196 protein-coding genes, 2 riboswitches and 1 other annotated feature (2 of these 199 running past the window's edge) are annotated in these 230,686 nt (G+C 27.7%); of the genes, 31 read left to right on the top strand and 165 right to left on the bottom strand.

Annotated elements, in window-relative coordinates; genetic code table 11:
- The 4 genes from ACZJV1_RS05515 to ACZJV1_RS05500 form a co-directional block, all read right to left on the bottom strand.
- On the bottom strand, window positions 1–337 hold the beginning of the coding sequence (locus tag ACZJV1_RS05515) for an ABC-F family ATP-binding cassette domain-containing protein (RefSeq protein WP_460288134.1). The gene continues 1,220 nt to the left of window position 1, outside the view; the window shows 337 of its 1,557 coding nt (coding positions 1–337); it begins with the start codon at window positions 335–337; its stop codon lies beyond the left edge, outside the window.
- Window positions 338–520: 183 nt separating this feature from the next.
- Window positions 521–1,078, bottom strand: a complete 558-nt coding sequence (locus ACZJV1_RS05510) for a DUF3867 domain-containing protein (protein WP_463651689.1) — start codon at window positions 1,076–1,078, stop codon at window positions 521–523.
- 171 nt (window positions 1,079–1,249) lie between these two features.
- Window positions 1,250–2,302, bottom strand: a complete 1,053-nt coding sequence (locus tag ACZJV1_RS05505) for an ABC transporter substrate-binding protein (protein ID WP_463651688.1) — start codon at window positions 2,300–2,302, stop codon at window positions 1,250–1,252.
- Window positions 2,303–2,503: 201 nt separating this feature from the next.
- Window positions 2,504–2,752 (bottom strand): CPF_0552 family protein, encoded by a 249-nt coding sequence (locus ACZJV1_RS05500; protein WP_463651687.1) that lies wholly within the window; start codon window positions 2,750–2,752, stop codon window positions 2,504–2,506.
- A 316-nt stretch (window positions 2,753–3,068) separates the two neighbouring features.
- Between ACZJV1_RS05500 and ACZJV1_RS05495 the strand changes: the two genes are divergently transcribed.
- The gene (locus ACZJV1_RS05495; protein ID WP_463651686.1) at window positions 3,069–4,418 is read left to right on the top strand and encodes a putative DNA modification/repair radical SAM protein; all 1,350 of its coding nucleotides are present in this window, start codon (window positions 3,069–3,071) and stop codon (window positions 4,416–4,418) included.
- Between the two features lie 13 nt (window positions 4,419–4,431).
- Window positions 4,432–5,178, top strand: coding sequence for a TIGR03915 family putative DNA repair protein (locus ACZJV1_RS05490; protein WP_411170238.1), 747 nt, complete (start codon window positions 4,432–4,434; stop codon window positions 5,176–5,178).
- A 57-nt stretch (window positions 5,179–5,235) separates the two neighbouring features.
- Here ACZJV1_RS05490 and ACZJV1_RS05485 read toward each other — a convergent pair whose 3' ends face one another.
- A complete protein-coding gene (locus ACZJV1_RS05485) occupies window positions 5,236–5,613 on the bottom strand; it encodes a RidA family protein (protein ID WP_411170237.1) in 378 nt (125 codons plus the stop codon).
- A 273-nt stretch (window positions 5,614–5,886) separates the two neighbouring features.
- Between ACZJV1_RS05485 and ACZJV1_RS05480 the strand changes: the two genes are divergently transcribed.
- Window positions 5,887–6,909, top strand: a complete 1,023-nt coding sequence (locus ACZJV1_RS05480; protein WP_411170236.1) for a branched-chain amino acid aminotransferase — start codon at window positions 5,887–5,889, stop codon at window positions 6,907–6,909.
- 114 nt (window positions 6,910–7,023) lie between these two features.
- Here ACZJV1_RS05480 and ACZJV1_RS05475 read toward each other — a convergent pair whose 3' ends face one another.
- The 14 genes from ACZJV1_RS05475 to ACZJV1_RS05410 form a co-directional block, all read right to left on the bottom strand.
- Window positions 7,024–7,809 (bottom strand): formate/nitrite transporter family protein, encoded by a 786-nt coding sequence (locus ACZJV1_RS05475; RefSeq protein ID WP_463651685.1) that lies wholly within the window; start codon window positions 7,807–7,809, stop codon window positions 7,024–7,026.
- Between the two features lie 129 nt (window positions 7,810–7,938).
- Window positions 7,939–8,718 (bottom strand): sirohydrochlorin cobaltochelatase, encoded by a 780-nt coding sequence (locus tag ACZJV1_RS05470; protein ID WP_463651684.1) that lies wholly within the window; start codon window positions 8,716–8,718, stop codon window positions 7,939–7,941.
- Between the two features lie 10 nt (window positions 8,719–8,728).
- Complete coding sequence (hemL, locus tag ACZJV1_RS05465) at window positions 8,729–10,009, bottom strand: glutamate-1-semialdehyde 2,1-aminomutase (protein ID WP_463651683.1); 1,281 nt, start codon at window positions 10,007–10,009, stop codon at window positions 8,729–8,731.
- A gap of 4 nt (window positions 10,010–10,013) precedes the next feature.
- Window positions 10,014–10,982: a porphobilinogen synthase gene (gene hemB / locus ACZJV1_RS05460; protein WP_463651682.1), complete on the bottom strand. Its 969-nt coding sequence runs from the start codon at window positions 10,980–10,982 to the stop codon at window positions 10,014–10,016.
- Window position 10,983: 1 nt separating this feature from the next.
- Complete coding sequence (gene cobA / locus ACZJV1_RS05455) at window positions 10,984–12,471, bottom strand: uroporphyrinogen-III C-methyltransferase (RefSeq protein WP_463651681.1); 1,488 nt, start codon at window positions 12,469–12,471, stop codon at window positions 10,984–10,986.
- 5 nt (window positions 12,472–12,476) lie between these two features.
- The gene (gene hemC, locus ACZJV1_RS05450; protein WP_463651680.1) at window positions 12,477–13,349 is read right to left on the bottom strand and encodes a hydroxymethylbilane synthase; all 873 of its coding nucleotides are present in this window, start codon (window positions 13,347–13,349) and stop codon (window positions 12,477–12,479) included.
- 23 nt (window positions 13,350–13,372) lie between these two features.
- A complete protein-coding gene (locus ACZJV1_RS05445) occupies window positions 13,373–14,032 on the bottom strand; it encodes an NAD(P)-dependent oxidoreductase (RefSeq protein ID WP_463651679.1) in 660 nt (219 codons plus the stop codon).
- On the bottom strand, window positions 13,990–15,195 hold the full coding sequence (hemA, locus tag ACZJV1_RS05440; protein ID WP_463651678.1) for a glutamyl-tRNA reductase: 1,206 nt from the start codon (window positions 15,193–15,195) through the stop codon (window positions 13,990–13,992). The genes ACZJV1_RS05445 and hemA overlap by 43 nt, the downstream gene beginning before the upstream one ends.
- 213 nt (window positions 15,196–15,408) lie before the next feature.
- Window positions 15,409–16,371 (bottom strand): sulfite reductase subunit C, encoded by a 963-nt coding sequence (asrC, locus tag ACZJV1_RS05435; protein WP_463651677.1) that lies wholly within the window; start codon window positions 16,369–16,371, stop codon window positions 15,409–15,411.
- An 11-nt stretch (window positions 16,372–16,382) separates the two neighbouring features.
- A complete protein-coding gene (gene asrB / locus ACZJV1_RS05430; protein WP_460288156.1) occupies window positions 16,383–17,177 on the bottom strand; it encodes an anaerobic sulfite reductase subunit AsrB in 795 nt (264 codons plus the stop codon).
- Between the two features lies 1 nt (window position 17,178).
- Window positions 17,179–18,186, bottom strand: coding sequence for an anaerobic sulfite reductase subunit AsrA (gene asrA, locus ACZJV1_RS05425; protein ID WP_463651676.1), 1,008 nt, complete (start codon window positions 18,184–18,186; stop codon window positions 17,179–17,181).
- A 12-nt stretch (window positions 18,187–18,198) separates the two neighbouring features.
- Window positions 18,199–18,975, bottom strand: coding sequence for a formate/nitrite transporter family protein (locus tag ACZJV1_RS05420; protein ID WP_411170224.1), 777 nt, complete (start codon window positions 18,973–18,975; stop codon window positions 18,199–18,201).
- A 115-nt stretch (window positions 18,976–19,090) separates the two neighbouring features.
- Entirely contained in the window at window positions 19,091–19,801 is a 711-nt protein-coding gene (locus ACZJV1_RS05415; RefSeq protein WP_463651675.1) for a Crp/Fnr family transcriptional regulator, read from the bottom strand.
- A gap of 284 nt (window positions 19,802–20,085) precedes the next feature.
- On the bottom strand, window positions 20,086–20,484 hold the full coding sequence (locus ACZJV1_RS05410; RefSeq protein WP_463651674.1) for a DUF2871 domain-containing protein: 399 nt from the start codon (window positions 20,482–20,484) through the stop codon (window positions 20,086–20,088).
- A 244-nt stretch (window positions 20,485–20,728) separates the two neighbouring features.
- Window positions 20,729–20,830, top strand: a riboswitch (purine riboswitch).
- 42 nt (window positions 20,831–20,872) lie between these two features.
- Between ACZJV1_RS05410 and ade the strand changes: the two genes are divergently transcribed.
- Complete coding sequence (ade, locus tag ACZJV1_RS05405) at window positions 20,873–22,609, top strand: adenine deaminase (RefSeq protein WP_460288159.1); 1,737 nt, start codon at window positions 20,873–20,875, stop codon at window positions 22,607–22,609.
- Window positions 22,610–22,717: 108 nt separating this feature from the next.
- Here the strand turns inward: ade and ACZJV1_RS05400 are convergent, their stop codons facing one another.
- The 10 genes from ACZJV1_RS05400 to ACZJV1_RS05355 form a co-directional block, all read right to left on the bottom strand.
- The gene (locus tag ACZJV1_RS05400; protein ID WP_460288161.1) at window positions 22,718–23,638 is read right to left on the bottom strand and encodes a PucR family transcriptional regulator; all 921 of its coding nucleotides are present in this window, start codon (window positions 23,636–23,638) and stop codon (window positions 22,718–22,720) included.
- 239 nt (window positions 23,639–23,877) lie between these two features.
- Window positions 23,878–25,113, bottom strand: a complete 1,236-nt coding sequence (locus tag ACZJV1_RS05395; RefSeq protein ID WP_460288162.1) for an NAD(P)-dependent oxidoreductase — start codon at window positions 25,111–25,113, stop codon at window positions 23,878–23,880.
- A gap of 36 nt (window positions 25,114–25,149) precedes the next feature.
- Entirely contained in the window at window positions 25,150–26,358 is a 1,209-nt protein-coding gene (hydF, locus tag ACZJV1_RS05390; RefSeq protein WP_460288164.1) for a [FeFe] hydrogenase H-cluster maturation GTPase HydF, read from the bottom strand.
- Window positions 26,359–26,370: 12 nt separating this feature from the next.
- Window positions 26,371–27,747 (bottom strand): [FeFe] hydrogenase H-cluster radical SAM maturase HydG, encoded by a 1,377-nt coding sequence (gene hydG / locus ACZJV1_RS05385; protein ID WP_463651673.1) that lies wholly within the window; start codon window positions 27,745–27,747, stop codon window positions 26,371–26,373.
- Between the two features lie 25 nt (window positions 27,748–27,772).
- Window positions 27,773–28,888 carry a [FeFe] hydrogenase H-cluster radical SAM maturase HydE gene (gene hydE / locus ACZJV1_RS05380; protein WP_460288167.1) on the bottom strand — a complete coding sequence of 372 codons (1,116 nt, stop codon included), beginning with the start codon at window positions 28,886–28,888 and terminating at the stop codon, window positions 27,773–27,775.
- A gap of 75 nt (window positions 28,889–28,963) precedes the next feature.
- Complete coding sequence (locus ACZJV1_RS05375; protein ID WP_460288169.1) at window positions 28,964–29,209, bottom strand: TM1266 family iron-only hydrogenase system putative regulator; 246 nt, start codon at window positions 29,207–29,209, stop codon at window positions 28,964–28,966.
- Between the two features lie 391 nt (window positions 29,210–29,600).
- On the bottom strand, window positions 29,601–29,978 hold the full coding sequence (locus ACZJV1_RS05370; protein WP_460288171.1) for an NUDIX hydrolase: 378 nt from the start codon (window positions 29,976–29,978) through the stop codon (window positions 29,601–29,603).
- 165 nt (window positions 29,979–30,143) lie between these two features.
- Complete coding sequence (locus ACZJV1_RS05365; RefSeq protein WP_460288173.1) at window positions 30,144–30,917, bottom strand: YdcF family protein; 774 nt, start codon at window positions 30,915–30,917, stop codon at window positions 30,144–30,146.
- A gap of 153 nt (window positions 30,918–31,070) precedes the next feature.
- Window positions 31,071–31,208 carry a clostri-philic family protein gene (locus tag ACZJV1_RS05360; RefSeq protein ID WP_411170212.1) on the bottom strand — a complete coding sequence of 46 codons (138 nt, stop codon included), beginning with the start codon at window positions 31,206–31,208 and terminating at the stop codon, window positions 31,071–31,073.
- A gap of 72 nt (window positions 31,209–31,280) precedes the next feature.
- Complete coding sequence (locus ACZJV1_RS05355) at window positions 31,281–31,697, bottom strand: DUF3785 family protein (protein WP_460288175.1); 417 nt, start codon at window positions 31,695–31,697, stop codon at window positions 31,281–31,283.
- Window positions 31,698–31,823: 126 nt separating this feature from the next.
- Here ACZJV1_RS05355 and ACZJV1_RS05350 point away from each other — a divergent pair, with 126 nt between their 5' ends.
- Window positions 31,824–33,143 carry an MATE family efflux transporter gene (locus tag ACZJV1_RS05350; protein WP_463651672.1) on the top strand — a complete coding sequence of 440 codons (1,320 nt, stop codon included), beginning with the start codon at window positions 31,824–31,826 and terminating at the stop codon, window positions 33,141–33,143.
- A gap of 55 nt (window positions 33,144–33,198) precedes the next feature.
- Here the strand turns inward: ACZJV1_RS05350 and ACZJV1_RS05345 are convergent, their stop codons facing one another.
- Window positions 33,199–34,956: an SUV3 family DEAD/DEAH box RNA helicase gene (locus ACZJV1_RS05345; RefSeq protein ID WP_460288180.1), complete on the bottom strand. Its 1,758-nt coding sequence runs from the start codon at window positions 34,954–34,956 to the stop codon at window positions 33,199–33,201.
- Between the two features lie 306 nt (window positions 34,957–35,262).
- Between ACZJV1_RS05345 and ACZJV1_RS05340 the strand changes: the two genes are divergently transcribed.
- A complete protein-coding gene (locus tag ACZJV1_RS05340; protein WP_460288181.1) occupies window positions 35,263–35,814 on the top strand; it encodes a hypothetical protein in 552 nt (183 codons plus the stop codon).
- 33 nt (window positions 35,815–35,847) lie between these two features.
- Here the strand turns inward: ACZJV1_RS05340 and ACZJV1_RS05335 are convergent, their stop codons facing one another.
- The 13 genes from ACZJV1_RS05335 to ACZJV1_RS05275 form a co-directional block, all read right to left on the bottom strand.
- Window positions 35,848–36,774: a patatin-like phospholipase family protein gene (locus ACZJV1_RS05335; protein WP_460288183.1), complete on the bottom strand. Its 927-nt coding sequence runs from the start codon at window positions 36,772–36,774 to the stop codon at window positions 35,848–35,850.
- Window positions 36,775–36,953: 179 nt separating this feature from the next.
- A complete protein-coding gene (rplT, locus tag ACZJV1_RS05330) occupies window positions 36,954–37,310 on the bottom strand; it encodes a 50S ribosomal protein L20 (protein WP_322382400.1) in 357 nt (118 codons plus the stop codon).
- Window positions 37,311–37,336: 26 nt separating this feature from the next.
- Window positions 37,337–37,534, bottom strand: coding sequence for a 50S ribosomal protein L35 (gene rpmI / locus ACZJV1_RS05325; RefSeq protein ID WP_287597226.1), 198 nt, complete (start codon window positions 37,532–37,534; stop codon window positions 37,337–37,339).
- 20 nt (window positions 37,535–37,554) lie between these two features.
- The gene (infC, locus tag ACZJV1_RS05320; RefSeq protein ID WP_460288198.1) at window positions 37,555–38,067 is read right to left on the bottom strand and encodes a translation initiation factor IF-3; all 513 of its coding nucleotides are present in this window, start codon (window positions 38,065–38,067) and stop codon (window positions 37,555–37,557) included.
- A 302-nt stretch (window positions 38,068–38,369) separates the two neighbouring features.
- Window positions 38,370–38,684: a rhodanese-like domain-containing protein gene (locus ACZJV1_RS05315; RefSeq protein ID WP_322395073.1), complete on the bottom strand. Its 315-nt coding sequence runs from the start codon at window positions 38,682–38,684 to the stop codon at window positions 38,370–38,372.
- Window positions 38,685–38,972: 288 nt separating this feature from the next.
- Window positions 38,973–40,337: a PTS transporter subunit EIIC gene (locus tag ACZJV1_RS05310; RefSeq protein ID WP_411170206.1), complete on the bottom strand. Its 1,365-nt coding sequence runs from the start codon at window positions 40,335–40,337 to the stop codon at window positions 38,973–38,975.
- A gap of 284 nt (window positions 40,338–40,621) precedes the next feature.
- Window positions 40,622–41,770, bottom strand: a complete 1,149-nt coding sequence (nagA, locus tag ACZJV1_RS05305) for an N-acetylglucosamine-6-phosphate deacetylase (protein WP_463651671.1) — start codon at window positions 41,768–41,770, stop codon at window positions 40,622–40,624.
- A 2-nt stretch (window positions 41,771–41,772) separates the two neighbouring features.
- Window positions 41,773–42,540 (bottom strand): DeoR/GlpR family DNA-binding transcription regulator, encoded by a 768-nt coding sequence (locus ACZJV1_RS05300; protein ID WP_463651670.1) that lies wholly within the window; start codon window positions 42,538–42,540, stop codon window positions 41,773–41,775.
- A gap of 301 nt (window positions 42,541–42,841) precedes the next feature.
- Window positions 42,842–43,789: an ABC transporter permease gene (locus tag ACZJV1_RS05295; RefSeq protein ID WP_411169004.1), complete on the bottom strand. Its 948-nt coding sequence runs from the start codon at window positions 43,787–43,789 to the stop codon at window positions 42,842–42,844.
- A complete protein-coding gene (locus ACZJV1_RS05290; protein WP_463650856.1) occupies window positions 43,789–44,880 on the bottom strand; it encodes an ABC transporter permease in 1,092 nt (363 codons plus the stop codon). The genes ACZJV1_RS05295 and ACZJV1_RS05290 overlap by 1 nt, the downstream gene beginning before the upstream one ends.
- Window positions 44,880–46,400 (bottom strand): ABC transporter ATP-binding protein, encoded by a 1,521-nt coding sequence (locus ACZJV1_RS05285; protein ID WP_463651669.1) that lies wholly within the window; start codon window positions 46,398–46,400, stop codon window positions 44,880–44,882. The genes ACZJV1_RS05290 and ACZJV1_RS05285 overlap by 1 nt, the downstream gene beginning before the upstream one ends.
- A gap of 162 nt (window positions 46,401–46,562) precedes the next feature.
- On the bottom strand, window positions 46,563–47,645 hold the full coding sequence (locus ACZJV1_RS05280) for a BMP family lipoprotein (RefSeq protein WP_463651668.1): 1,083 nt from the start codon (window positions 47,643–47,645) through the stop codon (window positions 46,563–46,565).
- A 317-nt stretch (window positions 47,646–47,962) separates the two neighbouring features.
- Window positions 47,963–48,850 carry a polysaccharide deacetylase family protein gene (locus ACZJV1_RS05275; protein WP_460286505.1) on the bottom strand — a complete coding sequence of 296 codons (888 nt, stop codon included), beginning with the start codon at window positions 48,848–48,850 and terminating at the stop codon, window positions 47,963–47,965.
- 180 nt (window positions 48,851–49,030) lie between these two features.
- On the opposite strand from ACZJV1_RS05275, the gene ACZJV1_RS05270 reads away from it, so the two are divergent.
- The 3 genes from ACZJV1_RS05270 to ACZJV1_RS05260 are packed head-to-tail and all read left to right on the top strand — an operon-like array spanning window position 49,031 to window position 51,075.
- A complete protein-coding gene (locus ACZJV1_RS05270; protein ID WP_460286504.1) occupies window positions 49,031–49,942 on the top strand; it encodes a DUF5685 family protein in 912 nt (303 codons plus the stop codon).
- Entirely contained in the window at window positions 49,929–50,546 is a 618-nt protein-coding gene (locus ACZJV1_RS05265) for a J domain-containing protein (RefSeq protein ID WP_411170199.1), read from the top strand. The genes ACZJV1_RS05270 and ACZJV1_RS05265 overlap by 14 nt, the downstream gene beginning before the upstream one ends.
- 34 nt (window positions 50,547–50,580) lie before the next feature.
- Window positions 50,581–51,075 carry a hypothetical protein gene (locus ACZJV1_RS05260; RefSeq protein WP_460286503.1) on the top strand — a complete coding sequence of 165 codons (495 nt, stop codon included), beginning with the start codon at window positions 50,581–50,583 and terminating at the stop codon, window positions 51,073–51,075.
- Window positions 51,076–51,169: 94 nt separating this feature from the next.
- Here the strand turns inward: ACZJV1_RS05260 and ACZJV1_RS05255 are convergent, their stop codons facing one another.
- From ACZJV1_RS05255 to ACZJV1_RS05245, 3 genes are all read right to left on the bottom strand, one after another.
- Window positions 51,170–51,391 carry a hypothetical protein gene (locus ACZJV1_RS05255; protein ID WP_460286502.1) on the bottom strand — a complete coding sequence of 74 codons (222 nt, stop codon included), beginning with the start codon at window positions 51,389–51,391 and terminating at the stop codon, window positions 51,170–51,172.
- A gap of 184 nt (window positions 51,392–51,575) precedes the next feature.
- Complete coding sequence (locus ACZJV1_RS05250; RefSeq protein ID WP_463651667.1) at window positions 51,576–51,944, bottom strand: YccF domain-containing protein; 369 nt, start codon at window positions 51,942–51,944, stop codon at window positions 51,576–51,578.
- A 162-nt stretch (window positions 51,945–52,106) separates the two neighbouring features.
- The gene (locus tag ACZJV1_RS05245) at window positions 52,107–52,475 is read right to left on the bottom strand and encodes a CoA-binding protein (protein ID WP_460286500.1); all 369 of its coding nucleotides are present in this window, start codon (window positions 52,473–52,475) and stop codon (window positions 52,107–52,109) included.
- 183 nt (window positions 52,476–52,658) lie between these two features.
- Window positions 52,659–52,864 (top strand) — a binding site (T-box leader).
- Window positions 52,865–52,918: 54 nt separating this feature from the next.
- Between ACZJV1_RS05245 and leuS the strand changes: the two genes are divergently transcribed.
- Window positions 52,919–55,369, top strand: a complete 2,451-nt coding sequence (gene leuS, locus ACZJV1_RS05240; RefSeq protein WP_460286499.1) for a leucine--tRNA ligase — start codon at window positions 52,919–52,921, stop codon at window positions 55,367–55,369.
- Between the two features lie 27 nt (window positions 55,370–55,396).
- On the opposite strand, the gene ACZJV1_RS05235 is transcribed toward leuS, so the two are convergent.
- Window positions 55,397–55,966 carry a TVP38/TMEM64 family protein gene (locus ACZJV1_RS05235; RefSeq protein ID WP_460286498.1) on the bottom strand — a complete coding sequence of 190 codons (570 nt, stop codon included), beginning with the start codon at window positions 55,964–55,966 and terminating at the stop codon, window positions 55,397–55,399.
- Between the two features lie 97 nt (window positions 55,967–56,063).
- Window positions 56,064–56,804 (bottom strand): hypothetical protein, encoded by a 741-nt coding sequence (locus ACZJV1_RS05230; RefSeq protein ID WP_463651666.1) that lies wholly within the window; start codon window positions 56,802–56,804, stop codon window positions 56,064–56,066.
- A gap of 266 nt (window positions 56,805–57,070) precedes the next feature.
- Between ACZJV1_RS05230 and ACZJV1_RS05225 the strand changes: the two genes are divergently transcribed.
- Entirely contained in the window at window positions 57,071–57,400 is a 330-nt protein-coding gene (locus ACZJV1_RS05225) for a HesB-like protein (RefSeq protein WP_322545946.1), read from the top strand.
- 94 nt (window positions 57,401–57,494) lie between these two features.
- Here the strand turns inward: ACZJV1_RS05225 and ACZJV1_RS05220 are convergent, their stop codons facing one another.
- From ACZJV1_RS05220 to ACZJV1_RS05190, 7 genes are all read right to left on the bottom strand, one after another.
- On the bottom strand, window positions 57,495–58,364 hold the full coding sequence (locus ACZJV1_RS05220; RefSeq protein WP_460286495.1) for a methionyl aminopeptidase: 870 nt from the start codon (window positions 58,362–58,364) through the stop codon (window positions 57,495–57,497).
- 385 nt (window positions 58,365–58,749) lie between these two features.
- Window positions 58,750–59,406: a hypothetical protein gene (locus tag ACZJV1_RS05215; protein WP_460286494.1), complete on the bottom strand. Its 657-nt coding sequence runs from the start codon at window positions 59,404–59,406 to the stop codon at window positions 58,750–58,752.
- Window positions 59,407–59,511: 105 nt separating this feature from the next.
- Window positions 59,512–60,852, bottom strand: coding sequence for a vWA domain-containing protein (locus tag ACZJV1_RS05210; protein WP_463651665.1), 1,341 nt, complete (start codon window positions 60,850–60,852; stop codon window positions 59,512–59,514).
- A 13-nt stretch (window positions 60,853–60,865) separates the two neighbouring features.
- Window positions 60,866–61,951 carry an AAA family ATPase gene (locus tag ACZJV1_RS05205; RefSeq protein ID WP_463651664.1) on the bottom strand — a complete coding sequence of 362 codons (1,086 nt, stop codon included), beginning with the start codon at window positions 61,949–61,951 and terminating at the stop codon, window positions 60,866–60,868.
- A 19-nt stretch (window positions 61,952–61,970) separates the two neighbouring features.
- The gene (locus ACZJV1_RS05200; protein WP_463651663.1) at window positions 61,971–62,744 is read right to left on the bottom strand and encodes a hypothetical protein; all 774 of its coding nucleotides are present in this window, start codon (window positions 62,742–62,744) and stop codon (window positions 61,971–61,973) included.
- A gap of 241 nt (window positions 62,745–62,985) precedes the next feature.
- On the bottom strand, window positions 62,986–63,774 hold the full coding sequence (locus tag ACZJV1_RS05195) for a rhomboid family intramembrane serine protease (protein WP_463651662.1): 789 nt from the start codon (window positions 63,772–63,774) through the stop codon (window positions 62,986–62,988).
- An 18-nt stretch (window positions 63,775–63,792) separates the two neighbouring features.
- On the bottom strand, window positions 63,793–64,356 hold the full coding sequence (locus ACZJV1_RS05190; protein ID WP_463651661.1) for a TetR/AcrR family transcriptional regulator: 564 nt from the start codon (window positions 64,354–64,356) through the stop codon (window positions 63,793–63,795).
- 145 nt (window positions 64,357–64,501) lie between these two features.
- On the opposite strand from ACZJV1_RS05190, the gene ACZJV1_RS05185 reads away from it, so the two are divergent.
- Window positions 64,502–65,311, top strand: coding sequence for an N-acetylmuramoyl-L-alanine amidase family protein (locus tag ACZJV1_RS05185; protein WP_463651660.1), 810 nt, complete (start codon window positions 64,502–64,504; stop codon window positions 65,309–65,311).
- Window positions 65,312–65,498: 187 nt separating this feature from the next.
- On the opposite strand, the gene ACZJV1_RS05180 is transcribed toward ACZJV1_RS05185, so the two are convergent.
- From ACZJV1_RS05180 to ACZJV1_RS05125, 12 genes are all read right to left on the bottom strand, one after another.
- Window positions 65,499–67,037, bottom strand: coding sequence for a response regulator transcription factor (locus ACZJV1_RS05180; RefSeq protein WP_463651659.1), 1,539 nt, complete (start codon window positions 67,035–67,037; stop codon window positions 65,499–65,501).
- Window positions 67,038–67,050: 13 nt separating this feature from the next.
- Window positions 67,051–68,823 (bottom strand): cache domain-containing sensor histidine kinase, encoded by a 1,773-nt coding sequence (locus tag ACZJV1_RS05175; RefSeq protein WP_463651658.1) that lies wholly within the window; start codon window positions 68,821–68,823, stop codon window positions 67,051–67,053.
- A gap of 41 nt (window positions 68,824–68,864) precedes the next feature.
- Window positions 68,865–70,925, bottom strand: a complete 2,061-nt coding sequence (locus ACZJV1_RS05170) for a DUF5054 domain-containing protein (RefSeq protein WP_463651657.1) — start codon at window positions 70,923–70,925, stop codon at window positions 68,865–68,867.
- 19 nt (window positions 70,926–70,944) lie between these two features.
- Window positions 70,945–71,793 carry a carbohydrate ABC transporter permease gene (locus tag ACZJV1_RS05165; protein ID WP_411170180.1) on the bottom strand — a complete coding sequence of 283 codons (849 nt, stop codon included), beginning with the start codon at window positions 71,791–71,793 and terminating at the stop codon, window positions 70,945–70,947.
- A gap of 8 nt (window positions 71,794–71,801) precedes the next feature.
- Window positions 71,802–72,683, bottom strand: coding sequence for a carbohydrate ABC transporter permease (locus ACZJV1_RS05160; RefSeq protein ID WP_463651656.1), 882 nt, complete (start codon window positions 72,681–72,683; stop codon window positions 71,802–71,804).
- Window positions 72,684–72,762: 79 nt separating this feature from the next.
- Complete coding sequence (locus tag ACZJV1_RS05155) at window positions 72,763–74,037, bottom strand: ABC transporter substrate-binding protein (RefSeq protein WP_463651655.1); 1,275 nt, start codon at window positions 74,035–74,037, stop codon at window positions 72,763–72,765.
- A 400-nt stretch (window positions 74,038–74,437) separates the two neighbouring features.
- Window positions 74,438–76,000 (bottom strand): ClC family H(+)/Cl(-) exchange transporter, encoded by a 1,563-nt coding sequence (locus ACZJV1_RS05150; protein ID WP_463651654.1) that lies wholly within the window; start codon window positions 75,998–76,000, stop codon window positions 74,438–74,440.
- The gene (gene surE / locus ACZJV1_RS05145) at window positions 75,982–76,767 is read right to left on the bottom strand and encodes a 5'/3'-nucleotidase SurE (protein WP_463651653.1); all 786 of its coding nucleotides are present in this window, start codon (window positions 76,765–76,767) and stop codon (window positions 75,982–75,984) included. Before surE ends, ACZJV1_RS05150 begins: the two co-directional genes overlap by 19 nt.
- A gap of 186 nt (window positions 76,768–76,953) precedes the next feature.
- Entirely contained in the window at window positions 76,954–78,945 is a 1,992-nt protein-coding gene (locus ACZJV1_RS05140) for an ABC transporter permease (RefSeq protein ID WP_463651652.1), read from the bottom strand.
- The gene (locus ACZJV1_RS05135) at window positions 78,935–79,705 is read right to left on the bottom strand and encodes an ABC transporter ATP-binding protein (protein ID WP_463651651.1); all 771 of its coding nucleotides are present in this window, start codon (window positions 79,703–79,705) and stop codon (window positions 78,935–78,937) included. Before ACZJV1_RS05135 ends, ACZJV1_RS05140 begins: the two co-directional genes overlap by 11 nt.
- 114 nt (window positions 79,706–79,819) lie before the next feature.
- Window positions 79,820–80,836: a sensor histidine kinase gene (locus tag ACZJV1_RS05130; RefSeq protein WP_463651650.1), complete on the bottom strand. Its 1,017-nt coding sequence runs from the start codon at window positions 80,834–80,836 to the stop codon at window positions 79,820–79,822.
- Window positions 80,827–81,507, bottom strand: a complete 681-nt coding sequence (locus tag ACZJV1_RS05125) for a response regulator transcription factor (protein WP_463651649.1) — start codon at window positions 81,505–81,507, stop codon at window positions 80,827–80,829. Before ACZJV1_RS05125 ends, ACZJV1_RS05130 begins: the two co-directional genes overlap by 10 nt.
- Window positions 81,508–81,716: 209 nt before the next feature.
- On the opposite strand from ACZJV1_RS05125, the gene ACZJV1_RS05120 reads away from it, so the two are divergent.
- Entirely contained in the window at window positions 81,717–81,848 is a 132-nt protein-coding gene (locus ACZJV1_RS05120) for a hypothetical protein (RefSeq protein WP_411170171.1), read from the top strand.
- Between the two features lie 47 nt (window positions 81,849–81,895).
- Here the strand turns inward: ACZJV1_RS05120 and ACZJV1_RS05115 are convergent, their stop codons facing one another.
- Window positions 81,896–82,660, bottom strand: coding sequence for a hypothetical protein (locus ACZJV1_RS05115; RefSeq protein ID WP_411170170.1), 765 nt, complete (start codon window positions 82,658–82,660; stop codon window positions 81,896–81,898).
- Between the two features lie 381 nt (window positions 82,661–83,041).
- Here ACZJV1_RS05115 and ACZJV1_RS05110 point away from each other — a divergent pair, with 381 nt between their 5' ends.
- Window positions 83,042–83,455, top strand: coding sequence for an EamA family transporter (locus tag ACZJV1_RS05110; RefSeq protein WP_460286516.1), 414 nt, complete (start codon window positions 83,042–83,044; stop codon window positions 83,453–83,455).
- 187 nt (window positions 83,456–83,642) lie between these two features.
- On the opposite strand, the gene ACZJV1_RS05105 is transcribed toward ACZJV1_RS05110, so the two are convergent.
- The 4 genes from ACZJV1_RS05105 to ACZJV1_RS05090 form a co-directional block, all read right to left on the bottom strand.
- Window positions 83,643–84,050, bottom strand: a complete 408-nt coding sequence (locus ACZJV1_RS05105; protein WP_460286480.1) for a secondary thiamine-phosphate synthase enzyme YjbQ — start codon at window positions 84,048–84,050, stop codon at window positions 83,643–83,645.
- Window positions 84,051–84,079: 29 nt separating this feature from the next.
- On the bottom strand, window positions 84,080–84,916 hold the full coding sequence (locus ACZJV1_RS05100; RefSeq protein WP_460286479.1) for a methyl-accepting chemotaxis protein: 837 nt from the start codon (window positions 84,914–84,916) through the stop codon (window positions 84,080–84,082).
- Window positions 84,917–85,183: 267 nt separating this feature from the next.
- Window positions 85,184–87,346, bottom strand: coding sequence for a sensor histidine kinase (locus ACZJV1_RS05095; protein WP_463651648.1), 2,163 nt, complete (start codon window positions 87,344–87,346; stop codon window positions 85,184–85,186).
- Window positions 87,321–88,025, bottom strand: coding sequence for a response regulator transcription factor (locus tag ACZJV1_RS05090; RefSeq protein WP_411170166.1), 705 nt, complete (start codon window positions 88,023–88,025; stop codon window positions 87,321–87,323). The genes ACZJV1_RS05095 and ACZJV1_RS05090 overlap by 26 nt, the downstream gene beginning before the upstream one ends.
- A 283-nt stretch (window positions 88,026–88,308) precedes the next feature.
- On the opposite strand from ACZJV1_RS05090, the gene ACZJV1_RS05085 reads away from it, so the two are divergent.
- Complete coding sequence (locus ACZJV1_RS05085; RefSeq protein ID WP_411170165.1) at window positions 88,309–89,421, top strand: DEAD/DEAH box helicase; 1,113 nt, start codon at window positions 88,309–88,311, stop codon at window positions 89,419–89,421.
- Window positions 89,422–89,508: 87 nt separating this feature from the next.
- Here the strand turns inward: ACZJV1_RS05085 and ACZJV1_RS05080 are convergent, their stop codons facing one another.
- The 3 genes from ACZJV1_RS05080 to ACZJV1_RS05070 form a co-directional block, all read right to left on the bottom strand.
- Window positions 89,509–91,659 (bottom strand): YhgE/Pip domain-containing protein, encoded by a 2,151-nt coding sequence (locus ACZJV1_RS05080; protein ID WP_463651647.1) that lies wholly within the window; start codon window positions 91,657–91,659, stop codon window positions 89,509–89,511.
- A 13-nt stretch (window positions 91,660–91,672) separates the two neighbouring features.
- Window positions 91,673–93,823, bottom strand: a complete 2,151-nt coding sequence (locus ACZJV1_RS05075) for a YhgE/Pip domain-containing protein (RefSeq protein WP_463651646.1) — start codon at window positions 93,821–93,823, stop codon at window positions 91,673–91,675.
- A gap of 593 nt (window positions 93,824–94,416) precedes the next feature.
- Window positions 94,417–96,678: a glycogen/starch/alpha-glucan phosphorylase gene (locus ACZJV1_RS05070; protein ID WP_463651645.1), complete on the bottom strand. Its 2,262-nt coding sequence runs from the start codon at window positions 96,676–96,678 to the stop codon at window positions 94,417–94,419.
- 340 nt (window positions 96,679–97,018) lie between these two features.
- Here ACZJV1_RS05070 and ACZJV1_RS05065 point away from each other — a divergent pair, with 340 nt between their 5' ends.
- Window positions 97,019–97,411 (top strand): TM2 domain-containing protein, encoded by a 393-nt coding sequence (locus ACZJV1_RS05065; RefSeq protein ID WP_463651644.1) that lies wholly within the window; start codon window positions 97,019–97,021, stop codon window positions 97,409–97,411.
- Window positions 97,412–97,423: 12 nt separating this feature from the next.
- Window positions 97,424–98,368, top strand: a complete 945-nt coding sequence (locus tag ACZJV1_RS05060) for an SPFH domain-containing protein (RefSeq protein ID WP_463651643.1) — start codon at window positions 97,424–97,426, stop codon at window positions 98,366–98,368.
- Between the two features lie 93 nt (window positions 98,369–98,461).
- On the opposite strand, the gene ACZJV1_RS05055 is transcribed toward ACZJV1_RS05060, so the two are convergent.
- From ACZJV1_RS05055 to mgtA, 17 genes are all read right to left on the bottom strand, one after another.
- Window positions 98,462–99,271 carry a nitroreductase family protein gene (locus tag ACZJV1_RS05055; RefSeq protein WP_463651642.1) on the bottom strand — a complete coding sequence of 270 codons (810 nt, stop codon included), beginning with the start codon at window positions 99,269–99,271 and terminating at the stop codon, window positions 98,462–98,464.
- An 84-nt stretch (window positions 99,272–99,355) separates the two neighbouring features.
- Entirely contained in the window at window positions 99,356–100,069 is a 714-nt protein-coding gene (locus ACZJV1_RS05050; protein WP_463651641.1) for a Crp/Fnr family transcriptional regulator, read from the bottom strand.
- A 231-nt stretch (window positions 100,070–100,300) separates the two neighbouring features.
- Entirely contained in the window at window positions 100,301–101,107 is an 807-nt protein-coding gene (locus ACZJV1_RS05045; RefSeq protein WP_463651640.1) for a DUF438 domain-containing protein, read from the bottom strand.
- A gap of 31 nt (window positions 101,108–101,138) precedes the next feature.
- On the bottom strand, window positions 101,139–101,840 hold the full coding sequence (ric, locus tag ACZJV1_RS05040) for an iron-sulfur cluster repair di-iron protein (RefSeq protein ID WP_463651639.1): 702 nt from the start codon (window positions 101,838–101,840) through the stop codon (window positions 101,139–101,141).
- A 165-nt stretch (window positions 101,841–102,005) separates the two neighbouring features.
- Window positions 102,006–103,658, bottom strand: a complete 1,653-nt coding sequence (hcp, locus tag ACZJV1_RS05035; RefSeq protein ID WP_463651638.1) for a hydroxylamine reductase — start codon at window positions 103,656–103,658, stop codon at window positions 102,006–102,008.
- A 130-nt stretch (window positions 103,659–103,788) separates the two neighbouring features.
- Window positions 103,789–105,687: an ABC transporter permease gene (locus ACZJV1_RS05030; RefSeq protein ID WP_463651637.1), complete on the bottom strand. Its 1,899-nt coding sequence runs from the start codon at window positions 105,685–105,687 to the stop codon at window positions 103,789–103,791.
- A complete protein-coding gene (locus ACZJV1_RS05025) occupies window positions 105,687–106,439 on the bottom strand; it encodes an ABC transporter ATP-binding protein (RefSeq protein ID WP_463651636.1) in 753 nt (250 codons plus the stop codon). The genes ACZJV1_RS05030 and ACZJV1_RS05025 overlap by 1 nt, the downstream gene beginning before the upstream one ends.
- 95 nt (window positions 106,440–106,534) lie before the next feature.
- Window positions 106,535–107,560 carry an ATP-binding protein gene (locus ACZJV1_RS05020; protein ID WP_463651635.1) on the bottom strand — a complete coding sequence of 342 codons (1,026 nt, stop codon included), beginning with the start codon at window positions 107,558–107,560 and terminating at the stop codon, window positions 106,535–106,537.
- Complete coding sequence (locus ACZJV1_RS05015; RefSeq protein ID WP_463651634.1) at window positions 107,560–108,231, bottom strand: winged helix-turn-helix domain-containing protein; 672 nt, start codon at window positions 108,229–108,231, stop codon at window positions 107,560–107,562. The genes ACZJV1_RS05020 and ACZJV1_RS05015 overlap by 1 nt, the downstream gene beginning before the upstream one ends.
- Window positions 108,232–108,344: 113 nt before the next feature.
- Window positions 108,345–110,195: an ABC transporter permease gene (locus ACZJV1_RS05010; protein WP_463651633.1), complete on the bottom strand. Its 1,851-nt coding sequence runs from the start codon at window positions 110,193–110,195 to the stop codon at window positions 108,345–108,347.
- Window positions 110,195–110,941: an ABC transporter ATP-binding protein gene (locus tag ACZJV1_RS05005; RefSeq protein ID WP_411170152.1), complete on the bottom strand. Its 747-nt coding sequence runs from the start codon at window positions 110,939–110,941 to the stop codon at window positions 110,195–110,197. The genes ACZJV1_RS05010 and ACZJV1_RS05005 overlap by 1 nt, the downstream gene beginning before the upstream one ends.
- A gap of 12 nt (window positions 110,942–110,953) precedes the next feature.
- Window positions 110,954–111,805 carry an undecaprenyl-diphosphate phosphatase gene (locus tag ACZJV1_RS05000; RefSeq protein WP_463652141.1) on the bottom strand — a complete coding sequence of 284 codons (852 nt, stop codon included), beginning with the start codon at window positions 111,803–111,805 and terminating at the stop codon, window positions 110,954–110,956.
- A gap of 171 nt (window positions 111,806–111,976) precedes the next feature.
- A complete protein-coding gene (locus tag ACZJV1_RS04995; protein WP_463651632.1) occupies window positions 111,977–112,957 on the bottom strand; it encodes a sensor histidine kinase in 981 nt (326 codons plus the stop codon).
- Window positions 112,958–112,967: 10 nt separating this feature from the next.
- Window positions 112,968–113,660, bottom strand: coding sequence for a response regulator (locus ACZJV1_RS04990; RefSeq protein WP_463651631.1), 693 nt, complete (start codon window positions 113,658–113,660; stop codon window positions 112,968–112,970).
- Window positions 113,661–113,906: 246 nt separating this feature from the next.
- Window positions 113,907–114,929 (bottom strand): ROK family protein, encoded by a 1,023-nt coding sequence (locus tag ACZJV1_RS04985; protein WP_463651630.1) that lies wholly within the window; start codon window positions 114,927–114,929, stop codon window positions 113,907–113,909.
- A complete protein-coding gene (locus ACZJV1_RS04980) occupies window positions 114,929–115,558 on the bottom strand; it encodes an HAD family hydrolase (RefSeq protein ID WP_463651629.1) in 630 nt (209 codons plus the stop codon). Before ACZJV1_RS04980 ends, ACZJV1_RS04985 begins: the two co-directional genes overlap by 1 nt.
- A 173-nt stretch (window positions 115,559–115,731) precedes the next feature.
- Entirely contained in the window at window positions 115,732–118,422 is a 2,691-nt protein-coding gene (gene mgtA, locus ACZJV1_RS04975) for a magnesium-translocating P-type ATPase (RefSeq protein WP_463651628.1), read from the bottom strand.
- 347 nt (window positions 118,423–118,769) lie between these two features.
- Window positions 118,770–118,929, bottom strand: a riboswitch (M-box (ykoK) riboswitch).
- A gap of 233 nt (window positions 118,930–119,162) precedes the next feature.
- Between mgtA and ACZJV1_RS04970 the strand changes: the two genes are divergently transcribed.
- On the top strand, window positions 119,163–120,113 hold the full coding sequence (locus tag ACZJV1_RS04970; RefSeq protein ID WP_463651627.1) for an alpha/beta hydrolase: 951 nt from the start codon (window positions 119,163–119,165) through the stop codon (window positions 120,111–120,113).
- 62 nt (window positions 120,114–120,175) lie between these two features.
- On the opposite strand, the gene ACZJV1_RS04965 is transcribed toward ACZJV1_RS04970, so the two are convergent.
- Window positions 120,176–120,739 carry a beta-class carbonic anhydrase gene (locus tag ACZJV1_RS04965; protein ID WP_460286456.1) on the bottom strand — a complete coding sequence of 188 codons (564 nt, stop codon included), beginning with the start codon at window positions 120,737–120,739 and terminating at the stop codon, window positions 120,176–120,178.
- Window positions 120,740–121,097: 358 nt separating this feature from the next.
- On the opposite strand from ACZJV1_RS04965, the gene ACZJV1_RS04960 reads away from it, so the two are divergent.
- Both ACZJV1_RS04960 and ACZJV1_RS04955 read left to right on the top strand, forming a co-directional pair.
- Window positions 121,098–121,424: a hypothetical protein gene (locus ACZJV1_RS04960; protein WP_463651626.1), complete on the top strand. Its 327-nt coding sequence runs from the start codon at window positions 121,098–121,100 to the stop codon at window positions 121,422–121,424.
- Window positions 121,425–121,779: 355 nt separating this feature from the next.
- The gene (locus ACZJV1_RS04955) at window positions 121,780–122,295 is read left to right on the top strand and encodes a DUF5698 domain-containing protein (RefSeq protein ID WP_460286514.1); all 516 of its coding nucleotides are present in this window, start codon (window positions 121,780–121,782) and stop codon (window positions 122,293–122,295) included.
- Window positions 122,296–122,445: 150 nt separating this feature from the next.
- On the opposite strand, the gene hisC is transcribed toward ACZJV1_RS04955, so the two are convergent.
- The 3 genes from hisC to ACZJV1_RS04940 form a co-directional block, all read right to left on the bottom strand.
- The gene (gene hisC / locus ACZJV1_RS04950; protein WP_460286454.1) at window positions 122,446–123,450 is read right to left on the bottom strand and encodes a histidinol-phosphate transaminase; all 1,005 of its coding nucleotides are present in this window, start codon (window positions 123,448–123,450) and stop codon (window positions 122,446–122,448) included.
- Between the two features lie 9 nt (window positions 123,451–123,459).
- A complete protein-coding gene (locus ACZJV1_RS04945; RefSeq protein ID WP_460286453.1) occupies window positions 123,460–124,446 on the bottom strand; it encodes a D-isomer specific 2-hydroxyacid dehydrogenase family protein in 987 nt (328 codons plus the stop codon).
- An 82-nt stretch (window positions 124,447–124,528) separates the two neighbouring features.
- Window positions 124,529–125,584, bottom strand: a complete 1,056-nt coding sequence (locus ACZJV1_RS04940) for a PTS sugar transporter subunit IIC (protein WP_460286452.1) — start codon at window positions 125,582–125,584, stop codon at window positions 124,529–124,531.
- A 258-nt stretch (window positions 125,585–125,842) separates the two neighbouring features.
- On the opposite strand from ACZJV1_RS04940, the gene ACZJV1_RS04935 reads away from it, so the two are divergent.
- On the top strand, window positions 125,843–127,849 hold the full coding sequence (locus ACZJV1_RS04935) for a methyl-accepting chemotaxis protein (RefSeq protein ID WP_463651625.1): 2,007 nt from the start codon (window positions 125,843–125,845) through the stop codon (window positions 127,847–127,849).
- 94 nt (window positions 127,850–127,943) lie between these two features.
- Here ACZJV1_RS04935 and ACZJV1_RS04930 read toward each other — a convergent pair whose 3' ends face one another.
- The 20 genes from ACZJV1_RS04930 to ACZJV1_RS04835 all read right to left on the bottom strand — a co-directional run bounded on the left by ACZJV1_RS04930 (window position 127,944) and on the right by ACZJV1_RS04835 (window position 155,865).
- Window positions 127,944–128,693 (bottom strand): SIS domain-containing protein, encoded by a 750-nt coding sequence (locus tag ACZJV1_RS04930; RefSeq protein WP_460286513.1) that lies wholly within the window; start codon window positions 128,691–128,693, stop codon window positions 127,944–127,946.
- 61 nt (window positions 128,694–128,754) lie between these two features.
- Window positions 128,755–133,929 carry an alkaline phosphatase family protein gene (locus tag ACZJV1_RS04925; RefSeq protein ID WP_463651624.1) on the bottom strand — a complete coding sequence of 1,725 codons (5,175 nt, stop codon included), beginning with the start codon at window positions 133,927–133,929 and terminating at the stop codon, window positions 128,755–128,757.
- Window positions 133,930–134,055: 126 nt separating this feature from the next.
- Window positions 134,056–136,080 (bottom strand): DUF6259 domain-containing protein, encoded by a 2,025-nt coding sequence (locus tag ACZJV1_RS04920; RefSeq protein ID WP_463651623.1) that lies wholly within the window; start codon window positions 136,078–136,080, stop codon window positions 134,056–134,058.
- A gap of 12 nt (window positions 136,081–136,092) precedes the next feature.
- Entirely contained in the window at window positions 136,093–136,833 is a 741-nt protein-coding gene (locus tag ACZJV1_RS04915) for a sugar isomerase domain-containing protein (protein ID WP_463651622.1), read from the bottom strand.
- Window positions 136,827–137,792 (bottom strand): N-acetylglucosamine kinase, encoded by a 966-nt coding sequence (locus ACZJV1_RS04910; RefSeq protein WP_463651621.1) that lies wholly within the window; start codon window positions 137,790–137,792, stop codon window positions 136,827–136,829. Before ACZJV1_RS04910 ends, ACZJV1_RS04915 begins: the two co-directional genes overlap by 7 nt.
- Before the next feature lie 71 nt (window positions 137,793–137,863).
- Window positions 137,864–139,144, bottom strand: a complete 1,281-nt coding sequence (locus tag ACZJV1_RS04905; protein ID WP_460286446.1) for an ABC transporter substrate-binding protein — start codon at window positions 139,142–139,144, stop codon at window positions 137,864–137,866.
- Window positions 139,145–139,218: 74 nt separating this feature from the next.
- A complete protein-coding gene (locus ACZJV1_RS04900; RefSeq protein ID WP_460286445.1) occupies window positions 139,219–140,070 on the bottom strand; it encodes a carbohydrate ABC transporter permease in 852 nt (283 codons plus the stop codon).
- Between the two features lies 1 nt (window position 140,071).
- Window positions 140,072–141,007: a carbohydrate ABC transporter permease gene (locus ACZJV1_RS04895; RefSeq protein WP_460286444.1), complete on the bottom strand. Its 936-nt coding sequence runs from the start codon at window positions 141,005–141,007 to the stop codon at window positions 140,072–140,074.
- Window positions 141,008–141,068: 61 nt separating this feature from the next.
- Window positions 141,069–141,368, bottom strand: coding sequence for a DUF3307 domain-containing protein (locus tag ACZJV1_RS04890; protein WP_460286443.1), 300 nt, complete (start codon window positions 141,366–141,368; stop codon window positions 141,069–141,071).
- 95 nt (window positions 141,369–141,463) lie between these two features.
- Window positions 141,464–142,600, bottom strand: a complete 1,137-nt coding sequence (locus tag ACZJV1_RS04885) for a glycerate kinase (RefSeq protein WP_463651620.1) — start codon at window positions 142,598–142,600, stop codon at window positions 141,464–141,466.
- Window positions 142,601–142,745: 145 nt separating this feature from the next.
- Window positions 142,746–143,897, bottom strand: coding sequence for a CdaR family transcriptional regulator (locus ACZJV1_RS04880; protein ID WP_460286441.1), 1,152 nt, complete (start codon window positions 143,895–143,897; stop codon window positions 142,746–142,748).
- Window positions 143,898–144,421: 524 nt separating this feature from the next.
- Entirely contained in the window at window positions 144,422–145,321 is a 900-nt protein-coding gene (locus tag ACZJV1_RS04875) for a hypothetical protein (RefSeq protein WP_460286440.1), read from the bottom strand.
- Between the two features lie 80 nt (window positions 145,322–145,401).
- The gene (locus ACZJV1_RS04870) at window positions 145,402–147,189 is read right to left on the bottom strand and encodes an ABC transporter ATP-binding protein (protein ID WP_463651619.1); all 1,788 of its coding nucleotides are present in this window, start codon (window positions 147,187–147,189) and stop codon (window positions 145,402–145,404) included.
- Window positions 147,189–148,916: an ABC transporter ATP-binding protein gene (locus ACZJV1_RS04865; protein WP_463651618.1), complete on the bottom strand. Its 1,728-nt coding sequence runs from the start codon at window positions 148,914–148,916 to the stop codon at window positions 147,189–147,191. Before ACZJV1_RS04865 ends, ACZJV1_RS04870 begins: the two co-directional genes overlap by 1 nt.
- A gap of 431 nt (window positions 148,917–149,347) precedes the next feature.
- Window positions 149,348–149,851 (bottom strand): GNAT family N-acetyltransferase, encoded by a 504-nt coding sequence (locus ACZJV1_RS04860; protein WP_463651617.1) that lies wholly within the window; start codon window positions 149,849–149,851, stop codon window positions 149,348–149,350.
- A 157-nt stretch (window positions 149,852–150,008) separates the two neighbouring features.
- Complete coding sequence (locus ACZJV1_RS04855; protein ID WP_460286436.1) at window positions 150,009–150,470, bottom strand: YdeI/OmpD-associated family protein; 462 nt, start codon at window positions 150,468–150,470, stop codon at window positions 150,009–150,011.
- A gap of 86 nt (window positions 150,471–150,556) precedes the next feature.
- Complete coding sequence (locus ACZJV1_RS04850) at window positions 150,557–151,927, bottom strand: GTP pyrophosphokinase (protein ID WP_460286434.1); 1,371 nt, start codon at window positions 151,925–151,927, stop codon at window positions 150,557–150,559.
- 233 nt (window positions 151,928–152,160) lie between these two features.
- Entirely contained in the window at window positions 152,161–154,533 is a 2,373-nt protein-coding gene (locus tag ACZJV1_RS04845) for an ABC transporter permease (RefSeq protein WP_463651616.1), read from the bottom strand.
- 6 nt (window positions 154,534–154,539) lie between these two features.
- Complete coding sequence (locus ACZJV1_RS04840) at window positions 154,540–155,241, bottom strand: ABC transporter ATP-binding protein (RefSeq protein WP_460286432.1); 702 nt, start codon at window positions 155,239–155,241, stop codon at window positions 154,540–154,542.
- Window positions 155,242–155,253: 12 nt separating this feature from the next.
- Window positions 155,254–155,865 carry a TetR/AcrR family transcriptional regulator gene (locus ACZJV1_RS04835; protein WP_460286431.1) on the bottom strand — a complete coding sequence of 204 codons (612 nt, stop codon included), beginning with the start codon at window positions 155,863–155,865 and terminating at the stop codon, window positions 155,254–155,256.
- Between the two features lie 138 nt (window positions 155,866–156,003).
- Between ACZJV1_RS04835 and ACZJV1_RS04830 the strand changes: the two genes are divergently transcribed.
- A complete protein-coding gene (locus ACZJV1_RS04830; protein ID WP_463651615.1) occupies window positions 156,004–156,804 on the top strand; it encodes a phosphotransferase in 801 nt (266 codons plus the stop codon).
- A gap of 130 nt (window positions 156,805–156,934) precedes the next feature.
- Here ACZJV1_RS04830 and ACZJV1_RS04825 read toward each other — a convergent pair whose 3' ends face one another.
- From ACZJV1_RS04825 to ACZJV1_RS04815, 3 genes are all read right to left on the bottom strand, one after another.
- Complete coding sequence (locus tag ACZJV1_RS04825; RefSeq protein ID WP_463651614.1) at window positions 156,935–157,588, bottom strand: DUF3793 family protein; 654 nt, start codon at window positions 157,586–157,588, stop codon at window positions 156,935–156,937.
- Window positions 157,589–157,600: 12 nt separating this feature from the next.
- Window positions 157,601–158,026, bottom strand: coding sequence for a flavodoxin (locus ACZJV1_RS04820; RefSeq protein ID WP_463651613.1), 426 nt, complete (start codon window positions 158,024–158,026; stop codon window positions 157,601–157,603).
- A 187-nt stretch (window positions 158,027–158,213) separates the two neighbouring features.
- A complete protein-coding gene (locus tag ACZJV1_RS04815) occupies window positions 158,214–158,720 on the bottom strand; it encodes a GNAT family N-acetyltransferase (RefSeq protein ID WP_460286428.1) in 507 nt (168 codons plus the stop codon).
- Between the two features lie 503 nt (window positions 158,721–159,223).
- Between ACZJV1_RS04815 and ACZJV1_RS04810 the strand changes: the two genes are divergently transcribed.
- Window positions 159,224–159,736: a ferritin gene (locus ACZJV1_RS04810; RefSeq protein ID WP_460286427.1), complete on the top strand. Its 513-nt coding sequence runs from the start codon at window positions 159,224–159,226 to the stop codon at window positions 159,734–159,736.
- 104 nt (window positions 159,737–159,840) lie between these two features.
- On the opposite strand, the gene ACZJV1_RS04805 is transcribed toward ACZJV1_RS04810, so the two are convergent.
- Genes ACZJV1_RS04805 through ACZJV1_RS04780 form a run of 6 tightly spaced genes read right to left on the bottom strand, consistent with a single transcriptional unit; the run spans window position 159,841 to window position 165,208 of the window.
- Window positions 159,841–160,593, bottom strand: coding sequence for an ABC transporter permease (locus ACZJV1_RS04805; RefSeq protein WP_463651612.1), 753 nt, complete (start codon window positions 160,591–160,593; stop codon window positions 159,841–159,843).
- The gene (locus tag ACZJV1_RS04800) at window positions 160,590–161,342 is read right to left on the bottom strand and encodes an ABC transporter ATP-binding protein (protein ID WP_463651611.1); all 753 of its coding nucleotides are present in this window, start codon (window positions 161,340–161,342) and stop codon (window positions 160,590–160,592) included. Before ACZJV1_RS04800 ends, ACZJV1_RS04805 begins: the two co-directional genes overlap by 4 nt.
- A 17-nt stretch (window positions 161,343–161,359) precedes the next feature.
- Window positions 161,360–162,313, bottom strand: a complete 954-nt coding sequence (locus tag ACZJV1_RS04795) for an ABC transporter substrate-binding protein (protein WP_463651610.1) — start codon at window positions 162,311–162,313, stop codon at window positions 161,360–161,362.
- Window positions 162,303–162,893, bottom strand: coding sequence for a UbiX family flavin prenyltransferase (locus ACZJV1_RS04790; protein ID WP_411170104.1), 591 nt, complete (start codon window positions 162,891–162,893; stop codon window positions 162,303–162,305). The genes ACZJV1_RS04795 and ACZJV1_RS04790 overlap by 11 nt, the downstream gene beginning before the upstream one ends.
- A 10-nt stretch (window positions 162,894–162,903) precedes the next feature.
- Window positions 162,904–163,773 (bottom strand): UbiA-like polyprenyltransferase, encoded by an 870-nt coding sequence (locus tag ACZJV1_RS04785; protein WP_463651609.1) that lies wholly within the window; start codon window positions 163,771–163,773, stop codon window positions 162,904–162,906.
- Window positions 163,763–165,208 (bottom strand): menaquinone biosynthesis decarboxylase, encoded by a 1,446-nt coding sequence (locus ACZJV1_RS04780; RefSeq protein WP_463651608.1) that lies wholly within the window; start codon window positions 165,206–165,208, stop codon window positions 163,763–163,765. The genes ACZJV1_RS04785 and ACZJV1_RS04780 overlap by 11 nt, the downstream gene beginning before the upstream one ends.
- Before the next feature lie 372 nt (window positions 165,209–165,580).
- Between ACZJV1_RS04780 and lpdD the strand changes: the two genes are divergently transcribed.
- Window positions 165,581–165,949: a prenylated flavin chaperone LpdD gene (lpdD, locus tag ACZJV1_RS04775; RefSeq protein ID WP_463651607.1), complete on the top strand. Its 369-nt coding sequence runs from the start codon at window positions 165,581–165,583 to the stop codon at window positions 165,947–165,949.
- A 67-nt stretch (window positions 165,950–166,016) separates the two neighbouring features.
- Here lpdD and ACZJV1_RS04770 read toward each other — a convergent pair whose 3' ends face one another.
- The 10 genes from ACZJV1_RS04770 to ACZJV1_RS04725 all read right to left on the bottom strand — a co-directional run bounded on the left by ACZJV1_RS04770 (window position 166,017) and on the right by ACZJV1_RS04725 (window position 182,998).
- Window positions 166,017–167,288: an aspartate aminotransferase family protein gene (locus ACZJV1_RS04770; protein ID WP_463651606.1), complete on the bottom strand. Its 1,272-nt coding sequence runs from the start codon at window positions 167,286–167,288 to the stop codon at window positions 166,017–166,019.
- Window positions 167,289–167,366: 78 nt separating this feature from the next.
- Complete coding sequence (locus ACZJV1_RS04765; protein ID WP_463651605.1) at window positions 167,367–169,292, bottom strand: peptidase U32 family protein; 1,926 nt, start codon at window positions 169,290–169,292, stop codon at window positions 167,367–167,369.
- Window positions 169,293–169,659: 367 nt separating this feature from the next.
- Entirely contained in the window at window positions 169,660–170,904 is a 1,245-nt protein-coding gene (locus ACZJV1_RS04760) for a sensor histidine kinase (protein WP_463651604.1), read from the bottom strand.
- A gap of 2 nt (window positions 170,905–170,906) precedes the next feature.
- Complete coding sequence (locus ACZJV1_RS04755; RefSeq protein WP_411170097.1) at window positions 170,907–171,587, bottom strand: response regulator transcription factor; 681 nt, start codon at window positions 171,585–171,587, stop codon at window positions 170,907–170,909.
- A gap of 363 nt (window positions 171,588–171,950) precedes the next feature.
- Window positions 171,951–174,476 (bottom strand): ABC transporter permease, encoded by a 2,526-nt coding sequence (locus ACZJV1_RS04750; RefSeq protein WP_463651603.1) that lies wholly within the window; start codon window positions 174,474–174,476, stop codon window positions 171,951–171,953.
- Between the two features lie 11 nt (window positions 174,477–174,487).
- Entirely contained in the window at window positions 174,488–175,153 is a 666-nt protein-coding gene (locus ACZJV1_RS04745) for an ABC transporter ATP-binding protein (protein WP_411170095.1), read from the bottom strand.
- A gap of 189 nt (window positions 175,154–175,342) precedes the next feature.
- Complete coding sequence (locus ACZJV1_RS04740) at window positions 175,343–175,864, bottom strand: DUF1836 domain-containing protein (protein ID WP_411170094.1); 522 nt, start codon at window positions 175,862–175,864, stop codon at window positions 175,343–175,345.
- Between the two features lie 21 nt (window positions 175,865–175,885).
- Window positions 175,886–176,737 carry a DegV family protein gene (locus ACZJV1_RS04735; RefSeq protein WP_463651602.1) on the bottom strand — a complete coding sequence of 284 codons (852 nt, stop codon included), beginning with the start codon at window positions 176,735–176,737 and terminating at the stop codon, window positions 175,886–175,888.
- 297 nt (window positions 176,738–177,034) lie between these two features.
- On the bottom strand, window positions 177,035–182,299 hold the full coding sequence (locus ACZJV1_RS04730) for a SpaA isopeptide-forming pilin-related protein (protein ID WP_463651601.1): 5,265 nt from the start codon (window positions 182,297–182,299) through the stop codon (window positions 177,035–177,037).
- Between the two features lie 228 nt (window positions 182,300–182,527).
- Window positions 182,528–182,998, bottom strand: coding sequence for a L,D-transpeptidase (locus tag ACZJV1_RS04725; RefSeq protein ID WP_463651600.1), 471 nt, complete (start codon window positions 182,996–182,998; stop codon window positions 182,528–182,530).
- A gap of 470 nt (window positions 182,999–183,468) precedes the next feature.
- Between ACZJV1_RS04725 and ACZJV1_RS04720 the strand changes: the two genes are divergently transcribed.
- Both ACZJV1_RS04720 and brnQ read left to right on the top strand, forming a co-directional pair.
- Window positions 183,469–184,017, top strand: a complete 549-nt coding sequence (locus tag ACZJV1_RS04720; protein WP_463651599.1) for a 50S ribosomal protein L25 — start codon at window positions 183,469–183,471, stop codon at window positions 184,015–184,017.
- Between the two features lie 525 nt (window positions 184,018–184,542).
- Window positions 184,543–185,829, top strand: a complete 1,287-nt coding sequence (gene brnQ / locus ACZJV1_RS04715; RefSeq protein ID WP_463651598.1) for a branched-chain amino acid transport system II carrier protein — start codon at window positions 184,543–184,545, stop codon at window positions 185,827–185,829.
- A gap of 268 nt (window positions 185,830–186,097) precedes the next feature.
- Here brnQ and rpsD read toward each other — a convergent pair whose 3' ends face one another.
- From rpsD to ACZJV1_RS04595, 24 genes are all read right to left on the bottom strand, one after another.
- The gene (gene rpsD, locus ACZJV1_RS04710; protein WP_460286408.1) at window positions 186,098–186,691 is read right to left on the bottom strand and encodes a 30S ribosomal protein S4; all 594 of its coding nucleotides are present in this window, start codon (window positions 186,689–186,691) and stop codon (window positions 186,098–186,100) included.
- A 277-nt stretch (window positions 186,692–186,968) separates the two neighbouring features.
- Window positions 186,969–188,648 (bottom strand): ABC transporter ATP-binding protein, encoded by a 1,680-nt coding sequence (locus tag ACZJV1_RS04705; RefSeq protein WP_463651597.1) that lies wholly within the window; start codon window positions 188,646–188,648, stop codon window positions 186,969–186,971.
- Between the two features lie 281 nt (window positions 188,649–188,929).
- A complete protein-coding gene (locus ACZJV1_RS04700) occupies window positions 188,930–189,961 on the bottom strand; it encodes an ArsR/SmtB family transcription factor (protein ID WP_411170087.1) in 1,032 nt (343 codons plus the stop codon).
- Window positions 189,962–190,255: 294 nt separating this feature from the next.
- Window positions 190,256–191,233 carry a diaminopimelate dehydrogenase gene (locus ACZJV1_RS04695; RefSeq protein WP_460286406.1) on the bottom strand — a complete coding sequence of 326 codons (978 nt, stop codon included), beginning with the start codon at window positions 191,231–191,233 and terminating at the stop codon, window positions 190,256–190,258.
- Between the two features lie 132 nt (window positions 191,234–191,365).
- Entirely contained in the window at window positions 191,366–192,619 is a 1,254-nt protein-coding gene (locus ACZJV1_RS04690; RefSeq protein WP_463651596.1) for an Nramp family divalent metal transporter, read from the bottom strand.
- Between the two features lie 144 nt (window positions 192,620–192,763).
- Window positions 192,764–193,465, bottom strand: coding sequence for a DsbA family oxidoreductase (locus ACZJV1_RS04685; RefSeq protein WP_463651595.1), 702 nt, complete (start codon window positions 193,463–193,465; stop codon window positions 192,764–192,766).
- A gap of 203 nt (window positions 193,466–193,668) precedes the next feature.
- Window positions 193,669–193,872 (bottom strand): heavy-metal-associated domain-containing protein, encoded by a 204-nt coding sequence (locus tag ACZJV1_RS04680; protein WP_411170084.1) that lies wholly within the window; start codon window positions 193,870–193,872, stop codon window positions 193,669–193,671.
- 277 nt (window positions 193,873–194,149) lie between these two features.
- Window positions 194,150–194,902 carry a hypothetical protein gene (locus tag ACZJV1_RS04675; protein WP_463651594.1) on the bottom strand — a complete coding sequence of 251 codons (753 nt, stop codon included), beginning with the start codon at window positions 194,900–194,902 and terminating at the stop codon, window positions 194,150–194,152.
- The gene (locus ACZJV1_RS04670; protein ID WP_463651593.1) at window positions 194,892–195,830 is read right to left on the bottom strand and encodes an ABC transporter ATP-binding protein; all 939 of its coding nucleotides are present in this window, start codon (window positions 195,828–195,830) and stop codon (window positions 194,892–194,894) included. Before ACZJV1_RS04670 ends, ACZJV1_RS04675 begins: the two co-directional genes overlap by 11 nt.
- The gene (locus tag ACZJV1_RS04665) at window positions 195,830–196,012 is read right to left on the bottom strand and encodes a hypothetical protein (RefSeq protein WP_463651592.1); all 183 of its coding nucleotides are present in this window, start codon (window positions 196,010–196,012) and stop codon (window positions 195,830–195,832) included. The genes ACZJV1_RS04670 and ACZJV1_RS04665 overlap by 1 nt, the downstream gene beginning before the upstream one ends.
- 14 nt (window positions 196,013–196,026) lie before the next feature.
- Window positions 196,027–196,230, bottom strand: a complete 204-nt coding sequence (locus tag ACZJV1_RS04660) for a hypothetical protein (RefSeq protein WP_463651591.1) — start codon at window positions 196,228–196,230, stop codon at window positions 196,027–196,029.
- Window positions 196,227–196,607 carry a hypothetical protein gene (locus tag ACZJV1_RS04655; protein ID WP_463651590.1) on the bottom strand — a complete coding sequence of 127 codons (381 nt, stop codon included), beginning with the start codon at window positions 196,605–196,607 and terminating at the stop codon, window positions 196,227–196,229. The genes ACZJV1_RS04660 and ACZJV1_RS04655 overlap by 4 nt, the downstream gene beginning before the upstream one ends.
- 1 nt (window position 196,608) lies before the next feature.
- Window positions 196,609–197,145 carry an RNA polymerase sigma factor SigY gene (gene sigY / locus ACZJV1_RS04650; RefSeq protein WP_463651589.1) on the bottom strand — a complete coding sequence of 179 codons (537 nt, stop codon included), beginning with the start codon at window positions 197,143–197,145 and terminating at the stop codon, window positions 196,609–196,611.
- 100 nt (window positions 197,146–197,245) lie between these two features.
- Window positions 197,246–198,040: an ABC transporter permease subunit gene (locus tag ACZJV1_RS04645; protein WP_463651588.1), complete on the bottom strand. Its 795-nt coding sequence runs from the start codon at window positions 198,038–198,040 to the stop codon at window positions 197,246–197,248.
- A gap of 18 nt (window positions 198,041–198,058) precedes the next feature.
- Window positions 198,059–198,976 (bottom strand): ABC transporter ATP-binding protein, encoded by a 918-nt coding sequence (locus ACZJV1_RS04640; protein ID WP_463651587.1) that lies wholly within the window; start codon window positions 198,974–198,976, stop codon window positions 198,059–198,061.
- A 204-nt stretch (window positions 198,977–199,180) separates the two neighbouring features.
- Window positions 199,181–199,828, bottom strand: a complete 648-nt coding sequence (gene fsa, locus ACZJV1_RS04635; protein ID WP_463651586.1) for a fructose-6-phosphate aldolase — start codon at window positions 199,826–199,828, stop codon at window positions 199,181–199,183.
- A 10-nt stretch (window positions 199,829–199,838) separates the two neighbouring features.
- Window positions 199,839–200,765, bottom strand: coding sequence for a transketolase family protein (locus ACZJV1_RS04630; RefSeq protein WP_463651585.1), 927 nt, complete (start codon window positions 200,763–200,765; stop codon window positions 199,839–199,841).
- 1 nt (window position 200,766) lies between these two features.
- Window positions 200,767–201,618, bottom strand: coding sequence for a transketolase (locus ACZJV1_RS04625; RefSeq protein WP_463652140.1), 852 nt, complete (start codon window positions 201,616–201,618; stop codon window positions 200,767–200,769).
- Window positions 201,619–202,021: 403 nt separating this feature from the next.
- Complete coding sequence (locus tag ACZJV1_RS04620) at window positions 202,022–202,858, bottom strand: PTS system mannose/fructose/sorbose family transporter subunit IID (RefSeq protein ID WP_463651584.1); 837 nt, start codon at window positions 202,856–202,858, stop codon at window positions 202,022–202,024.
- The gene (locus tag ACZJV1_RS04615) at window positions 202,842–203,618 is read right to left on the bottom strand and encodes a PTS mannose/fructose/sorbose/N-acetylgalactosamine transporter subunit IIC (protein ID WP_411170078.1); all 777 of its coding nucleotides are present in this window, start codon (window positions 203,616–203,618) and stop codon (window positions 202,842–202,844) included. The genes ACZJV1_RS04620 and ACZJV1_RS04615 overlap by 17 nt, the downstream gene beginning before the upstream one ends.
- Before the next feature lie 21 nt (window positions 203,619–203,639).
- Window positions 203,640–204,110 (bottom strand): PTS sugar transporter subunit IIB, encoded by a 471-nt coding sequence (locus ACZJV1_RS04610; RefSeq protein WP_463651583.1) that lies wholly within the window; start codon window positions 204,108–204,110, stop codon window positions 203,640–203,642.
- A 1-nt stretch (window position 204,111) separates the two neighbouring features.
- Entirely contained in the window at window positions 204,112–204,855 is a 744-nt protein-coding gene (locus ACZJV1_RS04605) for a BtpA/SgcQ family protein (RefSeq protein ID WP_463651582.1), read from the bottom strand.
- Between the two features lie 21 nt (window positions 204,856–204,876).
- A complete protein-coding gene (locus ACZJV1_RS04600; RefSeq protein WP_463651581.1) occupies window positions 204,877–205,296 on the bottom strand; it encodes a PTS sugar transporter subunit IIA in 420 nt (139 codons plus the stop codon).
- 87 nt (window positions 205,297–205,383) lie between these two features.
- Window positions 205,384–208,134: a sigma 54-interacting transcriptional regulator gene (locus ACZJV1_RS04595; RefSeq protein ID WP_463651580.1), complete on the bottom strand. Its 2,751-nt coding sequence runs from the start codon at window positions 208,132–208,134 to the stop codon at window positions 205,384–205,386.
- Between the two features lie 241 nt (window positions 208,135–208,375).
- On the opposite strand from ACZJV1_RS04595, the gene ACZJV1_RS04590 reads away from it, so the two are divergent.
- The 3 genes from ACZJV1_RS04590 to ACZJV1_RS04580 all read left to right on the top strand — a co-directional run bounded on the left by ACZJV1_RS04590 (window position 208,376) and on the right by ACZJV1_RS04580 (window position 209,867).
- Complete coding sequence (locus ACZJV1_RS04590) at window positions 208,376–208,579, top strand: DUF3955 domain-containing protein (RefSeq protein WP_463651579.1); 204 nt, start codon at window positions 208,376–208,378, stop codon at window positions 208,577–208,579.
- 428 nt (window positions 208,580–209,007) lie between these two features.
- A complete protein-coding gene (locus ACZJV1_RS04585) occupies window positions 209,008–209,394 on the top strand; it encodes a hypothetical protein (RefSeq protein ID WP_463651578.1) in 387 nt (128 codons plus the stop codon).
- Window positions 209,395–209,423: 29 nt separating this feature from the next.
- Window positions 209,424–209,867, top strand: coding sequence for a metallophosphoesterase (locus ACZJV1_RS04580; protein ID WP_463651577.1), 444 nt, complete (start codon window positions 209,424–209,426; stop codon window positions 209,865–209,867).
- A 493-nt stretch (window positions 209,868–210,360) separates the two neighbouring features.
- On the opposite strand, the gene ACZJV1_RS04575 is transcribed toward ACZJV1_RS04580, so the two are convergent.
- Window positions 210,361–216,786 (bottom strand): beta-N-acetylglucosaminidase domain-containing protein, encoded by a 6,426-nt coding sequence (locus ACZJV1_RS04575; RefSeq protein WP_463651576.1) that lies wholly within the window; start codon window positions 216,784–216,786, stop codon window positions 210,361–210,363.
- Window positions 216,787–216,989: 203 nt separating this feature from the next.
- Window positions 216,990–220,697 (bottom strand): family 20 glycosylhydrolase, encoded by a 3,708-nt coding sequence (locus tag ACZJV1_RS04570; protein WP_463651575.1) that lies wholly within the window; start codon window positions 220,695–220,697, stop codon window positions 216,990–216,992.
- A 902-nt stretch (window positions 220,698–221,599) separates the two neighbouring features.
- Between ACZJV1_RS04570 and ACZJV1_RS04565 the strand changes: the two genes are divergently transcribed.
- Window positions 221,600–225,322 carry a discoidin domain-containing protein gene (locus ACZJV1_RS04565; RefSeq protein ID WP_463651574.1) on the top strand — a complete coding sequence of 1,241 codons (3,723 nt, stop codon included), beginning with the start codon at window positions 221,600–221,602 and terminating at the stop codon, window positions 225,320–225,322.
- Window positions 225,323–225,437: 115 nt separating this feature from the next.
- Here the strand turns inward: ACZJV1_RS04565 and dhaM are convergent, their stop codons facing one another.
- Genes dhaM through dhaK form a run of 3 tightly spaced genes read right to left on the bottom strand, consistent with a single transcriptional unit; the run spans window position 225,438 to window position 227,480 of the window.
- The gene (dhaM, locus tag ACZJV1_RS04560; RefSeq protein WP_411170068.1) at window positions 225,438–225,827 is read right to left on the bottom strand and encodes a dihydroxyacetone kinase phosphoryl donor subunit DhaM; all 390 of its coding nucleotides are present in this window, start codon (window positions 225,825–225,827) and stop codon (window positions 225,438–225,440) included.
- A gap of 18 nt (window positions 225,828–225,845) precedes the next feature.
- Window positions 225,846–226,469, bottom strand: coding sequence for a dihydroxyacetone kinase subunit DhaL (dhaL, locus tag ACZJV1_RS04555; RefSeq protein WP_463651573.1), 624 nt, complete (start codon window positions 226,467–226,469; stop codon window positions 225,846–225,848).
- A 12-nt stretch (window positions 226,470–226,481) separates the two neighbouring features.
- Window positions 226,482–227,480: a dihydroxyacetone kinase subunit DhaK gene (gene dhaK / locus ACZJV1_RS04550; protein WP_463651572.1), complete on the bottom strand. Its 999-nt coding sequence runs from the start codon at window positions 227,478–227,480 to the stop codon at window positions 226,482–226,484.
- Window positions 227,481–228,083: 603 nt separating this feature from the next.
- On the opposite strand from dhaK, the gene ACZJV1_RS04545 reads away from it, so the two are divergent.
- Window positions 228,084–229,028 carry a hypothetical protein gene (locus ACZJV1_RS04545; protein WP_463651571.1) on the top strand — a complete coding sequence of 315 codons (945 nt, stop codon included), beginning with the start codon at window positions 228,084–228,086 and terminating at the stop codon, window positions 229,026–229,028.
- A 528-nt stretch (window positions 229,029–229,556) separates the two neighbouring features.
- Here the strand turns inward: ACZJV1_RS04545 and ACZJV1_RS04540 are convergent.
- On the bottom strand, window positions 229,557–230,686 hold the 3' portion of the coding sequence (locus ACZJV1_RS04540; protein ID WP_463651570.1) for an Ig-like domain-containing protein. Its footprint extends 5,263 nt past the window's final position; the window shows 1,130 of its 6,393 coding nt (coding positions 5,264–6,393); the start codon falls outside the window, past its right edge; the stop codon is at window positions 229,557–229,559.

Below are 230,686 nucleotides of genomic sequence, written 5' to 3'. Positions count from 1 at the left end.
GAGTACAATCTCCCATTTTTTCATAAAGAGAGTTCATTTCTGTTTCTAAATCAAATAAATACTTAAAAGCATCTCTTAAAGCATCTCTTATACTTTGCCCTTTTACTAAAGCTGCATGTTGATCCATATAGCCAACTCTAACATTATTAGACCAAATAACCTTCCCTTCATCTGGCATAAGCTTATCTGTTACTATATTCATAAATGTTGACTTACCTTCACCATTTGCTCCAATAAGACCAACGTGTTCCCCCTTTAATAATCTAAAGGATACATCTTCAAAAATAGCTCTATCTCCAAAGCCATGACTCATATCTTTAACTGTTAAAACACTCATTTTTTATCCTCCTGCTTGTTGTTTTAATTCTAAATTTACCTATTTCAAATTTAATTCTATTATCTTTAAATAAATATATAATCTTTATTTAAACTTACATACAAAAATAAGATGTGACACCAATCACACCTTATTTATTATAAACTATAATTCTACAAAATAAATAGATTTTTTTTAACAATTTTAGTATTCATATTCTTTTATGTCTTCACAGATAGATATTTTAAGAGGATTATTTTCAACAAGCTTTTTATAAGAACATAAAAAGTCATTTAATTCTAAGTCAGTTAAATCAATTTTACCTGAGCTTTTTAAAATTACATTAATATCTTCTGTTAAGATACTTACATCATTTTTTTCATTTTTAATAAAATAACTATTTACAGTACTAACTTTTAGTCTATCCTTATACTTTTCTTGAAAGCTCATAGTCTTTCTTGTTTTTTCAAAATTGCCTGCTCCTGGAATAATATTATTAAGACCTAATGACTTTACCTGCTCTTCAATAGATGAAGCATCAAATCCGTATCTTTCCATAAGCTTTGTTTGCATTTTCAAGAACTTATCTTGAGATATGTTATTTTCCTCCATATAAGCCATAATCTTTTTTGTAAAATCGGCCATATTTAACTTTCCAGAAGACATATCATAATAAAGAGAATACATATATGATTCAAATTTATCTATATCTTTATCATTTACTCTATTTTTTAATTCATTAAAATCTATAACTCTGTCCATAAAATAATCAACTCCTATACCTTTAGTAGATGTTATTAATATTATACTCCCATTATAAGTTTTATTCTATTAGGTTAATACAATATTAATATTTTTTTAAGAACAATTAAATATAGTATATCCTTTTACTATTGTATTATAGATTCCATATAAATGTTATATATCTTATAATTAATTTGCAGCTTTAACAGCATTCCAAACTTCTTCGTATAATCTTAATTGGTCTTGTGGTAAATACCTATAAACTTCACATCTATCCATAACTTCATTTGGCATATAAGCACCTTTATTATTTTTAACTTCTTCTGGTTGCTCCTCCATAGCTAGCTTATTTGGAGTTGTGTACCCTATTTCCTCTGCTATTTTATAAGCATTATCTTTTTTACTTACAAAGTTTATAAATTCTTCAGCTGTTGCTTTATCACTTGCATTAGTTGGAATTGCCCATGAATCTAACCAGTAATTAGCTCCTTCTTTTGGAATTACATACTCTAAATTTTCATTTTCATCAGCTAGAGTTAATCCTTCTCCAGACCATATCATAGCAATGGCTGCTTCCCCTGAAGTCATTAAATCTTTAACTTCGTCAGCTCCATATTTTAATACTAACGGCTTTTGTTTTATTAATAAATTTTTAGCTTCTTCAAGTTCTTTTTCATTAGTTGTATTTAATGAGTATCCTAACTTTTTAAGTGCCATTCCTATAGCATCTCTTTGAGCATCTAATACAAATATTTGCTTCTTATATTTTTCATTCCACATTATATCCCAGCTATCAACTGTTTCATTAACTAAATCTTTATTATATATTATTCCTATTGTTCCATTCATATATGGTACAGTATATTCATTATTAGGATCATAAGCTTGTCCCATATCATTTTCATTCATTTCCTTTAAATTTGGAATTTTTTCTTTATCTATTTTTTGAAGAAATCCTTCTTGGATCATTCTATCTGCCATATAATCTGCAACTAAAATTGCATCCCACTTTGTTTTTCCTGAAGATACTTCTATATACATAGTCTCCATATCATCAAAAGTTTTATAATTTACTTTTACATTGTACTTATCTTCAAACTCTTCAATTACTCCTTCTGCTATATTTTCTCCATAGTTTAAGACATTTATAGTTTTTTTATTACTTTTTTGACATCCTGCAAATAAAGTAACAGTTAAAATCATACTGCATATTAAAGCAGATATTTTTATAGATTTTTTCATTAATTTATCTTCCTTTCTATCTTTATATAATAATCATTATTTAGCAATAATAATTATATAATTAATTTTACTAATTGCAAGTAAAAAATCTCCAAGTCACTATTTATATATTATTAAAAATAATATTATTATATATCTTTTTTATACTCTAATAATAAAAAAATATTAACCACTTAATAAATGGTTAATATTTAAATAGTACTATACTTCTATTAATTTTGCTGTAACACCGTCAATTGCATTTAATTCTTCCATAAGCTTATTGATTTCTTCTTTTTCATCATGAATTAAATTTAATATTACAAGACCTGAGTTAGCACAAGATGTCTTGCTTGCTTCGTGTAAACCTAACCTAGTTTGGATTATACATCCGTATCTTGTTAAAACCTCTTGAACTGTTGGTGCAATTGATACTCTAGGTTCTATTTTTATTGCCATAATAGTAAACATAATCCTACCTCCGTAAACTTTATCACTTTCTATATTATCCTACTTAACCTCTATTTATTCAATAATTATGAAATTAGTAATTTATGAATTTATATTTAATTATATATTGAAATAAGAACATTTGTTCTGTATAATTATTTTAAATACTTTATAAAAAAGCTCACCTATGTAAGTTTTGCTTATTCCGTCGCTTTGCTCCAAGTCATCGCAAAATTACATAGGTGAACTTCAAAACTGAAGGATGGAAATTATAAAAAGTTATTCGGAGGGTAAGCTTTTTATAATTTCCTCTAAAAAATAAAGAAAGGTGATCTCTTTGAATATAGACGAAAAGCTTAATATTCTTTCAGCTGCTGCTAAATATGATGTGTCCTGTTCTTCTTCTGGATCTAAAAGAAAAAATTCTAATAATGGGTTAGGAAATGCTTCAAATAGCGGTATTTGTCATAGCTTTACTGCTGATGGACGATGTATATCTCTTCTTAAAATACTTTTAACCAACTATTGCATATATAACTGTAAATATTGTGTTAATGCTTATAGCAAAGATGTTCCTAGAGCAATGTTTACTCCTGATGAAGTAGTCTCATTAACTATTAACTTCTATAAACGTAATTTTATTGAAGGATTATTTTTAAGTTCTGCTATCTTTAAAAATCCTAACTATACTATGGAGCTACTTTTAATGGTAGTAAAAAAACTTAGAACTGAAGAAAGATTTAATGGTTATATTCATTTAAAGGCTATACCTGGAGCTGATGAATCATTAATAAAGGAAGCTGGAAAATATGCTGATAGAATGAGTGTTAACATAGAATTGCCATCAGCATCTAGCTTAAAACTTCTCGCTCCACAAAAAAGCAAAGAAAATATCTTAGCTCCAATGGGTATTATAAAAAATTCTATAATAGAAAATAAAGATTTAAAGAAGAACATAAAGTCAACAAAATTATTTGTACCTGGTGGCCAGAGCACACAACTTATTGTTGGTGCAACTCCTGAAAGTGATTATAAAATATTAAATTTATCAGAAAATTTGTATAATAGATACAATTTAAAAAGAGTCTATTATTCTGCTTATGTTCCTGTAGTAAGAAATGAAAAAGCCCTTCCTGATATTACTCATCCACCATTAGTTAGGGAACATAGATTATATCAAGCAGATTGGCTATTAAGGTTTTATGGATTTAAAGCAAAGGAGCTTTTGAAAAATGAAAATGATAACTTTGATTTGAATTTTGACCCTAAAACTTCTTGGGCATTAAATAATATAGAAAGCTTTCCAGTAGAAATAAATAAAGCATCCTATGATACCCTTCTTAGAATTCCAGGGATAGGTGTACGTTCAGCTAGAAGAATATTAATTACAAGAAAAGTTCATTCTTTAACCTTTGAAGATTTAAAAAAACTTGGAATAGTTTTAAAAAGAGCTAAATATTTTATAACTTGCAAAGGTAAGTATTATGGAGATGTGTCCTTTGATGAAGAAAAAATTAGAACTAGATTGCTTTATATGGATAAACCTAAAGTAGAAAATGAAACTTCTGAGCAACTTTCTTTTTTTGATAATATATATCCTTCTTCATCTAATAGAATTTTATTACCTGAACCAAAAAAGATAATTATGCCAAAAGATACTATAACCTCTCTAACTGGAGAATTTTAAAGGTGGTGTTTTCTTGCTTAAATTAGTATATGAAGATTCTTTTGAAGGTTTTCTAACTGCAATTTATGATAGCTTTTACTCAAAAAAGCAAATAACAGCACTTTGTACTCAAAACCAATTAGATATTGATCTTCTATCTGAAATTAAATATGTTGATGTTGATTTTGAGAAGTTCAGTAAGGTTAAAAATTCAATAGTCACAAAAATTGACCCTTTAGCTTTAAATAAAATTTACAAACTATATTTATCTAACTATAAAGATAAAGGAATCCTTTGTTATAGATATTTAAAAATTGCTTTTAAACTAGGTAGCAATATTCATAAATATCTACACTTAGATGAAGTAAGAGATTTAGATTTAATAGATAGACGTATTTCCATAGAGGCACATAGATTTGAAGGTTTTGTAAGATTTAAATCTATAAATAATAATTTTCTCTATTCTTCTATAGAACCTGATAACAATATATTAGAAATTATTTCACCTCACTTTCAAAGAAGGTTTAGTGATGAATATTGGATAATACATGATATAAAAAGAGAGATCGCTTCAATTTATAATAAAATTTCCTGGGAAATCAAAGAAATGGATAATGAAATTTATAATACATTAAAAAATTATAATGATGGTTTTCAAGACCTATGGAAAGGATATTTTAAATCCACAACAATAAAAGAAAGAATAAATCCTAAGCTTCAAAAAAGACAAATGCCAAAAAGGTATTGGGCTAACTTGTCTGAAATAGATTCTAATAAATAAGATGATAAGTATAAACTTACCATCTTATTTATTATTTAAACTAAATTTAATTTAAACCTATATAGTTGCAATAGCTTCTATTTCTATTACGCAGTCTTTAGGTAGTCTTGCTACTTCAACACAACTTCTTGCTGGTGGATTTTCTTTAAAATACTCTCCATAAACTTCATTTACTTGTCCAAAATCATTCATATCTTTTATGAAAACTACTACTTTTATTGCTTTATCTAAGCTACTTCCTGCTGCCTCTAAAACTCCCTTTACATTTTCTAAAGATTGTCTTGTAGCTGCTTTTATTTCTGTTACTAATTCTCCTGTAGCTGGATTAACTGGAATTTGCCCTGAAGTAAATACCATATCCCCTATCTTAATTCCTTGTGAGTATGGTCCTATTGCTGAAGGTGCATTATTTGTTGAAATAATCTCTTTTTGCATTTTACTACACGTCCTTTCATATTATTTGTATATAAAAATTTAAAAAACTAATACTAATTGTGAGCTCATCAAACTCATAAAGGATATTTAAAACTAATTTCGGCATCTCCATGAAGTTTTAAATATCCTCTTAATTTAAATATACCTTTTTTTTCCTTAAATTTCAATACAAAATCTCATTAATAGATTTATTTAAATATTTATAAGTTTATTAATTTATTGAATAGTGGTATAATTAGTACACTATAGAGGCCACAAAGGAGGTAATAATATATGAAGAAGAATATTAATATTGACTGGAATAATCTTGGTTTTAATTATATTAAAACTGATTATAGATATGTATCTGTTTGGAAAGATGGTCAATGGGATGATGGTAAATTAACAGAGGATAATATGCTAAAGATAAGTGAGGCTTCTACCGCTTTACATTATGGTCAACAATGCTTTGAAGGCTTAAAGGCTTATAGAAGAAAAGATGGGAAAATTCAATTATTTAGAATAGATAGAAATGCCCATAGGATGAATGAAAGTAACGCTAAGCTACTTATGCCTGAAATACCTGTTGAAAAATTTATAGATGCTTGTATGCAAGTGGTTAAAGCAAATGAACATTACGTTCCTCCATATGGAACTGGAGCTACGCTTTATTTAAGACCATTTATGATTGGTGTTGGAGATAACATAGGAGTTAAACCTGCCCCTGAATATATTTTTTCTGTATTTGCGGTTCCTGTTGGACCTTATTTTAAGGAAGGACTAACCCCTTGTAACTTTATGATAGCTGATTATGATAGAGCAGCTCCTTATGGAACTGGTGGGCAAAAGGTTGGTGGAAATTATGCTGCCTCATTACAAGCTCATAAAATTGCTGTTGATAGAGGATTTGCTGATTGTATCTATTTAGATCCTGCTACACATAAAAAAATTGAGGAAGTTGGAGCTGCTAATTTCTTTGGAATAACAAAAAATAATGAATTTGTTACACCAAAATCTCCATCAATTCTTCCTAGTATAACTAAATATTCTCTTATGGAAATAGCTAAGGAATACTTGAATATGCCTGTATACGAAAGAGATGTTTATGTAGATGATCTAGATCAATTTAAAGAAGCTGGCGCTTGTGGTACGGCTGCCGTTATAACTCCAATTGGAGGAATAGAATATAAAGATAAACTTCACGTATTTCATAGTGAAACTGAAGTTGGTCCTGTTACAAAAGAACTTTATAGAATTCTTTGTGGAATTCAATTTGGTGATGTTGAAGCTCCTAATGGATGGATTTTTGAAGTTTAGTTTGTAAAAAATGGCTAGGTATTTAGTTTTATACCTAGCCATTTTTATATGTATTTTTAATTTATAGTTATTATGTATTTTAATTTATTATGTCATAAATATTAAATTAAATATTTACTTTTTATCACTATTTCCACTTGTAATATAATAGTATGGTAATGCTAAAAATAGCACTCCACCAATAAAGTTTCCTAATGATACTAGAATTATATTATATGCATATCCACCTAAAGTTATTGTTGATTGATCTATTAAATATCCCATAGCTAAAAATCCCATATTAGCTACACTATGCTCAAATCCTGCTGTTATAAATGTAAATAAGCACCAAAATATCATTAATATTTTAGCTGTTTCTTCTTTTAATTTATAGCACATCCAAACAGCTAGACAAACTAGTATATTACATAATATACCTCTTAATAAAAGCTGACCTGCTGGAGTACTTACTTTAGCATATGCATTATTTACTATAAACTCTCCAATATACTCACTTTTTCCTGATGTTAAGCCTGCTTGTACAAATAGTATTGCTCCTAGAACACCGCCAAGTATATTTCCAATCCAACTTGCAAACCATATTTTAACGGCATCTACCCATGTTACTGTTTTCTCTAAAGCTCCCATTGTCATTATCATGGCGTTACTTGTAAATAAGTCTCCTCCAGCCATTAATACTAAACTAAGAGCTACTCCAAAAGATGCTCCCATTAAAATTTTATATGTTTCTATACCGTTATGATGCATTATTCCGCCTATGGTATAAATAAGCATAATACCTAAGCTTACAAATAAACTTCCAAGCATTGAACTCACTAAGTATCTTCCTTTACTTCTTCTTAGTAATGTGCTTTTAACTTCCGCTGAATGGGCTAAGTTATGAATTTCTTTACTGTACATGATACACCCCACATTATTGTTATTTTTTTAACAAGTAATAACACAATAACTTGAATTTTTACTTACAGTAAAATATTTTACAACGAAAAACAAAGTTTTGCAACGAAAACTTTGTTTTTGTTTTTTATTTTATTTAAGATCTTTTTTTATTTTATTTATGTAATAACCTCTTATTTCCTTATATTCTAAAAGAGGCTTTTTACTCACTTTAACATTGATACCATTTTCTTCTATGGATGCTTTCCATGAATTACTTTCTCCAAAAATATCTTTTTTGATATGATTACCTGGAAGCATAAGTAATGGAGCTAATATTACTTTTTTTATATTATCTTTCAATAATTCATTTATAATATCTTCTTTTTTTACTTCACCCTCTAATGTTCCTATATAAATATTTTTATAATCATTTTCTATAAATACTTTTCTTAGAGTCTCATATGCTTCTGTATTGATAGTTTTAGAACCATGTCCAACAAGAACTATATTTTCATTTTTTAATAAATCCTTTTCCATAGTCTTAACTATTAAATTGCACGATTCCTTAAAATCATCTTCTTTATTACTTATAAGAACATTTCCTAAGATAATTTTTGAAAATGAATAATCGTATTCCTTTATTGTTTTTTCTATATTTAAATATTCACTTCCCTCAATTACATGAAGTGGCTGTATATATACTTCCTTATATCTGTCATTACTTAAATTGAATAGTACTTCTTCTAATCTAGGAATTACTTTTCCATATTTATTAAGTAATAAATTAGATAATACGCTTGAAGTAAAAGCCTTACATACGTGATATTTATCCTTTAGCTCTTTTCTTATTTCATCTTCAAATGATTCTAATTCCTTTACTCCTTCTAAATTAGCTGTTCCAAAAGAAACAAGAATTATTGCTTTTGACATATGCACCTCTCTATTCTATATTAAAATTTCTAAATACATTTAAAAACTTATTTATATGCTCCTCTGTATGAACTGTACTTAAAAATAAAGCTTCATACTGTGATGGTGGTATATTTATTCCATTTAATATCATATGTTTAAAATACTTTATAAAAATTTCAGAATTACATGTTTTAACATCTTCATAAGTTTTCACATCTTTTAAATCTGTGAAAAATATAGTAAACATTCCCCCATATCTATTTATAGTTAACGGAATACCTTTTTCATTTGATATTTCTTTTAAGCCCTCTTCTAACATCTTACCTAGATTATCTATTTTTTCATAATACTCATCTTTATTCTTTTTCAACTTATTTAAAGTTGCAAGCCCAGCTGCCATAACAATAGGATTTCCAGACATAGTTCCAGCTTGATATACTTCTCCAACTGGGGCTAAGCATTCCATTATTTCTTTTTTCCCACCATATGCTCCAGAAGGAAGTCCCCCTCCTATTATCTTTGCATATGTTACTAAATCAGGCTTTGCACTAAATAATTTTTGTGCTCCGTCAAAAGATACTCTAAAGCCACTCATAACTTCATCAAATATTAATAGAGCACCATATTTATCACAAAGCTCTCTTAAAATATTCATAAAGTCTTCTTCTGCCTTTATAACTCCCATATTTCCTGCAACTGGCTCTATTATGACTCCTGCAATGTCATCTCCATATTTCTCAAATAAGGATTTAACACTTTCTTTATCATTATATATTCCTATAAGTGTATTTTTTATACTATCAGCTGGTACACCTAGAGATCCTGGAATTCCATTTGTTAATACACCCGATCCCGCTTCAACTAAAAACCCATCAAAATGTCCATGATAGCAACCTGCAAACTTTATTATTTTATTCTTTTTTGTATATCCTCTTGCTAGCTTTATTGCACTCATAGTAGCTTCTGTACCAGAGTTTACCATCCTTATCATTTCTATATTTTCTAAGTTTTTGCATAAAAATTTAGACATTATTAGCTCTAATTCTGTTGGAGCTCCAAATGCTATTGCACTTTCAGAAGTTTCTTTAATACACTTTACTACATCTTCATCGCAATGTCCTAATATCATAGGTCCCCAAGCTAATACGAAATCTATATACTTATTGCCCTCTTCATCTATTATTATTGCCCCTTTTCCACTTTTTATAATAGGAGGTGTCATTGTAGTGTTTTTATAAGCTCTAACTGGAGAATTAACTCCTCCTGGCATATATTTTTTTGATTCGTGAAAGATAACTTGATTTCTCATAACCTTAATCCTCCTTTAACCACTTTGCAGCTTCTAATGCATAATAAGTTATTATCATATCTGCACCAGCTCTTTTCATTGAAAGTAACATTTCTAAAGCTACTCTCTTTTCATCTATAAGTCCAGCCTCTGCTGCTGCCTTTACCATTGCAAATTCACCACTAACATTATAAGCACAAATTGGTACATTTATTTTATCTTTTGCTCTTCTTATAATATCTAAATACGACATTGCTGGTTTAACCATAATTATATCTGCACCTTCGTTTATATCCCATTCTATTTCTCTTAGTGCTTCTTCTGAATTAGCAGGATCCATTTGATAAGTTTTTCTATCTCCAAATTGAGGTGCTGAATGAGCTGCTTCTCTAAAAGGTCCATAAAAAGCTGATGAATACTTAGCTGCATAACTCATTATAGCCACATTTTTATATCCATTTTCATCTAAAACTTTTCTCATTAAGACAACCCTTCCATCCATCATATCTGATGGTGCAACCATATGAGTTCCTGCCTTTGCATGGGATAAAGCTATTTTACCTAGTATTTCTAATGTCTTATCATTATCTACTTCATTACCATTTAGAATTCCACAATGCCCATGACTAGTATATTGACACATACAGATATCTGTAATTACGTATAAGCTCTCTGAAATTTCTCTTATTTTTTTTACTGCTTGTTGTACTATTCCATTATCACTAAAGCTTTCTGATCCATATTCATCTTTGTGATTTGGTAATCCGAATATAATTACACTCTTTATATTAAGAGCCTCAACTTCTTCTATTATTTCCTGTAATCTATCTATAGACCAATGATAGTTACCTTTCATTGATGTAATTTCTTCTTTTATATTTTTTCCTTCAACAACAAAAATAGGGAATATAAAATCATTTGCTGTTAATTTATTTTCTCTTACCAAATCCCTAATTGCTGCATTTGCTCTTAATCTTCTTCCCCTTTTAATCATCTTACTTATCCTTTCTTTCCTTATAATTACTATATATCTCTATTATTTCATTTAAAAAGCCATCCTCTGAATGCTTTTTACACATATGACTTTTTATATTATTTGACTCTAAAGCTTTATATGTTTGAGGACCTATTGCGATATTAAATTTATCTTTAATATTATCTACACTAAGCATATTTATCATATTATTTACAGTGCTAGGGCTAGTATATAATATAAAATCTACTTCCTCAAAGACTCTTTTATTTTTTATATCTCCACAAAGTGTATTATATGTATGAACTCTATCAACATATAATCCTAGCTTTTCAATTGCTTCTCTTAAATATTCCCTACTTCCAGAAGAGCAAGGTATTAATACACTTTCTCCATTAACTAGATGTGGTGAAAGCTCATTAAATAAACCTTCTCCAACAAACTCTCTTCCCATTATAAAGGCTTGAATTCCTCTTTCTTCTAAAGCTTTTTTAGTTGCTTTACCAATAACTGAAAATTTAGCTTTAATACTTCTTATATCTATTTTATTTTCTACTAAATAATCAAAGAACATATTAACACCATTTACTGAAGTTAATATTATATGGTTGTATTCACTTAGTTTATCCTTAATAGAATTCAAATTTTCTTTAGTTTCTTTTATTTTTATAGAATTTATTTCAGTTACTTCTGCTCCTAAATCCCTTAACTTCCTCTTTAAATTAGACGACTGTTCCCTTGATCTTGTTACACATATATTTAATCCAAAAAGTGGCTTTTTCTCATACCAATTAAGCTTATCATTTAACTCTACAACATCTCCCATAACAATTATACATGGTGATTGTAGTTTAGCTTCAGAAACTTTTTGCTCTATATCTTGTAAAGTTCCAACTACTTTCTTTTGCTTTGAAGAAGTTCCTCTCATTATTACTGCTACTTTGGTACTTTTATCTTTGCCGTTACTTAATAAATTTTCTATTATACCTTTAAGATTGTTTAATCCCATCATAAAAACTAAAGTACCTTTTTCTTTAGATATGGCTTCCCAATTTATATTTAGCGCTCCAGCAGTCATTCCTGTAACTATATGAAAGCTTTGTGCCATTTCTCTTTGTGTTATTGGAATACCTGCATAATTTAATACTGCTATAGGTGAAGTAACTCCTGGAACAACTTCAAATTCTATATTTTCTTCAATTAAGGAAAGAACCTCTTCTCCACCTCTTCCAAAAACATAAGGATCTCCCCCTTTAATTCTTCCAACAGTATGCCCTTCTTTTGCAAGCCTTATTAAAGTTTTATTTATTTCCTCTTGAGTTTTATAATGGCATCCTGGCTCCTTACCACAATAATAAATTTCACAATCCTCTTTTAAATAATTTAATATATTATTTGAAACTAATCTATCATATAAAATAGCTGTACAATTTTTTAAAATTTCAACAGCTTTTAAAGTTAATAATTCCTCATCCCCTGGTCCAGTACCAATTATATAAACCTTGTTCATTTTTATTATCCTTTCAAAATTTTTTCGGCAAGCTTTAAACCTAGTTCTATATTTGTATCCTTATTACCAAGTATATCTTTTTTTACTATTTTTCCACCCACATCAAAGGTTCCTATCATATATAAATCATTGCCTTTTATTTCTGAATAGACTCCTATTACACTATGACATCCACCATTTAATCTTCTCATAAAACTTCTTTCAGCTTCTACTGAAGTTCTAACTTCCTTATTGTCCAATCCCTTTAAATACATATTGTATTCACCATCTTTTAATGCTTCTATACCTAAAGCACCTTGCCCTATTGCTGGTAAAAATATTTTAGGATCAAAATAATCAGTTATTATATCTTCTAAGTTTAGTCTCTTTATTCCAGCAGCTGCTAAAATTATTCCATCCATATTTTCTTTTTTCATTCTTTCTAATCTTGTTTGTACATTTCCTCTTATTGGAACTATATTTAAGTCTTTTCTTAACTCCCTTAACATTGCTGCTCTTCTTATACTGCTTGTTCCTATAATTGCTCCTTCTTTCAAATCTTCAAAATGAACTCCATTACTTGATACAAATACGTCTCTAATATCATCTCTTTCAGGAATTGCTACTAATTCAAAATCTTTAGGCAATTCAAAAGGCACGTCTTTCATACTATGCACAGCAGCATGAGCCTCTTTATTTAAAAGTGCATATTCTATTTCTTTAACAAATAGACCCTTCCCCCCTATTTTATCTAGTGTTACATCAAGCCTTTTATCCCCTTCTGTAACTACTAATAATTTTTTAGAATCTATTTCATATTTCTCCTTAATAAGTTTAATTACCTTATCTGTCTGAACCTGTGCTAATTTACTTTTCCTAGTTGCAATAATTAAATCCATAAAATATCTCCTATAAATATTAATTAATATATTTTACTTACTATTTCTTTTCCAAAAAATAATTCTATTATTAGTTTATCTTTTCCTTTTTCATAAATATATTTGAAATCTTCACTACATACAAACTCTATGATTTTATTTTTATTTTCCAGTATAAATTTTGCCTTTTCTCTAATACTAGATGAATATCCTATAAAATTATCATACTCTTTTAATACATCAAAAACCTTATTAGCTATCATTATTGATCCCTTTGGATTTCCATGTTTAGTGTTTACTGCAAAACTTATATTATCTAATTCTCTTTGTACAGGTGCTACTGCCATACCTCTTAAATAGTCAGCTGCAAATATATATATTTTAAATTCCTCATCACAGTCTTTTTTTATTTCTAAATTTTTTTTATAGTCATCAGTTGCTATTATTATTAAATGCTTATCTCTTAAAAAGTCTTTGTTATAACTGCCTTTAATAAGATTAATATTTTTAAGTCTATAAAATTCTTCTATAAAATCTAAAGATAATACTTCAACTATACATCCCTTTAATGCAAAGTTTTTGCCTTTTATATAGCCTACTTTTCCTCCTCCTATTATTCCGACCCTTAACTTTTGTGACATCACAGAAAGGAATGTATATTCTAAACCTTCTTCAAGAATATCTTTTCTAATATCTTTATACATTCTTCTCCTTGCCCCTTTAACCTTTCTTCTTTTAAAACTTCGATTGCTTTATTAACATAATAATCTGATGTACTTTTTATAAGCTTTTCTGCAATTTCTATATCTCGTTTATCTTTACACTTATTTTTTAAGGTTGTTTGTCTTTCTTCTATAACTTTAAAACTGTTGCTCTTCATTTCCTTTATGATATAGGATACATCTCTTATATCCTGCCAATTAAAATAATTTTCTATATGCTCATCTATTATATTTTTGAACTTAATCATTCTATCTTTTCTTAACTTTTTATTCCCATCATCTATAGAACTTATATCATCTATATCATAAAGTTTCACTCTTTTAAAATCTTTAATTTTCTCATCTACATCTCTAGGAAGGGCTAAATCAAATATTATTAAATTTCTCCCTACGTTTTGTATATGTTTTTTTTCAATAATTAAGTGCGGTGCTGAAGTGCATGAAACCACACAATCCATTTCATTAATTATGTTTCGTCCATCCTCATAATTCATAACCCTAACTCTTTTATCATCAATATCTATAACACTTTTAACTTTTCTAACTACTAAATTTAATTCATCTATATTATTAGAAAGAGCATATTTAACCACAAGCTTTCCAACTTCACCATATCCTATTACCATTATTTTATTAGTATTTTTCTTCATTGCTTCATTTACTGCTATTGATGCAGAAGAAACTGGTATTTCATAAAGCTTACCTTCTGTTCTAAACTTCTTTCCACAAGTAATCGCTTCTTGAAATAATCTTTGAAGTTTACTTTTAACAGCTCCTATATTATAAGCAAGACTGTATGCTTCTTTTATTTGCCCAAGTATTTGATCCTCTCCTAATATTTTTGAGTGAAAACCACAAACTACTTCCATTAAATGTTTTACTGAGTCTTTCTCAGTTAAATAAAAACAATATTCTCTTAAATTAATATCCCATTTAAGTATATCAAAAATCTTTTTTAATCCTTCTTCTTCATTTAAAGAACCATTAAAATAAATTTCTGTTCTATTACAAGTGCTTAAAATAACAGCTTCATCAAAATATTGAAGTAACTCTTTTGTATATTCTTCTCTCTTTTTTTGAGACAAAGCTAGCTTTTCTCTTATTTCTACTCCAATATTCTTCCTAATACCTAAAAGCTGAATCATACTCTTACTCCTAATCCAATTATTTTAGTTATATATTTTTTATATTATCCTTATTATACTCTTATTACAAATTTTTTTCATATTTTAAAGTTAATTTAAGACCACTACTTACCTTATAGTGGCCTTATTAGTTATTTATATTTATTTTACATATTTATCTATTAATCTGTCTAATAGATAATATTAATATTAATTATAAGCATTTGCCTATAATTAATATTTTACTCCGCTCCAATAAATATTGTCCTTTAAAATAGCCTTATCTGAAAGTTCTACTCCTTCAAGAGCCCACTTTTTAAACTCCATAAAGCCTGTTCTATCCACTATATATCCTATATGCTCTTTTCCACCTGGAGAGTTTCTATCAATATATTGTTCAACATACTTATAAGTATTTAATATTATTTTTATTATACTTTCTTCATCAACCCATATTATAAAATCTTCAGCTAATCTTGGATTTTTCTTTCCTGTTCTACCCATTATAGCTAATCTATAATATTTTTCTTTACTTCTTGTCCAAGCTCCTGTTGGACAATTGATAACACATTCTCCACATCCTATACACTTACTATTATCCCTTACAGGTCTATAGTTTTCTGGATGTAATGCTTCTGTTGATTTTTTCTTACAGGCTCTAATACAAGCTCCACATGATATACATTTATCTTTATCAAATTGTGGCTCTGTCATTCCTATTATACCAAAATCGTGCATTCTCACTTTAATACAATCATTTGGACAACCTGTTAATGCTACCTTAAAGTGTAAATCATTTGGGAATATAGCCTTTTCTATTTTCTTAGCAAAGTTTGTTGTATTGTAATTAGCATATGGACATACATTATTTCCTATACATGCTGATACATTTCTTGTTCCTGCTGCTGTATATCCCTTTCCTGGAATTTCCTGATTTATTTCTAGGCCTGCTATTATAGGTTGAAGAAGAACGTTAACTTCTTCTATATCATTCATATCTATTCCTGGAATTTCAAATCCTTGTCTTGTAGTCAAATGAACTGTTCCATTACCATATTTGTCTGCAATTTCTTGAATTAATCCTAAATATTCAGCCTTTAAGAATCCACCTGGAACTCTTATTCTTGAAGCTGTTAATCCTCTTCTTTTTGTAACTCTAAAGGCATTTTTTTTCAGCTTTTTAGTATTAATATCCATAGTGTCTCCTCCTAATCTATTAATTTCTTTCCTTTTGAATAATTAAATACAGGTCCATCTAAACAAATATACGTATCGTCTATTCTACAATGTCCACACTTTCCTATTCCACAGCACATTTTTCTTTCTTGAGAAATCCATATATTTTCTTCCTTAATTCCAAGCTTTAAGAATTCTAACACAGTAAATTTCATCATCATAGGTGGTCCAACAACAATAACTTGTACATTTTCCTTATCTTTTATATCAAGCTCTGGAATATATTTAGTTACAAGTCCAACTCTTCCTTGATATCCTACCTTTGCTCCATCTACTGTTAATATGAAATTCATATTTTTTTCCCATTTTTTCATATCTTCTTTAAAAAGAATATCCTCTGGTGATTTGAACCCTGAGATAAGAGTAAATCCCTTTGAACCCTCTTTATTCTCTGAAAAATAATCTACAATTCCTTTAACTGGTGAAAGTCCAGTTCCTCCAGCAACTACTATTACTTCTTTGCCTTTATAATTATCTATGTCAAATCCATTTCCATATGGACCTCTTAAAAACAGTTTGTCGCTAACATAATTATTAAATATTTCATCTGTAACCTTCCCAACTCTTCTTATAGTTAAGTCAACATAGTGTTCACCTATTCCACTTACTGATATAGGAGCTTCCCCATACTTCGGAAGAGAAACTTCAAAGAATTGTCCAGGTTTAACTTCTCCTTTAAAAGCCATTCTAAAAGTGTATTCTATTTCTGTATGCTTAATAACTTCTAATATTTCTGATATAAAAGGAATATATTCGTTTGTATTCATATTACTTCACCTCTTCCATAGCCTTTTCTAATTTATTAACACAGTTTGAGAATGAAATATATTCAGGACATGCATCATCACATCTTCCACATCCTACGCACATATGATATCCCCATCTCTTTTTGTAGTCATAAACCTTATGAAGAACTTTAAATCTCATTCTTTGTCCCTTTTCTTTCCTGAAACTATGTCCTCCAGCCATATCTGTATATCCATCTACTTGACATGAAGCCCAAACTCTTCTTCTTTCTCCAACTTTTCCATTATCCTTGTAGAATATATCTTGCATAGTAAAGCATGTACAAGTTGGACAGACAAAGTTACATCTACCACAGGCTATACATCTTTCTGAGTATTCATCCCAAACCTTTGAATTCATAACTTTTAATTCTAAATTATTTGGTATATTAACTTTAACATCATTACTTTCAACAAAATCTGGAGTTACATCTACTGATTCATTATTTAATGATGTAAATATATCTTCTAATTCTTTATCTTTTATATCTAAATATACTGCTTCTCCATCTTGTTTTACATATGCATTATATTCATCTGTCTTATTTGTTTCCATGCTTACACAAAAACAGTTTTCAAAGCTTTTTTCACATCCCATTAAAACAAACTTAGCTTTTTCTCTTAACTTTTTATAATATGGATCTTCAAATTTATTTCTTAAATAAATATCATCAATTCTTCTTAATGAATGCATATCACAGCTTCTTAAGAATATTAATATAGATTTTTCATCAACATTTGGTTCTTTAACTTCATCCTCTGTAAAGAAAAATACTGTTTGCGTTATTGGAAGTAATACTTCCTTATAGGAAAACTGTGACTTTTTATCAAATTCTATTTCCTCTATTTTTGATATTTCACCATATCTAACTATATCAGTATCTGAAAAAGTTCCCTTTCCCTCAAAAACTTTTGGTGCATATATCTTATACTTTTTTGATAGCTCTTTTAATCCGTTATTAAATTCTTCTACTTTAAGCTTATATCCCATATTAAACACCTCTTAGTTTACTTTTTTCTTTCTAGATATGATGTAATAAGGTATTGCCATAAATACGGCTCCTCCAACCATGTTCCCCAATGTTACCATTGCAATATTATAAGCATATCCTCCTATACTTACAGCTGCTCCAGCTGGTGAAAGTAATCCTATTGTTAACAAAGTCATATTAGCTACACTATGCTCAAAACCTGCTGTTATAAAAACAAATAAGCACCAAAATATCATTATAAGCTTTGCTGTTTCCTCTTTACATTTAAAGCTACACCATACAGCTAAACAAACTAGAATATTGCATAATATTCCTCTAAAGAATAAATCACTTGCCGGTAAAGACATTTTAGTAGCACTTGTTTTTGCTATAAATTCTCCAACTGGACCTGATGCTAAACCAGCCATAAAAAATAATGAGCCTGCGAGTATTGAACCTGTTAAGTTTCCAATAAAGCTTACTATCCAAATTTTAATTGTATCTCCCCAGGAAACTGACTTATTTAATGCTCCAACAGTCATTACAAAGTTATTTCCAGTAAATAATTCTGATCCTGCAAATATTACTAAACTTAATGCTACTCCAAATGATAATCCCATAACAATTTTTGTTGCAGGTGAATTAGCTGAATTAAGTAATCCTCCTACTGTAAAAATTAACATAATACCGAGTCCAACATAGATTCCTGCTAGCATTGAACTTATAAAATATCCTAATCTATTATCTTTTAATAGTTCAACTTTTGCTTTTGCTGCTGATGCAACCTTATTAAATTCTTCACTATACATTGCTTTTCCCCCTTATAATTGTTATTATAATCACAATCTTTATAATGAAATTATAAGTCCTGGAAAAGATAAAAACTGTGATGATTATCACAGTTTTTATCTTTTATTTTTTATTTTATTTAATTCTTTTAACTTTCTCTATTCCCTTAAAAAAATTAGCAATTTCATCTTTGTCTTTTACTACTATTCTTTTTTTCTCATATATTATTAGATTCTTTTCTTGAAGAATTTTTAGAGCTCTAGATATAGTTTCTCTTGGTGCTCCAAACATATCTGCTAAATATGTTATGCTTATATTTAAATCTATTAAAGTTCCCTCTTCAACATCTCTTCCATAATCCTTGCATAATTTCCAAAGCTTTGCTGCAACTCTCTTTTCCACTTTTATAGGAGTTGAATTTTTTAATTGTCTATATAGCCTTCTGACTTTAATACTTAAGGATGAAATAATTATTTTTGTAAGTTCAAAATCTTTCTTCATAATTTGTTGAAATTTTACTCTATCGAATGATAATATCTCTGCTCTTTCGAAAACTTCGCAATTAATAGAAGCTGCTAAATCATCTAAAACTACAGCATTTATAACAGTATTTTCCCCTAAAATAAATATAACTTTCTTTTGAGCAGATTCATTTAACTTATATAAAGCAACCTTTCCACTATAAACTATATAGATTTTATTTACTTCCTCTTTATCTCTAAATATGTGACCTCCCTTTAAATAGCACTTACTTTCACCAATATTAGATAATTCTTCTATTGCAGTTTTAGAGACTTTATTAAATAAACTCATATTCATTAATTGATTTTTAATTAACTCTTTCATCTCAATACACCATTCCTAATTAAAGTACTTTATCATTAGACTATGTTAAAGGAAACGTTCATATGATAACCACTTCATCACTAATTTCCTATGTTAATGAGTTCTAACAGAGCCTATTATTAAAATATATATTAAAATTTATAAAAGTGCAAAATAAAAAAGTGAGCATATGTAAGTTTACTTATTCCGTCACTCCGCTCCAAGTCAACGCAAACTTACATATGTCCACCTCCAAACCGAAAGATAATTTATTATTTTAATTATATATTTACTATATAGTTAACTTATTCTTTAATTGATTTATTAACAATAACTACAAACCATATCATAGCCACTCCAAGCATAGCATGTCCAAGTCCTGCTATATGACTTAATCCTGCAAAGTCAGTTCCTAATACTTGCATTACTCCCCTAGCTGCAAATGTTGCTAAAACATATATTAATGATATATTGTAAAATATCATCCATTTTTGAAAATGCTTAGCTTTTGATAGTTGAAAATTCTTTTCTAAAAGTAAAACTAAAATAAAGAAAATAAATCCTAACGTTAATGCATGTGTATGTACAACTGAAAGTACTGTTTTCCCTTCAAATCCATTAACTTTTGTAAACTCCCTATAAAATACTCCCATTGCTAAACCTAATACTAAATAAAAAGTTGCAAAATTAAAATATTTTTTCATATTCTTTCTCCTATTCTAATATTAATTATTTTTTAATAATAATTATATAATACGATTTCTTTTTAAATATTTCAATATAATCTTTTTATTTATTTTATCGTTATTTATCTTAAAAGCTTTTAACACAATGCTTTCTTATAAAAGTATAGATCATAAAATATAGAAATTTAAAAGTTATTTATTTAAAGTTAGTTAATATTATATATTATAATAATTTTCTTTGACAGCTTGTCTGGTATTGCATATAATAAATAACAATAACCTTCCTATAAGCTTAATAATATGGTTTAAGCGTTTCTACTATACTACCGTAAATAGTATAACTATGAAGTTTCGATCCAGGTGAGGTTGTTTATTATTATATTTAAATATACTCAGAGGTGGATTTATGAATAAAAAAGATTTTATATCTCAAATTAAGGCTTCTAGCAAAGCTGAAATATGTGACTTAGTTATTAAAAATATAACTATTGTTGATGTATTTCAAAACAGTTCCTTTAAAGACAATGTAGCTATTAAAGACGGATTTATTGTTGGCTTTGGAGATTATAGAGGAAAGGTAGAAATTGATGGTACGGATAAGTTTATTTGTCCTGGCCTTATTGATGCCCATGCACACATTGAATCTTCACTTGTAACTCCAAAAGAATACTACAAAGCTGCATTATTACACGGAATCACTTCTATAGTTATTGACCCACATGAAATTGCTAATGTACTAGGAGAAAAAGGCATTAGACTTATTATGGATTTATCTAAAAATACACCATTTGATTACTATTTTATGCTTCCTTCTTGTGTTCCAGCTACTTCATTTGAAACTTCTGGAGCTATACTAGAGAGTAAAGATTTATATCCTTTATATAAAGAATATAATGTCTTAGGACTTGCTGAGGTTATGAATTTTCCAGAGGTTATAAATTGCTCAGATGGAATGATAAATAAACTTTGGGACGCTAAATCAAATGGATTCGTAATTGATGGTCATTGTGCTGGATTTACAAAGGATATGTTAAATGTTTATGCAACTGCAAATATTCTTACAGATCATGAATGCCACACTACAGAAGAAGTAATTGATAGGCTAAGAAGAGGAATGTATGTCCATATTAGAGAAGGTACAGTTGCTAAAAACTTAAAAGAGCTAATAAAAGCAGCTTCAATTTCTAATAGTAGACGAATTTGTTTTTGTACGGACGATAAACATATAGATGATTTAATATTAAACGGAAGTATAAATAGCTCTATAAGAATGGCTATATCTTATGGCTTATCCCCTGAAACGGCGATACAAATGTGCACGTTAAACCCTTCAGAATGCTATAATTTAAAGTACAAAGGTGCAATAGCTCCTGGTTATATGGCAGATTTTATAATATTAGATGACCTAGAAAATTTTAAAATAAATTCTGTTTATAAAAATGGAACTATTGTAGTTGAAAACAATAAGCTCCTTTATAATTCATCTAATGATAAATATGATTTACCTAAATTAAATAGCATTAATATAAAAGATATTTCCTTAAAAGACTTAGAAATAAATTTGAAAAATAAATCAATATTAAACGTAATTGAAATTAATCCTAATAAGCTTGAAAGTAATCATATAAAAATAAATATAAATAATTTAAGAAATACTACTTTATTTGAATCTGATACAAAATTAGATTTATTAAAAGTTGCAGTTATTGAAAGACATAAAAACACTGGAAATATAGGACTTGGAGTAATTAGAGGTCTAAATTTAAAAGAAGGTGCAATTGCTACAACAATTGCCCACGATTCTCATAACCTAATTACTTGTGGGACTAATGATGAAGATATTTTAGTGGCAATAAATGAACTAAAAAAAATAAACGGTGGCATTATCGTAGTTAAAGATAAGAAGGTTTTGGCATCAATTCAACTTGAAATTGCTGGACTAATAACATCAAGAGCATCTTCAGAGGTAACTTCTGACTTAGAGAAGCTACACTTAGCAATAAAAGAAATAGCTCCTAATATAAACTTCAATCCATTTTTAACTTTATCATTTTTATCACTACCAGTTATACCAGATCTAAAAATAACGGACAAAGGATTGTTTGATGTAACAAAATTCGAATTTATAGATAATGTAAATTAAAATTTTCAAAAAATATTCTAATCAAAAATAAGAAGACTGTATCAAATTCAGTTTTAATAATCAATTATGATACAGTCTTATTTTTATGCTTTTCTATCTTATCTAATCTTAATTAAGATTATTAGTATTTTTACTATTCATATATAAAATATAAAGAAATGTTGCTTCTTTAAAGCTACGTATATCAAAACCTGTTTCTTTCTTTATTTTATCTATTCTATACATTAAAGTATTTCTATGAATATATAGATTTTTAGCTGCTTTTGTTAAAGATAAATCACATCTTAATATTTCTTCAAGGGTATGTATTAATTCATGGTTGAAACCTTTAAATATATCCTTGTACTCTTCTTTTAATTCATAAGAATATTCCGCACTTAAATTAAATATAGCCTTTTCTAAAAACATATTCTTAAGGCAATAAATTTCTGGCTTAATTTTGAATTTTTTTCCTATTTCTAAAGCCTGTACCGCTCCTTTATATGCTTTTCTAAAACCCTCAAAGCTATAATCTAAATCACTAATACTTATTTTAGCATTTACTCCCACAGTTTGAATTATTGTATCATTTAATGAAAAGGCATGTTCTTCTTCATCTTCTAAATTTCCAATAACAATTATTCTGTCATATATTTCTCCAACATAAATATCATTATCTAAATATGTATCCTTTACAATTTCTAATACTTCACTTTCCTTGATAGCTTCAATAAGTAGCATTTTATTTGATTTAGTTATTATATCATTACTTAATGCATCCCATTGCTTTCTACCTTCTAACAAATCTTCAATTATGTTTTCTTTTGAAATACACTTATTTAAAATATATTCAATTATAGGAATTGTTCTAATATCATCTTGCTCTAAAACAATTTTATATACTTTATTATTTACAGATATCTTTCTTATAACTTTTGATTCTGTTAATGGTAAATTATCAAAAATTTCATTGTTATTGCAATCTAATAATCTAATCTTTATATTTGTTTTTTCGCATACTTCATTTAATAATTTAACTATTGCTCCCATAAAACCCCTCACTTTATTTAATAAATTCTTTTTATACTTATATTATATATGAAGATTCAGATAATTAAATATTTTATTTTTTTAGTTTTACTAATTTCAAAAATTATAGTCTTCATTTAAATTCATAACTTTTTATTTCTTTTATTTGTATATTATAAGGTTTTATATAAAATCAAAAAGACTAATACTATATTTAATTAATATTGTACTTAGTCTTTTTTTATAAATCATATCTTTTTCTATTTTTCTTGTAATATATATTTTTCTATTTCTTCAGCTACAATCTTAGCATGAGAGGCTGCCTCTACAACAGTTTTTGCTCCTGTTACTACATCCCCAGATGCAAAAACACCTTTTCTTGTAGTGTGGCCACATTTATCAGTAACTAATAATCCCCATCTGTTAGTTTCAAGTCCAGTTGTATTTGAAACTATATTATTTCTTGGAGATTGACTTACAGCTATTATTATAGAATCACATTCAAACAAGCCCTCTTGTCCTTCTTTAGTTACTGTATTAACTTTTCCATCTTCTCCTACTACATTTTCTGTTTCTATATATTTAACACCATTTTCAGTTAATTCTAATGGAGATTTGAATAATTCAAATTTAACACCATCTGAAATTGCACCTTCTAATTCTGCTTTTGTTGCTGGAATATTTTCCATACCTTTTCTGTATAATATATACACTTCTTCCGCACCATTTCTCTTTGCTGTTCTAGCAGCATCCATTGCAACGTCTCCAGCGCCTATAATACAAACTTTCTTTCCTAGTTTATATACATTAGGAGATTTTAAATAATCTATTGCATAATGAACATTTCCTAAGCTTTCACCTTTGATGTCTAAAGTTCTAGGATTCCATACTCCAGTTCCTATAAATATAGCCTTATATCCATCATAAAATAACTTATCTAATGTAATAACTGGTCCAACTAATGTATTAGGTCTTATTTTTACACCAATCTCAAGTAATCTTTCTTCATAATGATCTATTATACTATTTGGTAATCTAAACTCAGGTATTCCATATCTTAAAACGCCACCAATTTTATCATGGGAATCAAAAATAGTAATCTTATAACCTTTTTGAGCTAGTATAAAAGCTATTGTTATCCCTGCTGGTCCCCCACCAATTATTGCAATACTATCATTTAAGTCTTTTTCCTTTTCTAGTCTAACATTTTCTAAATAATACTTAGATATATGCCTTTCTATATCGCAAAAACTTACTGGCTCATCTTTAATTCCTCTAATGCAATTACCCTTACATTGATCCTCATGAGGACAAACTATAGAGCACACTAAAGATAATGGATTATTTCTAAATAGTATTTCCCCTGCCTTTGCTATTTTTCCTTCTTTAAATAAAGATATGACCTCAGGCACTGGAGTACTTATAGGACAATGAACCTGACACTTTGGATTTTTACACAAATAGCATCTATTTGATTCCATCATTAGTTCTTTCATTTTTAGCCTCCCCTTTTCATTTGTATTAAATAACCGTTATATTATATCATCATTTTTAATATTAAACAAAGACAAGCTTCTTTCTAATATTCCGTTTAAGTAAGCTAATAATATACCATAATTGGTTATTGAAACACCTTTTTCTATGCATTGGTTTACCCTATTTACTACTGTTTTTCTATTTATCATACAGGCTCCACAATGGATTATTAAATCATATTTATCAATATCCTCAGGGAAATCATGGAATATACTATATTCGTAATTTAGCTCTGTCCCTACAAAATTATTTAATAACTTTGGTATTTTTACTCTCCCTATGTCTTCGTGAGATACATTGTGTGTACAACTTTCTGCAATTAATATTTTTGAATTCTCTTTTAAATTCTTTATACTTAAAGCACCCTTTATAAATTCTTCAAAATCACCTTTTTGTCTTGCAAACAACATTGAAAAGCTAGTTAGTTTAATATCTTTAGGAACAATTTTATCTACTTCTCTAAAAGCTTGAGAATCTGTTATAACTAAATCTACATTATTTAAATCTTCTAATGCATCTTTAAGTTCTGTATCTCTTACTACATAACTTTTTATACCATGATCTAAACAGTCTCTTATACATTGAACTTGTGGTAGTATTATTCTTCCCTTTGGAGCTTCTGAATCTATTGGGACTACTAAAATAACTTTACTGTTATAGGGTAATAAATCTCCTAATATAGGCAATTCCTCATCCTCATTCTTTAGCCTTTTTATAAGTTCTTCTCTTAAAAGTTCCATTCCTTCTCCACTATATGAAGATAGAAAAATTGCTTCCTTAAATTTTTCCTTTACCTCTTCTATAACTTTAGCTTCTACTTTATCTATCTTATTTATAACAACTATATAAGATATATTATATTTTTTAAAATTCCTTTTAGCTTTTTCAAATTCTTTTAAATCAATATCATTTACATCAAATATATAAATTGCTATATCTGTCCTTTTAAGTATATCTAGTGTCTTTTTAACTCTTATTTCCCCAAGTTCACTTTTATCTCCAAAACCCGCTGTATCAATCATAAGTATTGGTCCAATAGGTATAAGTTCCATAGCCTTTTGTACTGGGTCTGTAGTTGTGCCTTCTTTTTCTGAAACAAGAGAAATTTCTTGTCCTAAAAACTTATTTATTAAGGATGATTTACCTGCATTAGTTTTACCATAGACAGCTATATGTTTTCTATTTGCATTTGGTGTAGAATTCATAGTAAATTCCTCCTATAGATATAAATCTCTTTCACCATCTTTAAGTTTTTCTAAGTTGTTTTTTAATAGCTTTTTAATATCCTCTCTCTTTATTCTCTCTGCTTCATTTTCAATAACAGCTTCTGCTTTTTTTAGTATTTCTTTATCACCATAATCTAATGCAAATTCTAATAAAGTCATCATAGCATTAGGCTCACATACATTTTGTATTTGACCTGATTTTGCAAGTCTCATAAACCTTTCTCCAGTTCTTCCTTTTCTATAACAAGCTGTGCAATAACTTGGTATATATCCATCATCTAAGATTGACTTAAGAACTTCTAAAGGTGTTCTTTCATCTGCAGTCTTAAATTGAAGAACTTCCTTTCCTTCTTCTCTTTCTTTATATCCACCAACTCCAGTACTTGAACCTGCACTTACTTGAGATACACCATATTTTAAGACTTCTCTTCTCATTTCTGCTGTTTCTCTAGTAGACATTATTATTCCTGTAAATGGAACAGCAATTCTTATTATAGCAACTAGCTTTTTAAACATTTCATCATCGATTAAGTTAGGAAATTCCTCTAAACTCATTCCTTCAGCTGGCTTTAGCCTTGGCATTGATATAGTGTGGAATCCTACTCCAAATTTTTCTTCTAAGTGCCTATTATGCATCATAAGTCCTAAAACTTCAAACTTAGGATCAGCTAGTCCAAATAATACTCCTCCACCAACATCATCAATTCCAGCTTCCATAGCTCTATCAAAAGCTGTAGTGTGATAATTGTAATCTCCCTTTAATGATTTTGGATGCATTTTTTCGTAAGTTGGCTTATGGTATGTTTCTTGGAATAATATATAAGTACCTATTTTAGCTTCCTTTAGCTTCTTATATTCTTCTACTGTAGTTGCTGCTATATTAACATTAACTCTTCTTATTTCTCCATTGTCATTTTGTGTTTTGTAAATAGTATCTAAACATTCTAATACATATTCTATTGGCGCATTAACTGGATCTTCTCCTAATTCCAATGCAAGCCTTTTATGTCCCATTTTTTCTAATATTCTAACCTCTTCTGCTACTTCTTCCATAGTTAACTTTCTTCTTGCAAATGAATTACATTTCTTATATCCACAATAAACACAATTATTTACACAATAGTTACTAACATATAAAGGAGCAAATATTACAACTCTTTTACCATAAATAGAATCTTTAATTTCTCCTGCTAATTTGTATATTTCTTTTAAGTCATCTTCATTTTCAGCTTGAAGTAATACTGCTATATCTTCATAAGACAATCCTTCTCTTTTTTTAGCTCTTTCTAAAACAGCTTGTATTTCTTCTCTTCTTGCACCTTTTGCTTCTTCTAAAATTCTTTCAATGCATTCATGATCAATAAACATATAAAACACCCCTATAATCTATAAATTATTTATTTAATTTAATTATTTGTATATTTTCTGTAATAGGCTTCTCTTCTATTTTATATCCATTTTCTTTTTTCCAAGCCATATTGTCACCTCTTGTTACTTCAACCTTAAATCCAGATCTATTTATTCTTCCTTCTATGCACTTTCTACATTCTGCTGCTTCATCTCCTGTACATATCTTCCCATCATAAAGTGAATACTTTTCTCTTACACTTGTTGGAGAGAGATTTGGCATAACTACATTTCCTCCAGCCTTTATTCCCTTTTCTCTACCTGTTGGATCAATACTTCCAAGTGAAGTTGTAGATGGGAGTAATACCTCTGGTAATAATAATCTTATTAAAGCCAACAGCGTAGTTGTTTTTTCAACAGTTCCAGCCTTTTCTTCTTTAAGAGGAGTATCTTTATGTGGTATGAATGGGCCTATTCCACACATATGAGGTTCTAATTCTTTAACAAACAATAAATCATTAACTAAATCTTCATTAGTTTGCTTTGGAAGCTCAACCATAAAACCAGCCCCTACTTGATACCCTATTTCTTTTAGATTTCTTAAACATTCTCTTCTTTCTTCAAAACTAGCACCTGGATGTAATTCTTCATATAATTCCTTAGTTGCAGTTTCATGTCTAAGTAAGTATCTGTCTGCACCTGCTTCAAACATCTTTTTATATGATTCATAGCTTCTTTCTCCTAAAGATAAAGTGATAGCATTATTTGGATACTTATTTTTAATCAATTTTATTATCTCTACCATTTTATCGTCAGTAAAATAATCATCTTCCCCCCCTTGCAACACATATGTTTTATATCCTAATCTATCACCTATTTCCACACATTCCATAATTTCTTCAGTTGTTAATCTATATCTATCTGCATTTTTGTTGCTTCTTCTTATTCCACAATACACACAATTCTTTTTACAAAAATTCGTAAACTCAATAATTCCCCTCAAATAGACCTTATCACCATAAGTCCTCATTCTAGTCTCATGCGACTTTTGAAGCAAATAAACTTTATCTTCTTCATTTAAATTATCTAATAAGAAAATAAGCTCCTCTTTGCTAGCATTATTAAACTTATAAAGTTTATCTATAATACATTTAACATGCATATACAACCCTCCAATTGCTATTAATAGCACTATCCAAAATATTTTATTTTTTAATATTTACTAAAAATTATATTATTACATTTCTTTCTTACTAATAGCTGTTTTTACAGTTACTCCATCAATATTACCTAATTTTCCAGTTAAACTATTAATTTCATTTATCTCCCCTATAACTACTATGGATACAATAGATATTCCCTCTTCTAATGGAATCCCCATTCTTCCTCTAATGTTTCCTCTAAAACCTGAAATGACATCATTAAATTCAGCATTACACTTGCTTGGTTCTTCTAAAATTGCACTTATTACCCCTATTTTCATAATTTGATCTTTCTCCTTTAATTTAAAAGTAAAAAAAGCTTATTTTCCTTATTAAAAGAAAATAAGCTTTGTATATTAATAATAAAAATTATAACAACAATAAATATAAACTAAGTTTTTCTATAACTTAATTTATAACTTTTATTATTAATATATACCTACCACTTTCTTTCAAATCAGATTTCTCTTTTTTGTTAGATCATGTTTATTAATTTAAAAAAGTATTAAAACAAATATAAAAACAAACGAATAAAGACTTTCTCTAAACAAATGAATTTATATTAGTCTTATTATTTATATGATAATTATTCCAGTTTATGATGTCAATAGAATTGCTTAATATATAAACTAGTAAAAGAGTTATGATAAAGCCTCATAACTCTTTTATTCTTTATTTATCATAATATATTAAAAGTTTTTCTCTCTCACCTGGAGCAAACTCATATTGATCAACTTCATCTAAAGATATCCATCTTCCTTCAACTATATCATTACCATATGTTATTCTTTCCTTTATCTCTCCTTTATAAAGTAAAGATACTAATTCTTCATTTAATTCTTCTGATAATTGTTCTAAGTTAAAAACTATTGATTTTAAATCTTCTTTAATAGCACGTGAGATACATTTTTCTGCTGTTTCTTTACCTCTTAGTTTTCTAGCAATAATGTACCATAACTTAGGTTCATTTTTTTTAGTTTTTCTTTGAACTATAAATACATTATTGAAATCATCTTTAATTATTATTGAGCACTCAGTAATTTTAGCCATTATTGTTCCCCCTTAAGTCTAAATACTTATATTATATATTTGATATTAATATGTGATTAAAGGTGATATAAAAATTAATCAAAAGATCATATTAACCTACTACTTCTACTATTCTACAAAAAACCAAATTCACCTCTAGAATTTTTTTACAAATACTTATAAATACTATTTTCTTATATCAATTAAATAAGACTTCACTACAGCTAAAAACTCTCTAGAATACATAACAGGAATTAGTGCTGGTAGTGTCTTATTAGTATAAAAACTAATATTATTATACCCTAACTTTTTGCCTATCATGTTACTTCTAAAAGCATGAAAATCTGATGTTATTATCTTTATATCTAAATCTGATATATTTTTATTACTATTTTCTTCTAATATCTTTTTAGAAAACATTAAATTCTCATTTGTACTCGTAGATTGATTTTCCATTATTATTATATTTTCATCTATTCCCTTATCTACTAAATATCTTTTCATTGCTTCTGCCTCTGAAATATCTTCGCCTCTTCCTTGTCCCCCAGAAACTATTATATTAGTTTTTTTATCTTGCTTATTTATATATTCAATAGTTTTATCTAATCTTTGCCTTAATGTAAGACTAGGTGTCTCTCCTTTAACACCAGCCCCTAAGACAATTACATAACTTGAATAGCTTTTATTTTTCTTAGGAAACACTACTATTGCCGTCTCAATAATTATAAATATTAATAAAAATCCTACTATGCAATATTTAACTATAATAAATAAATTTTTAATTATTTTTTTAGACTTTATATATTCCTTAATTTGTTTTTTAGTATAATGATACATAATTAATGCAACTCCTAATACAAAAAACACTTCACTAAAACTAATTTTTCCTAAAAATAAATTTATACAAATTACATATATAACCAAAAAGACTCCTATTATTAAATCTATTTTTCTTTTCATAATACACTCCTATTTATTATTTATTAGTTAAATATTACCATATTCAACTCTAATATTGCTAATTTATATTAAATATAATTATATTTTAATTATTATATATAAGAAAAAGGATAAAGCATTAAATCTTTATCCTTTTTAAAGTTAAGCATGAAACTATTTTATTGGATTTCCGTCAAAATCTCTATATTCACTTTGATTTTTATCATTTCCTACATTATTTTGATTTTTATGTAGTCTTCTTCTTCTTTCTCCTTTTTGCATTGGAGTTCTTGTTTCTGAGTTTCTTGGCATATAAAACACATCCTTTCAAAAGTATTTTATACCCTTAAATAATTTTAATACATTATTTATTTGTTTTCTAATTTAAACTTCAAACTCTTCAATTTCTATTGCATATGTTCCACAGTTTTTACATACCATAACAGTTACTAAATAGCTTTTATCTACAATTCCTTCTCTATTTAATCTAGTAAAAGACTTTTTATCATATTCATCATCTATACTACTCGTAACATATTTATTATTTTTTCCATAGACATAAAAGTGAACCTCTAAAAAATCAAATGCCTTTTTCTTTTCCTCTTTTCCAGCCTTGCAATTACTACAACAGTTTTCATAATATGCTTTTTCAAACTCTACTTCATTACTATTTGTAAGTAATTCTAATATTTTGTTTTCATCAATATCTTTTAATTCCTCATTTTCATCATTAGCAAAATACTCTAAGTTATCTTCTCCTAAAGAATATTCTTTTTCATCAAACTTAAACCTATATATCATTTATATCTTCCTTTCAAAGTTAAACTCTTTAATCCTCTATTTTATAAAAACTCCCCTTATATTCCCATTATACCATAATTTACTGTTATAATTAACTTATATTAATAGACAACAAAGGAGAGTCGTATGAATAGTAATGTTTCTTTAAAAAAACAATTTTTAAAATTTCTAGTTCCATCTGTTACTGCAATGTGGATTTTTTCATTATATACAATGGTAGATGGTATATTTGTAAGCAGAGGTGTTGGTGAAACTGCTCTTGCCGCTGTAAATATAGCCATGCCTTTTGTAAATTTTATTTTTGCTATATCCATGTTATTTTCAACAGGTGTTTCTACTATAATTTCAATTTATCTTGGAAAAAATAATATAAATAAAGCTAATGAGATATTTTCCTTTAATTTATTTTGTATGCTTATAGTTTCTTTAATAATAACATTATTATGTTTAATTAATATTGATAGTATATCATTATTTTTAGGCGCTACTGAAAACAACTTTAACCTAGTTAAAGATTACTTAAAAATAATTATAACCTTTAATGGATTTTTTATTGTATCATATTGTTTAGAAGTTTTAACAAAAGCTGATGGATATCCTCATTTAGCAATTATAGGTATGTTAATTTCAGCTCTTACCAATATAGTTTTGGATTTTTTATTTGTTATTATTCTAAATCTTGGAATCAAGGGTGCAGCTTATGCAACTATTATATCCCAAGGGGTATCCTTTATATTCTTTTTTTCACATTTTATGAGTAAAAAATCTAAACTAACCTTAACTAAATTTAAATTAAATATAAAATACTTAAAAAGAATATTATCAATTGGGTTTCCAGATGCAGTAACAGAGCTAACTTCTGGTATAGTTATATTGCTTTTTAACCAAACTATACTTCGCCATATTGGAGAAAATGGTATTGTTACTTATAGTATAATATGCTATGTCAGCACTTTAGTTATAATGACTATGATAGCAATAACACAAGGAATTCAACCATTATGTAGCTATTATTATGGAAAAGAAGAATTTAATATCATAAAGAAATTAATAAAAATGAGTTTAAAAGTAGTTGCTATATCTTCAATAGTAATCTTTTCAATATGTATTCTTTTTGCTAATGAAATTGTCTATATATTTATAAAAGATCCTTCATCCTTTACATATATATATTCTGTTTGGGCATTTCGTCTATTTTCAAGCGCATTTTTAGTGCTTGGATTTAATATATTGATATCTGGATATTTTGCTTCTATAGAAGAGGCTTTTAAGGCAACCATAATATCTATTGCTAGAGGACTTATATTTATTTCTATAGCTTTATTTTTCTTATCCCATTATTTCGGAGATACAGGTATATGGATTGCTACATTAGTTTCAGAATTAATTTGTCTTTTATTATCATTGTCCCTATTGCTAAGGAGAAACAAAGTAATTAAACAATAAAAAGTAGCTATATGAAATTGATAAATAAAATCAATTTTCATATAGCTATTTTTAATTAGATCCTAACTAATATTTCATTAATATCATTACTTACTTTAATTCTTTCCTCATATATCCACTTAAAATCAAAATCTAAATTAAATATCTTACAAAATGAGTAATACATATTTATTTTTTGATAATAACACTCTAATTCATCTAAATTGCCTTTGAAGCACTGAGGCCTTGTTATAATCTTATTTTTTATAACAAATAATTCTTCTACATAATCTAAAAAAGTATTCATAAGCTCATCTTTTGATATATCAAATGGTATCTTTAATAAGTTCCATTGAATTTCTTCTTTAAGTTTATATCTTTTTATATTTTCTAATATTATCAGATACTCATTTATATCCATCTTCCTATAATAATCTAAAGTATCTTCTCTAGTAGCCCATAGAGCTAACTTTTCATTTAGTGGTAAACTTTTAATATTTAAAATAGCCTCTGAAGGTCCTAAAACAGCTTCAGTTATTATTCTGTCCTTTTCCTCTAATTTGTCTTTTATAAATTTTTGATTATCTCTTACAGTCGCTACATATCCAACCTCGTATATTCCTTTTCTTCCTGCTCTTCCAGCTACTTGTTTTACCTCTTGTGATGTAAGTGGTCTTATTTCTTCTCCATCAAATTTTTGAATATCTAAAAATACTATTCTTTTTATAGGTAAATTTACTCCCATCCCTATAGCATCAGTAGTTATAAGGACCTTGTTTTCTTTATTTATAAACATATCATATTGCTTTCGTCTAACTTCTGGCGGAAGGTCTCCATAAATTATGCTACTCTTTATTCCAAAACCTGAATACTGCTCTGCAATTTGCAATACTTTTTTCTTAGAGAATACTACTATTGCATCCCCTTCTTCTACATCATTATGAGTAAAATTTTTATCTTGAACTTCTAATGGTATGCTTCTTTTATAATCCTTAAATTCATATTCATCATTGCACTCTTCTATTATCTTTTCCACTATTCTTTTTGCATTTAAGGCTCCACAAATATGAATTTCATTACACCTAAGTCCAAGCAAGGCTCTTGTCCACGCTGCTCCCCTTTGTGCATCATCAATCATTTGAATTTCATCAATAATTGCTATATCATACTCTCTTTTTAAATCAACTTTTTCTATTGTACATGAAGTATGTGTAGCTCCTTCTTTTAATATTTCTTCTTCTCCTGTTAGAAGATTACAAATAACACCATGGCTATTTAATTTTTCGTAATTTTCTAAAGCAAGAATTCTAAGTGGAGATAAATAAACACCATTTTTAGCAACTTTTAATCTCTCCATTGCTGTATAAGTTTTTCCTGTATTAGTTTCACCCAAATGAACATGAATTTTTCTCTTTATGTTTCTAGCTAACTTATATTCATCTTTAGGATTATCAGGAAAGTTTTCTTCAAACTCCTTAGAAATTAACTTTGGTATATGCTGCTTAGTTAAAACAGACATAAATCCTGAGTTTATAAAGCTATTATAATTACCTCTTATTACTTGATAAAAATCAAAATCTGTATTATTTTTTTTATTATAGTCCTCTAATAATCTTTTAGATACATGTTCTAATAATTCTTCATATCTTTCATATATGTCTGAAAACTCCTTAAACCCTTCATTTTCCATATCTTTAAGTTGTCTTATCTTTTTCCTTAATGAGGACTCCTGCTCAATTAAAGCACCAACTTTTGAGTTATGAGCTATTTCTTCTATTTGATTTATTTGAGATTTTAATTTTTTAAAATCTCTTTGCATGGCATTTTTTTTCAAATAATCACCTCTCGTATAATATACTATTGTAAAATTTACATTTGTAAATTACATTATTTTATTATTTAATATAGTTATAGTTTATATATATTTAATAAATATTATTTATTTTATTCTACTAAATTTATTATCTTAACAAAACCTATTAATATTATATTAATAAAAAATACAGTACTTATTAATATTTTTAATAAAATTTGTATATCTTTATGTTTTCTTAAGGATAAATTAAGCTTTATATTATATAATCAATTATATGAATTATCTTATATATACTACTTTACTATCGGGGGATGATTTTATAATATGAACAATAAAGACATATATTTAGTATTTTCTAATACTGGTACATTGCTTGCAAGATGCATCAACTATTACACAAAAGATAAATATGTACACGTTTCATTAAGCTTTGATAACTCCTTTAATAAAATGTATTCCTTTGGAAGAGTTTTTCCTCAGATTCCTTTTATTGGAGGGCTAGTAGAAGAAAATTTACAAGATGGTGTATATAAAAGATTTCAAAAAAGTAAATGTGTTATATATAAAATTAGTGTAGATGATGAAAAATATGAATTGTTAATAGAAGAGTTAGAAAAATTTTTGAAAGATCAAAAGAAGTATAAATATAGTTTGCTTGGATTAATAGGTGTTGCTATTAAGAGACCAATAAAAAGAGATAATCATTACTTTTGTTCTGAATTTATATCCCATCTTTTAATTAAAAGTAATATTTATGATTCTAATAAGCTTCCTTCTCTTACAAAACCTAGTGACTTATTAGATATTAGTCATAAGGAATTTATATATGAAGGGTTAGCCTATGAGTATAACCAATGTTCTAATTTAATGTATTAAAAAAACTGAGAATTAAAATCTCAGTTTTTTTAATTATGAGCTTATATTAATGTCATTTTCCTTATTGCTTTTCAATGCTCTCTTTATAAACTCATATATCTTATATAGCCTTGGAAAATTTCTCTCTTCTTCTAGTTTATTCTTAACTTCTGTCATCTTCATTATAGGTTCTAGAAGTGAAATAGTATCTTCATATCCTTCTTTTATTCTATTCTTCTTTGCTTCTTCATCTAAGTTTAAAGTGCCATTAATTACACTTTCATTTAGATTTCTTGGATATATATCTATTATTTTAGTATTGGGATACAAATATCTATCAATCCTAGCTTCCTTAGATAAAGATACTACTATTATTATATCACAGCCCTCTCCATAAACGGGCTGTATAGGAGTATTATCCGCAACCCCTCCGTCTATATATTTACTTCCTAATATTTCTGTAGGCTCATATATAAGTGGTAGCGATGCTGATGCAATTACAATTTCTTTTCCTAATTCTTCATCAAAATCATTTATTTTAAAATATTTAACTTTAAAATCTGGCAATTCCGTACAAGCTGCATAACAAATTTTATTATTCTTTTTTACTTTATTTATATTTAAATACTTATTTATTATTTCTTTCGCACCTTCTTTTGAAACTGCACCTTCTTCTATTTTTTGATTCATATACTTTTTGGCTATATTTAAATTTTTCCCACCAAGTATAAGTCCTACGCCTTTTTTAAAGAGCTCAAACTTACTAATAGGAATTAGTTTATCTATAGTTACCTCTTCCCATAGGGCTTCTGCATAACTCATATTATCTTGTGCAAAAAGTACAGCATTAAAAGCTCCAATTGATGTACCTGAAAAAACACTTATGTATTTATCAATTCCTAATTCTTTTAATGCCTTCCAGACTCCGAGCTCATATGCACCTTTGCCTCCACCACCTGATAATACCAATCCTATTTTCATTTCAATCCCCCCTTTTATTAAAAACCATTATTTCGACAGTAGATAAATCTTATATCTACTATTATATAATAAATACACCATTTTTGTTAATTTTCTTATATATTATAATAATCATTTATTTTGTACGTAAAAAACACCTTAAAAATAAAATTTTAAGGTGTTTTTAAAATAGCGTTAAACTACTTAATTGAATTTTTTGCTAATTCTACTAAATCAGCAAATGCCTTTGGATCATTTATAGCTATTTCTGACAACATCTTTCTGTTCATGTCTATTCCTGCTAATTTAAGTCCATTCATAAATCTTGAATATGAAAGTCCATTCATTCTTGTAGCTGCATTAATTCTCGCTATCCAAAGTCTTCTGAAATCTCTTTTCTTTAATCTTCTTCCAACATAAGCATTTCTTAAAGCTCTTATTACTGATTCATTAGCAGTCTTGAATAGTCTGCTTTTTCCACCGTAATAACCTTTTGCAAGCTTTAATACTTTTTTATGATTTTTACGTGAATTTACCGCTCTTTTAACTCTTGCCATGTTTAATCCTCCTAAAAACCTCTATATTATAGGTATGGTAATAATTTCTTCATTGCTTTTTCTTGAGTAGTTGAAACATAAGAAGCTTTTCTTAAGTTTCTCTTTCTTTTAGAACTTTTCTTTGTTAATATATGACTCTTAAAAGCCTTAGCTCTTTTTAACTTTCCAGTTCCAGTTTTCTTAAATCTCTTTGCTGCACCTCTGTGGGTTTTCATTTTTGGCATGATACTTATCTCCTCTCAAGTTACGCTTTTTTAGGACCTACAACCATTGTCATATTTCTGCCTTCATGCTTAGCAGGCTTTTCAACTATGCAAACATCTTCTAGTTTAGAAACAAAATTTTCTAATATTTTTTTTCCAATATGTCCTAGTTGTGCTTCTCTTCCTTTAAATCTAACAGTGATTTTAACTTTATCCCCGTCTAATAAAAACTTTCTAGCATTTTTTGCTTTTATCGCAATATCATTTTCTTCAATTGTAAGACTACATCTTATTTCCTTAAGAGTAGTTACCTTTTGCTTTTTCTTAGCTTCTTTATCTTTCTTTGCTTGCTCATAAATATACTTCCCTAAATCCATCACTCTACATACTGGTGGATTCGCATTTGGAGAAATCATAACTAAATCTAATTCCTTCTCCTCAGCAATTTTTTGAGCTTCTTTTGTTGGAATTACGCCTAATTGATTACCTTCTGAATCAATCACTCTAACTTCCTTTACTCTTATAGCTTCATTACAAGTAAAATCCTTACTTATACCAGGTCACCTCCAAAATTTTAAATAAAAACATAACAAAAAAAATAGACGACATATTTTGCCGTCCTCTAGTACTTATAAAAACCTAGTTATATTTAACTAGAAATTATTACAAAACTATCTACCTTACTAAGCTCTGCCGTAAGGTGAGAAACGGCTGTTTCTTCTTAATATATCAGTTATTTTATCATTGTTCTTATTGTTTGTCAATATTTCTACAATATTTATTTTTTACATTTATATCTTATATTATACTATATTAAAATAAAAATTAAAATAAAAATTAAAATAAAAAATACATTTTATTCTATATCTTCATTATAATCTAATATTCCACCTCTTAGATTATATAAATTTGTGAATCCTTCCTCTTCTAATATTGTACAAGCAACGCTACTTCTTACTCCCACCTTACAATAAACTAAAATAGGTTTATTTTTATATTCTTGTAAATCTTCAATTTCCCACTCTATTTCATCTACTGGTATGTTTATAGAATTACTTATTTTAGATTCTTTAAATTCATTTGGATTTCTAACATCTATTATCAGCAAATCTTCATTACCTTTAATTAGTTTTTTAGCTTGATTGCTATTAATTGATTTTATATTACTCATTTGTTCACCTCTTATTGTTTCTAATTCTCTATAAATCAATTCCGATTTTTGTGATTTCTATTTTGTTTTCACTTATTATTAATATAGCTATTATACTAATTATTATCTTTTTTCGCCATTAATATTTATAATTTATTAATAAAAAAGTGAGCCTACATAATTTTGCTTATTCCTTCGTTCCCCTTCAAGTCACCCCAAACTTACATATGCCACTTACAAACTTAAGGTAAAGAAAGTAAAAAACTCACTCTGCTTAACATAAGCAAAATGAGTTTAATATTTTTTTCTTTACTCTTCTATTGGATCATCAAAGCCTAACAATACTGTAAATAAATATCCTGCTATATATGAAACTAAAACTCCAATAAGAAATACTAACATTTTTCCATCTGCTATTAATAAAGCTAACGGTAATCCAGATACACCTATAGCCACTGATCCTACCTTTAAAAATGCCATAACAGCACCACCAACTCCAGCACCTAAACAAGCTCCCAAGAAAGGCTTTCCTAAAGGTAGTGTTACTCCGTATATTAAAGGTTCTCCAATACCCAAGAATCCTGGTATTAATCCATTTTTAGCAGTCTTCTTTAATCTTTGATTTTTAGTCTTAACTAAAACAGCTATAGTAGCACCAACTTGTGCCATCCCTGCTGTTGCTAATATTGGAAGTAAAACTGTATATCCAGCATTTGCTATTAAGTCTGCATGTATTGGTGTCAATGCTTGATGCATTCCAGTCATAACTAGCGGTAAAAACAATGCCCCTGAAACAGCTCCTGAAAGTACTGATACTAGAGTATTGTCTGAAGAAATAGTTTGAGCCACTATAAATCCTATTCCATCTGAAATAAATCCACCTACTGGTTGTAAAATAAATAATGCAGCTAATACAGATACTGATAAAGTTATTAGTGGTGTTACAAATAAATCTACTACATCAGGAACATATTTTCTACAAGCTTTTTCAATAAATACAGATAATAGAACTACTAAGATTACTGAAATTATTCCTCCTCTACCTGGTGTTAAAGCTTTACCAAAGAGATTTATATTTGCAAGTGTTCCTGATGAAAGAATACCTCCTAATACTCCTCCCATCATAGGCATCTGCGATCCAAATTCCTTAGCAGCATTTACTCCTACTAATATAGATAAAATTGAGAAAACTCCCCCACCTATTAACCCTATTATTTGTCCTATAGTTGTTGCTTTATATGCATCCCCAAATCTTACATTACATATATTATTTATTGCTAAAACAAGTCCACAAGCTACAAATAAAGGAATTAAAGGAATGAATATATTACCTAATTTTCTTAATGCATTTTTTACTGGAGTATTATTTTTTCCTTTTAGCTTTGTTTTTGTTTCCTTAACTGCTTCTTCACCAATAACTAATGATTTTCCTACTATTTTTTTTACTTCTTCAGTAATTTTATTAACTTTTCCTAAACCATATATAACCTGTAATTGACCATTATCCTCTACTACTCCTAAAGCTCCCTCAGATTTCTTTATTGATTCTAAATCAACCTTAGTTAAATCCTTAAGTTCTAACCTACAACGAGTCATACAATTACTAACTGATTTTATATTATCCTTTCCACCAAGCAAATCTACCAGTTGTCTTGCAATTTCTTGATTTGTCATAATAATACACTCCCCTATAAATAATAAATAATTCCTAGTTAAACTTAATAACGAGAAAGAACCTGAATAAATATATCCTCCTTACACATCCCACCTATCTAATTGCTAATTTAAAAGATTTATAAATTATTTTTATAATACACTTAATCTATATGCTTATTTCTTTTTTAATATAATCTTTATAGAAACAAAATTTTAATTTCCAACAAAATTTTACTTTTTTATTTCATTTTAAATAGAAAAGATCCTCACCATTTTCATTGTAAAGATCTTCTTTAAATATTTTATTTAAAATATTGTTTTCCTTTAATAAATGTCTGAATTACATTATATTTATCATCTAATAAAACCAAGTCTGCATCATAATTTAATTTTATTTCACCTGTATTATTTAAGCTTAAAATTGAAGCAGGAGTTTTGGAAGCCATCTTTACACTATCACATAAAGATATTCCAAATTCAACACTAAGTCTAAGAGATTTATTCATAGTTGTAGTACTAGAAGCTAAGGTACCATCTTTTAATCTAGCTACTCCATCCTTAACAACTACATGATGTCCTCCAAATAGATAATTTCCATCCCCTACCCCCATTGCTTGTAAAGCATCTGTTGTTAAAACCATTCTATCTGCTCCTTTTACTTTGTGCATTAACCGAATAATTCCTGGATGAAGGTGTATACCATCTACAATAGCTTGCACACTTACATTATCATCTTCTAGTGCTGCTGTAACTAATCCTGGTTCACGATGATGAATAGCTGGCATTGCATTAAAACAATGCGTAATATGTGATGCCCCTTCTTTAAAAGCCTTTCTTGCTTCTTCATATGTTGCAGTAGAATGTGCAATAGCAACTACTACATTTCTATTTCTTAAGTAATGAATTAATTCAATTCCACCTGGTAACTCTGAAGCAATTGTAACCATTTTTATAAGATCTCCTGCTTCCTTAAAAATAATATCCATTTCCTCTAAATTAGGATGTCTTAGATGTTTAGGATTTTGCATACCTTTTTTTTCAACATTCAAATATGGTCCCTCTAAATGAATTCCTACTATCTTTGCTCCTTCTTCATTTCCTAATACCTTTTTAACACTACTAATCATAGAAAGTAAATCTTCAAGTGAAGAACTTACAGAAGTTGCTAAAAAGCTTGTACATCCAGTTTCAGCACATTTTTTTGACACTTCTTGAATACTTTTAGTTGTTCCATCCATCATATCATGATTATTTGCACCATGAATGTGTACATCTATCATTCCAGGTATTAATAAGTTATTATTTCCCTTAATAACTTGATGATTTATTTTTTCTTCTATATTTTGATTATAGGGAATTATTGATGTGATTTTTCCTTCATCAATATAGATATCAACATTATTTATTTTTTCTCCTAAAATTACCCTTACATTTGAAATTAAAGTTTTCATATCTATTCCTCCTCACTTGCAATAATTAATTTAATATTATATTCATTAATTTTTTTTTGTAATGAAGAAGGAATAATTTTATTTGTAATTATTGTATCTATTCCTTCAAATCCTATTTTAAATGATGAGGTTTGATTAAATTTTGATTCATCTAAAACAATACAAACCTTTTTAGAACTACTAAAAATACTTTTTTTAACATTAATATCTTCTAGATCTGAGTAAAAAATTCCTTCTGAATTAATTCCTGATGCACCAATGAATGCATAATCAAAATAAAATTGACCTAGTTGATCCAATAATGAAGACCCATGCATAACATGAGATTCTGGATTAAAATAACCTCCAAGAAGAAATATTTTATTATCTCTATTCCTAGAAGAAAATGATATTGCATTATCAATAGAATGAGTAACAATAAATAGATCTTTTTGAGTCATATATTTTGCCATAAAATTTACTGTTGTAGATACATCTAATAAAACAGTATTGTTATCTCTTATTAAACTTGCTGCCTTACTGGCAATAAGTTCTTTTTCTTTGGAGTTTACAACTAATCTTTCTGAATACTTTTCAATTTTAGCCTTTATTAATGGAAGAGAGATTCCACCTCTATACCTTTCTGCTAATCCTTGTTCTGTTAGCAGTAAAATATCTCTTCTTGCAGTATCCTTTGAAACTGAAAAAATTTTACCTAACTCTTCTTGAGATAATTGTTCTCTTTGTTCTAATAGTTCTAATATTTTAACTAAGCGTTGTTTTTGATCCATAAATCTCACCTCATTTACAATATATCATATAAAAAACTTATATGCAATATTTTAAGTTTTTCATATTAAATTTTAAGTTTTATTAAGTTTTATATTGGGTTTCTAATTTAACTTTAATACTATATTTAATTAAAAGTAAAATATTAAATATTATAAATTTATTATTCTTACAATTGATATTTTATATTTTTTAGAAACTATTTAGCTATAATAAATATTAATATAACAATAGATAATTCCATAAATGATTATAAATATAAAAAAAGGTAAGGAGTTTATAAACTCCTTACCTTTTTTATATTTATCTCTTACCAGCATCAAATGGTTCACCAGAAGCCTTTGGAGCTTGTGATGATTTAGAGAATAGTACTAACGCTATTAAAGTAACAACGTATGGGAAAATCTTTAATAATACACCTGGTATAGATGCTAATGATGGTATAACTTGAGATACGTTTGCTATAGTTGAAGCAAATCCGAAGAATAAAGTTGCTCCTAGTATCCCCATAGGTTTCCATTGTCCAAATATTAATGCTGCTAAAGCTAGGAATCCAAGACCAGCAACATTTCCGTTAAACTCACCAGAATATGTTACTAATATTATAGCTCCACCTAAAGCTGATAATCCTCCAGATATCATGACACCTATATATCTCATTTTGAATACGCTTATACCAGCTGCCGCTGCCGCTTGCGGATGTTCCCCACAAGCTCTTAATCTTAATCCAAAACTTGTTTTATATAATAAGAATACACTTAGTATTAAAATTGCTATTACAAGCCATGTTGTTGCATAAGTTTTAGTAAAGAAAAGTGGTCCTATTACAGGTATATTTGATAATACTGGTATATCTTTTGGAATAAATCCATTTGTTACTCTTATATTACCACTACCTGTCATATTTCTTGCTAAGAATACTGTTAATGCTCCAGCTATCATATTTATTGCTGTACCACTAATTACTTGATTAGCATTTAAGTTTATACTTGCAAATGCATGTAATAAGGAAAATAAAACTCCTGCTAAAGTTGCAACTAAAAGACCTATCCATAAAGCCCCTGCAACTCCGTTTGCTTGTAGTTTTGATACTGTTAATGCTCCAGCAAATGAACCTATTATCATAAGCCCATCTAATCCTATATTTATAACTCCACTTCTTTCACAGTAAAGTGCTCCTAACGCTGTTATTAAAAGAGGCACTGTAAAAGAAATTGCATATGGAAAAATTTGTTGTATTATGCTCCACATTATTTTTCCACCACCCTTTCAGCAGAACTATTTTTACCTTTTGAATCGTCATCTTTTTTTGATTTTTTAAATCTTTTTATTACTTTATCCATTATCATACTTGTTGCTGCAAAGTAAATTATTGTTGCCATTATAGTGTCTGCAAGTTCTGGTGGTACCTTTACCGCAGCATTCATAAATCCTTTTCCAACATATAGTACTCCAAAGAATAACGCTGAGAAGAAAACTCCAATAGGGTTACTTGCTCCAAGTAATGCAACTGCTATTCCATCAAAACCTTGAGTTGGCATAACTCCTATTTGCATTATATTTGCGTTACCTGTATATTGTATAGCACCTGCAAGACCTGATAATGCTCCAGCTATCATCATAGAAATAATTATATTTCTATTAACAGGCATACCAGCATATTCTGCTCCAAATCTATTAAATCCAACAGCTTTTAATTCATATCCTAAAACTGTTTTATTTAATATAAACCAAACAACAAAAACTGCTATTATTGCTAAGAAAATCCCTAAATTTATATATGATCCACTAAATATACTTGATAACCAAGAAGCTCTTAAAGTAGCTGTTTCTGGTAACATTCTTGATTCAGTTTCTAAGAATTCTCCCTTAAAATATTTTGGAATGTTATAGTAAACTATCCAATAAGCTATCCAGTTCATCATTATTGATGATACGACTTCGTGAACGTTGAATTTAGCCTTTAATAATCCTGGAACTGTAGCCCATACTGCTCCTCCTATAATTCCTACTAATACAACTATAGGAACAAGTAAAGCTTTAGGTAAATCCAGTGTTAAACCTACAGCTATTGAACAAAATCCTCCAAATAGCATTTGTCCAGGCGCCCCTATATTAAATAATCCTGTTTTAAATGCAAAGGCAACTGAAAGTCCTGTAAGCACTAATGGAGTTGCAGTAGCTATAGTGTTACCTATTCTTTCTAAATTCATTAATCCGCCTTTAAATAAATACTCGTACCCTTCAACAGGATTAAATCCCATGATTACCATTAATATGGCACCTGCAATAAGACCTAAGATTACAGCCATTACAGATTTTAAACCTTGATTTTTTTCCATTAGCTTTCACCTCTCTTTATTCCTGCCATCATTAATCCAACTTCGTTTTCGTCTGTTTCAGAGGCATTTACTACTCCTATTAGTTCACCATTGTTAACAATAGCAATTCTATCTGAAACATTTAGTACTTCATCTAATTCTAGTGATACTAAAAGTACAGCTTTCCCACTATCTCTTTGCTCAACAAGCCTTTTGTGTATGTATTCTATTGATCCTACATCTAACCCTCTTGTTGGTTGAACAGCTATTAATAAATCTGGATTTGATTGAACTTCACGTCCAATAATTCCTTTTTGCTGATTCCCACCTGATAAAGATCTAGCCATAGATTTTCCACCTTCACCTGATCTTACATCAAAGGTTTCTATAATGTTATTTGCATATTCTGTTATTTTACTTCTATTTATAAGTCCATTTTTAGAAAACGGTTCATTTTTATAAACTTTAAGAACCATGTTATCTTCCATAGTATAATCAAGAATTAGTCCTCTTTTATGTCTATCTTCTGGAATATGTGCTATTCCATCATCAATTCTATCTCTTATTGAAGTTTTAGTAATATCCTTTCCGTTAAAGAATATTGCTCCACTTTCTATTTCTCTCATTCCCGTTATAGCTTCAACTATCTCAGTCTGTCCATTTCCTTCTACACCAGCTATACCAACTATTTCTCCTTTTCTTACTTCTAAAGAAAAGTCCTTTAATCCTAATACTTTTTTATTATTTTTAACTGATAAATTTTCAACTCTTAATACCTCTTCCCCTGGGGTTGAAGGTTTTTTATCTACTTTAAAGGATACTTGTCTACCTACCATCATTTTTGCCATATCAGCTTCAGTAGTAGTTTTTACATCAACTGTTCCTATACATTTACCTCTTCTTATAACAGTACATCTATCTGCAGCGGCTTTTATTTCTTTTAGCTTATGTGTAATTAATATTATTGATTTACCTTCTTTTATAAGGTTTTTCATTATTTCAATTAAGTCTTCTATTTCTTGAGGAGTTAAAACTGCCGTTGGCTCGTCGAAAATAAGCACATCAGCGTTTCTGTATAACATTTTTAAGATTTCAACACGTTGTTGCATACCGACAGATATATCTTCTATCTTTGCATATGGGTCAACATTTAAGCCATAAGTTTTTGATAAATCGTCTATTCTTTTAGCTGCACTTTTTACATCAACTGTTAAGAATTTTTTTGGTTCAAGACCTAATATAATATTTTCTGTTACAGTAAAGTTTTCAACTAGTTTAAAATGCTGATGAACCATACCTATTCCTAAATCATTTGCTACATTCGGACTAGAAATTTTCACTTCTTTTCCATTTACTTTTATTATTCCAGCCTCTGGTTGATACATTCCAAATAACATTCCCATTAATGTAGATTTACCAGCGCCGTTTTCTCCTAAAAGAGCATGGATTTCTCCCCTTTTTAGCTGTAAAGTTACATTATCATTTGCTACAATCCCTGGAAACTCTTTTCGAATGTTAAGCATTTCTACTACATAACTCATTAAGTATCCTCCCTTTATTAATTAAAAGATTTTTAATTACATCATCTCTATTCCTTTTTATTGTCAAATTGTAAAATTAAACAAATTTAGGTGTATATAAGAAAAAGACGGTACTTCCGTCTTTTCCTATGTTATTAATTCTTTTATATAAACTCTATAAAATTACTTAATTAAATCACCTTGTTTATCTGATACAGTAATCTTTCCGTCTTTAATTTGTTTAAGTACTTCAGCAACTTTATCTGAAGTTTCTTTACTTAAATTAGGATTTTCTTTTGGAATACCAATACCATCATTTTTAGCATCAAATATTAAAGTCTTTCCACCTTGGAATTTTCCATCTAACTCATCTTTAACCATATCAAAAGTAGCTGTATCTATCATTTTCATAGCTGAAGTTAATACTACAGATTTATTGTCTTTGTAAATTCCATCTGCATATTGGTCAACGTCAACACCTACTATCCATGCTTCTTTTCCAGCGTTAGCTCTAGCTTTAGCTTCATTTATAGCTCCAACTCCAACTCCACCAGCTGCTGTAAATATTGCTTTAACTCCATTATCAAACATAGTTGCAGCTAATTGTTGACCTGCAGCAACATTATCAAATGATCCTTGATATACTACATTCTCTTTCTTTATATTCATTTTTGTTCCAAAATTTTCATTAGCATATTTAACACCTTGTTGGAATCCCCAGTTAAACTTTTGAGGTGCTGGTATTTCCATACCACCTATAAATCCTAGTTCTCCTTCTTTTAGTTGAAGTGCTGTTGCAACACCAGCTAAGAATCCTGCTTCTTGTTCAGCAAAGAATATAGCCACTGTATTATCAGCTACAACTGGTTTAAAGTCTCCACTATGTGGATTACCATCTATTATTACAAATTTGGCATCTTTATATTTATCTTGTGCTTTAAATACAGCTGTTTCAAATTTAAATCCAGGAGTAACTATAAATTTATATCCTGTATCATAAAGATTTCCTATTTCTTTCATATAGTCAGCTTCTGTTGTTCCTGATGGCTTTAAATAATTAGCATCTATTTTTAGATCTGTTTGTGCCTTCTTTATACCTTCCCAAGTACCTTGGTTAAATGACTTATCATCTATAGTTCCTGCATCAGTAACCATACCTACTTTTAAGTCCTTTTCTTTTGCTGCTCCATCTGATTTATTGCCACAACCTACTAAACCAGTTATCATAAGCGCTGATAGTGCTAAAGCTATTGCTCTTTTTTTCATGTTAAAAATCCCCCTTAGACTTTTGTAATTTAGTTGTTATAATTTTTTTAAAAGGTTTCCATATAGAAACTTTTAAAAAAATTATACAATATATAGTTCGTAAATACAATATTTTTCTAAATATTATTTTCATTATTAGACAAATTTATCCATAATGATTAACCTTTTCAAATATTTTTTATGAAATTTATTCTTAATATTGTAAAAAATAAAACTAACTATACGAATTATATCGACTTTATAATTCATAATTTTCGATTATCTTTTAGGAATTTCATATTATTTTAGTCTCCCATCCAAAAACAAATTGATTGACCTTATTTTAAAAATTCGCTAAATATACTTTTAAAAGCTTCTATATCCATAGGAGACATTCTAATTCTTTTTAATGAGTACATACCATCAGAAGCTTTTGATATTCCAACTTCTGTTGTAACAGCTGCTTTTATACCCAATTCTTTTTCTACTTCTATCGTTTCATCATCGTATCTACCAACTGGATAGCAAACAAATTTACTATCTACTCCAACTTTCTCTTTTAATGTATTAATCCCCTCTTTTATTATTGCAATTTTGTCTTCTCTTGGTATTTTAGTAAACTCAATATGTCTAGAGGTATGATTCTCTATTCCCATTCCATCCTTATGCATTTCTTTTAGCATATTAGAATTCATATACCAACCATCAACATCAGTTTTGTCAGTTATTATAAAAAAAGTAGCCTTCATACCATGTTCTTTTAATATTCTGTAAGCCTCTGTATAATTGTCTGCATATCCATCATCAAAAGTTATTGCTACTGGCTTTTCAGGAACTTTACCTGTATTAAAGGATTCTACAACACCTTCTAACAGCATAGGTGTAAATCCATTTTCCTTAAGCCATTTGACTTGTCCTTCAAACTGACTTATTGGCACTAGTAAGTTATTATTAGGATCGGTATCCGCTATAGAATGATACATTAATATAGGTATTCTTACATCGTTCACATTTAAATTTACATAATTAATTTTATTCTTTTCTTCTATTTTAGTATTTTCTTCTTCAATATTTTTATTTGTTTCTTCATTAGAATTCTTATTATTCTTTTCTACACTTACTGTATTATTATCAGCACTAAACTTATAATTTCTTATAAATGCTATTCCAAATCCTATGACTAGTATCACTACTAAAGCTGTAGTTAATTTCATTATTTTTTTCATAATATTATATTCCCCTCTTTCCTATATATTTTGAATATATATTGATAGGAATAATTTGTCAATAATTCTATTTATAATTGTTTCTTTTTTTTTAACACTTTCTAATTTTTCCTTTAATCATTGTTAATAATATATTATTTTTGTATAATTAATCTAAACTAATATTAAGGAGTGTTTTTGTTGTTTGGATATGTGACTCCTCTTAAATCAGAACTTAAAGTGAAGGATTTTACAAAATTTAGAAGTTATTACTGTGGATTATGTTTTCAACTTAAAAATAGTGCTGGAAACATACCTAGAGCAGTATTAAACTATGATATGACTTTTTTAGCAATACTTATAGATTCTTTATCAATAAAAGAACCTAATATTGAAATTAAGCGATGCATTGCTCATCCTACTGATAAAAAACCTGTAATTATAGAAAATGATGCATTGCATTATGCTGCAGCCATGAATTTAACACTTTTTTATCACAAAGTAAAAGATGATATTCAAGATGATAATAATATTAAAAGTAAGGTTGTAGAAAGAATACTTTATCCTTATCAAAAAAAAATTAATAAATCTATAGATAATATAAATAAGATAATCAAGAAAAATCTTCTAGTATTAACTGACTTAGAAAATAATAAAAACTTTTCATCTATAGATGAAATATCTCATCCATTTAGTGATATAGTTGGAAGTATTTTAAAAGAATATCCAAATAAGCTTATTGATGACTCTACTGAGTTAAGAAATAATCTTTATAGACTTGGATACACCTTAGGAAAGTGGATATATCTTATTGATGCATTAGACGATTTAAAAGATGATATATTAAATAAAAAATTTAATCCAATAAACTTCTTATTTAATGACAATAATCAATCCTATGATGATTTAATTCCTTTAATTCAAGAAAGATTAGAATTTACGATTTTAAACTGTTCATACAATTGTAAAGACCTACTTTCAAAACTACCTTTAAAGAGGAATGAAGATATACTTAAAAATATTTTAGAATTAGGTATGATGGATAAATATATTGGTATTTTAAATAATACAAGCGAAGATAAAAGGAGTGACTATAATAATGAATCCATATGAGGTACTAGGACTTAAACCTGGAGCAAGTCAAGAAGAAATAAAAAAGGCTTATAGAAGTCTTATTAAGCAATATCATCCAGATCAATATGGAGATAACCCCCTTAAAGATTTAGCAGAAGAAAAAATGAGAGAAATAAATTCCGCTTATGATGAATTAACAAAAAATCCAAATAACTCTTATCAAAATTCTAATTCACAAAACTATAATTCATCATATAATAATGGATCATCTAATGACAGTTATATGTTTTCAGAAGTAAGAAGACTTATTCAAATGGGTAATTTTCAAGAAGCAGAAAATAGACTAAATGGTATGTCTAACAGAAATGCTGAATGGAATTTTCTTTATGGAGTATTATTAACTAACAAAGGATGGTTTGATGGAGGCCTTAAACATATTCAAACTGCAGTAAATATGGACCCAAACAATTTTGAATATAGACAAACCCTAAACTCTCTTCATCAAAGAACTAGATCATATAGTAATAATTACTATAGAACAACTGGCGGGAATACAGCTAGCGCATGTGACTGTTGTATCAATCTTTGGTGTTTAGACTCAATTTGTGAATGTATGGGTGGAGATCTTATAGGGTGTTGCTAGCATTGTAAATTATTAAATGGTGGTGTTTTAAATTATGAAATCAAAAGAAATTGCTCTAAGTGCTGTCTTAGTAGCACTCACTAGCATAATTTTATATTTAAATTTGCTAATTCCCATAAACACATTAAGCATCCTTACATTAGCTTCATTTATTATTCCAATTGCAATGATAAGAGGTTCAATAAAAAGTGCTTTTTTAGTGTACATCGCCTCTACAATAATAGGTTTTTTCTTTTTACCAATTAATATAGTTCTATTATACGGAATATTCTTTGGAGTATATGGAATAGTAAAATGCTATATAGAAAAATTAAATAAGTTGTATTTAGAAATAATATTTAAATTATTATTTTTTAATGCTATTTTATTCATCTTGTTATTTTTGTTTAATACTTTTCTTTCAACAGAAATAATAAAACTACCATTATGGTTGATATATGTTGTTTCACAACCTGCATTTTTAATATTTGATTATGCATTAACATTACTTATTTCATTTTATATGCAAAAAGTACACAATAAAATTTAAAATAAAAAAGTAGACATATGTAAGTTTAATTACAAACTGAATATAAGGATAGTATTAAACAAGGCTGATTTAAGTAAAACCAGCCTTGTTTATTTTAATCTATTAATGAAAATAACACTTCAAAAGCACCTTCAATTATTTCTCCTACAACAGATATTAATCTCTCTGTTGCTTTTCTCTTTTTAGAGCTTTCTACTTTTAATTTTTTAGATTCTTCAATATACTTATTTATATTTTCAATATCTGAATTATACACATATGCATCTTCATATGACTTAACTTCTCTATACAAGATAGTGTTTTCATAGTTATCCAAAATACCATCCCCCCATCATTATTTACCCTTACTCATTCTAATAAAATACCATTTAACTAAATTACAACACATATCAATTGCTATATATTTTTTTACTTAATACTAATATAAACTATAATACTAATAAATATAAAGAATATATTTATTTAATAAAAATATACGAAAAGTTTATAATTAAAAGATTTTATTTTGTTATTATCTCTTTTCCAAAAGGCATTAGAGATAATTTGGCTAGTTTTAAAGATTGTTTAGCAAATGGTATTCCTATTATTGTTATGCACAAAAGGAAAGCACTTATTAAATTCGCTATACATAATTCTATACCACCAAATAATATCCAAAAAATATTTAAAACAATATTTACTCCACTATCATTTTTAGTAACTACTTCTTTCCCAAATGGAGCGAATTGCAAGCTAGCCAGCTTAAAACATTGCATTCCTACTGGAATTCCTACTATAGTAATACACCAAACTACTCCAGCAAAAAGCCAAGCTAAAGCATTAATAAACCCTCCAAAAATAATCCAAATTAAATTTCCTAAACATGACATTAAAAATTCCTCCTTTTTTAAAATTCCTAAATAGCTATAGACTATAAGCTTAGTTGTCTTATAATTTGTAGGTTTGAATTACACTTGTCCACTTTTAAGAACTTTAAGTAAGTATCTATAAAATTATCTAATAAATTGATTTATAGATACTTGCTCTCTTATTTAATTATTTCCTAACTGGACCAATGCACAATTTTCTATTGCTACTATTGAGTTTTCAATGCAATACTTTAATATTTCTTCACTTTCAGCACCAGGTTGTATTAGAACATTTTTTATTCCTAATTCATTAGCTTCTTTAATAAAGTTTATTCCAAGCTTAGCATTTATACATAAGTCCATAGCATCTATTTTATATGGTACTTCTTTTAAGCTAGTATATATTTCATTTCCTCCTTTAGGGTGAACACCACTAACAATATATCCTTTGCTTTTAAATTTATTTAATATTTTATAAGCATACTTAGACTCATTAGATACATCTCCTACAACTACCCAATTTTTTAATTTAATCATTTCATTTATATTCATAAAGCTACCTCCTATATAGGTTATTTTTTCATATGAACCTTTACAATATCATAACTTAATATATGATTAATATATCCATTTGCTAATTTTTAATTACTTTTTCTATTATATTATATTTAATTAATTGATTCTAGTTGTTGACTTATATTGTAATAAAATATATAATTGTGTATAAATTATATATTTACTGCTTTGAATAGGAGTAGTACTATAACTTTCAACCTTAAGAGAGCTGTTGATTGCTGCAAAACAGTGGTTGAATTATAGGAACTTGCCTAGGAGCTTACTTGTTAAAAGCAAGTACGGGAAACGCCGTTATAGATTTGAGTGAGAAAAATATTTATTTTTCTAATAAGAGTGGTACCGCGAATATGTCCTTCGTCTCTTAATTGAGATGAAGGGCTTTTTTTATATTATTTTTTATTTTTAAAGGAGGAATTATTGTGGCTAATTATGGAACTTCCATTGATAAGAAATGGCAAGATAAATGGGAAGAAACAAATCTTTATAAATTTGACCCAAATAAAGAAGGAGAAAAACTTTATGTTTTAGAGATGTTCTCTTATCCTTCTGGTAGCCAATTACACGCTGGTCACTGGTTTAACTATGGACCTGTTGATTCATGGGCTAGACTTAAAAGAATGCAAGGATATAATGTATTTCAACCAATGGGATTTGATGCATTTGGACTTCCTGCTGAAAACTATGCAATAAAAACTGGAATTCATCCAAAGGATTCAACAGAAAAGAATATAGAAACTATGGAAAAACAACTAAGAGCTATGGGAGCTATGTTTAACTGGGATAATGAAGTAATAACTTGTAATCCTGACTATTATAAATGGACTCAATGGGTATTTTTAAAACTATATGAAAAAGGCTTAGCTTACAGAAAGAAAGCTCCAGTAAACTGGTGTCCATCATGTAATACAGTTTTAGCTAATGAACAAGTTCTTGAAGGTTCTTGTGAAAGATGTTCAACTGAGGTAACAAAAAAAGATTTAACTCAATGGTTCTTAAAGATAACTGACTATGCTGATGAGCTATTAGAAAAATTAGATACTTTAGATTGGCCTGAAAAAACTGTTGCAATGCAAAAACACTGGATTGGTAAATCTACTGGTGCAGAAGTTACATTTAAAGTTAAAGATTCTAATATTGAATTTGATGTATTTACTACAAGAGTTGACACACTAAACGGAGTTACTTATGTTGTATTAGCTCCTGAAAATTCATTAGTTGATGAACTTACTCTTCCAGAATACAAGGATACTGTTGAAAACTATAAAAATGAAGCTAAAAAGCAATCCGATATAGAAAGACAATCTTTATCAAGAGAAAAAACTGGAGTCTTTACAGGATCTTACGCTATAAATCCTATAAATGGAAAAGAGGTTCCTATTTGGATTGGGGATTATGTATTAGCAACTTATGGAACCGGAGCTGTAATGGCTGTTCCTGCTCATGATGAAAGGGATTATGCATTTGCTACAAAGTTTAACTTATCAATAGAAAGAGTAATAACTAGCAAAGATGGTAATGATGCTGAACTACCTTATTGCGAATATGGTGTATTGGTTAATTCCGGAGAATTTGATGGATTAACTACTGAAGAAGCTAAAGAAAAAATAATTGATAAATTATCTTCTATGAAGCTTGGAAGTGCTAAAGTCAATTATAGACTAAGAGACTGGTTGGTATCTAGACAAAGATATTGGGGTGCACCAATTCCTATGATTCACTGTGACCACTGTGGAACTGTTCCTGTACCTGAAAATCAATTACCTGTAGAACTTCCATATAATGTTGAGTTTACTCCAGATGGAAAATCGCCACTAGCAAAATGTGATGAATTCATAAACACAACTTGTCCTAAATGTGGAAAACCAGCAAAAAGAGAAGCTGATACTTTAGATACATTTGTTTGTTCTTCTTGGTATCAATTAAGATATCCTGACAATAAAAACTCTGAAAAGGCTTTTGATAAAGATCTTATTAATAAAATACTTCCAGTAGATAAATATGTAGGCGGCCCAGAACACGCTTGTATGCATTTATTATATTCTAGATTTATAACTAAAGCTTTAAGAGATATGGGATATTTAGATTTTGATGAACCATTTAAGTCATTAACTCACCAAGGATTAATTCTTGGTCCAGACGGATTAAAAATGAGTAAATCAAAGGGTAATACAATTTCTCCAAATGACTATATATCTCAATATGGTTCAGATGTATTTAGAATGTATTTAATGTTTGGATTTGCTTATATCGAAGGTGGAGCTTGGAGTGATGATGGACTTAAATCTGTTGCTAGATTTGTAGATAGAATTGAAAGATACTTAGATATAGCTAGAGAAGCTATTGAAAAAGGTGAAAATAATAAGACTACTATAGATAAAGCAGAAAAGGAATTAAACTTCTGGTTACACAATTCAATTAAGGGTGTTACTGAAGATGCTGAAAAACTTCAATTTAATACTGCAATTGCAAGAATGATGGAGTTTATAAATGCTTTCTCTAAATATCTTCAAGAAGATATTAAAAATTTAGATTTCTTAAAAAAGAGCTGCATAGATTTCTTAAAAATCCTTGCACCATTTGCACCTCACTTTGCTGAAGAGCAATGGAGTTTACTAGGTTTAGATTTCTCTATCTTTAACGAAGCTTGGCCAAAATATGATCCTAAAGCCTTAATTAAAGATGAAGTTGAAATAGCTATTCAAGTTAACGGTAAAATTAAAGCTAAGATAAATGTTTCAACTGATCTAAATGAAGAAGGAATTAAAGCTGCTTCATTAGAAAATGAAATCATAATTTCTGCTACTGAAGGTAAAACTATAGTTAAAGTTATAGTTATAAAGGGTAGACTTGTAAATATAGTTGTTAAATAACTTAAAGGGTAAAGTATTTAAAATACTTTACCCTAAATTTTTCTCTTTATTATATTTTTTTAATGTTATATAAACTAATACAGTTGCTACTAAAGTAATAATTAACCTTATAAAATTTTCTTCTATATTTATTAAATCATAGCTTATTAATGCTTCTAGTGCTATTGATGGAACCTTTCCGAAGAATGTTGCAATAACAAAAATAAATTTATTAACATTACTAATGGAAGCAGCTAATGTCACAAAACCTGATGGTATAAATGGAATTAATCGCCCTTCAAATATCAAAAAACCTATTCTATGACCTTTTCCTTCTATAATAGCCTTCAACAATTTATTTTTATCCTTCAATCCTTCTATCTTCTTTTTAAATCCTAGTCTATATAAAATAAAGCTCACATATCCTCCTATTGTTTCACCTATTAAAGAAACAATAAAACCTTCAAGTGGTCCAAAAAATGCTATATTAGCTCCTGTAATAAAAATTGATGGAACTACCCCAAGTAATGCTATAATTGTACTCATAAATATAGATATTATTATAGCAAAGTTACTATATTCACTAAATATACTTATTATATTATCTAAACTAAACATGATATTTATCCTTAACTATCATCTGTAATAAATTTATATATTTCCTATAACTATAACCATTATAATTTATAAATTATTAATACTAAGTTATTAATTTCTACTCTAGTACTTTTTTAAATTCTTCTAATATCTCGCTTACTAATTTTTCATCTAACTGTCTATAGTAGGGCAATAAATTTGAATCTTGAAAAGCAACAAATATTTTTTTACTCATTTCCATCCAAATTTCTGGTATATATACCCAAACTATTTCTTCATATCTACAGCTTAATAAAAAATGTTCTACTCCCCAAAATATATATTCATTTATATTATGTATTTCATTAAATTTTATATAATCATCAACTACTTTTTTAGTTAACTTATATTCATATATATCAACATAGAAGAAATCAAAACTTTCCTTCTTCGCTTTATAAGCATCTTCATTTATTATTATTATCTTAGAGTTATTTTTGAAACTTAAATTATATAAATCTATAATATCTTTTTCCTTTTCGTAAACTACGACTTTTTCTACATCCTTCTTTTTAGCTAATTCTTGTACAACATATCCAAGTCCTAATCCAACTACTCCAACAATACCTTTTGCATATTTTATAAACATATATGAACTTTCTATTTCTAATGGTGAGACTTTCATCCAAATGTTATTAGGTCCATATAATTCTAAAAGACTTAAATTTAACTTTTCATGTTTATTATACATATATCCATCAATATAATCTTTTTCTTTGTCAGTACTTTTTATTTCAAAATTTCCAATCTTTCCCAAAGATATAGCGTTATTATATTCTTTTATTTTATCTATTATATATGTCTTATCATATGGCTTCAAAATAATACTTCCCTTCTGTATGAAACTTTACTATATTACACATACTATTTTATGTAAAGTTAAAATTTTATATTATAATACTTATATATTATTTTAATATATATACTCATAATGTTTCTATTAAATATTATATTGACAATAAATAGTAATGACAATAACTATTTATTAAAATTTACTATTTTTTATATTAAAAAACACTTGATATTTAAATGTACTGTGTTATACTAATGATATAAATTATCATTTAACAATAGAAGGTGAATAATATGGATAAAATATTAATAAGTGAAGAAGCATACAAAGAATTTAAAGGATTCTTAGACGAGAATGAAGTTGAAAACTATAGCATAAGAATTAACTTAGCTGGTTTTGGTTGTAGCGGTCCTGCTTTCAACATATCTGTTGATGAAGCAAAAGAAGGAGATGTTACTCAAAAAGTTAACGATATTACTTTTGTAGTAGAAGAAAAACTTGTTGATGAATTCGGAGGATTCAAATTACTTTCAACTGAAGAAAATGATGGTAGAGGCTTATCATTAAAACCAGTTATAGAAGTTGAAGGCGGATGCGGATCATGTGGTGGCGGATGCCACTAATCTAGTAATCTAATTGATTAGATTCTTAAAAAGTGTTATGCTTTAACATAAAAAAAGCTGTATTATTAATTTAATACAGCTTTTTTATTTAGCTTTACCAAGCTAATATTTCAGCACCATCTTCTGTTACTAACACGGTGTACTCCCACTGTGCTGAGTATCCACCATCCTCTGTTAAAACAGTCCACTCATCATCTTCATCTACAAAAACTTCATAAGTTCCTTCATTAATCATTGGTTCTATTGTAAATATCATTCCTGGAACAAGTATCATTCCTTCTCCTCTTTTGCCGTAATGACTTACAAAAGGATCTTCATGGAATTTTAATCCTACTCCGTGTCCTCCAAAAGCTCTTACTACCGAAAATCCATTAGCTTCTGCATGCTCTTGTATAACAGCTCCTATATCACCTAAGAATCCCCATGGCTTAACAGCTTCAAATCCTTTTTCTAAGCACTCCTTTGCAACTTTAACCAGCTTTGAATCCTTTTCTGTAACATTACCTATCTTATACATTCTTGAAGCATCCGAATAATATCCATTATAAATAGTTGATACATCTACATTTACTATATCTCCATCTTGTAATACTTCATCATCACTAGGAATTCCGTGACATACAACATCATTGATAGAAACACAAACACTCTTAGGAAATCCCCCATAATTTAATGGTGCAGGTATTGCTCCACTATTTACTGTAAATTCATGAACTATCTTATTTATTTCTTCTGTTGTCATTCCTACCTTAATATTTTTCTCTACTAAATCTAATACTGCATTATTAATTTTAGCACTTTCTTTTATTCCTTCTATTTGCCCTGAATTTTTTATTAAATCTCTAGTTGGTACTTCAAATCCTTCAGATTTAAGTAGCTCTAATTTTTCATCAAATTCAATATGACACTTTTTGTACTTCTTTCCACTTCCACACCAACATTGATCATTTCTATTTAAATTCATATTAAACCTCCTAAAAATTTCATACTCATAATGTATTCATTATTATCTATTATAACTATTTTATATGCTATTATTACACTCTAAGTGTACTTATAATTTAAATAAGTTATATTAAATAATATTATTTATTATTATCTATAATATAACTATATCATACTTTTCTAATTATAGAGAAAAAATCAAATAAAAAAGTGAACATATATAAGTTTACTTTTTCCGTCGCTCTGCTCCAAGTCAACGCAAACTTACATATGTTCACTTCCAAACTAAAGGTAAGGAAAGTATAAAATAAATCTACTTTTCTAAATCAAATTGCTAAAATCCTTATATATTAACATTTTCAAAATTTTAGACTTTTATACTTTTCTAAAGAGTATTTTTAAAACTATCTTTTTATAGTAAATTCATAATTTAAATACGGTTCAATTATAGAGTTCATCCCTTTTAGAATATCTATCCAATAATTTTTCTTTATTGTTTCTATTTCTTTATCTTCTTCTTTAATATTGTTAAAATTTTTATTGTTAAACTCTTTATAAAACTCATCAATTTGCTGAGACATATTACTCATAGCTACAAAGTTATCTAAAGCTTCTCCATCTAATACAAGTTTTTCATAATGATTATTCATTTGAATATTTAAATATTCAAATAATAAACTTTCAATTCTTGAATAAACTTCATTTGGTGTTTCTATTGAGGTTTTTGATTTTTTATTTATAGATATAATCTCTTCTTTTCTGTAATCTCCATATTTTGACCATAAATTTGTAAATGCTTCAGATATTGCACTATAATTTTCATATAACGAAAGTAACTCTTCATTACTAATACTTCCTGCTTTTATACATTGATTTAATGTATTTAATGCACCTTCATTTCTACTTCTTATTTCTTCAACACTTCTATATGTTTCTTTTCCTATTAATATTTTATAACGCGAATTCATCGCAGATGTGTAAACGTTTATAACCAAACTGGTAAGAAGTATAATTATTATAAAAAGAATACTATTATTTTTACTTATTTTATAAGACCTCATAACACACCCCCCACATTTTTATATTATATCATAATTCATTATATAATTCTACTATTGATATACTTGTACAAATATTAAAAGGTAGCATACTGAATAGTAAGCTACCTAAAAATATCTTCCATGCTCTTGTTGATACTCTTTAATCATATCCAATCCCGTAGTGCCACCCTCACCTTTTTCAGATCTTCCTTCTATTCTTTTTATCTCTCCATAAGCTCTAGATAAGGATAAATCTTCATCTCCAGTTAGGACCCAAATGGTATTTGAATTAAAAGGTCTAACTTCAAGTTCTTTTTCTCCAACACCATCAGTAAAATATATAAGAGCATGATTTCTTAGTTTGTTATCTCTTATATATTTAAATACAGGTGAAAATTTAGTAGATCCAACATTAGAAGTTCTTTTCTTTATATCATTTTTTGATTTTATTTCATAAACTCTTCTTATTTCATTGTCACATTCAATTACTGTAATTTTATTAGTTCTTGTTTTTGTTATTTCTAATATCTCAATCATAATTTTATGAACTTCTTCTTCACTCATAGAAGCACTTATATCTATTGCAACTATAACTTCTGGAATACTATTGGGTAATGTACCTCTTATATCTAACCTTTCTGGTTGTCTTCTATTCCTTCTTGTTACTGTCTTCTTTTCTCCAGCCCTAAGAGATGGAATTATCTTTTTTAATAACTCTTGCCATGATATTTCTGCCTTCTCCGTATAAGCTTTAATAATTGCTTCAATATCCTTTGGTGCCTTCCCCTTAAAAGAACTTATAGCAACCTTCTTAGTCATATCTTTTATAGAATCATAATTTAGGTTACTTTCTTCCCATACATCATGAGCTTTTGATATATCAATCATTTCTCCAATAGACCTATCATCTGATTTCACATTTGTTGACAGCTTTGCTTTTATTGCTTTTTCTATTCTTTCTGCATATATTTCGATAGTGTTATCTTCCCTAAGCTCTAGGTTATATTCTTTATTTACTGTCTCTATCTTAAAACTATCCATTGGTAAATTTTTAATAAATTGATTAATAGAAATATCTAAAGCTAAATTTACAGCAGTAGTAGTATACTTATTCTTAAGCTCTCTTTCTCTTTGATGATGACCATACATTATATGATATATTTCATGTTTAAAAAGTGCTTCCATCTCTTTTTTATCACACATTAAAAACAATATGGGATTAAAATACATTTTAAATCCTTGCATTTTAGGTATAGTAGCTAAAGGCCATGTTATATTAAATCTAACACTTCTTTCAATCTTTACTAAAAATTGTCCAAAGAAACTATCTTCACCTTCTAACATATCTATAACTACAGATTCTACTAATGAAAAAAACTCTCTTTGAAAGCTACTATCTAATCTACCAGTTTCCTTTATATCTAAAGCTTGTTTTAATAAATTATTTCGTTTATCTTCAAATATCATATATAATCATTCCTTACTCAAAAATATTAAAGAATGCATCTAAGAATGTATCTTCGTTTAATAAATCATTATATAATTCTTCAGTAGAATCACTTTTAGTTTCTTTCATTATTCCAAGTCTTAAATCCTTTGGATAGCAAGTTAGCAAGTCACCAAATAATTTTCTATTATTATCTGTATTATTTTCCTCTAAATACCTTAAAGAATTCTTAGCTAAGATGTACAATCTTGAATGACTTTCTTTTCTTATTTCATCTTTTAATTCTATTGGTAAAATAATATATGAAAATAAATCTTCTGGTTTAATTAAAGGATTTTTTACATTTTTTATATAGTTTATAAAATCTGTTGCTATACTTACTCCTACATTACCTTTGACTACATTATAAAATATGTCAGTTGAATACTTATTATTGTTTTTAACATAAATATTATAAGCCTTAGCCACTCTCTCCCAGCTTCTTGGAGTTGACTTTATAGATTCCTTTGAATTTGGAGTGCTTAAATACTCAGGAAATGTTGATAAAAATTCAATTATATGGTCATGTATATTTCCATCATTGCTCATAGCCCATTTAATCCACTCTTTAATATCAGAGCTTAACTCTATCCAAACAAATCTATCCTCTTGTGCTCTATCCATATCCACAACTTGATAATCACTATCTTCAAATCCATCATATTTATTAGATGGGTTCATAGCTGCTACTATTTTTACATTATCAGCTAATTTATATCCATTTATTTCTCTATTTAATATTAGATTCATAAGTTCTTGTTGTACTGCATGTTCACACCTGTTTAACTCATCAATGAATAATAGCACACCATTGTACTCATTATCTCTTATTGCTTCTTCTACTTCTATAAGTTTATAATGTGTTGCATATTTAGTTCTTCCATTTTCAACTAAAGGAAGCCCTCCAATTTCACCTTCTTTTAAAAGATTTGCATCTATATTTACTAAATGATAATTATCACTTTTACATATTTTTTTAACTAATGAAGTTTTACCTATCCCAGCTTCACCTATTATTAAAGGAACATTTCCTGATTCTAAAACCAAATCTATAGTACTTATAGCTTCTGAAAATTTCATATTATCACCTCTTGCTGCCTTATCTTGAAAGTTTATAATCAACTAATAAAATTTTAGCTTTTTTACTTCCATATTCTCTTATAAAATTAATCTTATCCATTTCTAAAATTTCAAGTTCTAAGAAGTTCTTAATATATTTTTCATCTATAAGATCTTCTTTTACCTTATCTATTACCACATTAACTACAAATTCTACATCTATAGAATCATATACGTACTTAACAATTTTTATATTATCTCCAATTAGTATTCTTAATTCATCTAAATTAAAATCAATATAGTTAATTGCTTCTTCATTCCCTTTAACAGCTTCTCTCCTAGCCTCTAAGCTTGGATTATTTATAAATTTTATAGCTGCCCAATATTTATTTATAGCCTCAAGTTGTACCTTTTCTGATGGATCTTTAATATATTTTATTGCATCATAATCTTTAGATACAGCTTTTAATTGCATTTCCTCACTAGGATTATTTATAAATTGAATTGCCCAACCTTTTGCATTAATAGCTTCAAATTTAACTTTTTCTGTAGGATTTTTAATGTATTTAAGGGAATTCCATAATAATCTTACTGCTAATATAGCATTTTCTTCATCTAAATTTTCTATATACTCAACTGCTAATGGATTATTTTTAATAGCAGTTTCTTTAATTTTATAATTAGGATTTTCTATATATCTTATTGATAATCCATTTTTCTTAACAGCCTCAAGCATCAAATCTTCACTTGGATTTTCTATATGTCTTATATATAAAGGATTATCATATATTCTTTTTAAATCATTATTTTCCATTCTTTTTCCTTCCTTATCATTAAAGTTAATCTAAAAAATTAATAATTTCAAATTATGTATCTTTCGTTATTAATTATATTATACTATATCTAATTAATAATTACTATTACTTGTAGTTAATAATTATTATTATTTATAAATAATAATAATTATGTTTTTAATATAAATCAAAAAAGGCAAAAGTATCCTAAAGAACTTTTACCTTTTAAAATCTTATTTATTTATTTATTTATTTATTTATTTATTTATGCTCATGATCTCTTATATGATTAATACAATAACATTTTTTACCTGAACATTTTGAACAATATCTAAACTCCATATTAGAATCATCCTTTTCTGTAATTCCGCATACTACACATTTGTGTAACATCTCTCTTTCTTTTACTTGAGCTTTAAATTTTTGTTGCCTATGATAATTTTTAGCTCCATTTTTACTTCCAGTAATTATATCCTTAGCAAAGAATAGAATAAAATTAATAACAGGGATCACCACCAATACCATTTGTCCTAAAGATCCAGCAAAAACAAAGTTTATTCCAATTAATATCCAATTAAATATAGCTATATATTTTACTTTTACAGGAATTATAAAAAATAATAATATTTTAAAATCAGGATATATTTTTGCAAAAGCTAAGAATAAAGAAAGATTAACATAAGATCCTGTTGCTTTAACTCCTGTTAAAAAGGAAACTAATACAGTTGCTAACATACCTACTAAGTAGTAAATATTAAATTTAAATCCTCCCCATTCTTGCTCAAGGCCTGAACCCGCTAAATAGTAAAAGTATAATGAAAAAATTAACCAAAAAACAGATTTACTTTGTGGTACAAATATAAATGTTATTAGCCTCCATACTTCTCCATTCATTACCTTTTGTGGATCTAATACAATATTGTTTATTAGATTATCACCACTCATCATAGTTAATGCATATACAAAAGCATTTCCTATTACTATAATAAGCATTAAATTTCTTATATAAAAATTTCCAAACTTTCTCTCTAATTTATTTAATAAATTCATAAATTAATAATTGCTCCTTTATAGCTTATTTGTAACTATATATATCAAATCATCTATTGAAAATTCCTTATTTTTCATTACTATAGTTATCATATTACTAATTAAAAATGATGTTAATTTTCTAGTTTCTATATTAATAGTTATCTCTTTATTTTCTCTATGAAAATCTATTATTTCATCTACAATCAAATATAAGTGTTCTAATACGTCATATCTTTTACAATCATTAGAATTTTTATTATTTTTTATATTTTTTCCATTTTTAGTTAGTTCAAAAAATACTTCTTTATGGTATAATAAAAATTTTTCTAATCCTAAATATATTAACCGCATCTTTTCTTCAAATGTTATGTCTTTGTCTTTTACTTCTTCAAGCTCTTTAAGTATCTCTGTCCAAGTGTTATTAAATATTTCACTAACTAATGCCATTTTATTTTCAAAATAGTTATATACTGTTCCAAGTCCTATTTCACATTTATTAGCGAGTTCTCTCATACTAAAGTTATTATAACCCTGGCTTCTTAAAAGTATATCAGCTTTTCTTAATATTGTTTCTCTTGGATTTTGTAATATTTTCGGCATGAAAACTCCCCCTTTATTACAGTTTATATCAATACTCTTATATTATCAACTGAGTGACCTCTTTTATTTTATTTCCATTTATTTACATTTATGATTATGTTAAGTATAATTATATTATATTATTATAAGTTAAGAGGTATGTATTATGGAAAATCAAAAATTTGATATCGCATACAAAAGAAAAATCCTGTATAAGCGAAAGAAAAGAAGACAATTAGTATTACGTATTTCTCTTATGTTTACTGGATTTTGCATACTTTCACTTATCCTATTATTAAACAATAAGTATAGTAATAATAACACTTATGTTAATAAGAAAGTTACATCATCGTCTTCTAATGAATATCCCTTTATAGTTTGTATAGATCCTGGTCATGGAGATTGGGATACAGGAACTAAAGGAACAACTGGTGCTCTAGAAAAGGATATAGCTTTAAACATCTCTTTAAAACTTGGAAAGCTTCTTGAAGCAAGTGAAGTAAGAGTAGTTTACACAAGAACAAATGATTCTCTTCCATGGCTAGAAACTGCTAATGATAGTTTAAAGGAAAGAATAAAAATACCAGAAGTGTTTAATGCTGACTTGTTTATATCAATACACTGCAATAGTGATTATACTAATGTTGATTCAAAAGGATTAGAAACCTGGTATAAAGCTTCAAATAAAGAAAGTAAGGAATTAGCAAATACTATACAAAGTAAATTAGCAAAATTAAAATACACAGAAGATAGAGGCTTAAAAACCTATAAAAATAAAGATGATGCTCTTGCCGTCTTAGAACTAAATTCAAGTATTCCAGCATTAATAGAATTAGGATTTTTAAGTAATTCTTCTGATGAAAAACATCTAAAATCTGATAAAGGTCAAGAAGCTTGTGCAAAAGCTATAAGCGAAGCTATTTTAAATTATATTAAAAACAATAAAGAAGCTTTAATTAAGGATAATATACAATAATAGTTCAAAAACACTATAAATAATTTATCCATAGATTTTAAAAATATAATTAACTATAGTGTAAATAAGAAGCTGCCTCCTGAGAATGCTTTGAAAATCATTCAGTGGCAGCTCTTTTGTTAATTAAGTTAGATAAGTATATCTTTTATTATCCTTAACTATAAGTTTATTAAGAACGCCTATTATATTAGCTTTCATTTAATTTAAAATACTCTCTTCTAAATTCTGCTGGACTAATACCAACTTCTTCTTTGAACATTTTACAAAAATGGCTTGAATTATTGTAACCAACCTCTTTAGCAATAGTTACAATTTTCATATTACTTTCTTTTAATCTTTCTTTTGCAACTTTAATCCTTATCTTTTTAAGGTATTGTGCAAAACTATCGCCTGCATATTTTTTAAAGTAGCTACAAAAATAATTTTTTGATATATTAACATAATTTGAGATATCATTTAATGTAATTTCCTCACCGTAATGTTTATTACAGTAATCTTTCACCATTAAAATCACTCTAGTTTTTTCCTGAAAGCTCTCTACTCCAATGTCAAAAAACTTTTCAAATAACGATTCAGTAAATTCTTCTAACTCATTTAATGTAGCACATCTTTTTATGTCATTTATATCTAAATTATCTAAGATATATCTGGTTTCAACATTTTCAACTTGCATGTTGGATTTAAATATAATAACAATTTCATAAATACCTCTATATATATATTCTGGCCAAACATCTTCGTTATTTCTTATGTGCTTATAATATTCTCTTAAATACGCCATAAAACTATCTCTATCACTTTTGCTTATCCATTTTTTTATATTTAGTGTATCAATGTGATATGCTCTTTTTATAAAATCTACAATTTCATACTTTTCACACCATACTAAACGTCCTGAAAAATTTTTATAAAAATTAACTTGTATTAAGTTACTAATTTTATTATACTCTTGAATCAAATCACTATAATCATGACACATTTTGCTTAAATAAACCACTTGACCATTTTTTATTCTTGATTTAATTATACTAACCAATTGTACCTGGTCACATTTATCAATTAAAATACAGATTGTATTTGCATCAATCTTAAAGCTAATTAAACTTTTTTTATATTGCTTGTCCGAGATGGAATGTATATAATTTAGAATTTCTATTTCAGCATTGCTATTTTTATTTGTAATATAACATAAACGAAAATCTTTTAATAATTTAATGTTACTATTTTTAACTTTATTTATGAATTCTTCTTGGCTGATTTCTTCTAATAATAATTTTTTTGTTAAGATTTCTTTAAATTCTGGAAGTACCTCATTATATTTATTCTTTATGTACTTATCCTCTTTTTCATTTTTTACAGCTTCATATAATTCTTTTATTGTACTTTTTAAACTACTTATGTTAATAGGTTTTAACAAATAGGCAAATGCTCCAAAATTTAAAGCCTCTTGAGCATAATTAAACTCACGATAAGCTGAAAGGACTACTACCTTGGTTTTCAGATTATTTTTTTTTAGCAATTTAATTAATTCTATTCCATTTAAAAGTGGCATGTTTATATCTACAATTGCAATATCAGGTTTAGTAGTGCTGATCAAATGAAAAGCTTCCTTACCATTTGTTGCATAACCAAGTACTTTTATTCTAGAGTTGCACATAGGAAGTAACTTTTCAAGAGATTGTATCGTTAACATTTCATCATCAATAATCACTGCTGTCAATTCCATATATTCCCCTCCTTTATAGTATCAATGTTATTGTAGAACAATAATTTTCTTTACTCTCAATTTTCATACCACTTTCTTGATTATAATTTAATTTTAGACGTTTATTTACGTTATATAATCCTATATGATTTACTGGTTCTTTTTCATATTCTAGTGATTCCAAAATTTCTTCACATTTTTCTTTACTAATTCCATTACCATTATCACTTATTTTAAGAATAACTTTATTATTATAAAATTCACCTTCAATAGTTACATGCTTTTTATCTAATTTGTTTTTAAATCCATGTTGTATGGTATTCTCAACAATAGGTTGTAATATTAATTTAGGGACTAAGATATCATTTAGTTGCTCATCTACTTTTATATACAGATTTATACTGTTATTAAACCTTATGTTTTGAATATCAATATATTTTTGAACATACTCTATTTCTTTACTAAGTGGAACCATATCACTTGATTCATATAGTATATAATCAAATAAATGACTTAAAGCATCAACAACATAAATTATGTCGTCATTTCTTTCTATAATTGCTAAAGATGTTATACATTGCAATGTATTATTTAAAAAGTGTGGATTTATTTTTGCTTGTAAAGCTTCTATTTCAGCTCTTTGTTTGCTAAGTTTAGTTGTATAAACTTCCTTAATAAGTAAATCTATTTTATTAATCATTTCATTATATCTTCTATATAAAGTATCAATTTCTTCAAAACCAGATACATCTTCTACAGCAGTTTGAAAATCTCCTTTTTCGGCTTTTTTCATAGCTTTAGATAAACTTTTTATAGGCTTTGTAGCTTTATAGCCAATAAAAATTGAGATTGATATAGTAGGGATAATAGCAACTAAGCTTACTATAGTAGTAACTTTTTTTATATTTATTAATGGTTCACTTATTTTCGAAAAATCAATTTTATATCCTACATACCAATTAGTAGATGGAATTTTACAGTAAGATAAAACCTCTTTATTCTTAAAGATGGTTGTATCCTTTTCAAAATTCCAGTCATCTTTTTCAAATTTAAAATCAGCATATGGAGCATAAAATAAATCTTTATCTTGATCAATTAAATAACAACTATATTCTCTTGCTAAATCATTTCTACGGCAAATTTTATTTATTTTTTCAAACTCTAAAGAATAAACAACTGCGGCAATTGTATCTTTACCATTAGCTTCTTTAATAGGAAAATAAACCAACATATTTTGTTGGTTTTCTCCTCCATAAAGATAATCCTTTTCATTAACTGATAAAAATTGCACATCATATTTTGACATATTTTTTGAATCTTCTATTATATCTTTTATTGCATATGAATTATAATTTACCCCTTGATTATGATTTGAATTATAATTTATACCTTTATTATGTGTTGAACTATTATTAAAACTATCTGACAAAATTATTATATCTTTTATATCATTATTGAATATAATAACTTGGCTCATTTTTTCATTAATAGACTTAACATATTTAACCCTGTCATTTTCTGAAATATCTTTATTTAGTTTTTGTATATTTTCTTTTAATTGTTTATCATTTCTAAATAAATTTATTTTAGTTATACATTCTTGAAAATATATGCTTAAGTTATTTGCTATTTGACTTGTAATCTGAAACACATTATCTATTTCTTGCTTTTCAGATGTATTAAAGGAAATATTATAGGATATTGCACTTATTATACTAATAGATATCAAGATAATTAAGGAATATAAAATTATTATAGTAAATCTCATACTTTTAAAGATTCTTTTATAAAAATCTCTTTTTATCATCTTTCACCCATTCTTTCAATAAGCTGCACCTAATAATACAACTAATTTGTTTTTATTCTTATTTCAAAATCAAAATAGCAATTATCTTCACACCACATCTTAAAATTTGTACCCCATCTGTTGTTAAATAAATTAAAATAGAAACCATTTTCTAAGTTATTAAATTTATGATCCATTTTATATAAATTTCTACCACCTACACTTACTAGTGGTGAATGTATATTTTTAATTTCTATAACGCCATCTGCTCCATGATAATATAGTGCTTCTACACAATGTTGATTTCTATTTCCACCTTTTAATACATTTAATGGAGAAATCAATTGATCTATTTTTTTCATCATAAACCTATTTGGATTTTCAACATCAAACTTCATTTTAAACCATATAGCTTCAGGTATTTTTCCAGGATCTTTATCAAACCATTGAAGGTTACATCTTATAACATCTTTATCGAAGTTATAAGTTATTTCAGCTATTCTTGGAGAACTATACTTTGAGGCAGCTTCATCATCAGATTTAATAGAAACATATATATTATTTTTTTCTTTTATTATACTTGTCACACTAAAATTATAGCAAATATTTTCCAAATCATCCACAAATTCTAGACCTGGTTTTGAAAAATCTGGTTCTGACCACCACATAGTTTCATAAAAATTTCTATTGTATTTATAGTAATTATCTGAGCAAATTTTAGCATCAAAAACTTCATATTGTAATTTGCCTAACTCTCCAGATTTAATCCATTTTTTATCCATGCATTCAAGATGATTAATAGCTCCTTCCCCATTAAACTTAACTTTCCATCCATTAATTTCTATTAAATCACCTATTTTAATGAGATTTCCTTCAATAGATTTTTTTAGTGGAATAATATTATTTAAGGCTAACTTTGCTTCTTCTTTTAGTTCTCTTGGAAGTTTTTCAATGGCTTTTAAAATATATTCTCTCTGTTCTTCATGAGATTTTTCATATTCTTTATAAGAACCTTTAAATTCACCATTTCTATACTTAGCGATATCATCTTTTAAACATTCATAAATTTGAATATTTCTTATTGTAAGAGACTCTAAAGTGGTAATATCAGCTTTTCTTGCTTTTAAAAAGTCTTCTTTAGTCCAATTTTTAAAATCCGCTAAATATTTTTTATAATCAAGTCCCCAGGTATGTTCTGTTATAAGCATAAGGTTTGTCATGAGCTCTGTATATTCATAGCTACCTTCTTTTAATAATCCTTCTTTAAGCCATTTATTTTTTAATGTTAATAAAGTTTTAAACTGCACAACCTTTACAGGATCTGAAGCAACTCCATGTATCCATGTATCTCCAATTTCTTCTTCTATGACAGGGAGTTTGTCTTTTATTTTAATAACTGCCTTAGCAAATTCATCTAATGTTGATGCTTCTACCTTGGCATTAGGATATTTGGCTTTAATACGGTTAAATTCTTTTTCAACATCTTCTTCTGATTGTGGTCCTAGGTTATCTCCAGTATGGGCAAATTCAAGTACTTCATCTAAACCATCTATAGAGAATGAAGCCCCATAATCAGATGCATAGTGAACAATTAACTCAGCTCCATTTATTTTCCAAAGAAACATTTCAGGAACCATTGGAACCATAGATGACCCATTTACACCAATATGCATGTATTTTAGACCAGCCTCAGCCATATAAGGAACTATAGAAATAGTATGTCCTGGCACATCAGTCATTTTAGAAGCAATAGTTGTTTTATTATACTTTTTATCTAGTTCTTTGCTTATATTAAGACTATATTTAAATAACTCTTTGTCCATTAATTCAGTATGTGTGGTACATGATATTCCATGCCAAGTTATATAACCAAGTTTTATTGCCTTTTCGAAATTTTTAATTGCATCTTTTGAAGCATTTTTTAAGTAATAATCTATTAAAAATGATCCTACAGTCCAAATAAACTTTTTATTTTCTGGTGTATTAAGTTTAAAAGCCAAATTTACTGCATTAGGTATATATTCATTTGTGTATCTATCCAAAACATTTTGGGCAAAATCTGTAAAGCCAATGTCTAAGTGAGTTTTATAAATTACATGTACTTTTTTTATTTTAGTGTTCATTTTATACCTCCATTAAAAATTAACCTTTCACTCCAGAACCAATAATACTTTCTATAAAGTTCTTTTGGAAAATTAGAAATATAATTAAGATAGGAATCATTACCATAGCACCTGCTGCTATTAATCCACCATAATTTACAGCATTATCAGAACCCTTTGATAATTGAGTTAATACCATAGAAAGAGGTCTCATTTCTTCTTGGGTAATTATTGATTTACACCATGCAAATTCAGTCCAAATAAATGTAAATGCCAAAATTACAAGACCTGATATGGCGCTTTTTAACATGGGTAGTGCAACAGAAAAAAATGTTCTTATATTTCCACATCCATCTATCTTAGCTGACTCTAAAATCTCATTAGGAATATATTTTGAAAATTGATAAATATATACTATTCCGAATCCACTATATATAAATGGAAGAACTAATCCAAAGTAAGTATTAGTAAGATTGAAAGTTTTTACAATATCAAATAAAGGGAAATAAGTTAATTCTCCTGGTATCATTAATGTCATCATTATAAACATAAAGATGGTCTTTTTAAAAGGGAATTTATACTTTCCAAATACATATCCAGTAATAGTACTAAGAGATACTTGAATACTTATTAATAAAATTGATGTTATTGTAGAAGTAATAAAAGCATTCTTTAAACCGCCTGCATCAATAGCAAATTTGTAATTTTCTAGACTTGGGTCTTTAGGTATCCAATTAAAAGGAATCTTAAATAATTCACCTTGTCCTTGAAAAGATGCAGAAGTCATCCATATTATTGGTATAAGAAATATAGCTGTTACAATAAGCATTATTACTATTAATAAAATTGGTTGTAATTTAATCTTTTTTCTAGTAGACTTTTCACTCATATAATCACCTAATCATCAAAATATTTTGTAGCTTTCATCTGAACGATGGATACTACAAGAGTTATTAAAAATACAATAACTGCTATTACTGAAGCATATCCTACATCTCTAGTTTTAAAGCCTTGCTTAAACATATACATTATTATTGTTTCTGTAGATTGGTATGGTCCTCCACCTGTTAAAAGCTCTACTGATGGGTAAGTTCTTAAATATGCCATCGTTGCATAAATCATAGAAAAAACAATTGTTGGTTTTAATTGCGGTAAGGTAACATACCTAAAAGATTGCAATATTGAAGCTCCATCAATTTTAGCTGCTTCATACAATTGAGTATTAATATTTGATAAACCTGAAAGAAATATTACCATGTAATAGCCTGTACCATTCCAAACATGCACAATAATAACTGCTACAATAGCCCAAAAAGGTTGTATTAACCATCCAATACTATCAAATCCTAAGCTATTAAGTGTCATATTTATAAGACCATTCTCTGTTCCAAATAATAATTTAAAAATAATAGCTGCTACTACTCCTGGAACTAAGAAAGTAGAGAAAATGGAAGCACGAACAAAACTCTTACCTTTCTTCATATTAAAAACTGCTATAGCTATAAGTAATGCTACTATAAGAACAAGTGGGACACTAAAAATAGTTATAGTAAATGTGTTTTTTAGAGCAGTGTGCGCATTAGTATCAGTAAAGAATTTCGTAATATTATTAAGACCAACAAACTTAGGCTTTTTTATAAAATTATAGTTAAAAAACATATAGTAAATGTTTTTTAAAAAAGGATAATATACTATAACTACAAAAAATAAAATTGCTGGTCCTATAATGCTCCATACAAAAGCTTGATCTTTATAGCTAGACTTAAACTTCCGCTTCATATTATCATTCCTTTCATATAAATAAGAGGGTGTGTATGGAAATTAAAAAAAATAGCCCACCAAACCCTCATTTTTTATCTTACTTTTTAAGACCTTTGTTAATTTCGTTAGCTGTATTTTCTAAAACTGTTTTTGCATTTTCTTGATTAATTAATATTCTTTCTACTGCAGCTTTATAAATATTTTGAGCATCTTGGAATTCATATAATCCATCAAAAGTTATATATTTTGCAGTTTTTAATTGTTCTTTTTGAACTTTTTTAGATTCAAGAACTCCATCTTTTTCCCATAATTTTTGTTTTTCTGGATTATCATATATAGTTAAGTCTGTAACACCTCTATCAGCTTTCACTTGGAATTCTTCTGAATACATCAACTTTAGAAATTCAATGGCTTTTTCTTTATTTTTAGACTGTTCAGTAATAACCCAGTCACAGCCTCCTATTGGCGCAACACTTAATCCTGTTGGTCCTGCTGGTACTGGAGCATACCCCACATCTATTTTTGCATCTAATGTAGCAGGAATAGTCCATTCACCAGTGATGTAAGTTGCTAATTGGCCATTGAACCAAAGCTGATCTGATGTCCCATCAGGAATAGGTGCCCAACCATTTTTAACAAACTCTTGCATTTTTGTATGGGCTGCAATAGATTCTGGTGAGTCAATTAAGGTTTTAGTATAGTCTTTGTTCATAAAATCTGCGCCTAATGAAAATGCCCAAGTAGATATGTCCCAAACACTCCCTGTAGATATATTTGCAGCATATACGTTTTTACCATCTTCAGTTTTGGTTCCGCTTTCCTTAATTTTTTTACCTAAAGTTTCTAAATCAGCAATAGTTTTGGGAACTTCTACTCCTAGCTTTTCTAACAATTTCTTGTTATAGAACATATACATAGTATTTGTGTTGTAAGTTACGGCACAAATGTCGTCACCTAATTTCATACGCTCTAATTGTCCTGGTGTTAGTTTATTGTAAATATCCCAATCTTTTATTACATCTGTCAAATTCATAGCAAGCCCATCATTATAAAATTCTTTTGCCCATCCTCCTGTTTTACAAATATCAGGTATATCTCCCATACTCATAAGTGTAATTTGTTTTTCTCTTGTAGCATTCCAAGGGCTAGATATAATTTCAAATTCTGCATTTGGATATTTTTCTTTAAACATTTCCATTGCAATATCTAAGTTATCATCTTTTTCTCCAGTAGTAGAAATTCTAAGTGTAAATGATTCATCATTTCCTTTGCTTGTACTATTTTGACCTGTATCTTTGTTTCCACATCCTACTAATAATCCTAAACATAATGTAGACGTTATCATAAGACTTAGCACTTTTTTAAATATCATAAAAACAACTCCCCTTTTATAAACTTCTATTTATAAAAACATACTTTATAGTTAAATATTAACATTTATACTTGTAAGATCATATATCGTATTATTATGATTTATATAATATTATTATCATAATTTAAGCTAGTATTTTCTATATTTCATATTACTAATACTATAATCTCTAAAGACTTTAATTCAAATATAACTTATTCTTAAAACTTTCTTTTATATTTATTCTAATAAGTATTATTAACTTAATATTAGTTATAAACTTTGTTAAATTTTTTAGTATATAAAAAGGATGTAACTTTATTCTAGCTATATTTAAACTTAACTACTTTCATTAATAATCTTAAATTAATAAGAGAACTATAAATTAAGGATTTTAATTTATAGTTCTCTTTTAATTTTCCTAAACTAAAGTAAGTTTATTAATTTCTTCTATTATAAAAGCTCTTTTGTCTATATTCACTAAAGCTACTATGTAATCGCCACTTATTAATTTTACAGATCCCCTTGGAATTATTTCTTTTTCTCCTCTTTTTATAGAAACAAGTAAACAATCCTTTGGCCATTCAATTTCGCTTATAAATTTTTCTTCTACTAAGCTTCCCATTTCAACTACAAACTCTAATATAGTTTTCTTATTATCATTTTCCTCTTTATTTACTCCAACTTTTTTAAGAAGTCTTTCTAGGAGGACTTCGTATATAGGTTCATTTCTTAGAAATTCTGATGTTATATATGAAATTATTACAACTACTGATAATGATAATAAATGATTAAATGACCCTGTCATTTCCATAATAAGAACTATACCTGTTATAGGAGCTTTTACTACAGATACAAAATATCCAGCCATACCTAGTGCTATAAAGTTAATTATAAATGAACTACTTACACCTAAAATATCTATTGAAAATACTCCAACAATATCTCCAAGAATAGCTCCAAGAAGTAACATTGGAAGGAATATGCCTCCTGGTACCCCTGATCCAAAACAAACTAATAATAATAGGAACTTTAATAAATATATTATTATTAGAAATAAAATAGATTGTTCTCCCGATGATAAATCTAATATTAATTCATGTCCTCCTCCCAATAACATAGGAGCTATCAACCCAATAACTGCTGTTATTATAAATGGTATCATCACTTTAACTTCTTGAGGCACTCTTTCTAATTTAGAATACAAATCTTGAAATAAATATATTCCTTTTGAAAATACAACCCCCATTACTCCTGTTATAATACCTAAAATAATTAATATCCAGTAATATTTTAAAGGCAATGCATTCATAGTATTAAACTTTAATGCTGGCTCCATTCCTAAAAAGTTTTTCGATACAAAGTCAGCACTTATAGCAGCTGCCATAGCAGGTAATAAGACTAATGGAGAAAAATTTCTGTGGATTTCTTCTAATGCAAATACTATTCCTGATAGTGGCGAATTAAATGCAGCAGAAAGCCCTGCTGATGCCCCCGCTGTTATTAAGAACTCTTTTTTTACAGGAAATTTTTTATAAGTTTTTTCTGCAACTCCTTCTCCTATAGAAGCACCAATTTGTACTGATGGACCCTCCCTTCCAAGAGAAAGCCCTGCTGATAATGCTAACACTCCACCTAGAAATTTATATATCAGTATTCTAAGCCAATTCATTTTTAACTTATTTATGACTCTTCCCTTTACTTGTGGAATACCACTACCAGAAATCATTCCTTCTTTTTTAACCATAATTCCAACTATTATTCCTATTATAGCTAAAGCTATTATTACTAAAAGACCATTAATTAAGCCTTTATTTCCCCATAAATATAAATTATTAAAAACCTTATACAACTTTTTTATAGCTATTCTATTTAGTACTATAACCCCACCTGTAATTAAGCCTATGATAATACCTTCAATTATTAATCTAAATTTCATATTTTTTCTTTGTAGCAATATATCTTTTATCTTTTCGTCTTCCATTCTTCCATCACCTTATCTTCAAATATATTCTTTACTTCATCTAATATTTTAAAATTAGTAAAGTCAAAATGCAGTGGTGTTAATGTTACATACCCCCCTGATAAAAAATACAAATCCGAATCATCTTCTAAAATGTTATTTCTCGTTCCTTTTGTCATATAAATCTTATCTTCATTTTCTTCTATTAAAATATAATCAGTTTTATATGTTGATTTTCCTAACCTACAAACCTTTAATCCTTTAATCTCTTCTTCTTTTACATCTGGAACATTAATATTTAAAACCACATTATCTTTTAAATAGCTTTTTTCTGCTATATCTACAATCCTACTTACCCAATTAACTGCTTTTGTATAATCCTCATCTTCTCTATTCCAATCTACTTCCATAGAAATAGCAATTGATGGCACACTATATATTGCTCCTTCTATAGCTGCAGATACTGTCCCGGAATATAATATATCAGTTCCACAATTTAATCCTCTATTTACCCCTGAAATAACTAAATCTATATTTTCTCCAAGTAAAGATAATCCTGCTTGAGTACAATCAGCTGGTGTTCCAACTAAACTATAAGATTTAAAACTTTTATCTATTTTTTCTTCTCTTACTTTTATAGGGCTATGAATTGATATAGAATGACTAGATGCACTTTTTTGTTCTCTAGGCGCAACAACTATCACTTCATGTTTTTTAGATATTTTTTTTGCTAAAGCTATTATCCCTCTCGCATCTATTCCATCATCATTTGTAATTAATATTCTCATATAAGTCCTCCTTAAATTATTTTTTTTATTGTTATAATTTCCAATAGCAACTATTCTTTATATTATTACTTCTTACTTACATATTATATACTACCATAAAATTAAATGAGATAAAAAAAGTGATATAGTTTTATCAAATTAAACTATATCACTCTTCTAAATAATTGTTTCTATTAAAATAATTTATTATATTCTTTGATTTATATTTTTCTTTGCTCCAAAGTAAGTAGCTATAAAATATCCACCATATATTAATATTAATATAAATAATGATATTAATATATTTTTCATTATATTTATACTTCCAAACATAGTCACTATCTTTTTAGAAAATTCTAATCCTACTATTGAATGTATTAAAGCTAAAGATAACGGCATTATAAAGTATATTGCTATTTGACTTAATAAAGATCTATTTATTAAATTTTCATCTACGCCTATTTTTCTTAATAAATTATATCTTTCAATATTTTCAGTTGACTCTGATAATTGTTGAAGTGCTAGTACTGCTGCTGCTGTTATTAGAAATACTCCTCCAATATAAATTCCTAGATAAGATACTATGGCTCCAAGGCTTGATGAACTTGCTAATAACTTATCTTTTGTAATATAATATATATTGCCTTCTTCTTTTTGAATAACATTATCTATCTTTTCCTTAATTAATTGTTCAACACTACTTTTATTTTTATCATAATTTAAATTCAAGTAAGAACTCATTGGTGTTAATCCTTCAGTAATTGAATCATTAACTATAATAGTACATATGTTACTTTTCATCATATTATCATAAGCAACAACTTCAATAACATCAATTTTACTTGGTTTTAGTGTAAATCCATTTATGTTTATTTCCTTATTTGAATCTAAAGTCTTACTTAATGGCTTTATAGAATCTTTTACATCTGTAAATATTGCATATTCGTCATTATTTAATTTTATACTTTCCTTATTTGCCATATTCATTATTTCATTAAATTTTGATAATCCTATAATTTGAACTGGTTGATTTGTATAAACCGGATAATAATTTTTAAGGCTTTCCTTTCCTTCTTCTGACAAAATATCAGTATATTTTAAATCACTATTGTAATTTATATAATTCACATATTCATTAGAGTATTCATTTAAATCTACACCATTTTCCTGTAATACTTTTTCTATATTAGTACCTTTAAAATTCCATAAAGTTAAGTCATATTGAGTTAAATCCTTTATATCAGCGTTCATAGCACTGTTTATTCCAAGACCGCCTGCCAACATACAAATTCCAATAAATAACATTAAACATATAAATGCCATAGATATAAATACAGTATTTATTTTACTATTTATTTGTCTCAATACAAACATATTTAAATCCTTTAAATAATGTTTTTTATTAGCTTGAGCTAATTTTAATAAAAATCCTGATAGAGAAAAGAAAAATAAAAATGTTCCTAATGCACCTAATAATATGCTTATACCACTTACACTAAAACTTACTATAGCTATTCCACCCTTTAAAACAGTATAGTATGCATATCCAAGCATAGCGCAGCTTATAATAAATGTTATTACAGAAATCCAAATATTTCTTATCTTTATACTTTCATTTTTTCTTGATGATGTTAATAAATCAATAAGATCAACTTTTCTTATGGATATGGAATTAAACATTAATACAACTATATATATAGCTCCAAAACATATTAAAGTCTTTATCATTGAGCTTGATGAAAAAATAAACTTAAATTTAATAAGGTTTACTTCAAACATTTTAGCTGTTAATACTGAAAGTCCTTGGGATAATAACACTCCTAGCCCTAATCCTATGGCTAAAGAAATTACTCCTACTAATAATGTTTCTGTAAATATTATTCTAGATAAATTTCCTTTTTCCATTCCTAATGTCATATATATTCCAAACTCTTTTTTTCTTCTTTTTATTAAATAGTTATTTGCATATATAATTAGAAACGCTAAAACAAATGATACAAAGACTGACGCATATCCCATTATACCATCTACTTGTTCAAATGCTGATGCTTGAACTTCATTTAATTCCATCATAATACTTTGAGATTGTATTGAATTAAATGTATAAAATATACATACCCCAAATACTAATGTTAAGAAGTAAATAGTATAATCTCTAAAACTTCTTTTTAAATTTCTAAATGCTAGCTTAGAATACATTGTTTTGGTCACCTCCAAGAAGTGTTATAACTTCAATTATCTTCTCAAAGAATTCTTTTCTTGAATCATTTCCACGAACTAACTCATTAAATATCTTTCCATCTTTAATAAACAAAATACGACTTGCATAGCTAGCAGAAAAAGCATCATGAGTAACCATCATAATTGTTGCATTAAGGCTTTTATTCAAACTTTCCAAGCTTTCTAAAAGCATTTTAGCTGATTTAGAATCTAATGCTCCAGTAGGCTCATCTGCTAATATTAATGAAGGGCTTGTTATTATTGCTCTTGCAGATGCAACTCTTTGCTTTTGTCCACCTGACATTTCATATGGATACTTATTTAAAACCTCTTCTATATTTAATTTTTTAGCTATTTCTCTTACTCTTTTATCTATTTCCTTATGATTAACCTTTAATATCGTTAAGGCTAAAGCTATATTTTCATAAGCAGTTAAAGTATCTAAAAGATTAAAATCCTGAAATATAAATCCTAGCTCTTCTCTTCTAAATTTTGATATCTTTTTTGAGTTTAATTTTGTAATATCATTTCCTGATATATAAATATGTCCACTACTTACCTTATCTATTGTTGATATACAGTTTAAAAGTGTAGTTTTCCCACTTCCTGATGCTCCCATAACACCAACAAATTCTCCTTCTTCAACTGCAAAACTTATATCATTAATTGCTTTTGTAACATTACCTTTCCTTCCATAATACTTTTCTATATTACTTACTTTCAATACTTCTTTTCCCATATTATCTTTCCTCCTATTTATTACTATAGGATAATTCTAAGATTTATTGTGCCTTCAATCCATAGAATAACATAACAGAAAACTTACACTTTTGTAATATAACTATATTTAAAATTACTTTTCAAAAATCATCATTCTATTTATAGGAAATATTATTGATACTTTAGTTCCAACATTAAGCTCTGAAGTCAAATTTATTCCAAGTCCAAGTTTTATAGCTAACTTTTTACACAAATATAAACCTATTCCTGTTGATTTTCCAAATTTACGCCCATTTTCTCCTGTGTATCCTTTTTCAAAAACCTTAATTACATCTTTTTCACTTATTCCAACTCCTGTATCTTCAATATATAAAATAATGTTTTCTCCTACCTTATTTGTGTAAAACTTGATTATACGTTCACCCTTTCCAATATATTTAATAGAATTAGATATTATTTGATTTATAATAAACTCAATCCACTTACTATCTGAATAAACAATTGCATCTAAATCTTTTACTTCAATTCTTATTTTTCTTTCTATTAATGTATTAGCATTTCTTTTTATAACTTTATTAATAGAGTTTTTTATGTTTAATTCTTTTATTATATAATCCTTTTCTAAAGCATTACTTCTAGTGTAAAAAAGAGCTTGTTCAATATAGTTCTCAACTTTATATATTTCATCATCTATACTTTTTGTAGTATCTGATTTATTATTTTCTATAAGTAATTTACAGCTGGATATTGGAGTTTTTATCTCATGAACCCATAACTCTATATATTCTCTATATTCATTATTATTTACTTTTAAAGAAGCAATTTCATCATTCATAGCTTTATTAGCTTCTTTAATTACATAATATAAAATCTTACTATCTATAAAATTCCCCTCATCTACAACATCTGAAATTAAATATTTTTTATCTAACGTATCTAAATTAGAAATCAACTCATTATAATACTTTTTTTTATTAAAATAGTCATATACATGAAATATTAATACACTAATTAAATTAAGTATAAACATAAATGCAATAGCATATGAATCTACATTTAAAGCCCGCAAAAGTATTGAGCTAAATATCAATATAGATAAACTTATAATTACAAATAATATTCTTTCTTTAATAAAGTCCATTAATCCCATATTAATATATACCCTTGCCCTCTCTTAGTTTTTAAATAGTCTATTGCTCCTATTTCCTCTAATTTTTTTCTTAATCTATTTATATTTACTGTTAATGTATTATCATCAACGAATTCATCAGATTGCCATAAAGCTTCTATTATTTCATTTCTAGATACTATCTTTTCCTTATTTTTTATTAAAGTATATAATATTTTACTTTCATTCTTGCTAAGTTCAATTTTTTTATCATTATATTCAACTTCACTTGTAGATAAGTTATGTAAAAGTCCTCTATATTCCAATACTTCTGAGTCAGAATTATTATAAGTTCTTCTTATTATTGAAGATATTCTAGCTAAAAGTATTTGAGTATTATAAGGCTTTGTTATGAAATCATCTGCTCCTAAATTCATACTCATAAGCTCGTCCACTTCACTATCTCTACTTGTTACAACTATTATTGGAACAGAGCTTCGTCTTCTAATTTCTCTGCAAATATAATAACCATCATAATAAGGAAGATTAATATCTAATAAAATTAAATGATATTTTTCTTTCATAACCTCTTCTACTATATTTTCAAAATTTAAGGAATAACTAGCTTCATATCCATATCTATTTAAAAAAGTACATAATTCCGTTCTAATTTTATCTTCATCTTCTATTATAAAAATTTTCTTTATATCCATTTTTCCTCCTAATAATAAAAAACCACTATTTTCTTGTTTTGCCACTATATTAAATTATATATCAAAATTTTATATTATTTAAGTATAATAAAGATTCTACTTTTAAATATATCTTACATAAGTGTTATTTTATACACTTATAAATAATAATATTTTCTGATAATATGGGAATTCTAATTATTGATAATAATCATTAAGGAGGATTTTAAATGAAAAATAAAAATTCAAAAGATACTACTAATCCATCATCACCTAACTATGATAAGATGATTAAAAATAAATCTAATGAAAAGACTCCATATGGGGAGAATGAGCCTTCGACTCGTACAACACATAAATAGAAAAAGAGCTATATTATTGGAAAATTACCAATAATATAGCTTCATTTTTATCCTAACAACCTATTTACTATGTCATTTGCTTCTGAGGCTATTGGCATAATGTTTTTTACAAATGAAATTGTTGTATTTATACTTGTAAGTAAATTTAAAACCTTTTTTATATTTTCTTTAAACTTTGCATTCCTAGAAGCTTCCACGCAAATATTTTTATTAAACATTATACTTCCTAGCCCTTGTTCAACGGAGATCTTTAATCCATCCATTCCATACATCTTATATTCATCTATTTTATAGTATAAATCAGTAAGTACACTATTTAAAAACTCCTTTAGTTCTTCGTTTACTTCTAACTCATTTAATTCTTCTATCAATATGTGTATTTTTTCCTTGAACTTCATTAAATTTTCTTCTTCTATATTTCTATATTGATTACTTACATCTAAAGCTAATGCTAAACCGCTTATTGATATTAGTATTTCTTTTGTTATTATATTGTCTAACTTGTGTATATCATCATCTAACCCTATTGCCATAATCTTTTTTTCAAAGTTAGTAAGAGTTTTTACTAATCCATCCTTAGAATCACTCTCTATCTTATTAGTTAACTTCTTAATATTCTCTATCATTTCTACAATTTGTATGATAGATTTAAATATTTTTTCGTCATCGTTTATATCTAAATCAAAGACCTGAGCAAGAACCGATTCTACCGTTCTAAATCTACTTTGTTTACTAGAACTTTTACTACAAAACTCCTTTGCTTCACTTAAAATTTCGTATAGCCTAACTGCTGGATTAGTTGATAATACCATACTACCCCCTCCATAAAATTAGTTACAGTTAATACTTCTATACAGCATTAAGTTTTCCTCTTTTTTCCTGTTAATTTAATAGTTTTTTAAGTTTTAAATATTATTATATTATAAATAATATTTAATTTTATCCTTTACTATATATAATGCTATAAATTTATATTATATGCATATTTAGGTATTATTTATATTTATATTAATTTTATCTATATTTATTTTTTAATTTATATAATTAACATGTTTAAAGAAAATAAAAATTTTTATTGATTTTTATTCTCATTTCATAGTCTTATTAATAATTATAGTATATAATTATTTAAAAGTCTTATTTGGAGGAAATTTATATTCATGAAAAAAATAAATGTTAAAGGAGCTTCTAATATGTGGATAGTCTTTGCACTTCTCTCAGCGTTTTTTGCTGCATTAACTTCAATTTTAGCTAAAATAGGAATAGAAAATATAAACTCAAATTTAGCTACGGCAATACGTACTGTTGTAGTGTTAATAATGGCTTGGGGAATAGTTTTTATGAATGGAAGCTACAATCAAATTTCTAATATAAATCAAAAAAGTTGGATATTTCTAATTTTATCCGGTATTGCTACAGGCTTATCCTGGTTATTTTATTATAAAGCTCTTCAGATTGGACAAGCTTCAAAGGTAGTTCCAATAGATAAATTTAGTGTTGTAATTAGTATGATTCTAGCTTTTATAATTTTAAAAGAAACTCTCACTGTAAAAACATTATTAGGCGGTATTTTTATTACAATTGGAACTTTTATAATGATACTTTAAATATTCAAAGCCTTTTGCTTGTATAATATAAGGATACTCTTTTAAGAAAAGCATTCAAAATGATTTATAGAAACTAAATTTTATTACTAAAAGATATATTAATATATGAGATTTATTTATAAAAAAATAGTAGATAGACTCGTATAAAAGCAAATCTATCTACGCTGTACATAATTATCTTATAATTTTATCCTTTTACTATTTTCACATAAAAAGTTCTTTCTCTTGGACCATCAAATTCACAAAAATAAATATCTTGCCATCTCCCAAGTATTAACATTCCATCATTAAGTATTAAAGTTTGTGATACTCCCATAGTTGATGATTTCATATGAGCATGAGAATTTCCTTCAAAATGTTTATAATTTTTATCAATAGTTGGATATACTTTTTCAAAACCATAAATTAAATCTTTTACCACATCTGGATCTGCATTTTCATTAATAGTAATTCCTGCTGTTGTATGAGGACAATAAACTACTACAATTCCTTCTTTGATATTAGAAACTTTAATATCTTCATTTATAATTTCTGTTATGTTAATCATAGATTGTCTATCTTTTATTTTTAAATTATGCTTAAAAAGATTTGTCATAATACCCCTCCTATAATCCTAAATACAGCCTACATTTTTTCTGCCATCTCTCTTAGATTTGTAGATGTTTTATTTAACTCCTCTATAGTTGCTGCGATCTCCTCTAATGAAGAGACTTGCTCACCGAAGCCACTATTCATATTAGAATACTTCTCTGTAATATCATTAAAAGCTTCTCTAACACTTAAAAGCTTATCCTCTATTTCCTTTAATGAATCTTTGCTATTTTTCGCCAAGTTCCCCATTTCCCTAGCTACCACAGCAAATCCCTTTCCCAGTTCTCCAACTCTAGCTGCTTCAATCCTAGCATTTAAAGAAAGAAGATTATTTTGGTTAGTTATTTCCTTAACTATTGATAAGATTTTATCAGTTCCTGCAACTTCCTTCTTTACTATTGTTGATTTCTCATTTATATTTTCACTTTCAAGGGCAGCATTTTGAACACTCATTGCAATTCCTGCTACTATTCCACTAATTTCCGATAAACTTCTTTCTATATTTTCTGCTATACTTAAAATTCTATTTTGCCTTATCAAACTCTTACAAATAGATATTGAACCTACAATTTCTTTATTATTATCATATATTGGAAATGCATATACTTTATACGGAACTCCAAAAACTTCCTTAGGTATTATTTTATTTATAGTTCTTTTACTCATCATACACTCATATGCTGCTGATCCTTTTAATACTTCTTGTCCCACAGTTACTTTTAAAGGAATATTCTCTCCCTCATATACCTTTATACACTCTTTAATATTATTAAAAGCTACCAATAATTTTTCTTCAAACAACTCATTCAAGTAAGTAATTACTTTATCAAAAGCTAACATAATATCATTTTCTTCAACTTTATAAATCATAAACTCTCCCCCTATAAAATATCATATTTATATTATTGTTATTTTATTGTAAACCTTTATATCAAGTTATATTATATCTCAAAAGAGACTGTTGCAAAATAGATTTTACATTTAATTTTTCAACTACTTCTTTTACAAATTTTATTTTAAATATTAAAAAAGACATCAATTAGATAAATATTATATCCTGTTGATGTCTTTTTTAGCTATTATAAGATTTTAAAGTTAACTGTTAAAATTATTTTAGTCTTACGCTAATATTTTCTATTACCTTTTAAATTTTAATATTACTTTAAACAAATCTCCATCTACTTCTATATTTAATGTTCCACCTTGTAATTCAACAAAACTTTTAGTTATTGCTAATCCAAGTCCTGACCCTTCTGTATTTCTTGATTTATCTCCTCTTGCAAATCTTTCTACGATTTCTTCAGCTGCAAAATCAATTTCATTGGCAGACATATTTTTTAAAGTCACATACACCTCTTCATTTTCATCTATTATATCTATATAAACTCTTGAATTTGGCATTGAGTATTTAACTATATTTATTAATAGATTTTCAAATACTCTAAAAGTTTTTTGACTATCTAAAGGTACTATAACTTTATTTTCTGGGAAGTTCCATTTAAATTTTAATGAAGACTCTTCTATTTTATCGCTTAACTCAAATTGAGTTTGTTTCATAAGAGAAACTATATCTACATTAACTATATTTAATTGTATATTCTTACTTGTTGCTTTACTTACTTCGAATAAATCCTCAATTAAATTTTTAAGTCTTTGAGATTTTCTATCTAATGTATCTAAATATAGCCTTCTATCTTCTTCACTTACATTTTCACCTTTTAGTAAGTCTATATAAGTAATTATTGATGTTAATGGAGTCTTTAAATCGTGAGATACATTTGATATAAGCTCAGTTTTCATTCTTTGGCTTTTTACCTCTTCATCAACTGCATTTTTGAATCCCCTTTGTATCTTTTGTAGTTCATCTTTTAGTGGTTCAAAAACTCCAAGTTCTTCTTCTATAGTAACATCTAAATTTCCCTCTGCAATTTTATTTGTGGCCTTAAGCAATATTTGATATTTATTTTTTATATTATTAAAATGTTTCCTTAAAATAAAGAATAGAACTATTGTATATATTATAGATACACCTATTCCGAAAAACCATATGCTACACATAAAAATTAAAACTATAAGATTAACTGCTAATATTTTAATTATTACTTTATTAGACTTATCTTTTAAATTTATATCTGTAATACTATTATATATTTTTATCCATAAATTTTTTAAACACTTAAAAAATTTATATATTATTGTGTTTTCTTTTATATAATTCTTTATTCCTTTATTAAATATAGATTTAAGTAAAACTATAGTTGAAAACGCTGTAATTAATAAAATAAACCAGTACGCTACATTTCCTATCATTAATAATGGAGTTGTTAATATAACTGGAATCCCAACTTTAGCTAAAGCTTCTTTAATCCATTCATTGTTTGCAGTCCAGTAAGATATATTCGGAGATAACGAAACTAAAGCTGTAATTACAGTAATTATAATTGTATTTATCTCAAAAGGCATTTTAATAAAATTTCTAATTCCAATAATGTCTTTTGACTTTCTATATGGAATAATTAAAGATATAAGCACTATCACTGCATAAGCTATCAAAACATAAATTATAATGATATCTCCATAAGCATAACTATTAAACCTATTCATATAATTACTTATTCTATCTACATACTTCAATTCCTTAGGAACTGCATAGGTTATAGTTATATTTTTAGGGTTTGATAATGTAAGATTACCATATCCATCTATTAAATTTCTCCACTGAAAATCCATAAATATATCAATTGTACTTTCATCAGCTCCCTTTATTTTATTTACCTTAATACCACCATATTCATCGAAGTCAATTACCATATAATATCCATAATAACTTTCCAAATCATTTAATAGATCTTTATTTGTTTCATTAGATATTAAAGCACCTAAATTTTTATCTGTATTCGTAGATGAGACTTTGCTTTGCTTATCTATAATATAATAATCTAAATTTTTCAAATCTCTTTTTAATATTCTATTCCAATTACTTAATTCAGAATTAAGTCTTTGTTTTATATAATTATAATCATATTTATCATTTTTGAATTCCTTAAAGAATATTTCTTCTGAAGAAATGTCTCTGTTTTGTTCCTTTTCTAAAAGATCTTTATATAATACAAAGCTTCCCTTAAATAAATCCATTTGAAAATAATAATCTTCATAATATGGAGGTTTTTCTTTTTCATTTGCAAGTTTAGCTATTCTTGGATAAGATGCTACTAAACCCACTGATGTTAAAATAACTAATATAAATACTACTGTGCTTAATAGGTAATTTTTTTTACTGCTTTTCAATTTTGTATCCAACTCCCCACACCACCTTTAAATATTTCGGATTCTTAGGATTAATTTCAATTTTTTCTCTTATATTTCTTACATGAACCATTATTGTATCAGTATTGATTGCTTGCTCGTTCCATACTCTTTCATATATTTCTTCTGATGAAAATACTCTCCCTGGATTTTGCATAAGTAGCTGAAGTATCTTAAACTCAATTGGTGTTATTTTAACTAGATTTCCGTCAACACTTAATTCAACTTTATCAACATTTAATTCAAGACCTCCTATTATAAAACTGTTTGTTTTCTCTTTTTCTACACCAAGAGCATTTAAATATTTAGAGTATCTTCTTAACTGAGAATTTACTCTAGCTAATAATTCTAGTGGAGTAAATGGCTTCGCAACATAATCATCAGCTCCTATATTAAGTCCTACTATTTTATCAACCTCCTCAGATTTTGCTGAAAGCATAATAATAGGAAAATCATATTTTTCTCTAAGCTTTACAGTCATAGTTATACCATCCATTTTAGGCATCATTATGTCCACTATTGCTAAATGAATTTCTTCCTTATTTATAATTTCTAGTCCTTCTATTCCATTGTATCCTTTAAAAACTGTATACCCTTGGTTCTTTAAGTATATTTCAATAGCATCTGCTATCTCCTTTTCATCCTCTACAACTAAAACATTATATGAATTCATAACTTAACTCCTTTTTTAAAATACTATCAATATTATACAATAAAATTTCTACTTAATCCCTATTACCTAAAGTATATCTTCTAATCCTAAAGAGATACTTTAGGTAATTCTAAAGATTTTCTAAATATAAAATAAAAAACTTTATGTTGATTATTTATTAATTTAATGTTATTATTATTAAGCAGTTGGTACGTAAGTGCTAATTATTTGTGGAGCTTGGTTGTCTTTCGCCGGATACCAAGCTCCACTTTATTTTATTTTAAATTATGAAAGGACTTAATTTATGAATTTTAAAAATTTAAAAATAGATGATAACTTAATAAAGAAATTAAATAATTATAATATAAAAACACCTACTGAAATTCAAGTTCAAACTATTCCTTTAATTATGAATAATAATGATATTATTGCTAAGTCAAAAACAGGTTCTGGGAAGACTCTAGCTTTTTTATTACCTATTCTTCAAAGAGTAAATAATAATTCTAAAAATACAGAAGTATTAATTTTATCTCCAACAAGAGAATTAGCTATACAAATCACTGAAGAAGCTAATAAATTTAATATAAGCAATTTAGGAATACTAGCAGCTTATGGTGGTAAAGATGTAGGCTCTCAGTTAAAAAAGCTTGATAAAGGAATCAATATAATTATTGCAACTCCTGGAAGACTACTTGATCATTTAGAAAGAAAAAGCATAAATTTAAGTAAGTTAAATACTGTAGTTATAGATGAAGCAGATCAAATGCTTTTAATGGGATTTAGAAATGAGATAGAAAAGATAATGTCTTATGCTCCTAAAAAATTACAAACTCTTTGTTTCTCTGCAACTATAGATTCTAAAGTAAAGAAATTAGCTTATAGATATATGAATAATCCTCAAATCATTGATATTACAGAAGAAGAGGAATCTATAATTCCTAACATCAAACAACAAGTAGTTAAAACTACTGATAGATGGAAAGTTGATGCTTTAGTTAAAATCTTAGAAGATGATAATCCTTTTATGTCTATTATCTTTTGCAGAACTAAAAGAAGAGCTGACGAGCTAGAAGCAAAGCTTTCCTCTAAAGGTATAAAGACTGAAAAAATACATAGTGATGTTCCTCAAAATAAAAGAGAAAAAATAATGAAGTCTTTTAGAAACTGTGATATTCAATATTTAATAGCTACAGATGTTGCTTCAAGAGGTATAGATATTACTGGAGTTACTCACATATATAATTATGATGCACCTGAAAGTGTTGAAAGTTATATTCATAGAATAGGAAGAACAGCTCGTGCTGGAGATAGTGGCTACACTTGCCTTATTACTGATCCTAAAAATTATAATATTTTAGAGGAAATAGAAGAATATTTACAATATAAAATTCCTGAACGTGAAGTTAACTTTAGATAAAAAAAGCTGCAACTACAGCTTTTTTTATTTTGAATAAAAGACAAAAAGGATATAGACTCTTAATTTCTATATCCTTTTCTTATATTTTTATATCTCTGCTTCTTCAAATTTATGTTCCATAAAGTGAATTAACTTATGAAATGGTTTCTTTAATATTGAAAGAATTATAAACACTAATGAATATACTACAAGTGCTAATACACTAGTTATTACAGTTTTCCAAACTGGTCCTGCTATTGCTTCTCTAAATCCATTTATAGCATATGTAAATGGCCATAATGGATATAAAACTCCAAATATCTCAGGGTTAGTTTGTATTGGATATATTCCTCCAGCTCCTGCTATCTGAAAAACCATTATAATAACTGCAATAGCTTTTCCTACATTCCCCAAAATAGATACTAAAGTGAAAATTATTATTGTAAAAGTAATAGATGTTAAAAATGAAAAACCAAATAATAATGGTACATTATACACCTTTATTTTTAATATTAACCAGTCACCTAAAGTTACTATAAATGCTTGAATTAAACTTATACTAATAAAAAGAAGCATCTTACCAAAATGTCTTTGCATCATACTAGGTTGTGGCCCATATTCAAAATCCTCACAATGCGTTGTTAACAAAGCTCCTGCTAAAAGTGCACCAACCCATATGGCTAATACTGTATAGAACGGAGTTAATCCAATCCCAAATACACCTTTACCATATACTTCAATTTCCCTTACTTCTATTGGTGAAGATATAAAATTAGCTATTTCTTCTGGATTTTTTCCCATTATGCTTATAATTTCATCTAAACTTTCTTCATTTAAATTATTTAATTTCTCATTTAATTCTTTTATATTTTTTTGTAATGTAGCTATTTTTTCGCTTAACCTTTCTGCATCATCTATTGCTTCATTACTTGATGCTATACCATAATTAGCTAAAGCATTTAATTGTGGCACTATTACTTTTGATGTTTCTAAAATTGAATTTAAATTATCTAAACTTAAGTTCGTTGTATTAGCAACATTATTAATAGTATTTGTACTATTTCTATAATATTCATTTGATATTGATATTATATTGTTAACAGCATCCTCATTTAATTTTATAACATTATCTATATTATTAGAAAAGCCTTCTTCGATCTTACCGTTATTTACTTTATCCTTTAATTCATTTAATATATTTTCTTGATTTTTTAATGTTTTTTCTAAATTCTTAAGATTTGATATTAATAAATTTAACTTTTCATCATTTAATGTTGAATTAATTTCTTCTAATTCTTTAATAGAAGCATTTGCTAAAGCTTCCATAGTTCCTGTATAGCTTTGTAATTGATCAATATTCTTTATAATATCCTCTTTAGGCATATTTATATTTTTCATACTTTTTAACATTGTATCTATCTTTTGTGATAGCGCCTGTAAGTTAATAATATTACTATTGATGTCTCCATTAAGTGTAATCAAATTATTTTTACTTTCATTTACTATCCTTTTACTTGCTTCTGCTGCATCTTGTAAATCATTTATTTGTTCTGTAATAAGTGGTAAATCATTTTTTATACTGTATATATAATTATTTAAATCCTCTGCATTTTTTGATGAATCATTAATATAATTTTGAATACTTGCTAAATCATTTTCTGCAGTACTTATTACATCTTTAATACCAAGAACTTTAGGCTTATTATTCTCTAAATGTAATCCTACTTTATTTAATTCATCAAAAGCTTTTTTATTAACAGTTTCTATAAAGTTTGATTTTATTTCTTTTGTTAATTTATCTTTAGCTACATTAGTAATTTTTGTAGCAATGGCATTAGCCTTTTCATTTGATTTATATATTATATTTGGTTTTTTAGGACTTTTTGTAGTTAAACTTACTAATCCACTTGAGAAATTTTGTGGAATTTCTATTATCGCATAATAAGTGCCTTGATTTAATGCATTATTTGCCTGCCATTCGTCTAGAAATTCCCACTTTATTGAAGTATTTTCTTTTAAATTTTCAACAACCTCATCCCCAACATTTATTTCTATAGAATTTACTACTGCTCCTTCATCTTTATTTACTACAGCCACAGGCAAATTACCAGTATTAGCATATGGATCCCAGCAAGCCCAAATATTTATCCAAGCATATAGTGAAGGTATAATACATAATCCTATTACTACAATCATTGCTGCATAATTTTTTTTAATTTTAATTAAATCTCTTTTAAATATCTTAAATAACATTTTCATTATTTTCCCTCCATTATTCACCTATACCTGATTCATGGAATTTTTTTTCAAACTTGCTAACTACACTATTTAATCTTGGCTTGAAAACAAAACCCAATAATATATATAGTGCACTAAATATTAATAGTACTACTATATCTAATGTAACACTAGTTGCTAATGGTCCTGCTATTGACTCCCTAAAGCCTCCTACAGCATAAGTAAACGGGAAAAATGGTTGCAATATTCTAAATATAAGAGGATCTACTTGTACTGGATAACTTCCTCCACAACCTGCTAATTGGATAATCATAAATATTATATTAATTGCTTTTCCTACATTTCCAAGTAATGATACATTAGTAAATATTATTATTGAAAATGTTATAGCTGATAAAACTGAAAATATTACCATTAAAAATGGATTGACGGAGTAAACTTTGAGTAAAAATATATTACCTAATGCTATTATTAAACCTTGTATTGTAGCCAATATTACAAAGGTAAACATTTTACCAAAATACTTATGTCTTATTGTAATTTTTTCATCCCATTTAATCTTAGGCGCTTCTGTTTTTAATACTGATGTTAATATTAATCCACCAACCCAAAGAGCTAAAACGGAATAAATTGGTGCCATTGCTGAGCCATAGTTTGGAACAGAATATACTTTTACTTCTTTTATATTAAATGGATTTGATATAAAAGAAGCAATTAAATCTGGATTACTTTGAAGTATTGCAAGTATGCTATTTATATTTTCATCATTTAACTTTGATAATTGCTCTCCTACATACTTTATATCATCTTTATACATATTTAATTGTTCTAATATATCGTCTGAAACTTTGTTTGTAAGTTGACTTCCTTGAGCTGCTGAGTTTATCAAAGTAGCTATTCCATTTACTGATTCCTTTGATTTTGTTAATAATTGAGAACCTTTTTGTGTTGCATCAGTTAAACTTGTAGCTATTTCATCTAATACTGGCATTGCATTATTTTTAAAATTGCTTGTTAATTTATCTATATCATTTGAAATTTGCTTTAAATTTTCTTTCAATTGATTTATAACTTCTTTTTTATCTTCACTTAAAGTAGAATAACCTTTTGTAATTGAATTCAATATATCAGTTTGTTTATTTAATTTATCTTGAACTGTCTTTAAATCAACTATTGAGTCTCCAATTCCTTTATTCGGTTTTTCTTTATTAATAGCTTCAAGATATCTTATATTAGAATCTGTACTATTATTTACTACATTCATATTACTATTTAAAGCATTTAATTTACTACTTATATCTGTAGTACTTTCATTAACATTAATGGTATCTAATATGCTTATAATATTATCTATACCAACCTTCATTTGATTTAGATTTTGATTTAATACATTGAAAGATGTATTAAAACTATCATTTGTTGATTTTATTAAATTTGCAGTGTTTTGAGTTATTGTTTCTCTACTTGTTATCCCACTTGTTAAAGTAGGAATAGAAGCTTGGACTTCTTTTAAATAGTCATTTAAATTTCCCGAATTTGAATTAACATTTTCTAAAACTGCTATTATAGAATCCATCTCTTTAGAAATTGTTATAATAGCATTTTTAAGCTTTACTATATCATTACGATTTTTATCTATATCCTCTTGATATCCATTAATCTTTTCAAAGGCTTTTTTATTAATAGTTTCTATAAAATTCGAAGTAATTTCATCTATTAAAGTCCCCTCTGCTACCCCTGCAATTTTACCTGCTACTGGATTTGCTTTAGTATCAAGCTTATATGTTATTTCTGGTTTCTTGCTTTTATCAGTTGCTATACTCGTTAAATCCTCTGAAAAAGTTTCTGGTATTTCTATAGTTGCAAAATATGTTCCATCAATAACTCCCATATCAGCCTCTTCATTATTAACGAATTTCCAACCTATATTTTTATTTTCTTTAAGCTCCTCTACTACTTCAGCCCCTACATTTATATTTTGTCCTGCAATAGTTGCTCCTTTATCATTATTTACTACTGCTATTGGAATAGTACTTGTGTTTCCATAAGGATCCCAACAAGCTTTTATATTAACCCATGCGTATAAAGATGGTATAATACATACTCCAATGACAATAATCATCGCTACTGGATTTTTTATAATACTTTTTAAGTCTCTTCCAAAAACCGTCATTATTTTTTTCATATCATTTATTTCCTCTACTACTTTGATTACTATAATTTTAAAATTAACTAAATACAATTTTAATTTTCTTTAATACAAAACTCATAAAATAAATTAACACATTATTAATTCTATAAATTTTATACACTCAATTAATATAAACTTAATCATCCCTTCTTTAACTACATATGCTTACATTTTCATATTATACTCCTTAGTCAGATTTTTTACTATATGCAAAAAACCATAGAAAACATTTACCTATATTAAAAATATAAATTATTTTTTCAATCTTTATTTTCAATTTAATATTTCTCAAAATAATTAATTAAATTTTCTATAAATATAATTTTGCATTTTACCGGTTTAAATTGTAAAATTATACAAAAGTTCAATTTCAAATGATGGAAAAAACATATTAGCTGATGATATAGATCTATATTGGATTGATTCTACTACTGCCATAGTAACTCTTTATGAAGAATAACAATCTCATGAGAAAATACGAGTAGTATTTGATAAATATATTACTTATGAGATATTATAAGTAATTTAAATAAAAAAAGCTGCTTATGCAGCTTTTTTTATTTGTAGTTGTAATTTATAATCATCTTCTACTTTAGTTTCCAGATTTCCTTATTGTATTGTTCAATAGTTCTATCTGAAGAGAAGAATCCGGCTTTACTAATGTTAATTAAAACTTTTCTGTTCCAAGTTTCTCTATCTTCATAATCTTTAAATACTACTTCTTTAGTCTTGATATAATCTTCAAGATCTAATAATGTCATAAACCAATCTTTATTAATTAATTCTTTATGAAGTCTTGTTAAGTTCTCTTTATCTCCAACTGCTACCATTTCATCATTTACTATAAAGTCAACTAATTCTTTTATTGCAGGCTTTTCATAATATTTCTTTGAAACATAATCTGCTTTCTTATAGTGTTCAATAACAGTTTCACTTGACTCTCCGAAGATATAGATGTTGTCATCTCCAACTAATTCATGTATTTCAACATTAGCTCCATCTTCAGTTCCTAAAGTTAATGCTCCATTTAGCATAAACTTCATATTCCCTGTTCCTGAAGCTTCTTTAGATGCTAGTGAAATTTGTTCTGAAACATCACAAGCTGGAATTAGTTTAGATGCCTTTGTTACATTATAGTTTTCTATCATAACAACCTTTAAGTATTTGTTAACTTCAGGATCATTATTTATAATTTCTTGTAAGCATAAGATAGTATGAATTATATCTTGAGCTATTATATAAGCTGGTGCAGCTTTTGCTCCAAATATCATTGTTATTGGAGTTGTTGGAATATTTCCCTTTTTAATATCTAAATACTTATGAATAATATAAAGTACATTCATTTGTTGTCTCTTATATTCATGAAGTCTCTTTATCTGAATATCAAATATAGAATTTTCATCTATTTCAACATTTTGAGTTTCTTTTAAATAATCCTTAAGAGCAATTTTATTATTCTTTTTAATTTCTCCAATCTTATTTAAAACAGCTTTATCATCTATATATTTTAATAAATTTTCTAATTTAGTAGGATCCTTTTTAAAGTCTTCTCCAATTAATTCACTTATAAACTTAGTAAGTTCATTATTGCAGTGGATTAACCATCTTCTAAATGTTATTCCATTTGTCTTATTATTAAACTTTTCTGGATAAATATCATAAAATGGCTTTAATTCTTCTTCCTTTAATATATCAGTGTGAAGAGCAGCAACTCCATTTACGCTAAATCCATAGTGAATATCCATATGTGCCATATGAACTCTATTCCCCTTATCTATTATAGCTACTTTCTCATCATCATATTTTGCTTTTACTTTATTATCTAATTCTCTTATAATAGGCATTAATTGTGGTACAACTTTATCTAAATATTCTATTGGCCACTTTTCTAATGCTTCTGCTAATATTGTATGATTTGTATATGCACAAGTCTTAGATACTATTTCAATAGCTTCTTCCATCTCTATTCCCTTTTCACCTAAAAGACGAATTAGTTCAGGAATAACCATTGATGGATGAGTATCATTTATTTGAATAACTACATGATCATATAACTTGTGTAAATCATATCCATTTTCTTCTGCTTCTAATAAAATTAATTGAGCTGCATTACTTACCATAAAGTATTGTTGATATATTCTTAATAAATGTCCAGCTTTATCGCTATCATCTGGATATAAGAATAAAGTTAAGTTTTTCTTTATTTCTTCCTTATCAAAGTTTATACCCTCTTCTACTAATGTTTCATCTATTGTATCTATATCAAATAAACGAAGCTTATTGCAAGCCTTATCATAACCTGTAACATCTATATCATAAAGACTTGATGTAACTTTAAATCCTCCAAATAAAACTTCGAATTTTATATCTGATTTATTTAACCAACTTTCACTAGTTATCCATGGATTTTTAACTGCTTTTTGTTTATTACTTTGAAATACTTGTTGAAATAATCCAAAGTGATAATTTAAGCCTACTCCATCCCCATTTAATCCTAAAGTTGCAATTGAATCTAAGAAACATGCAGCTAGTCTTCCAAGCCCACCATTACCTAATGATGGTTCTAATTCTATTTCTTCTATCTCAGCTAATTCTTTACCATTTGCTGATAATACTTCTTTAACTTCTTCATAAAGACCTAAATTAATTAAGTTATTTGATAATAACTTTCCTATTAAAAACTCTGCTGAAATATAATAAAGCTTTTTATTTCCCTTATTAGTTCCTTTTTTCTTTATTGATCCTTTTGTTAATTCTAATAAAGCTAAATAGATTTCTTCGTTGCTTGCTTCCTTTATTGTCTTATCAAATCTCTTTTCTAGAATTTTTGTTAAGTTTTCTTGTAACATATTCTATCCCACCTCTAAATAAAATTAATTTATAATTATTTTAATTTTGAATATTCTAATTTTTAGGATTTCTTAAACCCTTTACACGTATTATAATACCAATTATAAATTTATTAATTTGTATATTCATTCTTTTATTTGTATATTATTTATATGAATTTAAAAAAATTTATATTTATTTGTCTAATAGTATTGTTATATAAATAATATCTTATAGATAAGTTATAAGCTTCGTTGTATAATATATGTAATTAATAGTAATTTTTCATAAAATATATAATAAATTACTTTAAAATTATTATTAGTGAAATTGTTATTATTTATAAGTGGGGGATACTTTATGCAAAAATGTTCAATGTGTGGCGCACCTGTAGATGGTCCAAAATGCTCATACTGCGGTGCAACAACTAATTATAAGCAAGAAAATAAACGAGATGAACAAGAATATTCTCAGCAATCACAGCCTCAACAACCAATAGTTATTAATAATATAATTAATAATAACAATAATGGTCGTAATTATATTCATCATAAACAAAAAAGTAAAATTGTTGCTCTACTTCTATGTATATTCTTCGGTTATTTTGGAGCACATAAATTTTATCTTGGAAAATCTGGTATGGGAATCTTATACTTTTTTACAGCAGGTTTACTAGGAATAGGATGGATTGTTGATATCATTTTAATTCTTACTGGTTCAGCTAGAGATAATTATGGATATCCACTAATATAGGAGATAATTATTATGGGATTTATGGATTTTATAAAAGATCAATTTATAGATGTAATAGAGTATGTAGACGAAAGTAATAAAATTATAATTAATAAGTATAGCAAACCAGGTAATGAAATTAAACATGGAGATAAGATTATTGTTAGAGAAAATCAATCTGCTATATTTCTAAAGGGAGGAGAATTTGAAAACGTTCTATCCTCTGGGACATATATATTTAATTTAGAAAATTCAGATAATACTAAAACAAAATCTAATGGCTTTAAAACTGGAACATACACATTAAATATCAAAAATGTAGCTGAACTATCTAATCTAGCTAAACGGGATTATGAATTTAACTCCTCGATAAAAGCTGATTTATATTTTATTAGCTTAAGGCAATTTGTAGATTGTAAGTGGGCAACCAAAGCACCAATATTAAAAAGAGATAAAGATTTTAAAACCGTTCGTATTCGTGCATTTGGAAAATATGCCTTTAGAATTGTGGATGTAAATAAATTTATGACAGAAACTTTCGGAGCACGTGGTAAAATACTTACTTATGATATAGTTCAATATCTTTCATCTATTGTTACAGAAGCTGTGACAACTAACATTGCTAGCAGTGAAATGCCCATACTTGATCTTGCAGTAAAATATAGAGATTTATCAGTCAAAATTCAAGAATGTGCAAATTCGATTTCACTTCCTTTAGGAATAGAGTTCAGTAATATTATAATAGAAAACGTTTCCCTACCTGATGAAGTAGAAGAAATGATTGATGAACAATCTTGTCTTGATGCTAGCGTAAACCTTGAAAACTCTATATCTAGCATGATGTCTAATATTTCTAATTATGATAATAATGAAAAAGGAACTGTGGAACTACTAAGAGAGCTAAAAAGTTTACTTGATGAGGGAATATTAACCCAGGAAGAATTTGATGCAAAGAAAAAACAAATATTAAAACTGTAATAACTTAACCTTAGTAAAATCTTTAAGCTATGATATTTTTATATCATAGCTTTTTATACTTATATTCTAATTTTAGCACTTAATATTTTATAATTATTCCCTTATCCATGATATAACATATTCGTATTCACTTTGAATATTGACATTCATAAATTTAAATTCTCCATTGATTCCTTTTTCCTTTGTATATAAATCAAAATTACAAAGAGCTATACCTATATCTATTCTATTCATATCAACTTTTCCATTTGTATATACATGTATATCTTTATTTACCTTTATTATTCTCCAAGGTTGCTTATTAACAGCTGATGGTGCTAATCTTACCATTTCTAATGCTTCTCCATATTCCTTTGCATTTTCTATCGAAAGTGGAATATTAAAGCTTTCATTAAAGAATAGCTCTAAATATTTTTTTCTATTGTTTTTATTGTTTCCAATAAGAGATGCTAGTAAAGATTTTTTTCCACCTTCATAGCCAACTGGAGATACTATTGGTAATATCTCATTATCTTTAAGATTAATAGCTTTTGCAAAATCTCCTCTACTAAAGGTTCCCCCTAGCCAAACAGTTCCAAGACCTAATGAAGTACAATATAAAATTACTTTTTCAAGAGTATATCCTAAAGCTTCTAGTGCAAAATCTTTCTCTTCACAAGCTGCTACCAAATAATAATTTGCTCCTTTTATAACACCATAAGTGCCAAGCTTAATCTCATTTTTAAAACTATCCTTTTTAATCAAACTAATTCTTATATTTATTTTAAAAGGATTATCTAATTTGCTTATATAATCTTCTAAATCTTTAATAATTTTATCAGATAAAGGCTTATCGCTGTAGTTTCTAACTGAATATCTAGATTTTATTATTTCTGTTATTGGCTTATTAAATATTAGACTCATATTAACCCTTCCCCTAGACTATATTTGTCACTTTAAAAATTCTAATTATTTACAATATAATTATATCCTTTAATACACATCTTCTTAGAAGATAGATCCTTCTAGCAAATTCAAATTATTTATTACTATTTTTTTATTTCCAATAAGCTTTATAATACCTTCACTTTCTAATAAAGTTAGCTTCCTACTTAATGTCTCTCTAGCTATCCCACAATAATTAGCCATTCCTTCTCTATTTAACGGTAAATCTATTTCAATTTTTCCATTTATGTCTTTTCCATATTTATCTGAAAACTCTAAAAGCATACAACATATTCTTGCTTCTAGATTATTATTAGATAAATTTCTTGTTAAATTCTCTACCTCTATTAATCTTTTATTTAATTCTGAAAGAAGCTTTAAACAAATAGAAGGATTAGAGTATAGTATTTCTTTTAAATCTTCCCTAGAAATAGTACATAGCTCAGTATCCTTAACAGCTATTGCAGATACATTACTTTCAAGGGTGTCTCCTAATATATTATTTTCTCCAAGAAAATCCCCAACAGTTAATATATTTATAATTTGCTCTTTACCCTCTACAGTATTCTTAGTTATTTTTATCATTCCTTCACTTATAATAAAAAGCTTTGAAACTTTGTCTCCTTCTAAAAATAAACTTTTTCCTTTTTTCAAAGCCATATGTTTTCTTATATCTATTATTCTGTCTAGCTCAGATTCAGAAAGTGATTCAAATATAGGTACTTCTCGCGCATATAATCTACTAGCACATTTTTCACAACAAAAGTCACAACTCAAAATAAATACCTCCTAATCAAAATCATAATATTATCTTAATTATACTATAAAACTCAAATTTATAATTAAAATTATATGATTAATAGGAAACACCTATTCACATACGTTCTTAGGTGTAAGTTCTGCTAGCTAAATCAAAGATTTAGATTATCACTTAGGAGGTATCTATTATTTATAATACTTAATAAGATATATATATTTAACTAATGTAAATTAATAAAATATCTTTTACTATATACAATCTTCAGGCGTAAATGTGCAATATCCTATATTATCACATTCTTTTTTCATATTAGTCCATTTAGTATCACTTTCTATACTTTCTAATGCTGTAGGATATAATATATAATTTTCCTTAAAGATATGATCTTTTAACTCAAAGCAAATAGCATTTGAAAGTCTTTTTAGTTCTCTTTTATATTCATTAAAATCTAAAAGAGAAACAGATTCACTTAATTTCTTTAACTCTTTCTTCTTTCTTCTTAGATCTTCATGTTCAAGCCTCATTATTCTTGTCGGTCCTGTGATCCCCCTTGTTTCAAGCTCAGGGAATAAAACATCCTCTTCTCTTTTATGGTGTGGCTCAGCATATAGTATATTATTAATTAATTCAGTTACTCTTCCAAACTCTTTTCTGCTTTCATCAAAATTATCCATATTTAATATTGTCTTTGTTAATTCATCTAGTTCTTTTAAGAAATTTAAGATTAATTCATGCTCTTCTATTAGTGTATATAAAACATGTCCTTTTGATATATTACTTTGTAATTTTTCAAGTTCACCTTTTAAAATCATCATATGAATTTCACATAAATGTCTTAATTCACTTGGATTCATCCCATCCTCTACTAAGCTTTGTTCTGCCATAGAAAGTTCTAAAGGACTTATTGATTTAACAAGTTTTAATCCCTTTTCCTTTAGATCTTCTGTTAATCCTTCCTCATTTAGTTCTCTTAAAAGTATAGTTAATTCTTTTATCTTTTCTTCATTAACAGCTCTATTTACTCCATTATCTAAAATAAATCTCTTATTTTCCAAATTAATCACCTCTATAATTTTAATAAAATTTCTATTTATATCTCTTAAATAAAATGTTGTTTTCTTTATGGATATGAATAAATAAGTCTTTCTCAAGTTCATGCATTTTTAGATATAATAATTTAAAGCTTGTACATGCCCATTCTGGAGCATTATAATCATCTGTAATATCTGCTAGTTCTTTAAGTATATCTCCTGCTGCTTCATGTTCTCCTATAAAGCTATCTATTTCTTTTCTTAGCTTCTCTTTTTTCACTTTATCATTAATCTTTTCAAATTCAATTATCTTTGGAAATAGTATTTTTTCTTCTTTTATTAAATGTTCTTCTAATTCACATTTTAGTGCTCCAAAAAGTTTATGAACTCTTGTTAAAATTTCTGGTAAATGATCATAATGTACTTTAAATACCTTTAACACCAATGGATCGATTTCCTTTAATAATTCAAATGTTTTAATATGATGAGTATTTACTATATGGTTAATTAATTCTTCTGAAGATCTTTCATTCCAATTTATATATGAAGAATTATCAAATATAAATTCATCAAGTTCATTATTCACATCCTCAATAAATTTTTCCACATCAATTTCTTTTTCCTTTAGTGCAACTTCTAAATTTTCATTTCCACCACAGCAATAATCTAATTGCATATCATTAAACTTTTCTACAATTGCAGGATAAATAATAACACACTCACCTAAACTTAAATTTACATTTATATTATTTTTCATATTAATTCCTCCAAACATTTAGTTTTCTTATCTATGAGTAAATTATAAGAAAATATTAAAAATAAAAATGTGATTTGAATCAAATTTTAAATATTTATTTAATTTTATAAAATAAAAAGATACAGCACTTTTCGTATATACTGTATCTCTTTAAATAATTAAATATTACACTAACTGTTTAAGGCACTCCTTTAAATCCTCTTCTGGAGTACTAATTGGTCTAAGATTAAATGTATCTACTAAATATTGCAAGACATTTGGAGATATAAAAGCTGGTAATGAAGGCCCTAAAAACATTCCTTTTATTCCAAGAGATAATAGTGCTAATAAATCAGCAACAGCTTTTTGTTCATACCATGATAAAATTATTGATAATGGTAAAGAGTTTACATCTGTATCAAAAGCATCTGCTAATGATGTAGCGATTTTTACAGCAGAATAAACATCATTACATTGACCTACATCTAATAGTCTTGGTAAGCCAGCTACCTCTCCAAACTCTAATTTATTAAATCTATATTTACCACAAGCTAGGGTTAATATGACGCAGTCATTTGGTACCTGTTCAGCAAATTCTGTATAATAGTTTCTTCCTGGCCTTGCTCCATCACAGCCACCAATTACAAAGAAGTGTCTTACCTTTCCTTCCTTAACTGCAGATACTATTTCTTCAGCATGGCTTAATGTTGCTTTGTGCCCGAATCCTACTAATATTTCATGATTTTCTTCATCTTCCTTAAATCCACCTAACTCAAGAGCTTTATCTATTATTTCAGAAAAGTCCTTATATCCACTTTCATCTACACCTATGTGTTTTACTCCATCCCAACCAACAACACTAGTAGTATAAATTCTATCCTTATAACTTTCTCTTGGTCTCATCAAACAGTTTGTTGTCATAAGAATACATCCTGGTAAATTATCAAATTCTTTTTGTTGATTTTGCCAAGCTGATCCATAGTTTCCTACTAAATGCTTATATTTCTTTAATCCATCATATCCATGAGCTGGTAGCATTTCTCCATGTGTATATATATTTACTCCTTTGCCTTCTGTTTGTTCTAGTAACATTTCTAAATCTCTTAAGTCATGCCCTGAAACAACTATAAAGGGACCCTTTTTCGTATTTACATTTACCTTATGTGGCGTGGGATTTTTGTACTTAGTAGTATTTGCATCATCTAATACTTTCATAACCTGTGTTGCCATATCACCAGTTCTCATAGTCATACGTATTAATTCTTCTAATTTAATTTCATCATTAGTTAGAGCTTCTAAAGCAATAAAATAAAACTGATCTACTTGATCATTATAAAAATCTATAAATCTTGCTTGATGTCCATATGCTGATATTCCTTTTAACCCATATAAAATAGTTGATCTTAATGATCTTATATCAGGGTCTAATGATTGATCATACATAATTCCTGCTTTAACTGAATCTTTTAGCATCTCCTCTTTACTTGAGCTTAAGTTATATTTTGCTTGTTCTGGATAATCTCCTTTAGGAGCTCTACTACGTAATGATTCTTTAATCTTTTGTGAGTCCTTAAGAAGTTTTACATGAAAGGCTACATCAAAATTCACGTTAGTTAATGTTGTAAATAATCCATTTTCAACAAATTTAACAATTTCTTTATCTATAGGCTCTCCTTTTTCTATTAAAGACTTTGCATAGCATGCAATTCCTTTTAATTGATATATTAATAAATCTTGAAGATTTGCCACCTCTGGAGTCTTTCCACAAACCCCCATTTTGGTGCATCCCTTCCCCCCCATTGTTTGCTCACATTGATAACAAAACATAGAATTTTCCATTTCTTTATCTCCTTTCTGTTTATAACTCTATTATCACTTATATATTGTTATTTTATTCATATGTAAAAAATGCTTAGATAATAAAAAAATTCACGAATTTATAAATCTCGTGAATTTTTTGTTTCTCTAATTAACTTTTATTAATTCCTATAACTTTCTTGAATCCCATAATGGAGATAATACAATTAATAATAAATATAATTGTACAAATTATTAAGCTCAATAAATATACAGAATTTAAATTTTCCTTCATAAAATCAGCTAATACATTAATTGCAAAATAGCTATGAATTGATCCAACTGCTAGTGGGATAAAGTAAAATAATGATACTTCTCTTCTTATAGATTTACCTATATCCTTCTTAGAAGCTCCTATGCTTAGTAGTGTTTTATATTTTTGCTTATCTTCATTAGCATCACTGTAAATTTTTATATAAATTATACTTGCTTCTGCTAAAGCCATAACTAAAAATAAGAACCCTCCAATTGCATAAACAAACTTTATCCACTCTATTTTTTGTAATTCTCCTAATCCATAATATCCTTTTGTAGTCTCTAAAGGAACATATTCACCTACTTCATTTATTACATTTAATATTTCTTCTTCATTTTCTATTTTAATACCATAAAAGTTTAATTCAGTTGATGTTGATTTAAGATTTTCATACTCATCATTATTTACAACTATAGTTGAATAATTTAAAGCTTCACCAAAAACTCTAATTCTAGTACTTTCACTTACTTCAAATGGAATATCATTTAATGTAATATCCTTAATATTTGCTAATAAGCTCATAAGGGTGCCCGGCCTTTCAATATATATGGCTTTTTTCCCTTGAATCATATCTTCATTAAATTTCTCTAAGTCTTTTTCATTTCCATTAGCTTTTAATATATTCTTTAAATTATAATAAGATATTACTATATATTCATCATTTTCATGTTGAGGAACATCTTTTAATGTACTCTTCGCTTTCAATACTTTAGTATTTAATGAATACTTTTCTTCTCCTACACTCTTTAATATATCTGAAATCTTTTCGGAATTAAATTCATCTGCAGAAGAAATAGCTAAAGAATATAATGTTATATTTTTTTGACTATTTTCATATGTGGTCTTCATTGAAAAGGCCGTTCCTAATACAGTTGTAGTTGTAGCAGTAAGAATTGCTATAGTTGAATAAATAGTATAGTTTTTCTTCAATCTATAAGCTAAATTATTTATAGTTATAATATTTGAGCCCTTGTATAATATAGATTTCTTATTAACTAAAAAATTAAATATTATTGGAAATACAGCTCCAAATAATCCATATGTTCCTATACAAACTAATATTAATGTCTTAACAGCATTTGTTGCTTCTTTATCTACTAAATAATAACCATATCCTATTAAAATTAATGATATTATTGCAATTATATAAGTAATAAAATTAACCTTTGGCATCTTCTCTTGCTTTTTACTTGCATTTAAAAGATCTACAATTTTACTTCTAACTATGCTTATAAATCCTTTTATACTCATAAATAGGAAGAGACACATAAAAATTAGTATAGTATAAATAATAGAATTCAAGCTTACATTAAATGAAACATCTATATTAAAATCTGCAATTTTAAAAACTATAATTTGAAAAAACTTTGATAAAATAACACCTATTGTTGTTCCTATTATTGATGCACTTACTCCAATTAACATCATTTCAATAAAATATATTTTCCCTATTACAAATGAATCAAGCCCCATAAATGCATAAATTCCAATTTCCTTTTTCCTATTTCTCAAAAAGATATTAGATGCATACCAAATAAAGAAAAACATAAATATTACTAAAATAATGGTTATCATTTGTAATATAAGCTTACTATATTCCTCATTCATATCACCAAGGATTTTCATCGCATCCCCATCCATCATAATTAAGAAATTACTTAATACAACTACAGAAAATATCATAGAAATAAAGAACATAGTATAAACTTTTATATTGTTCTTAAAGTTGTTATAAGCTATATTAAATACGCTCATTATTTAGCACCTCCTAAAGATGCTAACATATCAATTATTTTTCCGTAAAACTCTTTTCTATTATCTCCTTTATTTAATTGACACTTTATTTCTCCATCACTTAAAATATAAACTTTATTAGAATAACTTGCAGTAACAGCATCATGAGTAACCATTACAATAGTTGCCTTTTCTTCTTTATTTGCTCTACTTAAAGATTCTAATAAATCTGATGATGATCTTGAATCTAATGCTCCAGTAGGCTCATCTGCAAATATTACTTCTGGACTAGTTATTAATGCTCTAGCCGCTGCCCCTCTTTGCTTTTGTCCTCCAGATAATTCGTATGGATACTTTTTTAAATGTTCCTTAAGCCCAAATATTTCTGCTATATTAATAACTTTATTTTCAATATCTTTAGTTCTCTTTTTACCTAGTGCTAGAGGTAATGCTATATTATCCATTAAGTTCATATTATCTAAAAGGTTATAGTCTTGAAATATAAATCCTATTTTATCTCTTCTTAAATTAGATAACTCTTTATTCTTAACCTTAGTTATATCTAATCCATCAAGAATTATTTCTCCTTTTGTTGGTTTATCTAATGTGGATATCAAATTAAGCAAAGTTGTTTTCCCTGCTCCTGATGGCCCCATTATTGAAATGAAATCACCTTCATTTACAGTGAAATTTATTTTATTTAATACTCTTGTCCTAAATCCCTTGACACCATATTCTTTAGATACATCCTTTAATTTTAAAATTTCTTTCATAACTAAATCCTCCAAAATTAATTTAACTTTAATTCTATTTTAATAGTTTTTTAATTTGGATTCCTTCACTTAACCTTACCTTTTAAATTCTAATGTTACATTTTAGTAACCTTTAAATAATCTGATATCTTATAAAAAAATATATTAAACAAAGTATACTCATCCTTAATTGACTCAACAGAAATTTCATGCTCTAATTTATTTAATATCTTCTTTGTAAAGTAAAGTCCCATGCCAGTAGATTTATATACTTTATTTCTACCATTACTACCTGTAAAACCTTTATTAAATATCCTATCAATATCCTCCTTTTCTATACCAATTCCATAATCTTTAATACATAGCTTTATATGATCACTATGATTTTCTGCGTAAAACTCAATTTTACAATTTTCTTTTGAATATTTAATAGCATTATTAATTAATTGATCTAAAACATAAATGATCCATTTACCATCACTATAAATATTATAATTTAAATTATTTGTAGTAACTTCCATCTTATTTTTTATTAGAAAAAATGCATTATTTCTTATTGATTTCTTTACTATATTTTCTAAATTTTCTTCTTTAATAAATATGTCTTCTGAGGCTACAGTGGCTCTACTACCATACATTACTGAATTGACTAAAAAATTAATCTTTTCAGTTTCATTTTTAACACTATTAGCTGTATTGTTATCTTCCATTTCATCTGAAATTATATTTAATGCTGTTATAGGAAGCTTTATTTCATGAATCCACTTAGAAATATATTCTTCCATATCCCTTAATTGCTCTTCATATGTTTTTACTTTTCCATCATACTTTTTCTCTTTATTTTCTATAATATTTAACATTATCTCTTCTTCTAATGAAGTTCCTTTAATATCTTCTATAGAAATATCATTTTTATTTGAAATTGAACTATATATATCATGGTACTTTTTCTTCCAATTAGTGTACTTTATATAAAAATATATTACATAAATAGCAATTATAATAAAATCTAAATAAACTAAATCTCCAATTCTATAATTAAATGAATTTATAGAAACTAAATATATATTAATTATTAATAATAAAATTATTGAAAATATAATATTAAAATTTTTATCCTTTATAAATCTTATTAATCCCATTAAATCATATACCCTATCCCCTTCTTGGTCTTTATAAAATCATTTAATTCTAATTCATCTTTAAGTCTACTTCTAAGTCTAGTTACATTTACTGTCAATGTATTATCACTTACAAACTCATCATCATTCCATAAACTCATCATAATCTTATCTCTTGATACTACCTTACCTTTATTCTTAATAAGAATTGATAAGATTTTCATTTCATTTTTAGTTAGATCAATAATATTATCTTCATACTTAAAAGTGCACTTCTCCATATCTAAAATAGTATCCTTATAATAAATAATAGAATCTAAACTAACATAATCATAACTTCTTCTAAGAATTGCATTTATCTTAGTTATTAAAACTTCTATAGAGAATGGCTTAGTTATATAATCATCTCCGCCATTATTAATACCCATAATTAAATCCATATTAGAATCTCTTGAAGATAAGAATATTATTGGAACTTTAGATATTTCTCTAATTTTTTCACACCAATAAAAGCCATCATAATAAGGTAAATTAACATCCATTATTACTAAGCTTGGTTTCTTATCTATAAATTCCTCTCTTATATTATTAAAATCATCTATTAAATCAACGCTAAATCCCCATTTACTTAGTGATAAAGAAAGCTGTTTAGCTAAATCAAAATCATCTTCAATTAATAAAATTTCCTTCATTATAGATACCTCTCAACGTTTTTTATCTAAATTATACCATTATACATATTAAAATAATAAATATATTAATTTTAATCTAAAAAATAAGGATGATATTTAATCACCCTTATTTTTTATAAATTTCTTTTTATCTCAATTAAATATCTTTTTCTAATAACAAGGAAGTATATAACTTGAATAATTAAAAAGCTTCCCATTACTGTAATTGCTGATATTCTTATTTCCATTTCAAATGCATTATTTAATGCTAATAGTGCAAATAAAGAGTGTACTACTGCAACTATATAAGGAAGTAAAAATAATACTCCAATTTCTATAGTTGATATTTTCTTTATTTCTTTAAAGGTTAATCCTATTTTATTTAGATTGTTATACTTCACTTTGTCCTCTTCTATATCCATATAATATTTATTATATAGAAAGCTAGCAGTAGTCACAAAGAAGATTATTCCTATAAATATTGCTAGAAACATAAATATTCCATACCCTAATTTAATGGCTTCTAACATATTAGCCTTTATTAGAAGAATCTCTTCTTTACTATAGTTTTCTTCTGGAAACTTCTCTATATATTTTTTAGATATATCCAAAGTTTCTTTATAATTATCTATATTAATACTATAAAATGAAAATACTGAAGCATTGATTTTATTATATTCTTCGTCATTTATAATATATAAATCCTCATATAAAGCTGGAAGAACTCTATATTCTAAAACTGAAGTAACTTCTATATTCATACTATCAATTGATATATTTTTAAGTCCTTTTGTAACTTGTGCTTCTAATACAGCTTCATTTTCATTAAGAAGTATATTATCTTTTTTAAGTGAATTAGCTAACATATTATAGGTACTTTCACTTATTATATTTATCTCATTATTATTATATTGTAGTGATTTTATTTCACCCTTAACCTTTGTATAATTATAGTTATATTCCTTTAAATCATCTTCAAAAAACATTATTTTTTCATCAATATTTATATTATCTTCATCAAAGGAATAGAAAAATGCTTGAGGAAAATTTTTATCCACCTCTGATTCCTTATTAAGCCAAAAGGAATATACTCCTCCAATTGACGTAAATGCCACTGCTGAAGTTATTGTTATAATAAAAAACATTCTTACATTATCTTTTATTCTATATAAAAGATTTGAAACCCATAATAATGCTGTTTTATTCATATAAAACCTTCTAATGCTTCTTAGCTTATCTACTATAAAAACACTAAGCTGGGAAAACAATAAATAAGTTCCGATTATAACAATTACTGTTACAGGCACAATTCTATATATTATATTTTTCATGGTTGAGGTAATTGAAAAATAGTATCCTACAACAATTAATACAATACAAATTAATGTAAGAATACTCGATGTTTTTGGTTCATCCTTTGGTTTTTCTGTTGCTTTAAGCAATGATAAAACCTTATCTTCTTTTATTATACTAGCAGTGAAAATAGAAATTATTCCCCCCATTAAAATAAAAGCCATTATTGTAATTATCATTGCCTTAGTTGGGAAATAAAAAGTTAAAATATCATAACCTAATAACTTTCCACTAGCTACTAAAAATATTTTTGAAAAAATTAATCCTAATATAATTCCAATCACACCAGATATAGAACTAATTAAAATATTTTCAATTATAATCATTTTCTTTATTTGTTTATCTGAAGCTCCTAAAATATATAGTGTTCCAAACTCTTTATATCTACTTTTTAAAAATACACTTACAGAATAAAATATAAAGAAGCATAAAAATACGTATGCTATTACCATAGTTAAATAAAATCCAACTTGTAAGTAGTTTCGAAAGCTACTTATATCTAATTCTGGATGCAGTATTAGCATAGTAAATGAAAATAATAACGCTGCTGAAATACTACTACTTAAGAAATATCCAAAATATGCCCTTATATTTCTTCCTACATTTCTAGTGGCGAACTCTATAAAATTCATTATCTTCCCCCTCCTAGTAACGCAAGAACATCTAAAATTTCTTGATAAAACTGTTGTCTATTATCCCCTTTATAAATTTCATTATATATTGATCCATCCTTTATAAATAAAATTCTATTACAATAGCTGGCTGCTAATGGATCATGTGTGACTATCATTGTAGTGACATTTTCCTCCTTATTTATTTTTTCAAATAGCTCCATTACTATCCTCGATGCTTTTGAATCTAAATTTCCAGTAGGTTCATCTGCTAGAAGAATTGATGGATTGTGTATTAAAGCTCTTGCAACTGCTGTTCTTTGAGCTTCACCTCCAGATATTTCAAATGTTCTTTTATTTAGCAATTCTCTTATACCAAGAATATTTGCTACCCTTTGTAGCCTTTTATCTTGCTCATTTATTGATACGCCATCTAAAGTCAGTGGTAACAATATGTTTTCACCAATAGTCAATGTGTTTATTAAATTAAAATCTTGAAATACGAAGCCTAACTCTCTTCTCCTAAATAATGCTAATTCATCTCCTTTAAGTATTAAAGGATTAACATTGTTTACTTTTATTTCTCCTGAAGTAGGTTTATCTATTGTAGAAATCATATTTAAGAGTGTTGTCTTTCCACTACCCGAAGGCCCCATTATTCCTACAAATTCTCCCTTTTCTATATTAAAGTTAATATTATTTAAAGCGCTAAATACAACTTTATTTCCATATATCTTCTTTAAATTTTTAACTGTTAAAACTTCCATTTTTCTCTCCCTCTATACCGTTAATATTATAACTTTTTTAAATACTAATACAGCAAGTAAAATTCCTACTAAAATTCTATAAATTGCAAATATCTTCATAGGCTTTTTCTTTAAATAATCAATAAATTTTTTAATAACTATCATCGATACTATAAAGGCAACAATAAATCCTAATATTAATGCAATCCATAAGGTTGATGTCATTATAGAATAATCAAATTCAAATAAGTCTTTACCTGATGAACCTATCATTGCTGGAATAGCTAAAAAGAATGAAAATTCAGCTGCTATAGCTGTTGACATTCCTGCAATCCATCCTCCCATAATAGTTGATGCACTTCTAGACATTCCTGGCCAAACAGCTAACACTTGTAATATACCTACCTTTAAAGCTTGAATATAACTTATATCATCTATATTATAAGCTTGCTTTTTTCTATTTCTAAATATATTTTCCACTATTAATAATAAAATGCCGCCTACTATGAAACCTATAATTACAGCTTCTGGATTAAATAAAAATTTTATTTTCTTATAAAATAATACACCTATAATCCCCATTGGAATAGAAGCTATTATAATATTAATCCCAAACTTAAACCCCACTCTACCTTCTTTTCCTTTAGTAATTATAAATTTTAAAAACTCTATTATACTTTCACTAATTTTCTTCCAATAAAGTACTACTACTGCTAATATTGCTCCTAATTGAATTACTACCTCAAACATCTTAACAAATTCGCCATTAAAATTTATTAAGCTTCCAATTAATATCATATGTCCTGTAGAAGATACAGGAATAAATTCTGTAAGTCCTTCTACTATCCCAATTATAATCGCTTTTAATATGAATATTATATCAATCACCTTATTTATCCTCCTTTAAACTTTATATATTTAGTTTAAAGGAAAATACTTTATATCTACTATCTTTGAACCTTACAGAATTATTACACGTGCGTCACCTTCAACTATTCTATTTTTAAAACTTCTAGAACCTATCCGAATTTACTAAAAAAAGTAGGACTATTTCTCCTACTTCTTAAACATTACTGTAACAATTGTTCCACATTCAATTTTAGAATCTATTACTACCTTATGATCTAATTTATCACAAACCTTTTTTACTATGTATAAGCCCATACCTGTAGACTCACCAAATTTACGTCCATTTTCTCCTGTAAAAAACGGGTCAAATACTCTTTTAATATCTTTTTTATTTATTCCTATTCCCTCATCTATAACATATAATTTAACAAATTCTAAATCTTCTTCAGATTTTATTATTAATTCTTTTCCAATACTCCTAGAGTATTTTATTCCATTAACAATAAGCTGTTCTAATATAAATTTAACCCACTTTGCATCACTATATATTTCTATTTTTTTATCTATTTCAACTATTGGTTTTATTTTATTTTTAATAAATAAAGTTTTTTCTTCATTTATTTTATTAATAACTAAATTATATAAAGAAATTTTCTCTATTATAAAATCTTTTTGAAATGAATCTAACCTAGCAAAATACATTGCCATATTTAATCCTTTATTTAACTTATATACTTCTTTTTTAATATTTTCAATAGGCTCCTCACCCTCATACTCTTGCATTTGTAACTGTATAACTGATAAAGGTGTTTTCATTTGATGTACCCACTGATTTATAAATATTAAATGTTCTTCATAGTTTTTATTTAACTCTATTATTTCTTCGTTATATAAACTATTCATTTTCTTTAAATTGTTAGATATACCTTCTCCTAAAACTGAATCTCCTAAATTTAATATAGATTCATCTAAGTTATTTAAGTTATTTTCTAAAAATTTATAAACTTCTTTATTCTTATAATATCTACGTCCTAAGAAAACAAATAAAATAAATGTATTAAATAATAATATATAGAAACACTCATTTACATTTAAATTACCTAAAAGTGTTATATAACTTAAGGTAATAATAAGGCTTAAGAAATATATAATTATATATCCTTTACTATCCTTTATAAATAATTTCATTTTCATTCTCCTACCAGGTTTTATTTAACCTATATCCAACGGTTCTTACAGTTCCTATTCCGTTATATATTCCAATTTCTTGAAGCCTTTTTCTTATTCTGCTTATATTAACATTTAATGTATTTTCTTCTACAAACTCAATATCATCCCATATCTTTTCTAAAAGGAACTCTCTATCTACAACTTTAGGATATTTTTTAATAAGATATTCTAATAATATACCTTCCTTTTTCGTTATTATTAATTTTTTATCATTAAACTCTATTTCGGATCTCTCTGGATAAAATACCAGTCCATCAAGTTCTACTATTCTTTCATTCATTTTAGGAGCATAATCTCCAAAGGCTCTTCTTATATGACTTTTTATCTTTGCCATGACAACCTCATAATAGAAAGGCTTGGTTATATAATCATCTCCACCATTTTCAAGAGCCATAACTTGATCCATCCCACTATCCCTAGCTGATATAAATATTATTGGAACTTTTGACTCTTGTCTTATTTTCCTACACCAATAAAACCCATCAAACTTAGGTAAATTAACATCTAATAATACAAGATCAGGATTGAATTCATTAAATTCATCCATTATATTTTCAAAGTTTTCTACTACTTTTACATCAAATTGGTATTTAGATATATATTCTTTTAATAAAAAGCTTATTGATAAATCATCTTCTATAATATATATTTTATAATTCATATTATCTACTCCTTAATAATTATGAAATTACATTAATTATACAATTATTCCATGCATATTTGTATTACATTTTAGTAAGGTATTTATATAAGAACTCTTATTAATTATGTGTTTCTTAGTAAAAAGAAAAGTTATGGCTTATATTAAATTATAGCCATAACTTTCAATTTTATTTAAAAGTATTTTGGTTACGCTAGTAAAAACTATAACGCCCTCCATACTTATAATAAACTAATTTAGTTTAAATTAAATTTCAATAAGCTTAACCTCTTTATTTATTAAGCTTAATGCCTTTTCTTTTATTCCTTCTAAAGCATAATCAGCTTCTTTATTCTCTATTAGTATTTTAGTTTTTATATTAAATTCTTTATCATACTGATTTATTATTTTATCTTTCATCTCATATTTAAAACTACTTCCACCTAAAACCACTACTTTAGGATTAATTATAGCTGATATAGTTTTAATAGTATCTATAATTATTCTGCAATAGGTATCATCATCTAGATCACTCATCATAGCAATGTTTAAAAACTTATCTTTCATAGGTATAAAACCAATTTCACCTGCATATCCATCGTCACCCTTTAAAACATTTCCATTTACTATTATTCCTGATCCTACTCCTAATGAAGTAAAACTTATATACACAAGGCTCATACTTCTACAATTATTCTTTTCTACATAATCATTATAAAAAGCTATAGAAGTTGAGTTTATATCATTTTCTAATATTATCGGAATTTTATACTTCTCCTCAAGCTGTTTCTTTATTTTTATCTCTTTCCACTCTTCCATCTTGATTCCAGATAAAAACCCATCTTTAGTTACTATTCCTGGTACACTAATTCCTATTCCTTCTATATTAAAATAAACTCTATATAAACCTTCTATGGCATCTATTATAGTTTTAGTATCCTCTACACCATTTATTAGTTTAGCATTTTCTTCTAAGACTTCACCTAAAGCATTTACCAATCTATATACTATTTTTTCTTCCTCTACTGAAAGTACTATTACATACCTTTTATTAGAATTAATTTTATATCTTTCTGCTCTTCTTCCACCACTTGATTCATCTAAGCCAATAGAGGTTATTTCATCTATTTCTATTAATTCATTAAGTATTCCTCTTACAGTTGTATGGCTTATTCCTGTATCTTTAACAATTTCACCTCTCGTTGCATTACCTCTAGTCCTTATAGAATTCATTATTAATGAAGTATTTACATTTTTAAGTTCCTTTGGTGTTCCTGCAATTTTTTTCATTAAATATTTAACTCCTTTAAAATATCTCTTGGCTCTTTTAAATTAAAATCAGCTTCTATACCATCTAAGCTATCTGCTCCCCATATGGCTATTCCAAAATCCATACCAGCTGCTTTTGTAGCTTTAAAGTCAAATATTGTATCACCTATATACATACACTCCTTTGGTGATATATCTAGTATTTCGGCAACCTTAAGCAATGGATCTGGATAAGGTTTATGCTTTTCTGTATCATCAGCTAACACTTCACATTTAATATATTTTTGCAATCCAGTAGGTACAAAATCTATTTCATATTGATTTTTCATTTTAGAACTTGCTATTGCGCATATGATTCCTTCTTTATATAAAGTTTTTATAACTTCATCAAGGCCATCATATAATGTAGCCCCTTCTTCAAATTCATTTACATACTTCACCCATTTATCGTAAGCTTTCTCTATATCCTTAAAACCTAATTCTTCTATTGTCTTTTTTCCTGCATATGCTTTATATTTCAATAAGTTTTCATATGATACATCTTGTCCAAGTTCTTCTTTAATTAACCTTTGTAGAGGTATCATATTCATTCTTTCTGTATTTAAAATTGTTCCGTCTAAATCAAATATTACACATTTGTATTTTCTCAATTTTCTCTCTCCTTAACTTTTAATATAACCTTTTAAAAGTTTATTGCAAAAGTATTTTATCATAATTTTATAAATTATTCAACAATTAATAATACTCTAAATTTATATATTCATTGCTCATTAAATAAAAACAAGCTAAATTTAAAACTTAGCTTGTTTTCTTTAATAAATATTTACAATAACTCACCATATCTATTTATAAAAGCTTTCTTTAAAACTGTTGCTAATGCCATATAAAGAATTATTATTATAACTAGACAAGGGAAATAAATTGCTGGCATAGCAACCATATCTAAAGCCTTTCCAAAAGCTGTATAAGGAATTATAGTTCCTATTGCTATTCCTAATGTTGTTAATGTTGTAAGCTTCCATGATGCACGGCTTTGAATAAATGGAATACGTGGTGTCCTAATCATATGAATTACAAGAGTTTGAGACCATAGTGATTCAACAAACCATCCTGCATGGAAAAGTCCCATAAACCCTAACTGTTGCACTTCATTTAGTGTATGGAATTGTCCGCCAAATACAAATGGACAAATAAAGAAATACATTAGAATATAAGTTGCAATATCAAAAACTGAGCTAGTTGGTCCAATCCAAATCATAAACTTGCTAATGGAGCCTGCATCCCATTTACGAGGTGCTTTAAGATAATCTTCATCTACATTATCCCAAGGAATAGCTATACAAGAAATATCATAAATTAAATTTAGCATTAAAAGCTGTATTGGCATCATAGGTAAGAATGGTAAGAATATACTTGCTGCTAGAACAGAAAACATATTTCCAAAGTTAGAGCTTGCTGTCATTTTAATATATTTAATGATATTTGCATATATCTTTCTGCCTTCTATTACTCCATCTTCTAAAACCATCAAATCTTTTTCTAACAATATAATGTTAGCTGATTCTTTAGATATATCTACTGCTGTATCTACAGAAATCCCAACATCTGCTTCTGTCATAGCTCCTGCATCATTTATTCCGTCTCCCATAAAACCAACAGTATGTCCATTATTTCTTAAAGCAGCTACAACACGTACCTTTTGTTGTGGTGAAAGCTTAGCAAATACATTAGTTTCTTCTACTACTTCACTAAGTAGTTCATCATCCATTTCTTCAATATCTGATCCAAGCAATAAATTACTTACTTTTATTCCGACTTGACGACAAATTGAAGATGTTACAGCATCATTATCTCCAGTAAGAATTTTAACATTAACACCATACTCCTCAAGAGCCTTTATTGCTCCAGCTGTACTTTTCTTTGGAGGATCTAAGAATGCAAGATATCCTATTAGAACCATATCAGCTTCATCTTTTACTGAAAGTTCTCCTACTTTTGATGGATTATTCTTTTGAGCAATACCTAATATACGCATTCCTTCTCTATTGTAGCCTGCAACTGTCTCTAGAATTTCATCTTTTATTTTTTCTGTAATAGGTTCTATTTTCCCCTTATATTCTACATGTGAGCAAACTGATATCATTTCTTCAATTGCTCCTTTTGTAATAAGTTGAGTTTTACCATATTTATCTTCAACTACTACACTCATACGACGACGACTAAAATCAAATGGTATTTCATCTACTTTTTTATAATCTTTCCATAATTCAATCATATCTTTTTCATTTGCATGATTTACTATAGCTATATCCATTAAGTTTTTTAATCCTGTTTGATGATAGCTGTTAAGAAAAGCATGGCGTAATACTCTACTATCTTCATTTCCTTCAATATCAAGAGAATATTCTAAAACAACTTTATCTTGTGTAAGTGTTCCAGTTTTATCAGTACAAAGAACATCCATAGATCCAAAATTTTGTATTGCATTTAAATCTTTAACTATTACTTTTTTCTTTGACATAGAAACTGCACCTTTTGCAAGGTTTGCTGAAACAATCATTGGTAGCATTTCTGGGGTAAGACCTACTGCAATAGAAAGAGCAAATAGAAATGCTTCCATCCAATCTCCTTTAGTAAAGCCATTCATGAATAGCACTATCGGAACCATTACTAACATAAATCTAATTAATACCCAGGATACTGAGTTTACACCTTTTTCAAAGCTTGTAGTAACTTTTTTACCTACTATTTGCTTTGCCATAGAACCAAATATTGTATCGTCCCCAACATTAATTGCTATTGCTGTAGCTGAACCGCTAATAACATTACTTCCCATGAAAGCTAAATTGTTCATCTCAACAGGATTTTTACAATCACTTATAATAGCCTTATCTATTTTTTCAACTGGTTCACTTTCACCAGTTAATGATGATTGACTTATAAATAAATCCTTAGATCTTAATATTCTAACATCAGCTGGAATCATATCACCAGCAGCTAAATGAATTATATCTCCAACTACAATTTCATTAATTGAAATTTCTTGTCTTCCAATTTCTTTACGCTCTACACTTATAGTTGTCTTAACCATTTCACTTAGCTTTTCAGCTGCTTTACTTGACCTTGCCTCTTGTACAAAACGAAGGATTCCACTAACTAAAACCATTGTAGTTACTATAATAACTGATGTTGCATCTCTATCTGCTGGTTCAACAATAGCTATATCTGTAATGAATGATATAACTGCTAAAATCAATAAAATTATAGTAAATGGATTAATAAAAGCTTCTAAAAGTCTTTTTAATAAAGAGTCACCTTTTTGATGAGTAACTTCATTTTTTCCAAACTTCTCTCTCATTAATTCAACTTTACTTTCTTCATAGCCATTATAGCTTGTATCATATATCTTTAATATAGCACTTTCATTTTGAATTGCAGCTGAAATTAATCTATTCTTTGTTTCAGCTAATCTTAATTCATTAGTAATGTTTTTTTTCAATATTCTTTTTTTCATTGTCTTTCCCTCCTAAAAAATAGATTTTAATACTTTTTTAGAAAGTAAGACATAAACCCAAAAGAAATACTAATGTAAATTATTCAATTGTAATGAGCAAGAGGAATGAATGTACAATCTAGTACATAATAAATTCATCGTGCTTACGAAAATCATACTTCTCCCTAGTGGGTCTATGTTCTTACTACTCTCTTCATCCATTCCTCTCACCTCCAAAAATTCAAAATATATAAACATAAAATTGATTAAAAATAAAAAACCCTTACCAAAGCCAAAACAATGGTAAGGGAAATAAAATTCCTAAAATATGCAATAATAAACTGCAACAAAAAACATAAAACAAAAAAATTGTTTCACCATCGTTCAAGCTTCAGCTTCACAAGGCGATGAAATTGCATTAGTCTATGCCTTGGATTCGACATAGACTGCTAACCTTCTCATAGTGTCTCCACTATTTTGCGGCAGCAACCCTTATCCTTGTGGTAACCTCACCTACCGAGATATTTAATTTTCAAATTTTAATTTCTAATTCTACTTCATCATATGAAATTACTCTATATTTGTCAACCCTTTTTAATATTTTTATTTAATTTAATTATAAAAAATAAGTTTATAGCTCAATTTTTAAAATTTAATTCATATTATTATTATAAAGTCACTTTCAAATAATTTATTGTGAAATTTATTTAAAAGTGATAAAATAACCCTTAATAATATTAGCACAATCCAAGGAGGTAACTATGAAAAAGAAAAATATAGTACTACTTTCAACTGGTGTTTTAGCCACTTTATCAGTTGGCGCCTTAGGCTTTGTAGGAAATTACTTTTATAACTTAGCTCTTAATCCAAAAACTTCTAAAGATATTATTTTTGGTAAACCTGAAGAATCTGAAGATACAGATGGACAAGTTTTAAATGAAGATGTAAATTGGCTAACTAGTAATTCAAACTTTTCTGATGAATATATAACTTCATTTGATAATTTAAAACTGCATGGATATAAAATACTAAACGAAAATCCTACTAATAAGTGGGCAATAACTGTTCATGGATATACTTGTAAAGGTTCTGATATGATACTTTATGCTAAAAGCTTTTATGATATGGGTTATAACGTTTTAATTCCAGATTTAAGAGCTCATGGAAGTAGCGAAGGTAATTACATTGGAATGGGATGGAATGACAGACTTGATATTATAGAGTGGATAAATTTAATTATTAAAAATTATGAAAATACAGAAATAATACTTCATGGAGTATCTATGGGAGCTGCTACTGTTTCTATGGTATCGGGTGAAAATTTACCTAATAATGTAAAGGCAATTATAGCAGATTGCGGTTATACATCTGTTTGGAATCAATTTTCTCATAAATTAAAGGGGCTTTATTCACTTCCAGACTTTCCTGTAATGCATGCTTCTTCATTAGTATCAAAATTTAGAGCTGGATATAACTTAAGAAAAGCATCAGCATTAAATCAAGTTTCGAAATCTAAAACTCCAATACTTTTTATTCATGGTGATAAAGATGACTTTGTTCCATATTCAATGATGGACGAACTATATACCGCTACGAGTTCTGAAAAAGAAAAACTTACTATTGAAGGAGCGGGACATGCTAAAGCATCAAAAGTGAATCCTGATCTTTACTGGTCAACCATTGAAACTTTTATAAATAAATACATTGATTAATTTTATATAACTAAAAAGGCAAAAGATAATTTAATCTTTTGCCTTTTTATTAGTATTTAGCTTTAATTTTCGTAACCATTTATAATCACATCAAGTTTACCAATTTCCGGATCTATTGCTAGACCATGAACTGATATTCCTTGTGGCATTAAAGGATGTCTTTTTATTAAATTAACACTATCTTTTATAGATTCTTCTACTGAATCAAATCCATGTAACCACTTTTTCACATCAATTCCGCCATTAAAAAGTGTATTTATAGCTTCCTGTGAGATTCCTCTATCAATAGCTTTTTCTAATAAATTTTCTGTATTTAAATTACACATCCCACATCCATGATGGCCAATCACAAAAATTTCATCTACATTAAATTCATAAATTGCAACAATAACGCTTCTAATTACACTTCCAAAAGGATGCATAATTGATGCTCCAGCATTTTTAACAATTTTAGCATCACCATTTTTTAAATTTAATGCTTTAGGTAGTAAATCTGTAAGTCTGGTATCCATACAAGATAAAATAAGTATCTTTTTCTTTGGCTCTTTTGAAGTTTTGTACTGTTCATATTCTTTATTCTCAACAAAATTTTTATTAAATTCTAATATATCATTTAATTTACTCATATAATCTCCTCTCTTATCTTTTTTAGTCTTTTTCTTATTTTATACTAAGATTATAATATTTCATATAGTTTTTTATGTAATGTTAATTGACTTTTTTGAACTCTTTTTTTACACATATACTTATTTTAATTTTATTATATTTATGTTACTATACGAAAAGGAGTATTTAATGATATGGTTAAATTATTAAATTTAAACTTTAGCAAAAAATCTTAGAGACGTAACCTTTTGTTTATTAATTATATTTACAAAGTATCTTAAATTTAATATTTAATATTTATTATTTAATAATATAACTAGCTTTTGAAGAAAATATATATTATGATTATAAAAAATACAAATATAAGGTGGTACATATATGACAGTTTATGCAATAACATTTTACTTAAATGAAGACTCACATTCATGCGGATGTGAATCTCATGATCACGACCATAACCACGATCATGAACATCATCATAATCATCGTGATGATTATGAAATAGTTGGAACAATAAAATCACTTGGAGCTTGGGCTAACTTTATGCCTGATAGCTATTTAGTTAAAACTGATGTTTCAGCTAAAGAAATAGCAGAAAAAATTAAAGAATTCTTAGCACCTAATGATTTACTTTTTGTAACTAAAGTTGATGAAGATGATGTTGCATCTTTAACTCCTGGAGTTGTAGATTGGATAAAAGCTTAGTAACTAAATAAATATAAGAGATGGATTTTATAGTAAATCCATCTCTTATATTTATTTAGTATTTTTAATAATAGAAGTGCTATCTAATCTTAACAAAAAAATTTAACTATGTATAAGTTTATAATTAGTATATTTAATTATAAATTCTTCAATATTAACTAAATTTAAATAATTTTATTACATAATCTGTCTACTAAGATTTCACTAATATAATAATTCTAAAATTAAACATTATCTCATCTATTATTCTTTAAACTTTCTTATACTATAGTTAATTAATTTTTTCTAATATGAAATACTTACCTTATTAACTTATAATAAAGTGAAACTAAACTAGAAGGAGGTATTAAAATTGATGAATGCATTAACAATTTTTATTTTACAACTTATTTATGTTCCTCTTTTAACTCTTAGAACTACCTTCGTTGTAAAAGGTAAGAAGGCTCAAGCATCATTATTTGCTTTTCTTGAAGCTATTATTTATATAGCAAGTCTTGGGATAGTTTTCTCTGATTTAAGTAACTTTCTTAACATAGGTGCTTATATACTTGGATATGGTATTGGAATATACTTAGGCGGAATAATAGAAGAAAAATTAGCCATTGGATATAGATCTATTCATGTAAATTTAACAAATTATAACCAAGAGTTAGTAGATAAACTACGAAGTTTAAAATTTGGTGTAACTATTTATACCGGAGAAGGAATTAATAAAGAAAAAAGATACAGACTTGAAATAGTTTCTCATAGAAATAGGGAAAATGAAGTTATATCTATTATTGAATCAATGGAAAAAAACGCCTTCATAGTTTCTTATGAACCTACACAATTCAAAGGTGGATATATAATAAAACATATCAAAAATTTGTAAATAAACTTTAATACCCCTATAAGAAAGTTCTTATTTTAATGATAAAATTCAAACAATTATATTTAACTTAACTTAAAATATAAAAGGAAGTTATTAAAAAATAACTTCCTTTTATATTCTAAAGAATTATTAAACTTGCAAATAATTTAGCTAAAGATTATAGTTAAAAAACCTTTTTATAATCTGTATAACTTTCTCATTCTGATCCTTTGTGCCCATTGAAATTCTAACAAATCCATTCATTCCTATTAAAGCACCATCTTTTATTATTATGCCTTCTTCTTTCATAAAGTTTACAAACTCAGTTGCTCTATGTCCTAATTTAATCATAATAAATGATGCATATGATTTTATATATTCTAAATCAATCTCTTCTAAAGCTTTTTCATACATCCTAAGCGCTTCTTTATTTTCGACTCTAACTTTCTCTACATACTCTTTTTCATCTATAACTCTTACTGCCAAAGCTTGTGCATAAGAATTTAAATCAAAAGGTCCGATAACAAAATTAAACTCATCATTTATTTTAGGTCTAGCAATGCTATATCCTACTCTAACACCAGCTAATCCATATGCTTTCGAAAAAGTTCTTAATATTATAACATTAGGAAACTCTTTATAAATTTTTATAGAATCTAATGGATCCTTATCTAAAAATTCTACATAAGCTTCATCTAAAACTACTTTAACATAAGATGGAACCTTTTTTAAGAATGCTATAATCTCTTCATCAGTTAATAATGTCCCTGTTGGATTATGAGGATTTGATATCCAAATTAATCTTGTATTTTCATTTATTTTTTCTAAAGTTGTATCTAAATCAATTCCATAATTCTTTAATGGAACTTTAATATACTTACATTCTTTTATTTTTGCAGCAATCTCATATGTCGGGAAAGCTACTTCAGGCATTATTACTTCATTATTTCCTCTTACTAAGCCAAAAGTTAAAGCCTTAATTAAATAGTCTGAACCATGAGAGCAAACTACTTCTTCTTTTGTCACTCCAAAATGCTGAGCAATCTTTTCTCTCACTAAACCATTTGTCACATCTGGATATAACTTAGGGTTTATATCTTTTATGTAGTCTTCTATATTAAAATGATGCTTTATTTGGTTCTCATTTGAATCTAACTTAATTAACTCCCAACTCAAATTTATCACCTATGCTAACTTATTTTTGCAATCATTTGTTGTTTCAAAATCATATAAATTTTGTAATGAATATTCAACCATATTTGCTACTGCTTCGTCTGTATAGAATCCATAATGAGGTGTTACTATAGCATTAGGGAATGATTTTAAAGTTAATAATGTCTCATCTTTAATTACATTATTTTGATGATTATTATGGAAAATTCCATACTCATATTCATAAACATCTGTTGCTACACCGCCAATTTTTTCACTCTTTAATCCTTCAATTAAAGCCTTAGCATCCATTAATTGTCCTCTAGACGTATTTATTAAAATTACTCCATCTTTCATTTTAGCAATTGTTTCTTCGTTTACTAAATGATAATTATCATCTGTTAATGGACAGTGAAAAGATATTATATCTGCTTGTTCAAATACTTCATCTAATGTTTTATATTCTAAATATTTTGCAGCATTTTCACTTGGGTATAAATCATATCCAATCATCTTACAGCCAAATCCAGAAAATGCTTTAATAGCAGTTTGTCCGATTCTTCCTGTTCCTATAAATCCAATTGTCTTATTTCTTAATTCAAATCCAATTAATCCACCTAATGAAAAATCTTGAGCTTCTACTCTTCTAAATGCTTGTTTAAAGTTTCTTGCTAAACATAAAGTAAGTCCTACTGCAAATTCTCCTACTGCATTTGGTGAATAAGCTGGTACATTTGATACACCTATTCCAAATTCTTTAGCTGCTTCTAAATCAATATTATTATATCCTGCAGAACGAGTCGCTAAATATTTAACACCTAATTTAGAAATAATTTCTATTGCTTCTCTATTTGCATTACAATTTCCTAATATACTTACAGCATCGTACCCTTCTGCTAAATTAGCATTTGAAGGTCCAAAAGACTCCTTTAAAATTGTAACTTCATGATTATACTTGCTTGAAAATTTTTCGAAACTGCTCATTTCATCTGGTCTTACACAATAAGCTAACACTTTCATAATTAAAACTCCTTTTTATACACTTTATTATTTTTATTAAAAAGAAATATAGTAGGAGTTACCTCCTACATATAATTTCTTTTTATTCAAATGTTAATTTGTAATCTTCTTCTGAAACTATTTTTACAACCTTAGTAAACACATAGTTAAATAAAATTCCTAATGCTATTGGAACAACTACGAATATTAAAGTAACTATAATTATGTTTGATGTTGTATATCCACCCATTAAATTTAAAGCATTTATTGGGCCTATTAGTCCTGAAATACCAAATCCAGCACTCATTGGTGTTCCTTGAATATTAAACATTCCAGCTAATGCTCCTAAAACTGCAGCATTACAAAGGACTGGAACCATCATTATTGGCTTCTTAATTAAGTTAGCCATTTGCATCTTAGGAGAACCAAGGAAATGTGCTATTGAAGTACCAAATGAATTTACTTTCCATCCACCAATAGCTAAACCAAATCCTGCTGCTACTACTCCTAAATTAGCTGCACCTGATCCCACTCCTGCAAGAGCAATTGCTGTCGCAACAGCAACAGTAGAGAAAGGTGAAACAATTAAAAATGCAAAAGATACAGATATTAATATTCCCATTACTATTGGTTGTAAAGTAGTGAATTTATTAATAACATCACCAACGGCTAGTGTTATTCCTTTAACATATGGTAGCGTAACAATACCCATTGTTCCTGCTACAATTACAACTATTGCTGGAACTAATAATATAGTATACGCTTTCAACTTGTTACCTAAAAGAAGAACAAGTCCAACTGCTATAGCTGCTGTAATTGCAGCATTAATTACATCACCTGTACCTGCAAATACAAAGGTACCTTTTTCAGCAACTTTTGCTACACCCGATCCAATTACAGTAGCCATACCTATAGAAGCTGTTTGAATCGGAGTTAATTTAAATTGCATTGCAATACAAACTCCAATTACCATTGGTGTAAGTCTCATTGCAAGTACAGTTACATCAAAAATTGTTTGTGCTGGAGCAAAATGAGGGATTATTGCTTTTAATAACTCCCCTAATAGGGCATTTGGTATAAGTGCTACTACAATACCAATACTTAACCCTGTTAATAGCTTGTCCGAAAACTGCTTAGCTGTCATCTTATCATTGCTCATAATTTCCGTCTCCTTTATCTTATTTAATTTAATTTTAAAAATCCATTTATAATATACATTAAAATATTTATTTTGTCAATTTTAAGTCAAACTTTATTGCTTTTTCCTGGAATTCCATTTCACCCCTGTCTTAATATATCTAAATTTAAGATAATTTGTATATTTATAGTACCTATTTTTATAGTTTATAGAATTAAATTCTAAAGTTTCCAGTACACTCCCTCGATAATTTATATAGCACAAAAATAGGAGGTACATATGAAAAATTTAAACAAATCAATTAAAACAAAGATAATAGCACTTTGTTCATCTTTACTACTAGTATCATTTTTAGCTCTTACAGCTGTTACAACTTTTATAGTAAATAAACAAGTAAAAAATGAATCACTAAAAATGATGAATGAATTAGCTCAAAGAAGTGCAGGTGACTTAAAAGAATATGTAAATAAATATATTATGTTATCTGAAACATTAGCTTCAACAGTAACTATGTCTTCATATTCAGATATTGAAAAAAATTTAAAATCACTTGACAAGTATCTATCTCAATATAATTTAGATAGAATACTAATTGCAGATAAGTCTGGTAATGCTTTAAATAGTGATAATAAAACTTTAAATATTGCAGATAGAGATTATTTTAAATCAGCTATGGCAGGTGACTCAACAGTTAGTAGTCCATTAACTGATAAGACTACAGGAAAAACTATGATGATATATGCAGCTCCAATTAAAAATAATGGAGAAATAGTGGGAGTACTATCCTTTGGTAGAGATGCTAAAGAAGTATCTGACAAAGTAGCCGAAATAACCTTTAGAAATACAGGAAAAACATGTTTAATAGATAGTAACGGTATAACTATAGGACATTATGACTATGAAAGGGTTCAAAAAGGCGAAAATATTATTGAATTAGCTAAAACTAATCCTGAACTAGCTGAATTAGCTAAAAGTATTGAAAAAATGAAATCAGGTGAAACAGGATTTGATGAATACGGATTTAATGGGACCAAGAGAGTAATTTCTTATGTTAATATTCCAGAATTTAATTGGTCAATAGGACTTATGGTTGATAGTAGTGACTTATTTGCAGTAGTTAATACTATTTTAAAAATAGTAGTTTCTATTGGAATAGTAACATTAATTATTTCAATAGTTATAGCTTATAGATTCTCTAATTCTATTAGTAAGAGATTAACTTTAGTTTCTAATATAGTTTCTAACTTTGCAAAAGGAGACTTTTCTCAAGTTCTTCCTAAAAAAGAATTAGGTGAAAAAGATGAAGTAGGCATAATACTTTCTTCTATAGAAAAATCTCAAACTTCTTTAAAGGATATGATTTTCTCTATTAAGAATTCTTCAAATACTTTAGAAAACGAAGCTTTATCTTTAACTAATATGTCTGAAGATTACTTAACTTCTTGTAAAAACATAATTGCAGCAACAAAAGAAAGTTCTGAAGGTACATATACTCAAGCTAATCAGCTTTCAAATATAGCAGTTGCTATAGATACATTTGATGTTAATTTAAATTCTATAATTTCATCAATTACTAATATTGCTACTATGGTAAATAATATTAATCATAAATCAACAGCATCTAATAAAGACATAGCTGAACTAGTAGTAACAATAAAAACTTTAGAAAATAACTTTAAATCTTTTAGTAACAGTGTATTAAGCATGAAAAATAACATTACTGATATTACGACTATAACTGATGTTATAAATTCATTATCAGAACAAACTAATCTTCTTGCTTTAAATGCAGCTATTGAGGCTTCAAGAGCTGGAGAAGCTGGCAAGGGTTTTGCTGTAGTAGCAGATGAAATAAGAAAACTAGCAGAAGAAAGTAAGTCCTCTTCTAGCAAAATTACTTCTATAGTGCAAAACGTTCTTACTGAAACTTCAGTTATTGTTAAAGAAAATAATAACATAAGCTCATTGCTTCAAACTCAAATAAGTGAAACAACAAAAGCTATGAATAGCTTTGATGAAATTATATCTTTAGTTCATGATGTTACTAAAGAAATAAATGTTTTAAATAAGAGTTCGGATGATATATCCTCAGGAAAGCAAAATATAATAGATAGCATAAATAATTCTTCTGCTATATCTGAAGAATTAAGTGCAGCTACTGAAGAAATACATGCTTCATCAACTGAATTATCTACTTCAAGTGAAAGAGTTTCTGATTCAGCTGAAAACTTACATGGATTAACACAATCTATATTAGATAAACTTAGTCAATTTAAAATAGATTAGATAAAAAATAGATGCTTGTAAAATGAATTTTTATTACTTATTTTACAAGCATCTTTATTTTTTATATTAAAACCTATTTATAGTATAACTAATATTAATATTTGTAATGTATTGCATCTTTATACTCATTAAATATTTTTTGATTTAATTCATCTCCCCCATCAAGATTTGCACTATAGAAAATAGGCGGCTTATCTATTCCTTTATTTATTAACTCCTGTGCAACTTCCGCAACTATTGAATTCATTATGGCTGCAGCTATTACAGTTGAAGTTGGTCCTACCTTTTGATCAATACCATCTATTTCTACACAAGCATCTCCAATATCCCCATGATTGTCTAATACTATATCAGATATTTCATAAAGATTTTTTCCTGAAGGATGTCTTGATGTAACAGATTTAGAGTATTTTAAATTTGTAATGCATATTACTTTAGCATTTCTTTTTTGGGTTTCAATAGCTACTTCAATTGATACAGGATTCCTTCCTGAAACTGAATGCACTATAACTATATCACCTTCCTTTACTGGTGTTTTATTCATAACTGCACTACCATAACCTACTAATCTTTCTACTTCACTAGTTAGAGTAATTGGCGATGTATCTAACATAAGAGCCTTTGCAAATATAGGATTAATAACTACAAGTCCTCCTGCCCTATAATAAAGTTCTTCACTTATAATTCCTGCATGAGAAGCTCCAAAAACAAAGATAGATTTTTTATTTAAAATAGCATTTACCATTAACTTTACTGTAGCTTCCATATCTTCTTTTTCCTTTGATTCAACAGTATTAATTAATCTCTTTATTATATCAAAATATTTAAACTCCAAACTTTTCACTCCATTCAAAAATCAAATTTACTTAAGAAGGCTTAGAGAAAAATCTCCAAGCCTTCTCTTTTTATTCAGCTACTTTTTTATTTTTCATTATCAAATAACCTCCTACTGATATAGCTATAAGTGCAAGTATGACCATACTAAAATACCCTATAGCGTCACCTGTATTTGGAATAATATTATTATCATTTATATTTCCACCATTGTCTGTGTTTCCATTATTATTTGTACCTCCACCATTATCAGTATTTCCTCCGTTATTACTGCCATTTCCTCCACCTGTTTCTCCGTTATCTCCACCTGGCTTTTCATTTTCTTCTGATTCGAGCTGTTTAATTTTTTCTACAGCAGCTTGTAACTTATCTATATTAGTTACTAAAGCCTTATCTTTTTCTGAAAGAGCATTGAATCTATCTATTAAAGACATAACTAATGATTTATGCTTTAATGTAATATTATCAGGTAAATTATTAATATCTTCAATTAAAGTTTTTACCTCTTCTGTTATTGCCTCTGTGTAACCTGAATATGCTCTATCCCCGACAGCTTTAATTGCAAATCTATAGTCCTCTGAGTAATCATAATCTAAATTAATCTCATAAGAATTGGTATCTTCTTTAGCTTCTACTCTAGTTGACCAATTGCTATTAAGCTTATTATCTAATTCATAAATTACGTATTCCTTTGCATTATCTACTCGTTCCCATGTAAGTTTTATCTTACCATCATCAGTTTTACTTATCATAAAGTTTTGAACTTTATTAGGTGCAACATCTGTTCTTTCTATTGTATAACTATCATACAAACTATTTGCATTTAATAGATATGATTCAATTTTCAGCTCTGAATTATTAACTTTTATCCCTGTATATACTTGATCCTTTGGTTGCTCAGTCTTCTCAAACAAATCAAGATTAGCATCTGGATGCTGATCATAATACTTAAATCCTGATGTATTACTTATTAAATACATAGTTCCTTTTGGATCTTTTACTTTTCCGTCAGTAACTTCGTCACCAGTTTTTTCCCCATTATAAAGTTGACTTGTTCTTGCATATATATGGTCATGGCCTTGAAGAACTAAATCTATACCTAGTTCGTCTATAACTGGCCCTAACATTGGTTTAACAACTTCTACTATATCCTTATCTTTAATATGTGATGACGTACTATATAAAGGTTTATGAAGAACAACAATTTTCCACTTTTTATCTGTTGCTATCATATCTCTTTTTAACCATTCAACTTGTGGCTTAAACATTTCCTGACTTTCTGCCATTTCTGTATTAAGCATTGCAAAATGAACATAATTATAATCAAAGGAATAAACTGAATTTAAAGGAGTAGCCATAACATCATTAGTTATTGGTAAATTAAAATGATTATTAAATCCTGTGTTATTTCTTCCTTCATGGTTTCCTACAACTGGAGCCATAGGCAAGTTTAATAAATCACCTTTAGCCTTTTCAAATAAATGTATCCATTCTTGCTCATTGTTAGGTACATTTAAACCTGCATCAACCATATCTCCACCCATTATAAAGAGTTTAGAATCATTAAACCTACTAAAGGCAGCATTAAGTGTCTTTGCCCAAACATCATAGTCACCTTCATTTTTACCTTGAGCATCTGTTAAATATAAAAATGAAAACTCTCCTTCACTAGCTGTTTCAAAACTTCCTATTTCACTCCAAGTAGTTCCATCTCCAACTCTATAAAAATATTTTGTTCCTGCTTCTAATTCACTAGCAACTACTTTATGACTTTCATAAACTGCATTATCACCATTTAATTTTGTACCTACTGTTTCACATACTCCATTAAATACTGTAGCTTTAGAAAAATCTATATCTTGTCCACTATCCTTAACTACTTCTAACTTTGTCCCCTTAACATCTTTATCTGTATACCAAGCAAATCCCATTGAAGTTTCTGTATTTCCATTTGGAGTCATTACTAAAGTAAAAGGCTTTCCTGTTTTGCTTTCTTCTTCCTTTGGAGCTTCATTACTATAAAATTCTATTTTATCTAAATTTACTTTTGCTGAAGCATTAGCTGACTCATAAACAAACTTAACTGTATCTCCTTCATTCAAATTAATATTTATAATTTTTCCTTCATACTTATTATTTGAATTTATTTCTGGAAAATATATATTTCTAACTACCTTGTCATTAACATACATTACAAGTCTTCCATCATCTTTAGAAGAATAATTAACAACCATTTTATTAGCTTTAGGTACATTTATAAATTCTGTATAAGCACCCTCACTACTTAATCCACCAATAGCCATCTCTCCTGAAGCATTATTATCAAAATATTTATTTGCTGATCCATTTAAAGTAGCTTTTTCAGCTTCTATCATTTCTATATATTCTTCTTCAACTTCTGACTGCTCTAAGGCGTTGTATAAAATATTTCCTGTAGAATCAATTGGTAAATTTAAGCCTAATAATTTAGACATTGTAGGAACAAAATGAGAGTTGTAAATTTTATCAGTATAAACTTCTCCTTTTTTAACTCCATTTCCCCACATAAAAGAAGCAATATTTTGAGCTTCTTTTTCTAAGCTATCATGTTGTCCTCTTGCAGTTAAAGCTGAAACTTGTGGTCCATGGAAATGATATGGAGTTTTAGGTGATACTATTAAGTCCGCAAAACTTTTTCTTACACCTCTTTCTTCCATTTCATCTGGTAGCATTATTTCACCAATGTAATCTTGGTCCTTAAGAACCTCTAATATTTTTTTATTTTTTTCAGCTATTACAGATTCATCAAATTCACCTACATATGAAACTTGTGCTTGTAAACCTACTGTTACAATAGCTATATCTGTTCCTTCTGATGGTACTGATGTTTGACTTGGATGTAAAAATTCACATTTAAAACCATCACCTAAACTTTCTATTGCACTAGTTAAAGCTGGCAATTTACTCTTTGTACTATCATCTAAAGGAGAGTTTTGTGAACCAAAGTTTGCCATCCCATGATCTGCTGTTAAAACAAAAGTCATTTTGTCATAAACTCCAGAATCCTTGCAAGCTTGAATAAATTCACCTAACTTTTTGTCCATTAATTCTAATCTATTTACTACATTTTCTTTTCTTTCTTCTTCTGTTTTAGCAAGTTTTACCCCATAAGTTTCAGCTTCATTATGTCCTACACCATCTAAATCATCCATATATAAAGATATAAATCTTGGAAGTTTATCTAAAGTTATATCTGAAACCTTTAGGTTTTTAACTAGTTCTATAGCTGTATCAAAGCGTGCAACTGCATCTGTGTATCCTGTTGTGCCTGGATCTGCATTAATATATGGGTTTACCTCATCACCAATTACTGTACCTCTATCTTCAAAGGCAAATTGATTTATTGATAAAGCATTTAACCCTTGTCTTACTACGCTTTCAGCCATTGTTTCGCTTTCATTTCTTCTTGATGGAGCTTCTTGAATAACTGTATTTTGATCCTTATTAAAATATCTATAGCTATTTCCTGTATATTTTGATGTTGTTCCTGATGCTATTGCAGCTTGCATAGGATTTGTAATTGAAGGAATTCCTGTAGTGGCATTTGAAAAATAAACACCTTCATTATTTTTTATATTACTAAGTGTTGGAATTTTACCTTGTTCTTCTGCTAAGTCTACATAATAATTAGCAAATCCATCCCAATTTATATATACAACTGTATTTCCTTCTGGAATTTCAGGCTTAACTACATATTTAACCTTAGTAACTAAGTTTGAAGTTTTACCATCTTTATTAGTAGCTGAAATATGAATATCATTATTACCTTCACTTAATGTTATTTCTGCTGAAAATTTATTATCTAAAGTAGATACTTCAATACCACTTACTTTAACAATTGAGTCCATATCAACAGTTCCTGTTAAAGTAATTACATTTTTATAGACTGTTAAGTTGTTTTTAGGATAGGTTACTGTTACTTTTGGTGCTGCTGATACTTGTTCAAATATCCATGCTTTACCTTCATTATTATTAGGTGCATTAGCTCTAAGAATATTACAAATAGTTGCTGGAATATCTTTAATACTTAGTTGCCCCTTAACACCACTACCATTTTCAATATCATTTCCTGAAACTACACAAAATACTTCTTTATAATTTAAATTATCTGTCCTAAATACCCCTGAGGCTGCTGCTGAGAAACTTTTTCCTTCTATTGGATTAATTAAATAATCACAGTAGTCACTTGATAAACCTAACTCTTTATTAGAATATACTTTTTCAATATTTTCACCTATATCATTTGTTTTATCATTTAAATATTCTAATACCTTAGTTTTATCTTCTTCAGTAGCTTTATTAGTAAAATATAATTGAGCAAATGACATAATATATTGCTTAACAACTACAACTTTTGCATCATTAACAATTGGTCCGCCACCACTTTCCACTGCCTTTACCTCTGTTGCTGATGTTATTTTACTAGCTAAACTTGCTGTAGTAATTTTACTTCCAATAGTATAAACAGTTGATAATGAATTTAAAATTATTGTTGTATCATCATACTTTCCATTATCATTTAAAGCTTTTATAACTTTTCCTATATTTGCATCAATAAGTCTTATAGTATCATCTAATTTATTATTTATTGATGAGTCTGTTCCGCCCCATCCCACCATTTTTATGTCATTAGAGTAAGCTGTTATAAGTCTTGGTGTATTATCCTTATTAATAGCTTCCACTATATCTTTTGTTACTGTCTCTATTGATAAAAGCTTATCTCCTTTATCATATTCTTTAAGAACATAGTTTTCATTACCTTCTTTATAAACACCTCTACCATCAATAGATTTATCAGCAAGTTGCCATCCAGTAGCTAGTACATTTATTCCATTATTATCTTCTATAAACTTTTCAAATATAGTTTGAGCTTCCATTTTAAAAGCCACATTTGTATCATTTATACATGTATTGTTATTTCTATCATAATATCTATATAAAAATCTATTTGTATCTGTATCTGCCCCCGTTAAAGCTGCTGCTTGTGAACCTCCATAAGCAGGAATAACAGTTTCTACTTCTCTTAGTCTTGTCCCATTGTTAATTAATAAATCAATATTAGGTGTCTCTACTCCTCTTTCCTTTATTTCTTCATACATTTTATCTGATAAGCCATCAATTACAATATTAATGACTCTTTTGTTATTTGTTCCTTCAGCAAATGTTGGTTTAAAATGTACCATTGATAATAATAAAAGTGTTGACACTATTAACGAAATACCCCGTTTTACCTTATTAAATCCCCTCATAATTTCCTCCTAAACATAATTAAAATTTAATTTTATATTTAGAATGCTAACCACTAGTTGAAGTTTAATTTCCCCTATAAATTATTAACTATTTATTATAAAACAATATAATCTACTTTCTTCCATAGATAACTCAAATTCCTTTTTATTAACCTCTATATCTTTTTTATTCCAGCTAATATCGTAAGACTCTATTGTCTTAATTTCTTTTTCTAAGGCTAATTTTAATTTTGCTTCTTTTAACTTACTACAATTTCCTGCAATAACTACATGTTTACTATCAGATATTTCATAAACTGCTGCATCGCACTCTTCCGTAATACCTTCTATATACTTGTTGTCCAAAAATACTGCTTCTTTTACAAATTCATGTATATTCTTTCTAAAATTTAATGCTTCTTTTGCATAAACATGGTATTCCCCAGCTTTTTCAGTAAGTCTTGTTGTTATTCCTAACCATAATATATTTCCAAGAATTATAGCCCTTTGCATATCTCTAAAAAACCATTTATATTTTTTATTTTCATCCTCTTCCCAACCTCTAGGATTTACCATATTAACTTGTACAAACTCAGGGAAAGTATATTTAAAAACATTATAATGCTCATCATAATCTGCACCATTCCAAGTTAAATTTCCCCAAGTATAACTTCCATAAATGTCACCACAGTTTTCTGTCATTATATAAGAATCCTTGTTGTGTTTTCTAATTCTCCTTAAAAGTTCCCTTAAAACATATACATAACCATTATTAAAGTCACCAATATCTTCATGGCTATGTTCCTTATTGTAACAAGGCATTGGCTCTGCTGAAGCAAGTTGATCTAAATAAATGCCATCTGAGCCATAAGCTTTAACTGTAAACTCTGCTGTATCTAATAAAAACTCTCTCCACAATTTATCTGATGGACAATTTACGGTAAATTTCTCTGGTCCATAAGTTTCGAAAATACTTTCACCATTATGAGTTTTAATTGCCATCTTTTCACCTAAAGTTTTATGATAATCAGATTTGACATCAAATATTCTTGCATTAATATATAAGGTTGACATACCTCCATTTTCTCTTATATATTCAAGTCCTCTTCTAAATTCCATAGCTGAGCCAAGCTCCATATCTGGATAATACTCTGGATAAAAAGAATCAAAGCCTGTCCTATTCCAACTAGCAATAAACATATGATTTACTCCAAGTTCTTTTCCTTTTTCATAAAGATATGGAATTTTATCAAAGGTATTTTCTATGGCTCCTGACCTTTTAAAGTTATAACATTGATTTAATGCATATTGTTCTTTTAAGTACTCTGGGTTATGATTAAAATCTAAATATTTTTCTATATACTTTCTATATATTTTTGAACCATAATGCCAATCTTTATTTGTAATTGCTACTACATATTCTCCTGTATTGTACTTTTCACCATATTTAATTTTTTTATGCTTTCTAAATGAAAATCCCATCCAAGGATTTTTATCATCTCCACTTGTTTCAGCTAATATCCCCGTAACTGGGAATCTTTCATCATGACTACCAATATATAATCCATTTTCTTTATCGTAATAATACATCCAACTCATAGATGCCAGTCCACAGTAATTTATTTCTCTTCTGTAATAATCCTTATATTTAACACTGCTTGCACGCCAAAAATCTTTCTTATTTTTTCCATATTCCTTTACTGGATTTATTGTTTTTTCACCTGCATGATGAGGATAAATAATAACATCATCAGCAAAAGTTTCTCCAAGATATATTCCTGATATATTTGGCATTAATACTTCAACTATCTCTAAAGATTCTTCTAAGTTTTCTATTTCCGAACTTATTATTAACTTATCTTCTCTTGCAAATAAATTTATTTTTGCTTTCACTTTGAAGCTAGAAAAGCTTTCAATGATAATTGTTTGGTTTTCTTCATTTTCGATAACTTTTGCTTTTTCAGGAATTAACTCAATTTTTTCATTATCCTTGATTGCATATAATAAAATTATTGGAGACTTGGGATTATTTTTTATATACTCATCATTAGTAACTAAATTTTTTATACTAATAAAATTATTAACATCAAAAGAATATTCTGCAGTAAAAGTCTTACCTTGTAATTTCATAACACACCTCTTTTAGTATCCATTATTTGTATAGTTATCTATTGCATCACTATTAATTTTTGTCGCATTTGGCATATGATTTGATATATAAACACTTGGTTTTAATCCCATCTCTAGTAGTTTTTCAACTACAGTACTTTGAATGGCCCACATTACATAACTTGCACTTATTCCACTTGCAGGGCATATATTTTGTCCTAGTTCTTCAACCTCTACAAGCGTATCGCCATAATTACTACGATTATCAATAGAATAAGTACATGCTTCAAACAATCTCTTTCCACTTGGATGTTCTGATTTTAATTTATTTGAATAATCTACTGTTGTAATAGCAATAGTTAAACAATCAATTTCATTCCCTTTTAAAGCTAAATCTACTGGGAAGTATTTATACCCTGAAACTGATCCAATCATAATTATATCTCCAGGTAAAATATTAGCCCTTCCAATAACAAAATCAGCAAATCCAGGTATAGTATCATATCCTATAGCTCCATTTGAAGCTGAAGGTCTATATCTAACTGGATTATCTACTTCACATGTAATTCTTATTGGCTTTAATGCCATCATTCCACCAGTACGCCCCACACCTTCAAACATTAACATATGTCCTGTATCCATAATGTGCCAAGCTTGTCCTTTAGCTAACCTTTTTGCTATCTCCTCTGAAACTTCAATAATTTTTTTTCTTTGAGATATTTCAATATCAACTAAAACTTTTTTCATATTTTCAAAATATTTATCCATTAACATTTTATATAGCCTCCTTTATATTTCTTCAAATTATTCTTTATTACATTACTTTCTATATTAATGTTTAGTTCATTTTTTAATACACATAGCATTGCACCAATTAATGGGTCATACATTGGCTGAGAATATGTCAAATTACTACACTGATATTCTAATTCTTCCTTGAAAATATCTATAAATCCTTTGCCTATTTTAGATACCCCTCCAATTAATGAAACCTTCAATTGATCCTTTCCTAATCTCTCATTGACATAAGCTACAAGCCTTACTAATTCCTTCGCAGCCTCTCTTAAAATCTCTAATGCATACTTATCATTATTTGATGCAGCCTTAGCTACAACTTTACAAAGACTTGCTACTTTCTCTCTTGTAAAATCCTGCTTATATATCTCATCTCGCATTTCAATCTCATTATTAACACCTAGCTCACTAAAGCATAAGTCCCTAAGATATCCTAATTTAATATCCCTATCATAAAAATCTACTATTTTTTCAAGTAGAAGTATTCCTATATGATAGCCACTACCTCTATCACCAATTAATGGTCCCCATCCACCAGTTGAAATTTTTTCATCGTTACTTGAAATTCCTACAGCAAATGAGCCTGTGCCAGATAGTGCTACTATTCCCTTACTAGTTCCTAGTGCACCATAAAAGGCATTGTCTATATCTCCAAAGCAAGTTATGTTATTTACTTTTAGTCTTGATTTGAGTTCTTCTTTACATTCATCAAAACCAGGTATAAATAATGTTATTGATTCTATTTCTTTTATTGATAAATTAGCTTTTAAGATACATTCTGATATACCTTCTAAAACATTATTAATTGCCGTAATTTTGCTAATAAAATTAGCATTGGCACCAGATTTTTGACAATATCCTAAGACTTCAGCCTCTTCATTAAAAACTAAAAAATCAGTTTTTGTTCCACCACCATCACAAACTAAAAATTTTTTCATATTATTACTCCTAGAATATTTTAATTTATAATAAATTTGGGAAGGTACACACCATCCCAAATTTATCTTTTCTATTTATTTAAAATTGCTTTTCCTTGCTCATCTACACGTTTAGCAAAATCCTCTGGACTTATAGATCCCCCCCATAATGCTTCGCACTCCTTTTGGAACATATTTTGGAACTCTGAACCATTTATATTAACTGGGAATGGTACTGCATCCTTTAATGAGTCAACAAAATATTTATTGTACGGTTTTTCACCAACAAATGCAGTTGTATCAACAAGGTTAGATGCTGGTAATCCAAACTTCATATCTAAAGCTATTTGTTGTCCTTCTTTACCTGATAAGAATTCAACTACACGCCATGATAAATCTGGATTAGCTGCTTTCTTTGGAATAGTCCATGTATTTACAAAGGATGTTGATCTACTAACACCATTTACATATGGAATTGGTAAAACTGTATAGTCAGTTTTATTTGTATCAAAGATTGATGCTGCTGATAATGATCCCATTTGCATAGCTACTTTATTAGCCATAAATGCTGAATATTCATTATCTCCAAATTGTCCAGCTTGTGCATTAGTTGGACAAACTTTGTAAGTATTATTTAAGTCATACATAAATTGAACTGCCTTCTTTGTATTTTCATCAGTTGTAAATACACTTGATTTTCCGTCTTCTGAGTATAATCCTCCTCCAAATGCGGCAATATGAGCAAAGGTTTGATCAGTAAAGTTCTTCCAATAATATCCCCATTGAGCATCAGCTCCGCTACCTTTAGTTAATTTTTTAGCAACTTCAGTGAATTCTTCCATTGTCCATTTATCACTTGGAATCTCAATGCCTGCATCAGCAAACATCTTTTTATTAATATACATTACTCTAGGAGTAACATCACGTCCTGCTGCATACATCTTACCATCAACTGTAAGAGCTTTTTTTACAACTGGATATAGTGCTTCTTTGTATTCTTTACTTGCTAAATCATCAATTGCCATAATAGTATCTGATTTCGCATAACGTGGAACTTGATCCATTGCAAGCATCATTACATCTGGAATTTCTCCGCCAGCAAGCTTTGTAACCATAGTATTGGCATAATCACTTGGAACTGTTACAAATTCTAATTTAATATCTGGATTTTCAGTTTCAAATTGATCCTTCATTTTTTGTAAATGAGCAAATTTAGTAATATCCCACCATGTATAAACCTTTAATGTAGTTGGCTTACCATTATCTTTTTTCTTATCACCTTCAGCTTTTTTTCCCCCGCCACAGCTTACTAGTCCAATTGTCATTATCATAGCTAATAACATAATTAATAGTTTTTTGATATTATTTTTCATAGCAAATCCCCCTATTTTTATAGTTTATTATTAAAAACAATTATCAATTGCTTTTATAATCTAAAATAATTTCTCTATTTCCCACCAAAACCCGAGTTCATAGTAGAGGCCATAAAGTATTTTTGAAGAGTTAGGAATACTATTACAATAGGTATAATACTTAATGTTGCTCCTGATAGTAATACAGCCCAATTGGGTTCACATTCTTTTAAATATTTTAATCCTACTGTAATTGGAAGCTTGTCATAATCACTAATTACAAGCATTGGCCATAAAAATGAATTCCATACACTTCTAAATGATAATATTATAGTTGTTGCTATTGCAGGCTTTGCATTAGGTAATACAATTCTGAAGAAAACTCCTATTTTTGAACAACCATCTATTATTGCTGCATTTTCTAAATCCTTTGGAATACTTAAAAAGTATTGTCTAAAGAAGAAAATATTAAATGCATTAGAAGCTGTAAACATACTGGATAAAAATAATGCTGTAAATGTATTAAATAAATTCATATCAGTTATTATTTTATAGTTTGGTATAAGAGTAACATGACTTGGAATCATCATAGTTGCAATAAAGGCAAAGAATAATATGTTTTTCCCTTTAAATTCAATTCTTGTAATTGCATAAGCTGCTAATGATGCTACTGCTATCATTGCTATTGGTATAGTTATTGATAAAAATAGTGAGTTAAACATCATCTTACCAAAAGGTAATACTTCCATTAATCTATCATAATTTTGCATAGTAAATGTGTCAGGAATAAGATTAAGCGGATTCCCTGAATATAGCTCTTGAACTGGCTTAAAAGATGACATAAAAGCCCATAAAAATGGATATATCATAACTAAACTAAGGATTATCATAAATATATGGTAAAAGACGTTACCTATTGATTTTTTCTTTTTCATTCCCAAATTCATTTTATTCCCCTCCTTGCTCATTACGATATTTATATTGAATCATTGTAATTACCATAATTACTGCAAAGAATATCCAAGCTATTGCTGATGCATATCCCATATTATAATTTCCAAAACCTTGTTCATAAATGTAGTACATAATTGTACTAGTTGATCCAAGTGGACCTCCCCCAGTCATTATGAAAATTGATTCAAACATATTAAATGCTTCAATTACTAATAATATAATTACTACAAAGGTTGTATTTGATAGCATTGGTACTGTAATTTTAAAGAATTTTTGTATCCCATTTGCTCCATCAACATCAGATGATTCATAAAGACTTTCCGGTATAGTTTGAAGTCCTGCAAGGAACATAAGCATATAATATCCACTCATTTGCCACACACGCATTATTATTAGAGCCATCTTGCTTGATTCTGTGCTATTTAACCACATTGGTGGATTAGAAAAACCTATTGAAATTAAGAAATTATTTATAATCCCCATATCAGGATTAAATATCCAAAGCCATACCATACTCACTGCTATAGTAGATGTTATACTTGGTAGAAAAAGAGCGACTCTATATGCATTACTTAGCTTCCCTGCTTTTTTATTTATTAGCAATGCTAGTAATAATGAAATAATAAGTACTATTGGTACAAGGAAAACTACAAAGTATAATGTGTTTCCAAAGTATTTATAAAAGTAATCATCCTTTGTAAATGCCCTAATATAGTTTTCAAGTCCTACAAATTTTGGTTTTGTCATTAGATTATAATCTGTTAGTGAAAGATAAAATGAGTATATTATTGACCCAAATGTGAATATTGAAAACCCAATTAATGCTGGTGATACAAATAACCACCCTGTTAAAGCATCCTTTTTCTTTAAAGTAAGTATTCTTTTCTTTTTATTTTTTATTTCCATATTAGGAGTAATTTCAGTTTTCATTTATTTCCCCCTTCTATTAATCAAGGCTTACTTCTTTTGATAAAATTATCTAAATTTTAAGCTATAAAGCAAAGATACATATTAATATAATGTAGTGAATCACTTGATCCACTAATAATGCATATTTATCTCCTATGTATTTAGGGGATATTCCTCTTGCCTTTACATAATCTATTGGAAAATGTGTAGCTGCTATTATTGCAAGCTCAACGGCTGTAAATGAATATCCCATAATGTAAGCTATAACCATAATTCCACAGGAGTATAAAATTGAGTGAACAAATAGTACATAATTGTCTTTTCCTTTACATTCAGACAAATGTTGAGTTTGAAAAAGATAATCTCCTGTCAAGTGAGACATTAGTATAAATAATATAAATTTAATAATAGTCCCCCCTTTAAATTGATTTTTATTCTTAGGTTCTTACTAAAGTTTAATTAAGTTTTACATTACTACTATTTTGAGTAGCTTGTACAAATCACCCTCATTATACGTTCTGATATATCTACTATAAGTTCCCTCGAATCTTCAACACTTTCTTCTACAGTCATGGGTTTATTGTTAATACTAAATATACTTGTAAATCCATAATCATATAATTCCCTATATCCTGATCCCATAGCTCCACATATTGCAATTACTGGTATATTTTCTTTACTTGCTTCTCTTGCAACTCCTGAAGGTGTTTTACCAAACTTTGTTTGAAAATCTATCTTTCCCTCTCCTGTAATAACTAAATCTATATCTTTTAAAATTTCAACAAACTTAGCTTCTTTTAAGATTATGTCTACACCACTTTCAAGCTTTGCTCCTAAAGCTATAAAAGCTGCTCCTGTTCCTCCAGCTGCTCCAGATCCTGCTACATCTAAAACATCGACTTCGAAGTTATCTTTTAATATTTTTGAGTAATGCTTTAATGCATTATCTAAACTCATTATGTCATTTTCATTTGCTCCCTTTTGTGGACCAAAAACTACTGATGCTCCATTAGGACCACAAAGTGGATTATCAACATCGCATGCAACTTTAATGTTGCAGCTTAATATTGCTTTATTAAGATTTTTACTATCTAAGTGATGAAGCTCCATTAACGCTTTTCCACCTTCGGGAATATCTCTTCCATCTTCATTTAAAAATCTTAATCCTAATGCTCTAAGCATACCTGCTCCTCCATCATTAGTTGCAGTTCCTCCAATTCCTATTATTAAGTTTGTGCATCCTTTTGCAATTGCATCATTTATTATTTGCCCTGTCCCATAAGTAGATGTAATTAATGGGTTTAGTTCTTCTTTGCTAAGTAAATTTAATCCTGAAGCCGCTGCCATTTCAATTACTGCAGTTTTCTCGTCTCCTAGTATTCCATAAAATGAATCTACTTCTCTTAATAATGGATCACAAACCTTTATATTAACTATCTTTCCTCCTGTTATATTAACTAGAGTTTCAACTGTTCCTTCTCCTCCATCTGCCATAGGAACTTTAATAGTTTCTATATCTTTGCTATATCTTTTTATCCCTTTTTCAATACAGTCTGCCACTTCTATTGAAGATAAACTTCCTTTATAAGAATCTGGAGCAATTAGTACCTTCATATGCTCACCACCTCATCTCTATCTTTAAAAACTCTATATCCCTATAGTAAACATTTACAAACTTCTGAACAATGTGCATAGTAACCAAAATAAACTAAATTTTCTGATAATTTATTTGTGCATTATGCATAAAACAATTTATACATTATCTATTTTTTAGTTCTCTCTTAATATCTTCATAAATTAATATAGCTAAATATATTTTTGTGCATTCATATGGCTTTGTTAAATCTACATCATATAGTGATTTAAACTTATTTAGTCTATAGGTGATTGTATTTCTATGAACATACATAATTTTTGCCGTTTCACTTACCATCATATTATTTGAAAAGTAAACCTTTATTGTTTTAATCATCTCATCTGTTATTTTATCTGCACCTTGGAATAATGTTGGAAAATATGTTTTAATATACCTAGTTTTAAATTCTTTAGAAATTCCTTTCATTAAAAGTTTTAAGTCATAATCTTTTACATTTATAAATTTCTTCTTTGTATCATAAGTTTGAATAGAGTTTACTAATGATATTTGCGAATATGCTCTTTTGTAATCTAAAATATCATTACAGTCTTCTCCTATAATAAAAATATAATTGTTAATTTTCTTACTGCTTAGTTTATCTTTAAGCTTTTCTATATACCCTTCTACATCACTACAATTTCTAAATAAAAGCACTAACTTTTTATTTGATAAATTTAATATTTCGACATCTACATTATAAAGAAGTTTTTTAAACTGTCCTTCAATGTCTTCATATATTTTTTTCATTATGTCATCTTTTTCTTCCTTTATCTTAAACACTACCATCTTCCTTGAATCAGATATGTTTAAATCAAGTAATTTTGCTCTTGAGTAGTATGCATCTAAATCTTGTATCTCTATACCTTGAATTAAATCTTTAAAATAGTTTTCAACATTATTCTTTTTTACTTTTTTTGAAAGTTCAGTATCTGATTCATTTACAATTAACTCAACTATTTCCTTAATAAGTGGGCCATAAGGCAATACTTCCTCTACGGTTCCTGTAATTCCTACTACCCCTACAACCTTATTATCATATGTAATAGGCATATTAATTCCCTCTTTACAGCCTCTATACATATGCCTATTAGATGAATTAATTACTACATTTCTATTGCTACTTCCACATAATCTTGCTCCTTCATGAAATGTATTAATACGCTTCTCATTGCTTGATGCAATAATAACACCATCTAAGCCCATAATATTAATATCTTTGTCCATAATTAAAGTCAATCTTTTAATTAGTTTTACACAGAAATTATAATCAAGCATACCTTTCCCTCCCCAAAACGCTCTAATAGCACCTTATAATATTATTATCACACTACCTCATTATTAACATTTACATAATTTATCTATAAAATTTTATAATAAAAAGAGGAATTTATATCCTCTTAATACTAATCCTCCTTTTTACTGACATAAATATATTTTATCATAAAAACTGTTATTTTTTTCATGATTTCCCATTATTAAATTAATCATATATCTAGCTATTCCCAATAATACTTTCTTTTTTGATATAGTATATTATTATTTAATAGTAGTAAACATAAAAAATGGATACATAACTGTGGTAAATGTAAAATGCTATAATAAACCCAGTAGTTAACCAATGACTCTGCCCCTGCCAAATAGGCAGTTGGTAGTTTACAATAGCTTATACTACTGGGTTTTAAAATTTAATATAATATTAAAGAGCCTGCGATTAATTACATTTACATAATTAGTCGCAGGCTCTTTAAAAATTATAATTAATCAAGAGCAGTAAAAATTACTTTATCACTCTTAATTAATTACATATCTACGTTATCCATATTTATAGCAATTGAAATAAATCTTAATAAACTAGCTAAGAACACTTTCCAAGCTGTAATTACTGGACCTTTGTCTTCATTACATCTATTCTCTAATATAGCTGTTTGCAAAGCCTTATAATTAATATCTAAAAATACTCCTGTTGAATATAGAAGTAGTAAATTTATCATTTTAGGAAAATTCTCTGTATCAATAAATTCCTTTGATTCATTAGTATTACATAATCCATCTAAAACTTTTGCTCTTAAACTATATAAATAATAAATGTATAAAAGTACAGCTAATGATATTATATAAATTGTGTCTATAGATAAATTTATTGTACATAATTGAGATAATAATGCTTCTGTAGTTGAATTAGGTGTATTATTATTATTGATAATATTACTAGCAAGTAAGGATAATAATATTATATAAACTGTATCTCTAGATAAATTTAATATATCTAATTGAGATAGTAGGTCTTCCATATTTGCATTAGGTGTATTATTAACAAGTATAGCTAATAATATTATATAAATTGTATCTCTAGATAAACCTAACATATCTAATTTAGATAATAATTCTCCTATATTTACATTAGGTGTATTATTATTGTTATTATTAGTAAGTATAACCAATAATATTATATAAATCGTATCTCTAGATAAGCCTAACATATCTAATTTAGATAATAATTCTTCTATATTTACATTAGGTGTATTATTATTGTTATCATTATTATTGTTATTATTACTACTGTTATTATTATTGTTAGCCTTCTCACTAATTTCATCTTTAGCTTTATTTTCAACTTCTACTTTACTATTTTCTTTGCAATTTAAAGTGATATATTCTTTATTACATTTTTTAGCTTTTTTAGACTTTTTAGATTTCAATATACCACCTCTAGCACATTAGTTATTTCTAGTACTAAAGTATGCATTTATTATATATAGGATACTAAATAAAGAAAATATTATTTAGTACTAGCTTCTTTATCAGCAAACTGACTGTTATATAATTTTTCATAGAATCCACCCTTTTTCATTAAATCCTCATGAGTTCCTTGTTCAATTATATTTCCATCATTCATTACTAAAATTAAATCAGCACTTCTTATAGTTGAAAGCCTATGTGCTATTACAAAGCTAGTTCTACCATTCATTATATTTCTCATGGCTTTTTGAAGTAATAATTCTAATCTTGTATCTACAGAACTTGTTGCTTCATCTAAAATTAATATAGCTGGGTCCTTTAATATAGCTCTTGCTATTGTTAAAAGCTGTTTTTCTCCTTGAGATATATTAGATGCTTCTTCATTTAAAAACATATTATATCCATCTGGAAGTGTTTTTATAAAGTGATGTACATTGGCTATTTTAGCAGCATCTATTATTTCTTCTTTTGTCGCTCCAAATCTACCGTACTCTATATTATCATAAATCCTTCCATTAAATAACCATGTATCTTGTAGAACCATCCCAAATATTGAACGTAAATCTTCACGTTTCATATCTCTTATATCTACGCCATCTATCTTTATAGTTCCACCTTGGATTTCATAAAATCTCATTAAAAGATTAATTAATGTAGTTTTTCCAGCACCTGTTGGTCCTACTATTGCAACCATTTGTCCACTCTTAACTTCTGCACTTAAATCTTCAATTAAAACTTTATCTTCACTATATCCAAACTTAACATTTTCAAATGTTACATTTCCCTTTGGATTTTCTATTTTTATTGTCTTTTCTATATCTGCTACTTCTTCCTCTTCATCTAAAAATTCAAATACTCTATAAGTAGCTGCAACTGCTGATTGTATTGCTGATGATAATTGTGTCACTTGAGATAAAGGTTGATTTATTTGCCATATATAACGTATAAAAGCTTGTAGGTTACCAACAGTTATTCCTCCACCTATTGCTGTTATTGCTCCTGTGACTCCAACAACTGCAATCCCTAAATAACTTACAAGATTAACCAATGGAGACATTATACTTGATATAAATTGAGCCTTAAATCCTGTATTGCAAAGTTCTTCATTTGTTTCCATAAATTCTTTTAGCGCATCATCTTGTTTTCCATATAACTTAATCTCATTAAATCCAGTGTACATTTCTTGTACTTTACCATTTAATTTACCTAATGCTTTTTGTTGCTTATTAAATAAGTTTTGTGACTTACTTACTATAACTTTTGTAATTAAAATACTTAACGGAATTATAACTGTAGCTAAAAGTGCAAGCTTTACATTTATTGAATACATCATTATAAGTGCTAAACTTAATGATAAAAATGCATTAACCACCTGAATAAAACTTTGTTGTAATGCATTAGAAATTGTATCTACATCATTTGTTATACGACTTAAAACATCTCCATAGCTATTATTATCAAAATATCTTATAGGAAGTCTACTTATTTTATTTTGTACTGCATCTCTTATATCCTTCATTGTATTTTGAATCGCATTCGTTAATAAAAAACTTGCTATAAATGTAGATCCTGCACTACTTATATAAACTCCGAATAATAAAATTAAAACTTTAATAATATAATCAAAATTAACTGAAGCTCCTTTAGTACCCTTTATGATTAATTCAAAATCTTTTGTTAATTGTGTAATAATTAATCCCTCTGTTCTTGGAGCTAATGCTACAAATATAGCTGCTGATATAATAAACAGTATTGCTCCTCCAAATGACCATTTATAGTTTTTTATAAAAGGAGTAATCTTTTTTACTACTAATTTAAATTTCTTCATTACGCAAGCTCCTCCTCTGTAAGTTGTGATAATGCTATTTCATGATAAATTTCACAAGTCTTAAGAAGATCCTTATGAGTACCAATCCCTACTACTTCTCCTTCATTTAGTACAATTATCTTATCTGCATCCATTATTGATCCTATTCTTTGAGCAACAATTAAAACTACTGAATTCTTAGTTTCAGACTTAAGTCTTTTTCTTAAAACAGCATCTGTTTTAAAATCTAAAGCAGAAAAGCTATCATCAAATATATAAATTTCTGGTTTTCTAACTAATGCTCTTGCTATTGAAAGTCTTTGCTTTTGTCCTCCTGATACATTTGATCCACCTTCACTTATTAACTCATCAAACTTTTTAGGTTTTCTAGAAATAAAATCATAAGCTTGTGCAATCTTTGCAGAATATTCTATTTCACCTGTATCAGCATTTTTCTTACCAAACTTAATATTACTTGCTATACTTCCTGTAAATAAAAGAGTTTTTTGAGGTATAAATCCAATCTTCTTACGTAAAGCTTTCAAATCATAATCTCTTACGTCTACTCCATCAATTTTAATACTACCTTGTGTGACATCATAAAATCTTGGAATAAGATTAATTAATGTACTCTTACCACTACCTGTGCTACCAATAAAGGCAATTGTTTCTCCCTTTTTAGCCTTAAAGGAAATATCTTTAAGTACAGCCGCTTCACCATTTGGATATACAAATGATACATTATCAAACTCCACTAAACCTTTTATATCAGTTTCCTTAACTCCATTTTCTGGACTCTTTATTATAGGATCTTCATCTAATATTTCTTGAATTCTATTAGCTGAAACTTGAGCTTTAGGATACATTATAAACACCATTGAAAATAGCATAATTGAAAACATAGCATGAAATAAATACTCAATAAATGCTACTAATTGTCCAACTTGAAGAGTTTCTGCATTTATCATCTTACTTGATACCCAAAATATCGCTATTATTGCTAGGTTAAGAAGGAAAAAGAACATTGGTTGAGATATAGCCATAAGCTTGTTAAGCTTCTTTGAAACCTCTGCATATAAATTATTTGTTCCACTAAATCTTTCACCTTCATACTTATCATTTCCAAAAGCTCTTATAACTCTTATACCTGTTAAATTTTCTCTTGATATTCTATTTAACTTATCTAGTCTATTTTGCTGAGCTTCTGATAAAGGCTCTGAAATCTTTGCAATAATTATAACTCCACCTATTATAAATGGGATTGTTATAGCTAGTACTATAGATAATGAGAGACTTGTTCTAAGTATCATTACTAAACTAATTGTAAACATTACTGGTGTTATTAATGCCATTCTTAATAGAGTATTAGTAAATTGAAGTAGTACAAAAGCATCATTTGTTGTTCTTGTTATCATTGATGATACCCCAAATTTATCATACTCAGTGTGTGAAAATTCTTGAGACTTTTTAAAGATATCATTTCTAATATCTCTTGTTATTCCAGTTGAAATTCTTGCTGAACAAAAGCCTAAAAGTATTGTTCCAAGGACACCTATAACTGAAATAATTGCAATAATTAGTCCCATTCTTTTTATATAATTTATATCGCTGTTTACTATTCCTTTATCTATAACTTTTGCCATTATAGTTGGTATTCCAAGTTCAACTAAAGCAAAGCCAAAGACAGATATAATATTTAATATAAGAAGCGTCTTATAATTTTTTAGATACTTTAATATTAATTTCATTGCTGTGAATCACTCCTTTTCTTTAACAAATAAAATAAAAAATGAAATAAACAGACTATAGTACTATTATTTCATCACTTAAAGAACTATATGTAATTATATTGCTATAGTTTATTACCGAACTTTATTTACGCATTACTTTTAGAAATTAGCCTTAGAATTCTTTTAATTGGATTATATTCCTATAATCATGACATTTCTAAACTTAGAAAATATAAGATAAACTTTTCAAAAGATGCTTTGAGAAATACTATATGTTAATTGTTTATTAGTTAGAAGAATATATTATTTCCTCTTTTAACTATATATTCAATTTTTTCATTACATTGTAACATAGGTTAAAATAAAAATCCATATTATTTAATATAGATTTTTATCTTATGATTTTATATTATATCGTGAATTATAATTTAATTCTATATTTAAAATAATTAGATCTCTTTTTCAAAAGCAATTCTTTTACTATTATCTAACACATAAACAATACCACAATATTTAAAGTTATTTCTTTCTAATAATTTCTGCATAGCTAAATTATCTTCATGGGTATCTATTTTTATACTTTTTATATCTTTAGATAAACAAATTTCTTCTGCTTTTTTAATTATTTCTGTTCCAATTCCTTTTATTTTTGCTTTTTTAGAAATTGCTATTCTATGAATAACTGCATATCTTCCATTAGAAATCCATTTTCCTTCATAAATTGCATCGTAAGTTTTTTCTCCATCAAAAGATATTGCTGCCGTACCTATGATTTCATTATTTTCCTCTAAAACATAGCTACATTCACTCCCTATGTCCTCCAAAACAGATTCTTCATTTGGATATCCTTGTTGCCACTGATCAACTTTATTTTCATTTAAAAATCTCTTAGCTTCATTAATAATTTCCATTATGCATTTTAAATCATTTTTTGTTGATTTTCTTAACTTCATTATCTTGATCTTCTCCTTAACATCGAATCTATTAATTAGTATTATATAACAACAATTATCATTTCTATAATAATATTTATAATTAAATTTAGCAAATCATTATTATATAAAATAATTAACAAGAAAAATCCATAGCGTTCACCATGGATTTTTACTCTTATAGTTTTATATTATTCTCAAGCTTTTCTATAGCTTCTTCTATCCTTTTAATCTTTGTTTCTTCTTTTTTAGCAGATGTTATCCATTGAAAGTATTTTCTTTTGTTTGAATATGATAAACTTTCATAGAATTTATATGCCTCTTTATTTAACTTAAGTCTTTCTTCAAACTCAATTGGTAATTCTATTACTCTTTCATCTTCATCCTTTTCTATCTCAACACTTATAACATCTCCATGAGTCTTTCCTATTTTATTTCTTATTTCTTTTGTAATTCCTATCATATAACAAGGTAACCCCATTTTTACTATAGAACCTCTATACTCTATACTATCAAACTTTGCTTTAACCTTTACTCTTTTTGCTCCAAATTCATGTTCAACATCTAAAGGTATTTCTATATATGTAGCATCTTTTCCTTCATGCTTTTTTAATTCTGCTTCAAATTTATATTTTTTCATAGTTCCTCCTAGGTTCTATAATAATTATATTTTATATAATTTTTTTATTCTAAAAGTACTTTATTTAATATAATAAACTTCTATATTTATATTCTAGAAACAATATCTAGTCGTAACTTATTTAAGTAATCATCCTTTACTGCTTCCCATTCTATATATGACTTTATATTTTCTTGTATTAAATCAACTGATTTATTTATAGCCTTATTTACTACCATTATATTACTATCATATATAAATTTTATAGAATCTACCTCTCTAAAACTTAATGCTATTTCTTTCATAAATAAGTTTTTTATATCCTGTGCTTCTTCTTTTTTAAATAACAAATATAAATTTGAAAGCTTAGTACTTTCATAAAATCTATTTTCAATGAAATTTATAAAGTTTTCAAAATCCTCAGAATTATTTCCAAGTTCAATTTCAAATAGTATTCTAAAAAATAAATTCCATTTAAAATCACTATTTATTGACTTTAATATTGTATTACCTATAATATTACAAAAATCACTTTCAAAATGTAAATCCCTCTCAAACTTTAATTCAGTGTTGAAGCTAACATCATTTGTGCTAATATCATTTAATCTAGCTAATGTCTTTATTAAGGTTTCACTATAATCCTCTAATTTTTTAGCGTTATTTGTTCTAAAAATATATTTCATTATAGTATCACAAGATTCTCTAAAATCTATGATAAATCCAATATCATTTTTCATCTTTCTTGAATAAATATCATAAATTATTTTGGAAAGAAGCTTTTCTAATTGTTCTTTTCTAGCTTCAGGGTTAATAGAGTTTACTTTATTAAATTGATTATCTACTGCAAGAAGTTGTCTATCTATCATATAAAGATTTTCCTTTATAGACAACATTATATTTTTTATAAATTCATCACCTAACATATAATTATTATTTTTATATATTACTTTGTGCTCTATTTCTCCCCAAAATATGTTAACAAGAGATTTAATTTGTAACTCAAATTTAATACTTCTGTTATTATGCTGATACAGTCCATCTATTCTATATATTCCAAAACCATTTTTCTGCTTTTGTGGTTGTTTACTTTCTAGCTCTAGTCTTATATTATCATTATCATCATTATAAAAATATCCTTTTAAATCCTTTATATTGAAGTGTTTTTTTAACATTTTATGTATTGTCTTTTCATCTTCAATAAATCTACATTCAATTCTAACCCCCACTAGATCTGAAAGATTTGATATAAATTCCTCCGAATTCTTATACTTTTTATAATAACTATTTCTTAATATTTTTTCCCTTAAACTTGTTGTTGATTTTACTCTTGAATTTATATTTAAATATCCTTCATTATAGTCTTCTAATACCTTTGCAAAATATGATTCTATATCCTTACTTATTTCTTCTAGTTCACTTCCTAAATCTTCTAAAGACGCAGTAACATTCTCAACAAAATTAAATAATTCTAATTCCATTAAACTCCTCCTAATTTGTTTTAAAATTCTATTTTAATGTTCAAGATTACATAATATGTTTCTAATTTATTTATAAAAAAATAATTTCTATTATGCTTACATTATATCATGAATATTGCATATTTTTTAATGATATAATTTTATCATTAATGTTTTATTAACTAAATATATTATTTTAATTAATATAAAAAGAGCTGAATAACTCCAGCTCTTTACTAATTAATAAATTACATCTATTCCCTATATTCTTTCAAAATCTCTTGCAAAGCAATTTTATTTATTTTTCTTTTAGCTCCGTAGCTTCCTATTAAAAATATTAAAATAACTATTAATAACCCAACTACTCCATGCCAGGCCTTAAATTCAAGTGGCATTACCATATTAAATCCTGTGGCTAGATAATCCACGAAGAAATTCATTGATGCTATGGTTATTGGAATACTTATTAAAAATGCTATTATTGAATATCCTAAATAGCTATTTAATATCATTGAATTGACTTCTTTTTTGGTATATCCCATTACTTTTAATAATGATATATTATAATAATTATCTTCTACTGATAGTGAAGTCAATATTGAAAGAATTATTGCAGCCATAAATATTGCTGATAATAACATTCCTCCAATAGCTACAATGACAAATTTTTGCATTGATGCTGCTTGATCTATTATATCTTGCTTATTTGTCACAGTTAAATAATCCTTCTTGTCTAGAGAATCTTTCGAATATACACCATTAAATAAACTTGAATCCTTATTGTCTGATATTATATTACTTAGCTTTTCCCTATCTATATATATGGTAGAACTACTGTAGTCATCCGCTATTTCTTTTATTTCAAATGTATAGTCTTTATTATTAATATTTATTGTTATTTCATCTCCAATTTTCTTTTTGTTAAACATTTGAAAACTCTTTGTTACTATAATTCCATCTTTTATTTCTTCAGTAACATCCTTATCTTTTTTATTATATAATCTAAATAACTTACCCTTTATATCTATCCCCTTAACTTCAACTGATTTATCTTCGTATTTTATCGATGGTAATGTTAAATATTTTTCATCATCATTATTTGTCTTTGGAAGTTCTTTTGTTATATCAACTATCCCATCGTACTTATATTCCTGGATTTTATAATTATCCATAGTCATTTTACCCATAAAATCTGGCATAGTTAAACTAAACATAATCATAACTGATGAAGAAATTACACCTATTAAAAACACTATAAATTTTCCATAATCTCTTAGTAAGAAAGAATATTTAAATTTAGTTGTAGCTTTTGCCTTATTTAATATTTTATCTGCTATTTTATTTAGTTTATTAATGCCTTCACTTTTACCAACTCTTAATAAATCTAAAGGTCTTGTTTTAAGCATTCTCATAATTATTAAAAAGGATAATGAGAATATACAAATAAATGGAACTAATATTGAATAAATTAATGACTCATAAGCAAAAACCATTTCTTCATGTGGGAATAAATAAAACACTGAATAAAACTCTTTTAATGGCTCACTTATAAAAAACCCTAAAACAGCTCCTAATAATAAAGTAGGCAATGAAATTATAGTTATCATTATTAAATATGGCTTTGCTATTTCTCTTTTTCTATATCCCAAAGCCTTCATTATACCTATTTGACCTTTTTCTCCATTTATAATTTTATATAAAATTATTGATACAATAATTATCGCAATAAATGCAATACCAGAACTCATACTTACAGTTGCAACTTTACCTGCTTTTACCTCTTCATAAATTGCTCCACTTCTCATGGTTTCCTTAGTTAAATTTATATTAGTTATAAACCCAAGGCTATTATCATCCCTATAAGTTTCAATTACATCTTTCTTAAAATTTTCTGTATCAAAATTTTTATTACCTTTACCAGATAGCCTTATCTCTTCTTTTCCTTCTAGGTTATAAAATTCATCATTTGATACTAAAGCTAATGATATTGTTTTTGCATCTAATATAAAATCCGTTCCAAACATAGGTAATGTGTAATCTGGAAAAAGCACATAACCTACAATCTCATACTTCTTATTATTTATTTCTATAGTATCCCCTATAGCTAAATTATTCATTTGGGCAAAAACTCTTGTTAAAGCTATTTCATTTTTACTTTCTGGCTTTTTTCCCTCTTCTATTTTTGATTTGTTTATATTTTCTGAATCCTTTAAAAATCTAAGCTTTACTGAAGTGCTGTTAAGATTAAAGGTTACATCTTTTCCTTCTCTCGTCTCTAAATCATACCCCTCATATCTATCATTTAAACTCTTAATTCTATTGTCTAATATTTTGTAAAAACTATCTTTATCAATTGCTTTTAAGTTAGTTAATGTAGTTATAGGGTTTATTCGCAAATTTTCTTTTATTAATTCTTCATACTCTTCGGCTGTTAATGAGTTTATCATATCTATAGAAAAATCCTCTTGATTTCCTTCAGTAAGATATTTATCTATGGTGTTTTGCATTGTTTCCATTGTATTAAACATAGCTGTAAATAAAAATGAGCTTAAGAAAATAATTATACAAACACCTAAAAATTGAAATTTCTTTTTCTTAAATAACTGTAAGGTATTCTTAAATAGCATAATTATCTACCCCCATATAATTTCAGATGGATTTATCTTTTCTTTATTTATAACTGTCTCTACTATTTCTCCTGAATTCATTTTTATAACTTTATCAGCCATCTTAGAAATTCCCGTATTATGTGTAATCATAACTACAGTTGTTTTGTAGTCTTTATTCATTTCTTGAAGCAACTTTAATACTTCTTTTGCAGTCTTTTCATCTAAAGCTCCTGTTGGTTCATCACAAAATAAAATCTTTGGGTTTTTAACTATACTTCTTGCGATAGAGACTCTTTGTTGTTGTCCTCCTGATAATTGTGATGGGTATTTATTTTTCTCATTTGTTAGTGATACCTTTTCTATAATTTCATCTATATTTATTGGATTTTCACTTAAATTCGCTCCAATATCTATATTTTCTCTAACTGTTAAATTTTGAAGCAAATTATACTGTTGAAATATAAAGCCTAAATATTTTCTTCTAAATAAAGTTAACTTTTCTGTATTATAGCCTGAAATACATTCATCTTTAAAGTTTATTTTTCCTGATGTTACTGTATCGAGTCCACTAATTACATTAAGTAATGTACTTTTTCCGCTTCCACTTGGCCCTAGAATAACTATAAAATCCCCTTCTTCAATATTCATAGAAACATTTTTTAAAGCATAGGTTTCTACTTCACCTGCTTTATATATCTTGGTTACATCTTTTAATGATAATAACATACTTTTCACCTCTTACTTATATACTAATTCCTTTATAAAGTTTAAATACTTATTGGACTCTTTAATTATTTTTTCAAGATCTTTAATCATTTGTTCTTGATTGTTTTTATATTTTCTAGATATTTTTTCTGATAAACCATTCATTGTTAAAAGTATTGTACTAAGAGTCATTTCTATATCTATTCCATCTTTAAATTTTGAGTAATCAACATTTGTAGTCATTAACTCAAAAAACATCTTTGAATATTTTTCATATTTTATAGAAAACTTATCTTTAATATCCTCATCTGCCTCTGTAAAAGCCTGAATAATCAACTTATTTTCATTTGGATACTTTAAAAATATATTTAACTTTATCTTTTGTATTTCCTTTATTTTCTCAAATATATCAGTACTTTTTATATTTAATTCCTCTTCAATAGTAATACCAATATCATTTAAAGTTTTTTCAACTACAAATAGATATAAGTTTCTTTTATTTTTAACATAATTGAATAGCGTACCTTTAGAAAATCCACATTCCTTTACAATATTATTAGTTGATGCTAATTCATATCCCTTTTCAGCAAATTCTTTCAAGGATACTTCATAAATAAGTTCCTCTTTATCCTTAGGTATATTCATCACTTCACCCCTCCTCCAATATTTAATTATCATAATTATATACCTCCATGACCACATGGTCAATGACTTTTAAAAAATATTATATCCTATATTTAAATAATGATATAATACTTTTAGTAATCTTTTAAGGAGATAGAAATGAGTACTTTTTTAAAAAATAATGAACTTACTAAATTAGGAGGACTTAATAATTCAAATTACTTATTGAAGTCTAATAATAAAAAATACGTTTTAAGAATACCTGGTAAAGACAATAAAAATAATTTTTACTATGAAAATTCTATACTAAATTTAGTCCAACCACTAAATATTTGCCCAGATATAATCTATCATAGTAAAGATAACGGAATTCTCATAAGTAAATTTATAGAAAGTTCTCAAATCAGCATAGATATTTATAATTCAAAAAGCTTTCTAAATACTTTAACCTTTACATTAAAAAAATTACATAATTTAGAATATAATAATAATTTTAATCCATTTGAAGTTATTGAAAATAATATAAACTTTTTAATTAATGATAAATTTGATTTCAATCATAACATAAATCAAATATTGAAGAAATTAAAATATCTTGAAAAGAAATTAACTAAAGAAATAACTTATGGATTGTGCCATAACGACTTAAATATTTCTAATATTTTGTACTCTAATGAAAAAGTTTATTTTATAGACTTTGAATTTTCTGGGATGGGTGATATATTCTTTGATTTAGCAACCTTATCCTGGTTTTTGAATGAAGATATGAAAGTTAAATTACTTAAAAATTATTTTGGATATTACTCATTAGAACACAAAGAAAAGTTAGAAGAGTATCTATTTATAGTTAAACTTTGGAATGCAACTTGGAGTTTTATTAAATCAATTAATTCAAATTTAGATTATGATTATAAACTTGGCGGGAACATGATATTAGACGATTTAATGAATTCAATATAGATATTTTACTATACTATTATGAAAATAATTAGGAACCCTAAATTATTTAAGGTTCCTACATGATGAGAAAAATTTTATATATTTATATTGTAAGTAAAAATATATCCCGAAATTTTTTTAAGAAGATTTTTTATCCAAATACTATTTTTTGATTTTTTTCAAATTTATCTTTTAATATATTAGATAAATTAATATGTCTATTACCAATTAATATATTTTCAGCTGTATGCTCTTTTACTTTATCAAAAAGAGCAAATACAGTCTTTGCTTTATTGCACTCATTATAAACTTTCCAATATCCACAAGCTAAGCACTTTTTTTCAGTACATTCCATAAAATCTTTTACATCTTCTAATGGATATCCTAAAAATATCCCAAGCTCATGTGGACAATTGTATATACTATATCTTTCTTTTAATTTTTGTAATACCTCTTTTATATTAAAGCAATTTTCATAACCAATAGAACCTAAGAAATTTAAATTTTTATAATTACTTATTACCTTTTTAAGCAATTCTTCACTATATATAAAAATAATTAATGCTTTATCATTTTCCCTTAGTTCAATATAATTCAGCCCTAATTTTTTCAGATATTCTTCTCCATAGGTATTCCATAAAAAATATGTTTTCTTATTATTATTTTTAAATAAATTTAAAGTAATTGATGGTTTTAGTTTCGCACTTATTAAAGCAACATTATAAGATATGAAATTTTCTATATATTCCTTATCCTCCATTCTGTTTAATAATTTATAAAGACTATCAACTTTACTAACCATCATTTACTCCTCCAGTTATTTGTTAAGCTTATATATTTGTCTTCCGTATTCTACACACTTTTCTTCATCTTCACCTTCTGGTAGGTAATTAACTATTAATGATTCTAAAGGTAATATACCTCCTGATGCTTGAACTCTCTCTTCAAAACTTGCCATCCATTCTCCTGTTCCCCAACCATAAGATCCAAATAAAGCTACTTTCTTATCATTTAAATCTTTTTCTATCGATTCAAAGAAAGGTAAAAATTCACCTTCTTCAAGTTCCTCATCTCCCATAGAAGGACATCCTAATATAAGAATATCTTCATTAACTATTGAATTTACATCTTTAGATGATATATTTATTAGTTCTCCCATACCACCTTCCTCATTAATTCCCTTTAAAATTAAATTTGCCATAGCCTCAGTATTTCCAGTACCACTCCAATAAATAATTTTCATATAGTCTCCTCCTTTTATTTGAGAATGATTATCATTATTATATTTATATAATATACTGCTTCCCAAATAAAGTCAATATATTTTTTATATTTTGCATTTATTTGAAATATAAAGAGTCTGTTTATGAAAATATTTATAAATCTTCATAAACAGACTCTTTAATGTTTAAATATAAGCTAAAATAGCCTTATGCAGCTATTTTCCAAAACTCTTCCATATTAATATGATATTCGATTTCCCTTTCAAGCTCTTTTACTTGCTTAAATCCAATACCTTTAAAAAGATTTTGAGATCTTTTATTAGCTTTTTTTATTTTAGCAACAACTCTATCTGCTCTCATATCAAAAAAAGCTACTTTTAAAGCTTCTACCACTGCATTGTGTCCTATTCCTTTACCCCATAATTCCTTTTCACCTACTGCAATAACTATTTCTACTAATTCATTTTTCGGTACTAATCTTAAAAATCCTACTGTTCCATATATATTTTTAATAGTAAAAAATCTACAATTATTATTAAATAAATGAGTTAAAATAGGCATATTAATTCTATTTATAACGTTAATTAGATTGCTTTTAACATTAGCATCTTCATTTAAATGACTAATTACTTCCTCATCACTAAGCCAATTGCATATTTTTTCCGCATCAGATCTATACACTTCTTGACTTAGATTAATACTACTTACTTCCACAAAGTACAACTCCTTAGTTATATTTATAAATCTATAAAACTTTATAAATTAATTATTACTAGTAATACTCATATATTACTATCATTATCTATATAAGTAAAAAACACTATCTTCTGTTACTTACATTTAACTCATTTTTTATATCCTTATCTTTATTTTCTAGCATTTTATCAATCAACTTATATTTCCCATTTTTAGTATTTTATTTCCATTTAAAGTTATTAAAAGTATTTTTCTGTAATTTTGTCTTTATAAATTTTATTAATCATATTATTTTTTATATTCTTGTATTTAACCATATTAAACTTCTAATCCTATATAATTGGAATTATTAAGGTATTATTCGTCTTAAGAAAGTCAATATTAATAGTATTATATAGAAGATTAGTATATAATAAGATTTATAATAAAATTTTGGATTTAATAGAAAATTAGTTAAATTTGTTTACATAAATAAATTTATATAAATTAAAAATTCTAATTTAAATTATAGGAGGAAACAAATGTTAAGTGAAAATCTATTAAATAATCTTAATGAACAAGTTAATTTTGAATTTTATTCATCTTATACTTACTTATCTATGTCTGCTTATGCTGAATCAATTGATTTAAGTGGATTTGCTAATTTTTTTAGAGTTCAAGCTCAGGAGGAACTAGCTCATGCTATGAAGTTATATGATTATATTTTTCAAAAAAATGGTGTAGTTAAACTAAAAGAGGTTCCACAACCTGAAGGAAACTATGATAACATTATTGATTTATTTGAAAAAGGTTATGAACATGAACAGTTAGTAACTAAGAAAATTTACCAACTAGCTGACATTGCTCTTGAAGAAAAGGAACATGCAACAATTAGTTTACTTAAATGGTTTATCGATGAACAAGTTGAAGAAGAAAATAATTTCAACTCATTTTTAAAGAAAGTTAGAAGATCTGATGGAAATCCTGCAGCTATATATATGTTGGATGAAGAACTTGCGAAAAGAGTTTATACACCTCCAACAACTACTGCATAAATAATCTAAACCTCAGATAAAAAACCTCATGAGTTAATTAACTCATGAGGTTTTTAATTGTATCAAAGAATTTGTGAATTAATAGATATTATTAACTTTTAAAATCATATATCTCTAACTTTCCATCTACATACTATATCTTCAATACAGTCTACTAAAATAAATAATATTAATCCTAAAAAACTTAAAATTACTATAGCTGCATACATATCTATATAATCAATTCTTGTCCATGCATCTTGTATAAAATAACCTACTCCAACTTTTGTTCCATAAGCTTCTACAAAAAATAAAATTGAAAAAGCTGTACCTATAGCTACTCTAACATTAGTTAATATATCTGGTAATATTGCTGGAATAGTTACATGGCGAATTAATTGAAACTTTGTTGCCCCTAAACTGATTAATGGATTATAATTTTCATTTATTATATTTGATACTGCATCTCTTACTGATACTATTACTTGAAAAACAGTTATTAAAACTATCAATGTTATCTTCGATCCATCTCCAAGCCCATATATAGTCATAATCACTGGTAATAAAGCAGTTTTAGGAATGGGATAAGTAAAATATATTAATGGGTTTAATAATTTATCTACTTTCTTTGAATATCCCATTAGTATTCCTAATGTAATTCCAATAGCAAAGGATATTAATAGTCCTATAGACACTCTATATAAACTCGCTAGTATATGTGTATAAAACCTTTCTTTAAAAAGCTCAGGTATATAAATATATATTTCATGTGGCTTAGGCACAATTCTTGAATTCATAACCATGCTAAAAATATACCAAAGTACATTTAATATTATAAATCCCTTAATAAATACACCAATCTTTTTTAGTGCTCTCACTTATCCCAGCCCCTTTTCACCATATTTTTTATATGTGAAAATAATCTTGAATAGTCTTTATCTTCTTTATAATTTTTATTATTAAAAAGTGTATTATCTATTACTTCGATAATTTCCCCTGGAGTGTTAGACATTACAATTATTTTTTTACCCATATATAAAGCTTCATCTATGCTATGAGTCACAAAAAATGTAGTCATTTTATTTTCATTCCAAATGTCTAGAAATAATTCTTGTGCCTCATCCCTTATAATAGCGTCTAAAGCTGAAAAAGCCTCATCCATTAGAAGTAAATCTGGCTTCATCAAAAAGCTTCTTACTATTGAAACTCTTTGTCTTTGCCCTCCACTTAATTCTCTTGGAAATCTATTTTCCAATCCATTTATGTTCAATCTTTTCATCATTGTATTCATTTTTTCTATAGTTTCACTATTAATTTTTTCACCTCTTATTTTAAAAGACAAAAGACAATTTTCTTTTACTGTTTTCCAAGGTAAAAGCCCAAAATTTTGAGGAATAAGTCCAATTTTATGAATATGAGGGTTAAGCTCTTCTTTATCTAGAAGAACCTCTCCCTCATACTTTTTTATTATCCCCGATAGTACATTAAGTAATGTGGTTTTACCACAGCCTGAAGGGCCTATTATTGCACATATATCATCACTTTCAGCCTTAAAACTTATAGATTCTAAAGCTTTGACTTTTTCTTTGGATTCATAGAAAACAGATATATTTTTTATCTGTATCATAAAAATTCCTCCACAAACTACTTAACCGCTATATCACTCATTACATCTTTAGCTTTTAGATCTTTTTCTATTATTCCATTAGATTTTGACCAATCTAATACTTCTTGAACCTTTTCTTCTGCTGGTAAATAATTTTTATTAAATTCAGGTAACTCAATGTTCCCCTTCATATCTTCTGAATATCCAACTGTTGATATAATCAAATCTTCATATTTACTTATATCATTACTACTAATATAATCTATTGCCTTGTCATAAGCCTTATAAAAATTCTTTATAGCTTCAGACTTTTCATCTATAACACCTTGTAAAAATGCAGTAGTTGAAATCATTATATCTTTATTATATATTTTAACTATTTCTTTTCCACCATCTGCAATTGCTTTATCATTAAATGGTGCTGGCAATATAGCTGCATCTATTTGATTATTTTTAAGTGCTTCTAATCTTGCTGGCATTGCTGGTATTGCCACTTTTTCAACTGTATTAGCATCTATTCCATTCTTACTTGTTATATAATAAGCTAAGTAATCAATCATAGTACGCTCTGATATTCCAATTTTCTTTCCTTTTATATCATTTATAGAGTTAACCCCAGAATCTTTTCCAGATACTAAAGTCCAGTAACCATTAGTTGTTCCTGTAATTTTCATATCTATTCCTGAATTTTGATAAATAGAAATAGCTACTTCATCACATAATACTCCATCTAATTCTTTCGCTTGAAGTGCTGCATCTCTATCTTTGGCTGCTTTAAATATTTGAAGATCTAAATCTACTCCTAATTCATCAAAGTATCCATTTTCTTTTGCTATTACTAATGGTACAGCATCAATAGATCCCATTACACCTACTCTTAGCTTAACCTTTTCTTTTGTTTCTTTTGGAGTTTCAGCTTTGTTTCCACAAGCCACTATAGCTGTTGATAAAACCATTGCCATAGCTAAACTTAATATTTTTTTAATTTTCATTAGATTTGTCCTCCCACTTGTTGAATAGTTTATTATTTATATTAAGATAATCTAATATCTTTCCGATTAAAAAGTCTACCAAATCATTCATTGAAGTTGGATGATGATAAAATCCTGGCATTGCAGGGATTATTCCAACTCCAAGTTTTGATAATCTAAGCATGTTTTCTAGATGTATTGAATTAAGAGGGGTTTCTCTTGGAACTATTATAAGCTTTCTTCCCTCTTTTAAAGCTACATCTGCTGCTCTGCATAATAAATTTTTAGATAATCCATGACTTATTTCAGCTAATGTTCCCATAGAGCATGGTAATATTATTACTGCATCATATTTATTAGACCCACTAGCTACCCCTGCAAATAGATTATTATTATCTTCAAGCTTTACATTTTTATAATCTTTTGTTAATTCTTTAACCCATGAGTCTAAATCTAAAGCTAGCTCATACTTAAATACTTGTCTCCCTTTTTCTGTGGCTACAATATTTACATAAATTTCTTCATTTAATAACACTTCTATTAACCTTTTAGCGTATATGCTTCCACTTGCTCCAGTAATTCCAACAACTATTTTTTTCATGTTTTTCTCCTTATATTAAACAGTCTAATAAACCAAAAACTAAAAACACAATACTTATTACTTGGTTAACGTTATATGAAGCAATTTTAACATTCTTTAAATTAACTTCACTTACCATGTTGTGCTGCACTATAAATAATATACCTATTATAAATAATCCTATGTAATATAAAGTTCCTAGCTCATTTGATAATAAGCCTACTATTACTAAACAAATTAATGCAATTACATGAAATGCTCTTGATATTAATAAAGCATTTTTAACTCCAAATCTTGCCGGTATTGAGTGAATTCCATTATTAGTATCAAACTCATAATCTTGAGCTCCATAAATAATATCAAAACCGGCTACCCATAACGTGTTAGCTGCTCCCATTACTAATGGAAGAAAAATAATCTTGCCAGTAACAGCAAGCCATGCACCTACTGGTGCTGCTGCTGAAGTTATACCAAGAACTAAATGACACATCCATGTAAATCTTTTAGTATAAGAATATATTATCATTAGAAATAAAGCTATTGGCGAAAGTATTAAACAAATTGTATTAAGTTTCCATGCTGCAAAAACCATAATCCCAAAGCATATTACTACAAAAATAAGAATTTCTTTTTTATTCATTAGGCCCTGTGGAATTTGCCTTGTAGCTGTTCTAGGATTTCTTGCATCTATTTCTGAATCTATAACCCTATTTAAGGCATTAGCTCCTGTTCTTGCTCCTAAAAAAGCTACTACTATCCAAAATATTGTATTAAAATTCAACTTTCCATTTCCAGCTAACAACATAGAAATCAAAGCAAAGGATAATGAAAAAATAGTATGAGAAAACATTACTAAGGTTCCATAATCGGTAATCTTATTTTTCACTTTGCTAAATTCCATATTCTGACCACCTTTTATCTACTTGTTTCTTCATTTCTTCTGACATTTCTATATCTTCTGGCCATTCTCTAGTATGACCTTCACTAGGCCATTTTATCGTAGCATCTATTCCTATTCTGCTACCATAGAAAGGTATATCTGCTGCATGATCTAGTGCATCTAATGGCCCTTCTGATATTACTAAATCTCTTTTAGCGTCAATATTATTAAATACCTTCCAAGCTACCTTAGATACATCTTGAGGATCTACATCTTCATCTACTATAATAATCATTTTTGTGTACATCATTTGTCCCATTCCCCATAATGCATTCATTATTTTTCTTGCATGCCCTGGGAACTTCTTTTTAATAGATACTATAACACAACTATGGAATACTCCTTCTAATGGGAAGTTAATATCTATTATTTCTGGATTCATCATCTTTAATAATGGTAAGAAAATTCTCTCTGTAGCCTTTCCCATATAGCAATCTTCCATTGGTGGTTTTCCTACTATTGTAGTTGGATAAACAGGACTCTTTTTATGAGTAATACATGTTACATGGAATACAGGATAATCATCTGCTAAGGAATAATATCCAGTATGATCACCAAAAGGTCCTTCTCTTCTTAACCCCTCATTTACATCTACATATCCTTCAATAACAAATTCAGCATCTGAAGGAACATAAATATCATTTGTAATTGATTTAACCATATTTATAGGCATTTTTCTAAGAAATCCTGCAAACATCATTTCATCTACCATTTTAGGTAGTGGTGCTGTTGCAGCATATGTAATTGCTGGATCACAACCTAATACTACTGATATAGGCATTTTGCCGCCAAGCTTTCTATATTGTTCATATATTTCTCTTCCGTCTTTATGCCAGTGCCAGTGCATACCTGTAGTGTTTTTATCATAAACTTGCATCCTATACATACCCATGTTTTGAATACCAGTATCAGGATCCTTAGTTATAACTAAAGGAAGTGTTATAAACTTTCCTCCATCTTCTGGCCAACACTTTAATATAGGTAACTCTGATAAATCAGGATTATGATTTATAACTTCTTGACAAACTCCCTTTGTAGGTAATTTAATAGGAAACATGGTTGCCATTCTACTTAGTCTAGGTAATGATTTAAATTTATTAATAAGTCCCATATAATTAGCCATATCAATAAATTCTTCTATATCATTTCCAATATCATTTAACTTCTCAACCCCTAATGCCATGGCCATTCTTTCATAAGTTCCCATAGCATTAATTAAAACTGGATACTTTGATCCTTTAACATTTTCAAATAGTAATGCTGGACCATATTCCTTTGAAACTCTATCTGTTATTTCTGTGATTTCTAATTCTGGATCTACTTCAGCCGTTATTCTCTTTAACTGATCCTTTTTTTCTAACTCTTTAATAAATACTTGCAAATCCTTAAAAGACATAAAACACCTCCAAATTGTTGTTTGCCTTCACCATTTTCAACTTTACTATATTACTATATTTTTCTTACTATTTCAACAAACAGCTTGTACTATATATTACTTTTAACATTTCATTTATATCTAATTCCAGCTATAATTATAAATATATATGTTTCAATTAATAATCTACATCCTTACAGTGTAATAAGATTAAAAGTAAATAGTCTTATTTAAGTAAAATGGCAAAATTGAAAGCATATATATTATTTAAATTTTTATATAAGTTGCTGAAATACTTACTTTATTTAAATACTAACAAATTTAAAAATAATTCATTTAAGGTAAAATATTTATTACAACTTATATACTAAAATAAACTTTAGGAGGATCTCCATGGTTCAATTAACAAAAAAATTTAAAGATTATAATGTAAATTGTGTAGCTATAAAAATGGGAAATGATTGGAATATAAGTATCTATGGTGGTGACACTCCCCATATCGGTGCTGTTGCCCTTGGAATCCCTAGAGAAAGTCTTTTAGATAAAAATAAAATAAGCTCTTCTGTATCAATACTAACAATTACAGGCCATAAAGAAGATGTAATAGTTCAAAATGTTGCTAAAAAGATATCTAGTACCATTAATAGCACTGTAGTTGTTTCTTGTGGAATACATATTGATAATATTACATTTGCTGAAATTGAAAGCTTAAATTCTATAATAGATGAAATTGTAAATGAGTTAATACAAAATATTAAATAATTCTTACGTCAAAAGCATGGACAGTAGCTAGTTTTGTTTAAAGTCAAATCTACCTACTGCCTTTTTATTAAACTTCATATAAAACTTCATCTAAGTTTTTAATTAGAATTTCTACATTCTCTTCTGTTATTACTAATGGTGGTTGGAAGGCTAATACATTTCTATTTAATCCATTCTTACCTACTATTAGCCCTCTATCCTTTAACTTTTCTAATATTATGTCAGTTTCTTCTGTTGCTGGTTCTCCATTTTCTTTTACTAGTTCTGCTCCTAGCATAAGACCTAAACCTCTAACCTCTTTTATTATATTGTATTTATCTTTTAAACCCTCTAATTTATCTTTTAATATTTTCCCTAATTCTTCAGCCTTCTTGCACAACTCATTTTTCTCTATATAATCTAAAACTGCCATAGCAGTAGCTGATGAAACTGGGTTCCCTCCTAGTGTTGATGCAGATGGCTTCGTAAATGATTTTGCTATTTCATCATTAGTACAAAATGCTGATATTGGCATACCATTACCAAGTGCTTTTGCCACTGTCATTATATCTGGTACAACATCATAATTCTCTATAGCAAACATTTTTCCTGTCCTAGCAAAACCTGTTTGAACTTCATCAACTATTAATAGTATTTTATTTTCTTCTAATATTTTTTTAAGTTCTTTAAAGTACCATAATGGTGGAGTTATTATTCCTCCATTTCCTTGTATAGGCTCAGTTATTAAAGCTGCTATATTTTCCGCTCCTCTTTTTTCAATTATATCTTTAATACTTTTTAATGATTCTCTTGCAGCATCCTCTGCATTAAGATTTTCATCCCATACATTACTTGCAAAATGAAATACAGGTGATAGGTCTGGATCAGCTCTCCACATTGGTATTGCTGTAGCACTCATAGTTAAATAAGTTCTTCCATGTAATCCGTTATTTAATGCAATAAACTCCTTTTTACCTGTATATAATCTAGCTAATAGCATTGCTCCTTCATTAGCTTCTGAACCAGTACAACAGAAAAATGAACGTCTTAAATCTCCTGGTAGTACCTTAGATAATCTTTCTGCTAGATTAACCACTTCCTCAGTTAAGTAAATAACTGTTGTATGCTGAAGTCTTTGCATTTGCTTAATTGTTGCATCTAATATTTCCTTATTACAATGCCCACAGTTCATTACTGATACTCCAGCAAAAAAGTCTATATACTTATTACCCTTATCATCATACAAATACTGCATATCTCCCTTTACTATTTGTGGGGGATTTTTATAGAAATGATTTCCTTGAGATGATGGAAACAAGTACTGCTTTTTCTTTTCGATTATTTTTTCTGCTCCAATCAAAATCTATTCCTCCTCAATTAAATTGCCTTTATACTAAAAGTTTATTTGTTTAAAATACTCTTTAGGAATATTCTCTACTTAATTAAATTGCATTGCTCCTAAAGTAAAACCTAAACAATCATAATCAAACTTGTTAAATATCTCACTACAAAGATCTAAATCTATCATTGCCTTCTTATAGTCTTTTATGATATTTCTCAATGTATCATTATCATAACTACATCCTTCAATTCTAAAAGACTTAGCTCCTAGTTCACTTAGTTCCTTTAATATAGGCATATAACATAACTCTTTAGATAATAGCATATGATTATTACCATTATTATCTCTATATACAGGGTGCTCATTTCCTTTATCATCTATTAATAAAAGAACATTTTTATCTCTATATTTTCTATTATTATTTTTATTAGCCTCTAATACTTTAGTATTTTCATATAGATCATGACTCATATACATTACAACTGGTGAACCATGAACTATTATTTCTAATGGTAATGATGACTCCATTAATATTTCCTTTGTATTTATTACTGGAGATTCACAGGATAATGTTCCTAAGGTTACTCCTTGATTTTCATAAAAATCTGCTGAAAGCTTATTATATATATTTAATGAATAGTCTCCAATAAGATCTAATCCTAAATCTTTAAACTTCTCTATGCTGCCTAAATTAGTAACTAATATTCCATCAATTCCTAAATTGTTATTTCTTAATAAATCGTTATAATTAGAAAAGTCTTCTTCATACATCATTCTTGGTAATCCTAAATAAATTTTAGAATTTCTTTTATTCTTAACTATATCTATTATTTCCTCTTTGCTAAATGGACTATTAGGCTGGAATACTTCCCCTGATAAATATATATTATCTACACCCTCTTCTATAGCTACCCTAGCTGCTTCATATGAATTTACTTTTACGCTTAGCTTTACTTTATCCTTTGATTTTTTATCAACTTTAAGAAGCTCTTTAACTTCTACTACTCTTTCCTCACTTATTTCAAACTCATCAACGGGTTTACTAAATACCTTACCTGTACTATAGAACTTTCCAGTACCTTCATAACGCTCATTTATATAAGAAAGTCCTGGATTTCCAAAGGCATAGGCTGTTGAAAAATCTCTCTTTCTATTTTCATATAAACTTTCTGCTTCTTTCTTTCTATCATAATGAATAGGATCATTTATATATCTATCTATAGCATCACTATATGTATTTATTAAATTTATAAGATAATCAGCCTCTCTCATTCTTCCCTCTATTTTAAAGGAAACAACTCCAGCATCAATTAATTCTGGAATATTTTCATACATATACATATCTTTTACTGCCATAGGGAAAGTTGTATCATATTGTTGTCCTTCTTTATTAGTCTTATAAGCCCAACGACATGGCTTCATGCACATACCTCTGTTACTGCTTTTTCCAAATAACATTCCACTATAAAGACATTGTGAGCCATGGGCTACGCACATATCCCCATGGACAAAGTATTCAAACTCCATATTTGTCTTTTTTGAAAATTGTTTTACTGTATTTAAATCTATATCTCTAGATACAACTACTCTTGTAATACCTAACTCATGTAATTTTTTTATAGTTTCAAAATTATGTACATTCATCATTACAGATGAGTGAATATTTAAATTTAGTCCTAAATCTTTAATTAACTTTACTACGCTCATATCTTGTACTATTAAAGCATCTGGTTGAATCTTCTCAAGGAATCTAAGATATTCCTCAGCCTGTAATAAATCCTCTGAACTTAATAGATTATTTACTGTAATATAAACTTTTTTATTTAGAGAATGTGCTAGATTTATTGCTTCCTCTAGCTCTTCATTTGTAAAATTAAAGTCTTTTCTATGCAAACGCATATTAAATATTTTCCCACCTAAATAAACTGCATCAGCTCCACTTTTTATTACTTCCTTAAAGATTTCATAGTTTCCAGCAGGAGCTAATAACTCAACTTCTTGATTATTAAAGTATCTACTCATCTTGTGTTTCCTCTTTCTTGTATATTGTTATTATTTTAACCTTATTAATTATATCACAACAATAAAAAAGTCGCCAAGGCGAGCTTGCCGAGCTGTCGACTTTTTTTTGCGCATGTGCATTTCCGAAGCTTGCCTGAGGAAAATCTTGCACGCGCACTTTATTCTCTTTTTACTCTATAGGACTAATTTTAATAACTTATATCCTATAAATAATTTATCAATAGATTTTAAAAATATAATTTCCTATAGAGTAAAAAAGTGGACATACGTAAATTTACTTACCAAGGCTTTAAATGTAGTTACTACATAAATTTATTAGATACCTACTATATACCCCATTCCTCTTTTAGCTGATTAACTATTTCCCCTAGTAATGTATAAAGCTAATAATAAATGTAGTTCCTACGCCTTCTTCACTTATTAACCTTATCTCTCCTCCAAGTTTCTCTATTATACTTTTAGATAAAGATAATCCAATTCCTATGCTCTTTGGATTTATACTACCTTCACCTTTGTAAAATCTCTTAAATACGTTATTTATATGATCCTTTGGTATTCCTGGTCCATTATCTTTAATATATATTTTAGTTATTAACTTACCTGCTGATACTCTTATTTCTATCTCCTTTCCCTCTTCTGTATGTTCAATTGCATTTTTTACAATATTTGATATTGCTTCTCCTAACCATCTTCTATCATGAAGTAGTTCACAATCCAAGTCTCCTGTTATAGCTAATCTTTGATTCCTCTTCTTCGCCCCTTCTATTAATGATGATATTGCTAAGTTAATTGTTTCTCTTAATGGTTGTTTTTCCTTACAGAAATTAATAACTCCAGCCTCTAGTCTTCCTACCTTTAAAAGATTCATTATAAGCCATTCCATTCTTAACTGCTGCTCTTCGCACTTTTCTAAAAATTTCCTTCTATCTTGAAAAAGCATATTTTCATTTTCTTTCATAATATCAGTAAACATAACTAAAGATGCTAACGGTGTTTTTAATTGATGTGATATATCAGATAAAAAATCCTTTAAGTATTCTTTTTCCTCTTTCAATAAATGAATTGATTTATTAGCTCTATCTCCCATATAATTTAAAGAGTTAATTAATACAGCTAAATCCCCTTCTTCATATACTCCCTTAATACTCTCAAACTCTCCTGATGACGCTTTAGATATACTTTTAATTGCACAATGTAACTTAGAATATATTCCTTTCAATTCTTTAATAAATATTAAATAAAGTAAAACTGTAAATATTATACTTATAGGTAAAAATGTAAGAAATATTTTTTTATAAAATTTATTAGTTACCTCATTTGTTATTATTGATAAATCATCATCATATCCATAACTCTTTAATAATTTCTTTGCTTCATTTATCTCTTCATCATTTTTTATCTCATAAAATCCTTTTATTACATGATTAATATCTTCGCCTTCTATAACACTGCTTAAAACTGATGTGTTTTGATCAATTAATGTCTTATTTATATTTTTCACTACTCCATATGAAGCTACAAAAATTATTGATATACCTATTATAAAAATAATTATAAATTTTATTGTTACTCTTTTTACTTCAGGATTATTATATAGTCTTTTTAAATCCATTCTCATTCACCTATCCACTTATAACCTATTCCTCTGACAGTCTTAATGTATGGTCTTTCTTTATCTTCTTTAATCTTCTCTCTTACTCGATTTATATATACTGTAAGGGTATTTTCTTCTATAAAGTCCCCTTCAATATCCCAAAGTTTTTCTAATAAAGTCTTTCTAGTTAAAACATTTCCTTTATTTTCAATTAATAATAATAATAATTTATATTCCACTGAGGTTAACTGAAGCTTTTCGCTCTCTTTATAAACTTCATACTTTAAAGGAAATATAATTAAATCTCTAAATATAATTTTATTATTATCTTCTTTTATAGCAGAACCCTTTCGTCTAGCAACAGCATTTATTCTAGCTACTAGCTCCCTTACTCTTACTGGCTTAGTTATATAATCATCTGCTCCTAAATCTAATCCCATTACTACATTTACCTCTTCATCACATGCAGTTAAAAAAATTATTGGAACATCACTTTCTTTTCTAAATTCTTTACATAAATCATATCCATTACCATCAGGTAAATTTACATCTAATAATATAATATCTGGATCTATAGTGTGAATTTTTCTCCTTGCTTCTTTTGCTGTAATAGTATGAACAACATTAAAGCCTTCATTTTTTAGAGAATATTCAATTCCCATTGCTAGTGTAACATCATCTTCAACTAATAAAATATTCATATTTCCTCCTAAAAAACCTATCTATATCTATTTTAATATAAATCAAAATAATTTACAAAATGGGTTATTTTATCCAATTTGTTATAGGAAACTTCTTTTATAAATTTATGCTACCATTTCTCATAAAAATTTTTCATATTTAAATAATTTGGATTTATTTAATAATAAAAAAGTCGATATATATAGGTTTACTTATTCCGTCGCTTTGCTCCAAGTAATCGCAAGCCTATATATATCGACTTGAAAACTGAATGATGAAAATTATAGAAAGTCATTCACAGGGTAAACTTTTTATAATTTCCTAAAGAATAAAAAATGCTACATTTATATGTAGCATTTTTACAATTAAATTTATTATTAAAACTATTCTTCTTCAGAAATACCTTCTACTACTGTTAATTTTTTTAATTTATTCATAGGAAATACTGTAGCTATATATGTTACTCCAACTGCGCATATTATTGAAAGTCCAAAGGCAATAAAGTCAAATTTATATTTAATTTCTGCAAAACCTGCTGATATTTTTATTAATACTGCTAAAAGTATTGCTGATATTACTCCACCTATTATTGCTGCAATTATTCCATATAAAGTTCCCTCTAATAATACACTTTTCTTAAGCTGCTTTTCTGTCATACCTATAGCTTTTAATGTTGAAAATTCCCTTTTTCTTAATAAAAGATTTGTTGATATAGTATTAAATATATTAACGACAGATATTATTGAAACTATTGCTATAAAACAATAAACAAAAAATTCTACTTGCTTATATATACTTTCTACTTGCTTAAATGCCTCTCCCATATCCATATAACTATATCCCTTATCTATAGAGTTTTCATTAAAATATTGTACTGCGTCATTTCTAGCATTTACATCATCATTAAAGCTAAAAAATATAGTATTATATTTAAAATCTTTCACCATACGACTATATAAATCTTCATGGAACATTAATTGAATCCCATTCCTAAGATTATTTCCAACAAGAGGCTCTCTATCAGCTATTGCCACAATCTCTAACTCGTAAAAATCACCATTCTTTATAGCTTCTTCTATTTTATTTATACTATTTTCTAACCTTGAACTATAATCATCAATCTTTGGTATTTTTATCTTATCTCCTACCTTATACTTTGTTGCCCTAATAGTTTCTACATCACCATTTTCATTACGTACTTTAGTACCATCTAAAAGTATTACTCCATTTTCCTTTAACTTAGTTAAATCTAGACTTCCTGATACAATATATCTTTCAATTGCCTTTAGCTCATCATCTCCCCCAATATATCCTCGACTACCACCAAAGTCTACAAAACCTAATGCATTATAGTTTTCACTAAATTCCTTTGAATTAGTTTTAGCAGTATAATCTTTATTAACATATTCAACTGGCAGTGCAAAATTTAAACCTTCTGAATAATACTTATAAATATCCCTAACAAAATCTAGTTCTTCTAATTCTTTAACGTCTTCATCTTTTAACATTTCACCGTTAGAAGGAAATAGCGTAGAATCATAAGGTGAATATTGAAATTGTTGTAATACACCTTGTTTTGTGAAGTCTAAAAATCCATAAAATACATTAAAAATAATTATTGAAATTGTTAATGCTAATGATGTGACTACAAATCTTACTGGTGTTCTTCTAATATTTTTATATGCTATATTTCCCTCTATTCCAAATATTTTAGTTACTAATCTACCTTTTCTTCTCTTAAGCTTACCTAACTTAATTTCATTTTTATTTCTTATTGCATCAACAGCAGATATTTTATTAGCTTTTCTAGCTGGTCCAATTATAGATAATAAAATTGTAATAGCAACTAACAACTCTGTGCCTAAGATTATACTTGGATAAAATCCCACCTTAAAATCCTCTATAAACATTAAAGTATCACCAATAAATATCTTTACTCCATACTTTAAAGATAAAAACCCTATTATACATCCTAATGGCAGGGCTATAATTCCCATTAAGAAACCTTCTTTAAATATAATTCTTCTTATTTGCTTTGGTGTAGCCCCTATTGCTTTAAGTATTCCAAAATACCTAATCCTCTCTATTACAGATATATTAAAGGAATTATATATAACAACTATTGTGCATATCATTATAGTTATAATAACAAAAATGGACATTTTCTTTAATGAACTAGTTACATAATTATTCCCACCATTGCCAGTTAAATATAATAACTCGTGATTATCACTCTTATTTTTATAATCAATATTATTTTCTTCCATAATTTTTGATATAATCTGTTGTTTATTTTTCTTTGATTTTAAATTTATATATAAGGTATAATCTAAATTTTCTTCTAGATTAGTATCATCAAAATATCCCATTAATCCTATTGCTGAATCAGAAACATATGAAGTCCCTTCTTCTATTCCAACTATTTTTAATACCTTAATATTTTCAGAATCATCTTTTAATGTAATTTCATCCCCAACATTCACATTTAATATTCTTTTATAAGATGTATTAATTATAACTTCATTTTCATTAATTGGTGTACGTCCTTCTAATATTTTAGAAGTTTGCATTTTTTCATAGTAATCTTTATTTCCTCTGCTTATAGATATATCTTTTTCAACACCATCAATTTTATAGTTAGTGTTATCATCTACTATTATTGATGCATCTTTTACTTCTGCATTATTTTTTATCTTTTCTCCTTGATCATTGGTAATATTATATAATACAAACTCAGCATCTCCGCCACTTCTTTTTTTCTCTGCTATCATTGAATCTCTAAAGCTCAAAAGAAATGTTCCTACAGCAAAAATTAATACAGTTGCTAAAACTATTCCCATTACTGTTAAAGAGGTACGCTTCTTGTTTTGCTTCATATATCTATTAGATATTTCACTATAACTTTTCACTATATTACCTCCTATTCACAAACTTTACCATCTTTTATTTTAATTATTCTATCTGCATTTTCTGCTATACTTATATCATGGGTAATTACTATTGCTGTTTGATTATATTTTCTTACTGAGAGCTTTAACATATCTAATATTTCCTTTGATGTCTCACTATCTAAGTTTCCAGTTGGCTCGTCCGCTAAAATAATAGCTGGTTTATTTATTAATGCTCTTGCTATTGCAACCCTTTGTTGCTGCCCACCTGAAAGCTCTGATGGAAGATGGTTCAACCTATCTTTAATTCCTAAGGTTTTAACTAAATCTTTAAAATATTCATCATCTACTTTTTGGTGATCTAAAAGTGCTGGCATCTTTATATTTTCTTCTACTGATAAAACAGGTATTAAGTTAAAAGATTGAAATACAAATCCTATTTTTCTTCTTCTAAATATAGCTAATTTTTCTTCTTTTAACTTATAAATATCTTCTCCATCTATAATTACCTTTCCACTTGTTGGTCTATCTACTCCTCCAACCTGATGAAGAAATGTACTTTTTCCTGAGCCACTTGCACCAACTACTGCTACAAATTCCCCTTTTTCCACAGTTATGCTAACATTATCTAAAGCGATTACTTTATTACCATATTTTCCATACATCTTACTTAAATTTTCTGTTTTTATAACAACCATTTTTTATTCCTCTCTTTCTCTTATTTATCCTATGCCTTTATAATAAGATAGAAATATTACTATAAGATTAAATCTATTATTACAAATTTGTAATAAATAATTTTTTTACTTTTCTCTATGATTATATAATAAAAGACCCATTCCTATTAAAAATAAAAATGGATCTTAATTAAAAGATTATATATCTAATTATGTTTTATCTAAAAGATATTTTTTTATATATATCTTATGTGCAAATGACATTACTGTAGATCTAACTACTTCTGCCTCATAGATAATCTTTTTAGTAGAACTATGCCCCGAAAAATTTCTTGTAGTAAAAACAGATTTTAAAGCTTTTTCAAGTTCTATACAAAAAAAATCATATGCTTCTTCTATAGGACAAGTATTTATCTGTTTATTTATAAGAGTACATATTTCTTTTAAAGTAAATACTTGTTTTAAAGTACAAACTACAATTAAATATGCTAAATGTTTTTCATCATATTTTTTATCTTTTGGAGGATAAACTACCTTTTGTTTTACATAATTATTAAGCATTGTAGGAGTTAGTAATTTCTCATCACTATTAATATTTATTACACTTAATACATCCTCTATATATGTGATAACCTGCTCTTTATACAGAGATACTTTAGGTAGTTCATCAAACCTTGGGCAATGAAAATCTAAAAACTCATTAAAATTTTCACCCCTATTACTTTTATCCATTATAGCCTCCAATTTATATCATCATTTTAATAAATCATGCTTTTTTATTACTTGTATCGCAACGCATCCTGGACCACCTTGTGTAGTAAATGCTGGACTTAACAGCTTAACTTCTATATCAACACCTTTAATATTTTCTAATATAACCTCTTTTGCTTCATCTACTAACTCTTCTTTACAAGCATGAGAAATATAAATCTTATAACTTGAATCAATATTATTTTCAGTTAATGATTCACATACCTTTTTAACTGCCTTTTTAAATGTACGTTTAGTAGTAAACTTTGTAAGAGACTTACCATCTTCTGAAAGTACCATTACTGGAACTAATTTAATTGCACTACCTATTTTACCAACTAAAGATGAAACTCTTCCGCCCCTTGCTAAAAACTCAAAATCGTGTGGAATTAAAAATGACTTTGATGTTTCAATTTTTTCATTTATTTCATTTAAAATCTCAGTCTTTGTATATCCACTCTCAACAAATTTAACAGCTAAGTCAACTAAATATCTGTGAGGCCCACAAAGAGTCTTTGAATTAATTACTGTTATACGTTCTGGATTATTATCCATATTTTTTGCCATACATGCTGAGTTATATGTACCTGATAAACCATCTGCCATGGAAATATTTATTATTTCGTCCTCTGGATATTTACTATATAAATCTAATACATATCCAATAGATGGTTGTGAAGATTTAGGAATATGTCCTTGGTTTATAATATCAATAAATTCTTCTGTATTAATATCTTCATATTCCCTATATGTATTGTTATTAATGCTAACAGTAAGAGGAGCAATATCAACATTATTAGCTTGTCCTTCTTTGATAGAATAAAGTGTAGATGAGTCTGATACAATTTTTATCATCTTTTCTCTCCAATTTCGTATTTTAATCTAATATATGTAGTTTTTAAAACTATTTGTTTCAGATTATCATACTAAGTAATCGATGTCAATAACATTTTTTCAAGTATTTAAACCAATAATTTCTATCTATCTTTAGTTAATTTCATTACTTCTTTATTGCTAAATTATATATTTATATTATTTAACTTCTAATCCCATTGAATATTATCATTAATTAAACTTAATAAAAAAGATGATTTTAGTTAGTTACTAAAACCATCCTTTTACTTTAAATATTTCTAGTGTTTACTATTATTATTATTCTGATGCTTTTCTTTTGAATAAAAATACGCTACCTAGTCCTATTGCTAGTAATCCTATTAATAATAAAATCCTTACATCAAAAGCACTTCCAGTCTTAGGCAATAGTTTATCTTCATTTGTATTTTTATTACTATTTTCATTAGATATTTCATTAATACTTTCATTTTTTATTTTATCATTCTTAACATTGAATATTTTCTTTTCTGAAGAAGTAATCTCCACTTTAATTTCTTCATCACTTATCTTGTATCCATTTGGTGCCTTTGTTTCTTTAATTGTATATATTCCATAATCTACAGCTTCAAATCTAGCTATTCCATTAGCATCACTTATTGCTGTCACTATAGCTTTACCATCCTTATCATACAAGGTAAACTCTGCTCCTTCAAGGACATTCCCATTATTATCAACCTTTTTGATTTCAATTGTTCCTTTTATTCTAGTATTTTCAACTTCATAATAGTAAACAACTCCATTTTCCATAATTGATACTTTTATAATGTCACTTGATGATACGTATCCTTCTGGAGCTTTAGTTTCTTTTATATAATACTCTCCATAAAGTACATCATTAAATACTATAATTCCGTCTTTATCAGATACAACTGTTTTCAATGCATTATTATTAGAATCGTATAAAGTAAACTCTGCTCCTTGTAGCACCTTTCCATCTTGATCTAATTTCTTTATTTTAATTGATGCCTTAATTTTTGTGTCAGTAATTGTTCCTGCTTTGTAAGTTTTTCCTGTTTCTGTTCCATTTACTTCAACATTCAATATTTCATCTGAAATATTGTACCCTTCAGGTGCTCCTGTTTCTTTAATTGTATATATTCCATAATCTACAGCTTCAAATCTAGCTATTCCATTAGCATCACTTATTGCTGTAGCTATGACTTTACCACCCTTGTCATATAAGCTAAACTCTGCTCCTTCAAGGATATTTCCATTATTATCAACCTTTTTGATTTCAATTGTTCCTTTTATTCTAGTGTTTTCAACTTCATAGTAGTAAACAACTCCATTTTCCATAATTGATACTTTTATAATGTCACTTGATGATACGTATCCTTCTGGAGCTTTAGTTTCTTTTATATAATACTCTCCATAAAGTACATCATTAAATACTATAATTCCGTCTTTATCAGATACAACTGTTTTCAATGCATTATTATTAGAATCGTATAAAGTAAACTCTGCTCCTTGCAGCACCTTTCCATCTTGATCTAATTTCTTTATTTTAATTGATGCCTTAATTTTTGTATCAGTAATTGTACCTGCTTTGTAAGTTTTTCCTGTTTCTGTTCCATTTACTTCAGCATTCAATATTTCATCAGAAAGATTAAATCCTTTTGGAGCTCGTGTTTCTTTTATTGTATAACTTCCGTATGGAATATCATTAAATATTGCAAGTCCATTTAAATCAGTTATTGCTTTTTTAACTTCCTTTCCATTTGCATCAAATAAAGTGAATTCTGCATCTGAAAGATAATTTCCATCCTCACTTTTCTTAATAACCTCAACTCTGCCTGTAATTTTTTCATTTGTTAAAGTATCTTTTAATATAACACCATCATCTTTAATACTAAAATAGTACTTGTTATTATTTAATAGATATCCTTTTGGTGCCTTAGTTTCAACAAAATAATAGTCTCCATAGACTAAATCATTAAATTCTATAGTTCCATCTTCAGCTGTTATCTTAGCATCTACTAATATATCATCCTTAGTATATATTGAAATTGTTGCTCCAGGTAAAAGTTTAGAAGTAACTGAATCCTTTTTACTTATATTAATACCACCATGTATCTTTTTATTTGTTAACGTATCTTTTAATATAACACCATCTTCTTTAATACTAAAATAATGCTTCTTAGTATTTAATGTATATCCTTCTGGTGCTTTAGTTTCTACGAAATAATACTCTCCGTAAACTAAATTATTAAATTCTACAATTCCATTAGTTTCTGTTATCTTGCTATCTACTAGTTTATCATCAACAGTATATATTGAAATTGTTGATCCAGGTAATGCCTCAGAAGTAGATAAATCTGTTTTAGTTATACTAATACCACCATATACTTTTTTATTTTCTAATGTATCTTGTATTACTAATCCATCTTCTTTAATACTGAACGGATGTTTATTGCTATTTATAACATAACCTTCCGGTGCTTTAGTCTCTAGGAAATAATAATCCCCATAGGGCAAATTACTAAATTCTACAGTTCCATCAGTTTCTGTTATCTTACTATCTACTAATTTATCATCATTAGTATATATTGAAATCGTTGCTCCCTTTACCGCTTTAGATGTTTCAGAATCAACTTTTAATATTTTAATTCCACCCTTAATAATATTATTTTTCCATACATATTTTATATTTTTTATATCACTTTTACTACTTATATTAAACTCATATAATCCATCTTTAAATCCTTCTTGATTTGTTAAAGTATATCCAATAGGTGGCGTTATCTCTTGAACATAATAAGGTATATCATATTTTATCTTATCAAAAGTAAGAGAACCATTTTCATCAGTAATACCAGTGCTTACTATATTTTTATACTTATCTAAAAGATTAAATTTTGCACCTTGTAACTTTTTAGAATTATCATCACTATCTACTTTTGAAATAGTAATACTACCCTTTTCACCTATTCCACCACTTCCACCACCTTGGAATACTACATTTACAGAACCTGAACTACCTTCTTCTATAGTTTTACTTCCTATAAATGAAGCAGTATTCTTAAAAGGCGATTTAGATTTATCAGTTACATTTGTTCTAAAAGTTAATAAATATGGACTATTCACAGGACCTGGAAAATTAAAAATAAATTCTCTTTTTATGCTATCATATTTAACGTTATTTTCATCTAACTCTACTTTTTCTCCTTTAGTAAGAGTTCCATTTGAATTTAAAGTTTGATTATATAGTTCTACAGATGTTGTATCTAATTCTAATCCTTCTTGTAATATATCTTGAACTTTTGCATCGTCTAATTGAATAGAATTAGAATTTATATCTATATTCCAATCAATATAATCATTTCCAATCTTATAATCAGCACTTTTATCAATTATTGCATTAGATACAGTTTTAGAAGCTTCACTACTTACATTTGGTGGTACTAAATCCCCTGATAACTCTGCTTTATTTTTTATAGTTTTATCTCCATTTGAATGAAATATAGTTAAATCAGTAATTTTAGTTTTAAAAGTAATTATATAAGTTTCATTAATTTCATTTGGAAATGTATAAGTTAATGTTCCTGTCTTCACACTATCATTGTCATCTGCTTTTTTGTATGAGAATTTTTTTACATCTGCTCCTTTATCTATAGTTGCAGAACCTTCTACATATTCTTGCCCTATTGGAATATTATCTGTAACTACTACGTTTTTCATTTTCATTGCATTTTTATTTACTCTAATACTCCATGTTAACTCATTTGTTATATAATCATAGTTTTCAATATTTTTCTTTATAACTTCACTTGACACATCTTGTGTACCAGTAGAGGAAGAAGGCTTACTTAAATTACTACCTGTTAATGTTGCTGTATTATAATACTTTTCATTAGCTATGTTCCCTGAGAAAATATTATTGTCTGTTACTTCTGTTTTAAAAGTTATAACATAGTATTTATTAATTGGTCCTTTAAATTCATATTTAAGAGTTCCTGTTTTTTCTTTATCGTCTTTATTTGCTGGTATATAAGTAAAACCATTAATATCTGCGCCACCATCTATAGTTGCAGAGCCTTCTACATATTTTTGTCCCATTGGAATATTATCTGTAATTACTGCATTTTCTATATTTATCATGTTACGATTAACAATAATTTGCCATTTTATATGATGAGTAGATGGATCATACTCTATACCACTTTTTTCAATGACATAGCTTGGAACACCTACTTCATTACTATTAGCAGATGGTTCTCCATTAATTCCATTTCCACTAATGCTAGCAGTATTAGTATATACCTTCCAGTCATTTGATTCATGAGCTTCTTTATCTATTATATCAGTAGAAAATGTAATAACTTGAGGCTTGTCTATCGTACCTGGAAAAGTGTACTCCAATACATTATTATTGTATACATACCCAGATGTTGGTTGTCCATTTACTTTAAAGCTTCCATCAGTAAGCTTCAATCCTACTGGAATATTATCTGTAATTTTAGGATTTGTAAGAGTTAATCCATTATTATTAACATTAATAGTCCACTCAATCCTTCTTGTTACAGTTCCATCTTGATTACGTATTTCTACATACTTACCACTTTTATCAATGTAATCTGTAGTTACAGTAACATATGCCGTATTAGATGTTATCTCTGTACCATCATGATTTAAAATTGCTTTATTATATATGTCGGTGCTAGCCCCTTCTGTTTCAAAAACTTTAGGATCTGTTACCTTGGTTTTAAATGTTACATTATATACATCATTAATTGTATCCTTAAATTTATAAATTAAAGTTCCAGTTTTATCACTATTGCCATTAGTTGCCTTTTCATATGTAAATCCACTTGCGTCTGCTCCATTATCTATAGTAGCTGATCCCTCTACATATTCTTGTCCTATAGGAATATTATCAATTAACTGAGCATTATTAACAGTAACCCTCTCATTATTAACTTTAACATTCCAAGTAATTTCATTTTTGCTTGCATCATAGCTTCCAGTTTTTTCAATAGATGTTGATGGCTGCTCTGGTTGATCAAAATTCACGTCAATAACAACTGGTTCTGCATCACCACCTAATTCAAATACTATTTTCTCTGGATTTATATCTCCTATATTATCTCTATCAAAAATAGTATCTATATAAAAATAGCCGTCTATATTAGAATGTGTACTTGCATAGTTTGTAAAAACAATTGTTATTTCTCCATTTGTATCGAAATGTGCCTTAGCTATTACATTTCCATCATCATCTTTAATATCCATATCAAGTGGATATTGAATAGCTATTTGCTTTGGCATATTCATTTTAAATACTTCCCCGTCTTTTACATCATTTGCATTTGGAATAGCAAAACTATATTTTATACGCACATCAGAACTTTTATCAATTCCATCCTTTAGAGGTTTATCTTGTAAATCACTTATAGTAACCCCTGTTATAAATGAAAACTTTTTTGTTTCATCAGCTTTTACAATATTAATAGGCTTTATTCCAGAAAATATCTGAAATATGAATATAATAGTCATTGCAATTGCTGAATTTTTTATTTTTTTCATTAAACCCACTCCCCTTCAAAATTATTTGTAAAAAATATCTAACTGTTTCTGTAAACATTAACAATTAGATAATAATAATTATTATTTAATTTTAATAGCACTTTAAAGTATAACAATAATTATTTATAAATCAATCATAAATTACTAAATTTATGATAAAATCAAAAATTTCCCATTAACATCAATATATTTCTATTAAATTTAAATTTATTTTATTATTTTAATACTTTAACTAATATAAACCTTGGTTCCTTTTGGAATATTGTCATATATCCATTTAGCATTTTCTTTAGAAAGTCTTACACATCCATCTGATAAAGCCATACCAAGCCTTCCATCCCTTACACTCCCATCAAGATTATAAATAATTGAGTGAAATAAGTAGTTTCCATAAAATTGTGTATAGTACCAACATTTATATCCCTTCTCTACGCCAAAGTATAGTCCTTTAATACCAATAGTGTAAGTTCCTTTCGGTGTAGGCGTAGATGGTTTACCAATAGTGCAAATATAACTGTGTATTAGTCTCCATTTATTTGTTGACCCTTCAAATACATTAACTTTAAACTTTTTAAGATCTACCCATATAAAGTAATTTGTGCTACTAGAAAAATTTCCTGAATTAACAAATTCACTAGCAGTATCAGTGTAGTCCTCTCCCCTATTAAATTTTCCAAAAATCTTATTAATTATTTTCATAGTTACCATCCTTAAAAATTTTTTCTAAAATATAGTATTCATAACTAATAATTTATGAAACAAAATAAATATTTACTTATAGATTATTTATATTTTATTTAAAATTCTATAATAGTTTAATATGCATATATAATCTCTTTAAAAGCATATATACTAAATTTCCCACTTTAATAATATTTTTCAATTTTTATTGATTTATCATAATATTCTGTGTTTTTCTTTAATACTTCTCTTTTAAATAAGCATTCTATTGACAAATCTATACTTTCTTATCTTTGATTTTAATTTGTGTATCTATTAGACTTGATTTAATAGCATAAGGGAGGATGATGCATATGTGGGGCTTTGAAATTAAGCTCTAGGTGCGGTTATTTAAATATCTCATATTATGAGTATTTTAACCTTAACTTCTATAGAGCTTAATAAATAAATACATAAACAATAAAAAAGTTAAGAAAGAGGTATTTATTATGTCAAATATAGCATTTAAGGTATATGAAAGAAACGAAAAAACAAATCAAAATAAGCTTAGAAAAAATGGACAAATTCCTGGAATAATATATGGGGAATTCCTTGATGGTACAATCCCTGTAAAAATGTGCAATGCAGAACTTAGAAGAATGCTTAAGAAAAATAATAGCGGATCTATTATAGAGGTTGAGCTAGAGGATAAGAAACTTAATTGTGTAGTTAAGGAAGTTCAAAAAAATAATATACATGAAATATTGCATGTAGATTTTCAATATATTAAAGCAAATGAAGTAATAAAAATGAGAATTCCTATAAAAACTATTGGACAAGAAAATTTAGAATCCAGGAGATTAACGTTAGAAACTCATAATCTATTTATAGATTTACAAGGAAATGTTGAAATAATTCCTGAATCAATTGAAATCAATGTAGCTGATATGCAAGCTGATGATAAAATATTTATTGAGGACATTGTTATTCCACAGGAAATAACAATTTTAACTGACCCTAAAACTTTACTAGCTGTTGTAAGCAGCCAATACGTTTAATCTATATATCGTATAAATATTATATAAATTAGAATAAAAAGGGATACTATGGATACTTAATATAAATTATCTATTCATATATCCCTTTTTCATTTAAATATTTAAATTCAACACTACTTATTTCTCCAATAAAAGTTCCTGCCAACAACTTATCTTTTAATATTTATTTAGAAAATATATTTTTCTATTGCAATTTTCAAATTTAATCTATATAATTATTTTAAAATATTTATAAATTTTAATTTTTAGGAGACTTAAAAGAATGATAAAAAATATAAGCTTACCAAATTTGCTAAAACTTAATAATTTCTTCTTTAGCTTTTTTAGTTAGGTTTGTATTTATGAGTTTATATATTAACCATAGATACAAACACGCAATTGTTTGTGTCTATGAAGGCTAAAGTTAATTTGTTATGTAAAGCCACATAGATAAACACTATGTGGCTTTACATCCTAGGCCTTAAAGCCACATAGTAAATATACTATGTGGCTTTTTTATATATAAAACATGAAAGAGGGATCAATATGAAAAAAAATAAAAATAAAGATGTAATAATTATTGCTTTTGCAGTATTCTCAATGTTTTTTGGTGCTGGAAATTTAATTTTTCCTCCTTATATAGGAGTAACTTCTGGTAGTAAATGGATTGTGAGCTTTTTAGGATTTATATTCTCTGATGTTGGACTTATTCTTTTATCTATAGGTGCAATAGCAACTGCTGGGTCATTTAAATCAATTTTAGAGAAGGCAGGTAATAAATTTGGCCTTATTTTAGAAATTATAATAATGCTTTGCTTAGGTCCAATATTAATTGTTCCAAGAACTGCTGCTACAACTTTTGAAATGAGCATTAAGCCGCTTCTTAGTTCAGTTAATCCAGTTTTATTTTCAATAATATTCTTTTCTATAGTTCTTATTTTAACAATAAGACCTACTAAAGTTATGGATATATTAGGTAAATTCTTAACCCCAATATTATTAATTGCACTAGCTGCACTTATAATAAAAGGAGTTATTTCACCTATTGGAAATTTAAATATTAACATAGAATCTTCAAATTTATTTATGACAGGACTTACTCAAGGATATCAAACTATGGATCCTCTTGGAACAGGCGGCATTACTGCACTCATGATATCTTCTTTCTTAAGTAAGGGATATAATAAAAAAGAAACTATGGGACTTACTATAAGATCAGCTATAATTGCTGGTATAGCACTTTCTTTGGTATATGGTGGTTTAACATACTTAGGAGCAACTGCATCTACTATTTATAATTTAAATATACCTCAAACTACATTATTAATTAATATAACAAATACGCTTTTAGGTAACATAGGAACAATAATATTAAGCATAGTTGTAGCCTTTGCATGTCTTACTACAGCTATTGGTTTGACTTCTGTTACAAGCAAATACTTTGAAGATGTCACAAATAGAAAGTTAAAATATAATTACATAGTAATTTTTATATGTGTATTTAGCGCTATTATATCTAATTTTGGTGTTGATAAAATAATATCTATTTCAGCTCCTATATTAACAATAATTTATCCAGTTTCTATAGTTTTAATCTTAATGAATTATTTCAGAAGAATATTTACTAGGATTGAAATTTATAAAGGAGCTGCTTATGCTACTCTTCTCACCAGCCTTTTTACTGTTGTGGATAGTTTAGATGTAAGTATAAGTTTTGTCCACAAATTACCTTTGGCTAGTTTTGGATTTAATTGGGTATTACCAGCTGTATTTGGTGGATTTATAGGGTTAATTTGCAGTTACAGAAGCAAAAAATATTTAAGTAATTATTAAAAAGATTTTTCAATTTAATTGTTCTATAAAAAAAGTGGACACATATAAGTTTGCTTATTCCATCGTTTCACTCCAAGTCATCGAAAACTTATATGCGTCCACTTGAAAACTGAAGGAAGAAATTATAATAGCTTATCCACAGGATGCGTTATTATAATTTCATATAAAATAAAAAGAAAGCTATACACTGCACTGTATAGCTTTCTTTAATGGCAAAATATACTTTAATTTTAAGAAGTTATGAAACTTATGCTATTAGCTAAGATAATTATCTAGAGTAGAATTCAACTATTAGATTTTCATTAATCTCTATCGGTATTTCATTTCTTAATGGAAGTCTAGTGTAAACAGCCTTAAACTCATCTAAATTAGAATCAATATAAGGTAACACATTTACGTGATTTTTTATAATTTCAAGATAATTCTCAGATTTTCTTGATTTTTCCCTTAAAGAAATTTCTGTTCCTGGTTCTACTTTATAAGATGGAATATCAATCTTCTTTCCATTAACAAGGATATGTCCATGATTAACCATTTGTCTTGCAGCTCTTATAGAGTTTGCAAATCCCATTCTATATACAAGATTGTCTAACCTTGATTCTAACCTTATTAATAAAGCTTCACCAGTTGTACCTTCTTTAGTCTTAAAAGCATCTTCAACATATTTTCTGAATTGCTTTTCTAAAACTCCATAATAAGCTCTTAATCTTTGTTTTTCTAATAATCTTATACCATACTCAGATAACTTCTTATCTGCTCTGCTTGTTCCCTTAACAGCCCTATTCATAGCTTTTGGATGTCCTACAACATTTAATCCAAGTCTTCTGCACTGTTTAAATCTTGGGCCTCTTTCTCTAGCCATTGTTTCCCTCCTCTTTAAAATTAAATTATGCATTTATAATATCACAGATTCTTTTTAATCGAAAATCATTATCAGTTCATTTAAGCTTATTATATCAAATTATTTTAATTATTCTCACTATCTCTCCTTAATTGATAATATTTATCAATTAAGGAGCATATGAAAAATATTTTTAATTTTATCTTAATTTAAGAACTTGACTCTTTTTTACTTGATACACTTTTTAATATAATTCATGAGTTCTTTTGAAAAATTCTCTATTACTATTATATAAATACTATACATTATAAAACTCAAAAAATTTCCCCTTTTTATTTGATAAATCTTCAAAATTTCCTTTTTCAACTATATGTCCCTTCTCCATATAAATTATTTCATCATACAATTTTAATAAATCTTCACTAGTCTTATGAGTAATAGTAATTAAAGTTAAATTATCTATATCTAATAATTTACTTTCTATATCACAAGCAGTTTGCATATCTATTGAGGAGGTTCCTTCATCTAACACGAGAATTGGAGTCTTTTGAATCAAAGCCCTAGCTATTGCAATTCTTTGTCTTTGACCACCTGAAAGGTTGCTCCCATTTTCCCCAACTAAATAATCTAACCCTTCTGAATTATTTCCTATAAACTTATCTACACCACTTAACTTTAATACATCATCAATCTCTTCTTTAGAAAATTCATTGTATAAACAAATATTATCTCTTATATTCTTATCAAACATATAAACATTTTGGTGTATTATAGAAATCATTTTATTTAGTTCATCAATATCTAAATTTCTTATATTATCACCATCATACCTTATATCGCCATTAAACTCTGAGTAGTAACCAAGCATTAACTTTATTAAAGTAGATTTACCGCATCCACTTTCTCCTAAAATAGCATATTTTTTATTTTTATCTATATTTAAATCTATTCCTTTTATAATTTGTGTATCTTCATCATAGTTGAATGATAAATTTGATATTTTTATATTATTATTAAGAGAAGGTTTATCTTTTCCTATTAAACCAGTATCAACATAATTTGAAAAACTATCTATTCTTTCAAAAACAGGCTTCATACTACTGATTTTAGGAACATTATTCATTATCATAATTACAGGTTGAACAAGAGTGCCAGAAAGTTGAACTATAGCAATAAGCATTCCCATTGTTAAATTTCCCTTTATAACTAAATAAGCTGATAAAAATATTGCTACAAATTGGGTCCCCATACCTAGTGTTTGAGATATAGATTCATTTATAACAAATAGCTTGTCTGCTGCAAATTTTGTATTTGCTAAAATGTTATTTTCATTTTCGAATTCTTTCAATGTATTGTCCTTTAAACCATAAGATCTAATAACATCATATCCTAAAAATATATCTTTAATTTTGATTGTAAACAATGATAGTCTATTAGAAAGTGCTAACTGCTTGTCCTCTAACACCTTACCCAAAATAGCTGGTGATATAAATATTAATATCATGCTTATAAATAATCCGCCAGTCACTAATGGACTTATATAAACTAATAAGATTACTGTAACTAAAAACATAACACTATATTGAAGTATTTCAAGTAATGGCCTAATACAGTTTTCTTCTATTAATTTCATATCATTAGTTAAAACAGAAATATAATCTGCTGTGTTTGTAGATGTGAAATCCTTATAATTACTTTTAAATATCCCTGTGAATATTTTACTCCTCATCATTTTAGTTAAGTTTCTTATAAATATTTTACTTAAAATGTCATATATAAAATATATAATCCCTATAAAGATACCATAAATTCCTGAATATAAAAGTATTTTACTAAACCCCTCCATATTTCCACTAGTAGCTACATCTATTGTTCTTTGTATAAATAAAGACAAGCCCACAACTGATATAGAAGATATAGCACTAAATATAACCGTAATTACTAATAAAATCTTATTACTTTTAATACATTCTTTCATTCTATCTCCTCCAAGTAAATATATATTAGATAATATTAATATATATTAGATATTTTTCTAATTTATATCAATATATGATATTTTTTAATTTTTGTCAAACAAATTAGATAACTTTCTAATTCGTTTAGAAGTAGTCAATGTCTTCTTTTACAAATGTTATTTTAAATATGAAAAAAGACATCAATTCGATAAATATTATATCTTATTGATATCTTCTAAGTTATTATTGGCTTTTCAAAGTTTAACTATTGCAGTTATTTTATTATTGCAACATCATAATTTTATAATAAAACTCTATTAAGTTCTTCTATAAACTTTTCAATTCCTTCATTATTTAAAGAGTAATACACCTTTCCATTTTTCTTTTCTACAATAACCATATTACTTTCTAATAAAGTTGCCATATGATACGAAACAGTAGCAGGCGTCAAACTCAAACTCTTGGCTATTTCCAAGCTATACTTTGGATCACCCTTTATAAGTGAAATTATATCTAACTTACTTTTATCAGCTAAAGCTTTTAATTTTAAAATTATCTCTCCCTTATTTCCAATTGCTTTAATATGCTCTTTATGTATAATTTCGTATAATAATCCAACAAAGTATGTATCTTTAATTTCAATTAATGAATTTACAAAAGCTAGTGTTGGTATTACAGCATAATTTTGAGAAGATTTAGTCTTATTATTAGTTATAATTTCACATTTACCAGACTTAATATATTTACTCAAATCTGATATTAACTTAGGTAACTTCTTTTCAATTACTTTATAAGCTTCATTATATGCACCTCTGTTCTTCTCTAACTCCTCAATTAAATCCTTATAATAACTTTTAGGACTTTCTAAAATAAGCATTAATTTCCACTTTATATTTTCAGCTATATCTAACTTTCTTAAAAACCCTAAAATATTATTAAGAGTTTTAATATCATCTATAGAATTTTCTAGCTCATAGGCCTCATTTATAATATCTAATATCATCATTTTAAGCTCTTCTTCACTAAAATCATCTAATGAGCTTATCATCTTCTCATTCTTTATTATTAAAAGTGCAAGAATAATAAAAATACTTGAGTCCTCTTCTTCCAATAAAAACAAGTCCTTTTTATTAACTACCTTATATTTATTAAATTCTTTTATATACTTATCAATAATCTTGAAATTCTTTTTTATAAATAATTCACCATTGACTCCATGAGAATCGAGTTCCTTAATTGACCTACTTATAAGCATTTCATAATTCTCACTGACAAAAAGCAATCCTAGTATTTCGCAAATTGGATTTAGCTTTTCAGTTATCTTAATATTCATGTTTTTCACTCCTATAAGTTACTTTAATTTATTATAGCATACTCTATAACATGATTTTTTATATAAGCTAATATTTTTAATATAGAAATACTCGCACTTTACTCTATAGGGTTAACTTGAATAACTTATCCTTAGATTTTAAAAATACAATTGTAAAATAAAAAGGAGCATATCGCCCCTTTTTATTAATATGAAACTATAACAAATTGCACTTACTTTAGCAAATTGCATTTACTTTACCTAAATAAATAAACTCTATTAGAATTTATCTATTTTAAATGATTTGCTATAATCTTATAACAATTCTTTTCTTAATTCTTCTTCTGACTTTGTTGATAAATAGCTAAAGGGAATATCCAATACTGTCCGTGCTCCCGTTTGCCCCTCCTTAGATAATTTATAAACTGCTCTTGAATAAGCTAATAAAACATTAGCAGTAAACTCCGGATTACTATCAAGTTTTAAATTAAATTCTACTCTATGCTTTGTACTTTCACCAGTAACTCCTGTACGAATAACAAAGCCACCATGAGGCATTCCCTTGTGATTTGCCTTAAAATCTTCTTCATTTATAAAATTTACTGTAGTATCATAGTCTGAAAAATAGTTTGGCATATTCTTAATTTTGTTTTCTATAAAGCTTAAATCAGCCTCTTTTTTAGGTACTATATAACAAATTCTCTTATGCTTTTCTCTATCTGACAAATCTGGACATTCTCCTGCTCGTACACTCTCCATAGCACTTTCAATTGGTATAGTGTATTGAACACCATATTCTACACCTTCTATTCTCCTAATAGCATCCGAATGTCCTTGACTTACTCCCTCTCCCCAAAAAGTATAGTCTTTTCCATTTGGAAGTATAGCTTGAGCTAAAAGACGATTTAATGAAAACAATCCTGGATCCCAACCAGCAGATATAAGAGCAATCGTACCAGCTTTTTTTGTCACTTTATCTACTCTATTAAAATGTTCTGGTATATTTACATGAGTATCAAAACTATCTATTATATTAAAATTTTCTGCAATATTTGGGGACTGTTCTTGTAAATCAGTAGCAGATCCTCCACAAAGAATCATAACATCAATTTTATCCTTGTATCCTGATATCTCTGAAATATGTACCATTCTTGAAGATGAGTTTAACATATCAGGATTCCTTCTTGTAAAAATAGCTTCTAAAATAAAATCTGACTTTTTTGATAAAGATGCTTCTACACACTTTCCGAGATTTCCATATCCAACAATCCCCACTCTAATTTTTTTATTCATCTCTTTCCCTTGGCTTCTAAAACCAAGTATTCCCCCCTTTATATACATATTTTATTATTAAGTTTGCTTTAAAGCCTTAATAATTTAAACTTATAATAAGTTTATTATATTTATATGCATTTCCCCACATTATTAAAACAAAGAGATTAATAAAATTATATTTAAAACAGTTACTATTCCAGCAACTAACCATAGTGTAATATTTTCTATTGTTGTATTTTTATATTCTCCCATTACTTTTTTAGATGATGTCAAATATATTTGTGTAAAAATTGTTATAGGCAATTGTACGCTTAATAGCATTTGTGAATACACCAATCCTTTAAATGGATCACTAATAAAGAATATTATTGCTAAAGCTGCTAATATAGTTATTATAACTCCTATTTTAGTATTTTTTTCTTTTATATCGTAAGGCTCTTCAAATAAACCTGCAAATATTGATCCACCTGCCATACCTGCAGTTATAGTAGATGCTACTCCTGCAAATAATAAAGCTACTCCAAATACTACTGCTGCACTGCTTCCAAGAATTGGTCTTAATAGTTCTTGAGCCTGACCTAATTCTGTAACTACTATATTATTTTTATAAAATGTTACAGCTACTATAATCATTGCACTATTTATAATAAATCCAATTACCATAGATAATATTGTATCTAAAAATTCGTACTTTAACTGTCTTTCTATTATAGTTTTATCTTCTAAATTCCACTTTCTGCTTTGAATAACTTCTGAATGTAAGAATAAGTTATGTGGCATAACTACAGCCCCTAAAACACTCATTATTATAATTGCTGATCCAGATGGAATAGATGGTATAATAAAGCTTTTTGCAGCCTCAACCCAATCTACCTTTACTAATGCAACTTCAAATATAAAAGCTAATCCAACTAAGGATACAAATCCTATAATTACCTTTTCTATCTTTTTATATGAATTTGAAAATAGCATAAATAATATTACTGCTGATGAAATAATTGCACCTATCTTAATAGGTATCTTAAATAACATTTCTAAAGCTATACTTGCGCCTAAAATTTCAGCCATTGCTGTGCTTATAGCTGCTAAAATTGCTGTAGCTGTTATTATTTTACCGATAGTAGGTCTTATATGTTTGCTTATTGCTTCAGAAATACATAAACCTGTAACTATACCAAGATGAGCTGCATTATGTTGTAGTATAATAAGCATTATTGTTGATAATGTTACAATCCAAAGTAATTTATATCCAAATGTAGATCCTGCTGCTATATTTGAAGCCCAGTTACCTGGATCTATAAATCCCACTGTAACTAAAATTCCTGGTCCAATATATTTCAAAAATTCTTTTCTATTAAACTCTAACTTTTCTTTTTTATTTTTTAGTACATTAATTTTCTTCATATTTCATTCACTTCCTTAATACCTATTATACAATAATAAATATTAATTAATATATATTTTAAATAAATGGCAACATATCTATAATTTCATGATATAAATAAAAACCACGAAATCAAATCGTGGTTTTTATTTATATTATTGTTTTCAATTCTTACAATATCCATCAGTACATATATTTACACTATTTTCATTATTCAAAGCAACAGAAGTTTTTTCATCCTCTAATACCTTATTTAAAGCATTTAAATATATATCTGTTGATTGAGCTCCAGATACAGCAAATTTATCATTAAATACAAAGAAAGGTACACCTGTTATTCCTAATTGGCTTCCCCTTTTTTCATCTCTACGTACTAACTCCTCATAATCATTACTATTTAAAACTTCTAGTGCTTCTTCTTTATCTAAACCGATACTAGCTGCTATATTAGCTAATATTTCATAATCACTAACATCTTTAGAATCAGTAAAGTAAGCTTTAAATAATCCCTCCGTCATTTCTTCCATTTTCCTATATTTATTTGCAAGATGAATCATACGATGTGCATCAAAGGAATTTGTTGGTATAAGTGTATCAAAGTTATAAGTTAAACCAAGTGTTGCAGCTTGTTTTATTATATTGTCATTATTTATCTTAGCTTCTTCATAACTCATTTCATATTTACTTGCAATAAGTGCATGTATATCTTCTTCATAATGTTTTGGTGAACTAGGGTTTAACTCGAAACTACGATATATCACTTCAACCTCTAAACTATTATCAAATTTTTCTAAAGCAGCTTCAAATCTACGTTTTCCTATATAACAAAATGGACAAAAAATATCTGACCAAATTTCTACTTTCATTTTCATTTCTCCTTACATTTTTAGTTTTAACTAGTTTAATTCATATTTTATTCACTTCCTTAATATATATTATACAATAATAAATATTAATTAATATATGTTTTTAATATATGTTTTTAATAAATATCACAATATTCTATGCTTTCATGATATAAATAAAAGCAGTCTATAATTTTAAAATTACAAACTGCTTCTTATCTTAATTAGTCAATTTTATGTCCTGTATTTTCTATACAACTTCTTATAGATTCTTGTGTTGCTGGTTCATTATAAATTACTTCAACAGAGCCTCTTGCCATATCAACACATACCTGATTTACGCCTTCAACCTTTTCTAATGAATTTTTCAATTGTGTTTTCATATTTTCATTAGCTATTCCACTTATTCTACAATGTAATCTTTCCATACTTATCTCCTTTCAAAATTGATACAAGTATAGTATGTTCAAAAACATCTTAATATATATTATATTCACTTAATTTTCAGAATACTAATTATCTTGCAACTGATTTAACTGACATGAATACCGGCGATTCCAAAATGGAAAAAGCCTTTAGCAAAGTAGTTAAATTTGCTAATAATAAATAAATTTTCTTACATTAAATATTACAAAAAACTTTTAAGTAATTATATAACTAAAAAACTACAGGTTAAGCTGTAGTTTTTTTCATTAATTATTATACTTAAGCTTCTATTTCCTTTTTGCTAAATATTAAGACCGAAGCACTGGTTAATAAAAAAATTAATAAAATTGTTACTATTATAGTCCCAGCTGAAAATTCAGTTGAAAGCTTTGTAGCTTCTTCTATAAGGGTAAAAGGGTTATACGAATAATTAAATCCCTTTAAAAGGGTTAACCCTATATTTATCCCCATGGATAATAATGCTACTCTCATGGCTTTCTTAAATAAACTACTAAATATAAATATTACTGAAAGAATAAACATTAAGTAAATATAAACATTAATGGCGCAGATTAAAATAGATTTTATAGTCGGAAAATCTTGTTCAAACACAATAAATGAATAATATATATTTGTAATTACAGCTATTGTGCTTATTATAAATATTGCAAGTCCATAAAAACAGAATTTTGCTAATACAATTGAAGACTTATTTGCTCCCTTTGTAATAGGAAATATTATTCTCCCTTTAGATATTTCGTTACATAAAATTCCACCAAGTGTAAGGCATAAAACCAATATACATATTTGTGGTAAATTACCACCTAAATAACTTGCTATAGAATCAGTTGCTGATACATTAAAAAGACTAGACATATCACTTCCGTACTGGCTTTCTAGAAGCTTTGGTGTAAGCTTTAACATTGGAGGACCAATTAGTGCAAAGAAAAAGAATCCCATAAATAACGTTATTAGTTTATGTTCTCTTTTAGCCTCTGTAAACTCTTTATTCAAATATGCCTTAAATGTCATTAGATTCACCACCTTTAATAATTGTAAAGAATATATCCTCTAATGATACTTCTTTTTTTACAAAGGATTTAATAGGCTTATTCAAGCTTAATAAATAACTAAATAACTGTCTCTCATCTTTTAAAGTATTATCAACAAATATCAAAGTTACTTCATCTTTTTGTTTAATACTTTTTATAAATTGTGGATTATTTTCCCTTTCTATCTCGCCATCAAATATAACCTCATAGTAACTAGATGAATATTCTTCCTTAAGGGATTGCAATGTAGTAGATTTAAGAATTTCCCCTTTATGAATTATGGTTATATAATCACATATATTTTCAACATCACTTAAAAGATGAGTGGAGAAAAATACTGTCATCCCCATTTCTTTTAAGCCTTTAATTATACTCATAACTTCTCTTCTACCTTCTGGATCTAATGCAGATGTAGGTTCATCTAATATTACAAGCTTAGGATTATTACATATGGCAACTGCTATCCCTAGTCTTTGAAGCATTCCTCCAGAAAGAGTTTTTACACTTTTATTCGAAGCTTCTTTTAAACCAACAATTGTTAGCAATTCATCTCTAGAAAATCTTTTATCCTTTGATGGTGAAAGTGAAAGTATAAAATCTAAATATTCTTTTACTTTCATATATCCATAAAATTTAGGCTGTTGAGGAAGATACCCAATTGCTTTTCTTTCATCATCATAATCAAGCTCTTTTCCACAAAATATAACATCTCCAGAAGAAGCCTTTTTTAATCCACATATTATATTCATAGTAGTTGTTTTACCTGCCCCATTTTCTCCAATGAATCCATATATAACACCCTGTGGGATGTTTAAATCTATATTTTTAAGTACTTGTGAATTACCATAACTCTTATTTATATCTACAAGTTTTAAGGTAAATTCCTTAGTAACTTCATTTACATTCATTATTCCTCATCCCTTCCTAATATCAAAAATGCAATACATCCTATAGCATTAAGGCACAATATTCCCCACGCCCATTTTGGTATAAATTTCACTGGTTTTTTCACTATTATCGAAACGCAATAAATAAAAAAAATAGCTTGTAGAATTAAAATTGGTAGTAAAAGCTTAAAATCCATAGTCATAATATAAATCCCCTTTATTTTTTTATTTTTCGCTTTAAATATGCTTTTCTATATATTAAATAAATTATGCTTGATGAAGGTACACTTATTAATCCAATAATCCCCCATAACCACGGATTTGGAATGTTCTTTTTTAATGCATCTCTAAAAATAATAGTTCCTTGAGTAGTAACAAGTATAAGGAGAATTATAATAATAGCTATTTCACTATATTTCATTTTACCTCACTCCTTGCTTTTCTCTTTATAATAATTGAATTAATTATTAATAATCCAACTATCACTATAAATTGCGATGTCATTACCACTGGTATAGAAACTTTTACGTATATAAACCCTATTAAAATAGACAGTACTATAGCAAATAATAAAAATTTAAATGTAGCTTTTTTCAAATTTTTATTAAACTGTATTTCTTGCCCCTCTTCTACTATAGAGCTTATATCAATTGGTATTGATATCCTATTCTCTATACCATTCACAATAGACATCTTATCTAATACAGACCTTATCTCTAATTCATCAGAGGTACTATCATCTAATGAGCCCTCATAATATTTATCAATATTCTTATCTAAGTCATCAAAAGATTTCATTCTACTTACCTCCTTTAAATTTAGAAATAATTTCTTTTATTCCATAATGTAACCTTGACCGTACAGTACCAATTGGACAATTTACTATTTCACTTATCTCATCATAACTATACCCATAATAATGTTTTAATATAAATACAGTTCTTTTATCATTAGGCATATCTTTTAATATTTTTAATACAGTTTCTACTTCTTCTTTTTTTATAAATTCATCTTCTAAAGAATAAGATGATGGAAAAATATCTAAAAGTATATCTGTTTCCTTATTCTTTCTTAGATAATCCCTATATTTATTTGTTGCGATTTTTATTAACCAGGTTGAAAACTTAGCATTTGGAGTAAATGAGTCTATGTGAATAACAGCTGACAATAAAGTTTCTTGAAGTATATCTTCGGTTAAATCTTTATTACAGGTTAACTTTAATATGTATCCCTTTAAAACTTGAAAATTATTATTAATCAATATCTCAAAGGCATATTTATCATTTTCTTTAGCTCGAGTAATTAAATTTTCTTCTTTTAAATTTTCAAAATTCATAAACCATCCTCCTTTCGCTGTTTTCATTTATTAAACGTAGAACTCAAAAAAAAGTTCAATGAAATTTCAAATTTATTTTACCCTATTAATATTTTTAGCTTTAAATCAATTTCTCTGGAACAAATTTAGAGGAAATCCTCTTTATCAATATATAATCAAGTATCAAAATAATAGCACCTGCTATAAACATTACAATGTTACTAATTAAAATAACTCCTGTTATTTGACCAACTAATATAAGAATAACTGGAATCACAAGAATTCCACTTACTTGCTGTGCTTCTTGGAATGTTTCTGACTTTGCTGATACCATCACAGTAAATATTAGCGATAATAAATTAATTGCAGGCGAAATCCAAAGTATAATTATAAGCCATTTTATATCTGGAAAAATAAGTCCTCCAAAATAAATAACACCACCTATATTAAATATTATGCCAAAGCATATAAATGAAATCAAAGTCACAATGTAAGATGGCACAAAAACCCCTAAAATTTTGGCTCTAAGCAGTTGTTCCATAGATATTGGTGTATAAAGCAAAGACTCAAGAGTTTTATGCTCCTTTTCTCCCACAAAACTACTAGCTCCAATAACTCCTGAACACATTATTGGAATTATAAGAAAATATGATGGAAACATAAAATTTATTGCCACCTTTATTAAAAATTGCGCTGGATTGTATTTTGCATATTCAGAAGGTAATTTTTCTATAAGATGCGCCATCTTTGAAAATATACTTGAATCATTTCCAATATAGTTAGCCCCTATTAATATTGCTATTGGTATGATTATAATTAGAATAATCGGTACAATAGTCATAGGAAGGAAAACTTTTTTTGAACTTGTTATTTCATTCACATCTTTATATATCAATGCTTTTTCATTTCTATTCATTCTCTAACCACTCCTTATTTATAATGTTATATCATTAGATATACCTTTTATATATTTAAAATACAGCTGCTCTAAAGACCATTTTTGCTGTACAGCCTCATAGATTTCCCCACCACTTGTAAGTATTCCTTTTATTAAAGTATCTACTTCTTTATCTCCTGAAATAGATTTACTATATATATCATCACCCTCATGTATAAATCCAAATTCTTCAGAAATATTTTTTCCTCTAACTTTTAATTGAATAGTTGCATTTTTACTTGCAGCAAGTTGATCAAATGTACCTAACCCAAGGATGTTTCCATTATTTATAAAACCATATAGTGTACAAATATCTTCAGCATACTTTAATTGATGAGTACAAAGAAATATTGTAACCTGGTTTTCTTCTGCAAGTTCCTTTATAAGCCTTGTAACATTAAGTGCATTTTCTGGGTCTAAACCAGAAGTAGGTTCATCAAGAAATAAAATCTGAGGATTGTGAACTAATGCTATAGCCAGGGAAATTCTTTTTTTCATTCCTGTACTAAAAGATTTTACCTTTTTATTCTTTACCTCTAATAACTCTAGTCTTTTCAATATAAAGTTAATCCGCTTGTTAAGGACTTTTTCCTCAATTCCATGCATTTTCCCGAAGAATATTAAATTTTCTTCTGCAGTAAGGTTTTCGTAACAAGAGGAACTTTCAGTCATAACTCCACATAATTTATGAATCTCAAGATTATTTTTTCCCACAGGTATCCCTAAAATTTCAACATATCCTGATGTTGCTGAAAGAATTCCATTAAGTATTCTAACTGCAGTAGTTTTCCCTGAACCATTAGGACCAAGAAATCCAAATATCTCACCTTTCGGTATACTTAGACTTATATTGTTCAAAGCATTAGTCTTCCCATCATAGGATTTTGTAAGATTTTTTATTTTTATTGCATTCATTTTTTTCACCTCTTACCTATTAAACGTATAATCAGATAAAAAGTTCAAAAATCTTGATATAAATATAAAAGACATTAATACGATATGATATTTATCGAATTAATGTCTTTTTTAATATTAAAAATGCTATTCATCAAAGAATCTATTAAAAATTTTAGTAAAAAATATTTTCCAACAGTCTCTTTAATTAACAATATATCTTTGCTATTTTCCAAATACATCTTTATAGTCACTAATAAACTTTTCAATTCCACTATCAGTTAATGGATGTTTAATCATTTGTGTTATTACTGAATAAGGAACAGTTGCAATATGAGATCCTTTCAATGATGCATCTAGTACATGCATTGGATTTCTAACACTTGCAGATATTATTTCTGTCTCTATTTTATGAACTTTAAATATTTCAGCTATTCTTTCTACAAGATCAATACCTGGATTTCCTATATCATCTAATCTCCCTAAGAATGGACTAACATAGCTAGCTCCCGCTCTTGCAGCCAACAAAGCCTGTACCGGAGAAAATATCAAAGTAACATTTGTCTTAATTCCATCTTTAGCTAAAAGATTAGTTGCCTTTAACCCCTCTTCACACATTGGGATTTTAATAACTATATTTTTATTAAGTGCTGCTAGCTCTTTTCCTTCTTTGTACATCTCTTCACTTTTTAGACTCATTACTTCTGCACTTATAGGTCCATCTACAATTGAGCAGATTTCATTTATAACTTCTTTAAGATCTCTTCCCTCTTTTGCAATTAATGATGGATTGGTTGTTACCCCACATATAACACCTAATTCATTTGCTTTTCTTATTTCTTCTATGTTTGCAGTATCTATAAAAAGTTTCATATCCAGCCTCCTAATTTAAAATTTCTTTCACTTTCTTTATGATTTCATCATTAGTTAATCCATACTTATACATAAGTTCATCAGGAGTCCCTGATTCCCCAAATGTATCATTTATTCCTAACATATTTACAATTGTAGGCTCTTTACTGGAAACTACAGAAGCTACCATAACTCCAAGTCCTCCTATTATTGAATGTTCTTCTGCTGTTACTATTCCCTTTGTTTCTCTTGCAGCTTTTAATATTATCTCTCTATCTATAGGTTTTATTGTTGAAATATTTATTACTCTAGCATTAATGCCCTCTAATGATAACTCTTTTGAAGCTTCAATAGCCTTTGCAACCATCATTCCTGTAGCTATTATAGTAACATCATCTCCTGAAACTACTTCAACACCTTTTCCAATTTGAAATTCATAATTATCATTAAATATATCCTGTGTATTACATCTTCCTAATCTTAAATATACAGGTCCTTCATAATTAGCTGCTGCCTTAACGGCTTGCATAGCTTCTCTATGATCTGCTGGAACAATAACAGTCATATTAGGCAGAGAACTCATTAAAGCTATATCCTCTACAGATTGGTGTGATCCACCATCTTCCCCAACTGTTATTCCTGCATGGGTAGCTGCTATTTTCACATTCACCTTTGGATAGCATATTGAATTTCTTATTATCTCAAAAGCTCTCCCTGTAGCAAATACTGCAAAGGTACTTGCAAAAGGTACATATCCTACATTGGCTAGTCCCGCAGCCATTCCAATTAGATTTTGTTCAGCAATCCCTACATTAAAAAATCTATCACTAAATTTATTTTTAAAATCATTTGTCTTAGTTGATTTTGATAAATCCGCATCTAAAACTACTATTTTTTCATTTTCACTTCCTAATTCCAGCAATGCCATTCCATATGATTCTCTAGTTGCTTTTCCCATACTACTGTCTCTCCTCTCCTTCAATACAGCCTATCGCTTCCGCTCTTTGCGCTTTATTAGGAGCTTGTCCATGCCACTCAGCTTTATTTTCCATAAAGCTAACTCCCTTACCTTTTATGGTATTAGCTATTATTACAGTTGGCCTATTCAAGCAACTTTCTGCTTTATCAAAAGCGTCATGGATTTCATCAAAATCATGACCATTACACTTAACTACATTCCACCCAAAACTTGAGAATTTATCTTCTAATGGTGTTATAGTCATAACATCTTCGTTTCTTCCATCTATTTGTAAGCCATTATAATCAACTATTGCTACTAAATTTGATAATTTATAATGAGCTGCTGCCATTGCCGCCTCCCATACTAATCCCTCTTGCAATTCTCCATCACCTAGAACTGTATAAACATTAGCTGGTGATTTTCTAAGCTTAAGCCCCAATGCCATACCTGCTGCATTTGATATCCCTTGTCCAAGAGAACCTGTTGATACATCAACGCCTGGAACCTTTTTTTTATCAGGATGTCCTTGTAGTAATGCACCAACTTTTCTCAATGTCTTTAATTCCTCTTTGGGAAAGAATCCTTTTTCACAAAGTGCTCCATAAAGAGCTGGTGCTGCATGTCCTTTACTAAGTACAAATCTATCTCTTTCATCCTTTAAATAATTATCTTTATTTATATTCATTTTTTCAAAATATAAATATGTTATTATATCTGCACAGGATAGTGATCCACCTGGATGTCCTGACTTTGCTTCATATATCATATTTATAATATTTTTTCTAACTTCTTTTGAAATTTGTGTTAACAATTCCTTATTCATAAGCCTGCCTCCTTCTTCTTCTTTTATGCCCTTTTAATCATATCTATTTAGTAAATCATTTAGTTCATTTAACATATTTAATTAATTGATAGTAATATTATCTTCATAATCAAAAATATAAGTAAGATTACAATCACCTTTTTTGGCACAAATAAATTCTATCTTCTCCACACTTATATTATTAGTATAAGTATATATAAATACTTTGATAGCACTATCTACAGCTTTAAGTGTGTATTTACCAACACAGTTAAGTAATAATATAAACTCTTTATCATTTGCAATAAAATAGTCATTGCAAATTTTTTTAAGAATATCATCCATTTACTTAAATGAAATATTGTTAATGAAGACCACCGGCCTAACCGATGGTCTTCATTAAACAATAAAGAAAAAAAGTGGATAAACCTTTTCTTAGTGATTCATCTTATTACATTATTCCAAAAAATGAAGCAATACAACCAAAAATTAATAAGAATACTAAAATACGAGTTGTTTTAATATTTTTTCCTAATAGCCAGTACATCACTCCAAATGCACATGCTGGTAGTAAACAAGGCATAATTTGATCTAAATACTTTTGTAACGGTTCAACTATTTGCCCAACTCCAACTTCTAATGTAATCGGCATGCTAACTGTTGAAGCAATCATCCCCCCAATTACCATTAACCCTAACACCGATGCACATTTTGTAACTTTTTCAATAACACCATTGCTTGACATGTTTGTGAAGAATTTTACCCCATATTTAAATCCGAATTTTAAACAATAGAAACGAGCTAAGAATCCTGGAATATTTATAATAAGCAAGAACATAATTGGTCCCATAATGCTTCCTTCTTGTGCGAAAGAAACACCAATCCCAACTGCGATTGTTAATAAAGTACCCCAGAAGAATGAATCTCCTAATCCTGCCATTGGCCCCATTAATGAAGTTTTTACGGCACTGATTGAACTTTCATCAAAATTTTCATCCCTTGAATTTTGTTCTTCCATTGCACCTGTAATACCTGCTAGTAGTGTTACTATATGCGGAGTACAAGCCATAAACTCTAAGTGACGCTTTAACGCTTTTGCCATCTTATCCTTATTATCTGAATAAAGTCTTTTTAAAATAGGAATCATTGTATAGCAATACATTAAGTGTTGTTGACGCTCATAGTTCCATGCTGAATCTAACGTACAACTCCTTGTAAATACTTTCCAAAAGTCTCTTTTTGTGATTTTGCTGTTTGGATCAATCATGTTCTTAGAATTCGTTTTCATCTACGTAAGCCTCCTCTATGTTTCCTGATTTATTGTCTCGCGTATAGAAAGCAATTAGCGCTATAACTAAACCTAATAATGCTACACCAAATACTGGAATTTTTAAGTAAGCTGTTAATAAGAACCCTAAAATTAGGAATGCCACTAACTCTTTTGTAACAATCATTTTTGCTAACATTGCAAACCCTACTGCTGGTAAGATTCCTGCAGCTACATCCATACCGTGAATAATCCATTCTGGAATCATTGCTAATACGTTTTCAATTACTGGAACACCTACATAGAAAGAAATTGCTACTACAAATGCTAAGACTATCATATTTCCAATTGCAGAAATTCTACACAGCCATTCTACCTTTGATGCATTCCCTTCTTCTGCATATTTATCAGCTAAGTGAGCTACCCATACTAATACAAACATCATTAATAAGTTATTAAATAATAATGCTAATGTAGCTACTGGAATAGCCAATGCAATTGCTGCCCCTATTTGAGCATTACTTATGATAACAAATGCAGTTCCAATGATTGATCCTGCTGTCATGTCTGGTGGATTACTTGCACCAATTGGAACTGCTCCCAAGAATGCAAGTTCTAATGCCGCTCCTACCATAATACCTGTTTTAATATCTCCTAATACTAGCCCTGTTAATGTAGCCATAATAATCGGACGATTCCACATTGTAGAACCCGCATAATTGTGGAAATAACCAAAAAACGCCACTAACCCAATTAATATAGCTTGAAATCCTAAGCTCATACACTTTTCCTCTCTTTCCTTTTAGATTAATTTTAAAGCATTTTGTTTTATATCACTTGGCACTAAACGAACTTCTAATTCAATTCCTTTACTCCCCAATTCTTTCATCATTTTCACATCATTTTCTGATACAAAAACAGCTTTTGAAATTTGTTTACGATCTTCTGTTGCTTTCATACCACCAATATTAATTGATGTGATAGCCTGAACTCCATTTGCTAGGCGATAAGCATCTTCTACACTTTCGACTACAATAAACAATTTATATTTATCTGTAACTCCGCTATTTAATGCTTTTATAGAATCATCGATGCTTTTCATAACTAGTTTTACCCCAGTTGGTTTTGCAATTTTCATTGCAGTCATTTTTAATTCGTCTTTCATTAAATTATCACTAGCAACTAAAATACAATCAGCTTCTAAAAACTTTGTCCATGAAAAAGCTACTTGTCCATGCACTAGACGATGGTCTATTCTTACTGCCTTAATCATATTATTTTCCTCCCCTTCTAATCTCTTCTACAGCATCAATCAATGTTTTTACATGTGATCCATCAACATCTCCTGTATCTTTGTATGTATCTTTGAAGTAACTTCCTACGATAGCAGCATCTGCAACTTCAAATTGTTTTTCACAACTATCTGGAGTTAATCCTGCACCAACTACTAGTGGGAAATCACCCATGATAGATCTAAATTCATTAATTTTATCCATAGATGTTTCTTGTCCAGTTGCATCTTGAGTTACAACAATCGCATCACAACGAGCCATACCAATTGTTAAATCTTCTTCTAATGATCTTCCAGATAAATATGGTTGGTATTTAAATCTTACTCCACCAAGAATATATCCATCATATTCTTCTCTCATTTTTTTAATAAATGCTTCAAATCCTGGATCATCTCTTAATTGTAAGTGACCAGCTACTGAATCTAATTGTACAAAACTAGCACGGAAACGTTTAGCTAAATCAAACCCCATTGCATCAACATTCAAACAGTTAACTCCGTAAACAATATCCAAATCACTTTCTTCCAAATATTGTAGAACTCTTTCCATGTCATAGTAATTTCCGTAGTAATTTTCAACAATTACTGCATCTACACCATTTTCCATATAAATTTTGATTTCTTCTTTTGCTCTTTCAAAAGTTTCTTCTTGAGTATCTCCTTTTAAGTGCAACATTGCAAAGATTGGTTTTTCATTCTTAAATAAACTTAAAAAATTCTTTTTCATAATATTCCTCCTAAAATTTTATTAAAATTCTTCATTTTCATCTGCATTTAAACTTTGATAATCTAAAAAGGTCATTCCTTCTCTTGCTTGACTAATTATTATTTCACTTTTCTTATTTGATATCTCCTCTGGAAAAGATAATAAAATATCTAAAACTAAATTCATATTCATTCCAGAAAACAACTTAACATTCTTATACACGCATAATTCCATTAATGCAGTATGAACACTACCTCCCTTTATATCTGTAATAAAAATGAATTCTGTATCCTCCTTACTTTCTACATCTGGTCTAATTTCATTTACATAATCAACTGGACTCTTTCCTATATATAAGGAATATGTTTCTATATCATTTGCCATATCACCGATGATTAATTTAATTGAATTATGCATGCCTTTTGATAATTCCCCATGTGTTGCTAAAATTACTCGTCTCAATAGATTCATCTCCTTTCAATATTTATATAAAGCAAAAGACGTGCCAACTATCAGTCGATAGCCTACACGCCTCTATTTTCCTTATTATTATTTATTACTTTTTATATAGTCGAAGATATACCCTATTTCTTCGACAGGTATTTCGACACTAAAATACTTCTCTACTTCAGTTAATGATTTTCTCACTATTTCAATAAACTCTTTATTCTCTTCTTTAAACTTCTCTATACAGTCATAAGAAGTTATATGAGTCTTAGTTATTAATCTTTCTAACAAACATGATAGATGTACATATAGACCTATCTTTATACTTGGCATAAGTTCAATATTAAGTTTCTTCTCCATCTCATCTACTGCGACACCTACAACCTCTAGCACCTTTTCCGCATTTAATATTGTAAGATAATCTACTATATTAGATAGTGAAAACACCTTTACTATATTGTCCTTAAATGTTTTTATCTCTTCAGCAGTTAAATATTCACTGAATATCTCTTCTAAATACTCTAATTGATTATTAACTATAATATTTTCAAGAGATATAAATGGGACCTTTTCAATATTAGGATTTATAGTTCCAATTACAAGCTTAATATCATATTTATCTTGTAATTCCTTTAATGTCTTTTCATCAACTATTAATCCATAATCCTGTGGTATTATATTTATCTCTATTTTTCTTGGTAAACTTCTATTTATTAATTCTGCAATCTTTTTAGAGGTTCCAATTCCAGTTGGACATACTGTTAAAATAACCTTCTCTAACTTTCTATTTTTAATGTACTTATAACTAGAGTAGTTCTTATTGCAAGATTCTTTTAGTATCTCTTCTACTTCATATCCTTGAATTAATTTTAAACCTATATCTAAAGCAAGCTTAGTATTTATATTGTTTATTATTCCTATATTTATGTTTGTGTCATTTTGTATTCCTTTATATATATCCTCTAATGATCCCATATCAACTAGAAGTATAATTTCATTAAAATTCCCCTTCTTATTTATATAGTCTTTAATCTTTTTAACTATCTCCTCAGAGCTAACCCCTAACGGCATATCTATTGCATCAAAGATATAACAATCTAATAATTTATTAGCAGCATCTGCAATACTACTTGCTGTTGAATAGCCATGACTTAAGATAATCCCAGGTATCCTATTAATATCCACTTCTCTATTATGAGATTTAATATTCATAGTTAGAAAAGCTAATTCCATTCCTCCTAAAGTTACATCTAAGCTATTCTGTAATAAATTGTTTATTTCAACAGCTATATGATGCTCTCTATTTAGTTTAACTTTTACTTCTTCCTCTACTTTTTTTATTAATTCTTTATTCGTATTTTCCCATATACTTATTTCGCTTCTATTTTGAATATAATCATTTAAATATCTTGAAAAAGCTATAATATCATTATTAGGTATATTTATCCTATATTGATTAATTGTAAGATCAAAAATATTTTCTAACACAGTCTTTATATACTGTACCTTTTGATAATTAGCCTCTATATTAAAATAAACTATATAATCATAAGACCTATTTAACTGCTTATCATAAGCTATTAAAAAATCTTTGAAAGGTAAATTTTTAATTTTATTATCTAAATAACTTTTTATTATACTTTCATACAGTTCTACAATTTTACAATTATTCTCTGCTCTTTTTTCCGGATTAATTTCTTCAATATTTATCATTTTTTTATCTAAGGCTCTTTCAACTACAACTTGATCCTTGTTGTTAAAGGCCAGTAAAAATTGAGGCATATTATATATATTTACATCTAAATATTCCGAATTATCAATTTGTTGTAAAAATGCATTTGCACAACCTGCTTTTATATAATTTTTTATTTGTCCTATGTTTCCTGATAAATTACAATTTAATAATGCTTTATAAACAGCATTACTAATTCTAATTTTTTTTCCTATATTTTCTGATTCCTTTTTAAATACATGATATATAATTCCCTTTCTTTCCTCAATTGGCCTATCTTCTAAAGAAGGTATTGTTGCTATAATAGCAATTCTTCTAAGAAGAGTCTTTAACAATACATCTTCTGGATTTTCAGTAGTAGCAAATACTAATCTTACATTAGCCTCATGCCAAGTTTCATTATCACCAACCATGTGATATATTCCCTTATCCATAAATAAGAATAATTTTTCCTGACATTCTGGCTTTAAGCAATGTACCTCATCTAAAAATAATATTCCTCCATCAGCTGCTTTAATCAATCCAACTGTATCCTTATCAGCACCTGTGTATGATCCTTTTTTTGCTCCAAAAAGATTCGCTGTTAATAATTCTGGATTATTTGCATATTCTGAACAATTAACAGTAACAAATTTCTTATCACTCGATACCTTTCTTGTATTTACAGCATACTCATACATTAAATTCGCCATATAGCTCTTTCCTGTACCAGTTGGTCCATAAAATAATATAGGTAGTCCATCTGGAGGATATGCAATTGCAGATTTGCATTGCTCTACAACATATTTTAAGCTGCCCTTATATCCAATTAAATTCATGAAATCCTTTTTTTCTTCTAAAAAAACTGTAAAATACTCTTCAATTTCTTCAATGCTATAATTTTCTTTATCTATACGTTTTTTATACTTAAGTTCTAATTCCTCTACATCTAGAAAATAAACTGGTCTTCTATTAACCTTTATCGCTTTTCTCTCATTAACAAACTCATTTAAATACTGGCTAGCTAAATTTCTACTTATTTTAAGCTCATTGCTTATATTAGTTGCAGTAAGTTCTTCTAATGTATCTATAGTAATATTTTTAGTTTTTTCTTTTAACATCCTTAGTATCTGATTCTTCATACCATCCTCCCGCATTATATGTAAACCTATACTTATTATAACATATCTTATCAATCGTATATTATAAATATCTAAATAGTTCTTTAACTAATATTATAGAATATACTATGATTTTAATAACAATATTTTTTTATTGTTATTCAATAATTTATTATTGACTTACATATATATATGTATTATACTCTATTTATAAAGTCATTAACAATAAAAGACTAAATTACACTATATGGAGGGTTTTAAAATGAAAAAATATATTATATCATTAATATCACTTATTATTTCAGTGTCATGCATTGTTTTATTTAACATTATAGGAAGTGAAGTTGCTCCAGATGGAACGCTTGTTGAACCTTTCTTCTTAATACCACTTTTCTATGTATTCTTAGCTATATCTATAATTTCATTTATAGTATCGTTTGTGCTTAAATTAAGAAAAGCTCATTAATTATAATTTTAAAATACTTATATATAAAATTATTTTTTATATTAAAATATAGAAAAACCTAGATATTAATAATTATTTTTTAGATTACTAATATCTAGTTTTTTTTATTTATATAGCACTTTTTGATCCACTAAAAACAGATTCAAACTTATTATAATAAACATTTAATTTCTATTTTCAATATAATCATTTAAATATATAAACAGCTAAAATAAAGTAAGTCAAAAAAAGTAATTTTCATATACTAATATTATTAATACTATCTTAATTAGGTGATTAAAATTAAACTTTATGAAGGAATAAATATAAATAAACTGCAATTTCTTGGAAGTTGAACACAAGGAAAAGTATATAAAATAAATTCAAACCAATGTATTAAAATCTTCAAAAAAAAGCAAGTATGTAGAGATGAATTATCTACTTTACTTATGTCTCAAACAAATCCGCATTTTCCAAAACTCTATTCATATGGTGAAAGGCATATTATAAGAGAATATATAGATGGAATCGAATTAGATAGATACTTATTATCAAATCCACTTACATCTGATATCTCCAATAAAATTATAAATCTTTATGAGTCCATGTATTCTATAGGTTATACACGATTAGATTCAGCATTATTTCATATTTTTCTAACACCCTCAGGAAATATTAAAATTATCGACACAGCTAAAGCTATGAAGAAAAAAAGCGTATATCCTAAGTTAATTATTGCTGGATTAGATGAACTTGGTTATAAAAAAGAATTTTTGAACTTTGTTAAGGCTGAAAAACCTGTTCTTTATGCTAAATGGCTAAAATATTGTAAATAAATCACTTAAGTTTTTTGAAAGGAGAAGAAATGAGATTTATAGTTTTTGGTGATTCAAAAGGTAAAGAAAATGGCATAAATAAAAAAGTACTAAATTCAATAATGAAAGAAACCTGTAAGTTAAATCCTGAACCTGAATTTATCGTAATGTGCGGAGATACTGTTGCAGGTAGCAGTAAAGAAGACATATTAAAATTACAACTAATTGACTTAAAAAATATTATAGAAAAATATCACCCTGATAAACCTTTAGTCCCCGTAGTAGGTAATCATGAAGTTAATATAAATCCAGAAGATGATAGATTCGAAAAAATTTTTAGTCAATTTTATGATAATCTAATTCCTAATGATAACTCTCTTGAGAACTATAATAAAACTGTTTATTATATGGATTTTAATGCTACTCGGATTATAGTTCTTAATTCATTTCATCATGGAGAAACTCATAAAATTAGTAACGCTCAGCTTAATTAGCTCCAAGAAAAAACTTCTAACTGTAATAAAAACAAACTTCTTTTTGTTCACTCACCAGCATTTCCTACTGGTGCTCATCTTGGTCATTGTCTTGATTTATACCCTAGTGATAGGGATGATTTTTTAAGAACTATTGAAAAATGTAATATTAATATAATTTTCTCAGGACACGAACACAATTATTCAAGAAGAATTATAAATAATACTTTTGATAACGGATATATTTATCAAGTTATTACAGGTGGCGCTGGTGAAAAACTTCGTGATAAATATAAAAGTAAAGAAGGAGTTGTTGTTTCTCCTATTGCTGTATATCATTTTTTAGTTGTAGATGTAGAGATTGATTACATTAAAGTAGCTGCTATAACCTCAAAAGGGAAAAAAATAGATGAATTTAAAATAAACAAATCTACTTAAAAAGGAGTTATTTTAAAAATAACTCCTTTAGCATAATGATTATATTAAATTATTATCCACCCAACAAATAAATTAACTATTCTTCTCTTTTTCTTTTCTTTAAAGTTACTCCTCCAGCAACAACTGCCGCAGAACCTAAAAGTAGTATTAATGAAGAAGAAACAGCTGCTCCGGTACTAGGTAATTTACCACCTTTTCCGCTGTCTTTATTTGGCTTGTTGTTCCTTGGATTATTGTTTCCATTGTTATTGTTGTTTCCATTGTTATTATTACCTGAATTATTTGAGTCTCCCTTTACCACTAAATTAGTTAATGCTACCTCTAAGTCTTTTTCACCCTTAGAAATTTCCTTTTCTGTAGCATCTTCATCAGCAAATACTTTCTTAGCTGGAATTAAAGCCTTCTCTACATTCTTCCAACTTTTCTTAGTATATTTAGTTGAATCAAGACCTTCAGCTTTATTAATTAATCCTTCTAACTTATCTTTATTTGGTTTTAATCTTAATTCTAAAAATGCTCTCATTAATTTGTCATAAGACTCTGCCACTTCTTTTTCCATAGCATTACTGTCATTTATTATTGCATTTGCTTCATCTAATGCAAATTGTAGCTTATCCCAAGTGCTTGCAATAAATTCGTTTTTATCTAGCTTATTAATCCTATCTACTAATGCAATTAAATGTTTTTTATCTCCTTTCTTGAAAGATAACATATGCATTGCTTTGCTTAATCTATCAAAAGCTTTATCTACAGAATCTTGCGTAGCACCTAAATTTGATAATACAGCCTCGGCCTCTTCTAAGGCCTTCTTAAACTCTTCTACTACTACTGGAACAACATTTTCTAAATCTTCTTCTGTTATTTTCTTTGCTTCCTCAACTGCAATTTTTAAGTGTTCCTTAAATACATTAATATTTGCATTTTCTTTAACTATTATTTCATAAATTTTTGGGGCAGGTTTGTTTGAATCAAATTCTAATTTTACTTCAAGTATCTCTTCATTAACAATTAGAGTTGTTAATTGTTCTTCTAAACTTCCTACTTCCCTCCAATTACCCTCTGTATTTTTAACACTTATATTTGCTTTACTTATTCTTTCTGAATCTTGTAAGAACATTATTTTTTCAACTTTAGTTGTTCTTGTCATTTTATAAACTAATGCATCACCTTCACTTACCTCATCAGCCTCAAAAGCAGTAGATAAATCTCTATCATATAATGCATCCCATCTACCTGCTGGGCTTCCTATGACTAATTCAACATAATCATCACCAAAATCCGGAACAGTTTTATTAAATTCTAATTCATATAATTGTATCCAGTATCCTGAATTTTCTCCATTAGCTTTTATTCTAATATATCTTGTCATTTTACCTTCAGCATTTGCAGTAGCTACCTTTTTCCCACCTTCATCAGCAAATTGTAAATCACCTAAGGATGTCCAATTGATACCATCTTCTGAGATTAAATATTCTGAATTTCTCATATAATCCATATTTCCAAAATATGAAGTTACATCATAAAGAGGTATTTTATTTCCAAGGTCAACTTGAATATAATGGCCCTTTGATGTAGCTTTATCTGACCAATACTTAGTATCCATATTTCCATCTAAAGCTTTATCAATAGAATAACTTTGATATTGTCCTATATTTTGAGATATGCTAGGATTCGCTTTATAAACTGGTTTTGTTATTAATCTAGTTATATCAATAACCTTTGTATCTCCATTTGTACTAACTAATCTAACATAAGTTGCAGCTACATTAGAAGTAGTCTTCATTATATTATCTTCTACAGTTGTCTCTGCCTTTTGCCACTCTAACCCATTTAATGAGTACTCAAGTGCTAACCCCTCATAATCACTAGCCTCAATTACAACTTCACTTAATTTAGTTGCCTTAGGAAATGCTATTCCAATATAATCATAATCTCCTAACTTTACTCCAGTTACATTATTAATTGAATATGATCCATCTTCGAATTTTACATTAATATTATCAATTCCATCTAATGTACCTACAGCCTTAGCTTGCTCATCAACAAATATAGATTTAGAAAGAATAGTATTTGATAATCTTATAGCATCTTTTATTATTGGTTTAAGTCTCTTTTCACCTACTGCTACTACATACTCTACTTCAACTAAATCTCCATTATTATCTTCTGCTCTCTTTACCTTATAACTTTCCATTAAATCTAGTTTTTCTTTAGCTAAATTATTTTTATTTAACCAATTTTCGATTTTACCTTCTTCTGCAGCTATTAATGATTCCATTGCTGCTGCTCCTGCTTCTCCTAAAGCTTTGTATGCATCTAAGAATACTTGTGTTTCCTCAAGTAAGTTTTTATTATTTATATTACTTACAAGTTTATCGTAATCTGATGTGATAAGCTTAAATTCATCTAATAATGCATTAGCTGGTTCAATTATTGATTCATTATTTGCTATACTATTGGATAAATTATTTATTTTATCTGTCAAATACCAAGACTCATCATATTCAAAAGGACCACTAGCACCACCACTATCTTTTAAATAAGAAGTATTAGATGCAAATCTCATAAATTCTTCCTTAGCCCCCGGAACAAGTTTTTCTATAGAAGTCTCCCAACTCTTCATATAATCAAATGAATCAGTATTCCATGTATAGTCAGCTATGCTATATAATGCAACCTTAGACGCCTCCGCTTGATTCATAGGATTAGAAAAGAATCCACTAACATTATCTAAATCTTTATTAAGATTGTGTAATGGAGCCATTAGAAGTCTACTATCACAATAATCATTAACAGGATAGTTCCACCAAACTGCCATATCCTTATCTACACCTGTTTGAATCTTAGGCCACTCAAATACATCTCTAGATACATTTGACATTGTTGCATGTCCTGTCCACATTACTTGAATATCTTCGTGTAATGTTTGCATGAATGGCTTAAAATAATTATTCATACTTGGTCCCCATGCAGAGTTATATCTAGCTGAAATGACAATCATAGGTGCAATATCACCTTTAGCCTTTACAAACTCTGTATCTATTCTATTAATCCATTCTGCTTGTTTTTTCCCATTAGTCCAGTCATCTGTATCGTCAAATAATACTCCAAATTGGCGAACCCCTAAATCATATAATTGTTCAAGCTTATTAATTAATGCATTAAAATCCTCATCTGTAAACTTCAAAGTTGCACCTGGATGTATTGTCCAACAGAAATTAAAGTTATTTTCTGCACCTGCTGTTGCAAGCTCCTTAATTTCTTGTGCCTTATCTTCTGGATATAACTTCTTCCAATCCTTCCTGTGATAAGGGTCATCCTTTGGAGCATAAATATAAGTATTCATCTTATATTCACTTGTATCCTTCATAAGGCTCATTCTATCCTCATGACTCCAAGGTATACCGTAGAACCCCTCGATAAACCCTCTAAACTCTATTTCTGGATAGTCTGAAATAACTACCTCAGCAAATTTATCATCTGAACCTTTTTCTAATATTTGTCCTAAGCTTAATACGCCATAATATGCTCCATCTTTATCTGAACCAATAATAGTTATATCCCCATTTTTATTATCATCATCACTAGTCTTAAGTACATAACCTTCTTTATTTTTCAATGCTTTATCATTTACTAAATCGTCATCTACACATTCATCACAATGATTTTTATCAGAAGTTATCACTATATTAGCCTTATTCTCATCTATATTGTCAGATACAGCATACTCTATATCATTTTTCTTTAATATTTCATCTAATTTAGTTATTGTTGACTTTTCTTGATCACCATGAACAACTACATTTACTTCACCAGTTAATGACATGCCTTCCTTTGATAAATATTTAGTTTTTTGAGGAATTGGGTAAACTATTGGCTCTTTATTATCCCCTGATTCTCCATATATAGGTGGTAATTCAATATCTTTATTTAATCCCATTATCTCTACTTCATAAATTCTTGCTGCTTTATCACTATTTTGCGCAGGCTTGTCTACTAACAATTTAACATATCTACCTTTAGTTACTGGAATTGGATTATTAGTTACAGCCTTATTATTTTTATCTACCTTTAATACCTCTTTATAGTTTTGTCCATCACTACTAACTTGTATCCTATAAGAAAGTGTATTCAACGCTGGTGATTCTGAACCCGCTTCTGCATGTTTAATTATTACATCGCTTATTGTACTTACTGTTCCTAAATCTATAGTTAAAGTATGTGTTCCATTACCTGAAGCACACCATTTAGTATTTACATCTCCATCTATTGCAAATCTTGGTGCTTCTCCTGGAGCTACAAAACTTGATGCTGTTGCTGTCTTACCTAATGAAAGATTGATTTTCTCCTCTTTTGCTGCATTTGAAACCGTAATCAATCCTTCTTTTACTATTTCATCTTCTCCTAAAGGATTCTTTACCTTAAGAGAGACTGAATATATTCCCTCTTCTGCATAAGTTACAGTTGGATTTTCCTCTCTGCTTTTCTCAATATTAGCACCTTCAAATGTCCACTCCATATCAACAGCTGATAATGAACTTGTACTTGTAAAAGTAACTTCTTCACCTGTAGCTACAAATGTACTTGATATATTAAATCCGGCCACTGGATAAGGATCAAATGCTAATGCTTCATTTATAAATGCTAATGCTGTTTTTTCTGAAACCTTAGCTCCAGAATTTAATTTAGACATATTATCGTTTAATATACTCTTTATTCTATAAACCTCTGATTCATTATTATTAACTAAAGCAATTAACATATCTAAAGCTAATTTATCATTTTCACCTAAGAGCTTTAACTTATCCAAATTAGATTTACATCTTGATAATACCTCACTTGGTAATTCAGCATTTAATTTATCTGCTGCATTAATCATACTATCAAACTCTTTATATAAATAATCTATTTCATAAGAAGCATCTTGTCCTTTAGCTAACTTTTTCAATAAGCTATCCATATTAGCTCTTACCTCTGGTGCATCAGCTCTACCTGTAGAAGCCCATCCACCTTCCATTCTTGTAGAATGATTTGCAAAAACCTTCATTTCTTCTGCTAAATCTCCATATAACATTTCTATAGCTTTATTCCAAGCTTTATCATAATCATAAGCTTCTGTGTTCCATGAATAGGCTGCACCTGTAGCTAATGCTATTTTAGAAAATTCTGCATGCTCCATTGGGTTCATTGTAAAGAAGTCCACTTCATCTTTTAAAGCTTTATCAGCATTATATATTGGTCCTAATGCTAGTTTTTCTTTCATATAATCAGTAACAGGATAATTCCACCATACTCCCATTCTCTTACCATATATAGAATTTACAAACTGTGCATTTTCTAAATCTATTCCTTCTGAAACAACTACTGGCCCAGTCCACATAACCATTATGTCACTATCCAATGTACTAGAAAAATCTCTAGTATATGGATTTAATTCCTCAACTCTTCCCATAGAATGAGTATCATACTCTGTTGGAACTGTTATAAGTGGTTTTACATCACCTTTAACCTTAACAAACTCTTCATTAAATCTATTTAGTAAAGTGGCTTGCTTTATTCCATCCTTATTGCTGATATCATCAAATAATATTGCAAAACTTCTAACTCCCATATCATATAGTGATTGGCATTTATTAATTAATGCTTGAAAGTCTTCTTCCCCAGCATCTCCATCAAATCTAATATCTATACCTGGAGAAATTGCAAAAACAAAATCCACCTTATTTTTTTTCGAAGTTTCTATTAACTCACTCATTCTTGACATTTCACTTTCAGGGTATGGAGCTCTCCATTGTTCCCTATGATAAGGATCATCCTTTGGAGCATAAATATAAGTATTCATTTTATGCTCTCCATAAAATTCAATTTGATTTAATCTATCTTGATGAGTCCAAGGATTTCCATAAAAACCTTCAACTATTCCTCTTGTCCTCATTGTAGGTTCATCACTTATTTTAACTTCTGTAACAGTAGTTTCCCCTCCATCACTCTCAGCTAGCTGTGTTAAAGTTTTTACCCCATAGAAAGTACCATCGCCATCCTTACCTTCTATTAATATAGTTCCACCTTTGCCTTTGCTATTATCAACAGCAAGTACATATCCCTCTTCTTCTAATTCTACAGTATCTTCAATACCTAACTTTTCCTTTGCAGTATCCATATCAGCTATATCATCTTCCACTTCACCAATTATTAAAGTAGTAGAAGCTTCATTATATGTCTCATTTACTGTAATATTATTTTCAACTAAAAACTCATTTAAAATTCTTATAGCATCTTCATCGGCAACATCACTACCTTTTATATTTACAGAAGATGTTATTGTCAATACTCCATCATTTATCTCTATATTTTGTGGAACTGGATTTAAGTTAGGTAGTGTTCTTTCTACCTCTGTACTATTATTAGTCACAGCATCTATTTTGGTTACTGTTAATCCATTAATAATAAATACTGTAGCCATTGCTGTGGCTAATAATTTTCTAATCATTTTACTTTTCAAAATCAATCCCCCCATAATAAACTTTATTCTTTTAACCCAATAAACATTTTCACTTAATGCTTAATTGTACTTCATAATATTATATTGTTCATTCTCTTAATTTATTTATAAAAATTAAGAGAATTATGTCTTTTAAAAATATAAAATAAAGAGTGACATAAGTATTCTATCTATCTTATGTCACTCTTTAATGTTACTTCGTCTTATTTACTTTTTCTCTTTAATATAAATACTCCTGCTGTTGCAAGCACCGTTCCAAATAATCCTACAGCAGCTGCTGGAGTTCCACCTGTATTAGGTAATTTACCACCTTTTCCTCTGTCTTTATTTGGCTTCTTGTTACCTGAATTATTGTTATTTCCATTATTATTGTTGTTTCCATTGTTATTATTACCTGAATTATTTGAGTCTCCCTTTGCCTCTAAATTAGCTAAAGCTAGATTTAAAGTTTTAGTTGCTGCATTTACTTCTTCTTGTGTAGCTTCTTTATCTTTTACTACTTTACTAGCACTCTTTAATTCTTTCTTAAGCATTGCTATACTTTCCTTAGTATATTTAGATAAATTCATATTCTTTACTTTATTTATTAAATCTTCAAGAGCAGATTTATCTGGAACTAATCTTAAATCAAGGTAAGATTTAAGTAAGTTATTATAAGCTGCATCTACTTCCTCTTGAGTTGCATCTTCATTTGCTAAAACTTTTTCTGCATTTTTTAATGCTTTTTCAAACTTATCCCAAGTTGACTTAATATATTTATCTTTATTTAAGCCTTCAACCTTATTTACTAAGCTTTGAAGAGCTGTCTTATTTATATTCTTCTTAACTAAAGCATCTATAGCTGTCTTTAAGTTATTTAATGCTTCATCTACTTCCTCTTGCATTGCATTTTCATCAGCTATTACCTTTTCTGCTTCTCCAAGAGCTCTTTGTAAGTTCGCCCATGAATCTGATGTATACTCTTTCTCAACTAATGCTTTTACTGAATCTGCAAGTGCTTGTAATGCTTCCTTATTTCCTTGCTTAAATTCAAGCATCCATATTGAATTAACTAATCTCTTAAATGCAGCATCTACTTCTACCTCTGTTGCATCTTTATTTCCATAAACTTCTTTAGCTTGTGCCAACGATTCATTGAATTCTTTAACAACAGCTGGTACTACACCTTCTAATCCACCATTAGCTACTACTTCATCAGCATAATCTATTGCTATCTTTAATGCTGTCTTATCAACTTCTGGCTCAGGCTCAACTTCTCCTTCAACGATAGTTAATGTTGCAGCCTCATCAGCCATCTCAACAACATTACCATCTTCATCAGCAATTACACCATTTGTGATATTAAATGCTATCTCTTCTCCAGAAGCCTTAGCAGTGAATTCTAAATTAACAATATCTTTATCATTTTCTATAGCTACTCCCTTTGTAGCAACTACTACAGTTACAGTTCCATTATTATCTTTAGCTGAAACTATATACTTAGAATCATCAACTGATGTTGCGTTAGCAAAGTCTACTTTTTCTTTATCGTAAGCTACATCAAATTGCATAGAATACATATTATCAGCAGATAAATCTTTAGCTCCTAATTTAATATCAAAGGTATTTCCAACAGTTATTTCATCTGTTGGTAAAGTAACTTTAAAACCTACTTCTACTGGTACTTCTTCTCCACCTTTTACTATTGTAGCTATTTCCTCTGCTGTTAATGCTCTATTAAATATCTTAACCTCATCTAAGGAACCCTTCATATTTCCTGAATCAGCTAATCCTGCCTTAACATTAGCACCGATTCTCTTAGCTGGTCCATTTATTTTTGCTGATATTTTATCTTGTAATTGACCATTTACATATAAAGTTGTACCTGTTCCATCACCTACAAATGATAAGTGTACCCACTCTCCTTCAGGAGCTACATAATTAAATGTAGAATCACTTACACCAAATTTTGTAATACCTACTTTTTTGGTATTTTTCCATTGTTCAAGCTTGATTTCTCCTTCATTTCCTCCAATTAAAACTGCATTTGTTCCAGTATTTTGACCTTTCTTAACCCAAAGTGTAGCAGACCAATCACCCTTTAAATCATTTATTCCTAAATCAACGTACCCAGTTCCATCAAATGAAAGTGCGCTTCCATTTTTACCTTCAACCCATGTAGTTCCACCTTTTATTGTTCCTGGATATAAACCATTTTTATCATTAATTACTGTTCCTTCAGCTTCATCCATATTCCACTCAGCATTTACTGGCTCATATGGAACTTCCCATATATTAGGATCTTTGAAGTAATTTATTCCTTGATTTTTCATTCTTTCGCCATGTGCAATTAATCGTGGTTTATAAGTTTCCCATTCTGTATATTCTTTTTGTGACCAACCGATTTCAGCTAATCCTAACAACCGAGGGAAAGCGAGAAATTCAAGATTTTCAGTTTTACTTTCTCTTATAGTTTCACTCCATAATGGTGCTTCAATACCAATAATTCTATCTCTAGCACCATAATCAGTTGGATCCCATTCATATGCTTGTTTAACTGAAGTTGGACCTGCCCAACTTAGACCTAACTCAGTACTTCTATCATATTTTTGATCAATATATGCTTTATTAGCTGGAGAAACTAATTGTTTTAAATCCCCTTTGAAATTATTTCCAGTTGCAGAGCTATTATCCCAGTATTGACAAATAGCATTTTGATCACCTGTTACTACTTCATCATAACCTTGCCATCCGATTGTAGTCATATTATAGTTATGAGCTATTTGAGTTACTCTTTGACAGAATTTCTTGTAATCTTCTTTACTGGTGTTATGAGCTTCATCTCCACCAACATGAATTGTTTTAATTAATGGAGAAATTTCAGATATTTGTTTAAATACAATATCTACAAATTCATAAGTATTTTCATTATTACATTCAAATGAAGAATATCCTACATCATAATCTTTAGATGGTTTTGTATTATCCTTTGGACCAACAGGTTTTCCATCTTGAGTTGAATTTAAATAATTTAAAGAAACCAATGCAGCCCAAGTATGTCCTGGCATATCGAATTCTGGTATAACTTCAACATATCTTTCATTTGCATATTCTACAATTTCTTTAAATTCTTCTTGTGTATAATATCCACCTTTATCACCATAAACTGATGATTGGGCTCCAATTTCAACTAATTTATTAAGGTCTTCTTCTTTTTCACCAATTGTTCCTTTAATTTGAAGACGCCAACCTTGGTCATCAGTTAAATGTAAATGTAATTTGTTAATTTTATATTGAGCAGCATTATCAATATATCTCTTAACTTGATCAACACTAAAGAAGTGTCTTGCAGTATCTAGCATTGTTCCCCTATATTCATATTCTGGCTTATCATCAATTTCTGAGCATGGCATGCTCCATTCTTCACCTGTAACTACTTTACTTTTTTCAATACTTGCTGGTAGTAATTGTCTTAATGTTTGTACTGCCCTAAAAATACCTTCTGGCTTATATGCTACTACTTCAACACCATTAGTTGTAACACTTATTTTGTATCCTTCATCACCTTGCTCTTCTTCTCCACCTACAGTTGTTAAGTATATATTTCCATCTGGAACATTAGCTCCTTTCACTACATTGAATTGAAATCCTGTTGATGGGCTAAACTTATTTGAAATATATTCCCCTGTTCTAAATATTTCATCTGTTTCTTCTTCAGTGTTTCCTTGTACATAAATAGATGTATTTTCTGTTAAAATGAATTTTCCTTCTGTTTGGTAATCGCTAAGTGGCTTTGGTATAAGTGCCCTTTCAAGACTTACCTCATTATTAACATCAGTTGCCTTTGTTTCTGCAAATGATATAGTTGGAGTTAATGTAAAGAGATATACAAAACTTAATATAGTGCATATTTTAGATTTTAATTTTCCCATTTATCCTACCCCCTAAAATTCTAAACTTAAAAATTATGATACTTAGTTATAAATAAACTTTTATCTTCTAAATAATCTTTTTATTATTTCACCTCCAAACTTTATTAATTATTTAATAAATATTCACTTTCACCTCCTCTATAATCTTTTATAAACTCTATTAATTTCAACATATTATAAAAAGAGTTAGTTTTTGTACTTTTTTATTTATTATATAAACAGCTTTATCAACATTTAAAATATGATCCTTAAATTTTTTCTTATGTAATAGTCCTCTTAGGAATTTTATCTTTAATTCTACATTTGAGCATAAAAAAAAGCTCTCTTACTAAAATTGTGAGAAAGCTAATGCCCAACTGGTAACACGCAACACAAACTATTCCATTTAATTACTTTTATTCAATTATATACCATATAATTCCATCTGTAAATGTATTCACTGAATATTTTTGTATATTTATCCAAAATAAGCTTTACTTCTAATAGTTGAGCTACATATTACTATTTATTTAAATAATCTATCCTAATCCTATTTACAAAAATTGGAATAAAAGTTAAGATAGTATTATATTATTAATAATATAGTTAATTAACGTGTTACTGAAAAGGCATGAGTTAGTTCTTTATTACCGAGGGACTAGCTCTTTTCTTTTTTAATTATATTTAACTAAATATAGCTTCAGTAAATTCTTAAAGGAGGTGTTGTCTACCATACTATTCTTTAGTTAATTAAACTTAACTTTGGGTAATACAATGAAGGAGGGATAATTAGAAGCTAAATTAATACCTTACACTTTAATAACTATACAATTCTTTACGCTTTACTTAATTCTAAGGTTATTAAACTATTTTAAATTACTAATGTATTAGATTTAAAATAAATATTTTAGGGGGAATTATTAATGAAAAAGAAGTTTATAGCTCTTATAAGTGCCATAATATTTGGAAGTATGACAATATCACAATCTGTTCAAGTTAATGCATTTATGAATGAAAATAAAAATATAATATATGAAAATATACAGTCTCAAGAAATCAACTATAATTTAGCTTTAAATAGAAAAGCTTATTCATCTGGAAATGAGACCTCATCACTATCACCTAACAAAGCCTTTGATGGAAACCGAGTATCAAGAGATTCAAGATGGTCTAGCTCTAGCTTTAATGAAAATGTAGGCGCTTGGATTTATGTTGATTTAGAAGAAGTTAAAGAATTTAAGGAGTTCCATCTTTATTGGGAAGCTGCCGCAGGAAAGGAATACGACATACAAATAAGTAATGATGCAACTAATTGGGAAACAGTTTCTAGTATTACTGATGGTGCTGAAGGAAAAAAAGTTATTACTCTCGATAAATCAGTATCTTCAAGATACGTAAGGCTGTTTATAAAAAAACATAGCCCTGCGGTTTGGAACTGTGTTTCACTATATGAATTTGAAATCTATAAAGAAACTCCACCTAAAGATATCAATGATATAGCGCAAGATTTTACTACTCAACCTACTGTCTCTGAAGATGGAAAATCTATAATTTTACCTGATGCTCCAGAAGGATGTACTTTAAAGTTATATGGTACTGATAGAGCTGAAGTACTGGATTTAAACGGAAACATAACAACTCCATTAGAAGATGTTAGTGTAAACTTATTATATGAGTTAGCATATAAGGATAATGTGGAAAAAACAGCAATTACTAAAAATATAAAAATAGATATTCCTGGCAGCCATCCCCCTCAAGATGGAGAAAATAAAAAACCATTTGTTATTCCTTCATTAAGAGAATGGGCTGGGGATGATGGTCAATATACTTTAACTAACGATTCTACTATAGTTGTAAATCCTGAATACAAAGACAAGCTTGAAAGTTCAGCAGATATTACAAAAAAAGATTTGAAAGACATTACAGGAAAAGATTTTAATGTAGAGTTTGGTTCACCATCAGAAGGCGATATATATTTAACATTAAATGAAAAAGATAATACTTTAGGTAAACAAGGATATGAGCTATCAATAGATGAATATATAACTATTATAGCCCCAGAGGAAACAGGAGTATTTTATGGAACAAGATCTGTATTACAAATATTAAAGCAAGATGAAGGAAAAGATAATGTTCCAAAAGGTGAAGCAAGAGATTACCCTAAGTACGGAAAAAGAGGCTTTTCACTAGATGTAGCAAGAAAATACTTCCCTCTTAGCTATTTAGAGGATACAGCAAAACTTATGTCCTGGTATAAAATGAACGACTTCCAAATCCACCTTAATGACAACGCCTTCCCTTCAATGTTCGGTAATGATTGGTCTAAAGTTTATACTGGATTTAGAATAGAATCCGAAACTTATCCAGGATTAGCATCAGAAGATGGACATTATACTAAGGAAGAATTTAAAAACTTTCAAAAAGAATTTATTAATTATGGTATAAATATTATACCGGAGCTAGATACACCAGCTCACTCTTTAGCAATATCACATTATATGCCTGAAATAGCAAGTGAGAAATATGGTCCTGATCATTTAAATTTAGAAAATCCAAAAACATACGAGTTTGTAAAAAATCTATTTGATGAATATTTATCAGGAAATGACCCTGTATTTGTTGGTCCAGATGTCCATATAGGTACTGATGAATATAAAGGTGCAGATCAACCAACTAAGGAGTTATTTAGAAAATATGCTGATGATCTAATCAACCTTGTAAATGATTACGGAAAAGACCCTATGTTTTGGGGATCACTTACTGCTTTAAATGGCACAACTCCAATAAGTAATGATGCAACTGTTGCTTGTTGGTATAATGGATATGCTGATCCTATAGAAATGGCAAAACAAGGTTATGATCTAGTAAGTATACCAGATGGTTCAGTTTATATTGTTCCAGCAGCTGGATACTATTATGACTATTTAAATACCAGTAATCTTTACAACAATTGGGAGCCAAATAAAATTGGAAATGTAACTTTCCCATATGGATTCCCTCAACTTAAAGGTGGTATGTTTGCTCTTTGGAATGATAAATATGGAAATGGAATTTCTAAACATGATTGTCACGATAGAATTTTCCCTGCAGTACAAACTTTATCAGAAAAAATGTGGAGTGGTAGTGATAGCAAGATAGATTATAGTACCTTCCAAACATTAAGTAAAAAGGTAGGAGAAGCTCCAAATGCCAACATATCTCATAAAGTTGAAGAAGAGCTTCCAAATAATGAGGTTATAGGAATTGATTTTGATAATGAGCTAACAAACAAAAGTGATTTAGATGTAACCTTAGAAGGTAAAAATATAACTATGAACATGGATGGAAGAATTGGAAATTCTGTTAAATTAAATGGTGGAGAAAGTTATATCGAAACTAATATGGATTCACTAGGCTTTGGATGGACAATGTCTACATGGATTAATCCAAGTGAAAACAATAAAAATGATGCTGCAATTATGGAATCTGAGGAAGGAAAATTAAAGTTAAAGCAAGGAGACACAAATAAACTAGGTTTTTCAAAAGAAAATTATAACCATTATTTTAATTATGTTGTCCCTGAAAACAAATGGACACATATAACTCTAACTGGTGATAATAAAGGAACTAGCTTATATGTAAATGGTCAATTCAAAGAAAGATTGGAAGGTAATGGAATCCCTGGGGTAGTTGGTGGTGAAGGCAGTAGATATGTTCAAACATTCGTTTTACCACTTAACTATATAGGAAGTAAGACTAATTCTTTTAATGGATATTTAGATGATTTAAAAGTTTATAATAGAGTTTTATCTAATGAAGAAATAAGCAAGCTTTCAGGAATTGAAATAGACGCTCCCCAAGAAAACTTAGCTTTAAATAAGACTGCTACAGCATCATCATCAGAAGTGCCTTATTTAGGACCTAATGAAGCTGTAGATGGAGATAAAACATCCAAAAACTCTAGGTGGTCTTCAAATTATAACGATAATGAATGGTTCCAAGTTGACTTAGGAAAAGTTGAAGAAATATCTTCAGTAAAGATATTCTGGCAATCAGCATATGCAACAAAATATAAAATTTTAGTTTCTGAAGATGGAAAAGGCTATGCAGAAGTTTACAATAAAGAAAATGGATCAGGAGGAACAGAATCACTACTCTTTACTCCAGTTAAAGCAAGATATGTTAAGTTCCAGGGTGTTAAGAGAAGCTCTGGATATGGATATTCTTTCTATGAATTTGAAGTGTATGGATCTGTAAGTAGAAAAAGTTTAGAAGATGAAATAATTAAAGCAAAAGCCTTCTTAAGTACTATAGTTGAAGGTACTGAAAATGGTCAATACCTAAAAGGTGTTAAAGATAAACTCACTGAAATTATTTTTAACTCTGAAAAAGTATATAATGATCATATGTCTACTGAATACGATATTGCCTTCGAAGTTCAAAACTTAAAAAATGAAATATCTATCCTCAATAAGTATTTAATAACTGATACAACAGGAGATGTAAATAAAGATAAGCTTATTAATATATCGGATTTAGCAATAGCTTCTAAGCATTATGGAAATGTAGATGATACAAATATTAAGAGCATTAACTCTGATATTAATTATGATGGAAAAGTAGATGATTATGATTTAAACTTTATATCAAGTAAAATATTTAAATAAAATAAAGGAACAGTGGGTAGATTTAGTTTTTCAAAAATCTACCTACTATCCCTATTTCTTTTAGTTAAAGAATTTTCCACATTGATTTTACACTTAACCGTGCTTACTAATCTCTTTATGGCATTTTATTTAATTTCATAACCTCTACTGAATCTTTAATTTCTTGTAAATTTCTTCCCATAGAGGCCTCTACTATTGCAGTAAGTCCACCTTCAACTATAGCTGTATCTGCAATGATAACTTTATCTCGTAGCTCTTCATCTAAAAATTCTATAGCCATTTCTGCATTCATATAAGCACTTCCTAAATCAAATAACACAAGTACTCCATCCTCACTATAAACTTCTTTTATACATTCGGTTATTTTCTCCATATCAGTTCCTATTCTATTGTCCTTTGTTCCCCCTGCTGTTGCTACTTTTGCTTCTGGGGCCATTTGCATTGATAGCTCTTTAATTCCTTCTGCGATATTTTTACTATGTGAAACTATAACTATACCAACCATGATTATATCCTACCTTTGCTATACTTCTTGTGAAATTGTTTTTAATATAAGATACATAGATGTAGCCCCAGCATCTTGATGTCCAATACTTCTATCACCAACATAACTTGCTCTTCCCTTAGTTGCTACTATATCCTTAGTGCTAATCATTCCTTTTTCTGCGTTTTTTTGAATTTTATTTAATACTAATTTAGCTTCTATGCCCTCTGCCAAAGCCTTTTTGCCTGATAGAAGTGCTGGTTCAAGAGAATCTATCATAGTTTTCTCTCCTAAAACTCCTTTGCCTCTCATCTTAATACCTTCTAGTGCTGCATCTAGCATATAAATAAAATCTTCTATTCCTATTTCAGTTTTCTTTGCTATAACCATTGATGCTTTCATAAAAGCTGTACCATATAAGGGACCTGATGCTCCACCTACATTAGATACTAAAGCCATTCCAGAAGCCTTTATTATATTACTTATATCATCATCTTGTAATGTATCTATTTTATCAACTACTGCTGCAAATCCCTTGCTCATGTTTAATCCATGATCACCATCACCAATTGCTGCATCTAACTCAGATAAATATAGTTTATTTTCTTCCATAACTGAATTTATCTTTCTTAATATTTCTTTTACCTTTATTCCATTTATCATAAGTATATCCTCCTATTTAAAAACTTTTAATGCTGGTGTATCTGCTTCTTCATCTAATAAACTCTTTAATTCCTTATCTAATTTTAAAATTGAAATTGAGAATCCTGCCATTTCTAGGGACGTCATATATTCACCTATAAAGGTTTTATATATTTTTATCTCTCTTTCTCCTAACATTTCATGTAGCTTTTTATTTACTATATAAAGTTCCATAAATGGTGTAGCTGCTAAACCATTAACCATAACTGCTACTTCTTCACCTTTTTCAATATCTATGTTTAAAAGTATTCTTTCCACTAACTGCTCTACTATAGAGTCAGCTGTTGAAATCTTTTCTCTATGAGTTCCTGGCTCACCATGAATACCAATTCCAATTTCAACTTCATCTTCAGCTAAATTAAAGTTTGGCTTACCAGCTGCTGGTACTATACAAGATGATATTGCCATTCCCATACTCTTAACGTTTTCAATTGTCTTCTCTGCAACTCTTTTAACCTCAGAAAGATCTCTACTTCTTTCAGCCATAGCTCCTGCAATTTTATGAACAAATACAGTGCCTGCAATTCCCCTTCTTCCAGCTGTATAAAGGCTATCCTCAACAGCAACATCATCATTTACAACTACACTAGCAACTTCTATCCCTTCCATTTCCGCCATTTCCTTAGCCATATCGAAATTCATGATATCACCAGTATAATTTTTTACTACTAACAACACACCTTTGCCACTGTCAACAGCTTTAATCCCTTCATAAACTTGATCCGGAGTAGGTGATGTAAATACTTCTCCACAAACAGCCCCATCTAACATTCCATATCCAACATAGCCTGCATGAGCTGGTTCATGTCCACTTCCTCCACCAGAAATAATAGCAACTTTATTAGTAGCCTTATCCTTTCTTACTAAAACATTTCCTTCTTCTATCTTTCTTAAATACTCAGGATATGCATACTCAATACCTTTTAACATATCACTTAAAACATTACTTGGATCATTTATTACCTTTTTCATAACCACACTCTCCTCCCCAAAATATCTTTAATTATATTTAAAGCAGTAATTATGCCAAATATATTTATGATAAGATGTCTATTATCTACTTTATGAAAAGTATTTAAATCTACCTATTTATAAATTATTTGACATACTTGAATACTACTAGCTTTCACATCTATTATAGTAAAATATTATCATCTTTTACAAATTTTATCAATACATTAGGAATTATAAAGACGTAACAATGGTTTTATTTCTTTATTTAGATGATAATAATATTATTAGTTAAACCCTTATTTTCCACTTCATATTCTTGGCATTACTCTTTTAATATATAAAAGAACCCCTTAAAAACTTACCGTAGTATCTTAAGTAGTTTTTTAAACTCTATTTTATTATTTTAGAACCAAAAATTTGTCACAAAATTATTTCACATCACTTGCTATATTAATGAATTTTTGGTATAATTACACAAATTTAAAATATATTAAGACACTATTATAACTAACTTAATTTTTTAAATTAATATTTGGGGATATTAATTTTTCTAAATTAAGCTTATAAAAATATTAATTTTTATTTGTGTATATTAATAGATGGTAATGGAGGTAATTTGAAATGAAAGATAAACTACTTTTAAGTCTTGCTGAGTCAACTAACTTAAATTCTATTAACAAGCAGGATGTTTTATTTGGAAACTATAGGGGATATAATATTTCAATAAATTCAATAAACTATGTATATTATATTGATTTTCCTATAAAACTTACTTCTGAATTTGGGGAAGATAAACTGAATTCTTTTCTTCATGATTTAACAACTGAATTTAAAAAGCTTAATTATGCAGCATATAAACTTTCTAGCATTCAGCTACAATATACACCACAGTATAAAAAATATCGTAATCCAGAAATAGTATTATCTATATTAAATAAGCTAATAGATTTTGCTATTATGAACAATTTAGTTACTTGCTGTAGTTCTTGTGGTGAAGTGATAGAAGTAACACCATTTTTATTAGGCTCTACTGTTATTCCCTGTTGTAAGAACTGCCAGTTAGAAATAAAAAATACAATAACTGAACAGCAAAATAATGTTCAAAACAAAAGTAATAATGTAGTTGGTGGAATTGTTGGTGGATTTATAGGAGCATTACTCGGATCTGTTCTTTGGATAATTATATATCAAATGAATTATATAGCTGCAATCGCTGGACTAGCTATTGCTGTTTGCTGTATTAAAGGATATCAAATGCTTGGAGGAAAACTTAATTTATTAGGTGTTGTCATCACCTCTATAATTACTATCTTAATGGTTTATTTAGCTAACCACTTTTCCTTAGCTATTGATATTTACTCAGAATTTAAAATGGATTATTATATAACATTCTTTGATGCATTGAAAGCTGTTCCAGATTTCTTAGAAGAGCCTTCCATTAGAGAAGCATTTATGAAAGATTTACTTATTGGTTATCTTCTTACTGCTATTGGTTCATTCTCTTATATTAAAAAAGCATATAGAGAAGCTAATTATAAAATAAAAGCAGAAGAAATAAATTTGTAAATTATTAATGAAAATCAAATTAATATAAGACTTTTAAATATACTGTTAGTATAAAGTAATGGACACTCTTGTTCTTAAATAGATAAAATATTAATTATCTAAGAATAGGAGTGTCCATTACTTTATATAAACTTTATAAAAAAATAGTCATTATATTAGTGTTATAACTTGTATTTTATTTCTTCCCATAATTCCTAAGACTAAAAAAATAAGTGGTGCTAATAAAATTACTATTATTGTGGTTACTATGATATTATAATTAGTAGCTACACCAAATATTGATGTTATTGTAGTTACTATGATATTATAATTAGTAACTACACCAAATCCTAATGTTATTGTGGTTACTATGATATTATAATTAGCAACTACACCAAATATTGATGTTATTGTAGTTACTATGATATTACAATTAGTAACTACACCAAATCCAGCTAATATTATTAATTCTATAAAAAAGAAGAATTGTAAAATGAATTTGAAATGTCATCTTACAATCCTTCTATATTTTATTTCTAGTAAACTCTATTATTCTTCTCTTTTTCTTTTCTTTAAAGTTTTAGCTCCTGCAATAACTGCTCCAGCTCCTAAAAGTAACATTACTGTAGATGAAACAGCTGCTCCAGTACTAGGTAATTCACCACCTTTTCCGTTGTCTTTATTTGGCTTATTGTTTCCTGAATTATTGTTTCCATTATTTCCATTGTTGCCTTGGTTATTGTTATTTTCATTATTATTGTTATTACCACTGTTTCCTTCGTTGTCTTTTTTCTCTTCTAAACTAGCTACAGCTAATTCTAAATCTTTAACAGCTTTTTCTACAACTGACTTAGTAGATTCTTCGTCATTTAAAACTTCATTAGCTCTACTTAATGTAGCTTTTAAATTTTCAACTGTCTTATTAGTATATTTAGATAAATCCATTTCCTTAACTTTATTTATCAAATCCTCAAGTTTAGACTTATCCGGCTTTAATCTTAAATCAATATATGATTTTAATAAATCTTCATAAACTTTATTTACTTCAACTTGTGTAGCATCTTCTTTTTCATATATAACCTTAGCATGTGCTAAAACTTCTTCTACTTTTGCCCATGTAGATGGTATATATTCTTCCTTATTTAATGCTTCAACCTTTTCTATCATATTCTTAAGATTTAATTTATTTGCAGGTTCTGGCTTAACTTCTAATTTGCTAATAGCATCAAATAATTTATCATGAGCCTCTTTAACTTCCTTCTCTAAAGCATTTTCATCTGCTAATACCTTTTTAGCTTCCTCTAATGCTTTTTGTAAGTTTGACCAAGTTTCTTCAGTATAATTCCCCTTAAATAATGCATTAGCTATTTCAATTTGTCTATTAAGTTCTGTCTTATCTCCAGTTTTAAACTCAAGCATATGAATAGCATTAACTAACCTATCAAATGCCTCATTAACTTCTACTATAGTAGCATCAACCTTAGCATAAACAGTATTAGCATGTTCTAATGCCTCTTTAAACTCTTTAGCAACTACTGGCACAACATCTTTTAAAGCTCCATTAGCTTCTACATCTAGTGCATAATCTATTGCCATTCTTAATGCTGTTTTATCAACTTCACCTTGTTCAACTTCTCTTTCTAAAGTTATTACATATTTTACTTCTTTTAATCCATTTT

The sequence above is a fragment of the Clostridium sp. LS3 genome (assembly GCF_055330225.1).
The sequence above is the reverse complement of the archived record's forward strand: the minus strand, read 5'-3'. Positions and strand labels throughout refer to the sequence as shown.

Coding starts and splice junctions, on each gene's coding strand:
- dhaL (WP_463651573.1), bottom strand. CDS start 226,469: ATGATAAATGGAATAAAGGTAAAAGAAATATTAAGAAAGATAAATTCA.
- ACZJV1_RS04545 (WP_463651571.1), top strand. CDS start 228,084: ATGAAAGATAAACTACTTTTAAGTCTTGCTGAGTCAACTAACTTAAAT.
- ACZJV1_RS05175 (WP_463651658.1), bottom strand. CDS start 68,823: ATGATAAAAAGAGATTTTTATAAAAGAATCTTTAAAAGTATGAGATTT.
- ACZJV1_RS04905 (WP_460286446.1), bottom strand. CDS start 139,144: ATGAAAAATAATATCAAAAAACTATTAATTATGTTATTAGCTATGATA.
- ACZJV1_RS05075 (WP_463651646.1), bottom strand. CDS start 93,823: ATGAAAAAAATAATGACGGTTTTTGGAAGAGACTTAAAAAGTATTATA.
- ACZJV1_RS04940 (WP_460286452.1), bottom strand. CDS start 125,584: ATGAGCAATGATAAGATGACAGCTAAGCAGTTTTCGGACAAGCTATTA.
- ACZJV1_RS05340 (WP_460288181.1), top strand. CDS start 35,263: ATGAACAATAAAGACATATATTTAGTATTTTCTAATACTGGTACATTG.
- ACZJV1_RS04785 (WP_463651609.1), bottom strand. CDS start 163,773: ATGGAATTTAGCAAAGTGAAAAATAAGATTACCGATTATGGAACCTTA.
- rplT (WP_322382400.1), bottom strand. CDS start 37,310: ATGGCAAGAGTTAAAAGAGCGGTAAATTCACGTAAAAATCATAAAAAA.
- ACZJV1_RS04740 (WP_411170094.1), bottom strand. CDS start 175,864: ATGGATAAAAGTAATAGGGGTGAAAATTTTAATGAGTTTTTAGATTTT.
- ACZJV1_RS05005 (WP_411170152.1), bottom strand. CDS start 110,941: ATGGAAGTTTTAACAGTTAAAAATTTAAAGAAGATATATGGAAATAAA.
- ACZJV1_RS05185 (WP_463651660.1), top strand. CDS start 64,502: ATGGAAAATCAAAAATTTGATATCGCATACAAAAGAAAAATCCTGTAT.
- ACZJV1_RS05100 (WP_460286479.1), bottom strand. CDS start 84,916: ATGATTTATAAAGTTGAAGAAAATGATATTATGTTAGCTTTTGATAAA.
- ACZJV1_RS04795 (WP_463651610.1), bottom strand. CDS start 162,313: ATGAAAATTAAAAAAATATTAAGTTTAGCTATGGCAATGGTTTTATCA.
- ACZJV1_RS05295 (WP_411169004.1), bottom strand. CDS start 43,789: ATGTGGAGCATAATACAACAAATTTTTCCATATGCAATTTCTTTTACA.
- ACZJV1_RS05130 (WP_463651650.1), bottom strand. CDS start 80,836: ATGGGATTAATGGACTTTATTAAAGAAAGAATATTATTTGTAATTATA.
- ACZJV1_RS04855 (WP_460286436.1), bottom strand. CDS start 150,470: ATGAAAAAATATAAATTTGAAGCAGAATTAAAAAAGCATGAAGGAAAA.
- ACZJV1_RS05010 (WP_463651633.1), bottom strand. CDS start 110,195: ATGAATTTTATAGAGTTCGCCACTAGAAATGTAGGAAGAAATATAAGG.
- ACZJV1_RS04915 (WP_463651622.1), bottom strand. CDS start 136,833: ATGTTAATGGATAAATATTTTGAAAATATGAAAAAAGTTTTAGTTGAT.
- ACZJV1_RS04580 (WP_463651577.1), top strand. CDS start 209,424: ATGAGATTTATAGTTTTTGGTGATTCAAAAGGTAAAGAAAATGGCATA.
- brnQ (WP_463651598.1), top strand. CDS start 184,543: ATGAAAAAAAATAAAAATAAAGATGTAATAATTATTGCTTTTGCAGTA.
- fsa (WP_463651586.1), bottom strand. CDS start 199,828: ATGAAACTTTTTATAGATACTGCAAACATAGAAGAAATAAGAAAAGCA.
- ACZJV1_RS05285 (WP_463651669.1), bottom strand. CDS start 46,400: ATGAGTTATGTAGTAGAAATGCTTAACATTCGAAAAGAGTTTCCAGGG.
- ACZJV1_RS04565 (WP_463651574.1), top strand. CDS start 221,600: ATGAAAAAGAAGTTTATAGCTCTTATAAGTGCCATAATATTTGGAAGT.
- ACZJV1_RS05505 (WP_463651688.1), bottom strand. CDS start 2,302: ATGAAAAAATCTATAAAAATATCTGCTTTAATATGCAGTATGATTTTA.
- hemB (WP_463651682.1), bottom strand. CDS start 10,982: ATGATTAAAAGGGGAAGAAGATTAAGAGCAAATGCAGCAATTAGGGAT.
- ACZJV1_RS05125 (WP_463651649.1), bottom strand. CDS start 81,507: ATGGATATAAAGAAAATTTTTATAATAGAAGATGAAGATAAAATTAGA.
- ACZJV1_RS05275 (WP_460286505.1), bottom strand. CDS start 48,850: ATGAAAAAAATAATGAAATTAACTACAGCTTTAGTAGTGATACTAGTC.
- ACZJV1_RS05415 (WP_463651675.1), bottom strand. CDS start 19,801: ATGAAAGAGTTAATTAAAAATCAATTAATGAATATGAGTTTATTTAAT.
- ACZJV1_RS05170 (WP_463651657.1), bottom strand. CDS start 70,925: ATGAACACTAAAATAAAAAAAGTACATGTAATTTATAAAACTCACTTA.
- ACZJV1_RS04745 (WP_411170095.1), bottom strand. CDS start 175,153: ATGGTTGTTATAAAAACAGAAAATTTAAGTAAGATGTATGGAAAATAT.
- ACZJV1_RS05190 (WP_463651661.1), bottom strand. CDS start 64,356: ATGCCGAAAATATTACAAAATCCAAGAGAAACAATATTAAGAAAAGCT.
- ACZJV1_RS04615 (WP_411170078.1), bottom strand. CDS start 203,618: ATGAGCTTAGGATTTCAAGCTATATTAATTGGGTTAGTGGCGTTTTTT.
- ACZJV1_RS05480 (WP_411170236.1), top strand. CDS start 5,887: ATGAAGAAGAATATTAATATTGACTGGAATAATCTTGGTTTTAATTAT.
- ACZJV1_RS04765 (WP_463651605.1), bottom strand. CDS start 169,292: ATGAGTAGATACTTTAATAATCAAGAAGTTGAGTTATTAGCTCCTGCT.
- ACZJV1_RS05485 (WP_411170237.1), bottom strand. CDS start 5,613: ATGCAAAAAGAGATTATTTCAACAAATAATGCACCTTCAGCAATAGGA.
- hcp (WP_463651638.1), bottom strand. CDS start 103,658: ATGGAAAATTCTATGTTTTGTTATCAATGTGAGCAAACAATGGGGGGG.
- ACZJV1_RS04720 (WP_463651599.1), top strand. CDS start 183,469: ATGTCAAATATAGCATTTAAGGTATATGAAAGAAACGAAAAAACAAAT.
- ACZJV1_RS05470 (WP_463651684.1), bottom strand. CDS start 8,718: ATGTCAAAAGCAATAATTCTTGTTTCTTTTGGAACAGCTAATTTAGAA.
- ACZJV1_RS04605 (WP_463651582.1), bottom strand. CDS start 204,855: ATGAAAAAGAATTTTTTAAGTTTATTTAAGAATGAAAAACCAATCTTT.
- ACZJV1_RS05065 (WP_463651644.1), top strand. CDS start 97,019: ATGCAAAAATGTTCAATGTGTGGCGCACCTGTAGATGGTCCAAAATGC.
- ACZJV1_RS04845 (WP_463651616.1), bottom strand. CDS start 154,533: ATGCTATTTAAGAATACCTTACAGTTATTTAAGAAAAAGAAATTTCAA.
- ACZJV1_RS04860 (WP_463651617.1), bottom strand. CDS start 149,851: ATGAAGTTAAGAAAATCAACAAAAAATGATTTAAAATGCATAATGGAA.
- ACZJV1_RS05025 (WP_463651636.1), bottom strand. CDS start 106,439: ATGAAAGAAATTTTAAAATTAAAGGATGTATCTAAAGAATATGGTGTC.
- ACZJV1_RS05205 (WP_463651664.1), bottom strand. CDS start 61,951: ATGAAATTTTCAGAAGCTATAAGTACTATAGATTTGGTTTTAGAATCA.
- ACZJV1_RS05140 (WP_463651652.1), bottom strand. CDS start 78,945: ATGTATTCTAAGCTAGCATTTAGAAATTTAAAAAGAAGTTTTAGAGAT.
- ACZJV1_RS04970 (WP_463651627.1), top strand. CDS start 119,163: ATGAAAAAGAAAAATATAGTACTACTTTCAACTGGTGTTTTAGCCACT.
- ACZJV1_RS04895 (WP_460286444.1), bottom strand. CDS start 141,007: ATGAAAACTGAAATTACTCCTAATATGGAAATAAAAAATAAAAAGAAA.
- ACZJV1_RS04985 (WP_463651630.1), bottom strand. CDS start 114,929: ATGAAAAAAATTGCAGGAACACCAAAGGAACTTAAAAATGTAAATACT.
- ACZJV1_RS05280 (WP_463651668.1), bottom strand. CDS start 47,645: ATGAAAAAAAGAGCAATAGCTTTAGCACTATCAGCGCTTATGATAACT.
- ACZJV1_RS05155 (WP_463651655.1), bottom strand. CDS start 74,037: ATGATATTTAAAAAAGTGCTAAGTCTTATGATAACGTCTACATTATGT.
- ACZJV1_RS05265 (WP_411170199.1), top strand. CDS start 49,929: ATGAATCCATATGAGGTACTAGGACTTAAACCTGGAGCAAGTCAAGAA.
- ACZJV1_RS04780 (WP_463651608.1), bottom strand. CDS start 165,208: ATGTCTTTTAAGGATTTGCAAGTATTTATTAAAGAGTTAGAAAAAAAG.
- ACZJV1_RS04890 (WP_460286443.1), bottom strand. CDS start 141,368: ATGTCTCACTTGACAGGAGATTATCTTTTTCAAACTCAACATTTGTCT.
- ACZJV1_RS04835 (WP_460286431.1), bottom strand. CDS start 155,865: ATGAATATACCTAAGGATAAAGAGGAACTTATTTATGAAGTATCCTTG.
- ACZJV1_RS04800 (WP_463651611.1), bottom strand. CDS start 161,342: ATGATACAGATAAAAAATATATCTGTTTTCTATGAATCCAAAGAAAAA.
- sigY (WP_463651589.1), bottom strand. CDS start 197,145: ATGAATTTTGAAAATTTAAAAGAAGAAAATTTAATTACTCGAGCTAAA.
- ACZJV1_RS05030 (WP_463651637.1), bottom strand. CDS start 105,687: ATGAGCGTATTTAATATAGCTTATAACAACTTTAAGAACAATATAAAA.
- ACZJV1_RS04760 (WP_463651604.1), bottom strand. CDS start 170,904: ATGGATTTAAAAAGACTATATAATAATCCTGAAGTAAAAAGAGTAACA.
- hydE (WP_460288167.1), bottom strand. CDS start 28,888: ATGCATGTTAAATGTATTATAGATAAACTTTATAAGTTTAATAATGCT.
- ACZJV1_RS04850 (WP_460286434.1), bottom strand. CDS start 151,927: ATGGAATTAGAATTATTTAATTTTGTTGAGAATGTTACTGCGTCTTTA.
- ACZJV1_RS05355 (WP_460288175.1), bottom strand. CDS start 31,697: ATGATATATAGGTTTAAGTTTGATGAAAAAGAATATTCTTTAGGAGAA.
- ACZJV1_RS05315 (WP_322395073.1), bottom strand. CDS start 38,684: ATGAGTAATATAAAATCAATTAATAGCAATCAAGCTAAAAAACTAATT.
- ACZJV1_RS04880 (WP_460286441.1), bottom strand. CDS start 143,897: ATGCTTGATTATAATTTCTGTGTAAAACTAATTAAAAGATTGACTTTA.
- ade (WP_460288159.1), top strand. CDS start 20,873: ATGAATAAAAAAGATTTTATATCTCAAATTAAGGCTTCTAGCAAAGCT.
- ACZJV1_RS04610 (WP_463651583.1), bottom strand. CDS start 204,110: ATGATTAAGGCAGTAAGAATAGACCATCGTCTAGTGCATGGACAAGTA.
- ACZJV1_RS05120 (WP_411170171.1), top strand. CDS start 81,717: ATGAAAAATAAAAATTCAAAAGATACTACTAATCCATCATCACCTAAC.
- ACZJV1_RS05110 (WP_460286516.1), top strand. CDS start 83,042: ATGTGGATAGTCTTTGCACTTCTCTCAGCGTTTTTTGCTGCATTAACT.
- ACZJV1_RS05105 (WP_460286480.1), bottom strand. CDS start 84,050: ATGACAAATCTTTTTAAGCATAATTTAAAAATAAAAGATAGACAATCT.
- ACZJV1_RS05160 (WP_463651656.1), bottom strand. CDS start 72,683: ATGAAGCGGAAGTTTAAGTCTAGCTATAAAGATCAAGCTTTTGTATGG.
- ACZJV1_RS04910 (WP_463651621.1), bottom strand. CDS start 137,792: ATGAAAAAATTTTTAGTTTGTGATGGTGGTGGAACAAAAACTGATTTT.
- ACZJV1_RS05235 (WP_460286498.1), bottom strand. CDS start 55,966: ATGTTTAGTTTAGATAATATAATAAGTATATTTAGTGAATATAGTAAC.
- ACZJV1_RS04705 (WP_463651597.1), bottom strand. CDS start 188,648: ATGAAAGAATGTATTAAAAGTAATAAGATTTTATTAGTAATTACGGTT.
- ACZJV1_RS05500 (WP_463651687.1), bottom strand. CDS start 2,752: ATGTTTACTATTATGGCAATAAAAATAGAACCTAGAGTATCAATTGCA.
- asrC (WP_463651677.1), bottom strand. CDS start 16,371: ATGGATATTAATACTAAAAAGCTGAAAAAAAATGCCTTTAGAGTTACA.
- ACZJV1_RS05080 (WP_463651647.1), bottom strand. CDS start 91,659: ATGAAAATGTTATTTAAGATATTTAAAAGAGATTTAATTAAAATTAAA.
- ACZJV1_RS04965 (WP_460286456.1), bottom strand. CDS start 120,739: ATGAGTAAATTAAATGATATATTAGAATTTAATAAAAATTTTGTTGAG.
- ACZJV1_RS05115 (WP_411170170.1), bottom strand. CDS start 82,660: ATGGTATTATCAACTAATCCAGCAGTTAGGCTATACGAAATTTTAAGT.
- hydF (WP_460288164.1), bottom strand. CDS start 26,358: ATGAATTCTACACCAAATGCAAATAGAAAACATATAGCTGTCTATGGT.
- ACZJV1_RS05015 (WP_463651634.1), bottom strand. CDS start 108,231: ATGAAGGAAATTTTATTAATTGAAGATGATTTTGATTTAGCTAAACAG.
- ACZJV1_RS05150 (WP_463651654.1), bottom strand. CDS start 76,000: ATGGAAGACGAAAAGATAAAAGATATATTGCTACAAAGAAAAAATATG.
- ACZJV1_RS05070 (WP_463651645.1), bottom strand. CDS start 96,678: ATGTTACAAGAAAACTTAACAAAAATTCTAGAAAAGAGATTTGATAAG.
- ACZJV1_RS04655 (WP_463651590.1), bottom strand. CDS start 196,607: ATGAAATCTTTTGATGACTTAGATAAGAATATTGATAAATATTATGAG.
- hemL (WP_463651683.1), bottom strand. CDS start 10,009: ATGAGAAATCAAGTTATCTTTCACGAATCAAAAAAATATATGCCAGGA.
- ACZJV1_RS05370 (WP_460288171.1), bottom strand. CDS start 29,978: ATGGCTAAAATTACTGAGTGCTCAATAATAATTAAAGATGATTTCAAT.
- ACZJV1_RS04960 (WP_463651626.1), top strand. CDS start 121,098: ATGACAGTTTATGCAATAACATTTTACTTAAATGAAGACTCACATTCA.
- ACZJV1_RS05510 (WP_463651689.1), bottom strand. CDS start 1,078: ATGGACAGAGTTATAGATTTTAATGAATTAAAAAATAGAGTAAATGAT.
- ACZJV1_RS05020 (WP_463651635.1), bottom strand. CDS start 107,560: ATGGGATTAATAAGATTTATAAAGGATAAAAATTTTAATATTATATTT.
- ACZJV1_RS05195 (WP_463651662.1), bottom strand. CDS start 63,774: ATGAATTTATTAAATAAATTAGAGAGAAAGTTTGGAAATTTTTATATA.
- ACZJV1_RS04570 (WP_463651575.1), bottom strand. CDS start 220,697: ATGGGAAAATTAAAATCTAAAATATGCACTATATTAAGTTTTGTATAT.
- ACZJV1_RS05260 (WP_460286503.1), top strand. CDS start 50,581: ATGAAATCAAAAGAAATTGCTCTAAGTGCTGTCTTAGTAGCACTCACT.
- ACZJV1_RS04620 (WP_463651584.1), bottom strand. CDS start 202,858: ATGAAAACGAATTCTAAGAACATGATTGATCCAAACAGCAAAATCACA.
- ACZJV1_RS05335 (WP_460288183.1), bottom strand. CDS start 36,774: ATGAAAATAGGATTGGTATTATCAGGTGGTGGAGGCAAAGGTGCATAT.
- ACZJV1_RS04670 (WP_463651593.1), bottom strand. CDS start 195,830: ATGAATGTAAATGAAGTTACTAAGGAATTTACCTTAAAACTTGTAGAT.
- ACZJV1_RS04680 (WP_411170084.1), bottom strand. CDS start 193,872: ATGGAAAGATTACATTGTAGAATAAGTGGAATAGCTAATGAAAATATG.
- ACZJV1_RS04735 (WP_463651602.1), bottom strand. CDS start 176,737: ATGATAAAAATTGTATCAGACTCATCTACACTTTATTCTATCAAAGAA.
- nagA (WP_463651671.1), bottom strand. CDS start 41,770: ATGAAAACTTTAATTTCAAATGTAAGGGTAATTTTAGGAGAAAAAATA.
- ACZJV1_RS04640 (WP_463651587.1), bottom strand. CDS start 198,976: ATGAATGCAATAAAAATAAAAAATCTTACAAAATCCTATGATGGGAAG.
- ACZJV1_RS05165 (WP_411170180.1), bottom strand. CDS start 71,793: ATGAGTGAAAAGTCTACTAGAAAAAAGATTAAATTACAACCAATTTTA.
- ACZJV1_RS05445 (WP_463651679.1), bottom strand. CDS start 14,032: ATGTATAAAGATATTAGAAAAGATATTCTTGAAGAAGGTTTAGAATAT.
- ACZJV1_RS04995 (WP_463651632.1), bottom strand. CDS start 112,957: ATGAAATTATTTATAAAGGATAGTAAAGGATATATAATTATATATTTC.
- ACZJV1_RS05400 (WP_460288161.1), bottom strand. CDS start 23,638: ATGGGAGCAATAGTTAAATTATTAAATGAAGTATGCGAAAAAACAAAT.
- ACZJV1_RS04755 (WP_411170097.1), bottom strand. CDS start 171,587: ATGAATATTTTATTAGTTGAAGATGATGTTACACTAGCAATGGGAATT.
- cobA (WP_463651681.1), bottom strand. CDS start 12,471: ATGAACAAGGTTTATATAATTGGTACTGGACCAGGGGATGAGGAATTA.
- ACZJV1_RS04840 (WP_460286432.1), bottom strand. CDS start 155,241: ATGTTATTATCATTAAAAGATGTAACCAAGATATATAAAGCAGGTGAA.
- ACZJV1_RS04665 (WP_463651592.1), bottom strand. CDS start 196,012: ATGACTATGGATTTTAAGCTTTTACTACCAATTTTAATTCTACAAGCT.
- ACZJV1_RS05055 (WP_463651642.1), bottom strand. CDS start 99,271: ATGAGTCTAATATTTAATAAGCCAATAACAGAAATAATAAAATCTAGA.
- ACZJV1_RS04695 (WP_460286406.1), bottom strand. CDS start 191,233: ATGAATAAAAAAATTAGAGTGGGGATTGTTGGATATGGAAATCTCGGA.
- lpdD (WP_463651607.1), top strand. CDS start 165,581: ATGGTTCAATTAACAAAAAAATTTAAAGATTATAATGTAAATTGTGTA.
- rpmI (WP_287597226.1), bottom strand. CDS start 37,534: ATGCCAAAAATGAAAACCCACAGAGGTGCAGCAAAGAGATTTAAGAAA.
- ACZJV1_RS04690 (WP_463651596.1), bottom strand. CDS start 192,619: ATGAAGAAAATTAATGTACTAAAAAATAAAAAAGAAAAGTTAGAGTTT.
- asrB (WP_460288156.1), bottom strand. CDS start 17,177: ATGAATACAAACGAATATATTCCTTTTATATCAGAAATATTAGAAGTT.
- ACZJV1_RS04810 (WP_460286427.1), top strand. CDS start 159,224: ATGTTAAGTGAAAATCTATTAAATAATCTTAATGAACAAGTTAATTTT.
- ACZJV1_RS05245 (WP_460286500.1), bottom strand. CDS start 52,475: ATGAATATAAATGAAATGATTAAATTAAAAAATTGGGTAGTTGTAGGA.
- ACZJV1_RS05350 (WP_463651672.1), top strand. CDS start 31,824: ATGAATAGTAATGTTTCTTTAAAAAAACAATTTTTAAAATTTCTAGTT.
- ACZJV1_RS04990 (WP_463651631.1), bottom strand. CDS start 113,660: ATGAATTATAAAATATATATTATAGAAGATGATTTATCAATAAGCTTT.
- rpsD (WP_460286408.1), bottom strand. CDS start 186,691: ATGGCTAGAGAAAGAGGCCCAAGATTTAAACAGTGCAGAAGACTTGGA.
- ACZJV1_RS05215 (WP_460286494.1), bottom strand. CDS start 59,406: ATGAGGTCTTATAAAATAAGTAAAAATAATAGTATTCTTTTTATAATA.
- ACZJV1_RS04675 (WP_463651594.1), bottom strand. CDS start 194,902: ATGACATTTAAGGCATATTTGAATAAAGAGTTTACAGAGGCTAAAAGA.
- hemC (WP_463651680.1), bottom strand. CDS start 13,349: ATGGATTTAATTATTGCAACTAGGAAAAGTAAATTAGCACAGGTTCAG.
- dhaM (WP_411170068.1), bottom strand. CDS start 225,827: ATGGTTGGTATAGTTATAGTTTCACATAGTAAAAATATCGCAGAAGGA.
- mgtA (WP_463651628.1), bottom strand. CDS start 118,422: ATGAAAAAAAGAATATTGAAAAAAAACATTACTAATGAATTAAGATTA.
- ACZJV1_RS05090 (WP_411170166.1), bottom strand. CDS start 88,025: ATGAATTCATATAATGTTTTAGTTGTAGAGGATGAAAAGGAGATAGCA.
- ACZJV1_RS04920 (WP_463651623.1), bottom strand. CDS start 136,080: ATGAAATTACAAGGTAAGACTTTTACTGCAGAATATTCTTTTGATGTT.
- ACZJV1_RS04830 (WP_463651615.1), top strand. CDS start 156,004: ATGAGTACTTTTTTAAAAAATAATGAACTTACTAAATTAGGAGGACTT.
- ACZJV1_RS04865 (WP_463651618.1), bottom strand. CDS start 148,916: ATGAAATTAATATTAAAGTATCTAAAAAATTATAAGACGCTTCTTATA.
- ACZJV1_RS04590 (WP_463651579.1), top strand. CDS start 208,376: ATGAAAAAATATATTATATCATTAATATCACTTATTATTTCAGTGTCA.
- ACZJV1_RS04825 (WP_463651614.1), bottom strand. CDS start 157,588: ATGATGGTTAGTAAAGTTGATAGTCTTTATAAATTATTAAACAGAATG.
- ACZJV1_RS05420 (WP_411170224.1), bottom strand. CDS start 18,975: ATGTATAGTGAAGAATTTAATAAGGTTGCATCAGCAGCAAAAGCAAAA.
- ACZJV1_RS04725 (WP_463651600.1), bottom strand. CDS start 182,998: ATGAAAATAATTAATAAGATTTTTGGAAAATTTAATAGGGGAGAGGAC.
- hemA (WP_463651678.1), bottom strand. CDS start 15,195: ATGATTCAGCTTTTAGGTATTAGGAAGAATATTGGAGTAGAAATAAGA.
- ACZJV1_RS04645 (WP_463651588.1), bottom strand. CDS start 198,040: ATGAATAGAAATGAAAAAGCATTGATATATAAAGATGTGAATGAAATA.
- ACZJV1_RS05180 (WP_463651659.1), bottom strand. CDS start 67,037: ATGGAATTGACAGCAGTGATTATTGATGATGAAATGTTAACGATACAA.
- ACZJV1_RS05395 (WP_460288162.1), bottom strand. CDS start 25,113: ATGAAAGAACTAATGATGGAATCAAATAGATGCTATTTGTGTAAAAAT.
- ACZJV1_RS05300 (WP_463651670.1), bottom strand. CDS start 42,540: ATGGATCAAAAACAACGCTTAGTTAAAATATTAGAACTATTAGAACAA.
- hydG (WP_463651673.1), bottom strand. CDS start 27,747: ATGTTTATTGATCATGAATGCATTGAAAGAATTTTAGAAGAAGCAAAA.
- ACZJV1_RS04955 (WP_460286514.1), top strand. CDS start 121,780: ATGAATGCATTAACAATTTTTATTTTACAACTTATTTATGTTCCTCTT.
- ACZJV1_RS04630 (WP_463651585.1), bottom strand. CDS start 200,765: ATGGGAAAAGCAACTAGAGAATCATATGGAATGGCATTGCTGGAATTA.
- ACZJV1_RS04660 (WP_463651591.1), bottom strand. CDS start 196,230: ATGAAATATAGTGAAATAGCTATTATTATAATTCTCCTTATACTTGTT.
- dhaK (WP_463651572.1), bottom strand. CDS start 227,480: ATGAAAAAGGTAATAAATGATCCAAGTAATGTTTTAAGTGATATGTTA.
- ACZJV1_RS05060 (WP_463651643.1), top strand. CDS start 97,424: ATGGGATTTATGGATTTTATAAAAGATCAATTTATAGATGTAATAGAG.
- ACZJV1_RS05365 (WP_460288173.1), bottom strand. CDS start 30,917: ATGAAAAGAAAAATAGATTTAATAATAGGAGTCTTTTTGGTTATATAT.
- ACZJV1_RS04790 (WP_411170104.1), bottom strand. CDS start 162,893: ATGAAAAAAATAGTTGTTGGAATTACTGGAGCAAGTGGAAGCATATAC.
- ACZJV1_RS04700 (WP_411170087.1), bottom strand. CDS start 189,961: ATGAATATTAAGATAACTGAAAAGCTAAATCCAATTTGCGAAATACTA.
- ACZJV1_RS04685 (WP_463651595.1), bottom strand. CDS start 193,465: ATGAAAGTAGAAATTTGGTCAGATATTTTTTGTCCATTTTGTTATATA.
- ACZJV1_RS05290 (WP_463650856.1), bottom strand. CDS start 44,880: ATGGAAAAAAATCAAGGTTTAAAATCTGTAATGGCTGTAATCTTAGGT.
- ACZJV1_RS05360 (WP_411170212.1), bottom strand. CDS start 31,208: ATGCCAAGAAACTCAGAAACAAGAACTCCAATGCAAAAAGGAGAAAGA.
- ACZJV1_RS05135 (WP_463651651.1), bottom strand. CDS start 79,705: ATGGGAAAAGAAGTATTGAAAGTAAGTAATATAGAAAAGTATTATGGA.
- ACZJV1_RS04935 (WP_463651625.1), top strand. CDS start 125,843: ATGAAAAATTTAAACAAATCAATTAAAACAAAGATAATAGCACTTTGT.
- ACZJV1_RS04585 (WP_463651578.1), top strand. CDS start 209,008: ATGTCTCAAACAAATCCGCATTTTCCAAAACTCTATTCATATGGTGAA.
- surE (WP_463651653.1), bottom strand. CDS start 76,767: ATGAGAATATTAATTACAAATGATGATGGAATAGATGCGAGAGGGATA.
- ACZJV1_RS04870 (WP_463651619.1), bottom strand. CDS start 147,189: ATGAAGAAATTTAAATTAGTAGTAAAAAAGATTACTCCTTTTATAAAA.
- ACZJV1_RS05085 (WP_411170165.1), top strand. CDS start 88,309: ATGAATTTTAAAAATTTAAAAATAGATGATAACTTAATAAAGAAATTA.
- asrA (WP_463651676.1), bottom strand. CDS start 18,186: ATGGGATATAAGCTTAAAGTAGAAGAATTTAATAACGGATTAAAAGAG.
- ACZJV1_RS04945 (WP_460286453.1), bottom strand. CDS start 124,446: ATGAAAGTGTTAGCTTATTGTGTAAGACCAGATGAAATGAGCAGTTTC.
- ACZJV1_RS05250 (WP_463651667.1), bottom strand. CDS start 51,944: ATGTCATGTTTAGGAAATTTAATTTGGATTATTTTTGGAGGGTTTATT.
- ACZJV1_RS05220 (WP_460286495.1), bottom strand. CDS start 58,364: ATGAATTTAAATAGAAATGATCAATGTTGGTGTGGAAGTGGAAAGAAG.
- ACZJV1_RS05225 (WP_322545946.1), top strand. CDS start 57,071: ATGGATAAAATATTAATAAGTGAAGAAGCATACAAAGAATTTAAAGGA.
- ACZJV1_RS04730 (WP_463651601.1), bottom strand. CDS start 182,299: ATGAAAAAAATAAAAAATTCAGCAATTGCAATGACTATTATATTCATA.
- ACZJV1_RS04595 (WP_463651580.1), bottom strand. CDS start 208,134: ATGAAGAATCAGATACTAAGGATGTTAAAAGAAAAAACTAAAAATATT.
- ACZJV1_RS04900 (WP_460286445.1), bottom strand. CDS start 140,070: ATGAATTTGGGAATGAAAAAGAAAAAATCAATAGGTAACGTCTTTTAC.
- ACZJV1_RS05375 (WP_460288169.1), bottom strand. CDS start 29,209: ATGAAAATAGGGGTAATAAGTGCAATTTTAGAAGAACCAAGCAAGTGT.
- ACZJV1_RS04820 (WP_463651613.1), bottom strand. CDS start 158,026: ATGAAAATTATTTATTGGAGTGGTACTGGAAATACTGAGGCTATGGCA.
- ACZJV1_RS05310 (WP_411170206.1), bottom strand. CDS start 40,337: ATGACAAATCAAGAAATTGCAAGACAACTGGTAGATTTGCTTGGTGGA.
- ACZJV1_RS05210 (WP_463651665.1), bottom strand. CDS start 60,852: ATGATATTTGAAGATAAACGAAATAATTTATTAAAACAAGCTTTAGAT.
- ACZJV1_RS05200 (WP_463651663.1), bottom strand. CDS start 62,744: ATGGAAAATAATGATTTAAAAAGAATATATGATAATCCTTTATATATA.
- ric (WP_463651639.1), bottom strand. CDS start 101,840: ATGAAAAATAATATAAATGTAAATTTAAGTTTAGGTGAGTGTGTTATT.
- ACZJV1_RS05475 (WP_463651685.1), bottom strand. CDS start 7,809: ATGTACAGTAAAGAAATTCATAACTTAGCCCATTCAGCGGAAGTTAAA.
- ACZJV1_RS05410 (WP_463651674.1), bottom strand. CDS start 20,484: ATGAAAAAATATTTTAATTTTGCAACTTTTTATTTAGTATTAGGTTTA.
- ACZJV1_RS04885 (WP_463651620.1), bottom strand. CDS start 142,600: ATGAAGGTACTAATTGCTCCAGATTCTTATAAAGGAAGTTTATCTTCA.